This window comes from Vagococcus sp. JNUCC 83 (genome assembly GCF_053667615.1).
Genome location: NZ_CM132204.1, coordinates 2131681 through 2362366 on the forward strand (window position 1 = coordinate 2131681; position 230686 = coordinate 2362366).

Annotated in this window: 206 protein-coding genes, 19 tRNA genes, 6 rRNA genes, 5 pseudogenes, 3 riboswitches and 1 other annotated feature (2 of these 240 running past the window's edge); of the genes and pseudogenes, 176 read left to right on the forward strand and 60 right to left on the reverse strand. The window is 34.6% G+C overall.

All coding sequences use genetic code 11. The features are described from left to right. The 4 genes from JNUCC83_RS10445 to JNUCC83_RS10460 all read left to right on the forward strand — a co-directional run. Positions 1-744: the 3' portion of an adenylosuccinate synthase gene (locus JNUCC83_RS10445; protein WP_454459917.1), read on the forward strand. 549 nt of this gene lie to the left of the window's left edge; 744 of the gene's 1293 nt are visible here — the last part of the coding sequence; its start codon lies beyond the left edge, outside the window; the stop codon is at positions 742-744. A gap of 93 nt (positions 745-837) precedes the next feature. After that, positions 838-1713, forward strand: coding sequence for a DegV family protein (locus tag JNUCC83_RS10450; protein WP_454459918.1), 876 nt, complete (start codon positions 838-840; stop codon positions 1711-1713). A 25-nt stretch (positions 1714-1738) separates the two neighbouring features. Beyond that, positions 1739-2188, forward strand: coding sequence for a DUF3290 family protein (locus JNUCC83_RS10455; RefSeq protein ID WP_454459919.1), 450 nt, complete (start codon positions 1739-1741; stop codon positions 2186-2188). 7 nt (positions 2189-2195) lie between these two features. Further along, positions 2196-2825 (forward strand): DUF421 domain-containing protein, encoded by a 630-nt coding sequence (locus tag JNUCC83_RS10460; RefSeq protein ID WP_454459920.1) that lies wholly within the window; start codon positions 2196-2198, stop codon positions 2823-2825. A 37-nt stretch (positions 2826-2862) separates the two neighbouring features. On the opposite strand, the gene JNUCC83_RS10465 is transcribed toward JNUCC83_RS10460, so the two are convergent. The 4 genes from JNUCC83_RS10465 to JNUCC83_RS10480 all read right to left on the reverse strand — a co-directional run bounded on the left by JNUCC83_RS10465 (position 2863) and on the right by JNUCC83_RS10480 (position 8182). Further along, entirely contained in the window at positions 2863-4485 is a 1623-nt protein-coding gene (locus tag JNUCC83_RS10465) for an ABC-F family ATP-binding cassette domain-containing protein (RefSeq protein ID WP_454459921.1), read from the reverse strand. Positions 4486-4614: 129 nt separating this feature from the next. Further along, on the reverse strand, positions 4615-5601 hold the full coding sequence (locus tag JNUCC83_RS10470) for a polyprenyl synthetase family protein (protein WP_454459922.1): 987 nt from the start codon (positions 5599-5601) through the stop codon (positions 4615-4617). Positions 5602-5612: 11 nt separating this feature from the next. Beyond that, positions 5613-6155 carry a Gx transporter family protein gene (locus JNUCC83_RS10475; protein WP_454459923.1) on the reverse strand — a complete coding sequence of 181 codons (543 nt, stop codon included), beginning with the start codon at positions 6153-6155 and terminating at the stop codon, positions 5613-5615. A 113-nt stretch (positions 6156-6268) separates the two neighbouring features. Beyond that, entirely contained in the window at positions 6269-8182 is a 1914-nt protein-coding gene (locus tag JNUCC83_RS10480) for an FAD-dependent oxidoreductase (protein ID WP_454459924.1), read from the reverse strand. A 290-nt stretch (positions 8183-8472) separates the two neighbouring features. On the opposite strand from JNUCC83_RS10480, the gene JNUCC83_RS10485 reads away from it, so the two are divergent. The 4 genes from JNUCC83_RS10485 to JNUCC83_RS10500 all read left to right on the forward strand — a co-directional run bounded on the left by JNUCC83_RS10485 (position 8473) and on the right by JNUCC83_RS10500 (position 11479). Beyond that, complete coding sequence (locus JNUCC83_RS10485) at positions 8473-9021, forward strand: FMN-binding protein (RefSeq protein WP_454459925.1); 549 nt, start codon at positions 8473-8475, stop codon at positions 9019-9021. Positions 9022-9108: 87 nt separating this feature from the next. Beyond that, the gene (locus JNUCC83_RS10490; RefSeq protein ID WP_454459926.1) at positions 9109-10203 is read left to right on the forward strand and encodes an FAD:protein FMN transferase; all 1095 of its coding nucleotides are present in this window, start codon (positions 9109-9111) and stop codon (positions 10201-10203) included. 20 nt (positions 10204-10223) lie between these two features. Then, positions 10224-11162 carry a 1,4-dihydroxy-2-naphthoate polyprenyltransferase gene (gene menA, locus JNUCC83_RS10495; RefSeq protein WP_454459927.1) on the forward strand — a complete coding sequence of 313 codons (939 nt, stop codon included), beginning with the start codon at positions 10224-10226 and terminating at the stop codon, positions 11160-11162. A 104-nt stretch (positions 11163-11266) separates the two neighbouring features. After that, positions 11267-11479, forward strand: coding sequence for a zinc ribbon domain-containing protein (locus JNUCC83_RS10500; RefSeq protein ID WP_079346501.1), 213 nt, complete (start codon positions 11267-11269; stop codon positions 11477-11479). 45 nt (positions 11480-11524) lie between these two features. Here JNUCC83_RS10500 and JNUCC83_RS10505 read toward each other — a convergent pair whose 3' ends face one another. Further along, complete coding sequence (locus JNUCC83_RS10505) at positions 11525-12694, reverse strand: iron-containing alcohol dehydrogenase (RefSeq protein ID WP_454459928.1); 1170 nt, start codon at positions 12692-12694, stop codon at positions 11525-11527. A 62-nt stretch (positions 12695-12756) separates the two neighbouring features. Beyond that, on the reverse strand, positions 12757-13521 hold the full coding sequence (locus JNUCC83_RS10510; RefSeq protein WP_454459929.1) for a DeoR/GlpR family DNA-binding transcription regulator: 765 nt from the start codon (positions 13519-13521) through the stop codon (positions 12757-12759). Positions 13522-13780: 259 nt separating this feature from the next. Between JNUCC83_RS10510 and JNUCC83_RS10515 the strand changes: the two genes are divergently transcribed. The 15 genes from JNUCC83_RS10515 to deoD all read left to right on the forward strand — a co-directional run bounded on the left by JNUCC83_RS10515 (position 13781) and on the right by deoD (position 30331). Next, the gene (locus tag JNUCC83_RS10515; RefSeq protein ID WP_454459930.1) at positions 13781-15136 is read left to right on the forward strand and encodes a Na+/H+ antiporter NhaC family protein; all 1356 of its coding nucleotides are present in this window, start codon (positions 13781-13783) and stop codon (positions 15134-15136) included. Continuing rightward, complete coding sequence (mtnK, locus tag JNUCC83_RS10520; protein ID WP_454459931.1) at positions 15133-16347, forward strand: S-methyl-5-thioribose kinase; 1215 nt, start codon at positions 15133-15135, stop codon at positions 16345-16347. Before JNUCC83_RS10515 ends, mtnK begins: the two co-directional genes overlap by 4 nt. A 13-nt stretch (positions 16348-16360) precedes the next feature. Further along, positions 16361-17413 carry an S-methyl-5-thioribose-1-phosphate isomerase gene (locus tag JNUCC83_RS10525; protein WP_454459932.1) on the forward strand — a complete coding sequence of 351 codons (1053 nt, stop codon included), beginning with the start codon at positions 16361-16363 and terminating at the stop codon, positions 17411-17413. A gap of 72 nt (positions 17414-17485) precedes the next feature. After that, positions 17486-18148 carry an L-fuculose-phosphate aldolase gene (locus JNUCC83_RS10530; RefSeq protein ID WP_454459933.1) on the forward strand — a complete coding sequence of 221 codons (663 nt, stop codon included), beginning with the start codon at positions 17486-17488 and terminating at the stop codon, positions 18146-18148. A gap of 412 nt (positions 18149-18560) precedes the next feature. Further along, positions 18561-19277, forward strand: coding sequence for an LPXTG cell wall anchor domain-containing protein (locus JNUCC83_RS10535; protein WP_454459934.1), 717 nt, complete (start codon positions 18561-18563; stop codon positions 19275-19277). Between the two features lie 124 nt (positions 19278-19401). Next, the gene (locus JNUCC83_RS10540) at positions 19402-20403 is read left to right on the forward strand and encodes a LacI family DNA-binding transcriptional regulator (RefSeq protein ID WP_454459935.1); all 1002 of its coding nucleotides are present in this window, start codon (positions 19402-19404) and stop codon (positions 20401-20403) included. A 123-nt stretch (positions 20404-20526) separates the two neighbouring features. Continuing rightward, the gene (locus tag JNUCC83_RS10545) at positions 20527-21828 is read left to right on the forward strand and encodes a pyrimidine-nucleoside phosphorylase (protein WP_454459936.1); all 1302 of its coding nucleotides are present in this window, start codon (positions 20527-20529) and stop codon (positions 21826-21828) included. A 322-nt stretch (positions 21829-22150) separates the two neighbouring features. Further along, positions 22151-22579, forward strand: a complete 429-nt coding sequence (locus tag JNUCC83_RS10550; protein ID WP_489749547.1) for a cytidine deaminase — start codon at positions 22151-22153, stop codon at positions 22577-22579. A 43-nt stretch (positions 22580-22622) separates the two neighbouring features. Continuing rightward, the gene (locus tag JNUCC83_RS10555) at positions 22623-23729 is read left to right on the forward strand and encodes a BMP family lipoprotein (RefSeq protein ID WP_454459938.1); all 1107 of its coding nucleotides are present in this window, start codon (positions 22623-22625) and stop codon (positions 23727-23729) included. A 171-nt stretch (positions 23730-23900) separates the two neighbouring features. After that, the gene (locus JNUCC83_RS10560; protein ID WP_454459939.1) at positions 23901-25466 is read left to right on the forward strand and encodes an ABC transporter ATP-binding protein; all 1566 of its coding nucleotides are present in this window, start codon (positions 23901-23903) and stop codon (positions 25464-25466) included. Then, positions 25459-26562, forward strand: coding sequence for an ABC transporter permease (locus JNUCC83_RS10565; RefSeq protein WP_454459940.1), 1104 nt, complete (start codon positions 25459-25461; stop codon positions 26560-26562). The genes JNUCC83_RS10560 and JNUCC83_RS10565 overlap by 8 nt, the downstream gene beginning before the upstream one ends. Further along, positions 26562-27524 (forward strand): ABC transporter permease, encoded by a 963-nt coding sequence (locus tag JNUCC83_RS10570; protein WP_454459941.1) that lies wholly within the window; start codon positions 26562-26564, stop codon positions 27522-27524. The genes JNUCC83_RS10565 and JNUCC83_RS10570 overlap by 1 nt, the downstream gene beginning before the upstream one ends. Before the next feature lie 80 nt (positions 27525-27604). Beyond that, positions 27605-28774: a phosphopentomutase gene (deoB, locus tag JNUCC83_RS10575; RefSeq protein WP_454459942.1), complete on the forward strand. Its 1170-nt coding sequence runs from the start codon at positions 27605-27607 to the stop codon at positions 28772-28774. A gap of 13 nt (positions 28775-28787) precedes the next feature. After that, complete coding sequence (locus tag JNUCC83_RS10580; protein ID WP_454459943.1) at positions 28788-29603, forward strand: purine-nucleoside phosphorylase; 816 nt, start codon at positions 28788-28790, stop codon at positions 29601-29603. Positions 29604-29620: 17 nt separating this feature from the next. Next, positions 29621-30331: a purine-nucleoside phosphorylase gene (gene deoD / locus JNUCC83_RS10585; RefSeq protein WP_454459944.1), complete on the forward strand. Its 711-nt coding sequence runs from the start codon at positions 29621-29623 to the stop codon at positions 30329-30331. Between the two features lie 42 nt (positions 30332-30373). Here the strand turns inward: deoD and JNUCC83_RS10590 are convergent, their stop codons facing one another. After that, complete coding sequence (locus JNUCC83_RS10590; protein ID WP_454459945.1) at positions 30374-31135, reverse strand: hypothetical protein; 762 nt, start codon at positions 31133-31135, stop codon at positions 30374-30376. A 112-nt stretch (positions 31136-31247) separates the two neighbouring features. Continuing rightward, positions 31248-31330: riboswitch (SMK box riboswitch) on the forward strand. On the opposite strand from JNUCC83_RS10590, the gene metK reads away from it, so the two are divergent. Together metK and JNUCC83_RS10600 are read left to right on the forward strand one after the other, a co-directional pair. Beyond that, positions 31328-32515, forward strand: coding sequence for a methionine adenosyltransferase (gene metK, locus JNUCC83_RS10595; RefSeq protein ID WP_454459946.1), 1188 nt, complete (start codon positions 31328-31330; stop codon positions 32513-32515). It overlaps the preceding riboswitch by 3 nt. A 67-nt stretch (positions 32516-32582) precedes the next feature. Continuing rightward, the gene (locus JNUCC83_RS10600; protein WP_454459947.1) at positions 32583-34043 is read left to right on the forward strand and encodes an MDR family MFS transporter; all 1461 of its coding nucleotides are present in this window, start codon (positions 32583-32585) and stop codon (positions 34041-34043) included. Between the two features lie 57 nt (positions 34044-34100). On the opposite strand, the pseudogene JNUCC83_RS10605 reads toward JNUCC83_RS10600, so the two are convergent. The 5 genes and pseudogenes from JNUCC83_RS10605 to JNUCC83_RS10625 form a co-directional block, all read right to left on the reverse strand. Next, positions 34101-34661, reverse strand: a pseudogene (locus tag JNUCC83_RS10605) (IS3 family transposase); the annotation flags it as partial. Positions 34662-34841: 180 nt separating this feature from the next. After that, positions 34842-36083: an IS256 family transposase gene (locus JNUCC83_RS10610; protein ID WP_454459153.1), complete on the reverse strand. Its 1242-nt coding sequence runs from the start codon at positions 36081-36083 to the stop codon at positions 34842-34844. An 89-nt stretch (positions 36084-36172) separates the two neighbouring features. After that, the gene (locus JNUCC83_RS10615; protein ID WP_454459948.1) at positions 36173-36472 is read right to left on the reverse strand and encodes an IS3 family transposase; all 300 of its coding nucleotides are present in this window, start codon (positions 36470-36472) and stop codon (positions 36173-36175) included. Further along, positions 36451-36774, reverse strand: a complete 324-nt coding sequence (locus JNUCC83_RS10620) for a helix-turn-helix domain-containing protein (RefSeq protein WP_454459949.1) — start codon at positions 36772-36774, stop codon at positions 36451-36453. The genes JNUCC83_RS10615 and JNUCC83_RS10620 overlap by 22 nt, the downstream gene beginning before the upstream one ends. 118 nt (positions 36775-36892) lie before the next feature. After that, entirely contained in the window at positions 36893-37261 is a 369-nt protein-coding gene (locus JNUCC83_RS10625) for a hypothetical protein (protein WP_454459950.1), read from the reverse strand. A gap of 192 nt (positions 37262-37453) precedes the next feature. Between JNUCC83_RS10625 and JNUCC83_RS10630 the strand changes: the two genes are divergently transcribed. The 3 genes from JNUCC83_RS10630 (at position 37454) to JNUCC83_RS10640 (ending at position 40210) form a co-directional block, all read left to right on the forward strand. Further along, complete coding sequence (locus JNUCC83_RS10630) at positions 37454-37813, forward strand: hypothetical protein (RefSeq protein WP_454459951.1); 360 nt, start codon at positions 37454-37456, stop codon at positions 37811-37813. 305 nt (positions 37814-38118) lie between these two features. After that, positions 38119-39174, forward strand: a complete 1056-nt coding sequence (locus JNUCC83_RS10635) for an AEC family transporter (RefSeq protein WP_454459952.1) — start codon at positions 38119-38121, stop codon at positions 39172-39174. Between the two features lie 34 nt (positions 39175-39208). Beyond that, the gene (locus JNUCC83_RS10640; RefSeq protein WP_454459953.1) at positions 39209-40210 is read left to right on the forward strand and encodes a 2-hydroxyacid dehydrogenase; all 1002 of its coding nucleotides are present in this window, start codon (positions 39209-39211) and stop codon (positions 40208-40210) included. Positions 40211-40246: 36 nt separating this feature from the next. On the opposite strand, the gene JNUCC83_RS10645 is transcribed toward JNUCC83_RS10640, so the two are convergent. The 7 genes from JNUCC83_RS10645 to JNUCC83_RS10675 form a co-directional block, all read right to left on the reverse strand. Continuing rightward, entirely contained in the window at positions 40247-40930 is a 684-nt protein-coding gene (locus tag JNUCC83_RS10645; protein ID WP_454459954.1) for a response regulator, read from the reverse strand. Continuing rightward, positions 40931-42556: an ATP-binding protein gene (locus tag JNUCC83_RS10650; RefSeq protein ID WP_454459955.1), complete on the reverse strand. Its 1626-nt coding sequence runs from the start codon at positions 42554-42556 to the stop codon at positions 40931-40933. A 90-nt stretch (positions 42557-42646) separates the two neighbouring features. Then, the gene (gene mnmM, locus JNUCC83_RS10655; protein ID WP_454459956.1) at positions 42647-43213 is read right to left on the reverse strand and encodes a tRNA 5-(aminomethyl)-2-thiouridylate-methyltransferase MnmM; all 567 of its coding nucleotides are present in this window, start codon (positions 43211-43213) and stop codon (positions 42647-42649) included. After that, entirely contained in the window at positions 43206-44168 is a 963-nt protein-coding gene (mnmL, locus tag JNUCC83_RS10660) for a tRNA modification radical SAM protein MnmL/YtqA (protein ID WP_454459957.1), read from the reverse strand. Before mnmL ends, mnmM begins: the two co-directional genes overlap by 8 nt. A 2-nt stretch (positions 44169-44170) precedes the next feature. Next, positions 44171-44827 (reverse strand): phosphatase PAP2 family protein, encoded by a 657-nt coding sequence (locus JNUCC83_RS10665; protein WP_454459958.1) that lies wholly within the window; start codon positions 44825-44827, stop codon positions 44171-44173. Between the two features lie 72 nt (positions 44828-44899). Beyond that, positions 44900-45955 (reverse strand): DUF4097 family beta strand repeat-containing protein, encoded by a 1056-nt coding sequence (locus tag JNUCC83_RS10670; RefSeq protein ID WP_454459959.1) that lies wholly within the window; start codon positions 45953-45955, stop codon positions 44900-44902. Beyond that, positions 45952-46578: a DUF1700 domain-containing protein gene (locus tag JNUCC83_RS10675; protein ID WP_454459960.1), complete on the reverse strand. Its 627-nt coding sequence runs from the start codon at positions 46576-46578 to the stop codon at positions 45952-45954. Before JNUCC83_RS10675 ends, JNUCC83_RS10670 begins: the two co-directional genes overlap by 4 nt. Before the next feature lie 324 nt (positions 46579-46902). Here JNUCC83_RS10675 and JNUCC83_RS10680 point away from each other — a divergent pair, with 324 nt between their 5' ends. The 5 genes from JNUCC83_RS10680 (at position 46903) to pepV (ending at position 56279) form a co-directional block, all read left to right on the forward strand. Then, positions 46903-49557, forward strand: a complete 2655-nt coding sequence (locus tag JNUCC83_RS10680) for a muramidase family protein (RefSeq protein ID WP_454459961.1) — start codon at positions 46903-46905, stop codon at positions 49555-49557. Positions 49558-49606: 49 nt separating this feature from the next. Further along, positions 49607-49800, forward strand: a binding site (T-box leader). 56 nt (positions 49801-49856) lie between these two features. After that, positions 49857-52271, forward strand: a complete 2415-nt coding sequence (leuS, locus tag JNUCC83_RS10685) for a leucine--tRNA ligase (RefSeq protein ID WP_454459962.1) — start codon at positions 49857-49859, stop codon at positions 52269-52271. Between the two features lie 96 nt (positions 52272-52367). Beyond that, positions 52368-54014, forward strand: coding sequence for a putative polysaccharide biosynthesis protein (locus JNUCC83_RS10690; protein WP_454459963.1), 1647 nt, complete (start codon positions 52368-52370; stop codon positions 54012-54014). A gap of 49 nt (positions 54015-54063) precedes the next feature. Continuing rightward, a complete protein-coding gene (locus tag JNUCC83_RS10695; protein WP_454459964.1) occupies positions 54064-54786 on the forward strand; it encodes a pseudouridine synthase in 723 nt (240 codons plus the stop codon). Between the two features lie 86 nt (positions 54787-54872). Further along, on the forward strand, positions 54873-56279 hold the full coding sequence (gene pepV / locus JNUCC83_RS10700; RefSeq protein WP_454459965.1) for a dipeptidase PepV: 1407 nt from the start codon (positions 54873-54875) through the stop codon (positions 56277-56279). Positions 56280-56455: 176 nt separating this feature from the next. On the opposite strand, the pseudogene JNUCC83_RS10705 reads toward pepV, so the two are convergent. The 5 genes and pseudogenes from JNUCC83_RS10705 to JNUCC83_RS10725 form a co-directional block, all read right to left on the reverse strand. Next, positions 56456-57761: pseudogene (locus tag JNUCC83_RS10705) on the reverse strand (ISL3 family transposase). Positions 57762-57965: 204 nt separating this feature from the next. Continuing rightward, positions 57966-58766 (reverse strand): glycerophosphodiester phosphodiesterase, encoded by an 801-nt coding sequence (locus tag JNUCC83_RS10710; protein WP_454459966.1) that lies wholly within the window; start codon positions 58764-58766, stop codon positions 57966-57968. Between the two features lie 91 nt (positions 58767-58857). After that, positions 58858-61197, reverse strand: coding sequence for an ABC transporter ATP-binding protein/permease (locus JNUCC83_RS10715; protein WP_454459967.1), 2340 nt, complete (start codon positions 61195-61197; stop codon positions 58858-58860). A gap of 576 nt (positions 61198-61773) precedes the next feature. Further along, the gene (locus JNUCC83_RS10720; protein ID WP_454459968.1) at positions 61774-62142 is read right to left on the reverse strand and encodes an RpiB/LacA/LacB family sugar-phosphate isomerase; all 369 of its coding nucleotides are present in this window, start codon (positions 62140-62142) and stop codon (positions 61774-61776) included. Positions 62143-62309: 167 nt separating this feature from the next. After that, a complete protein-coding gene (locus JNUCC83_RS10725) occupies positions 62310-62519 on the reverse strand; it encodes a CsbD family protein (protein WP_454459969.1) in 210 nt (69 codons plus the stop codon). Positions 62520-62763: 244 nt separating this feature from the next. Between JNUCC83_RS10725 and JNUCC83_RS10730 the strand changes: the two genes are divergently transcribed. Together JNUCC83_RS10730 and JNUCC83_RS10735 are read left to right on the forward strand one after the other, a co-directional pair. Then, a complete protein-coding gene (locus JNUCC83_RS10730; protein WP_454459970.1) occupies positions 62764-63150 on the forward strand; it encodes an HsmA family protein in 387 nt (128 codons plus the stop codon). Between the two features lie 543 nt (positions 63151-63693). Then, entirely contained in the window at positions 63694-64158 is a 465-nt protein-coding gene (locus JNUCC83_RS10735; protein WP_454459971.1) for a hypothetical protein, read from the forward strand. A gap of 226 nt (positions 64159-64384) precedes the next feature. Here JNUCC83_RS10735 and JNUCC83_RS10740 read toward each other — a convergent pair whose 3' ends face one another. Beyond that, entirely contained in the window at positions 64385-64570 is a 186-nt protein-coding gene (locus tag JNUCC83_RS10740; protein ID WP_454459972.1) for a hypothetical protein, read from the reverse strand. A 207-nt stretch (positions 64571-64777) separates the two neighbouring features. Between JNUCC83_RS10740 and JNUCC83_RS10745 the strand changes: the two genes are divergently transcribed. Then, the gene (locus JNUCC83_RS10745) at positions 64778-65920 is read left to right on the forward strand and encodes an ArgE/DapE family deacylase (protein ID WP_454459973.1); all 1143 of its coding nucleotides are present in this window, start codon (positions 64778-64780) and stop codon (positions 65918-65920) included. A 19-nt stretch (positions 65921-65939) separates the two neighbouring features. Beyond that, the gene (locus JNUCC83_RS10750) at positions 65940-66380 is read left to right on the forward strand and encodes an NUDIX hydrolase (RefSeq protein ID WP_454459974.1); all 441 of its coding nucleotides are present in this window, start codon (positions 65940-65942) and stop codon (positions 66378-66380) included. 44 nt (positions 66381-66424) lie between these two features. On the opposite strand, the gene JNUCC83_RS10755 is transcribed toward JNUCC83_RS10750, so the two are convergent. After that, positions 66425-66583, reverse strand: coding sequence for a hypothetical protein (locus tag JNUCC83_RS10755; RefSeq protein WP_454459975.1), 159 nt, complete (start codon positions 66581-66583; stop codon positions 66425-66427). Between the two features lie 111 nt (positions 66584-66694). Further along, on the reverse strand, positions 66695-67717 hold the full coding sequence (locus JNUCC83_RS10760; RefSeq protein WP_454459976.1) for a linear amide C-N hydrolase: 1023 nt from the start codon (positions 67715-67717) through the stop codon (positions 66695-66697). Between the two features lie 240 nt (positions 67718-67957). Between JNUCC83_RS10760 and JNUCC83_RS10765 the strand changes: the two genes are divergently transcribed. Next, positions 67958-68341, forward strand: coding sequence for a YxeA family protein (locus JNUCC83_RS10765; RefSeq protein ID WP_454459977.1), 384 nt, complete (start codon positions 67958-67960; stop codon positions 68339-68341). A 44-nt stretch (positions 68342-68385) separates the two neighbouring features. Here JNUCC83_RS10765 and JNUCC83_RS10770 read toward each other — a convergent pair whose 3' ends face one another. After that, positions 68386-69123 (reverse strand): amino acid ABC transporter ATP-binding protein, encoded by a 738-nt coding sequence (locus JNUCC83_RS10770; RefSeq protein ID WP_454459978.1) that lies wholly within the window; start codon positions 69121-69123, stop codon positions 68386-68388. Then, positions 69123-70712, reverse strand: coding sequence for an ABC transporter permease subunit (locus tag JNUCC83_RS10775; RefSeq protein ID WP_454459979.1), 1590 nt, complete (start codon positions 70710-70712; stop codon positions 69123-69125). Before JNUCC83_RS10775 ends, JNUCC83_RS10770 begins: the two co-directional genes overlap by 1 nt. Before the next feature lie 88 nt (positions 70713-70800). Next, positions 70801-70976: riboswitch (Lysine riboswitch) on the reverse strand. Between the two features lie 149 nt (positions 70977-71125). Between JNUCC83_RS10775 and JNUCC83_RS10780 the strand changes: the two genes are divergently transcribed. The 4 genes from JNUCC83_RS10780 (at position 71126) to JNUCC83_RS10795 (ending at position 73632) form a co-directional block, all read left to right on the forward strand. After that, positions 71126-72034 (forward strand): EamA family transporter, encoded by a 909-nt coding sequence (locus JNUCC83_RS10780; protein WP_454459980.1) that lies wholly within the window; start codon positions 71126-71128, stop codon positions 72032-72034. A 44-nt stretch (positions 72035-72078) separates the two neighbouring features. Next, the gene (locus JNUCC83_RS10785) at positions 72079-72753 is read left to right on the forward strand and encodes an NAD-dependent protein deacylase (protein WP_454461364.1); all 675 of its coding nucleotides are present in this window, start codon (positions 72079-72081) and stop codon (positions 72751-72753) included. Positions 72754-72783: 30 nt separating this feature from the next. Continuing rightward, a complete protein-coding gene (locus JNUCC83_RS10790) occupies positions 72784-73044 on the forward strand; it encodes a chorismate mutase (RefSeq protein ID WP_454459981.1) in 261 nt (86 codons plus the stop codon). A gap of 180 nt (positions 73045-73224) precedes the next feature. Then, positions 73225-73632 carry a GNAT family N-acetyltransferase gene (locus JNUCC83_RS10795; protein WP_454459982.1) on the forward strand — a complete coding sequence of 136 codons (408 nt, stop codon included), beginning with the start codon at positions 73225-73227 and terminating at the stop codon, positions 73630-73632. 37 nt (positions 73633-73669) lie between these two features. On the opposite strand, the gene JNUCC83_RS10800 is transcribed toward JNUCC83_RS10795, so the two are convergent. After that, complete coding sequence (locus JNUCC83_RS10800) at positions 73670-73837, reverse strand: hypothetical protein (protein ID WP_454459983.1); 168 nt, start codon at positions 73835-73837, stop codon at positions 73670-73672. Positions 73838-74262: 425 nt separating this feature from the next. On the opposite strand from JNUCC83_RS10800, the gene JNUCC83_RS10805 reads away from it, so the two are divergent. The 4 genes from JNUCC83_RS10805 to aac(6') all read left to right on the forward strand — a co-directional run bounded on the left by JNUCC83_RS10805 (position 74263) and on the right by aac(6') (position 76541). After that, positions 74263-75348 (forward strand): serine hydrolase domain-containing protein, encoded by a 1086-nt coding sequence (locus JNUCC83_RS10805; RefSeq protein WP_454459984.1) that lies wholly within the window; start codon positions 74263-74265, stop codon positions 75346-75348. A 182-nt stretch (positions 75349-75530) separates the two neighbouring features. Then, complete coding sequence (locus JNUCC83_RS10810) at positions 75531-75701, forward strand: hypothetical protein (protein ID WP_454459985.1); 171 nt, start codon at positions 75531-75533, stop codon at positions 75699-75701. Beyond that, entirely contained in the window at positions 75698-76075 is a 378-nt protein-coding gene (locus tag JNUCC83_RS10815; protein WP_454459986.1) for an ASCH domain-containing protein, read from the forward strand. Before JNUCC83_RS10810 ends, JNUCC83_RS10815 begins: the two co-directional genes overlap by 4 nt. Positions 76076-76100: 25 nt before the next feature. After that, the gene (gene aac(6') / locus JNUCC83_RS10820; RefSeq protein WP_454459987.1) at positions 76101-76541 is read left to right on the forward strand and encodes an aminoglycoside 6'-N-acetyltransferase; all 441 of its coding nucleotides are present in this window, start codon (positions 76101-76103) and stop codon (positions 76539-76541) included. 57 nt (positions 76542-76598) lie between these two features. Here the strand turns inward: aac(6') and JNUCC83_RS10825 are convergent, their stop codons facing one another. After that, on the reverse strand, positions 76599-76889 hold the full coding sequence (locus JNUCC83_RS10825; protein ID WP_454459988.1) for an antibiotic biosynthesis monooxygenase family protein: 291 nt from the start codon (positions 76887-76889) through the stop codon (positions 76599-76601). Positions 76890-77271: 382 nt separating this feature from the next. Beyond that, positions 77272-77667: an HIT family protein gene (locus JNUCC83_RS10830; protein WP_454459989.1), complete on the reverse strand. Its 396-nt coding sequence runs from the start codon at positions 77665-77667 to the stop codon at positions 77272-77274. Between the two features lie 66 nt (positions 77668-77733). Between JNUCC83_RS10830 and JNUCC83_RS10835 the strand changes: the two genes are divergently transcribed. Next, entirely contained in the window at positions 77734-78255 is a 522-nt protein-coding gene (locus tag JNUCC83_RS10835; protein ID WP_454459990.1) for a P-loop nucleotide/nucleoside kinase family protein, read from the forward strand. Positions 78256-78262: 7 nt separating this feature from the next. On the opposite strand, the gene JNUCC83_RS10840 is transcribed toward JNUCC83_RS10835, so the two are convergent. Then, positions 78263-79036 (reverse strand): class I SAM-dependent methyltransferase, encoded by a 774-nt coding sequence (locus JNUCC83_RS10840; RefSeq protein WP_454459991.1) that lies wholly within the window; start codon positions 79034-79036, stop codon positions 78263-78265. Positions 79037-79198: 162 nt separating this feature from the next. On the opposite strand from JNUCC83_RS10840, the gene JNUCC83_RS10845 reads away from it, so the two are divergent. Beyond that, a complete protein-coding gene (locus tag JNUCC83_RS10845) occupies positions 79199-79432 on the forward strand; it encodes a hypothetical protein (protein ID WP_454459992.1) in 234 nt (77 codons plus the stop codon). Between the two features lie 44 nt (positions 79433-79476). Here the strand turns inward: JNUCC83_RS10845 and JNUCC83_RS10850 are convergent. Further along, positions 79477-80534, reverse strand: a pseudogene (locus JNUCC83_RS10850) (IS30 family transposase). Positions 80535-80706: 172 nt separating this feature from the next. Here JNUCC83_RS10850 and JNUCC83_RS10855 point away from each other — a divergent pair. Together JNUCC83_RS10855 and JNUCC83_RS10860 are read left to right on the forward strand one after the other, a co-directional pair. Continuing rightward, entirely contained in the window at positions 80707-81306 is a 600-nt protein-coding gene (locus tag JNUCC83_RS10855) for a hypothetical protein (protein WP_454459993.1), read from the forward strand. A gap of 86 nt (positions 81307-81392) precedes the next feature. After that, positions 81393-83186, forward strand: coding sequence for a DUF2264 domain-containing protein (locus JNUCC83_RS10860; protein WP_454459994.1), 1794 nt, complete (start codon positions 81393-81395; stop codon positions 83184-83186). A 69-nt stretch (positions 83187-83255) separates the two neighbouring features. Here JNUCC83_RS10860 and JNUCC83_RS10865 read toward each other — a convergent pair whose 3' ends face one another. Together JNUCC83_RS10865 and JNUCC83_RS10870 are read right to left on the reverse strand one after the other, a co-directional pair. Beyond that, entirely contained in the window at positions 83256-84629 is a 1374-nt protein-coding gene (locus JNUCC83_RS10865; RefSeq protein WP_454459995.1) for a L,D-transpeptidase family protein, read from the reverse strand. 141 nt (positions 84630-84770) lie between these two features. Continuing rightward, positions 84771-85724, reverse strand: a complete 954-nt coding sequence (locus JNUCC83_RS10870) for an L-lactate dehydrogenase (RefSeq protein ID WP_454459996.1) — start codon at positions 85722-85724, stop codon at positions 84771-84773. Positions 85725-85975: 251 nt separating this feature from the next. On the opposite strand from JNUCC83_RS10870, the gene pth reads away from it, so the two are divergent. The 51 genes from pth to JNUCC83_RS11125 all read left to right on the forward strand — a co-directional run bounded on the left by pth (position 85976) and on the right by JNUCC83_RS11125 (position 133561). Further along, positions 85976-86545: an aminoacyl-tRNA hydrolase gene (pth, locus tag JNUCC83_RS10875; protein WP_454459997.1), complete on the forward strand. Its 570-nt coding sequence runs from the start codon at positions 85976-85978 to the stop codon at positions 86543-86545. Between the two features lie 37 nt (positions 86546-86582). Further along, positions 86583-90110 carry a transcription-repair coupling factor gene (mfd, locus tag JNUCC83_RS10880; protein WP_454461365.1) on the forward strand — a complete coding sequence of 1176 codons (3528 nt, stop codon included), beginning with the start codon at positions 86583-86585 and terminating at the stop codon, positions 90108-90110. Then, entirely contained in the window at positions 90103-91677 is a 1575-nt protein-coding gene (locus JNUCC83_RS10885) for a putative polysaccharide biosynthesis protein (RefSeq protein WP_454459998.1), read from the forward strand. Before mfd ends, JNUCC83_RS10885 begins: the two co-directional genes overlap by 8 nt. A 17-nt stretch (positions 91678-91694) precedes the next feature. After that, positions 91695-91955 carry an RNA-binding S4 domain-containing protein gene (locus JNUCC83_RS10890; RefSeq protein WP_454459999.1) on the forward strand — a complete coding sequence of 87 codons (261 nt, stop codon included), beginning with the start codon at positions 91695-91697 and terminating at the stop codon, positions 91953-91955. 83 nt (positions 91956-92038) lie between these two features. After that, positions 92039-92422, forward strand: a complete 384-nt coding sequence (locus JNUCC83_RS10895; RefSeq protein WP_454460000.1) for an FtsB family cell division protein — start codon at positions 92039-92041, stop codon at positions 92420-92422. A 69-nt stretch (positions 92423-92491) separates the two neighbouring features. Beyond that, entirely contained in the window at positions 92492-92974 is a 483-nt protein-coding gene (locus JNUCC83_RS10900; RefSeq protein ID WP_454460001.1) for a S1 domain-containing RNA-binding protein, read from the forward strand. A gap of 64 nt (positions 92975-93038) precedes the next feature. Then, positions 93039-94433, forward strand: coding sequence for a tRNA lysidine(34) synthetase TilS (gene tilS / locus JNUCC83_RS10905; RefSeq protein WP_454460002.1), 1395 nt, complete (start codon positions 93039-93041; stop codon positions 94431-94433). A gap of 18 nt (positions 94434-94451) precedes the next feature. Continuing rightward, the gene (gene hpt, locus JNUCC83_RS10910; RefSeq protein ID WP_454460003.1) at positions 94452-94997 is read left to right on the forward strand and encodes a hypoxanthine phosphoribosyltransferase; all 546 of its coding nucleotides are present in this window, start codon (positions 94452-94454) and stop codon (positions 94995-94997) included. Positions 94998-95077: 80 nt separating this feature from the next. After that, positions 95078-97177, forward strand: coding sequence for an ATP-dependent zinc metalloprotease FtsH (gene ftsH / locus JNUCC83_RS10915; RefSeq protein WP_454460004.1), 2100 nt, complete (start codon positions 95078-95080; stop codon positions 97175-97177). A 104-nt stretch (positions 97178-97281) separates the two neighbouring features. Beyond that, the gene (gene hslO, locus JNUCC83_RS10920) at positions 97282-98184 is read left to right on the forward strand and encodes an Hsp33 family molecular chaperone HslO (protein ID WP_454460005.1); all 903 of its coding nucleotides are present in this window, start codon (positions 97282-97284) and stop codon (positions 98182-98184) included. Between the two features lie 14 nt (positions 98185-98198). Then, positions 98199-99188 carry a tRNA dihydrouridine synthase DusB gene (gene dusB, locus JNUCC83_RS10925; RefSeq protein ID WP_454460006.1) on the forward strand — a complete coding sequence of 330 codons (990 nt, stop codon included), beginning with the start codon at positions 98199-98201 and terminating at the stop codon, positions 99186-99188. A 116-nt stretch (positions 99189-99304) separates the two neighbouring features. Beyond that, positions 99305-100768 carry a lysine--tRNA ligase gene (gene lysS, locus JNUCC83_RS10930; protein ID WP_454461366.1) on the forward strand — a complete coding sequence of 488 codons (1464 nt, stop codon included), beginning with the start codon at positions 99305-99307 and terminating at the stop codon, positions 100766-100768. Positions 100769-101299: 531 nt separating this feature from the next. Beyond that, positions 101300-102859 (forward strand): 16S ribosomal RNA (locus tag JNUCC83_RS10935). Positions 102860-102930: 71 nt separating this feature from the next. Next, positions 102931-103003 (forward strand) — tRNA-Ala (locus JNUCC83_RS10940). 178 nt (positions 103004-103181) lie between these two features. Next, positions 103182-106093 (forward strand): 23S ribosomal RNA (locus tag JNUCC83_RS10945). 77 nt (positions 106094-106170) lie between these two features. Then, positions 106171-106286: ribosomal RNA gene (gene rrf, locus JNUCC83_RS10950) — 5S ribosomal RNA — on the forward strand. An 18-nt stretch (positions 106287-106304) separates the two neighbouring features. Beyond that, positions 106305-106377, forward strand: a tRNA-Val gene (locus JNUCC83_RS10955). An 8-nt stretch (positions 106378-106385) separates the two neighbouring features. Beyond that, positions 106386-106458, forward strand: a tRNA-Lys gene (locus JNUCC83_RS10960). A gap of 49 nt (positions 106459-106507) precedes the next feature. Next, positions 106508-106580 (forward strand) — tRNA-Thr (locus JNUCC83_RS10965). A gap of 7 nt (positions 106581-106587) precedes the next feature. Further along, a tRNA-Gly gene (locus tag JNUCC83_RS10970) sits at positions 106588-106659 on the forward strand. Positions 106660-106672: 13 nt separating this feature from the next. Next, positions 106673-106758, forward strand: a tRNA-Leu gene (locus JNUCC83_RS10975). 9 nt (positions 106759-106767) lie between these two features. Beyond that, positions 106768-106841, forward strand: a tRNA-Arg gene (locus tag JNUCC83_RS10980). Between the two features lie 12 nt (positions 106842-106853). Further along, positions 106854-106927 (forward strand) — tRNA-Pro (locus tag JNUCC83_RS10985). Between the two features lie 235 nt (positions 106928-107162). Beyond that, positions 107163-108722, forward strand: a 16S ribosomal RNA gene (locus tag JNUCC83_RS10990). Between the two features lie 229 nt (positions 108723-108951). After that, positions 108952-111863, forward strand: a 23S ribosomal RNA gene (locus JNUCC83_RS10995). 77 nt (positions 111864-111940) lie between these two features. Beyond that, positions 111941-112056 (forward strand): 5S ribosomal RNA (rrf, locus tag JNUCC83_RS11000). The 16S, 23S and 5S rRNA genes sit together here with 19 tRNA genes alongside, the layout of an rRNA operon. 11 nt (positions 112057-112067) lie before the next feature. After that, positions 112068-112141: transfer RNA gene (locus JNUCC83_RS11005), tRNA-Asn, on the forward strand. 26 nt (positions 112142-112167) lie between these two features. Next, positions 112168-112257 (forward strand) — tRNA-Ser (locus tag JNUCC83_RS11010). Between the two features lie 25 nt (positions 112258-112282). Then, positions 112283-112354: transfer RNA gene (locus JNUCC83_RS11015), tRNA-Glu, on the forward strand. A 24-nt stretch (positions 112355-112378) separates the two neighbouring features. Continuing rightward, positions 112379-112451, forward strand: a tRNA-Asp gene (locus tag JNUCC83_RS11020). Between the two features lie 5 nt (positions 112452-112456). Next, positions 112457-112529: transfer RNA gene (locus JNUCC83_RS11025), tRNA-Phe, on the forward strand. A 3-nt stretch (positions 112530-112532) separates the two neighbouring features. Further along, a tRNA-Tyr gene (locus JNUCC83_RS11030) sits at positions 112533-112613 on the forward strand. Between the two features lie 7 nt (positions 112614-112620). Further along, positions 112621-112691 (forward strand) — tRNA-Trp (locus JNUCC83_RS11035). Between the two features lie 10 nt (positions 112692-112701). Continuing rightward, a tRNA-His gene (locus JNUCC83_RS11040) sits at positions 112702-112774 on the forward strand. 11 nt (positions 112775-112785) lie between these two features. After that, positions 112786-112857 (forward strand) — tRNA-Gln (locus JNUCC83_RS11045). 10 nt (positions 112858-112867) lie between these two features. Continuing rightward, positions 112868-112938: transfer RNA gene (locus JNUCC83_RS11050), tRNA-Cys, on the forward strand. 8 nt (positions 112939-112946) lie between these two features. Next, a tRNA-Leu gene (locus JNUCC83_RS11055) sits at positions 112947-113030 on the forward strand. A 187-nt stretch (positions 113031-113217) separates the two neighbouring features. Next, positions 113218-113697, forward strand: a complete 480-nt coding sequence (locus JNUCC83_RS11060) for a CtsR family transcriptional regulator (protein WP_454460007.1) — start codon at positions 113218-113220, stop codon at positions 113695-113697. Next, entirely contained in the window at positions 113694-116150 is a 2457-nt protein-coding gene (locus JNUCC83_RS11065; protein WP_454460008.1) for an ATP-dependent Clp protease ATP-binding subunit, read from the forward strand. The genes JNUCC83_RS11060 and JNUCC83_RS11065 overlap by 4 nt, the downstream gene beginning before the upstream one ends. Before the next feature lie 109 nt (positions 116151-116259). Continuing rightward, a complete protein-coding gene (locus tag JNUCC83_RS11070) occupies positions 116260-117180 on the forward strand; it encodes a peptidase U32 family protein (RefSeq protein WP_454460009.1) in 921 nt (306 codons plus the stop codon). 12 nt (positions 117181-117192) lie between these two features. Beyond that, positions 117193-118428, forward strand: a complete 1236-nt coding sequence (locus JNUCC83_RS11075; protein WP_454460010.1) for a peptidase U32 family protein — start codon at positions 117193-117195, stop codon at positions 118426-118428. Positions 118429-118443: 15 nt separating this feature from the next. Further along, positions 118444-119787: a glutathione-disulfide reductase gene (gene gor, locus JNUCC83_RS11080; protein WP_454460011.1), complete on the forward strand. Its 1344-nt coding sequence runs from the start codon at positions 118444-118446 to the stop codon at positions 119785-119787. 124 nt (positions 119788-119911) lie between these two features. Then, complete coding sequence (locus JNUCC83_RS11085) at positions 119912-121318, forward strand: cytochrome ubiquinol oxidase subunit I (RefSeq protein WP_454460012.1); 1407 nt, start codon at positions 119912-119914, stop codon at positions 121316-121318. A gap of 1 nt (position 121319) precedes the next feature. Next, complete coding sequence (cydB, locus tag JNUCC83_RS11090; protein ID WP_454460013.1) at positions 121320-122324, forward strand: cytochrome d ubiquinol oxidase subunit II; 1005 nt, start codon at positions 121320-121322, stop codon at positions 122322-122324. 16 nt (positions 122325-122340) lie between these two features. Next, entirely contained in the window at positions 122341-124071 is a 1731-nt protein-coding gene (gene cydD / locus JNUCC83_RS11095) for a thiol reductant ABC exporter subunit CydD (RefSeq protein WP_454460014.1), read from the forward strand. 2 nt (positions 124072-124073) lie between these two features. After that, positions 124074-125828 carry a thiol reductant ABC exporter subunit CydC gene (cydC, locus tag JNUCC83_RS11100; RefSeq protein ID WP_454460015.1) on the forward strand — a complete coding sequence of 585 codons (1755 nt, stop codon included), beginning with the start codon at positions 124074-124076 and terminating at the stop codon, positions 125826-125828. 194 nt (positions 125829-126022) lie between these two features. Beyond that, the gene (locus JNUCC83_RS11105) at positions 126023-128170 is read left to right on the forward strand and encodes a coiled-coil domain-containing protein (RefSeq protein WP_454460016.1); all 2148 of its coding nucleotides are present in this window, start codon (positions 126023-126025) and stop codon (positions 128168-128170) included. 140 nt (positions 128171-128310) lie between these two features. Continuing rightward, a complete protein-coding gene (locus tag JNUCC83_RS11110; RefSeq protein WP_454460017.1) occupies positions 128311-129462 on the forward strand; it encodes a cation:proton antiporter in 1152 nt (383 codons plus the stop codon). A gap of 143 nt (positions 129463-129605) precedes the next feature. Next, positions 129606-131198 carry an IS1182 family transposase gene (locus JNUCC83_RS11115; protein ID WP_454460018.1) on the forward strand — a complete coding sequence of 531 codons (1593 nt, stop codon included), beginning with the start codon at positions 129606-129608 and terminating at the stop codon, positions 131196-131198. A 78-nt stretch (positions 131199-131276) separates the two neighbouring features. Beyond that, the gene (locus JNUCC83_RS11120; protein WP_454460019.1) at positions 131277-131876 is read left to right on the forward strand and encodes a nitroreductase family protein; all 600 of its coding nucleotides are present in this window, start codon (positions 131277-131279) and stop codon (positions 131874-131876) included. A 389-nt stretch (positions 131877-132265) separates the two neighbouring features. Then, positions 132266-133561 carry a CHAP domain-containing protein gene (locus JNUCC83_RS11125; RefSeq protein ID WP_454460020.1) on the forward strand — a complete coding sequence of 432 codons (1296 nt, stop codon included), beginning with the start codon at positions 132266-132268 and terminating at the stop codon, positions 133559-133561. A gap of 118 nt (positions 133562-133679) precedes the next feature. On the opposite strand, the gene JNUCC83_RS11130 is transcribed toward JNUCC83_RS11125, so the two are convergent. Continuing rightward, positions 133680-134969, reverse strand: a complete 1290-nt coding sequence (locus tag JNUCC83_RS11130) for an ISL3 family transposase (RefSeq protein ID WP_454459351.1) — start codon at positions 134967-134969, stop codon at positions 133680-133682. 208 nt (positions 134970-135177) lie between these two features. Between JNUCC83_RS11130 and JNUCC83_RS11135 the strand changes: the two genes are divergently transcribed. The 5 genes from JNUCC83_RS11135 (at position 135178) to JNUCC83_RS11155 (ending at position 138750) form a co-directional block, all read left to right on the forward strand. Next, the gene (locus JNUCC83_RS11135) at positions 135178-135462 is read left to right on the forward strand and encodes a hypothetical protein (RefSeq protein ID WP_454460021.1); all 285 of its coding nucleotides are present in this window, start codon (positions 135178-135180) and stop codon (positions 135460-135462) included. A gap of 86 nt (positions 135463-135548) precedes the next feature. Beyond that, positions 135549-135839: a nucleotide pyrophosphohydrolase gene (locus JNUCC83_RS11140; RefSeq protein WP_454460022.1), complete on the forward strand. Its 291-nt coding sequence runs from the start codon at positions 135549-135551 to the stop codon at positions 135837-135839. A 60-nt stretch (positions 135840-135899) separates the two neighbouring features. Further along, positions 135900-136436 carry a hypothetical protein gene (locus JNUCC83_RS11145; RefSeq protein ID WP_454460023.1) on the forward strand — a complete coding sequence of 179 codons (537 nt, stop codon included), beginning with the start codon at positions 135900-135902 and terminating at the stop codon, positions 136434-136436. 280 nt (positions 136437-136716) lie between these two features. After that, a complete protein-coding gene (locus JNUCC83_RS11150; RefSeq protein WP_454460024.1) occupies positions 136717-138231 on the forward strand; it encodes an LPXTG cell wall anchor domain-containing protein in 1515 nt (504 codons plus the stop codon). 12 nt (positions 138232-138243) lie between these two features. Further along, complete coding sequence (locus JNUCC83_RS11155) at positions 138244-138750, forward strand: ABC transporter permease (protein WP_454460025.1); 507 nt, start codon at positions 138244-138246, stop codon at positions 138748-138750. A gap of 316 nt (positions 138751-139066) precedes the next feature. On the opposite strand, the pseudogene JNUCC83_RS11160 reads toward JNUCC83_RS11155, so the two are convergent. From JNUCC83_RS11160 to JNUCC83_RS11180, 5 genes and pseudogenes are all read right to left on the reverse strand, one after another. Further along, positions 139067-140334 (reverse strand): annotated as a pseudogene (locus tag JNUCC83_RS11160) (ISL3 family transposase). 148 nt (positions 140335-140482) lie between these two features. Beyond that, a complete protein-coding gene (locus JNUCC83_RS11165; protein WP_454460026.1) occupies positions 140483-141541 on the reverse strand; it encodes an IS30 family transposase in 1059 nt (352 codons plus the stop codon). Positions 141542-142046: 505 nt separating this feature from the next. Further along, positions 142047-142199, reverse strand: coding sequence for a hypothetical protein (locus tag JNUCC83_RS11170; protein ID WP_454460027.1), 153 nt, complete (start codon positions 142197-142199; stop codon positions 142047-142049). A 266-nt stretch (positions 142200-142465) separates the two neighbouring features. Then, entirely contained in the window at positions 142466-143050 is a 585-nt protein-coding gene (locus JNUCC83_RS11175; protein ID WP_454460028.1) for a histidine phosphatase family protein, read from the reverse strand. A 20-nt stretch (positions 143051-143070) separates the two neighbouring features. Next, positions 143071-143937, reverse strand: coding sequence for an RluA family pseudouridine synthase (locus tag JNUCC83_RS11180; protein WP_454460029.1), 867 nt, complete (start codon positions 143935-143937; stop codon positions 143071-143073). A 170-nt stretch (positions 143938-144107) separates the two neighbouring features. On the opposite strand from JNUCC83_RS11180, the gene JNUCC83_RS11185 reads away from it, so the two are divergent. The 5 genes from JNUCC83_RS11185 (at position 144108) to JNUCC83_RS11205 (ending at position 151697) form a co-directional block, all read left to right on the forward strand. After that, complete coding sequence (locus JNUCC83_RS11185; RefSeq protein WP_454460030.1) at positions 144108-146264, forward strand: PBP1A family penicillin-binding protein; 2157 nt, start codon at positions 144108-144110, stop codon at positions 146262-146264. 68 nt (positions 146265-146332) lie between these two features. After that, positions 146333-146680 (forward strand): YlbF/YmcA family competence regulator, encoded by a 348-nt coding sequence (locus JNUCC83_RS11190; protein WP_454460031.1) that lies wholly within the window; start codon positions 146333-146335, stop codon positions 146678-146680. 99 nt (positions 146681-146779) lie between these two features. Next, positions 146780-147994 carry a metallophosphoesterase family protein gene (locus JNUCC83_RS11195; protein ID WP_454460032.1) on the forward strand — a complete coding sequence of 405 codons (1215 nt, stop codon included), beginning with the start codon at positions 146780-146782 and terminating at the stop codon, positions 147992-147994. After that, on the forward strand, positions 147991-150759 hold the full coding sequence (locus tag JNUCC83_RS11200) for an AAA family ATPase (protein ID WP_454460033.1): 2769 nt from the start codon (positions 147991-147993) through the stop codon (positions 150757-150759). Before JNUCC83_RS11195 ends, JNUCC83_RS11200 begins: the two co-directional genes overlap by 4 nt. Continuing rightward, the gene (locus JNUCC83_RS11205; protein WP_454460034.1) at positions 150756-151697 is read left to right on the forward strand and encodes a 3'-5' exoribonuclease YhaM family protein; all 942 of its coding nucleotides are present in this window, start codon (positions 150756-150758) and stop codon (positions 151695-151697) included. The genes JNUCC83_RS11200 and JNUCC83_RS11205 overlap by 4 nt, the downstream gene beginning before the upstream one ends. A gap of 44 nt (positions 151698-151741) precedes the next feature. Here JNUCC83_RS11205 and JNUCC83_RS11210 read toward each other — a convergent pair whose 3' ends face one another. Continuing rightward, a complete protein-coding gene (locus JNUCC83_RS11210) occupies positions 151742-152545 on the reverse strand; it encodes a class A sortase (RefSeq protein WP_454460035.1) in 804 nt (267 codons plus the stop codon). A 198-nt stretch (positions 152546-152743) separates the two neighbouring features. Here JNUCC83_RS11210 and JNUCC83_RS11215 point away from each other — a divergent pair, with 198 nt between their 5' ends. The 5 genes from JNUCC83_RS11215 (at position 152744) to acpS (ending at position 158203) form a co-directional block, all read left to right on the forward strand. Next, positions 152744-153505, forward strand: coding sequence for a hypothetical protein (locus tag JNUCC83_RS11215; RefSeq protein WP_454460036.1), 762 nt, complete (start codon positions 152744-152746; stop codon positions 153503-153505). A gap of 88 nt (positions 153506-153593) precedes the next feature. Then, positions 153594-154643 (forward strand): D-alanine--D-alanine ligase, encoded by a 1050-nt coding sequence (locus JNUCC83_RS11220; RefSeq protein ID WP_454460037.1) that lies wholly within the window; start codon positions 153594-153596, stop codon positions 154641-154643. Between the two features lie 51 nt (positions 154644-154694). Beyond that, entirely contained in the window at positions 154695-156068 is a 1374-nt protein-coding gene (locus JNUCC83_RS11225) for a UDP-N-acetylmuramoyl-tripeptide--D-alanyl-D-alanine ligase (RefSeq protein WP_454460038.1), read from the forward strand. A gap of 121 nt (positions 156069-156189) precedes the next feature. After that, positions 156190-157731, forward strand: a complete 1542-nt coding sequence (gene cshA, locus JNUCC83_RS11230) for a degradosome RNA helicase CshA (protein WP_454460039.1) — start codon at positions 156190-156192, stop codon at positions 157729-157731. A 121-nt stretch (positions 157732-157852) separates the two neighbouring features. Then, positions 157853-158203, forward strand: a complete 351-nt coding sequence (gene acpS, locus JNUCC83_RS11235; RefSeq protein WP_454460040.1) for a holo-ACP synthase — start codon at positions 157853-157855, stop codon at positions 158201-158203. A gap of 25 nt (positions 158204-158228) precedes the next feature. Here acpS and JNUCC83_RS11240 read toward each other — a convergent pair whose 3' ends face one another. Further along, complete coding sequence (locus tag JNUCC83_RS11240) at positions 158229-158612, reverse strand: hypothetical protein (protein WP_454460041.1); 384 nt, start codon at positions 158610-158612, stop codon at positions 158229-158231. Between the two features lie 125 nt (positions 158613-158737). On the opposite strand from JNUCC83_RS11240, the gene JNUCC83_RS11245 reads away from it, so the two are divergent. From JNUCC83_RS11245 to JNUCC83_RS11310, 14 genes are all read left to right on the forward strand, one after another. Next, positions 158738-160405 (forward strand): patatin-like phospholipase family protein, encoded by a 1668-nt coding sequence (locus tag JNUCC83_RS11245; RefSeq protein ID WP_454460042.1) that lies wholly within the window; start codon positions 158738-158740, stop codon positions 160403-160405. Next, positions 160402-160620, forward strand: a complete 219-nt coding sequence (locus tag JNUCC83_RS11250; protein ID WP_454460043.1) for a YdbC family protein — start codon at positions 160402-160404, stop codon at positions 160618-160620. The genes JNUCC83_RS11245 and JNUCC83_RS11250 overlap by 4 nt, the downstream gene beginning before the upstream one ends. Positions 160621-160628: 8 nt before the next feature. After that, a complete protein-coding gene (locus tag JNUCC83_RS11255; protein WP_454460044.1) occupies positions 160629-161516 on the forward strand; it encodes a YicC/YloC family endoribonuclease in 888 nt (295 codons plus the stop codon). Between the two features lie 93 nt (positions 161517-161609). Then, positions 161610-162224, forward strand: a complete 615-nt coding sequence (gene gmk, locus JNUCC83_RS11260) for a guanylate kinase (RefSeq protein WP_454460045.1) — start codon at positions 161610-161612, stop codon at positions 162222-162224. Positions 162225-162228: 4 nt separating this feature from the next. Then, on the forward strand, positions 162229-162537 hold the full coding sequence (gene rpoZ, locus JNUCC83_RS11265) for a DNA-directed RNA polymerase subunit omega (protein WP_454460046.1): 309 nt from the start codon (positions 162229-162231) through the stop codon (positions 162535-162537). A 57-nt stretch (positions 162538-162594) separates the two neighbouring features. Further along, on the forward strand, positions 162595-165015 hold the full coding sequence (priA, locus tag JNUCC83_RS11270; protein WP_454460047.1) for a primosomal protein N': 2421 nt from the start codon (positions 162595-162597) through the stop codon (positions 165013-165015). Positions 165016-165038: 23 nt separating this feature from the next. Continuing rightward, positions 165039-165530: a peptide deformylase gene (gene def, locus JNUCC83_RS11275; RefSeq protein ID WP_454460048.1), complete on the forward strand. Its 492-nt coding sequence runs from the start codon at positions 165039-165041 to the stop codon at positions 165528-165530. Then, a complete protein-coding gene (fmt, locus tag JNUCC83_RS11280; protein ID WP_454460049.1) occupies positions 165523-166464 on the forward strand; it encodes a methionyl-tRNA formyltransferase in 942 nt (313 codons plus the stop codon). The genes def and fmt overlap by 8 nt, the downstream gene beginning before the upstream one ends. Continuing rightward, a complete protein-coding gene (gene rsmB, locus JNUCC83_RS11285; protein ID WP_454460050.1) occupies positions 166457-167827 on the forward strand; it encodes a 16S rRNA (cytosine(967)-C(5))-methyltransferase RsmB in 1371 nt (456 codons plus the stop codon). Before fmt ends, rsmB begins: the two co-directional genes overlap by 8 nt. A gap of 17 nt (positions 167828-167844) precedes the next feature. Further along, positions 167845-168597 (forward strand): Stp1/IreP family PP2C-type Ser/Thr phosphatase, encoded by a 753-nt coding sequence (locus JNUCC83_RS11290; RefSeq protein WP_454460051.1) that lies wholly within the window; start codon positions 167845-167847, stop codon positions 168595-168597. Then, the gene (pknB, locus tag JNUCC83_RS11295) at positions 168594-170474 is read left to right on the forward strand and encodes a Stk1 family PASTA domain-containing Ser/Thr kinase (RefSeq protein WP_454460052.1); all 1881 of its coding nucleotides are present in this window, start codon (positions 168594-168596) and stop codon (positions 170472-170474) included. Before JNUCC83_RS11290 ends, pknB begins: the two co-directional genes overlap by 4 nt. Positions 170475-170767: 293 nt before the next feature. After that, positions 170768-171652: a ribosome small subunit-dependent GTPase A gene (gene rsgA / locus JNUCC83_RS11300; protein ID WP_454460053.1), complete on the forward strand. Its 885-nt coding sequence runs from the start codon at positions 170768-170770 to the stop codon at positions 171650-171652. A 16-nt stretch (positions 171653-171668) separates the two neighbouring features. Beyond that, positions 171669-172322: a ribulose-phosphate 3-epimerase gene (gene rpe, locus JNUCC83_RS11305; RefSeq protein WP_454460054.1), complete on the forward strand. Its 654-nt coding sequence runs from the start codon at positions 171669-171671 to the stop codon at positions 172320-172322. Further along, positions 172322-172972, forward strand: a complete 651-nt coding sequence (locus JNUCC83_RS11310) for a thiamine diphosphokinase (RefSeq protein WP_454460055.1) — start codon at positions 172322-172324, stop codon at positions 172970-172972. The genes rpe and JNUCC83_RS11310 overlap by 1 nt, the downstream gene beginning before the upstream one ends. Positions 172973-173016: 44 nt before the next feature. Here the strand turns inward: JNUCC83_RS11310 and rpmB are convergent, their stop codons facing one another. Next, positions 173017-173205: a 50S ribosomal protein L28 gene (gene rpmB, locus JNUCC83_RS11315; protein WP_071456053.1), complete on the reverse strand. Its 189-nt coding sequence runs from the start codon at positions 173203-173205 to the stop codon at positions 173017-173019. Positions 173206-173423: 218 nt separating this feature from the next. Between rpmB and JNUCC83_RS11320 the strand changes: the two genes are divergently transcribed. The 5 genes from JNUCC83_RS11320 (at position 173424) to acpP (ending at position 178964) form a co-directional block, all read left to right on the forward strand. Continuing rightward, on the forward strand, positions 173424-173786 hold the full coding sequence (locus tag JNUCC83_RS11320) for an Asp23/Gls24 family envelope stress response protein (RefSeq protein ID WP_071456054.1): 363 nt from the start codon (positions 173424-173426) through the stop codon (positions 173784-173786). 45 nt (positions 173787-173831) lie between these two features. Then, positions 173832-175508 (forward strand): DAK2 domain-containing protein, encoded by a 1677-nt coding sequence (locus JNUCC83_RS11325; protein WP_454460056.1) that lies wholly within the window; start codon positions 173832-173834, stop codon positions 175506-175508. Between the two features lie 61 nt (positions 175509-175569). Then, complete coding sequence (gene recG, locus JNUCC83_RS11330; RefSeq protein WP_454460057.1) at positions 175570-177609, forward strand: ATP-dependent DNA helicase RecG; 2040 nt, start codon at positions 175570-175572, stop codon at positions 177607-177609. A gap of 44 nt (positions 177610-177653) precedes the next feature. Beyond that, positions 177654-178658: a phosphate acyltransferase PlsX gene (gene plsX / locus JNUCC83_RS11335; protein WP_454460058.1), complete on the forward strand. Its 1005-nt coding sequence runs from the start codon at positions 177654-177656 to the stop codon at positions 178656-178658. 66 nt (positions 178659-178724) lie between these two features. Beyond that, a complete protein-coding gene (gene acpP, locus JNUCC83_RS11340; RefSeq protein WP_454460059.1) occupies positions 178725-178964 on the forward strand; it encodes an acyl carrier protein in 240 nt (79 codons plus the stop codon). A gap of 214 nt (positions 178965-179178) precedes the next feature. On the opposite strand, the gene JNUCC83_RS11345 is transcribed toward acpP, so the two are convergent. Together JNUCC83_RS11345 and JNUCC83_RS11350 are read right to left on the reverse strand one after the other, a co-directional pair. Continuing rightward, positions 179179-179442: a GIY-YIG nuclease family protein gene (locus JNUCC83_RS11345; RefSeq protein ID WP_454460060.1), complete on the reverse strand. Its 264-nt coding sequence runs from the start codon at positions 179440-179442 to the stop codon at positions 179179-179181. After that, on the reverse strand, positions 179429-180175 hold the full coding sequence (locus tag JNUCC83_RS11350; RefSeq protein WP_454460061.1) for a tRNA1(Val) (adenine(37)-N6)-methyltransferase: 747 nt from the start codon (positions 180173-180175) through the stop codon (positions 179429-179431). The genes JNUCC83_RS11345 and JNUCC83_RS11350 overlap by 14 nt, the downstream gene beginning before the upstream one ends. A 129-nt stretch (positions 180176-180304) precedes the next feature. Between JNUCC83_RS11350 and JNUCC83_RS11355 the strand changes: the two genes are divergently transcribed. Further along, complete coding sequence (locus JNUCC83_RS11355; protein WP_454460062.1) at positions 180305-180934, forward strand: lysophospholipid acyltransferase family protein; 630 nt, start codon at positions 180305-180307, stop codon at positions 180932-180934. Here the strand turns inward: JNUCC83_RS11355 and JNUCC83_RS11360 are convergent. From JNUCC83_RS11360 to JNUCC83_RS11370, 3 genes and pseudogenes are all read right to left on the reverse strand, one after another. Continuing rightward, positions 180918-182600: an IS1182 family transposase gene (locus JNUCC83_RS11360; protein WP_454460063.1), complete on the reverse strand. Its 1683-nt coding sequence runs from the start codon at positions 182598-182600 to the stop codon at positions 180918-180920. The genes JNUCC83_RS11355 and JNUCC83_RS11360 overlap by 17 nt on opposite strands. Before the next feature lie 180 nt (positions 182601-182780). Continuing rightward, entirely contained in the window at positions 182781-183038 is a 258-nt protein-coding gene (locus JNUCC83_RS11365) for a restriction endonuclease (protein ID WP_454461367.1), read from the reverse strand. A gap of 5 nt (positions 183039-183043) precedes the next feature. Continuing rightward, positions 183044-183661 (reverse strand): annotated as a pseudogene (locus JNUCC83_RS11370) (restriction endonuclease); the annotation flags it as partial. 485 nt (positions 183662-184146) lie between these two features. On the opposite strand from JNUCC83_RS11370, the gene JNUCC83_RS11375 reads away from it, so the two are divergent. The 9 genes from JNUCC83_RS11375 (at position 184147) to JNUCC83_RS11415 (ending at position 197134) form a co-directional block, all read left to right on the forward strand. Continuing rightward, the gene (locus JNUCC83_RS11375; protein WP_454460064.1) at positions 184147-185280 is read left to right on the forward strand and encodes an exonuclease SbcCD subunit D; all 1134 of its coding nucleotides are present in this window, start codon (positions 184147-184149) and stop codon (positions 185278-185280) included. Positions 185281-185291: 11 nt separating this feature from the next. Next, complete coding sequence (locus JNUCC83_RS11380; RefSeq protein ID WP_454460065.1) at positions 185292-188423, forward strand: AAA family ATPase; 3132 nt, start codon at positions 185292-185294, stop codon at positions 188421-188423. Between the two features lie 11 nt (positions 188424-188434). Beyond that, positions 188435-191653 carry a DEAD/DEAH box helicase gene (locus JNUCC83_RS11385; protein WP_454460066.1) on the forward strand — a complete coding sequence of 1073 codons (3219 nt, stop codon included), beginning with the start codon at positions 188435-188437 and terminating at the stop codon, positions 191651-191653. A 77-nt stretch (positions 191654-191730) separates the two neighbouring features. Next, on the forward strand, positions 191731-193446 hold the full coding sequence (locus tag JNUCC83_RS11390; protein ID WP_454460067.1) for an ABC transporter ATP-binding protein: 1716 nt from the start codon (positions 191731-191733) through the stop codon (positions 193444-193446). A gap of 241 nt (positions 193447-193687) precedes the next feature. Beyond that, the gene (locus JNUCC83_RS11395; RefSeq protein WP_454460068.1) at positions 193688-194860 is read left to right on the forward strand and encodes a GHKL domain-containing protein; all 1173 of its coding nucleotides are present in this window, start codon (positions 193688-193690) and stop codon (positions 194858-194860) included. After that, positions 194861-195583 carry a LytR/AlgR family response regulator transcription factor gene (locus JNUCC83_RS11400; RefSeq protein WP_454460069.1) on the forward strand — a complete coding sequence of 241 codons (723 nt, stop codon included), beginning with the start codon at positions 194861-194863 and terminating at the stop codon, positions 195581-195583. A 15-nt stretch (positions 195584-195598) separates the two neighbouring features. After that, entirely contained in the window at positions 195599-196162 is a 564-nt protein-coding gene (locus JNUCC83_RS11405; RefSeq protein WP_454460070.1) for a DNA-3-methyladenine glycosylase I, read from the forward strand. A gap of 305 nt (positions 196163-196467) precedes the next feature. Next, entirely contained in the window at positions 196468-196809 is a 342-nt protein-coding gene (locus JNUCC83_RS11410) for a hypothetical protein (protein WP_454460071.1), read from the forward strand. Positions 196810-196873: 64 nt separating this feature from the next. Next, the gene (locus tag JNUCC83_RS11415) at positions 196874-197134 is read left to right on the forward strand and encodes a hypothetical protein (RefSeq protein ID WP_454460072.1); all 261 of its coding nucleotides are present in this window, start codon (positions 196874-196876) and stop codon (positions 197132-197134) included. 246 nt (positions 197135-197380) lie between these two features. Here the strand turns inward: JNUCC83_RS11415 and JNUCC83_RS11420 are convergent, their stop codons facing one another. The 4 genes from JNUCC83_RS11420 to JNUCC83_RS11435 all read right to left on the reverse strand — a co-directional run bounded on the left by JNUCC83_RS11420 (position 197381) and on the right by JNUCC83_RS11435 (position 199960). Next, entirely contained in the window at positions 197381-197521 is a 141-nt protein-coding gene (locus JNUCC83_RS11420) for a hypothetical protein (protein WP_454460073.1), read from the reverse strand. 76 nt (positions 197522-197597) lie between these two features. After that, positions 197598-197758, reverse strand: a riboswitch (M-box (ykoK) riboswitch). Between the two features lie 35 nt (positions 197759-197793). Continuing rightward, on the reverse strand, positions 197794-198540 hold the full coding sequence (locus JNUCC83_RS11425) for a YibE/F family protein (RefSeq protein ID WP_454460074.1): 747 nt from the start codon (positions 198538-198540) through the stop codon (positions 197794-197796). Position 198541: 1 nt separating this feature from the next. Then, a complete protein-coding gene (locus tag JNUCC83_RS11430; protein WP_454460075.1) occupies positions 198542-199633 on the reverse strand; it encodes a YibE/F family protein in 1092 nt (363 codons plus the stop codon). 90 nt (positions 199634-199723) lie between these two features. Continuing rightward, entirely contained in the window at positions 199724-199960 is a 237-nt protein-coding gene (locus JNUCC83_RS11435) for a hypothetical protein (RefSeq protein WP_454460076.1), read from the reverse strand. Positions 199961-200404: 444 nt separating this feature from the next. Between JNUCC83_RS11435 and ilvD the strand changes: the two genes are divergently transcribed. The 16 genes from ilvD to JNUCC83_RS11515 all read left to right on the forward strand — a co-directional run bounded on the left by ilvD (position 200405) and on the right by JNUCC83_RS11515 (position 215186). After that, complete coding sequence (ilvD, locus tag JNUCC83_RS11440; RefSeq protein WP_454460077.1) at positions 200405-202099, forward strand: dihydroxy-acid dehydratase; 1695 nt, start codon at positions 200405-200407, stop codon at positions 202097-202099. A gap of 14 nt (positions 202100-202113) precedes the next feature. Further along, positions 202114-203793 carry a biosynthetic-type acetolactate synthase large subunit gene (gene ilvB / locus JNUCC83_RS11445; RefSeq protein ID WP_454460078.1) on the forward strand — a complete coding sequence of 560 codons (1680 nt, stop codon included), beginning with the start codon at positions 202114-202116 and terminating at the stop codon, positions 203791-203793. After that, the gene (gene ilvN / locus JNUCC83_RS11450) at positions 203790-204275 is read left to right on the forward strand and encodes an acetolactate synthase small subunit (RefSeq protein ID WP_454460079.1); all 486 of its coding nucleotides are present in this window, start codon (positions 203790-203792) and stop codon (positions 204273-204275) included. Before ilvB ends, ilvN begins: the two co-directional genes overlap by 4 nt. A 28-nt stretch (positions 204276-204303) precedes the next feature. Beyond that, positions 204304-205296: a ketol-acid reductoisomerase gene (ilvC, locus tag JNUCC83_RS11455; RefSeq protein ID WP_454460080.1), complete on the forward strand. Its 993-nt coding sequence runs from the start codon at positions 204304-204306 to the stop codon at positions 205294-205296. Positions 205297-205307: 11 nt separating this feature from the next. Next, positions 205308-206570: a threonine ammonia-lyase IlvA gene (gene ilvA / locus JNUCC83_RS11460; RefSeq protein ID WP_454460081.1), complete on the forward strand. Its 1263-nt coding sequence runs from the start codon at positions 205308-205310 to the stop codon at positions 206568-206570. Between the two features lie 177 nt (positions 206571-206747). Further along, complete coding sequence (locus JNUCC83_RS11465; protein ID WP_454460082.1) at positions 206748-208274, forward strand: 2-isopropylmalate synthase; 1527 nt, start codon at positions 206748-206750, stop codon at positions 208272-208274. Further along, the gene (gene leuB / locus JNUCC83_RS11470) at positions 208267-209322 is read left to right on the forward strand and encodes a 3-isopropylmalate dehydrogenase (RefSeq protein WP_454460083.1); all 1056 of its coding nucleotides are present in this window, start codon (positions 208267-208269) and stop codon (positions 209320-209322) included. The genes JNUCC83_RS11465 and leuB overlap by 8 nt, the downstream gene beginning before the upstream one ends. A gap of 4 nt (positions 209323-209326) precedes the next feature. Beyond that, positions 209327-210700 (forward strand): 3-isopropylmalate dehydratase large subunit, encoded by a 1374-nt coding sequence (leuC, locus tag JNUCC83_RS11475; protein WP_454460084.1) that lies wholly within the window; start codon positions 209327-209329, stop codon positions 210698-210700. Then, the gene (gene leuD, locus JNUCC83_RS11480) at positions 210701-211279 is read left to right on the forward strand and encodes a 3-isopropylmalate dehydratase small subunit (protein WP_454460085.1); all 579 of its coding nucleotides are present in this window, start codon (positions 210701-210703) and stop codon (positions 211277-211279) included. A gap of 57 nt (positions 211280-211336) precedes the next feature. Beyond that, positions 211337-212377, forward strand: a complete 1041-nt coding sequence (locus JNUCC83_RS11485) for a nucleotidyltransferase family protein (RefSeq protein ID WP_454460086.1) — start codon at positions 211337-211339, stop codon at positions 212375-212377. Beyond that, complete coding sequence (locus tag JNUCC83_RS11490; RefSeq protein ID WP_454460087.1) at positions 212378-212683, forward strand: nucleoside triphosphate pyrophosphohydrolase family protein; 306 nt, start codon at positions 212378-212380, stop codon at positions 212681-212683. Next, entirely contained in the window at positions 212676-213137 is a 462-nt protein-coding gene (locus tag JNUCC83_RS11495) for a GNAT family N-acetyltransferase (RefSeq protein WP_454460088.1), read from the forward strand. The genes JNUCC83_RS11490 and JNUCC83_RS11495 overlap by 8 nt, the downstream gene beginning before the upstream one ends. An 11-nt stretch (positions 213138-213148) precedes the next feature. Further along, positions 213149-213835 carry a hypothetical protein gene (locus JNUCC83_RS11500; protein ID WP_454460089.1) on the forward strand — a complete coding sequence of 229 codons (687 nt, stop codon included), beginning with the start codon at positions 213149-213151 and terminating at the stop codon, positions 213833-213835. Between the two features lie 4 nt (positions 213836-213839). Further along, positions 213840-214415, forward strand: coding sequence for an AAA family ATPase (locus JNUCC83_RS11505; protein ID WP_454460090.1), 576 nt, complete (start codon positions 213840-213842; stop codon positions 214413-214415). Positions 214416-214523: 108 nt separating this feature from the next. Next, the gene (locus JNUCC83_RS11510; protein ID WP_454460091.1) at positions 214524-214700 is read left to right on the forward strand and encodes a hypothetical protein; all 177 of its coding nucleotides are present in this window, start codon (positions 214524-214526) and stop codon (positions 214698-214700) included. A gap of 264 nt (positions 214701-214964) precedes the next feature. Continuing rightward, a complete protein-coding gene (locus JNUCC83_RS11515) occupies positions 214965-215186 on the forward strand; it encodes a hypothetical protein (protein WP_454460092.1) in 222 nt (73 codons plus the stop codon). Positions 215187-215584: 398 nt separating this feature from the next. Here JNUCC83_RS11515 and JNUCC83_RS11520 read toward each other — a convergent pair whose 3' ends face one another. The 3 genes from JNUCC83_RS11520 to lepB all read right to left on the reverse strand — a co-directional run bounded on the left by JNUCC83_RS11520 (position 215585) and on the right by lepB (position 217096). Beyond that, entirely contained in the window at positions 215585-216100 is a 516-nt protein-coding gene (locus tag JNUCC83_RS11520) for an NUDIX hydrolase (RefSeq protein ID WP_454460093.1), read from the reverse strand. A 62-nt stretch (positions 216101-216162) separates the two neighbouring features. Continuing rightward, on the reverse strand, positions 216163-216573 hold the full coding sequence (locus JNUCC83_RS11525) for a helix-turn-helix domain-containing protein (RefSeq protein WP_454460094.1): 411 nt from the start codon (positions 216571-216573) through the stop codon (positions 216163-216165). 22 nt (positions 216574-216595) lie between these two features. Next, positions 216596-217096: a signal peptidase I gene (gene lepB, locus JNUCC83_RS11530; protein WP_454460095.1), complete on the reverse strand. Its 501-nt coding sequence runs from the start codon at positions 217094-217096 to the stop codon at positions 216596-216598. A gap of 167 nt (positions 217097-217263) precedes the next feature. On the opposite strand from lepB, the gene JNUCC83_RS11535 reads away from it, so the two are divergent. From JNUCC83_RS11535 to JNUCC83_RS11570, 8 genes are all read left to right on the forward strand, one after another. Next, positions 217264-217833 (forward strand): hypothetical protein, encoded by a 570-nt coding sequence (locus JNUCC83_RS11535; protein ID WP_454460096.1) that lies wholly within the window; start codon positions 217264-217266, stop codon positions 217831-217833. Next, positions 217833-218501, forward strand: a complete 669-nt coding sequence (locus JNUCC83_RS11540) for a class D sortase (RefSeq protein WP_454460097.1) — start codon at positions 217833-217835, stop codon at positions 218499-218501. The genes JNUCC83_RS11535 and JNUCC83_RS11540 overlap by 1 nt, the downstream gene beginning before the upstream one ends. Before the next feature lie 14 nt (positions 218502-218515). Next, entirely contained in the window at positions 218516-219382 is an 867-nt protein-coding gene (locus tag JNUCC83_RS11545) for a hypothetical protein (RefSeq protein ID WP_454460098.1), read from the forward strand. Between the two features lie 62 nt (positions 219383-219444). Then, the gene (locus tag JNUCC83_RS11550; protein ID WP_454460099.1) at positions 219445-219882 is read left to right on the forward strand and encodes a GNAT family N-acetyltransferase; all 438 of its coding nucleotides are present in this window, start codon (positions 219445-219447) and stop codon (positions 219880-219882) included. 18 nt (positions 219883-219900) lie between these two features. After that, on the forward strand, positions 219901-220428 hold the full coding sequence (locus JNUCC83_RS11555; RefSeq protein ID WP_454460100.1) for a GNAT family N-acetyltransferase: 528 nt from the start codon (positions 219901-219903) through the stop codon (positions 220426-220428). Next, positions 220425-221222: a DUF2785 domain-containing protein gene (locus JNUCC83_RS11560; protein ID WP_454460101.1), complete on the forward strand. Its 798-nt coding sequence runs from the start codon at positions 220425-220427 to the stop codon at positions 221220-221222. Before JNUCC83_RS11555 ends, JNUCC83_RS11560 begins: the two co-directional genes overlap by 4 nt. 41 nt (positions 221223-221263) lie before the next feature. Beyond that, complete coding sequence (locus JNUCC83_RS11565; protein ID WP_454460102.1) at positions 221264-221791, forward strand: DNA topology modulation protein; 528 nt, start codon at positions 221264-221266, stop codon at positions 221789-221791. After that, the gene (locus tag JNUCC83_RS11570; protein WP_454460103.1) at positions 221781-222305 is read left to right on the forward strand and encodes a GNAT family N-acetyltransferase; all 525 of its coding nucleotides are present in this window, start codon (positions 221781-221783) and stop codon (positions 222303-222305) included. The genes JNUCC83_RS11565 and JNUCC83_RS11570 overlap by 11 nt, the downstream gene beginning before the upstream one ends. Positions 222306-222318: 13 nt before the next feature. Here JNUCC83_RS11570 and JNUCC83_RS11575 read toward each other — a convergent pair whose 3' ends face one another. Continuing rightward, the gene (locus JNUCC83_RS11575; RefSeq protein ID WP_454460104.1) at positions 222319-222633 is read right to left on the reverse strand and encodes a hypothetical protein; all 315 of its coding nucleotides are present in this window, start codon (positions 222631-222633) and stop codon (positions 222319-222321) included. A gap of 256 nt (positions 222634-222889) precedes the next feature. Beyond that, entirely contained in the window at positions 222890-223120 is a 231-nt protein-coding gene (locus JNUCC83_RS11580; protein WP_454460105.1) for a hypothetical protein, read from the reverse strand. A 220-nt stretch (positions 223121-223340) separates the two neighbouring features. On the opposite strand from JNUCC83_RS11580, the gene JNUCC83_RS11585 reads away from it, so the two are divergent. From JNUCC83_RS11585 to JNUCC83_RS11595, 3 genes are read left to right on the forward strand one after another with little or no spacing between them, the layout of a single operon-like run. Next, positions 223341-224264, forward strand: coding sequence for an ABC transporter substrate-binding protein (locus JNUCC83_RS11585; RefSeq protein WP_454460106.1), 924 nt, complete (start codon positions 223341-223343; stop codon positions 224262-224264). Between the two features lies 1 nt (position 224265). Beyond that, positions 224266-225003 (forward strand): aspartate/glutamate racemase family protein, encoded by a 738-nt coding sequence (locus JNUCC83_RS11590; RefSeq protein WP_454460107.1) that lies wholly within the window; start codon positions 224266-224268, stop codon positions 225001-225003. A gap of 4 nt (positions 225004-225007) precedes the next feature. Further along, positions 225008-226240 (forward strand): dicarboxylate/amino acid:cation symporter, encoded by a 1233-nt coding sequence (locus JNUCC83_RS11595; protein ID WP_454460108.1) that lies wholly within the window; start codon positions 225008-225010, stop codon positions 226238-226240. Between the two features lie 111 nt (positions 226241-226351). Here JNUCC83_RS11595 and JNUCC83_RS11600 read toward each other — a convergent pair whose 3' ends face one another. Continuing rightward, positions 226352-227104, reverse strand: a complete 753-nt coding sequence (locus JNUCC83_RS11600) for a DeoR/GlpR family DNA-binding transcription regulator (protein ID WP_454460109.1) — start codon at positions 227102-227104, stop codon at positions 226352-226354. A 224-nt stretch (positions 227105-227328) separates the two neighbouring features. On the opposite strand from JNUCC83_RS11600, the gene JNUCC83_RS11605 reads away from it, so the two are divergent. The 4 genes in view from JNUCC83_RS11605 to iolD are tightly spaced (at most 17 nt apart) and all read left to right on the forward strand, a layout consistent with a single transcriptional unit that may run on beyond the window. After that, entirely contained in the window at positions 227329-228786 is a 1458-nt protein-coding gene (locus JNUCC83_RS11605; protein ID WP_454460110.1) for a CoA-acylating methylmalonate-semialdehyde dehydrogenase, read from the forward strand. Between the two features lie 14 nt (positions 228787-228800). Continuing rightward, positions 228801-229619 carry a 5-deoxy-glucuronate isomerase gene (iolB, locus tag JNUCC83_RS11610; protein ID WP_454460111.1) on the forward strand — a complete coding sequence of 273 codons (819 nt, stop codon included), beginning with the start codon at positions 228801-228803 and terminating at the stop codon, positions 229617-229619. Between the two features lie 17 nt (positions 229620-229636). After that, positions 229637-230596, forward strand: a complete 960-nt coding sequence (gene iolC / locus JNUCC83_RS11615; RefSeq protein ID WP_454460112.1) for a 5-dehydro-2-deoxygluconokinase — start codon at positions 229637-229639, stop codon at positions 230594-230596. Positions 230597-230610: 14 nt separating this feature from the next. After that, positions 230611-230686: the 5' end (the start) of a 3D-(3,5/4)-trihydroxycyclohexane-1,2-dione acylhydrolase (decyclizing) gene (iolD, locus tag JNUCC83_RS11620; RefSeq protein WP_454460113.1), read on the forward strand. Its footprint extends 1838 nt past the window's final position; the window shows 76 of its 1914 coding nt (coding positions 1-76); it begins with the start codon at positions 230611-230613; the stop codon falls past the right edge of the window.

The window sequence follows — 230686 nt, forward strand, 5'->3', positions numbered from 1 at the left end:
GAAGTTTTTGAGGAGTACTATGAATATGGTCAATTAATCAAAGAATACGTAACTGATACATCTGTTATTTTAAATGATGCTTTAGATAATGGAAAACATGTCTTATTTGAAGGAGCCCAAGGTGTTATGCTAGATATCGATCAAGGAACGTATCCATTCGTAACATCTTCAAATCCATTAGCAGGTGGTGTAACAATCGGAACGGGAGTTGGACCATCAAAAATTGATAAAGTAGTCGGCGTATGTAAAGCTTATACCTCTCGTGTAGGAGATGGTCCATTCCCTACAGAATTATTTGATGAAACGGGTCATCAAATTAGAGAAGTAGGGCGTGAATATGGGACAACAACCGGTAGACCAAGACGTGTAGGATGGTTTGATAGTGTTGTTATGAGACATTCTAGACGTGTATCTGGTATTACCAATCTATCACTAAATTCAATTGATGTATTAACTGGACTACCTGTTATTAAAATATGTGTAGCATATGAATTGGATGGTAAAGAAATCACTCACTATCCAGCTAGTCTAAAAGACTTATCTAGATGTAAACCAATCTATGAAGAGTTGCCTGGGTGGACAGAGGATATTACAATATGTCAAACTCTTGAAGATTTACCAGAAAATGCTAGAAATTATGTTCAACGCGTATCTGAACTAGTAGATGTTAGAATCTCAACATTTTCTGTAGGTCCAGATAGAACACAAACAAATATTTTAGAAGATGTGTGGGAACAAATTTAAATACCCAATAAATAGAATAAAAATAGGGAGTTATCGAACTCTCTATTTTTTTGTTATATAATAGAGTGAGACTAAGTATAGGGAGAAAACAAAATGACTTATAAATTTGATTTACTGGTAGATTCATGTTGTGATTTACCTTATAACATGCTAACAGATGATGGTATAGTAAAAGTGAGTATGATTATTCAGTTGAATGGTAAAGAATATAAAGATGATTTCCAAGAAACATTTGATTACGAATGGTTTATGTCAGAGTTAAAAAATGGTGCAACGCCAACAACCTCGCAAATTAATATTGGTACTTATTTAGATATCTTTAAAAAATATACAGAATCAAATATACCCTTGTTATATGTTTGTTTTTCATCAGGACTTAGTGGCTCATATAATAACGCAGTTACGGCTTTAACCATGTTAGAGGAAGAAATAGGAAAAAAAGTTCCAGTTATCATTATTGATTCGTTAGCAGCATCCCTTGGAGAAGGATTAATTATCAAGCATGTTCTATCATTGAGACGTCAAGGACAAACTATAGAAGAAGTGATATCGATTTTGGACAGTATGATACCAAGACTACATTCATGGGTTACAGTAGATGATCTAAAACACTTAGAGCGTGGTGGCAGGATATCTAAGACATCTGCAGTGATTGGTAGTATGATTAAAGTAAAACCCATCATATGCGTCAATTCATCAGGAAAATTAATTAATACGGGTAAAGTTAGGGGACGGAAACATTCATTAGAAAAAATTGTTGAGCTAACGAAAACAACGATACAAGAGGCAAAATCCCAAGAGATTTTAATTGCTTATGCTGGAGATGAAAAATCGGGACAAACATTAAAGCATATTTTAGAAAAAGAAGTACCAGCTAAAAATATAGTGGTACAACGAATGGGGCCAACTATAGCCAGTCATACAGGTTATGGGGCATTAGCTATTTTTTCTATAGGAAATGTCAGATAAATATTAAATAGGGAGTTGGACTAAAATGGAATTTTTTACATATGACTATTTTGTAAATCAGTCTAACAATAGTCATATTTATCAATATTTATTAATTATATTAATTTTATTAATTACTTTGTTATTTATTTTAAAACGTTCAAAAAATAAAAGTCGTTTAAAATATCGAGATTTAATTATTCTATTGTCATTATTGTTAGTTTTTTTAATAGGGATACAGACAAATGATTACCAAAAAGGGAAAATCGAAAGGGGTAATTACTCTCAGATGCTCTTTTTTTTAAATTCAGTTAGTAAGAAGAAGTCTGTAGATCCGGAAGTGATTAGTGTAAATTATAAATATTTAAAAGATGAGATGGTGTTGAAAATACATAATAAGTATTATCAAGTAAATTTTAATAATGATTTTACGACATTTAAATTGGAAGAAACAGTTTTAGTAAATGATGAATCGATAAAAGTAACAGGGAAGTGATGATTGAATGAAAGAATATTTAGATATAGGAATTAAGTTAGCAATTGGAATTATCACATTAATCTTTCAAATGAATCTACTAGGAAAAGCTAACTTAGCGCCTACATCACCCTTAGATCAACTGCAAAACTTTGTTTTAGGGGGGATTATAGGTGGGATGATTTATAACGCGCAAATATCTATATTACAATATTTTTTAGTGTTGGTTATGTGGACATTTTTAGTTACATTATTTAAGTATCTGAAAGAAAATGTGGCTATTGTCAAAAAAATGATTGATGGTTATCCAACTACTCTTATAAAAAATGGTAAAGTGTTAGTAGACGAATGTACTAAAAAAGGAATTTCAGCGAATGATTTGATGTTTAAATTAAGGGCAGCAAATGTTTATGAGACCCGTTCAGTTAAGAGAGCTATACAAGAGCAGAATGGTCAGCTAACGATTATTTTATATGGCGAAGAAAATGTAAAGTATCCTTTGATAACTAATGGATATATCAATCAAGATGTATTGGAAATGATTGATAGAGATGATTCTTGGTTATTTAATGAGTTAAATAAACAAGGAGTTGAAGTGCAAAATGTTTACTTGGGTGAATGGGTCAATGGTGAGTTAATCCTTAGTTTATATGATTAAAAAAGTCAGCTATGTTCTTGGCATAGCTGACTTTTGTCTATTTAAACATTGTATTTAATTGTTGTTTGACCGTTTTATTTTCTAAAAATTCATCATATGTTGTTTCCGCTCGGTCGATAGCTCCTTGATCTGACACAGCAATGATACGGTTTGCTGTTGTTTGGATAAACTGATGATCGTGTGAAGCAAAAAGAATTGATCCTTTAAAAGTGATTAGGCCATCATTTAATGCTGTTATTGACTCTAGATCTAAGTGATTTGTTGGATCATCTAAAACTAAAACATTAGCTTTTGATAGCATTAATTTTGATAACATACAGCGAACTTTTTCGCCTCCAGACAGAACATTAACAGGTTTTAAAACATCCTCTCTAGAGAAAAGCATACGACCTAAGAAGCTACGTAAGAAGGTATTGTCGTTTTCTTCTTTAGAAGCATATTGGCGCAACCAATCAACAATTGTCATATCGTTGTTAAATTCATCTGTTGTATCTTTTGGTAGGTAAGCTTGAGACGTTGTGACGCCCCAACGAACTGACCCAGAATCAGGTTCCATTTCACCCATAATAATTTTGAAAAGAATAGTAGTTGTAATATCATCTTTAGCAATAAAAGCTACTTTATCATCTTTTCTTAGTGTAAATGAGATGTTATCTAGAATTTTTTTCCCATCAATTGTTTTTGAAATATTTTCAACTTGTAATAAGTCGTTTCCAATTTCTCGTTCTGGATTAAAACCTACAAAAGGGTAACGACGTGATGATGGTTGGATATCATCTAGTTCAATTTTATCTAACATTTTTTTACGAGATGTTGCTTGTTTAGATTTAGAAGCATTCGCACTAAATCTAGCGATAAAAGCTTGTAACTCTTTCACTTTTTCTTCTTTTTTCGCATTTTGATCTGCTTGAAGTCGTGCAGCTAATTGGCTAGATTCTAACCAAAAATCGTAGTTTCCAACGTAAAGTTTAATTTTTCCAAAGTCCAAATCAGCCATGTGTGTACAAACTTTGTTTAAAAAATGACGGTCATGGGAAACAGTAATAACTGTATTGTCAAAGTTGATTAAAAATTCTTCTAACCATGCGATAGACTCTCTATCAAGACCATTTGTTGGCTCATCTAGTAGCAATACATCCGGTTGACCAAATAAGGCCTGTGCAAGCAAAACTTTTACTTTTTGTCCCGCTGTTAATTCAGCCATTTTAAGAGAATGTAAGTCTTCTGTGATATTTAAACCTTGCAGTAAGCTTGCAGCTTCTGGTTCAGCTTCCCAACCATTTAATTCAGCAAACTCACCTTCAAGTTCAGCAGCTTTAATCCCATCTTCATCAGAAAAATCTTCTTTCATATAGATGGCATTTTTTTCTTGCATCACTTCATAAAGACGTTTATGTCCCATAATAACAGTATCTATTACAGTTTCACCCTCATAGTCAAAATGATTTTGTTTAAGTGTTGCTAATCGTTCATCAGGTCCTAAAGCAACGTAGCCTGTTGTTGGTTCAATTTCGTTTGAAAGTATTTTTAAAAAGGTTGATTTTCCAGCACCATTCGCACCAATCAACCCATAGCAATTGCCAGGTGTAAATTTAATGTTTACATCATCGAATAATTTTCTATCCGGGAATTGTAAACTGACATCTGAAACAGTAATCAAAATTAATCCCTCACTTTTTCTTTGTTAGTGTAGTTGTTTGTCTATCGTATCTCCCCGATTATATCGGGTTTAAAGAGTTGGTGCAAGCTTATGAATAAAAAGAACCTTAATCAAGGAAACGATTAAGGTTTAAAATGTTCTTTGTAAGATTAATTTAGTAATATCATAAATCTGTTGTTTTGTTTGCTGTTCGTTGTCTGGTAATGTTTGAATACTATTAAGCGCTCGAGTCGTGTAGTGAGCGGCTAAATCATATGCTTTGTCCACCCCATTATTTTTAATAACTAAGTTATGAATGGCTTTAGCATCTTCTTGTGTCATAAGTTCTTTTTTCCCTAATATCGGTTTGAATTTTTCTGGATGTTCGTGAATACTACAAATTAAAGGCAAACTATATACACCTTGACGCACATCTTCGAGTACTGGTTTTCCAATGGTTTGTTCATTTTGTGAGTAGTCTAGAATATCATCGACAATTTGGAAAGCTAATCCTATATCTTTACCTATTTCACGGCATTTATTAGCAAGCTTTTTATTGCCACCATTTTCGTAGCATCCAATAAAGCAACTTAAAGCAAATAATTCAGCCGTTTTACCCGTAATATTAGCTAGGTACTCATCAATAGTAACATCCATATTGTATCGCTCACTCATTTGTCCTAATTCACCAAGTAACACTTTTTCCATGCTCGAAGTGTTTAATTCAATACTTTTTAGTGAGCTTTGATATTCTAACAATAATTTAAAGCAAACAATAAAAAGATAGTCACCAGAATAGACAGCTATATCTGTGTTGAATGTCGAATTCATAGTAGCTGTACCACGTCTAATATTTGCCCCATCAACAATATCATCATGGATAAGTGTTGCTGTGTGTAGAGTCTCGATGGCAGCAGCGAGTGCGATGGTTTTCTTTTTATCCGTTTTTGTTCCAAAGTCTGAGAAAAGTAATAGATAGGCAGGACGAAGCAGCTTACCACCAGAATGGAAAATCGATAAAATAGCATCTTCTACTTCTTTATTAGGTAAAGAGATTGAATCAGATATTAAATTTAAGGTCTTTTGTAAATCTTTTTTTAAGGACGGATATGACGTCCACATAGCATGAGGTTCCATCAATAGTCTCCTTATTTTAGAGTGTGTTTATTATCATATGCTAACTGAAATTCTTGAAGTGTTTTGACATGCTGCATTAAGTAATTTGCAGCGATACCGATAGCAATACCAGCTAAAATACCAATCCACGAAAGAATTGGGAGGTACAACATCACAGTCCATGATTTTGCAATCCAACTAGCAACGATTAATTGACCAACATTGTGCAGAAAACCACCAAACGCACTAATACCTATTGTGCTAATACGTTTAGGACCAAGTTGTTTTAGTAGAATCATACCAAAGTAACTTAGAAAAGCGCCAGCCGCGCTGTACATTAAAGTGGATATTGTCCCTCCAAGTAATGTCGTTAAAAATAAACGAAGGACAACCAGTATAAAGCTATCTTTCATAGGCATAGTGAAAATAGCAATGATGGTAATTAAATTTGCTAGCCCCAACTTAGCTCCCGGGGCAAACGCAAAAGGAAAGGGAATCATGTTCTCAAGAAGACCGATAATGACACCTTGGGCTACTAGTAGAGCAATATAGATAATTTTTTTATTTTTCGGCATGCTTATTCTCCTTATTATAGTGAGAATACTATCAATTTATTCATAGTGCAATACTTTGAATAAAAAGAAAGTCCTAGAAATTATCTAGAACTTTCTGATGAAGTATCTTAGGTTTACGATTTTTCACCGTAGCGAGCTTTTACATCACCATACCACCAATTACCTAATTTACGTTGAATCCATGGGATAACCCATTTATCCAATCCAAAGGCACGTCCTGATCCGTTCATTAAGGCAAAGGCGACAAATAAGAACCAAATATTTACCCAGTAGAACATACCTGATAGACAGAACATAACAACTAAAACAATAGTTGTCGCATTGGCTAACCAAGTAAATAGTCCAACAATAATTGCAAGAGCTAAAGCTACTTCAAATAATGTCATAAATTTTTGCATAAACAATGCAACTTCTGTGTTTGGCATCATAAATTTCATAATTGAGCCAAACCAGTCAGGCATAGATTTGAACACTAACATAGGTTCTTCACCAAAAGCATAGCTTAGCCCAAATGTTGGATCGGGTGTTACTGTAGCGGCAGTATCGGCAGCTTGTGATGCTCCAGAGGTTGCATCAGCTGCAGGTTGTAACCATTCGAAAGGAAAGGCCACAGTATTTGTGAACCACGATCCATCTCCAAACCATGTACTAGGTTGTAATACTTTACCATTACCAACCACTTTTTTCATTGCTTCAACTAACCAAACACATCCGTAGAAAACACGTAGAGGAACAGACCACAATACGTTACTATTACGAGAGGTATGTCCTCTGAAGACATTACGCTCGTCTTTAATTCTAAAGAATTCATGCATGATATACTGGAACATGTAGTAGCCTGATCTAATATCAAAGAAGTAGCGTAAGTTGATGATATGTTTCATCAACATCGCAAAAAATCCACTTAAATGGAATTTATCAAAGACACAAGCGACAGCATACTTAGAACCAATAGATACCATGAATCCATCATATTTACCTTTATAAGCTTCTTTTTCTGAACCATTAATTGTGGCTAGGATGTTTTTAGCTGCGCAATGACCAGTTTGTTCAGCTGCTTGAACAATTTGAGGAGTTGGACGATTTTCTTTATCTGATTCTTCAAAGTAAACTAAATCTCCAACCACATAAATACCTTTATCTTCATATCCTTTTGCTTGCATGTACTCATTAGCTACTAAGCGATTAGCACGAGCAGCTGACATGTCAAACTGTTCAGCATCACTATTAGCTTTAACCCCAGCAGTCCAAATTAGGGTATGCGTTGGAATTTTTTCGCCAGATTTTAAAACGATATGGTCTTCATTAACCTCAATAATAGGCATGTCTTTTAAGATAGCAACACCTTTTTTAGTTAGATACTTTTCTGCTTTTCCAGCGTCGTTACGATCTAACATATTTAATATAGTAGGTGCCGCTTCAACCACCATTAAATTGATGTCTTCAGGTTTAATTTTGTTGTTTTTAGCTAATCTGTCTTTCCAGTCGATTAATTCACCGACCATTTCAATACCGGTAAATCCAGAACCACAAACAACAAAGTTTAACATCGCTTTACGTTTAGCTTCATCAGGTTCAACTGATGCTAAAGTAACTGTGCGTTCAATATGCTCTCTGATTTTGGTAGCATCGTCCATTGACCATAAAGTAAAGCCATGTTCTTTCACACCTGGAGTACCAAAATCGTTAGGTTCTCCACCCATACCTAAAACTAAATAATCAAATGAATAAGATCCCTGTTGTGTTTTAACTATCTTTTTCTCTTTATCAATCGTTGTGACAGTATCTGTTACAATGCTCACATTTTTACGTTTACAAAATAGACGCTGTAAGTCGTACTGAATTGCCTCGGGTTCAACACGTCCGCCAGCAACTTCATGTAACTCTGTCATCATTGTTTGATACGAATGACGATCAATTAATGTGATATGAGCATCAGGATTTTTTTTCAATTTTTTTGATAACATTTTCGTAGCAGCTATACCAGAGTAACCAGCTCCAACAACTACTATTTCAGTCTTTGCCATAAAACACTCTCCTTATATTAATAGAAATTAGTTTGTGAATTGTGCAGAATATAAATGAATAATAACAACGTGAAAAATTTTACACAATTACTTACAATTATACAGTGTTTTTAAAAAAATGTCTAACAAATCTTTGATTATATTGTAAATAAGCGGAAGTAAGAGAAATATTAGAAAGCTGTGAAAAAATGAATAAAGTTATTGAAAGGCGTTGCATTTTTTGTCACATTGATATAAAATTACAAGTGATTAGAAGTTCACAAAGAATATAAAAAGGCGGGTTATTCATTATGAAAATTAAAAAATTAGTATCAGGTGTTACCATGTTAGCTTTAGCAACAGTTTTATTAGCTGCTTGTGGTGGGGACAAAGCTGATGACACAAAAACATCAAGTTCAACTAAAGAATCTAGTTCAGTCGTTGCAAAAGAATCATCAACTGAAGAGTCTTCAATGACCATTGGAGAGTTAAAAGATGGTGAATACAAATTAGAAGAAAAAAATTATAACAATGGCTACCGTGTTGTCTTTACTATTGTTGTTAAAGATGGGAAAATTACAGAGTCTAACTACGATAATGTAAACGAAGATGGCAAATCAAAAGTTGAAGACGCAGAATACAACAAAAAAATGGAAGAAGTTGCAAAAACTTCACCAGAAAAATATATTCCTGAATTAAATAAAGAATTATTAGAAAAACAAAATCCTTCAAATATTGATACAATTACAGGTGCAACTCACTCTACAGATAGCTTCAAAGAATATGCAAAACAATTAATTGAAGCAGCTGAAAAAGGTGACACTAAAACAATTGAAATCGACAACCAAGTAGAAAAATAAGGTTGAATTTTGTTATAATAATGAGTGGCAAGCTAATTAGTTTGCCACTATTTTTATTTTTAATTAATTGATAGAGAGGAAGTACTCATGAAAAATAAACTAGTTTTAAGCTTTATGTTACTAATGTTGACGAGTACAGTAATGGTAGGGTGTACGGACAATCAATCAAAAACCAATACATCCAATAAACAAGAAAAATTGGTTAAAGAGCCATATTCTGAAAGACAATTTTTAATGGGGACTTACGTTCAGGTCAAAATATACAATGAAGGAAAAGAAGATGTCTTAAAAAAAGCATTTGACCGTATTGGTGTGTTGGATAGAGCAATTACGGTAAATGAAAAAGGATCTGAGGTAGATGAAATTAATGAACAGGCTGGTATAAAACCTGTTAAAGTGAGCTCGGATGTTTATGATTTAATCAAATCAGCTATCCATTATAGTGAAGATTCAAACGGAGGATTTGATTTAGCGATTGGTCCAATCACTCAGTTGTGGCATATTGGATTTGATGACGCAAGAAAACCAGAACAAAATGAAATTGATCAAGAGCTAAAAAAAGTAGATTATAAAAAAGTAATACTAAATGATAAAGAACAAACGGTTTATTTAGAAGAAAAGGGCATGAGTTTGGATTTAGGAGCGATTGCTAAGGGATATATTACTGATGAGGTAGTCGATGTTTTAAAAGAAAATGATGTCACTAGTGCTATTGTTGATTTAGGCGGAAACGTCTATGTGCTAGGGGATAACCCAAAAAGTGAGTCAGGGAATTGGAAAGTAGGCATCCAGGATCCAAATGAAGCAAGAAATACAGTTGTTGGTACTGTGGAAGAAAAGAATAAATCATTAGTAACCTCAGGTATCTATGAGAGATACTTAAAAGTTGGAGATGATGTGTATCATCATTTGTTTAATTCAAAAACGGGGTATCCTTTTGATAATGATATAGCGGGTGTCACAATTGTTTCAGATACTTCGATAGCAGGAGATGCTTTATCGACAGCTGTTTTTTCTAAAGGCGTTAAAGATGGGATGGCCTACGTTGATAGTTTAGACGGAGTAGATGCTATTTTTATCACGAAAGAAGATGATATTTATATTAGTAAAGGACTCCAAAATAATTTTAAATTAAATGAAGACTCTCCTTATAAAGTTAAAAATATAAAAGATTTGAAATAAATTTCAAAGGAGGTGTTGTGATGGAAGTATTTTTTGAGTTGGTAGAAATTCGGACTAAATTAGCTAGTGTGTTTCCGTATTTTATAGGGTTGTTATTTTCTCTATATTATTTTGGTCAGATAAATTGGCTTAACATGTGCTTGTTTTTTATCGGCATGTTTGTATTTGATATGGCGACAACGGCTATTAATAATTTAATGGACTATCTAAAAGCCAAAGATGACAGTTATCAGCAATCAATTAATATTATAGGAAAAGCTGGCTTAAAAGTAACGAACGTACGACATATGATCATAGGAATGATTACTTTTTCAAGTATTATTGGGTTATGGTTAACTTTTAGAACAAGTTTACTCTTATTACCTATGGGTGGTTTATGCTTTTTAATCGGTATATTTTATACGTTTGGTCCAATACCACTCTCAAGAATGCCTTTAGGTGAGCTTTTTAGTGGGGTGACGATGGGGTTTGGTATTTTCTTTATTACACTATATTTAAATGTTTTTGATACATCGTTTTTAACTCTTAATTTTCAGAATGGTCAATTTTTACTAGCAGGTGATATTAAAGAATTGATAGTGAGTGTCTGGGCGTCTATTCCTATGATGTTTACTATTGCTAACATCATGTTAGCAAATAACTTGTGTGATTTAGATCAGGATATTTTAAATCATCGTTATACGCTTCCTTTTTATATTGGTAGGAAAAATGGTGTGTACTTATTTGATGTACTAATGTATAGCTGTTATTTAGTTATTATTGTAGGGGTGTTAGTTGGCATCTATCACTGGAGTATGCTGATTGTATTACTAACTTTTCCTGTTATTAAGAAAAACGTTTCTTCTTTTAATGAAAAGCAAGAAAAAGGGACGACTTTTTCTGTAGCGATAAAAAATTTAGTGTTATTTAATGGTGCGCAGATTATCGGGTTACTCTTAGGAATCTTCTTAACAAAGTAGCGTAAAAGTATTTTATAGTCGCTTTAGCTTTGCTAGAGACATTATAAAATGCTTTTTTTTATGACCTATAGTAAAATTATTTTACCTAAAAAGGGGGAGAAGAAATGTCAAAAAAACAATATCAATGTGAAAAATGTGGCTGTTTAGATTATACAGCGGATCAGATACAAGCTACTGGTGGCGATTTTTCAAAAATCTTTAATGTTCAAAACAAAAAATTTACGACTATTAGCTGTAAACAATGTGGCTTTACGGAGTTATATCGAAATGAAACATCATCAGGTATGAATATTTTAGATTTTTTAATTGGTGGATAAACATAGAAAAACTAGTAAGAATAGCTACTCTTACTAGTTTTTTGATTATAAAGCAATCGTTAAAATATTTACAATATCATTTGAGGTGAGAGGTTTCAGATGCCCAATTGTTTGGGAATCATTTTTTGTTGCTCGTTGTGCCATCTCTTCAAAATGTGTGGTATCAATAGATAATTCCTTTAAATAGGATTTCATCCCCATTTTGGTAAAAAATTCTCTTGTTTTTTCAATACTTAAATGAATAATTTCAGATTCTGTGTAAGCAAATGGATCAATATCAAAAACACGTACACCGTATTGTACGAAAATGTCTGGATAAAATTGACTCACATAAGTCATCCAAGCAGGAAAAATAATTGCCATCCCCTCCCCATGAACCACGCCATATTGGCCGCTAAGTTCATGCTCAATTCTATGAGATGCCCAATCAGGTTCTCTACCTAACTCTAAAGAATTATTATGTGCCATAGAGGCTGTCCACATGATTTCTGCGCGAAGCTCGTAATTCGTTAAATCATTCATAAGGTGTGTACCATTAATCATTAATGATTTTATAGCGCCTTCTAGTAAAAAGTCAGTCAAATTAACGTGTGTGGCACTAGTAAAGTATCGCTCTAAGAGGTGTGTTAAAATATCTGATACACCAACTCCAGTAGGATAAGCTGGTAATAATTGTGTGTATTCGGGATTTAGTATAGAAAATTTTGGGATGATTGAGTTTGTTTCAACACCTAATTTATATTCTTCATTAGAAATAATCGTAGCGTTGGACATTTCTGAACCAGATGATGCAACGGTTGAAATCACTCCAATAGGAAGAGTATGCTCAACTTCTTGTTCTCCTGTAAAGAAATCCCAAGTATCCCCTTCGTATAAACATCCAAATGATAAAGCTTTAGCTGTATCAATAACACTACCACCACCTACTGCTAAAATAAAATCAATCTGTTCATCAGCTACGACTTTTTCTAAGCGCTTAATCAAAGATAATTTTGGATTTGGGACCACATTTCCATCTTGGAAAAGCGAAATGTCATATTGTTGACAGGATTGTTCGATAGTTTCCCAAATCCCTAGTTTGAAGATGTAATCCCCACTATATAAGACAAGAACACGTTTTGTTTTAGTATAGTGATTAATGAGTTCGCCTACTTTAGACTCTTGTCCTTTACCAAAATAAATATTTGCTGGATTATAATAATTAAAGTTTAACATGAGTTATACCCTTCCTTTATGATTGTTTTCTTTTGTTGGAAAGTATACAAAATAAAGGATTATTAATAAATTAGCTGGATATTTTCTCTGTCAAAAAAAGAAATCCATTCATGGTTGAAAGGTTTTTGATCAGTAATCACCGTATTGATTTGAGAAAAATCTGAAATAATATGCACGGTTCTAAAATCAAATTTAGTATGGTCAATCACTAAAATCGTTTGGTTAGATTGTGTCATAAATTGATATCTCACTATCGATTCCACTTCGCTATTATCAGTAGGACCAACCCCAAAAGATAATCCGGAACTACTGATAAAGGATTTATCAATCAAGTAACGTGATATATCAGACTGAGCGTTGGCCCCAACAAAGGAATGTGAAACAGCTCTAAAATTTCCACCAATCCCAATCAGGTTAATCGTCTGATGCCCTTTTAATACATTAAATATATCAAGAGAGTTAGTAATAATTGTTAGTTTGAGTTTTGTTTTGGCTAAAAAAGTAGCAATCGTTAAGCAGGTTGTTGAACTATCTAAAGCAATCGAATCTCCTTCTTCAATCAAAGACATACAATGTTCTGCCATAATTTGTTTTTCTTTTTGATACATTGTTTCTCGTAAAAATATCGGAACTTCTTTATCTTTATTATTTGGTTTGAATGCGCCACCACGAACTCTTTTTAAAAGCTTCTTTTCTTCTAAAGTATCTAAATCTTTTCTGATTGTTTCTTCAGTGACACTAAATTGACTACTTAAGTCACTTACACGCACACTTCCTTGTTCATCAAGTAAAGAAAGAATTGCTTGTAAACGGTCATATTTAATCATATACATCCCTTTCCTTTTAGATCTTTCTACGTGTAGTGTAATCAAATAAAGTAAAAATGTAAAGAAAAAAAAGACTAAACAAAGAAAATCAAAACAAATAATCTTTAAATATCTTCGTTTTATATAACAAAATAATAAAAATACTTGTATTCAAAGAAAAACAAAGATATATTGGCTTTGTTGGAAGCGTATACAAAATGTTAGGTGTTTATTTTAAAGGTTTTACAAAAAAGAAAAACAAAGAAAAAGGAGAACAGTTATGGAATCGAAGAAAAAAGGTCATTTTAAAGGGATGGTCCCGTTAATTATTTTCTTGGTATTATATATGGCAACAGGACTTATCTCAGGTAGTTTTGAAAGCATGCCACTTATGATTGGTATACTTATCGCAATCGGTATTGCACTGACGATGAACAATAAGGATAAACCTACAACCTTTGATGAGCGTGTTATGATGTTTTGTAAAGGTGGCGGGGACTCTGGTTTAATGTTGATGGTCGTTATTTTTATTTTAGCAGGTGCTTTTTATGGTGTGGCAAATGGAATGAAAGCTGTTGACTCTATCACCAATTTAGGATTAACAATTTTACCTTCTAATATGATTCTACCAGGGCTGTTTATCATTGCATGTATCTTAAGCTTTTCAATGGGGACATCTATGGGGACAGTAGCAGCTCTTGCTCCTATTGCCATTGATATTGCTGGAAAAACAAATTCAAATTTGGCATTAGTCTGTGGTATTGTGGTTGGTGGAGCAATGTTTGGAGATAACCTATCATTTATTTCAGATACAACGATTGCAGCAACACGTAGTCAAGGTGTATCAATGAAAGACAAGTTTAAAGCAAATATTCTACTAGTTTTACCTGCTGTTGTGATCAATTTGTTGCTCTTGGCTTTTCAACCAATTGATACAACGACTTTATCTGGTGCAACCCACGATTTTAATTTAGTTAATATACTACCTTATGTTTTAGTTATTATTTTATCATTAATTGGCATTCAAGTTGTTTTAGTAATGGTTGCTGGTATCTTTTCGGGGATGGTTATTGGAATGATTCATGGAGATTTTAATTTAATTGAATTTATGAAAATAGCTCATGATGGGATGAAAGGCATGGAAGATATGGCTATTATTGCTATATTAGTTGGTGGCTTAGTTGCATTAATGAATTATTTAGGTGGGATTGATTGGTTATTGAGTGTTCTGACTAAAAATACTAAAAGTTCGCGAGGCGGAGAATTATCTATTGCAGCTTTAGTTAGTTTAATGGATATCGCAACAACAAATAATACAATTTCAATTATCGCAGCAGGACCTCTAGCAAAAGATATCTCAAATCAGTTTGGTATTTCACCCTCTCGAACAGCTAGTTTATTAGATATCTTTTCAGCAGCATTCAATGGTTTATTACCTTATGCCGGACAATTATTGGTTATAGGCGGTATGGCAGGAGTGTCACCAGTGAGCATTATGCCTTACAATTGGTATTCTTTATTAATGATTGTTGTGGCTTTATTATCAATCGCGATTGGTTTTCCAAAAGGTAAGTTGTCAGATCATAGTAAATTTGTGACAGACAAAGCAGTAGTGGAAGGGGAAATTGTAAAATGAGACAGTTTAATGAGCACTTTTTAATGTCACATGATGATGTAAAAGACTATGTGGCAAAGCATTTAGGATTATTTGAAGATACAACAGGTTTAGAAATAGAAGAAATTGGAGACGGAAATATCAACTATGTGTTTAAAGTTATTGAACCTAGTAGTGGAAAAAGCGTCGTTGTCAAACAAGCCGATGTCCTGTTACGCTCATCCGGTCGACCATTGGATATTAATAGAAATAAAATTGAAGCCGATATACTAAAGATTCAGTACGATTTGATGCCTGAATATATTCCAGAAATCTATGATTATAATGAAAATATGGCTGCTCTTACTATGGAAGATATTTCTGCCTATAAAAATTTACGTTATGAACTATTAAACAAACGACAATTTCCGAAATTAGCCGAAGAAATTAGTGATTTTATGGCACAAGTATTAGTCTCAACAAGTGATTTGGTTTGGGATAGAAAAGACAAGAAGAATCAAGTGAAAAATTTTATTAATATCGATATGTGTGATATTAGTGAAGACTTAGTCTTTACAGAACCTTACTATGATTACAAAAAACAAAATATTATTTTAGAGGATAACCAATCATTTGTAGAAGAGTTTATTTACCAAAACGAAGAGTTAATTGCTCAAGTAGCGATGTTACGAGATAAATATATGAATTATGCCCAAGCTTTAGTACATGGTGATCTTCATTCGGGGTCTATTTTTGCTAATGAAGATGGGATTAAAGTGATTGATCCAGAATTTGCTTTCTATGGTCCAATGGGTTATGACATTGGTAATGTGATTGGTAACCTATTCTTTTCTTTAGCTAATAATGACTTTTTTGAGACGGATGACTCTTTTGGTGAATGGTTATCTGATACAATTATAGCGATTTATGATTTAACCAAAGAGAAAATAACCCAAGTGATAAAAGAAAAAGTCGAGTTACCTCTATATCAAAATGAAGCCTTTATCAAACAATATGTCGTAGCAGTGATGCAAGACACATTAGGATATGCAGGAACAGAGATGATTCGCCGCACGATAGGTGATTCAAAAGTGAAAGAAATTTCATCAGCACCGGAAACAAGTGACCGAGTGCAAATGGAGAGAGTTATTTTAACATTTGCTATTAACTGTATTATTGATAGGGAAAAAATAACAACAGGTAAGGCTTTGATGCGTCGTTACCGATTATCCAAAAATAGTATTATAAAATAAGGGAGTCTTGACAATGACTAGAGCAGATTATGGTATGCCGTTTTTATTACAATATGAAAATGTCGCATGGTATGAAAAAGGAAAAGTACGGATACTGGATCGACGTATCTATCCAACAGATATTGTGTTTGTTGAATGTGTGACTCACCAAGAAGTCGCTCAGGCCATTACCGATATGGTGACACAAAGTGCCGGTCCGTATACAGCAGCTGGGATGGGTATGGCTTTAGCAGCGTATGAATCTAGAGAATTACCAATAGATGAACAAAAGGAGTATCTAGATAAGGCAGCATATACAATTGGTTATGCAAGACCGACCACAGCAAATCGTATGACACAAATTACTGAAAATTGCGCACGTGTTGGAAAACTTGCTTTGGATAATGGAGAAGACGCTATTGATGCTATCTTTAACACAACCATTGACTCACTAAATCGTCGTTATACAATCATGGATACAGTGGGACGGACGTTGCTGAAACAACTTCCTAAAAAAGGAAGTGTCTTAACACAATGCTTTGGTGAAACAATTATTGGCACATTATTTCGAGCAGCCAAAGAAGAAGGGTATGAATTAGATGTCTATTGTGCAGAGACAAGACCTTATTTTCAAGGAGCTAGATTAACTGCTAGTTGTGTGGCGGATTTAGGTTTCAATACTACAGTGGTAACAGATAATATGATATCCTACATTATGGAAAATAAAGGCATCGACGTATTTACTTCTGCTGCAGATACTATTGCAAGAGATGGTCATATCGCCAATAAAATTGGAACAAATCAAATAGCAATTTTAGCACAACACTATGAAGTTCCATATTACGTTACAGGAATCCCAGATACAGATAAGTTTGGTCGTGAAGACATTATTATAGAAGAAAGGGATCCTCAACAAGTCTTAGAATACAGAGGAATTAAAAATACGTTACCTAGCGTGAAAGGGATATACCCGTCATTTGATATTACACCACCAAGTCGAATTAGTGGCGTTGTAACAGATAAAGGATTATATTCACCCTATGATTTAGAAACATATTTTACACATGAAGCAACAAGATTTTATTAGACTGATTTGTCGAGTTACCAATAATCTGTCAGATGTAAAATTAACAAAGAAGTAAATAAAAGGATGATAACAATGAAGTATATGAAAGAACGACAATTACTCGTAGATTATGGTAAACAAATGATTGAAGAAAAATTAACAACAGGTACAGGAGGCAACTTAAGTATTTACCTTCGAGAAGACAATTTGATGTTAATTACCCCAAGTGGCATACCATATATGGATACATTACCTGAGGATATGGTTTTAATGACATTGGATGGTGAGATAGTTGAAGGCCATCGAAAACCATCCAGTGAGTATGATATGCATTGTATTTTTTATAAAAATACAGAACACATTAATGCAGTGGTTCATACGCATTCTGAATTTGCCACAGTATTCGCTTGTTTGCAACAGGATATTTTACCACTACATTATATTATTGGCTCTGTTGGTAAAAAAATACGTTGTTGTAAATACGAAACGTTTGGTACAAGAGAGTTAGCGCAAACGGTTTTTGAAACGATCGGTGATGACAAGGGACTTTTATTAGGAAACCACGGAACAATTGCTGTTGGGGAAGATTTACCATCAGCCTTTTCAGTGGCTAAAGATATTGAGTTTATTGCGAAACTATATTACCGGGCTTTATCTATTGGACAGCCAGTCCTTTTAGATGAGGATGATTTATCCGAGGTAATAGAAAAGTTTGGAACTTATGGCCAACTGAGAACATACGGTCAAGAAAACTAATTAAATAATGAATTATTTGAATACTGTGATATAAAGTAATGTTAACATTTTGAAGCAACAACATTTTTGGCTGACTCTTTTAAAAAAACATCATACATCAATAGATTCCTCTTTCTAAAAATTAACTTAGAAAGGGGAATATTTATTTTATATATGTGTTTATTACTAATGTTTTATGGCGAAGGATAGCAATTTTTTATAAAGTAACGAATGATTGATGTAAGCTAGTTAAACTCAATGAAAATCAATTTCTTTGTTTATAAAATCCCACATTTTTAATATATTTTAATTAAAAGTATAATAAAAACTAAAAATAACACAATTATAATCTTTTTATTGAAATAACGTTTTTAAATGTTATAATATGGATGTAGTTTGTATAAAAAATTAAATATTTAAGGAGAGAATTACAATGAAAAAAGCTAAGTTAACAACAGCTATGTTAGCGTTATTAGTTGGTACAGCAGTAGCACCGATGGCAGTTTCAGCGAAAACAGATGATCAAAAAGCAGAGGATTCATATCAAGCAGGATGGGAAGCTTTAAGTCCATATATTCCAGAGAAAATCTCTGATGCTGATTCAGCTAAAGAAGGAAAAGATAAAGAAGATACACATGCTGATAAATGGGAAGAAGAAGCAAATAAAGTTGTAAATCCAGCATGGAACACTGAATCTGCTAAAGAAGGAAAAGATGCAGAAGATGCAGGAAAAGATGCATGGGAAAAAGCAGCTACAAAAGATTCAGTAGAAAAAGATTGGAATACTCCAACTGCTGAAGAAGGAAAAGCCACAGAAGATTCATGGCATGATGCATGGGAAAAAGCAGCTAACGAAGCTAATAAAAAAGAAGAAACTAAAACTTCTGAATCAACAGTAGAATCTTCAAAAGAGGAAACTAAAACTTCTGAATCTTCAAAAGAAGCAGGAAAAACAACTGACTCTAAAAAAGAAGAAACTAAAACAACAGATTCTAAAAAAGCAGCTGTAAAAGTTGCTTCTAAAAAAGAAGAGGGTAAAAAATCTGCAGCTGTTTTACCACAAACAAATGATACTGTAAATGCTGGCTTAGTTGCTGGTGGAGTGTTATCTATGTTAGGTTCAGCATTATTATTCTTCAGAAAAAAATAATTTCTATATGAAAAAGAAAGGTAAGTAGTAGCTCTCTATTATTTGCCTTTTTTGTTATTTCTTCTGTTCATTTAAAGTCTATTTTGATATGATTAAGTCGATAAATGAAACGAGGTGATATGACATGAAAGTAACCATCAAAGAAATTGCAGCAATATCCGGTGTTTCAACTACAACGGTTTCTCAAATATTAAATAATAAAGGTCAAAGATTTAGTGAAGAAACGCGTCAACGTGTTTTAAAAATTGTAGAAGAATATGATTATAATCCTGATTATTTTGCTAAAAATATGGTGCACCGTGAATCAAAGACGGTGGGTATGATTGTACCCGATGTGACAGATTTATTTTTCTCTAAAGTAATAGAGGGAGTCGAAGCTTATTTTAATAAAAAAGATTATATGATTTTATTATGTAATTCTAGACATTCGTCAGAAAAAGAAAAAGACTACATAAAACAGTTACAGAATCGATCAGTCGCAGGGATTTTATTAGCGAGTCCTAATTCATTAAAACTTGAAAGCGATTTAAAAGGAAGCCCTTATATATTAATTGATAGAGGATTAAATACTCGTACAGAGGGGAATTTATTGGTAAAAGAATATAGTGGGGTATATCAAGCAACGCAACACCTCATAGATAACGGACATACAAAAATAGGAATGTTGACAAACGAATCTGGTTACTATGAAATGAGTGAGCGATTTGATGCTTATTATCAATGTTTAAAAGATAATCGTATCACGTATAATCCTGATTTTATAGCAGATGGACCTGTGACTATCGAAGGTGGGTACCAAGCGGCCAAAGAATTGCTAGAAAAACAGTGTATCACTGCACTATGTTGTGGTAACGATCAGATGGCTATTGGAACTTATAGAGCAGCCTATGAATTAGGCTTGTCAATTCCTGATGATTTATCAATTATTGGTTTTGATGATTTGGAAATTTCATCCTTTTTAAATCCCCCATTAACAACAGTTAAACAACCGGCATTTGATATTGGTTATACAGCAGCTCAGTATTTATTACAAGAAATAGAACAACCAGAAAATATTATTCCCAATAAAACATTTGAAACAACATTTATCGTTAGAGGAAGTACATTAAATATTGACAAAGTATAAAAACGTGATAAAATCTAATTGTAAGCGCTATTAGTTAAATACTACATGAAGTAAAACGATTTACTCTTTAAAAGTAAACTGTTGAGTAAACCGTTTTACTTTCTAAGAATTGAGGAATTTATAATGAGAATGGTAGATTTGGTTAAAAAGAAACGAGATGGATTACCGTTAACACAAGATGAGATTGAATTTATTATAAATGGTTATACAACAGGTGATGTGACGGATTACCAAATGAGTGCTTTGTTAATGGCTATATACTTTAATGATATGACAGACGAAGAGATTACTTGGATGACAACAGCAATGAGTCAGTCTGGCGATATGATTGACTTATCAGCTATCAAAGGAATTAAGGTAGATAAACATTCAACTGGTGGTGTTGGAGATACGACAACATTAGTTTTAGCTCCTTTAGTGGCTTCAGTTGGGGCTAAAGTCGCTAAAATGAGTGGACGTGGATTAGGGCACACAGGTGGAACGATTGACAAATTAGAAGCAATACCAGGTTTTAAAGTAGAGCTTGAAAATGACGAGTTTATTAAATTTGTTAATGAAAGTAATGTAGCTGTAACAGGTCAATCTGGAGATTTAGCACCCGCAGACAAAAAAATCTATGCTTTGCGTGATGTTACAGCTACAGTTGATTCTATCCCATTGATTGCCAGTTCAATTATGAGTAAAAAAATAGCATCTGGAGCTGATGCCATTGTACTAGATGTGACTACAGGTGACGGAGCTTTCATGAAAAGCCTAGAAGATGCTGAAAGATTAGCTCATACAATGGTGAGAATTGGTCATTTAGCAAATCGTCAAACGATGGCAATTATATCAGATATGTCACAGCCATTAGGACGTGCTATTGGAAATGCAAATGAAATCAAAGAAGCTATAGATGCACTAAAAGGGGAAGGTCCAGATGATTTAATGGAAATGGTCTATACACTAGGTAGTCAGATGGTAGTTTTGGCTGAAAAAGCTTCAACATTACAAGAAGCAAGAGAATTATTAGAAAATAGTATAACAAGCGGGGAGGCTTCTGATAAATTTAAAGAAATGATTCGAAATCAAGGTGGCGATGACTCTGTGGTAGATTTTCCAGAAAAACTACCACAGGCAAAATATTTGATAGAAGTTCCTGCTAAAAAATCTGGCGTTGTTTCGAAAATTGTTGCAGATAAGATCGGTGTTGCAGCAATGCTTTTAGGGGCTGGAAGAAGAACAAAAGAAGAAAACATTGACTATGCAGTTGGGCTGATTTTAAATAAAAAGATTGGTGAAATAGTTTTTGAAGGCGAATCTTTAGTGACTATACAGTCAAATCGACAAGACGTAAACGATGTACTAAAAGTTATTTATGATAACATAGAAATTGGTGAAGTAGGGACAGAACCGGTTCTTATCCATAAAATCATAACCGAATAATGAAAAAAAATGATGAAAAATCGTTCATATTATTCTAATGAATATTGATAATTCTTCTTAAAAATAGTATCTTTAATTTTAGAGGTATTATTAATGATTAAAGTCTTTTATACCTAATTTATTATAAAATAACAATTATTTGTTACTTTTCTCGTCTAGTAATTAATGTTAGTAAAGTAAGAGTTTTCATTTAAAGATCAGATTAAGAGATTATTTGATAAATAATTGGTATAGTTGTAATAAGTTGGTCTTATAAAGATGTTACTTTATCAAAAAAGGGGGCGGACAATATCAAAATACTCTGATGGCGTCTCATGAGTTGATGTTCTTAGGTAATAAAGATAGGAGATATATTATGACAGTAAATAAACATTGGATTGACCATGCAACACATGCGTATCATCAAGCATATGTTCCTTATTCTGAATTTCCTGTAGGCGCGGCTCTGGTTACTAAATCAGGAAAAGTGTATGAAGGATGTAATATTGAAAATGCATCATTTGGATTGACAAATTGTGCTGAAAGAACGGCCATTTTTAAAGCAGTATCAGAAGGTGAAACAGAGTTTGCTCATTTGGTAGTTATTGGAAATACTAAAGAACCTATTTCTCCTTGTGGGGCATGCAGACAAGTACTAGTTGAGTTTTGTGAACCGGATATGCCAATTACATTATGTAATTTAAATGGCGATACAAGAGAAACAACAATGAAAGAGCTACTTCCTTATTCATTTGTCGAAGTAGAAAAATAACTATTTAACTTAACAAAAAATTATAAGCGGAGGTTTTTCAAAAATGAAAAAATCAACAAAATTTGGTGCAGGATTATTAGTTATGGGATTAGCATTAACGTTAACAGCTTGTGGGGGAAATAAATCAGGTAACGTTGGTGGAAAGTCAACTTCAGATGAAAAGCCAGATAAAACAGTTCATACAGCAGCAATTATTACTGACGTTGGTGGTGTCGATGATAAATCGTTTAACCAAGGAGCTTGGGAAGGTTTGAAAGAATGGGGAGAAGCTAACAAACTTGAAAAAGGTGCCAATGGTTATGATTATTTTCAATCAACAGATGCTTCTCAATATACAACTAATATTGATCAAGCTGTCGCAAGTAAATTTGAAACAGTTTTTGGGATTGGTTATTTATTAACAGATGCTATTTCAGCAGCAGCAGATCAAAACAAAGACACTCAATTTGGTATTGTCGACTCAGTTATTGAAGGAAAAGATAATGTTGTTTCAATAACATTTAAAGATAACGAAGCAGCTTATTTAGCAGGTATTGCAGCAGCTTACTCTACTAAATCTGACAAAGTTGGATTTATTGGTGGAGAAGAAGGCGCAGTTATTGATCGTTTTGAAGCAGGATTTGTAAAAGGTGTGGAAGACGGTGCTAAAGAATTAGATAAGAAAATTAAAGTTGATGTACAATATGCCGCTTCATTTGGTGATCCAGCTAAAGGAAAAGCATTAGCAGCAAACATGTACCAAAATGGTGTTGATATTATTTATCATGCATCAGGTGGTACAGGAGCTGGTGTATTCCAAGAAGCGAAAGACTTAAATGAAAAACAACCTGCAGACAAACGCGTTTGGGTGATTGGTGTAGATAGAGATCAAGAAGATGATGGTAACTATAAAGACAAAGATGGTAAAGAAGAAAACTTTACATTAACTTCAAGTATTAAAGGTGTAGGAACTGCGGTTAAAGACGTAACTGAGAAAGCTCAAAAAGGCGAATTTCCTGGTGGAGACGTATTAGTTTATGGACTTAAAGAGGGCGGAGTCGATTTATCTAAAGGACATTTAGATGAAAAAGCAATTGAAGCAGTAGAAAAGGCTCGTAAAGAAGTTATTGATGGAAAAGTAGAAGTACCAGAAGCTCCAAGTAAAAAATAATTGAGTTAAAAAGTCGTTGATAGAAAACTTTATGGGAAACGTTCAAAATAAACTGAATAACTTTTCCATAAAGTTTTTCTTTTAGACTTTAAAGGAATGGGAAAAGTACGTTTTCTCTTTCCTTCAAAGTCTAAACTTTGAAGTGTGATAATGATAAAGAGGTGTGAAATCATGAGTGAGGAAAACTATGTCATAGAAATGCGGAATATCACAAAACAATTTGGTGATTTCAAAGCAAATGACAACATCAATCTCCAAATTAGAAAAGGCGAAATTCATGCGTTATTGGGTGAAAATGGTGCAGGAAAATCAACCTTGATGAATGTATTATCAGGATTACTACAGCCGACTAGTGGACAAATCTATATGGATGGTCAACCAGTAACGATTGCTAATCCAACTGATGCCAAACGTTTAGGAATCGGGATGGTCCATCAGCATTTTATGTTGGTAGATGCTTTTACGGTAACTGAAAACATTATTTTAGGTGATGAACCAACAAAATCTGGTGTACTGGATAAGAAAAAATCAGTGGAAGATTTAAATCGAATATCAGAACAATATGGTATGGAAGTTAATCCAGATGCCTTAATTAGTGATATTTCAGTTGGAATGCAACAACGTGTTGAGATTTTAAAAACATTGTATCGTGGCGCGAATATATTAATTTTTGATGAGCCGACAGCGGTATTAACACCTCAAGAAATTGATGAGTTGATTATGACCATGAAGGAATTAGTAAAAGAAGGTAAATCAATCATTATTATTACGCACAAGTTAGATGAAATTAAAAAAGTAGCCGATAGATGTACGGTGATTCGTCGTGGTAAAAGTATTGAAACGGTCAATGTAAAAGACGTTAGTTCACAACAATTGGCAGACTTAATGGTTGGTCGTTCAGTATCATTTAAAACTGAAAAAGAACCATCTGATCCTAAAGAAGTCATTTTATCGGTTAAAGATTTGCATGTAAAAGACAATCGAGGTTTGGAAGCAATTAAGGGATTAGATTTAGACGTTAGAGCAGGTGAAGTTGTAGGGATTGCAGGGATTGATGGGAACGGTCAAACGGAATTAATCCAGGCTATTACAGGGCTCAAAAAAATTGAGTCAGGTAAAGTCATGTTACGAGATAAAGACATTACCAATCTAAAACCGCGTCAAATCACTGAATCTAGTGTAGGTCATGTACCAGAGGATAGACATAAATATGGGTTGGTGTTAGATATGACGTTATCTGAGAATATTGCACTTCAAACATACTATCATGAACCTTTCAGTAAAAATGGTGTGTTGAATTATAGCTATATGGACTCATATGCACGAAAATTAATAGAAGAATATGATGTTCGAACAACAAGTGAACATGCACAAGCCAAATCACTGTCAGGTGGTAACCAACAAAAAGCGATTATTGCGCGTGAAATGGATCGAGATCCTGAATTACTCATTGTATCACAACCAACACGTGGATTAGATGTTGGAGCGATTGAATACATTCATAAACGTTTGATTAATCATCGTGATAAAGGAAATGCTGTTTTAGTCGTTAGTTTTGAGTTAGAAGAAATATTGAATGTGTCTGATCGTATTGCTGTTATTCACGCAGGACAAATAGTGGGAATTGTCGATCCAAAAGAAACCACGGAAAATGAATTAGGGTTATTAATGGCAGGATATACGCTAGAAGAAGCACGAAAAGAATTAGGGACAGAGGTAGGTGTAACTAATGAGTAATTTTAAGTTTAGTAAGGTAAATGGCATTCTTGTTCCCATTTTATCTGTTCTTATGGGATTTGTTTTAGGTGCAATTATTATGTTGGTATTTGGGTATAATCCTGTTCAAGGTTATCAAGCGATGATTACAACAGCTTTTCAGTCTCCAAAAAGTATCGGAGAAATTTTTGTAACGGCAGGACCGCTTATATTTACAGCACTAGGATTCTCTGTAGCCAGTGCCGCAGGATTCTTTAATATCGGGCTTTCGGGTCAAGCCTTAGCAGGTTGGGTGGCAAGTATTTGGGTAGGTCTTTCTATGGGAGATTCACCAAGATTAGTAGCCTTAACAGCAGCTATTCTAGCTGGTGTGATTGCCGGTGCGATAACAGCCGCTATACCAGGATTGTTAAGAGCGTATTTTGGAACAAGTGAGGTCATTGTGACAATTATGATGAACTATATTTTACTTTATACTAGTACTCATATTGTTAATAATGTTATTCCGCAACAATTTATTTCAACTAAAGGAACAACAAAATTAGTTGGAGCAAATGTGTCACTTAGAACGGAATTTTTAACGTCAATTAGTAATGGGTCTCGTTTAAATTTAGGTATTATCTTTGCGTTTATTTTCTTAATCTTGATTTGGTTCTTAATGAAGAAAACAACGCTAGGTTATGAAATTACAGCAGTTGGATTAAATCCTTTTGCATCAGAATATGCTGGAATGAGTAGTAAACGTATTATCGTGTTATCAATGGTCATTTCTGGTGCTCTAGCTGGTATGGGTGGCGTTGTCTATGGATTAGGAACATTTGGTAACTTCTTTGTTCAAGGTAATTCATTAAGTATTGGATTTGATGGTATGGCCGTTTCATTACTAGGTGGTGGCTCATCTATTGGTATATTATTATCTGCTTTACTATTTAGTATTCTAAAACTTGGTGGACAAGGTATGCCAATTTTAGCAGGCGTTCCGACTGAGTTGGTTGACGTAGTTATTGCATCAATTATCTTCTTTGTTGGTATTAGCTACTTAATCAAATTAATCTTAACAAAACTTGAAACAAAAAAGGGAACAAAAGCTAGCAAAGTTGAAGGAGGTAAAGCGTGATGGCAGCAGATACTATGTCAACAGTTGCGTCAATTATTACGCAAACACTTGTTTATTCAACACCTCTTGTTTTTACAGCATTAGGCGGAACGTTTTCTGAACGTGGTGGGATTGTCAACGTTGGATTAGAAGGTATCATGGTGATGGGAGCTTTTAGTTCTGTTGTTTTTAACATCACTTATGCCGGAACATTTGGAGCATGGACACCATGGATTGCTTTATTAGTTGGTGGAATTGTCGGTATGATTTTTTCTATACTTCATGCTGTGGCAACGATTAATTTAAGAGCAGATCATATTATCAGTGGTACGGTCATTAACTTAATGGCACCAGCTTTAAGTATTTTTTTAGTTAAAGTATTATATGGCAAAGGTCAAACAGACCAAGTATCTCAAACATTTGGTTATTGGGAAGTTCCTGGATTAAGTAAAATTCCAGTTATTGGGCCATTGTTATTTGAAAAAACGTCAGCACCTGCTTTTGTGGCTATTTTAGTATCAATTATTGCATGGTTTGTTATCTACAAAACACGTTTTGGTTTGAGATTACGTTCTGTTGGGGAAAATCCTCAAGCAGCCGATACATTAGGAATTAATGTTTATGGGATGAAATATGCTGGAGTGCTAATTTCAGGCTTTTTAGGTGGTATTGGTGGAGCAGTTTTTGCTCAAACAATCGCAGGACGTTTTGCTGTTACAACGATTTCTGGTCAAGGGTTCATTTCTATGGCTGCGATGATATTTGGTAAATGGAACCCACTTGGTGCCATGGGAGCTGCTTTATTCTTTGGTTTTGCTCAAAACTTGAGTATTGTTGGAGACAGTATTCCACTTATTTCAAGTATTCCAAAAGTGTACCTACAAAGTGCACCATATGCGTTAACAATTATTGTGTTAGTCTTGTTCTTAGGTAAAGCACAAGGACCTAAAGCAGGTGGTAAAACATATATTAAATCTAAATAATAACTTAACTCCTTCCTCTAGCTCCTCTAAACAGAGGGAGGTTTTAAAATATAAAAAATGACTTGGAAGAAGGAATTGTAATGTTTAAAAGAATTCATTTAGTAGTATTAGATTCTGTGGGAATTGGTGAAGCTCCTGATGCTGAAAAATTTGGCGATGTTGGAAGTCACACACTAGGTCATATAGCTGAACACGGGTTACACGTTCCTAATATGGAAGAATTAGGATTAGGCACAATCGAGCCTTTAAAAGGTGTCAAAGCAATTGAGGATCATAAAGGTTATGCCACTAAATTAGAAGAAGTTTCTGTTGGTAAAGACACAATGACTGGTCATTGGGAAATTGCTGGATTAAACATTCAAACACCTTTTAGAGTATTCCCAGAAGGATTTCCTAAAGAGCTATTAGATAAAATCACTGAATTTTCTGGTCGTGGCATTATTATGGGTGCTAATAAACCATATAGTGGGACACAAGTTATTGAAGATTTCGGTGAAGAACAAATGAAAACTGGAGACTTAATTATTTATACGTCAGCTGACCCTGTGTTACAAATTGCCGCTCACGAAGACGTGATTCCATTAGAAGAATTGTATAAAATTTGTGAGTACACACGTGACATTACAAAAGATGATCCATATATGATTGGTCGCATTATTGCTAGACCTTATTTAGGTGAACCTGGTAACTTTAAACGTACAGCTAACCGTCATGATTATGCCCTTGATCCATTTGGTCGTACTGTTTTAAATGAGTTAAAAGATGCTGGAAAAGATGTCATTGCAGTTGGTAAAATTAACGATATCTTTAACGGTCAAGGTATGACTGAAGCGATTCGTACTTCTTCAAATATGGATGGTGTGGATAAATTATTAGACGTGATGAAGCAGGATTTTGAGGGAGTAAGTTTTACTAACTTAGTTGATTTTGATGCACTATTTGGTCATAGAAGAGATACACCAGGCTATGCCAAAGCACTCGAAGAATTTGATGCTCGTTTACCTGAAATTTATGCTAATATGCAAGAAGATGATTTACTATTAATTACAGCAGACCATGGAAATGATCCAACTTTCCCAGGAACTGATCATACTCGTGAATATGTACCATTACTTGCTTATAGTAAAAAAATGCAAGGTCACGGTCAATTACCACAAGGACACTATTCAGACATCTCAGCAACGATTGCAGATAACTTTGATGTTAAACCAACAGAAAACGGAAAAAGCTTTTTAGAATTATTGAAATAAGGGAGACTATAACATGTCATTAAGCGAAAAATTAGCAGCAACATCACAATATATCAAAGATTTAGGGGTAGGAGCCGTTGATTTTGGTCTTATTTTAGGATCAGGTTTAGGTGAACTAGCTGACGAGATTACAGATCGCGTCGTGATACCTTATGAAGACATTCCAAATTTTCCAGTGTCAACTGTCGTTGGTCATGCTGGACAACTAGTTTATGGAACATTATCTGGTAAAAAAGTGTTAGCAATGCAAGGACGTTTCCATTATTATGAGGGACATTCAATGCAAACAGTTACTTTCCCAGTGAGAGTGATGAAAGCGTTAGGTGCAGACTCATTAATCGTCACAAATGCTGCTGGTGGAGTGAATACTAGCTTTTCACCAGGTGATTTGATGTTAATTACTGACCAAATTAACTTTACAGGAGACAATCCTTTAATGGGGTTAAACGAAGATGACTTAGGTCCACGTTTCCCTGATATGTCCGAAGCTTACAATAAAGAGTACGGTGAAGTAACCAAAAAAGTGGCACAAGAATTATCTATTCATTTACAAAAAGGTGTTTACATGGGGTTCTCAGGTCCAACTTATGAAACACCAGCTGAAGTACGTATGGCTCGAGTAATGGGAGCAGACGCTGTTGGTATGTCAACAGTTCCTGAAGTCATTGTAGCTAATCATATGTCAATGAAAGTATTAGGTATTACATGTGTGACAAATTTAGCAGCAGGAATGCAAGCGAACTTGAACCATGGGGAAGTAGTCGAAACAACAGAACGCGTGAAAGCAGATTTTAAAGAGCTAGTGAAACGTACATTAGAAAAACTATAGTAGAAGGAGATTAGAGAATGAGCGTACATATTGGAGCAAAAAAGGGAGAAATTGCAGATAAAATTTTACTTCCAGGAGACCCATTAAGAGCAAAATACATTGCAGAAACATTTTTAGAAGATCCTAAGTGTTACAATGAAGTTCGAGGCATGCTTGGCTATACAGGTACTTACAAAGGCCATAAAATATCCGTTCAAGGAACTGGTATGGGGATGCCTTCAGCAGCGATTTATGCGAATGAGTTAATTCGTGAATATGACGTGAAAAAATTATTACGTGTGGGAACATGTGGCGCAATTCGTGAAGATGTGCATGTGAGAGATTTAGTGTTAGCTCAAGCAGCAGCGACAAATTCAGCGATTATCCGTAAAGATTTCCCTAATTTTGATTTTCCACAGATTGCCGATTTTGATTTATTAACAACAGCTTATGATATTGCTAAAGAAAAAGATTTTAATATTCATGTTGGAAATGTATTATCAAATGATACGTTTTACTCAGATGATAATTCAGATGTGTTTAGATTAGGTGAATATGGTGTGTTGGGTGTTGAGATGGAAGCGGCAGTACTTTACTATCTAGCAGCTAAATACAACGTCCAAGCACTAGCTTTGATGACTGTTAGTGACCATATGATTACGGGTGAAGAAACAACATCAGAAGAACGTCAAACAACGTTTAATGAGATGATGATTGTTGGACTTGAAACACTAATAAAAGAAGGTTAAAGAAAAAAACGAGTGAGACATTCAATGTGTCTTGCTCGTTTTTTATTGGATGTAGTAAATAATTAAGCTAGCCAAAGCAAATAGATTTAGGATAAACTCTTTCTTTTTTGCTTTTTTTGTTTTCATAAACAGAAATAAAGATATAACAGTAACCACAATGAAAGAAACAAATTTCCAGGTTTCAAGTTGCTGAGCCATATAATGTTGGATAACTAAATAGTAAGTACCAATTAAGGCGAGAAATCCAAAAATCAAGAAAATAGGTTGTCTTGATAGATAGGAGTACATCCCTTGAGTAAAAATAGTTAAGAATAGTACAATTAAAAATGAAAAAACAAATGGTTTAATCAGCTCGAAATCATAATCAAACGGATAGCTAATCGTCAGTAACTGGTTGAATACGATCCCTTTAAAAAAGGCATTAGTAAATGAATAAAAAAGGGAATCAACATAATAAAATTGTTTTGAAAACATCATCATTTGGAACAACTCATAAGCGAGTAAAATAATCCCAAACTGGATCGCTGTCTGTTGGATGATTAAATAGATTAAGACCGCACTAATTAAAAGTTTTAGTCCATATATCACTAAAGGGATGGAGCGGCCTTTTTTATAGGTATTTTTTCCAACCAGTTGAAAAAAATCAGACAGTAGTAAATATATGATCATATAATTTAAAATCAGTGCACCATGACTGCTATTTTTTAAAAATAGCACACCAGGTATCAATGAAATAACTGTTTGTAGTATTGCAATTAAAAAGGTGAGTGGAATATTTTTCCACAAAGTTGGTTTCGTTTGCAAAATAGGTCTCCTTGTACGTTATTTATAATAATACTTTATGGCAATACCGTAAAAAGGTCAAGATTATCGGTTGAATTATGTAGGTAAAAAATGAAAAATCTGATATACTGACTTATGTTGCAAGATTCCCGATAGGATTTACATCTCGTGTAAAGATGCCTTGTAACCGACTATATATAGGGGGAATGAAAGATGAAAGAAAGAAAATTATTTACGTCAGAGTCTGTATCGGAAGGACATCCTGACAAAGTAGCAGATCAAATTAGTGACGCGATACTGGATGCGATACTAGAAAAAGATCCAATGGCACGAGTGGCTTGTGAGACAAGTGTCACAACTGGGCTAGTCTTAGTATTTGGAGAAATTACGACAAGTGCTTATGTTGATATCCAAAAAGTTGTTAGAGAGACCATAAAGAACATTGGCTACACCCGTGCAAAATATGGCTTTGATGGTGACACATGTGCTGTAATGGTAGCAATTGATGAGCAATCACCAGATATTGCTCAAGGAGTCGATGCATCACTTGAAGCACGTGAAACTTCTGCTAGTGAGGAAGACTTAGGAGCTGGAGATCAAGGGTTAATGTTTGGTTTTGCGATTGATGAGACACCAGAGTTAATGCCATTACCAATCGCTTTAAGTCACAGAATCACACAAAAACTAGCAGAACTTAGAAAAAATGAGACACTACCGTATTTACGTCCAGATGCTAAATCTCAAGTTACAGTTGAATATGATGAGGATGGTCAACCATTGCGTGTTGATGCGATTGTGGTAAGTACACAACATGATGAAGATACTACGTTAGAGAAAATTCAAAAAGCCGTCACAGAGCTAGTGGTAAAAGAAGTGATTCCGACTGAATTACTTGATGAACATACAAAGTATTATATTAATCCAACAGGTCGCTTCGTTATTGGTGGACCTCAAGGAGATTCTGGGTTGACAGGTCGAAAAATTATCGTAGATACTTACGGAGGATATGCTCGTCATGGTGGAGGAGCATTTTCTGGAAAAGATGCGACAAAAGTGGACCGTTCAGCAAGTTATGCAGCACGCTACATTGCAAAAAATATTGTAGCAGCAGGGCTTGCATCAAAATGTGAAGTTCAATTAGCTTATGCAATTGGTGTGGCTCAACCTGTTTCTATTTCAATTGAAACGTTTGGCACAAGTTCATATAAAGAATCTGAATTAATTTCTGCTGTAAGGTCCTTGTTTAATTTATCACCAACTGGTATTATAAATATGTTAGATTTAAGACGTCCGATTTATAAAAAGACAGCAGCGTATGGTCACTTTGGCCGAGATGATGATGACTTTACGTGGGAAAAAACAGATAAAGTGGATGCATTACAACAGTATTTAACAAAATAATAAATAATAATAATCCTTATTTGGCAAGCACTTTGGCTAATTAAGGGTTATTTTTTAGGAGGAAAACATGCAACAAAAACGAGAAACAAATGTAAAAATTATCACAGCTTGTGTTTTTATCGCGACGTTTATGACTGCGGTAGAAGGGACGATTGTATCAACGGCTATGCCAACAATTGTTGGGTCATTAAAGGGAATTAGTATTATGAATTGGGTGTTTTCAATTTATTTATTAACAAATGCGATGATGACACCGATATATGGAAAGTTAGCTGATAAAGTTGGAAGAAAACCTATTTACTTGATTGGCGTATTTATTTTTATTATTGGTTCGGCATTATCAGGGATGAGTCAAAATATGATTCAATTAATTATTTTTCGCGCGATTCAAGGGATTGGCGCGGGATCAATTGTTCCAGTGTCATTAACAATTATTGCAGATATTTATCCTGTAGATAAACGTGCAGGAGTACTAGGTTTAAATAGTGCAGCTTGGGGTATTGCTAGTATTGTCGGTCCACTTGCAGGTGGATTTATAGTGGATGCACTGAGTTGGCATTGGATTTTTTTAATCAATGTTCCAATTGGGATTATTTTAATGATTTTAGTATGGATTTATTTAATTGAGGAAAAACGTGAGATAGAAAAGAGCCCCATTGATTATATGGGAAGTTTCTATATGATGACAATGTTATTGTCACTATTATATGGGGTTCAAAAAATCAATGATGGATTTAATTTGGTAACAATCATTTCGTTTTTAATATTTATTTTCAGTTTGTTTTTATTTGTGCAGACAGAAAAAAAAGCAGAAGATCCTATTATCTCTTTAGATCTTTTCAAAAATCGAACCTTTGTGTTGGTTAATCTGGTTGCAGCTCTTATAAGTGGTTTTTTAATGGGAGTAGAAGTTTATATTCCTATGTGGATGCAAGGGGTGGTTGGAAAATCTGCTGCCTTAGGTGGTATTGTTTTAGCACCTATGTCAGTTATTTGGATGTTTGGATCCTTTGCTGGAGGCCGCGCGATGAAAAAATGGCATCATCGTCTAGCTATAGTTATCAGTATGTTGCCAATATTAATCGGCGCGATTTTCTTAAGTGTTGTTAAACAAGGTACTTCATATGGATTATTCCTTATCTTTTCAGGTATTATGGGGATTGGTTTTGGTATGACGATGACGTTGCTAACTGTATTAGCACAAACTTCTGTTTCCGAGAAATTTACAGGAGTTGCAACTTCTTTTTTCACTTTATCTCGAACTATTGGTCAAACCATTATGATTTCTATTTTTGGTTTAGCTTTAAATAAAACAATGGACACACAACTGTCATCTAATGTCGTTCCTGGAGCAACTAAAGATATGATGAATGAATTAATTAATCCCCACACAGCTTCTGGATTACCAACAGAATTAATATGTGGATTACGTGATATTTTATATAGCAGTATTCATAATGTCTTTTTAATCGGATTAGTATTAATCATTGCTTCATATGTTTTAAATCATTTCCAAGAAAAAGCATAAAATAGAGCACCTACAAAGTGGGACTGAACCCCTAAAATGAGACAGTAATAAAAACACCTATGCGATTACTTTTTTCCGATAGTCAACTGGAGATAAGTAGTCGTATTTTTGTTGAATTCTTTCTTTATTATAATAGTTGATGAAATTTTGTACAGTTTCAATTACACTAATTGTAGAGCTTCCAAGCTCTGGGTGTAATGAGAACGTTTCAGACTTTAGGATGGAATGAAACGATTCTATTGGAGCATTATCTGCAGGAGTCCCTTTTCGGGACATACTTCTGGTAATGCTCTTTTCTTTTGTTGCGTGATAATAAGCATATGAAGTATACACAGAACCTTGATCCGAATGAAGTATACATTTATCTGGAAGTTTAGGTAATTTATTTAGTGTGTCTAAAACACAAGATATGTCCTGTTTTTCACTTATTGTATAAGAAAGTATTTCTCCATTAAACAAATCCATAATGCTAGAAAGATAGAGTCTTTTAGGACCATAATCAAGATAAGTGATGTCTGTTGTTAGTTTTTCTAGTGGCTTACTTGAACTAAAGTCTCTATCAATTACATTAGTAGTTTTAAAATAAATAGAACCAGGACGTTTTTCTTTCTTTATTTTGGGTTTGTCAAGTTAAGTGTGTAAGTAATTTTAAATAATAATAGAACGACAATTTGACAATGAGTCGTCCTGTGATAATCTTCGAGGATAAGAGGGCATTTTTAATAAAGCTCTTGTCCCGATAAAAATTCACAGGACGAGAGACTCGTTGTCAAATTATATATATCCAACCTATTTTGATTAGTACCGATTATATTTTTCAACTCGTTTTGAAAAAGAATCATTAACAGTTAATTGATTAAGCACCATAGCCCAATTGTGAACGTGTCCACCTTCCCATTTACTTTGAAGTTCTTTTACTCGAAGATATAGCAGCTTAAGAAGGGCATTCTCATTAGGGAAAGCGCCTTTTTTAGTTACCTTACGGAAACTTGAATGAACACTCTCTACAGCATTTGTTGTGTACATTATTTTTCGAATAGCTGATCCATAATCAAATAGTTGTTCAACATGTTGAAAATTTCTTTTCCAAACATCAACAGCTCCTGGATAAATAGCCCACTTTGTTTGAAAGGTATCAAAAGCTGTTTGAGCAGCTTTTAAAGAAGAAGCGCTGTAAAAAGACTTCATATCCTTACAAACTTCTTTATAACTCTTACTTGGTACATAGCGAAGGGCATTTCTAACTAAATGAACTAAACAACGTTGAACCACAACGCCTGGGAAAATAGCTTTAGCACCATTTTCAAGTCCTGATACGCCGTCCATTGAAATAAATAGAATATCTTCAACTCCACGCTCTTTAATCTCATCAAAAATCTGCATCCATCTGTTTTTTGATTCTGTTTGATTTAACCAAAGGCCTAAAATTTCTTTATTTCCTTTTAAATCATAGCCAAGAATTGTATACACTGCACATTCTTTCACTTCATAATTTTCTCTTAGAGTGACATACATACAATCAACAAACAAGAAGGCATAGCATTTGGCCAGAGGTCTGATTTGCCATTCCTCAAGTTCTGATAATATTTGATCTGTGATATCCGACACCATGTCATGAGAAATAGTAAAGCCATAAATATCTTCAATTGTCGAGGCAATATCTCGTTGACTCATGCCTTTGGCATACATAGAAAGAACTTTACTTTCAATACTTGAAACGTCTTTGCTTCTTTTAGGAATAATTTCTGGTTCAAAAGAAGCATCTCTATCTCTTGGAACCTGAATGTCTAATTCACCGAAACTTGTTTTTAACTTTTTATTTCCATATCCATTCCGTCTGTTTTGAGTTTCTTTTTCTTGTCTTGACTGATTCTCATAACCTAAATGATTATCTAATTCTCCACGTAGCATAGCTTCAAACATCGGTCCAAAAACATCTTTTAAAGCTTCTTGCATATCTTCAACCGATTCTGGTTGATAGATGTCAATAATTGATTGAGCTAACTTCGCTGATTTTTGGTCTCTTTTCTTTTTAGCCACAGCTTCTCACTCCTTTAATCTATTGTAAAAAAAGAAAAACCGCGAAGCAACCCACTACCTAGGATGGTAGGTTACTTACACAGTTTATATTACACTCTCTTTATTTTCACCTGACAACTCCATCCATATTTTTGCATAATACGCTGAACAACTTTATGATTCACTTTTATCTTTTTACGAAGTAAAAAAGTGATTTTTCGATAACCATAAGTGAACTTGTTTTCTTTACACAGCTGCTCAATCATTTTAATTCGATTATCGGCAACATATTCTTTCTTAGACCAACGATAGTAAGTACTTCTAGCTATCCCAAAATAGTGACATAACCATGTTATAGATAGTTTTCCTTTATAAGAATCAACTAAATTTATGAATACTTCTTTTTCCACATCCTTTCCAACTCCTTGTATTTTTTTAAAACATCAATTTCCTGTTTCAAGTACTTGTTTTCTCTTTCTAGAACTTCTAAAGGTGAAAAGTGTTCATTACCTTTTCCATAAGTATATTGTTTTCCCACACCTTGAGAGAATCGATAAGATTCTCCATTTCTATACCATTTCCACCATGTTTTCACCTGAGTTTTATTCCGAATGTTGAGTTTATTCATAATTTCTGATGTTGTTTTACCTTCAAGTTTCATTTTTATAGCTTCTTCTTTTACTTCTACTGGATAAGCAATCCTTTTAACCATAAAAAATACACCTCCGTTAAATTCATTTTACATGAATTCAACAGGGGCGTTTTTATATTTGTCTCATCTTTTGGGGTCAGTTCCAAGTAATGTGTTGAATTACTTTGTAGGTGTTTTTTTACATTGATTCAACAGCCTCTAAGGTTTTTGTGACATTTTTATAGGCATCTTCAGTCAATTTTCTGCGTTTTTCAGCAGAAATATTTGTACTGATTTCATGCATGTTATGCCCTAAGTTAGTCACATTTCTTTCAATAGTTTCAGCATAGTTTAATTCTTCAGCAGAAAATTGTTCAGGATGTTTTTTAAAATCTTCTTTTAATTGTCTCATTAACGATTCCGCATTTTGATAGATAGCATTATATTGATCAGAGTCAAAAGAATCCATAATAGAATTATCTTTTTCTAAAATAACAAGTAAATCTGTTTTTAGTTTTTTTAGATGAGTGGTGATACCTTTGAATTTTTCAGCATTTGTTAGTGTCATAATTATCACTCCTATAGTCTTTAACAATATATTTGTTTATATGAGTTATTATAATTGGTAAATAAAAATTTTTTGTTACTAAAAGACGAATAAATTCAAAATATTTAACAAGATTAATAGTATTTTTTACACATAAAAACCATTATTTTATAATAATATGAACACTAACTTGAGAAAGGTGGTATAAGTACTATGAGAGAAAATATTGGGATTGGCTATTTAATTGAATCAATTGATAACGCAACAGCAAAACTATCTGTTATTGAGCCACTAGTTGGCTTATATATACCAAAAGATGTCAAGAAATTAAGTCACTTGAATCGTGCACCTGAAATTGGAGATGTTGTTCAAGCGAGAGATGATAATCATTATTTGTTAATTGACGTGATTCATCGTGAAGACAGTGAGGAAGCGCAAGATGTCTTACCTCATATCACTCAAATACTACATACAAAAGAACAACTAGGAGATTATGTGGTTGAAGTCGTTGGGGACAATGAATCAACTTTTGATCGTTTAGTTGATGAATATATGGAAAACAGTGTTAAATAATGACATAAATCAAAGCGTTGGGCTAATTTTTATAGTCCAATGCTTTTTTTATGTGATATATTAAGCAAATATGTTTTGGAGTAATAATAGTATAAATAATGGTTGATAAGTGGGGCATACCATAATTCAATAGTGGACATTGCTGTTTTTTTAACATCTATTTTTTCGATTACATAAGTTACAAAAGTATCATTAATTACAAATTGTTCAATATTTCACAAATATACTTTATGATGTGTATGTAAAGCAAAGGAGCATGCAACCTTTTGTGATATAACACACAATGATTAATGGGGGATTTATATATGAACATCGGGGAAGTCATCAAAACAACTATGACTGATATGAATATTATCAGTGCGATAACATCAACAGTTTTTATTATTTTATTAGGATTCTTTTGTCGTAAGAAAGGAATTTTTTCTTCAGAAGTAGGAAAAATTTTATCAAAAGTAGTGTTAAGTGTTGCTTTACCAGCATTAGCTTTTAATGCTTTTATGCAAGATATTAAAAGCGATACATTAAAGCAAGGAATGAATGTTTTAATTTGGGGTATTGTCATCTATATTATTTTAATTTTTGTTTCTAAGCCATTATTTATGAAATACAAAGGTGATGAACAAGACACTCTACGCGTTCTAACTATTTTTGGGTCAACAACATTTTTTGGTACACCGATTGTTAGTGCAATTTATGGGCCGATAGGTGTGATGTTCTCTTCAATTTTTAATATTGGGTATCGAATTTTCTTATATTCATATGGATACATTAAAATGAGTGGTTTAAAAATGGAACTTAAAAACATTAAAACAATGTTTTTAAATCCAATTGTTATTGCAACATTTGCTGGGTTATTCATCTGGATTTTCCAAGGATATTTACCACAAGTAAGTGTGACAAATGCTGAGGGCGTTGTAAATCAAGTGGCATTTTTACGTATCGATCAAACGGCTGTCTGGTTATTTAAACCAATGACATATTTAGCAGGATTAGCTTCACCGCTTGCATGGTTATCAATTGGTGCAACTTTAGGTGAAGTAAGCTTTAAAGATGCAGCATCAGACAAAACATCTTGGTATTACAGTGCAATGAAAGTCATTGTTGTACCAGTGATTAATATTGTTTTATTAGCTGGTTTAACAATAACTCACATCTTGCCAGTAAGTTATGAAGCATTAGCAACAATCGTTATTATGATGGCTGCACCAACAGCGACAGTTGCAGCAGCTTATGCTATTAGCTTTGATAAAAAACCAGTTTTAGCATCAAATGCTTCACTTATTTCAACAGTATTGGCTGTTGTGATGACACCAATCTGGATTGTTGTACTAGAAATGATTAGCAAAATGGGAATTTTTTAACCTAATACATAAATAAGAAAGAAGAGGAATTGATATGACATTCAAAATAGCATGTTATGGTGTAAGACCAAATGAGGTAGCTTACTTTAATGACTTAAATAAATATAATTATGATTTAACATTGATTGAAGATTTATTAACACATGATAATATTGAAACAGCTTATAATCATGATGCTGTTTTATTAAGAGGAAATTGTGTGGCAGATAGAGAAAACATTGAAAAAATGGCAGAACACGGTGTGAAATATGTCTTTACACGAACTGTTGGGTTTAATCATATTGATTTAGAAGCGGCTAAAGAATTTCATATGGAAGTAGCTAGAGTCCCTTCTTATTCACCAAATGCCATTGCAGAACTATCTCTTACTTTAGCCATGATGCTATTGAGACATACTTCTTATATGACAATGAGAACAAGTGATAAAAACTTTATTGTTGATAATACAATGTTTAGTAAAGAAATCAGAAATTGTAAAGTGGGTATCATCGGAACTGGAAAAATTGGTTTAACAGAAGCCAAATTATTTGATGGACTAGGTGCAACAGTTTTAGGTTATGATATTTATGAAAACGATGCGGCTAGAGAGGTATTAACTTATACTGATTTAGACAATTTATTAGAACAATCTGATATCGTCAGCATTCATGTACCATACATTCCAGGTGAAAATGATCAAATGATTAATGCTGAATTTATTAGTAAGATGAAGAAAGGTGCTATCTTAATTAATACAGCACGTGGAGAGTTACAAGACAATCAAGCGATTTTAGATGCATTAAAGACAAACCATCTAGAAGGTTTTGGGACAGATGTATTTGCTAATGAAAAAGATTTATTCTTCAAAAATTTTGGTGAGGATCAGCCTTTACCAGATTCAACTGTTGAAGAGTTAATTAATCTTTATCCAAGAGTTTTAGTGACACCTCACGTGGGATCTAATACAGATGAAGCATTAACTAATATGATTGAAACAAGCTTTGAAAACTTCCATTCAGTTTTAGAATCTGGAAAAACAGCAAATAGTGTATTGTAAAAAAACTCCTCCGACTATTAACGTTGGAGGAGTTTTTTATACTTGTTTATAGCGTGTGATTGGTCGGCCAATATCTTGATACATGATATCTTCTGTTAAGTAATTTGTCTCAACAAGGAATGATAAATATTTTTTTGTGGAAATACGGGATATTCCAATTTTTTTTGCAAGGTGTTCAGTTGAAAAAGGGGCTGTTTCTTCGTGTATCTTTTCTAATACTTTTTCCATAGTCAGTTTGGATAGACCCTTAGGTAAGTCATTTAATATCATAGGCGATGGATTATGGTCACTTGATTTTTCATTAAATAAAGCATCTATATTATTTTGGTTAGCATGTTGTATTTGACTAAGTATTTTTTTTTGATTAACTACTTTTTGAATAGCTAGTGACAATCTATTAGCTGTAAATGGTTTTACAAGATAATCTACAGCTCCTAGAGATAATGCCTTTGTGATTGTATCCATATCATTTGCGGCAGTAATAAGTATGACGGGAACTTGATTATTTTCTTTACGTAATTCTGATAAAAAGTCAATCCCTGTTTGATTAGGTAGATAATTATCTAACAAAATCATGTCTATATGTTGAGTAGCTATGATTTTTTTTGCTTCTGAAGTTGATTGGCAATTTTCTACCAAATGAATGGTGGGGATGTCTTTTAAAAAATCTTCATTTAGTTTTGCCACCATTGGATCATCTTCAATAATTAAGGTGTTCATTTATTTTACCTCTTTCTTTATTGGTAATTCGATATAGACAGTTGTTCCGATATTTTGATTGTTAGTCATATCAATCAAACCGTTATGCTCAGTGACGATACGATAAATGGCGTGTAATCCGTATCCTCTCCCCGTTCCTTTAGTGGAGAAACCTTTTTGAAAGAGTTGATCAATATTAGTAGTTTGAATACCACAGCCACTATCCTTGACTTCAATGATAAGAATATTTCCTTCAGATTCATAGGAAATTAGGAGGTTGACGTATCTGATGTCTTCTTCTTTAGTTGCATCAATGGCGTTATCTAATAAATTCCCTAATATTTGAATAATGTCGTGGATACTTTCATCAATCGTTAAGTCTGGTAAGAAAGACGATGGATTTAATGATAAGCTTACGTTTTGTTCCTTTGCCTCGTTAATTTTCCCAAGGATAAACCCTGCAATAGCAGGTGACGCTATAATTTCTGTGACATAGCCTACTTCTTTTTGGTAGTCACTAGTGATTTGTTGAATGTACGTTTGAACCATATCATATTTTTTTTGTTCAATGAGGCCCATAATAACGTGAGTTTTATTCATAAATTCATGTGTTTGAGCTCTTAAAGCATCAATATATTGTTGACTGCCACTTAATGTATGGATGAGTTGATTCATTTCTGACTGATCCCTAAAAGTTGTGACTGCCCCACTGAATGTATTGTTGTTAAGCAATGGAGAAGTTGTGGCAATCAAGGAAGTTGAATGTATCAATAGCTCTTGGTCCATTTGTCTGGATTGTGTGTGAAAACATTGACTAAAAAATAGTTGATAGAGATCATCGATTATTGGTTTTTGTTCTTGTAGCATCATAGAATGATCAATTGAGTAGAGTAATTTTTTTGCAGCTTGGTTAATTAAAGTAATTTCTCGTTGTTCATTAATTGCTATGATTCCTTCATTGATTTCATCATTAATCCATTGTTTTTCTTGTACCAATCTAGAAATATCTTGTGGCTCTAATCCAAGCAAAATTCGTTTAATAGCAGTACTACTAATGACAGCACCTATGATTCCGACGAATAACCCAATTAATAAAATGAGAGTTATTTTTATCTGTAAGTTATTAATTTCACCTTGTAATGTATTAAGTGTAATACCAGCACAGATAACACCTATAATTTGATTATCGTCATCTTTAACAGGAACAAAAAATCGAATCCCGTCTCCTAGTACTCCTTTTTTTTGAGAAAAGTGAGATTTACCATTAAGTGCTTGTCTAGCATCATCTAAATCAGAAAAAGGTTGCCCAATAACGTCAGAATTTGGATGGGATAATCGAATGAGTTCTTTATCTAATACAACAATAAAATCCATGTTACTGATGTTAGCAACTTCTAAAGAAAGAGTTTGGATATCTGTTGATGTTTTATCTTGAATTAAAGCCTCTTTTACTTGTTCATCTGTAGCAAATACTTTGGCGATGGTCGACATTTTATCTTTGGCATGTTTGTATTCATTTTGGGCAACATAATGTTCAATATATAAAGATGATAGTACTAATGAAATAAGTGTTGTCAAAATAACGATAAATATAATAATAGCTCTTAATGAAAAACGGCTCATAAATTTACTGATTTTTTGTTGCATTATTATAATTTACTCCTTAATTGGTTATATTTCTTTATTATAACTTAATATAGAATTATTAGGAAAATATTTAGAAAAAAAGAGCCGAAATCAGGCTCTTTTTCTTTCAATACACAGTACAGAAGGGGGGTTATTTTGTTGATTGATAAATTGATAAGTTAAAACAGAGTAGGTTTCTTGAGGTAGCAATTGAGCAAATGCTAAGACATCTTTTTTTTCATTCATTCCTTCATCATGACCTGAGTACAATACTAAGACAATCCGACCTTTTTCTTCTAAAATGTTTAGCAAAGAAGTTATTGCTGTAATGGTAGTATGACTAGTTGTTGTAATGGTTTTATCACCATGAGGTAGATAACCTAAATTAAAAATTGCAGCTTTTACTTTGGTGTGAGTAGGTAAGTGCTCTAGGGCTTTTTCATGACCATCTTTGATAAGTGAAACATGTTTTATATGTTGCTCTTTTAATTTTTGTTGAGTGGATTCAATGGCCTTTTCTTGTATATCAAACGCATAGACATGTCCATCACTTCCAACTAACTGAGCTAAAAATAAGGTGTCATGGCCATTACCCATGGTAGCATCAACTACTGAGTCGCCTAAATCTATGCATTCATCAAGAAGTTCGTGACTAAATTTAAGAGCTGTTTTAAGCAAAAATTTCCCCACCTTTTCTAATATTATAAATCCCTTGATATGTTTGTCGTCTTTCTAGCTCTTGATCAATTCCATTTAATACTTCCCATTTTTTTAAACTCCACATTGGGCCAATGATAGCTTCTCTTGGAGCATCTCCTGTTAAACGGTGAATAATAATTTCTGGGGGAATTATTTCTAGTTGATCACATGTCAATTGAGTATACTCTTTCTGTGTTAAGAGCTGAAGTCGTCCTTCTAAGTAATCTTTTTCCATTTTTGTATTAGACATTAAATGAAGTAAGTGTAATTTTATTCCTTGAATATCTGAGTCTAATACTGTTCGTTTCACATTTTCCATCATCATGTCATATGTTTCACCAGGTAGTCCATTAATTAAGTGAGTGCAGACATTAATATGATGTTTACGAAGTTTTTCCACTCCATCTAGATAGGTTTGGTAGTCATGAGCTCGGTTGATAGAATGACTTGTTTCCTCAAAAGTAGTTTGTAAACCAAGTTCAACCCATAAGTATAATCGTTGATTTAATTCGGCTAAATAGTCTACCACATCATCAGGTAAACAATCCGGACGAGTCCCTATAGAAAGACCAACCACGCCTTCTTCATTTATGACTTGCTCAAAACGGTGCTTTAAAACATCAAGAGGAGCATGTGTATTGGTAAAATTTTGAAAATAAACGATGTATTGTTGTGTTGTGGGCCATTTTTTATGCATTTGATCGACCTCTTTACGAAATTGTACCGGTAATGGATCGCTTGGTGCAATAATCATATCACCAGACCCAGAGACGCTACAAAATGTACAGCCACCTCGAGCTACAGTTCCATCTCTATTTGGGCAATCAAACCCACCATCGATTGGTACTTTAAATACTTTTTCATCAAATACTTCTCTAAGAGCAGCATTCCAAGTGTAATAACGTTTTGAATCTCCTTTTTTGTATGTAAACATGTCTATTGTTTCCCTTCAAATCGTTGAATGAAATCATATTTTTTAAAATAAGGATAGCTAAACATTAGCCAAGCACCACCGAGTAAATAGCCGCCTAAAATGTCTGTAGGGTAATGAACGCCTAGATAAATGCGACTGGCACCGATTAACAAGATAATAATCCCTAGAGTAATCTGGATAACTAAACGCAGAGATTTATGGTCAATATATTTATAAGCTAAGAGTATCAATGTGCCATAAAATAACATGCTGCCCATAGCATGTCCACTAGGAAAGCTAGCGTGTTTTGCAGCTACTAAGTGTTCCACTGATGGACGTGGCCTATTGAATAGATATTTTAAACTGAGATTTCCGATACCTGATATTAGAACGGTATTAATTGCTAACCAATAGCTAGCTACTTTATCTTTTAGCTTAATGTAGAGAACAAGAAAGCTGATGATAAATAAAAACGCGATAGTTGCAGTGTTACCAAACTTGGTGAAATACTTGAAAAAGATCGTTTTTTCAGGTGTGATAGTGCCTCTTAATAATTGTTGAATAGGTTGATCGATAGCTGAAAGAACAGATTCATTTGATACAACGAAGTATGCAATGACTGCAAAAAGTAACAAACAAATACTAGCAGCATATGACCAATATAATTTTGATGTTTTCATTAATGTTGACCTCCTAAAATCAAAAACAGACTTTATTAACTAAATAATAAAGCCTGTATATTATAACATGATTTAATCATAACCATAATGAGTGTCATCTGTATCCAGCTCCTCTACATCGATGTCACCGTTTTTAGTCATGGCTTTAATACTTATTTTTCCTTTATTTGTTTTATATTTTCTATTAGAAGATAAATTTTTATTAAAAATTGAAATGTCACCCAGTGTGGTTTCAAAATTTAGCTGATTGTTCTCGATAGAGGCGTCATCTGTTTCAATATCAATATCACCGTTTGTTGATATAAGTTCTGTATCAAAGTCAATGATGTTATCGTGAAACAAGATATCACCATGTATTGTATGAATAGTTGATTTCCCAATAGTGTGATTAATAGATACATCTCCCTCTTGAGTATTAACTTCCATATCACCTTTTGTATTACCTGTAAAGATACTTCCAATTTCAGTTTTTAGTGTCATTAACTTAGCTGTAGAATTTAAAATAGTAATATCATTGTATTGAGAACTGATTGATAATTGTTCTGATATTTTAGAGTTTTCTAAGCTAAAATCTGTAGCTTGTTCTGTCTGAATGATTTTTTTTGCGCGAATGTTATCTAGCGAAACAGAGCCATTTGAAAGAGATAAATCTACAGTATCTGCTGAAAAATCATACATGGATAAGTGTATCCTTTCCCCATTTATAGTTACTGTTTCATAATGGGTTGGTATGCGAAGGTATACCGTGTCATCAATGTATCTGTTTAAACTAAAAATAGAAAAAGGGTAAGTGCTTTTAGTGTCTGTTGACGGATTTTTTATGGTTAATAAAGAAGTTGAGTCTTTCTCCGTAAATGTACAGTCTGCTTGTTTCTTTTTATCTAGCTTAAAATCGACACCTTGCTTATTCATATAAATATTTTTATCGTCAGACCGCGTGATGGTGACTATAGTTGGTGAGTCAAAACGTATATCCAATTTTTTATTTTTTTTTGTTAGAATTTTTTTGTTAATGGCCCTTTGTTCTCTTTCCTCAGCTAATTTATTCTGAGTGAAAAATACGCCGACACTTCCAACGATAATAAGAAGAATCGCAACAATCATCGTAAAGAAAGTTCTTTTTTTCATCGGTTAGAACCTCCTTTCAAAACAGACCAACACCATCTATGGTACATCATAAATAGTTTCAAAGCCCCTTTGGTAATAGGTTTCAAAATGATAAAGCCTAATAGACCGATACCAAAAAGAATAAGGCTAATAAAAAATTGAAACCATGCATAGGTTGATACAGCTGTTCCAAGTAAAAATAAACTAAAAAGTGGGCTGATGATAAATCCACCAATTACTAACCATCCGCTCATTAGTAAAATTGAAATAATTAATATGACCCAAAACATAAAAAATAAGTTTAGTAGACCTATTCCAATCAGTTGGAGAGGCCTACTTAATGTGGAATCATTATGTGTGTATTTGTTATATGTGTGATGCGGGTCTGACGTACCGTTAGTAATTTCTACCCAATCATCTATTATCTTTGTTTGTGTGTTAAATGATAGTCCAAGTTCAGAAAAAATGGTTTGAGCAATCTGTTTTGGACTGGGAAGGACTTGTGTTACTTCATACTCAGACATTCCTAACGCTTTTTTTTCATCGAATATTTGTTCATATGTATTGATAACAGTTTGTTGTTCTTCTGATGATAATTGGTTTAGATAAAGTTTCAGTTCAATAAAAAAATGCTCTTTATTCATACGAACTCCTTTCAGTGAGATTACTTATTTTAATATACAGTCAAAAAAAAGTGATAACAAGTTGTAGAGCGAAAAATCGGCCTAAAGTATGAGCAAAAAATTTTTAAACATATATTAATAAAATATCAGTTTAATGATATTAAAAAATCCCAAATATGCTTGATAATAAATAGAATAGATGTTTAAATAATAATAATAAGGTGTTTTTTGTATAATTATGAAAAACACACATATTTTTATACTAGAATATTTTATAGTAGTTGTCTGAGAAAAATCATAAAAAAGTGATTTTTGTATTTTTATTTTAGGAGACGAGAGATAATAATGAAAAAAAATAAATCACTAATCAATCAACCAATGGTACGTCATGCCTCTTTATTTGGAACTGTTTTGTTGTCATCTACAGCGATTTTACCGGGTATTACAACTTTAGCTGCAGATAGTATCAGTGAGGACAACTCTCATATATCTAATAAAGATAATCATGCAACAGAATCAAAGAACAATAACAGTTGGTCATTTCTGTCTATTGATGGAAAAAATGAATGGACTGAAAATACAGTTCCACTAGAATTAACGATAAATTTAGAAGCTCATCAGATGGAAGATTTAGATACTACAATTAATTTATCCCCTAATACTATAATAAATATGAATAGTACCGATGTATCATTAAAAGATGAAACAGGTAAAGTGATAGGGTCATATCGTATTAATCAGGAGCTAAATCAATTACAACTTACCTTTGTTGACACACAATTTACTAAGGCGATTTTTAAAGTGCCAATTGACTTTAAAAAAGCAGATTTGAAAGAACAAACGGTTGCTTTTTCTATCGGAGAAAGTATTGTTTATAAAACAGTGAGAACCATTTCCAATCCGGGTACAGAAAGTTCGATACTGCAAGAAAGTGCATTAGAAATTAATGAAGCCGCTGATGGAACAACTAGCGATCAAGTGTCTCAATCAGAAGATATTTCTAACTCAGGGACTAATTCGACATTGGAGACGAATGATATTGTGTCAACTTCGAATCCAGACGAAACAAGTCTAAGTGATAATTCTGAAACTGAAAAAAATAGTGAAATAGATGAGAGCACAACTTCCGATTCAGCTATGACAGACACTAGCATAGCTACAGATTCATCATCAGATGGAACAGACACTAGTACAACGACTGAGTCAAATACAAATGAGACTGAGGACTCTGATTCTAAAGAAAAAGAGTCAGATAGATTAACAGAATCTACAGAAGAAAATTCGATACAGCCAGCTGTTGTCCCTACACCAAGAGTGGCAACATTAAAAGCTGCAACACCGCAAGCTGCGTTTATTGAAAGTATAGGTTCTCACGCACAAAGTGTTGCTGCAGAAAACGATTTGTATGCTTCAGTAATGATAGCACAAGCAATTTTAGAAAGTGGATATGGTACGAGTACGTTATCGTTACCACCGAATCATAACTTATTTGGAATTAAGGGTAACTATAATGGTCAATCAGTATCAATGCCTACACAAGAATTTTATAATGGTCAATATGTAACGATTACAGATGCTTTTAGAAAATACCCATCATACCGTGAGTCGTTAGAGGATAATGCACGTGTATTGAAGACAACGTCGTTTTCTCCGGGAGTTTATTTTTATTCCGGAGCTTGGAAGTCTAATACATCATCTTATATGGATGCTACTAAGTGGCTGACTGGTAAATATGCTACAGACCCTAACTATAACACTAAATTAAATAATTTAATTATGACATACAATTTAACGCAATATGATGATGCTAACTATACAGGACCGATCACAACGCCTACAGGAACAAATGATGGGGTAAATAGTAATCCTGGTAGTGCATCAACATCTGAAGACTCTTTAACTTATACGGTGAAAAGTGGGGACACGTTATACCGTATAGCATTAAATAATGATATGACTGTTCAAGAACTAAAAAAATTAAATGGATTAGTTAGTGATATCATTTATACTGGGCAAAAATTACAGGTTAAAGGAAATAGTCAAGCACCTATAACTGAATCTGAACATACTAATTCAAATCAAGCTACTGATAATAATGAACCAAATCAGTCTGGAGCAAGTAATTCATCATCAATCTATACAGTAAAAAGTGGCGATACATTATACCGTATTGCTTTAAACAATGGGATGACTGTTCAAGAGTTGAAGCAGTTAAATGGTCTGACAAGTGATTTGATTCGTGTCGGTCAACAGTTGAAGATTACAAGTAAAGGTAGTTCATCAACAGGTAACACATCTGGAACTACATCAGGTTCTACGTCTACTTCGACCCACCAAGTAAAAAGCGGTGACACATTATATGGTATAGGGTTAAAATATGGTATGAGTGTACAAGAGCTTAAATCATTAAATAATTTAAACAGTGATATTATCTATGTGGGACAGTCCTTAAAAGTTTCTAAAGGAGCGTCAACCAATTCAAATAGCAGTGTGTCCAGTGAGTCAACCACTCATATTGTAAAAAGTGGCGATACATTATATGGTATAGGTTTAAGATACAATGCATCAATAAATGATATTAAGAAATGGAATAATTTATCGAGTGATGTGATTTACGTTGGACAGTCGTTAAAGATTAACTCGACAGGAAAAACCACGGAAAAATCTACATCAACTGTTGGAACAAGCACAACACAAGGAAGTTACACTGTTAAATCTGGTGATACATTATACAAAATTGCTATGGCTAACAAAACAACTGTACAAGCGGTGAAAAAAGCAAATAACTTATCAAGCGATTTTATCTATGTTGGCCAACAGCTAACTTTACCTACAGCGACAAGTGGTGCAACATCGAAAAACTTACGTCATACTGTTGTAGCTGGTGAGTCTTTGTGGATGTTATCTCAGAAGTATAATACAAGTGTTTCTCAATTAAAATCTTGGAATAATTTAACAACAGATATTATATACGCTAATCAGGTTTTAAGAGTCAGCTAGTTGTCAAAGTAGTACTCATTTGTTATGATGAGTTTAATAATATAAAAATAAGTAATTAAGAAGTAGTAGAATAGAAAAACTTTAAGAGAGCATGTGGTTGGTGGAAACATGTAGCAGGACTATTTGAACTTGTCTTAACTCATTTTACTTATCGGAATGACTATTTTCGTTAACAGTCAACGGAGGTGTCTAGTTTATCTAGGCATAAATTTAGGTGGTACCACGTCAATTAGCGTCCTATAAAAACATAAAAGTGTTTTTATAGGACTTTTTTTTTATAAAATTTTAGGAGGAAGATCATGGCTTATAATCATCTACAAATCGAAAAGAAATGGCGCGACTATTGGAAAAAAGATCACACGTTTAAAACAGGAGAAGAAGCAGAGAAACCAAATTTTTATGCACTTGATATGTTTCCATATCCATCAGGACAAGGATTACATGTGGGGCATCCTAAAGGTTATACATCGACAGATGTCTTATCTCGTATGAAGCGAGCACAAGGCTTTAATGTTCTTCACCCAATGGGATGGGACGCGTTTGGTTTACCTGCTGAGCAATATGCGCTAGATACTGGAAATGATCCAGCAGAGTTTACTGAAAAAAATATTCAAACATTCAAACGCCAATTTGATGCGTTAGGATTTAGTTTTGATTGGGATCGTGAAATTAACACGACTGATCCATCATATTACAAATGGACTCAATGGATTTTTACAAAAATGTTTGAAAAAGGCTTAGCCTATGAAGCAGAAGTACCTGTTAATTGGTGTCCAGCATTAGGGACTGTTTTAGCTAATGAAGAGGTAATCGATGGGAAATCTGAACGTGGTGACCATCCAGTATACCGTGTACCAATGAAACAGTGGATGTTACGTATTACAGCATATGCTGATCGTTTAATTGATGATTTAGACTTAATAGATTGGCCAGAGAGTATTAAAGAAATGCAACGTAATTGGATTGGCCGTTCTGAAGGGGCGAATGTCACATTTAAAATTAAAGGAACAGACAAACAATTTACCGTGTTTACGACACGTCCAGATACATTATTTGGTGCAACTTACGCGGTAATGGCCCCAGAACTTGCACTGGTTCAAGAAATTGTCACATCAGAACAAAAAGACGCGATTGATGCGTACATAAAAGAAGCTGAAAAGAAAACAGATTTGGATCGTACAGAATTATCAAAAGAAAAAACAGGTGTCTTTACTGGAGCTTATGCAATTAATCCAGTCAATGGTAAAGAAATTCCGATTTGGATTGCTGATTATGTGTTATCAACTTATGGAACAGGTGCGATTATGGCTGTGCCAGCTCATGATGAACGAGATTATGAATTTGCAAAAACATTTGGTCTAGAGATTATACCTGTTGTAGACGGTGGCGATGTATCAAAAGAAGCATATACTGGGGATGGAGACCACATTAATTCTGATTTCTTAGATGGAATGAATAAAGAATATGGTATTTCTACTATGATTAAGTGGTTGGAAAAAGAAGGAATTGGCGAACAAAAAACAAGTTATCGTTTGCGCGATTGGCTATTTTCTCGCCAACGTTATTGGGGTGAACCTATTCCAATTATTCATTGGGAAGATGGAACGATGACAGCTGTTCCTGAAGAGGAGCTTCCATTAGTATTGCCAAAATCAAATGATATTAAACCTAGTGGAACAGGTGAATCGCCATTAGCTAATATGACGGAGTGGATTAATGTTGTAGATGAAAAAACTGGCATGAAAGGTCGTCGTGAAACGAATACTATGCCACAATGGGCAGGTAGCTCATGGTATTACTTGCGTTTTATTGACCCACATAATGACGAACAATTAGCAGATCCAGAAAAACTAAAAGAATGGATGCCTGTTGATGTTTATTTAGGTGGAGCAGAACATGCGGTACTTCATTTACTATATGCTCGTTTCTGGCATAAATTCTTATATGATATTGGAGTAGTGGAAACAAAAGAACCATTCCAAAAATTATATAATCAAGGCATGATTTTAGGTGAAAACAATGAAAAAATGTCGAAATCAAAAGGAAATGTGGTTAATCCAGATGATATCGTAGAGCAATATGGTGCTGATACATTACGTTTATATGAAATGTTTATGGGACCACTTGATGGCTCAATTGCATGGAGCGAAAAAGGGTTAGAAGGAAGTCGTAAATTCTTAGACCGTGTATGGCGTTTGTTTATCGACGAAAACTTTGTCTTACGCGATCGTATCACGAAACACAATGACGAAGCATTGACAAAAGTGTATCATCAAACAGTGAAAAAAGTGACAGAAGATTATACGAACCTACATTTTAATACAGCGATTTCTCAATTAATGACATTTGTAAATGAAGCTTATAAAGCAGAAGCGTTACCTGTTGAATATATGAACGGTTTCTTACAATTACTAGCTCCTGTTGCACCATTCCTCTCAGAAGAATTATGGGAAAGAATGGGCAATGAAGGATCTATCAGTTATGTCGCTTGGCCAACTTATGATGAATCAGCCTTAGTTGAAGACACAGTTGAAGTAATTTTCCAAGTGAATGGTAAAGTACGAGGAAAAGAAGTTGTAGCACGCGATTTATCGAAAGAAGAATTGGAGTCTATTGCTATGGGGCATGAGGCAGTAAAAAATCAATTAGAAGGTAAATCGATTAGAAAAGTTATTGTAGTACCAAACAAACTAGTTAATATTGTTGCAAATTAAAGTTAAGATTGTATTTAAATCATTTAAAAGTGTTTGCATAAACCTACAATAATCGATACAATTAGAGCAGTATAATGAAGAAAGTTGGTTAGAATCATGCCAAATCAAAACGCTTCTTTTGATGAGACTGAAAAAGAGTTGAATGCAAAGGAAAAAATGGTTCGTGGCTCTTTATGGATGACAGTAGGAAATGTTTTTTCTAGGTTATTAGGTGCAGCATATGTGATTCCATGGTATGCATGGATGGGTGAAGATGCTAATATCGCTAATGCACTGTTTACTAAAGGTTACAACATTTACGCTTTATTTTTAATGATTGCAACGGCCGGAATACCAGGTGCGATTGCCAAACAAATTTCACACTATAACTCGTTAAATGAGTATGGTATTAGTAGACGTTTGTTTAGACGCACAATGGTCATTATGGGAGTGTTTGGTGTCGTCTGTTCAGGAGTAATGTATCTATTTGCCCCTATATTGGCAGATGGCAATGCGGATTTAATTCCTGTGATGAGAGCACTTAGTGTGGCTATATTAATTTTTCCAATGATGAGTGTTATCAGAGGATATTTTCAAGGAAATCAAAACATGATGCCCTCTGCAGTATCTCAAATTATAGAACAAATTGCCCGTGTGTTTTACATGTTACTCATGACTTTTATTATTATGAAAGTCACAACAGGTGATTATGTGGATGCAGTTATCCAGTCAACCTTTGCAGCATTTATTGGTATGGTTGGGGCGTTTGCGGTATTAATTTGGTTCTATAGCAAACAAAAACATCGTATGGATTATTTGGTTGAAAATAGTTCCAATGAGGTCGAGATTTCTGAAAATCATTTGATTAAAGAGATGATTAAACAAGCCATACCATTTATTATTGTTGGTTCAGCAATTACATTATTTAAACTGGTTGACCAATACACCTTTGAGCGAATGATGGCTAGTTTTACTAATTATTCATCGAAGCAACTAGAATCGTTACTTAGTATATTCAGTGCAAATCCTGATAAGCTTGTAATGATAACAGTATCTCTAGCAACGGGAATGGCGATGACAAGTTTACCACTTGTTACAGAGGCTTATACTAAAAATGAAAAACCAGAGTTAGCAAAACTAATTAGTGACAATATTCAGTTATTATTGTTTATTATGATACCTGCTACTTTTGGTATGATTGTTTTAGCAAGGCCGATGTATTCTCTATTCTACGTACCAGATGCATTAGGAGTTAGTGTGTTAATAGAGGCTAGCTTAGTAGGTGTGATTATGGGATATTTTATACTTATCTCAACCACACTTCAAGGATTGTATCAAAATCGTCAAGCTATTTTATTATTAGGATTGGGATTGATTGTGAAATTAATTCTTCAATACCCGATGATTCGCTTGTTCGAAACCTATGGACCACTCATTTCTACTGCTGTTGGATTAGGTATATCAGCAGTGCTTATGACACGTTCTATTTATCGAATAACCAAATTTGATTTAGCAATGACAGCTAAGCGGATTTTATTAATTGTGATATTAGGTTCGATTATGTCATTAGTTACGTGGTTAGTACGAAATGGGTTGTACATGATACTTAATCCTGATAGAAAATTTCAAGCATTTATCATTATTATGGTTTGTGTCCTGTTTGGTGTTTTAAGTTATGGATGGCTCGTATTACGCGTTCGTTTAGCTGATCGATTACTTGGACCAAAGGCTAGAAAGTTTCGCCTGAAATTTAGAATAAAGTAAGAGAAAGGACATCTATTTAGGTGTTCTTTCTTTCGTTAGGAGATAAAAAATGCGTTTAGATAAATTTTTAAGCCATACTGGTTTTGGCAGTCGTAAAGAAGTGAAAGAATTATTAAAAAAGAAGCGAGTAAGTGTAAATCTAGACATCATCAAAGATGCCAAATACTCAGTTAATGAGTATGTTGATGAGGTAAATGTGGATGGTCAGTTGGTGATATATGAAAAGTTTGTCTACTATATGCTAAATAAGCCTAAAGGGGTTATCTCAGCCACAGAAGATCATTCAGATAAAACTGTTATTGATTTGGTGAGATCAGAAGATTATAAAAAAGGATTGTTTCCTGTTGGCCGATTAGATAAGGATACGACGGGTTTATTACTACTGACGAACGATGGTGTCTTGGCTCATAATTTACTATCTCCAAAGAAAAAGGTCCCTAAATTATATCGCGCGCTTGTACAGGGGAAAATAACAAAAGAAGACATAAATATCTTTGCCAGTGGAATCATTCGATTAGATGGAGATACCTGTCGACCAGCTAAATTAGTGGTAGAGTCTTTTGATGAGAAAAAAGAACAAACCGTTATTCAATTAGAGATTATGGAAGGAAAATATCACCAAGTCAAACGGATGGTAGAAGCAGTTGGAAAAAAAGTGTTAGAATTAGAGCGAATAAAGATGGCTAATCTGATACTAGATTCTTCTTTAAAGACAGGTGAGTACCGTTTACTTACTCAAAAAGAGATAGATGTATTAAAAAATAACGAATAAACTTGACTAAATATTAAATTATATTATCTAAAAGAATAAAAAAATGATATGATAAAGTGAGATGAAATCAACAGGAGGTATTTTGTATGACGATTGATTGGAGAAAAGAAGTAGAAGCACGCCGTGAAGACTTAATGAAAGATTTATTTACATTGCTAAGTATTCCTAGTGTTAGAGAAGATGAATTATCAACAGAAGATGCACCAGTTGGCCCTGGACCAAAAGCAGCGTTATTAAAATTTTTAGAATTAGGAGAACGTGATGGTTTTCTAACTAAAAATGTTGATAATATTGCTGGACATATTGAGTTTGGTGAGGGCGATGAGACATTAGGTGTTTTTGGTCACGTTGATGTTGTACCAGTTGGCCCTGGTTGGGATACAGACCCATTTGAGCCAGTCGAAAAAGATGGTCGTATTTATGCTCGTGGTGCAAGTGATGATAAAGGCCCGACAATGGCTGCATATTATGCACTTAAAATTATTAAAGAATTAGGCTTACCTGTTTCAAAAAAAACACGTGTCATTTTAGGGACTGACGAGGAAAGTGAATGGAAATGTATGGACCACTATTTAGAAGTGGAAGATACACCAGATTTCGGTTTTTCACCAGATGCAGAGTTCCCGATTATTAATGGGGAAAAAGGAAATACAACGATTTTAATTGAGTATCCTGGAAAAAATGAAGGCAACTTAACATTAGTTAAATTTGATTCAGGTATGCGCGATAATATGGTACCAGAAACAGCAACAGCTATCGTGGAAATTTCAGGCGACATCAATGCATTCGAAAAAGAATTTGAAGAGTATTTAACAACAGCACCTGTAACAGGTGCTGTTGAAGTGGTAGGTTCTACTGCGACTTTAACAGTTCATGGTAAAGCTGCTCATGGGGCGATGCCAAGTAAAGGGATTAATGCTGGTACTTATTTAGCAAACTTTTTAAGTTTTTATGACTTTTCAGGTTCAGCAAAAGATTATTTAACAACGATTGCTGATTATGTACACTTAGACACAGAAGGTAAAAACTTTGGTGTCAATCATGTAGATGATATTATGGGAGAGTTAACAATGAATGCTGGTGTATTCAAATTTGATTCTTCAAGAGATGATAACATCATTACGTTGAATTTCCGTTATCCAAAAGGTTTAACAGAAGAGATGATTTTTGATCGTATTGCTGAAAAAACAGCGAATTCTTCTGCGAAAGTGATTCAAAAAGATGGTGGAAAAGGTCCACACTATGTGTCACCTGAAGATCCATTGGTGAAAACTTTATTAGAAGTTTACGAAGATCATACTGGTCTTAAAGGTCATGAACAAGTTATCGGTGGTGGAACGTTTGGCCGTTTATTAGAACGTGGTGTTGCTTATGGTGCGATGTTCCCAGATAGTATCGATACGATGCATCAAAAAAATGAGTTTATCTCAGTTGATGATTTAATCAATGCAACAGTGATTTATGCAGATGCGATTTATCGTTTAATTAAATAAAACATATAATTAAGAGGCTTACCCAAAAGTAAGTTTTTAAATGAAAATCACTAAACTAACAAAACAGAAATCCCATGAAGTCAGTGTTTTAATGGCTCTTTGTCAAATAGGACTGATGAGTTGGATTTATAAGATGATAGATTTGAGATTATTCTCAGATTTATCATTTTTTTTAGTTATTTAATTTTAATAAGGTCGTTGATCAAGAAAATTCTTATGCGCATATTTGTAAATGAGTTGAATCCATAGGAAACTCTTTTAAGAGTTTTTATATGAGTATTCTTAGCCTCAAGTTTTCCATTGGAAAAACTATATTTTAGGGCGTTTCTAATACCTACTTCATAGGAAATCAGATTTTCTATTTTATCTCTAAATTGTGTATCCAAGCTATCAGGTAGATTTTTCAATAGTTCGAAAAAAGAATGCTCATCTTTGTTTCTAAAGTGATACATTAGTAAATGGAAGATGTCATAAGCTTCTTTTAGATCAGAAGAGAATGACAGTAGTCGATCAATCACCATAGATTCTGTTAAAAAAGGATACTTTGGAGAAGGAAAACTTCTCCAGGTCTTGAAGTTTGAAATGGAAATATTTGTTTGATTTTTTAGAAGTAATTTCCAGTTTGATTTTAATTTATTTGCTTTTGACTTTTTCTTGTTGGTAACTAATCTTTTCATTTCTCGGATTCTAAAATCATTAAAAGCGGTGTTCAAATGCTTTACAATATGGAATCTATCAATGATTAACTTAGCAGTAGGAAAGACTTTTTTAATTAATTGAAAATAAGCTGCATTCATATCTGTTACTAAAAATTTAACTTTTTCCCGTTCCTCCAACGGAGAGCGATTGAAGTAAGGGATAATTTTATCTAATTTCCTACTAGGTAAAATGTCCACTAACTCACCTGTTTTTCCATCAGCACATATGAAGCTCATTTTATCTTCATAACTAGCGTGAGATCTAAATTCATCTACCATTAAAAATTCTGGAAAGGACCGTGGTTTAAGTTGTTGTGGGAGTTGTGATTCAACTGACTTAAGAACTCTTAAAACTGTCGTTAAAGAAACGTGGCATTGTTTAGCTATAAATGTCTTAGAGACTTTCTCAGTTAATAATTCTAAAATCTTCAAAGTAATAAATTTACTGATATGACAGTTTTTTTTCAACAATAGAACACTGTGCCGTCCAATTGTGCGAACAACTTTTACAATGGAATCGTTGTTTCTTCAGTTTTAAAATAGTGGGCATATTTTGATAAGAATCTAACTGAATAGTTACTTCCTTTTTTCCATTTCTAACAACGATACTTTTCCCTTCATTATCAACAATAGTTGAACCACAGTTCCTACAAGCCGAAGGCATGGGAGAATAGACTCCAAAGATAACTAAAGTATTTTTCCCTTTAATTTTATATTCCTCCGTATTTGTTAAATCTAAATATTCATCTGTAATTCGTAACATTTTTTTGATATGATTATTCATGACATATTGTCCTTTCTATCTTAGATTTTTGGTGGTACTTAAATTTTACTAGATAGACGACATGTTTTATATTTAAATAAACTAAAAAAGGGCTGATGAATCAAAATTTGATTCATCAGTCCTTTAAATTATAGAGCCGTTTTAATAAACTGATTTCATGGGATTTTTCTATTTTAAGATTTTTGGGTCAGCCTCTTTTTGGAATTAATGAAAGAAGTAATGTGCATCTTTTTCGAGTTCAACGGCTTTTGCTGTATAGTTTGTAAAATAAGAATCAGCTCCTAGATTAATAGCTTTGTTAATATCGTCCATACTATTTAACGTCCAAAAGTTTGCTTGTTTATCAGCATCATGAATCATCTGAATTATTTCCTTAGACATAAATTTAAGGTTTAAAGATACTATGTCCACGTAACTCATTTGACAGGCATTTTTTGCTGCTACTTCATCTTTAGCTAATACTAGTGTCTTCATTTTAGGAAAGGTATGTTTCAATTTTTCTAAACTAGTTAAAGTTTGCGCTTGAACAGTCACTTGTTTTTCCATATCGTTTTGTTTAATGATTTTTTCAAACAAATCGACTTGTTTGTCATTTTCCTTTAGTTCAATGATATAGTGAGTTGTTTTTTTATAACGATCAAATACATCTTGTAGACGCAAAATATGGTTATTATCGCTTGTTCGCAGTTGATTAATTTCATCATCAGTCATATCAGAATATAATCGATTGACACCTGTGAGGCGTTTTGCACTGTTGTCATGAGACACGTACAGCGTTCCATCTTTTGATGTGACTAAGTCTTGTTCAATATAATGTGATCCATATAAAAGAGCTAGATCATATGCCGGAAAACTGTGTTCAGTTTCTTCTCCACTTGCTCCTCGGTGAGAGTATATGCGATCACTTATTTGATTAGTTGAATAAGTTTTGAATAGTATAATTAACAAGATGCAAGCAATAGCTAAAAGTGTGATTAATAAGTATAATTTTTTTTCATGAGACACCCCTTTTTATAGGTTATAACATAAAAAAAAAGAAAAAAACCATGGAATCTCAAAATAAAGAGATTCCATAGTTTGGTATATATATGATTGTTTAATCTGCTCTTAAGGCAATCGCAGCATCTTTCTTAGCAGCGATGCGTGCCGGGATGTGACCACCAATCATAGTCAGTACGGTTGAAATGATGACTAAGATAATCGCATGTTTTGGGTTAAGTTGTGCCACATTTTTTAAATCAGTTAATTTGTATAACAAATTATTGATAGGGAACGTTGCAGCGTAGGCAATAAATACCCCAAGTGATCCAGAGGCAATTCCTAAAATACATGTTTCTGCATCAAATACTCGGGTAATATCTTTTTTTCTAGCTCCTAAGGCTTTTAGGACACCAATCTCTTTTGTTCTTTCAAGAACTGAGGTGTAAGTAATGATACCTATCATAATCATACTTGTAACAAGAGAAATGCCAGCAAAGGCAATTAAGACGTAAGTAATGGCATCCATTAAGCCACCAGTTAATTGTGTCATTGTACCAGCTAAGTCTGTGTACAAAATTCTGTCCTTTTTGTCTTTTCCTTTATTGTATTTGTCCAAGTAGGTTAAGATGTCTTCTTTATCACTAAAGTTATTTGGATAAATTAAAATACTTGAAGGAATGCTTGTCCCACCGAGGTAAGCTAAAAGATTATCTTTTGCCTGAGCATCAAGAGTTTCGTTATTCATCACGTTTTTATCGCTATCGCGTTGAGCTTTTACAATATCAGATTGTTCGTTTTCTTCCACTATTTTTGCTGTTAGGTCATTACTATAAGCAAATCCAGGTGATAATAAATTCATACTAGAGGATGGTTTTATACGTAAAATACCACTAATACGTATGGTTGTGTTATCAGCATTATCATACATTTTTTTGTAGTCAGTATTTGGTATAAAGTTACCAGTCGGTATTTTTTGATAATAATTATTGTTAGAGATTAACTTAAATTCTTTTCCAATAATCTTATCAAAAGGAATCGGTTCATCTTCTTTAACATCCATTCCAATATTTTTTAATGAATTAATATTTGTTGAGTTTTGCTTATCTACAATTAACACAACATCTGTAGCAGACGCTGGATAATCACCAGCAATAACATTATAGTTCTCTTTTAAAAAGTCTTTTGAATCATTGTTTAATTTTGTTGGAAATGAAGATATTCCAACACCAGTCATTGATGACATAGTTTCTTCCATTGAGCCACCACTGTTTGGAGCAGCACTTGAAAAAGAAATAGGTTTGACGTCGTTACCCACTTCACCTAGTATATTCATAGCTACTGTTCTTGAATAACCAATACTATTGGTCAATGATGGATTAATATTTTTTATATAATCGATATATTCTTGATCAATCTTATTAATATGTTGAGATTTATCTTGTTCACTCAATTTTGGAAGAATATCTTTTTTATTTGAATACTTTGCTTTATCACTACCTAAAGCGTTTTTTTGATTCATCGACTGATCTGTGGTGACTTGTGAAATCGTAATAGGAAATTTAGAGAGTGTTTCTGTCTGTGTCTTATCAATTTGCATTTGAAAACCATTGGATAATGATAAAACAATCCCAATACTAATAATTCCAATACTAGAAGCAAATGCTGTTAATAAGGTTCGCCCTTTTTTTGTTCGTAAATTATTAAAGGATAACTTTAATGCTGTGAGAAAGCTCATTTTTGTACGTTTTAATTTGAAGCCATTTTCATGAGTTTCTTCAATATGTGGGTTGGAATCACTCTTTATTTTTCCATCAGAAAATTCAATAATACGATCAGCATAGTCATAAGCTAGTTCTGGGTTATGAGTGACCATTATGACTAATTTTTCTTCAGATAATTCTTTGATTAACTTCATAATTTGTAAGCTTGTTTCTGTATCCAATGCACCGGTAGGCTCATCACAAAGTAAAATATCAGGGTCATTTGCTAAGGCACGAGCTATAGCGACACGTTGCATTTGTCCGCCAGATAATTGATTAGGTTTTTTATGCATGTGTTCAGCTAGTCCCACTCGCTCAAGAGCCGCTGTGGCATGTTGTCGTTTCTCTTCTTTAGAGACACCGCTAAGAGTCATTCCTAATTCAACATTTTCAATAATTCCCAGGTGACTAATCAGATTATAACTTTGAAAGACAAATCCAATTGAATTATTACGGTAAGCATCCCAATCGCTATCTTTAAATCCTTTGGTGGACTTCCCATCAATAATCATATCACCAGAATCATAATTATCTAGGCCACCTATAACATTTAGCAATGTTGTTTTTCCAGAACCACTGGCTCCTAAAATAGCGACAAATTCTTGTCGACGAAATGATACTGATACCCCGTCGAGCGCTTTTGTGGTGGTTCCACCAACTGTATAATATTTTTTGATATCTTTTAGTTCGAGCATGTGGACATCCCTCTTTTCTTTGAGCGTAATAGTTAATAAATAGTTGCTAATAAACTAACTTTTATTATAACAAAGTTTTTTAGATATGCTATATAAAGAGGTTGTTATTAACAAAAAAGTTATACACATTTTCTGTGGACAATTGTGCATAACTTTTTAATAGACACAAATAAAGATTATATAGGTTGTTAAATTAAACTTTCAATATTAGGTAAATTAAGTGAAAAAAGCTGTTCGTGTGTAAATATAGTAAAAATTCTGTGGATAAGTCTGTGGATAATGTGTACAACTTTCAATAAAGCTTAAAAATCAAGGTTTTATATGTTAAAAACTTTCGTTGTGGATAACTATTATTATCCACAACGAAAGTTTTGTTCGCCAACTAGAATTACTTTACACTTCTAAATAGAAGTTATCAACATAAGAAAATTAATTTTGATAGACTTTGAATAGTAAGTTAATTTCAAAGAGAGTTATTTTCAAGTAAGATAGTTGGTTCAAGCTGTTGGAGGATTTTATATGCTGATTGTAAATATTCAGGACTCCCTTCAGAAAAGCCATAAGAAAAGTCTGTTTCTAAGAAAGTATCGGCCATTTTTTTTTTGCTAAATAGGGTGTTATAATTAACCTACCCATTGCCAGTACATTAGCATTATTAATTTTTCTTGCTAACGTAGCCGTTTCGATACTTTCACATAAAGCAGAATAAACGCCAGTAAATTTATTAGCTACAATGTTAACTCCCATGCCTGTTCCACAGAAAATAAACCCACGATCATATTCTTTATTGGCTATTGCCTTGCCAACTTCAAAGCCAACAGAGTAGTATGCTTGTTCGCTATTTTCAGTAATATCAGTTACTTCAACCCCTTTGTTTGATAAATATTGTTTAACTTCATTTTTTAATAATAATCTTGAAGGATCGGCACCCATAATAATTTTCATGATTTTCTCTCCTTTTTATTTCTATAATACGTACAATTTAAATATGTCTGTTTTTGTTTTATAAAAAAACATAATGTATGTAAAATGATTTTATTTGATGATTAATTATTAGTTATAAAACAATAAAAAAAGTGAATCTCAGTATCAAGATTCACTTTTTTATTGTTTTATTGTTTATTTTCATGTTTTTTAAATTTGTCTTTTACATCATCTACAACTTCTTCAGTTTCTTCTTTAATTTCAGAGGAAACTTCTTTTACTTTACCTTCAGCTTCTTTTAAAAGGCCTTTGCGCTTCAACTTATCATTGTTTGTTACATCTCCAGCAGATTTTTCTACCTTACCTACTACTTTGTCAATTTTTCCGTTGTCAGTCATATTAAATTCCTCCTATTTATAGTTAGATTGTACTCTTACTATATAATAAAAAAGCTAAAAAAAACAAATAAAAGCCCTTTCTATTTATATATTTTATATGAGTATGTATTAAATGAACAAAATATTAAAAATAAATGTGAAAAAGAATAACCCATCTATTTTTTATTGACTAGTGACATTTTGTAACTACTTCATCATCATAAGTGACAAAATGTCACTTTATAAAGAACAAGGAGAGATGAGTATGAGTAAAGAACTAATTTTTGCAAGTTTAGTTATGATAATTGCATTAATTTCCTATAGTCTGGGGGTATTTGGTGAGCGTCGGACAGGAACGATTCAGTTAAAGCATATTCTATTTTTTGTGGGAGGTTTGATTTTTGATTCAACGGGCACAGCATTAATGAATCAAATTGCGTCAGAAAATTCCGGTTCACAGTTTGGGTTACATCAATTAACAGGTGGTGCGGCCTTAATTTTAATGGGTTTTCATTTGATATGGGCTATTGTTGTGTATAAAAAAGGAACCGAAAAAGCAAAAAATCAATTTCACAAATTTAGTTTAGGTGTATGGACATTATGGGTCATTTCTTTTATTTTAGGAATGCTTGTAGGGATGGGGATTATTTAAAGTAGAATGGATTGAGTAAAGACTGATTAGGAATTCCTATTAAGATAGTAAGTAAAACAAAAAACACCCATTAACTGAATAACAGGTGTCACCACGGGGTATAAGGTATTAAATGTTTGGAAGTATCCGCGGTTGGTAAAATAAAGGTAAGTTCATAATACGATGTTTTTATATAAAAGTCAAGGGAAATAATGAAAAAACCTCTAGCAGAATTTACTAGAGGAAGGAGTATATTCTTTATTGTGGGAGAATAAAGAATACATGATTAGGAGTTATACAGTAGAATAAAAAGATATCTCTGTACTATGAGTACTTCCTCTATTGTGGGAATAGAGGAAGTTATATGAGTGGCAGGAATTGAACCTACATAGTTTATCAATCAGCCCGTATGCTTTAACACCCATTATTAATGTATCTGAAATTAGTATAGTGTTTAAAGCTTAAATGAACCTTTAAATAATATGAAGATTATATTTTTTCGACTAACTCTGAAGTATTTTAGTGTTATGATTAACTTCATAATTTAAATAAGGAGGGAAATAAATGTTAAGTGAGGAGAAAATAATACCTATTTTAAATAAATGGACGGATATATTAAGGATTCAGCATCAATGGGATATTGATATCTGCTTACTAGATACGGATGATTTTCAGAAAACGGGAGACATCAAAATTGATGTAACAGATAAAAAAGCCATCATTTTGTTAAATAAACGAAATCCTAGAGAAGAAAACATGGAAGAAGTGATTGTTCATGAACTTCTTCATTTAAAACTATACCCGTTAGATCAATTAACAGAAACATTGATTGATAATCATTATGATGACAAAACAGCTGCTTACCACGTCATATATGAGCAATTTATGATTTCTTTAGAAACAACAGTTGAGGAATTAACTAAATGTTTTTTAATGGAATTTGGAAATAATGATCTTTTGTCTTTTGGACGGGTCAAAGAAATGAAAAGTTTCGAAGAACTATTTGGGGGCCTAAAAAATTCAGAATAAAAAACCTCTAGCAAATTTTGCTAGAGGACGGAGAGTTGTTAAATGATTTCGGGATTAAATCATTTAACAGGATTTGAAGTAAAATGAAAAAATATTTAGCACATGTTGGATTTTTCCTCTTGTGGGAGTTAGAGGATGTTAAATAATTATTTAACTGTCTATATCATAATACGGAAAGCTTAACTTAACCTTAAAAAAGTAAGATGAAAAAAAGATAATGCTGAAATTATTTTTTCTTTGTCCTTGTTTCAACGAGTTGAGGGTCATCTGGCAAAATAATGTTAAAGGTATTTTGTTGTAAAGAGACTATTCTTTCTTTAAGAAAATCATTATTCAAGATAATTTCTTTTTCAATATCACTTTGGGTATCGTTAAAAGTCACTGGTTGGGCGGGTACTATATTATCTGACATAAATATCCCTCTTTTCTTTTATTACTACCATTTTAACATATATATAGATAAAAATGTTTAAGAAGACTTCATAACAGAAAAAAGCATGACGTAGTTTAGGTAAATTACCGTTAGTTCATAATAAGTGCGTTATTATTTATTATTTTTTTATAGGGTGCTATTATTAAAACAGTAGAGAAATTAATCTATTATAAGGGGAGAGTAACCATGCAGAAAAGTCAAAAAATTGAGTGCTTACAAGATATTATAAAAATGAAAACAATCAATGGTAATGAAGAAATTGTAGCAAAGTACCTTCAAGAAAAGTTAAAGCAAGTTAATATTTCAACTGAGTTGATTCAATATGCTGATAATCGTAGCAGTTTGGTGGCAACGTTAAAAAAAGGTGATAGTGATCATAAAATTCTTGGTTTAACGGGTCATATGGATGTGGTAGACCCTGGTGATGCAAGTGAGTGGACGTTTCCACCGTTTTCAGCAACAATTAAAGATAACAAATTGTATGGTCGTGGTTCAACAGATATGAAGAGTGGTTTAATGGCGATGGCTATTGCAATGATTGAATTACAAGAAGAAAATAAAAATTTTAATGGCACTGTCAAATTATTGGCTACTGTGGGTGAAGAAGTCGGAGAATTAGGTGCTGAGCAGCTAACTAAATTAGGGTATGTGGATGATTTGGACGGATTGATTGTTGGGGAACCAAGTGGTTATAATATAGTTTATACTCATATGGGGTCTATCAACTATACAGTGACTTCAGCTGGGAAAGAGGCGCATAGTTCTATGCCAAAAGAAGGGTATAATGCGTTAAATCATTTGATTGATTTTTCTTATCATATTAATAAAAAAATGGATGATATTTCAACTAAGTATGTCAATGAGGAATTGGGATCAACTATCCATAATATTACTATAATGAATGGTGGAAATCAGGTTAATAGCATTCCAAATTTTGCATCATTGCAAGGAAATATTCGTAGTATTCCTGAATTTTCTAACGATGATATTATCAAAGTATTGCAAGATACTGTTGATGAATTAAATAAAAATCAACCATACAAATTGACGCTAACCATAGATTATAACAAGCTATCTGTTAAATCAGATAAAAATTCTGAATTAGTTAAAGTAATCCAAAAACAATTTGAACAACCGCTACCGTTAATGGGGATTGCAGCAACAACAGATACAGCCGAATTTGTTAAATCAGATAATCATTTTGAATTTGTTGTGTTTGGACCAGGAGAGTCAAATCTTCCGCATCAAGTGGATGAGTATGTTGATTTAAATAATTATTTAGATATGATTGATAAGTATAAGCAAATTATATTAGATTATTTCAACTAAATTAAAAGGGGGGGGAATTATGCAAGATATTCGAGTGGTTATAGGAGATAGTAAATTTGATGTCAGAGCTTGTGGTATTTTACGTCAAGAAGGGTGTGTTTTAACCACTATTGAGTCAGATGGAACGAAAACATTGCCTGGTGGGGCGGTGAAGATTGGGGAGACCTCTGAACAAGCAGTTATTCGAGAATTTAAAGAAGAGGCTGGCATGACTATATCTGTGGATTCCCTGTTGTCAGTGATTGAAAATCGGTTTATGTATGAAGAGAAGCCTTACCAACAAATTATTTTTGTCTATGAAGTTTCTGCTACATCAAAAGAGAATAAAGATAATCATGATGAAGTGGTTGTTGAATGGTCATCAATTGTTGATATTACTTCATTAAAGCCACATCAACTAAATGATATAATCAAGAACGACATCTGTTCAATTCAACATTTTATCAACAGTGAGATGTAAAAAACAGTCGCCAAATCCTAAACTAAAGGGTTTGGCGACTGTTTTTATTTGTGTTCTCTAATGAAACGTTTTTCAGCTTTTTCTTCTTTTTTCTCAGCGACTTTTTCACGATTTTTATCGATATCTGCTTCGAATATTTCTTTTGCCTTTTCTTGTTCAAAAGAACGGCGATTTTCTTTTGCTCCGTCACGTTCGGTTGTCATTAAGTATACCTTCTTTCATATTTTTGGTTGATGGTATCTGTTAAATACTTATGAGGTTATCTTATACTTAGTTATCGAAAAAAAAATGAATATAGTGTGGTGTTTTTATAGTTATGAAGCAAAGACCACGTTATCGTCTAATTTAATTTCATGATAAGTAATATCTGTTAAGGAAGTATCGAATTCTTTTGCAGTAATTGCTAACCCTTCACCTGTTTGAACATAAGCAACTTTTTTAGTCACATCATACCCTGACCAATAACGAGTATAATCAGTGATGCTCATGTCAGCTTTTTTATGTTCTAATCCTCTAGGGACGATGATTGGTCTAAAAACACCATACAATTTATTTAAGCCATCACTAGATTCAAAATCATCTAACATATTTTTTAAATAAAAACTACGAATAAAACGAGAAGGAGAGGTATAGTCTCCAGGTAAACCAAATAATCCGTACCCAGTTCCATGTTCAATAGGTTCAAGATCCACTTTGTTTTTCATGACGCGGTGAGTTGGGTGATCTATATCACTTAGATTGATATAGTGTCTAATATTTGTTGTATGATAAGAATATTCTGGGCTATTAGTCATCACATCAACATAGTCATAAATTTTGAATCCACCATCTAATACAGGCTCCAGTACGACACCATCTCCTGTTGTATCAATAAATGTATAATGTAGAGGGAAATGTAAGTTTTGACCTTTATAAACGAACGGTTCATCAGCCAAAACAAATTCTTTATAATGTTCTTTGATTTCAGAGACTGTTTTAAAGTTAGACAAAATGTATAAAACAAATTCTTCTGTTAACAGTGGTTTTTTATTGTCATTGATAATAGCTTGTGTATTTTTTGTAGTAGCTTCTACTAACACTTGCATGTCCCCAGTTAAACCATGTTCATTGATACCATCATACATCACTGTAGTATATTTTGTCATAACTCCAAGTACAGAATATTTACTTGTCCAAGGGGATACTTGACTAGCTATATTGATATTTTTTGGAACAGTAGCTAGGGTAATATCTAAATCCAGCCCAGGATCTTCACCGAACATTGAAATATCTAAGTCCATTGTGCGACCGAAGAAGATATCATTATTTTTAGCAGTTAATTTGATATTTGTACACATTTTTAAAACCCTCCTTTTATAATTAATTTATGATAAATCTTTTGTTTAAATAATACAAATGATATCTCTTATTTTATGTTCATTTAAAGAAATAATAATAATCTAATTGTCTTTAAACTTACAGTTTTGTTAGCCTATATAAAGGTGTTTTGGTTATTTTATTCAAAAATTCATGTTATTATCTATGTATGAATCTTTATTTATATATTATTTTAGATTGATTAATAGGGAGTGGATTAGATGATAAAAAAAGTAATTTTAGCTGTGGTTCTTATATTAGTTGTTATTTTTGGTTACAAAGGTTATGTCTATTATACAGAAACTTATAAAGGCGAAACGGCGTATGCTAAAGTGTCCGAAGAAGTACCAACTCTTGAAGATACCAAAGATGACACAGGAAAATTGATTCCAGGAAGTAAAACTTATAAATATGATTTTAACTTTGTCAAAGAAGATGGCAGTGTACAAAGAATGGATTATGAACTAAGTGGCGATAATGTGACCCCATTGAAGCCTGGTTCATATATAAAAGTATCCCTCAGCTCTAAACGTATTGTGAGCGGGCCAAATGATGTGTCAAAAAGTGATATTCCTAAAAATGTGTTAGAAAAATTAGACAGATAAAAACATGCTAGATTGACTTAAATAATCAATCTAGCATGTTTTTATTATCCTTCTAAAATACGTTGTAAAAATTCTTTCGTTCGTATTTGCTCTGGGTGTTGGAATATTTTTTCCGGTGATCCCTCTTCAGCAACAAATCCTTGGTCCATGAAAATGACTCGATCTGATACTTCTTCTGCAAAAGCCATTTCATGTGTCACAATAATCATTGTTAGACCAGTACCTGTCAACTCGCGCATAATTTTTAATACTTCTCCCACCATTTCTGGATCAAGCGCTGAAGTCGGCTCATCAAAAAGCATGACTTCTGGATCCATTGAAATAGCTCGAGCAATTGCCACACGTTGCTTTTGTCCACCAGACAGCTGGCTAGGTTTTGCATGAGCAAACTCTTTCATTCCTACTTTATCTAAGTTTTCGATTGCAATGCGCTCTGCTTCTTCTCTTGAACGTTTTAATACTTTTACTTGTCCAACGATACAATTATTTAGCACATCGTGGTTTTCAAATAAGTTGAATTGTTGGAATACCATTCCAACATGAGCTCGGTATTTTGGTAAGTTATAACCAGGTGAGAGAATATTTTCACCTTTAAATAAAATTTCACCACCAGTCGGTTCTTCTAGTAGATTAATACAGCGAAGCAACGTTGATTTTCCAGAACCAGATGGGCCAATGATAGTGACAACCTCGCCAGCTTTTACAGATACGTTTATATCTTTTAGTACTTCGTGATTTCCATATTGTTTTTGTAGATGTTTAATTTCAATTAATTCTGACATTATTTTTTATCCTTTCTTTCTAAAATAGCTGTTTGCATTTGATTAGCATACGGTGCGTATTCTCCTGAACCATCCATTTTTCGTTCAACAAATCGTAAAATACGAGTGACAGTAAAGGTCATCACAAAGTAAATAACACAAACAACAAAGAAGGTATCAAAGAATCTAAAGTTACTTCCAGCAACGGTTTTTGCTTGGAAGAATAACTCGGTTACAGCAATGACGTTTAATACAGAGGTATCTTTGATATTAATAACAAACTCATTTCCCATTGCGGGTAAAATGTTTCTAAAGACTTGGGGGATGACCACATTCACCATGGTTTGTCCATGAGTCATTCCAATAGCTGAAGCTGCTTCAAATTGTCCTTTATCAACGGAGAATATACCACCACGCACGATTTCCGTCATATAAGCCCCCGTGTTGATTGAGACGATGAATAAGGCAGCGGCTAATGGGTTCATATCAATGCCAAATGCTTGAGATGATCCGTAATAGATAACCATTGCTTGTACAATCATAGGAGTTCCTCTAAATATTTCGATATAGATAGAAAATAGTGTGTTTAATAGTTTAAATAAGACTCTATTTACCATGCTTTTAGGTGTTGGAATAGTTCTGAATAATCCAATACCTAATCCGATAAATGTTCCAACAATCGTTCCAACTAAAGAGATTAGAAGTGTGACTCCAGCTCCTTTTAGAAACATTTGCCAGTTTTCTTTGACGATTTTTACAATCCAATTTTCATTCGATTGAGAATCAGGTTGTTCGCTAATGGCAATATCCATAAAATTGTCACGTTCAGTTTGATTGATTCCCGCTAAAATATCGTTGATTTTAGCAATATCTTGACTGCCTTTTTTTACACCGATAGAAACAGATGTATCATCTCGATTCGTTTTAAATCCTTGTCCATCTTCAAAATCAATCATTTTAAAATTAGGATTTACTTTTTGGGCGGTGATTCCTTCAGGTTTTTCTGAGACATACGCATCAATTTTTCCTGATTGAAGTGCTACACGCATGGCAGAAAAATCATCCATGGCCGTTTGTTTTGAGACACCTTCTATTTGATCAATTACAGAATAATGGAATGTATTTAATTGGGCAGTGACTTTTGCCCCCTCAAAATCTTTTAAACTTTTTGCGTTAGCGTATTTTCCATCTTTTGCAACAACTAACACTAAGTTTGAGTGATAATAGTCATTGGTAAAGTCGATGGTTTTTTTTCGTTCTTCAGTGGGAGACATCCCAGCAATAATCGCATCAACTTTTCCAGAAGTTAAAGCAGGTGCTAAACCGTCCCAAGCTGTTTTATAAATGACCAGTTCTTTTCCTAATCCTTCAGCCACTCGTTTGGCAATCATGACATCGTAGCCATTGGCATATTCACTTCCGCCTTGTATTTTAACAGCACCATTTGCATCATTTTGTTGTGTCCAGTTAAAAGGTGGGTACCCAGCTTCCATACCTACGACAAATTTATCATCATTTGCCTCTACTTTTGGTGTAAGCATGATGAAACTAATCAATAGAAATAAAAGTGCAATAATAACATGATGGGTAGAACGATTTTGTGTTTGCATAATAATTCTCCTTTTGTATTTTAAATAATAAAAAAGCAACCTCATAAATAGAGGTTGCTTTGGATGAATTCAGATTAACAGTATGTTATCTAATCATAGCGCATCTTAGTATGAACTAAGACAGTCCTATAGTTATTCACTATAGACCCAACATGGTAGAGTGAGGAACTACACCATATTTCGGCAATCATCCCTATGCATTAGTGTCAATGTATTCCTCTACTCGACTAATGTTATTGATAGATTGCAACCTCTAGATTTATAATATTCAGTTATTTTTTCTCAATATGTCTAATACTATATCATACCTTTTTCAAAAAGTCATGAGTTTTTCCAAAATTTTAATTGACCAAGTCACCTCAATTAGTTATTTTTAAACAAGTACGAATCAAAATTAAGGGAGCTAGAAAAGTATGTGGTTTATATCAGCGTTGGTAGCTGTTTTTGCGTGGGGAACAGCTGATTTGTTTTATAAATTAGGAAACAATGAAAAGGATAAATATAGCGCACAGAAAACAGTCGTTATAGTTGGTTTAGTGATGGGGTTACATGCATTTTTCTATTATTATTTGTACTTGGGTGTGAGTTTTGAATGGAAAAATTTATTGATTTATCTACCGGTATCCTCAATGTATATTTTGTCGATGGCAATCGGTTATGTAGGGCTACGCTATATAGAGTTGAGTGTGTCTTCTCCCATTAGTAATTCATCTGGGGCAGTATCGGCGTTGTTGATGTTTCTTGTTTTAGGCGCAAAGATGGTGTGGATTCAGTTTATTGCTGTTGCAGTGATTTCAGTGGCTATTTTTATGTTATCTGTCTATGAAAAGCAAGAAGCAGATCATGAATTAGAGTTATCAGGGAGTAAAGTTGATAATAAATACCGAAAAAGTGCTTTGGCAATTATTTTTCCTATCCTGTATTGTGTCATTGATGGGTTAGGAACATTTTTGGATGGTTATTACTTGGATTATGCCAAAATTTTACCTGAAAACCAAGCCAATATGAGTTATGAATTTACTTTTTTGATTGTCGGATTATTAATGTGGGCTTATTTAAGAGGTGTTAAGGGTGAGAAAATTAATATTTTTCATGAAAAATATAAAGATTTAGCCGCCTTATTTGAGACATTTGGACAATTTTTCTATATTGGAGCGATTGCAAGTCATTCCATTGTTGTCGCACCAATGATTGCTTCGTATAGTATTGTTTCAGTCTTGTGGTCACGTATATTTTTAAAAGAAAAATTGACAAAAAAACAGTACATTATGATATTTGCTATTATTATTTCTGTAGTTGTATTAGGTTTTTTTGACGAATAATGTCATAATATAAATAGGGAGTGATTGATGTGGAAGAGCAAGCAATGAAGATATTAAATCAGGCGGAAAACATTGTGTTTATGACAGGTGCCGGTGTATCAACAGCATCGGAGATTCCAGATTATCGTTCTATGACAGGGGTATATCATGGAGTTGATAATCCTGAGTATTTGCTAAGTCATACTTGTTTAAAACGCGAGCCGGATGTTTTTTATCAATTTGTCAAACAATTATACCATCCAAACGCAAAACCTAATGTGATTCATAAAAAAATGGCAGAAATGAGCCAAACGAAACAAATAGGGATTGTGACACAAAACATCGATGATTTACACATCAAAGCAGGTAGTCCAAATGTGGTGTCATTTCATGGAAGTTTGTATGATTGTTATTGTCAAAAATGTGGTCAATCAGTTTCTGTTTCAGATTATATGCAAAGTATGTACCATAAAGAGTGTGGTGGAATTATTCGTCCAAATGTGGTGTTGTACGAAGAAAGACTGTCTGAATCTAATATTGAAACGTCTATTTCATGGCTATCTAAAGCTGATGTGGTGTGTATTGTTGGAACAACTTTCCAAGTATACCCGTTTAGTGGATTAATTAATTACCGTAAACCTAATAGTCAGGTGATTGTCGTTAACAATGAGCCGATTTCTTTAACAGTTCCACATCTTTTAGTGCAGGAAAAAGGAGAAAAATTTTTTTCTAACATGTAATCTAACTTTTATACAAAGTGAGGAGATAGAATGTTAAGTAGGGATCGACAACGTATTGATGAAATCGATGAGCAAATCGTTTCACTGTTAGAAGAAAGATATGATTGTGTGTCAAATATTGCCCAGATAAAAAAAGAAAACCATCTTCCTATTTTTGATACAACAAGAGAAGAGATGGTGTTAGAAAAAATCCGTGGCATGGTGTCAAATAGTGATTATGCTGATGCCATTGTTGAAACATTTAATCAAATGATGATGGTTTCAAAAGACTATCAGAACAGTAAACAATAAAGGTAATCCTTCAGAAATGATCTGGAGGGTTTTTTTATTAGAGATTTATTTAAAGAGATAGTCCTGTTTTTTACTTTCATGATATAATATAATAAACAAAACATCTGAGAGGGGATTCCCTAATGAATAATCGTTTGAAGTTAGACTCTTAATTAGAAAAATAAATTAGGAGGTCAGAAGATGATAGAATATAAAAATGATAGTCATATAGCACAAGAACAGCTAAAATCATTGTATGGTAGTGTTGGATGGGTAGCTTATACGCAAGATTTAACATGCTTGGAAAAAGCAATGGCTCACTCCCTTTATGTGGCAAGCGCTTGGTATAAAGACCAATTAGTTGGCTTAATCAGAGTCATTGGTGATGGGTACACGATTTTATATATACAAGATATCTTAGTGCACCCTGATTTTCAGAACCAAAAAATTGGAACAACATTAATGAATGGCGTATTGGAAAAATATCAAAAGGTAAGACAAAAAGTGCTTCTAACAGAGGATGCGCCAAATGTAAGAGGGTTTTATGAAAGTTTTGGTTTTGTATCTTGTGATAAAGGAAGAGCAGTTGCTTTTTATAAAGAATATTAATTGATTCATTTAAGTCTGTTTGTTTAAGCAAATAGACTTATTTTTTCTTTTTATATATGATAATTAACGATAAAATAATTAAAAAAGTTAATTGCCCAAGACCTAAAAAGATATTCTGATGGAATTTTGTATATAAGTCATAAAATATATAGATGAACCAACCTATAATCAGTCCGATAATGACATAATTAATGATTGTTTTCATGTCATCCTCCCTTTTTTAATGCACGTTTTATTATATTGACTATTATATTTTTTGACTATTTTTTTGTCAACATACGATTTGAGTAGTTAGGGTAAAGGTTGTATGACTAGTACTAGTCAAATTATACATATTTTTTAACAAGATTCGTAAGACTTATCTATAGAAAAAAAATAAAAATACGTGCTATTATTAAAATAGATAAGCTTTTCTTCTGCATCAGCTCTTTGGAAAAATGATGCATGATAAGTTGTTTGTTCATTGAATCATTTTTGTCACGAGTTAATGAAATGACACTAGACTAATTATGTGCTAAATTAGCATAAAAAAATACGAGAGTTTTCATAAAATTAAGGTTAGTTTAAGGATAGGTATTTATAATGTAGCAATGTAAGGAACAGTTATTGTTATAAAGGAGGTTAGTACTAGTGAAAAAAAACATAATAAAAAGAATATCGCTAACAGTGCTTGCAGCATCCGTCATACTTTTAGGTTTAAATTATTATTTTAGACATTATGTAACAAAAGATGAAGTATTGGCAGCTGGAGATAAGGAAGAGCTATCAGTTAGTTTAGATAACTACTTTTCCGATGAAAATTATAATGGCGTGGCTATGGTGGTTGAAAATGGAAAAGTTTTATCATCTTCTGCTTATGGTTATAGCAACTATGAAGCTGGGACCTCTAACACGCTAGATACATTGTTTCCAGTTGCTTCGCTACAAAAGATGATGACAGCAGTTTTGGTAGCAAAATCTGTGTCGGATGGGCATTTAAAATATGATACTGTTTTATCAGATTTTTACCCAGATATAGCATATAGTGATGAGATTACTATTCGGGAATTATTAGATCAAACATCGGGTATTTTAATGGATGAAACAGCTCCGGATAAAGTCTTAACCACTCAACAAGAACAGATTGATTATGTCTTAGACAATCTTGAAAGTACGGGAGAGGCGACGTTTAATTATACTAATGCTAATTATTCGCTACTAGCAGGTATTTTATCAACAGTCTATAATGAAAGTTATGAAGAGCTATTTACAAAAGAAATCATTATGCCATTAAAATTATCTCAGACATTCTTTTGGGATAATGTAGCAGATGATAAAGTTGCTCAAGCATACAATAGTTCTATTTTACTTGGAGACTACACCATTGGAACAGATGATTTCATGAATTCAAAACCTCTTTATTCTAGCTTAATCGGTGCAGGAAATGTATTGATGACGGCGACAGATTTAGTTGATTTTATAGAGGGTTTAACTAATGGAACGCTAATAACTAAAGAACAATTTACTGAATTAGTACAAAGCGACCCTGATTATAGTGCCTCTTTCTGGGGGAATGAAGAATTATTACAAACGAATGGTAGTCTAGGAAATTATAAATCTTCAGTCTTACTAGATAACTCTGGTGACAAAATGGTTATATTGATTAGTAATGGAAGTGAAATTGACAGTTTATCAGATTTAGCATCAGATATTTATCAAAGAGCGTTTGATGAATAGAAAAAAATCACTAATCTTCATGATTGAAGGTTAGTGATTTTTTGCAACTTTGTTTAAAAATAATCCCATTATTATGTATGTGGCATTAATCGTTAGGATTCCTTTTTTAGTTATCATTTTATTTAACGATTCTTAAACAGAAAGAGGTTAAGATTATCGCTCATGAGAAGGAGGAAAAAGTAGTGGAAAAAAGAACAAGCAGTGTGATTCAATTAATAACAAATTCTACCTCAATTATTGGGGTAGTTTCTCTGTTTTATGTAGTTATCTCGATTGTTCTAGAAAATGCAAGTTTAATTGTTGAAATGACTATTGATCGATATACCAGGTATCGAAAATGGATGAAAGGATGAAAAGTAAAGTAAAATTTGGTGGGACGATAGAGGAACAAAATGAGTTAGCAGCGCTTGTTTTAATAGGAGAAAAAACAGCAACGTCTTCTTTATTTGAACTAAAAACAGAAAGGGAACTAACTCGTATAGATGATATATGGGAAATAAATAACGGATTAGATAAACACCTTTGTACAGTTCGAGTGGTATCTGTTGAGGTAGTAAAATTTGGCAAAGTGACTGGTGAATTTGCAAAAGCTGAAGGAGATGGAACATTTCATAATTGGCTAGATATTCATACACGTTACTACTCATTTTTATTAGAAAAATATGACAAAAAATTAACAAGAGAGACGTTGTTAGAATGTGTATATTTTGAAAAAATAATCTTATAAATCATACAGATGGAGGTTCTTATAATTGAAAATTATTCAAGCGACACACCATAACATAAAAGATGTGATTGATATAACAAGTTTACTGTGGGAAAGTCATTCTAGAAAAGAACTGGAAAAAGAGTACCAAGAAATAATTAATAAAGATAATGCGGTTATTTTTCTAATTTACATAAAAGCCAAAATAGTTGGGTTTGCTCACTGTCAATTAAGATATGATTATGTAGAGGGAACACGCTCTAGTCCTGTTGGTTATCTAGAAGGTATCTTTGTAGAAGAGCAGTTTCGAAAGCAAGGGCTAGCTAAACAATTACTACTCGTGTGTGAAGCATGGATAAAAGAGAAAGGGTGTTATGAATTTGCGAGTGATTCAGACTTAAACAACCTTGAAAGCTATCAATTTCATCAAGCAAGTGGCTTTACAGAAGTTAACAGGATTATATGCTACAAAAAGTATTTAAACTAAGAGAAACCATACAAAGTATAACAGTATTTTGTATGGTTTCTCTTAGTCAAATGATAATTATAAATCTGCAAATTTTTCTACAGACATTTTTAAATGATACTTTTCTCGTAATTGAGCAATTTGTTTCATCATATCCGATTTATGATGTCTATCTAATGCTTCTTGATTAGACCATCTATCAATCAATAGAACAGACTCTTCATCATCCATAGGGAAATAATACTCATATCTTTCATTTCCAGGTTGTTTTCTAATTTTTTCGACAATGCCCTCATTAACCATATCTTCAGCAAAACGCCTAGCATTTCCATTTTGTCCAGAATACAAGATGTTAACCGTAAAACTCATAAAAAATCCTCCTTTTTAAATTATGACATAAGACCAAATTACAACGTTAATTTTTTAGTTAGGTATATTATATAGTATAATAATGAAAAAATGTTAGAGAGAAGAACATGCATGGAAAAATAAATTTGAGTTCAATATTGATTACCTTAATTGAATAAGTAGGTAAATGAATTGTAAATTTTATTATATCAACACCTGAAGAACCTATAAAAGGAACAGATTTTTTACAATATGTAACTAGTGTAGAGCTACATTGCGTTTACCATGAACGGGAAATTGTTCTCGTATATACCCACTAATGTGGAAAAAGTTATCACTATATTGTTAGATTACTACGAGGAAAATAATATGCTAGCTCGATTAATAAAGAACGTTCTATTTTTTATTTTTTTGTGGCGATAAGAATTTTTAATAAAGGTATATCTATACTTTTCTGTACAACTTGTTGATTTTCCCAAAAGTTATCATCTGTGTATCTTGGTATTAGATGTATATGAAAGTGGGTTCCTTTGTCCATTGCACCCCCATTGTTTTGAATGATGCTCGTACCCAAAATATTAAAATGAGTTTCAAGAATGGTAAGGATTTCTTTTTCAATAGTAAATAAGTCAGAGAGTATCTCATTAGGTATTTCTCTAATATCAGTATAGTGTTTTTTTGAGATGATGAGTATGTGCCCTTGTTGTATGGGATCAATATCTAGGATGATAAAAAAATGTTCATTTTCAGTGAGAATGTTATTTTTATTTATATTATGACAAAATAGGCAATTATTCACAACAACCTCTCCTTTTCAGTATGCATAGAAGTAAAAATAATTAAGATTTATTTGGAGGAATTTATCATGTTTTTTATTCAAATGTCAGGTGTACCAGGTTCAGGGAAATCTACTTTATCAAATACTATAGCGAACTATTTAGATGTTGTAATAGTAGATCACGATGTTACTAAAACAGCCCTAATGGAAACAGTAGATAATCAATGGTTTACTTCAGGTATAGGGAAAGCCTCTTATCATATTGACTGGATATTGCTCGAAAATCTCCTTTCACAAAATAAAAATGTCATATTTGATAGCCCTTGCTTATATGATGAGATAGTTGAAAAAGGGCTGGCGTTATCAAAAAAGTATCATGCTACATATAAGTATATAGAATGTAGTAATAAAAATTTTAACGACATAACACATAGACTAAAATCACGAGATTCAAAAATAAGTCAAATAGTTGAATACAAATCATATAGTATCTTTTATAAAGCGATGTTAGGAAGTAAACGTCCGCCTAATGGTAACTTTATTATTGTTGATACATCCCAGCCAATTGATTCATATGTTATGGACGTTGTGCATTATATAAAAAACTAGATTGTCTCTATATTTTGACAGACTTTGTGACAATAAAGCACTTTAAATAGGCATCTAAAGGTCTAGTGCCATTAAAGTCATCTTCATAAAAACCATTCATAACAAACCCATGATTAAATTGCCCTTGGATTTGAGACTCAAGGGTATGTCCAAATTCAATCGTATCAGATGATTTCATAAAATCGACTATTTCGGATTTAGTTAAGGTATCTAAAGTTGAATAAGGTATTTTATTCTTGACTACTAAGTTTCCCTTTTTATCTTCTTTGTCATCAAAGATGAACAGTACTGGATTTGTAAAGCCGGTAATTAGTGTTCCTCCTTTTCTTAAAATTCTATGACATTCTTTCCACAGAGGATCCAAATCTTTTATGAAAAGGTTAGATACGGGATTTATAATCATGTCGAAGGAATCATGAGGAAACATTGATAAGTCTGTCATGTTCGCTTTTTTAATAGTCAGATTCAAACAATCTCTTTTTGCAATCATTCGATCTTGTTCAAGCTGTTTTTCAGAGATATCGACAACTGTTACATCTGCTCCTGCTGCAGCCAATACAGGGGCTTGTTGACCACCCCCTGATGCTAAACAGAGAATATTAACACCTTTTAAGTTGTTAGGAAACCAACTTCTAGGAATTGGTTTATGATAAGTAATCGTAATAGACCAATCACCAATTCTAGCTTTTTTTATAATTTCTTCAGAGACTGCTAACGTGTATTTGGTATGATTTTCAACTTGTTTATCCCATGCTTTTTCATTGTGATCAATAATAGTCATATTGCATACTCCTTAATATGTTAGTTTTTACTAGTAGTGGATAACCGTTTATAATACACCCTGTGAATAAATTTCCCTTATGTTCAATTAATGGTATTATAACAGAAAAGATAGGATAAAAATATTTATTATTAAATGGTAGCTTAGTGAGGAGGATGGCCTATGGTGAACAGCACTATTGAATTAGTTAATTTAGTTCCGAAGTTTGTTACGTTTCTTGAAAAATCAAAAAAGATACAAACAATGGATGGTAAATGGGAACTATGGAAAACGGAGTATAATTTTGCTGCGATTCCTCCGACTGAAGAAGCCTTAGTACAAGCAAAATTAGATTTTGTTCGTGTGTATCAAAAATATTTAAAAATTCTAAATTGCAATATTAAGTTAGCCACCTAGGTAAAAACATCTAATTTTTTGTGTTATTCTATTAAAACCCATCCTTACCAACATGTTTTGATTTTAAGCTTTTGAATTTCTTCTAAAAATAATGTAGCTGGTTGTCTATAATTTAAGATTTTACGTGGTAAAAGATTAATTTTTTCAGTAGCCAGTTGAATGAATTGTTTTGAGTAGTTGCAGATTGGAGTTCCTTTCGGAATAAATTGTCTTAATAAACCATTATGTCTTTCATTTGTACCTCGTTCCCAAGAAGAATAAGGATGAGCAAAATAGACATCCGTTATTTGTTGTAGAGTATCATGAAGCGAGCTAAATTCACTACCATTATCAGCTGTAATTGATTGAAAATCTTGCTAAAATTAACTTGTCCGAACTCAGATTTTAATCGATTAACAGTATAACAAACAGACTCTTCTGTATGATCATCTAAAACAACAGTGATCATGTAACGCGTTTTTCTTTCAACAAGAGTAAGTATAGCATTATCATCTTTAGATTTTGAACCAATAACGCTATCTATTTCCCAATGACCAAAGTTTTTTCTATCATCAACTGTACTTGGTCGTTCATCAATCGATTTTCCTAGTTCTTTTTTATGCTTACGGCTTCTTTTCTTTTTAGGTGAGAGTCTGATCTTCATCTTGAGATGATGGTTTCTAATAGGTAAAAAGCCACTATCAATATAATTATAGAGTGTCTTAGTGGAGACAGTAGGTGTATTCCAAGTCCTCACGGACTTGATAAAACCAACAATTGCATCTGGTGACCAATTAAAATCAATAATCTGTTTACAGGCATAATTAATAAAGTCAACAGCACTGGCTAGCTTAGAATTAGCACCACAACGCTTTCTATTTTCTATATATTTAGCTTGTCCTGTCTCAGCAAAATAGAGTTGTCTAGGCTTTTTATTTTCTTTGATTTGCGTTGTTGTACCACGTTTTAGCTCATTGTTTATTGTTTGATGGTGTCGACCTAATCGTTTACCGATTGCTCTATTAGAATCACCTCTATTATGCCAAACTTCAATAAGTTGTCTTTCTTCAAAGGAAAGATGTTTATAAGTCAATTTTTGTGTGGTATTCTGAATTTGCGCCATGATAAAAATTCCTTTCGTTGTTGGGTAGATACTTCAATGATACATGAATTTTTACCATGGTGTTTTTTTATTATTTTAGGGTGGCTAACTTGATTCTACAATTAACCAATATTTAAAAATTGAAAACCAACTAAAAGAATTTAACAGCACTGAAGAGATTATCATAACGTGTATGTTGGCGTTACATAACAAACTGCATACAGATTGTATAATGGATATTAAAATTGTTTATTTTGTTGGCTTTTTTGAAGATAACCCCTTTGTTACGACTGATGTTAATGGAAAGCTATGTGTATGTTTACCGATTGAGAACAATAGTGATGAAGAATTTCAAAGAATACAGCTCTATCATGAATTAACACACATCTATCATTCTAAATTATCGAATACTTCATTTTCGTATGAGCAATCTCTTTCATTTCTTATACTGCAAGAAGGCCTGGATCTTCGAATGAGTGAAAAAATGGTACCAGGATATATGGATAGTAAGTATGTGTCACACCAAAATGGATGGTATGAAAAAATTGTCCGCTATCGTAATAATATTATTAGTGGCGTAATCCCAGATATACATGAGAATGATACAGAAATATTGTATAAATATACTATGGGAAAAGGAAATACTGGGTATGAACGTGAGGCTTACTATATAGGATGGATTTTAGTTGGAAAAATGTTAGACGACGGATATTCTTTTAGAGAACTTATGATACTAAGCGAGGGAGAAGGAAGTTTGTTAGTTGAAAAGTATCTAGCAATGATTTGTGCATAAAGTTATACTCGGAATCTATTAATTTATAGTATTATTTGAATTAATGCGACCTAAGTTAATTAATTGAAAACTAAAGAGGTGTGAAAATGGTATATTCTTTTAAAACTAGGCAAGATTATATTGCTTCTTTATACAAAATGATTCAACCGTTATCGGCATATTATGATAAAGATATTCCTGGAAAATTATTAATAGGAAAAGGGACAAGTGGGACGGTATATTCTGAAAGCACAAGAGAAATTGAAGGGTTTTTAAGAGTACTTTGGGGCATAGGACCTCTAATTGTTCATAATCCAGATGATAAATTAATCGGTATTGTATTGGATGGATTACGCGCAGGGACGGATCCAAATAGCAAAAGCTACTGGGGGACTCCTAAAAATTATGATCAGCTTATCGTAGAAATGGCCTCCTTATGCACATTTTTATTACTAAATCCAGGGCTTTGGGAAAAATTATCACAGCAAGAACAAGACAATGTTTTTAATTGGTTAAACACTGTTAATAGTCGAAAGACACCGAAAAATAATTGGCTATTCTTTAGAATATTAGTGAATGTCTGTTTAAAAAAACTAGGTAGAGAATTTAGTCAAGAAATGATTGAAGAAGATTTTAAAAAAATTGAAGAGTTTTATATAGGTAATGGATGGTATTGTGATGGACGTCCAACCCAAATGGATTATTATATTTCATTTGCATTTCATTATTATTCATTAATTTATTGTAAATTTATGGTAGATGATGATAAAAATCGAGTGGAATTATTTAAAAAACGAGCCATAAAATTTGCGCAAAGCTTTCAGTATTGGTTTGACGCAAATGGTGAGGCGATTCCTTTTGGTCGAAGTTTGACTTATCGGTTTGCCCAAAGTGCCTTCTGGTCAGCCTTAGTATTTGCAGATATTGAAGCATTGCCTTGGGGTGAAATTCGAGGGATAATCGAGCGAAATCTGACTAAATGGTGTGAACATGATATCTTTTTAAGAGATGGTCGCTTAACAATAGGTTATCACTATGAAAATTTAGTGATGGCTGAGGGATACAATGGAGCAGGCTCTCCTTACTGGGCATTTAAAACATTTTTATTATTAGCAGTTGATGACAATCATCCGTTTTGGAAAAGTAAAGCTATCAATAAACAATCTAACAATAGAGAGTATTTAATTCGAGAAGCACAAATGTTGATTCAAACGTCACCAAACCAGGTACAGTCGTTTGTTATGGGACAATTCGAGCCAAATCAAGCTCATGTTGAAGCAAAATATAGTAAATTTGTTTATTCAACAGTATTTGGTTTTAGTGTACCAAAAAGTCACCTGTTTTATCATCAAGGAGGCTTTGACAATTGTTTGGCTTTGTCAGAAGATGATAGCTACTATCGAACAAAATTTAAATCTGAATCATTTGATATAACAGATGATTATGTGAGAAGTAGTTGGAAACCATGGAAAGATGTCAGTATTTCTACGCTAATTATCCCAATGAATGGCTGGCATGTCAGGGTACATGAAATAGAAACTAAACGAGAGTTGGTTGTCCGAGAAGGTGGTTTTGCCACACCAATTGAAAAAACGTGTTTAGTGGAAGAGAAAGATAAAATTATTTGTGACTCTAATATTGGTACAAGTATTTTAGTACCATTAGAAGGTTTTGATGATATGGAATATACGATTAACGAACCAAGTACTAGCTTGTTTTTTAAAAGTAGTGGGCATCCATCAAGTCGAGCAAACCTATCTGTTGGAAAACATCGTTTGATTAGTCTTGTTGGCGGGATTGCCATACAGGATGAAGAGTGGTTACATCAACCACTTGTAAAGGTAAGTGATAGCACAGTAGCAGTGATACATGGAGACAATCAAAAAGAGGTTAAGTTGTAGAGTCGTATTAAACATAAAATAACCCACCTGAATGTTAATTATAAACATTCAGGTGGGATTTAGTTTTAATTAAAACACAACGACGGGAACACCAACGTCAATCATATTAAACAGTTTAGCACATACATCAGGGGGGGTATTGATACAGCCGTGAGATCCCACGGTAGTGTAAGACGTGCCACCATATGCGTTAGCATTTTGCCATGGTGAATCGTGTATCCCCACACCCGTCCAATCGATAGGCATCCAGTAATCAACAGGACTTGCGTAATCTTCACCACGGAGTGTTTCATCACGTTTTTTATTCCAAACATAGAAAACACCTGCAGGAGTTGGAGTACTTGGTTTTCCTGAAATGATAGGAGTATCTAATACGACTTTGCCGTCTTTGTAATACCACATATGTTGCTCTTGTAAATCAACTTCAATATAGGTATTTGACAGTAGAGCTGTTTCAGGAGTTGTGCTACCCTGATATGCAGGCACACGTTTTGTAAATCCTTTTCCAGATAAGATTAATTCAGTTAATTGTTCGGTTTCGCTATCTGTTGCAATCGTCCAACTGTATGTTCCAGCTGGTACAGAGACTTCTCCACGTTTAGTACTATTAAATTTTGTAGGATTGGTACTGGTATTATATTGTTGTCCAAGTTGTGTGACATATTCTTTTACAAGGTCTTGTTTTAAATCAACATCGCCTTTGTCATTTGTCGTTAACCAGCTAGCTATCGTTTCTTTTGGAATAGCTATTTCTTGCCCATTAATAAGATAAGTAGCACTTACTTCAGTGAGCTTATTAATATCATCTAACTCTTTCTTTAATTTTGAGTCAGTTGCTAGAACAGTAGGCTTTTGGACATAAGATTCGAGCTCTATTGAACTTTCACCATCTTTAACATGTGACTCAAACGCTGAAATAAACTTGTCGACATCGATTGTATTACCAGCTACTTCATTGGTTATCTGGAAAGTACCATCTTTCATCTCAATCATTGCGTTTTTTGTTGGAGTACGCTCTTTATTGAAATCTGTCACAGCTGTTTTTAAGTCACTTGCTTGTTTAGCTAAAGCCTCTTTATTGTAATCCGTCATAATGATTGGAACGTTTTTAGGTTGGTTGATATAGTTCATAAACCATAACCAGGGATTTTGTTTAGACCATGAGCTATCTACAGTTTTGTTAACATCAAACGTGATTCCTAACTGTTGTTTAGGAATTGTTTTCCATTCCTTGTTACTGTCTAATACAACAAAGGAGTCTTGATGCACGTTGTCTTCAATTTTTTTGATAGCTTCTTTTTTTGATAATTGACTCACATCTATTTGACCTATTGTTGTATTGGGTAAAAATTTATTTTGATAGATAATTGCAAAGTAAGAATAAATACTCACAATAATTAGTACTAGAACTAATGGTACTAATAGCCACGACTTTCGTTTCATATGAAGCCCCTTCCCATAATAGAAATTGTAATATTATTGTAACATATTCCTTACTAAAAACAATATAAGTGCTTTCTAATTGTCTGTTTATGTAAAAAGAAAGAAAGACTAGAAAATTATCTCCAGTCTTTCATTTTTGGTTTATTTAAAAGCTTCGTCCAATACTTGTTGTAGACGTTCAGCGGATAAGTCAAATTTTTCTTGCTCGGCATCTGTTAATGGGAGTTCAATGACATGACTAATCCCTTGTCGATTAACTACAGCAGGAGCTCCAATATAAATGTCATTTAAACCATATTGGCCATCTAAGTAAACAGAAAGTGGTAAGATAGCATTTTCATCATAAAGAATGGCTTTTGTGATACGTGCAAGTGCAACGGCAATCCCATAGAATGTCGCCCCTTTTTTATCAATAATAGTATAGGCGGCATCACGAACTTTGAAGAAAATATTCACAAGTTCTTCTTCATCAATTTCAGGATGGTCTGATACCCATTCATAAATTTGTAATCCAGCAATATTAGCATGTGACCACACAGGAAATTCAGTATCTCCATGCTCTCCCAAAATGTAGCCGTGGACGTTTCTGGCATCCACGTCAACTAATTCTGCGATGGTTTGTCTAAAACGAGCAGAATCAAGAGATGTTCCACTACCAATTACTTTATGTTTTGGAAATCCTGAAAATTTCCATGTAGCATAAGTTAAAATATCAACTGGGTTAGTTGCAATCAAGAAAATACCGTCAAATCCTGATGCCACAATGTCATCAACAATCGATTTGAAAATTTTTAAATTTTTATTGACTAAGTCAAGACGAGTTTCACCAGGTTTTTGAGCAGCCCCTGCTGTAATAACAACAATGTCTGCATCTTTACAGTCAGCGTAAGTAGCTGCATATATTTTTTTTGGTGAAGTAAAAGCTAAAGCGTGAGATAAATCAAGGGCATCACCTTCTGCTTTATTTACATCGATATCGATAATACCAATTTCTTGTGCGATATTTTGTGTCACTAAGGCGAAAATATAGCTTGAACCAACGGCTCCATTGCCGACAACAATAATTTTTTGATGATCAATAGTTGAGTGTTTCATGTAATCGCTCCTTGTTTTTTTAATTTACTCCAATACAAATTATACCACCAAATTATGAAAAACCCTATGAAAAAGGTCACTTAATAAAAAACAGTCTATTAATCAAACGTTAATTAAAAGTCTTAATAGTTTCTTATTTATAGAAAATAAAAAGATATGGTATACTAATTGAGAACATTTTATTTTTTAAATACAATGATGAAACACGTGTGCTCTAACCCGTGTTTTTTGATGTTATAGGAGAATATATTATGAAATTAATTGTTGGATTAGGTAATCCAGGAGCAAAATATCGTACAACTAGACACAATATTGGATTTATTGCATTAGACGAGATTGCCTATCAAGAAAATATTACATTTAACAACTCTCAATTTGAAGCGGATACGGCAGATTTTTTTTCAAATGGTGAAAAAATTATGTTAGTGAAACCTCAAACGTTTATGAATGAATCAGGTCGTAGTGTGGGTCCTTTGATGACCTATTATAATGTGTCACCAGAAGATGTCGTAGTGATTTATGATGATTTAGATTTACCTGTTGGAAAAATTAGATTGCGTCAAAAAGGCAGTGCGGGTGGTCACAATGGAATTAAAAGTTTGATTGCTCATATAGGAACGCAAGAATTTAACCGAATACGTATCGGGATTGACCGTCCAGCGCGTGGTGAGGAAGTGATTGCCCATGTGTTAGGTAATTTTCCTAAGAACACACATGAAGAAATGTTATCGGCTGTAAAATTAGCATCTGAAGCCAGTCTCTATTGGGCCCAAGGTCACTCTTTTGTTGATACAATGAACCAATATAATGGTAAAAAATAAGGAGGTCTAGGAGTATATGTACCTCAACCAAGGACTAATGACAGTTATTGAGCGAGATAATCAGGTGAATGAGTGGTATCAGGCAAGTGATGAACAACACTCACAATTGATTACTGGCTTGGCAGGGTCAGCAAAGACACTTGTGATGTCAACTCTTTTGAAAAAAAATAAAAAAATAATGATAGTAACACCTAATTTATATTATGGTACGAAATTAATGGATGACTTGCAACATATCGTTGACGAGTCTTATTTGCATTTCTTTCCAGTTGATGAAGTAGCGGCTGTAGAGATGTCTTTTTCATCCCCAGAAGCATTAGCTGAAAGAATCAATAGTTTGGTCTTTTTAACGAATGATGAACCCGGTATTTTAGTGACACCATTAGCTGGTCTAAGGCGATTTTTACCGTCACCTAATAACTGGAAAGATAGTATGTTATCTGTTGAAGTTGGAGGGACGATTGATTTAGAAACGTTACCAGAACGTTTGGTATCGTTGGGATATGTTCGTGAACAAATGATAGGCAAGCCTGGAGAATTTAGTATCCGAGGGAGCATTATTGATATCTATCCTTTGACTAGTGATTATCCTGTGCGTATTGATTTATTTGATGATGAAGTCGATTCACTTAGACTATTTGACGCACAAACACAAAGATCGTTATCTGATGTTGAACAGATAACGATTCCTCCAGCGATGGACCAGATTGTTACAAAGGAAGATCTTTATAAAGCATCTAAAGTGTTAGATGAAACATTAGGTAATAAAATAGAATCTGTTAAAGATGCTGAAAAAAAAGGTCAACTTACAGCTTATAAAAATTTTACAGTAGGCGAGTGGGAAAACGGACACCCAACGGAAGATATTAGTCAGTATATTGATGTGATTTATGATGAAAAGTATCATTTAAGTGATTATTTGTCGGTGGATGATTTTGTGTTATTTGATGATTATAGTCGAATGATTGATACAGAAAAAGAAATTTTAAGAGAAGAAGCAGAGTGGCTGACAATTAAATTAGAAGATAACCCAATTTTTGAAAATCGAACGCTAGGTGGCGATTTTCGTCAAATAATGAAAAGAATGCCACAACATCGGACGTTCTTTTCGTTATTTCAAAAAGGAATGGGCAATTTACGTTTTTCAGCTGTTTACCCGTTTGAGTATCGGTCAATGCAACAATTTTTCGGTCAACTCCCATTATTAAAGGCAGAGATGGATCGTTGGGCTAAGCAAAAACAGACCGTGGTTGTATTGGTCGAAAATGATGAACGGAGTCAAACTGTCGAACGTTTATTTATTGATGCTGGTATTTCCGCTGTTGTCAGTAATAGTAAAAATATTATAGAGGGGCAAGCACAAATCCAAGTCGGCCTATTAGAGTCAGGCTTTGAGTTACCTCAAGATAATCTAGTTGTTGTGGTTGAAAAAGAGATTCTCCACACACGAACTAAACGTCAAGCACGTAAGCAGACTATTTCTAATGCAGAACGACTTAAAAGTTATAACGAATTAAGTCCTGGAGATTACGTGGTTCACGCCAATCACGGGATTGGTAAATATATTGGGATGGAAACACTTTTAAGTGGGGGAACGCATCAAGATTATATGACCATCCTATATCAAAATAATGATAAGTTATTTATTCCAGTGACACAGCTTGATTTGATTCAAAAATATGTTGCTTCTGAGTCTAAGGCACCACGTATTAATAAATTAGGTGGTAGTGAGTGGACAAAGACAAAGAAAAAAGTATCGGCTAAAGTAGAGGATATTGCGGATGATTTGATTCAGCTTTATGCAGCAAGAGAAGCTGAAGTAGGTTATGCTTTTTCACCAGATGATGATTACCAACGTGAATTTGACAATGCGTTTCCTTACTCTGAGACAGATGACCAATTACGTAGTATCCAAGAAATCAAGCATGACATGGAGAAGAAACGGCCAATGGATCGTTTACTTGTGGGCGATGTAGGATACGGTAAAACAGAAGTCGCATTACGTGCAGCGTTTAAAGCTGTCAAGGATGGAAAACAGGTCGCATTTTTAGTACCAACAACGATTTTGGCGCAACAACACTATGAAACAATGCTTGACCGATTTAAAAACTTCCCAGTGACTATTGGGCTAATGAGTCGTTTTAGAACGAAAAAACAACAAGAAGAAACGATTTCTCAATTGAAAAAAGGTCAGGTTGATATCATTGTTGGAACACATCGAATTTTATCAAAAGATTTAGAATTCATGGATTTAGGGCTTCTTATTATTGATGAGGAACAGCGTTTTGGTGTGAAACACAAAGAGCGCTTAAAACAATTACGTGCACAAGTTGATGTCTTGACACTAACAGCTACACCTATTCCGAGAACATTGCATATGTCAATGCTTGGTGTTAGGGATCTGTCGGTTATTGAAACCCCACCAGCTAATCGTTACCCTGTTCAAACATACGTTATGGAAAAAAATCCAGGGGCGATTAGAGAAGCTTGCGAGCGCGAAATCGCTCGAGGTGGACAAATTTTTTACTTATATAACCGAGTGGATACTATTGAACAAAAAGTCGATGAGTTAAAAATGTTATTACCTGACGCACGTATTTCTTATGCTCATGGGCAGATGACAGAAGTACAATTAGAAAATGCCTTGATGGAATTTATTAATGGTGAATATGATATTTTAGTGACGACCACGATTATTGAAACAGGCGTGGATATTCCTAATGTAAATACGCTGTTTGTTGAAAATGCTGATCATATGGGACTTTCTCAGTTGTATCAATTAAGAGGGCGTGTGGGTCGAAGCAACCGAGTGGCATATGCGTACTTTATGTATGAACCACAGAAGATATTAAATGAAGTTAGTGAAAAGCGACTTCAAGCGATTAAAGACTTTACCGAACTAGGTTCTGGATTTAAAATCGCGATGCGTGACTTGTCCATTCGTGGAGCAGGGAATTTATTAGGCGCACAACAACATGGCTTTATTGATTCGGTTGGTTTTGATATGTATACTCATATGTTGAATGAAGCTGTTAACCGCAAACGTGGCGTTGATAAACAAGAAACAAAAACAGTCACAGAGATTGACTTGGGAATTGACGCATATATTCCGAGCGACTATATAGAAGATGAACGCCAAAAAATCGAAATGTATAAGCGTATTAGACAGTTGGATAGTCAAGAGATGTATGATGAGTTGGAATCCGATTTACTTGACCGATTTGGTGAATATCCAGATGAAGTAGCAAATTTATTAACAGTCGGTCTGGTAAAAATGAATGCCGATTTTGCATTAATCAATAAAATACAAAAGAAAAAACAGTCAATTTACATTGAGTTAAGCAAAGAAGGAACATCTGCTTATACGATAGAGCAGTTGTTTAAAGCTTTATCGAAGACAACGCTAAAAGCCGAAATTAGTACAGATGAGCATTTGGCGGTCACTTTAAAATTGGTGAAAGACATGTCTGTTGCAACTTGGTTACATGAAATATCTGTTTTTGTTGAAGCTTTACGACAAGAAAGATATGAAAAAAAAGAGACGCAGGATGATGTCGATGGATAAATTAAAAGCAGAAAAGACTGTACTTAAAGGAACGCTAATATTAACGTTGACATCATTTATTGTTAAAATTCTTAGTGCTATTTATAGAGTACCATTTCAAAACTTAGTTGGTGATGAAGGATTTTATGTCTATCAACAAGTTTACCCAATTTATGGGATTGCGATGACGTTATCTTTGTCTGGTATGCCGGTATTTTTATCAAAAATATTGGCTAGCGAGGAGTCACCAATCGAGCAGAAACGATTAATGAATCAATTCTTTTATTATGTTAGTATACTTTCTATAGGTTTATTTATTGGCTTATTCATTGGTGCACCTATCATTGCGATAATGATGGGTGACAAAGAATTAGCGCCATTGATACGTGTGGTATCGATTGTCTTTTTATTAGTGCCATTTTTATCTACTTTTAGAGGTTATTTCCAAGGTGAGATGAATATGGTGCCTACCGCGACGTCACAATTAGTAGAGCAAGGCATTAGAGTCGTGATTATATTGCTAGCAGGTTGGTTATTTTATAGTCAAACATTGACTGTGTATGAAGTTGGAAGCATTGCGACATCTGGCGCGATTATTGGTGGAATATGTGCGATTGTTGTGTTGATGTATTATGCAAGAAAAAAACAGTTAACGTTTATTTATTTTCCTAGAAAAAAAGACCGACAAATAGGTTTTTTGAAGCGACTTATTTTAGAAGGTGGCACATTATGTTTTTTTAGTGCCTATCTAGTTATTTTTCAATTAATAGATTCATTTACGATAAAAAAATATTTGGTATTCTCCGGAATGCCAGATTTATCAGCGAAAATAGCTAAAGGAGTTTTTGATAGAGGACAACCTTTAGTGCAGTTGGGATTAGTCGTTGCTGTATCTATGACAGCAACGTTCATGCCCACGTTAACCCATTATTATAAAAATAAAGTACGAGATGAGTATGAATCCATGGTCACGTCTTACCTAAAGGTATCATTGGCTATTTCTATGGCAGCCGGGATAGGGTTATCTCTTTTGATTCCATTTATCAATGTCACATTATTTAGTAATAATGACGGAGTAAATACATTATCTATCTTTGTGTTATCAGTGAGTGTTGCCTCAATGATTCAAACCTATCAAACCATTTATCAAAGTCAAAATCGAGTGCATTATCAATTTGTGGCCGCATTATTTGGTGTACTGTTAAAAAGTGTGTTAACGCCAGGATTGACTTATTACTTTGGTACGATAGGCTCAAGTTTGAGTACACTTTTAGGATTACTCGGATGTTTATTTGTATTACATCATTACTTGTTGAGGCGAGGTTTTAAACTCTCGGTGGGCGCGACATTTGCTATAAAATTAATAGTGAGTTTGCTATTTATGAGTGTTATTATTTCTATATACCGCTATACTTGTTTGGGTTACAATGATATGGCACATCGAGGCGTGACATTTCTTTTAACGCTCATTGGTGTGTTGATCGGGATGGTTATCTATCTAATAAGTATTGTGAAATTAAAATTATTTAGTTATGATGAGTGGGCTATGTTACCATTTGGTCAAAAAATATATAAACATTTTTATTAATAAAATTGGAGGTTACTATGAGATTAGATAAATTTTTAAAGATTTCTAGAATTATTAAACGTCGGACGATTGCTAAAGAAATTGCTGATAAGGGTCGAATTCAAGTGAATCAAAAACTAGCTAAGTCTTCTACTACTGTTAAAATAGGTGATGTTATTACTATTATGTTTGGTAATAAAACATTAGAAGTTAAAGTGTTGGATTTAAAAGATACAACTAAAAAAGATGAAGCAAAAGATTTATACGAGATTATTAGTGAGACAAAAAATCAAGACTAGAAACCAACGATAAGTATTAGACATTGGTGAATCTAGTTGGTATAATGAACACAAGTATAAACAGAAATGGAGTCTAGCGTATCATGAGTGAGAAAAAACCATTATTAAGCCTTGAGACTAGCGAAGAAATATCCACATCAACGATGGCTAAACACCAACGTGAACAAAAACAAATGATTTATAAACGTCGTAGATTAACTTTGATGTTCGTATTAGCTTTTGGTTTGTTTACTTTTATGGGCATTAACTTATTTCGCAATGGACAACATCTGTTATCGCTACAAGAAAATCACACTGAAGTAAAAAAAGAGTATGCTCAGGTGAAATCTGAAAAAAAAGAGTTGGAAGATGAAGTAAAACTTTTAAAAGATCCAGAGTACGTTGAAAAAGTAGCACGTGCAAAATATTTCTACTCTAAAGAAGGCGAACAAGTATATAGCATCCCTGATTTAAGTGGTGCAAAGTAAAATCAGTGGCAACTTAATAAATATAAAAAAATAACATATAAAGAGGATTCAAGGAGGAAAATTTTTTTTATGTCAATCGAAGTGGGGACAAAGTTATCTGGTAAAGTGTCAGGTATTACTAATTTTGGAGCGTTTGTAGATTTAGGTGAAGGAAAAACAGGTTTAGTACATATTAGCGAGGTTTCTAATAGTTTTGTTAAAGACATTAACGATGTACTAAAAGTTAATGACGAAGTTGAAGTGAAAGTGATGAGTGTGGGAGACGATGGCAAAATAGGTTTATCTATTAAACGTGCTAATGAAGAAGAACGACCACAACGTGAGAGAAAAGAATACAAACGTTCATCAAATAACTACCAGTCTGATCGTAATAACAATAGAAGCAATGACCGCGGTAGGGGCAATCGTAAACCTGCAGCAGTAGCTACTCCACAAAAAGAAAATTTTGACTCACTAATGAGCAATTTCTTAAAAGATAGTGATGATAGATTAAGTACATTAAAACGAAGCACCGAAGGAAAACGCGGTGGACGTGGTGGACGTCGTAACTAAAAAGTTTAGAAGGGTAAGAGAGTTCTCTTATCCTTTTTTTATAGCGTAAATTAGGGGGATTTCTATGTATAAAAAGTTTCACCAACTGATCACATCACAGCGCAACATAACTAGTAACACACGACTGGTCATTGGTGTATCAGGTGGAGTCGATTCGATGGTACTTCTGGACTTGTTGTGTCAATTACCAAAACAAGACAGGCCAATTATACATATAGCCCATATCAACCACCAATTACGCGACGAATCTGCAGAAGAACAAGCGTTTATTGAAGAATATGCTAGTGAACGTGGATTGCCTGTATATGTCGGTGTTTGGTCTAAAGGGAAGACCATCAAAAAAAATGTTGAACAAGAAGCAAGAGAGTATCGCTATCTTTTTTTCAATAAAATTATGCAAGAGACCAATAGTACCATGCTACTCACAGCTCATCATAAAGATGACAACATAGAAACGATACTGATGCGATTCATACAAGGCAGTCAATTGCGAACACTTGAAGGAATTGAAAGCGAGCGAGCGTTAAATGATAATGTCGTGATACGTCCGTTATTAAGTTTTTCTAAAAAAGAGATTTATTTATACGCGAGGAAAAAGAATATACCTTATTATGAAGATAGTAGTAATTTTTCCGATAATTATTTGCGCAATCGTATCAGACACACCATTCGCCCCATGCTTGAGAGTGAGAATCCTAATATAGGTGAAGGTGTCCTACGTTTGGCACAAGAAATCAACCAACAAGCAATAATTATTAATGAGTTTATGTCACCATTGGTTGACTCCGTTGTCTCTTATGAAAATAATACATGGCAAGTGGATTATCTTTCGTTAAAAAAACACAATTTAGCAGTACAATCTGAGGTAATTCGTTGTTTGCTAGCGAAAGTTCAAGAAACAAACAAACTTATTCTTGGATATGAGCATTTGGTTCAAGTTCAACAAGTGATGGCGAGTGATAAACCGAATATCTTACTTCATCTACCAAATAATTGGGTAGTCGATAAAAGCTATGATACGATTAAGTTTTATCAAATTTCTCAAAACGAGAAGCGAATAGGTAGTGCTAAACTTGATAAAAATCAAGGGATATTTCTGTCTAAAAAACAGTGGCTTGGTTTTTTTGAATCAGGGAAAGAAGATATACCAAAAGAGTTAGAGTCATGGGGATGTAAAGAGGTTACCTACACGCATGGTAAAAATCATACCATTCGAGTCAGAAAACGTGAAGATGGCGATAAATTCGTATATAATCGTAAAGGTCAGACTAAGAAAGTCTCACGTTATTTTATTGATGAAAAAATACCTATGAAATTACGTGAGTTAAGTTGGCTTGTTTTCGATGAAAAAGGGTATCTTTTGTGGCTTTTACCATTTAGAGAAAGTTATTTGAGTATTCAGCATGAAACTGATAAAATACAGTATAAGCTTGTCTATTTATATCAAGTGGATGAGTAAGTTTGGAAGGAGAACCCAATGTTAGAAAAAGATATCGAAAAAACATTTTATTCAGAACAACAAATTAAAGAACGTGTTGCCGTTTTAGGTGAAGAAATCAGTCGAGAATACCAAGATAAATTTCCTTTAGTAGTTGGTATTTTAAAAGGAGCTGTTCCTTTTTTATCTGATTTAGTGCGCGCGATGCCAATTCATATGGAAATGGACTTTATGGATGTGTCAAGTTATGGAAATGCCACCGTATCATCTGGTGAAGTACGTATCTTAAAAGACTTAAGTACAGTCGTTGAAGGCCGTCATATTATCTTAGTGGAAGATATCATTGATAGTGGACGTACTCTTAAGTACTTAGTAGATTTATTAAAACATCGTAAAGCAGCTTCAGTAAAAATTGTAACAATGCTTGATAAACCAGAAGGTCGAGTGGTTGACATGGCTGCTGACTATGTTGGTTTTGAAGTGCCAAATGAATTTGTTGTGGGATATGGTTTGGATTATGCTGAGGATTATCGTAATCTGCCGTATATTGGGGTCCTTAAACCAGAAATATACGAAAATGCTTAATTTTTCGAACGTTTAATGTTACAATGATTTCTTAGGAATGATTACAAACTAAAAACTTAATATAGAGAAGGAGGACATGTATGAATAAAAAGAATTCAGGGATGCGTAACTCGCTTTATTATATTATTGTATTTTTATCAATGATTACAATAGTATACTTCTTCTTTGGACAAGGAAGCGATCAATCTCCAACTATAAATTATTCAACGTTCTATCAACAATTAAAAGATGATCAAGTAAAAGATTTCACAGTGCAACCTTCAAATGGTGTTTACAAAATTACAGGTGAGTATCGTGAAGAACAAAAAATCACTGATTCAGGTGGCTTACCCGTTTTTGGTAAAACAAAAGTAAAATCAAAACGATTTACAACATCTGTCTTACCTAACGATGCAACAATTGCTAACATTAGTGAAACAGCTAATAAAGTAGGGGCTAAATTTGTAGTAAAAGAACAATCAAACAATAGTGTTTGGGTGTCGTTATTATTTAGTTTCTTACCTGTATTATTAATGGTGTTCCTCTTCTATATGATGATGGGACAAGGTGGTCAAGGTGGCGGAAATGGACGCGTGATGAACTTTGGTAAAACAAAAACCAAAGAAGCCGATAAAAAATCAATCAATGTTCGTTTTTCTGACGTAGCAGGTGCTGAAGAAGAAAAACAAGAATTAGTTGAAGTGGTTGAATTCTTAAAAGATCCGCGTCGTTTTGTGGAACTAGGTGCGAGAATTCCTGCCGGTGTGTTACTAGAAGGACCTCCTGGAACTGGTAAAACATTATTAGCAAAAGCTGTTGCCGGAGAAGCTGGCGTGCCATTCTTCTCTATCTCAGGTTCAGACTTTGTTGAAATGTTTGTCGGTGTTGGGGCGAGTCGTGTACGTGACTTGTTTGAAACAGCGAAAAAATCAGCGCCAGCTATTATCTTTATTGATGAGATTGATGCAGTTGGACGTCAACGTGGTGCTGGTATGGGTGGAGGGCACGATGAGCGTGAACAAACCCTTAACCAATTGCTTGTTGAGATGGATGGTTTTAATGGGAATGAAGGAGTTATCGTTATTGCCGCAACAAACCGTTCAGATGTCTTAGACCCTGCGTTACTTAGACCAGGCCGTTTTGATAGACAAGTTCTTGTTGGAACCCCAGATGTTAAAGGTCGTGAACAAATTTTACGAGTGCATTCTCGTAACAAACCTTTAGCAAGCGATGTTGATTTGAAAGTCGTGGCACAACAAACACCAGGTTTTGCCGGTGCAGACTTAGAAAACGTATTAAACGAAGCTGCTCTTGTAGCTGCTAGACGTAATAAAAAGAAAATTGATGCTTCAGATATTGACGAAGCACAAGATAGAGTGATTGCTGGTCCAGCTAAGAAAGATCGCATGATTAGTAAGAAAGAACGTTCAATGGTTGCTTACCACGAAGCCGGGCATACAATCTGTGGTTTAGTGTTAAGTGATGCAAGAATTGTCCATAAAGTAACAATCGTTCCACGTGGACGTGCTGGCGGATACATGATTGCTTTACCAAAAGAAGATCGTTTCTTAATGACTCAAAATGAAATGTTCGAACAAATTGTTGGGTTGCTTGGTGGACGTGTTGCTGAAGAAATTATCTTTGGTGTGAAATCTACTGGCGCAAGTAATGACTTTGAGCAAGCAACTAACTTAGCTCGTTCAATGGTGACTGAATATGGTATGAGTGACTCTTTAGGACCTGTACAATATGAAGGAAACCATCAAGTATTTGTTGGTCGTGATTATGGACAAACAAAAACTTACTCAGAACAAATTGCTTTCCAAATCGATGAAGAGGTAAGAAATATCTTAAATCGCGCTCATCAAAAAGCAGTGGAAATTATCGAAGCTCATCGTGATGAACATAAACTGATTGCAGAATCTCTTCTTAAATATGAAACACTTGATGCAAAACAAATTAAATCATTGTTTGAAGAAGGTAAAATGCCAAATGATGATAAAGCTGAAGAGTATCCAAGTGAAAAAGACGGTTCTTTTGAAGAAGTAAAAGAAGCACTAGAAAGAAAAGATGCTGAAAAACAAAAAGCCGAATATGAAGAAGAAAAAGAAGCAGAACAAGATTTAAAAGAACGTGATAGAGAATTATCACAATCAATTAAAGAAGATGAAGACGCTGTGAAAGAAGACAAATCTGAGTAAAAATAGTTTTAAGATTTAATCAAATACGTTATGATAAGTGGGATATACGAAAGTATAGCCCACTTTTTAATTGGGAAGAAAAAAGAAAGAAAGTAGGCAAGAAAATGAGTAAACAAACAACAGATTATTTAGTAAAAGCATTATGCTTTAATGGAGAAATACGAGCAATGGCAACTCGAACAACAGAACTAGTCGCTGAAGCACAACAACGTCATGACACCTGGCGTACATCAACAGCTGCGTTAGGTCGTTCTCTAACGGGAGCATTGCTATTAGGATCAATGCATAAGGGAGACGAAAAGTTAACTGTTCGTATCCAAGGAGATGGACCAATCGGAGCGATTGTGGTTGATGCTGATGCTCGAGGGCACGTTAAAGGATATGTAAAAAATCCACAGGTCAATCTACCAGCAAATGCACTAGGTAAAATAGATGTACGCGGTGGCGTTGGAACAAACGGCTCTCTAAGCGTCGTGAAAGATTTAGGATTAAGAGAACCTTTTACAGGACAAGTACCACTTGTATCAGGAGAATTAGCTGAAGATTTTACTTATTATTTAGCGACATCAGAACAAGTTCCTTCTGCAGTAGGGTTAAGTGTATTAGTTGATAATGAAAATGACGATGTCGTAAAAGCGGCTGGTGGATTTATGATTCAAGTGATGCCTTTTGCGTCAGAAGAAACACTTGTTGAGATTGAGAAACGTTTGTCAGATATTCCACAAGTATCAAATTTACTAGATCAAGGTGAAACACCCGAAGAAATTCTTTATCGTTTATTAGGTAAAGAGAATGTTGAAATTTTAGATACGATGCCAGTCGAGTTTCAATGTGACTGCTCGAAGGAACGTTTTTCTTCAGCGTTAATTACTTTAGGTGTAGATGAGTTAACTCAAATGATAGAAGAAGACAATGGAGCAGAAGCTGTGTGTCATTTTTGTAATGAAAAATATCACTATTCAGCAGATGAGTTATCAGTATTAAGAGACGAGGCTATGCAGTCTTAAGAGGAGGAAAACCGATGTGGAAAATAGGAAACGTCGAGATTCCTAATCGAGTAGTTGTTGCACCAATGGCTGGGGTGAGTAACTCTGCTTTTCGTGTGACAGTCAAAGAGTTTGGTGCAGGACTTGTTGTGTGTGAAATGATTAGTGATAAAGGCATTCAGCAACGAAATAAAAAAACACTAGAAATGCTCTATATTGATGAAACAGAACACCCGCTTAGTTTACAAATTTTTGGTGGGAATAAAGAAAATTTAGTAGAAGCAGCTAAGTTTGTCGAAGAATATACAACAGCAGATATCATTGATATTAATATGGGGTGCCCAGTAAACAAAGTTATCAAAGCAGAAGCGGGTGCTAGATGGTTACTTGATCCTAATAAAGTGTATGAAATGGTAGAAGCTGTTGCTAATGCTGTAAGTATCCCTGTGACAGTGAAACAACGTATTGGCTGGGACGAGGAGCATGTTTATGCTGTTGAAAATGCGTTGGCTGCTGAAAAAGCCGGTGCCAGTGCTGTGGCGATGCATGGACGAACACGCGTGCAAATGTATGAAGGAAAAGCTAATTGGGATGTGTTAAGAGACGTTAAGAAACATTTAACGATTCCGTTTATGGGAAATGGTGATGTCAGAACGCCAGAAGATGCCAAGCGTATGCTTGATTATGTTGGATGCGATGGCGTGATGATAGGCCGAGCAGCTTTGGGTAATCCATGGATGATCTATCGTACACAACACTATCTAGAAACAGGTGAGTTACTAGAAGAACCACATCCAGCCGAAAAAATTGACACAGCTAAATTACATTTAGATCGATTAATTCGCTTAAAGGGTGAAAAAATTGGTTGTTTAGAGTTCCGCCAACATGCCGCTTATTATTTAAAAGGTGCGCCACGAGCTACCAAAACAAGGTTAGCTGTGAACAAAGCAACTACCCAAGCAGAAATGAATCAGATTTTAGATGAGTATGTCTTAGTCGTGAAAGAAAAAGGCTTAGTAGGATAAAAAAGGCAAATTAACTTGCCTTTTTTTTGTTATTTGTGGCATTATAGGAGAGAGTAGAAAGGCAAAATAGTATAGGAGGAAGTAATGTGTCAAAAGATAATCAAGAGCATCAAGAAATGAATGACCAACTCATCGTTAGACGAGAAAAAATGGCGGACTTACGTGATAAGGGATTAGATCCATTTGGAGCACGTTTTGAACGCACAACAAATGCAAAAGAATTACATGAAACATATGATGATAAAACAAAAGAAGAATTACAAGAGTTAAATCTTACAGCCACAGTCGCAGGGCGTATTATGACAAAACGCGGTAAAGGTAAAGTAGGGTTTGCTCATTTACAAGATAGAGAAGGACAAATCCAAATTTATGTTCGTAAAGATGCAATCGGTGAAGAAGCATATGAATTATTTAAACAAGCTGATTTGGGTGATTTTGTTGGGGTAACCGGTCAAATCATGAAAACTGATATGGGTGAAATAACAATCAAGCCAACTGAATTTACATTCTTAACAAAAGCACTTCGTCCATTACCAGATAAATATCATGGTTTAACAAATGTTGAACAAAAATACCGTCAACGCTATTTAGACTTAATTAGTAATCGTGATAGCTTTGATAAATTTGTTAAACGTAGTGAGATAATTCGCGAAGTTCGTAACTACTTAAATGATCATGGCTATTTAGAAGTGGAAACACCCACTCTGCATAATATGGCAGGTGGAGCAGCAGCAAGACCATTCATCACACATCACAATGCATTAGATATGGAACTATATTTACGTATCGCATTAGAATTACATTTAAAACGATTAATCGTTGGTGGAATGGAAAAAGTTTATGAAATTGGACGTGTATTCCGTAATGAAGGGATTGATGCAACGCATAATCCAGAATTCACTATGTTAGAAGTTTATACGGCTTACACTGATTATAAAGATATTATGGATCTAACTGAAGGTATTATTACAACAGTTGCTAAAAAAGTATTAGGAACACTACAAATTCAATATGGTGATACTGATGTGAATTTAGAAGGTCCTTGGAAGAGAATTCATATGATTGATGCGATTAAAGAAGTCACAGGTGTTGATTTCTGGAATGTAACAAGTGATGAAGAGGCACGAAAAATTGCTAAAGTACATAATGTTACTATAGAAGAACATATGGATTATGGTCATGTGGTTAATGAATTCTTTGAAGAGTTTGTTGAAGACACATTGATTCAACCAACGTTTATCTACGGTCATCCAGTATCAATTTCTCCATTAGCGAAGAAAAATCCAGCTGATGAACGTTTTACAGATCGTTTTGAAGTCTTTATAGTAGGAAAAGAATACGGAAACGCGTTTACTGAATTAAATGACCCAATCGATCAAAGAGAACGATTTGAAGCACAAATGAAAGAAAAAGATTTAGGTAATGATGAAGCGCATGGCATTGATGAAGACTTTATAGAAGCTTTAGAGTATGGAATGCCTCCTACAGGTGGTTTAGGAATAGGAATTGATCGTCTAGTAATGCTATTAACTGATTCACAATCAATTAGAGATGTGCTATTATTTCCAACAATGCGATAAAAAAGTGAAGAATTTTCTTCACTTTTTTTCTTTGTTTATGATTAATTATAGTATGTTTTAAAGTTGAAATTCGTTTTAAGTGTATCGTATGATAGTTAAACTCTAGTATATTTATGTAGAAAACAGTTCAATACGAATAAAAAACATCATAATATAATGTAAAGTTTGTGAAAAATTTTTTTACAATAAAGGGTTGACGAATAAGCTTTTTATTGTTATATTAATACATGTCCTTGAGAGACAAGTTAGATTTTGAAAACATTTTAGTTATTTTTTATTTTATTTAACTTTTGAATTATCAGAAAATTCAAAAAAATATTTTAAAAAACTGTTGACAAACATTTTTGTTCTTGATATGATATAAAAGTTGTTACGACAACGAATTTTAGACCTTTGAAAACTGAACAAAGTAAGACAAACCAAATGTGTAGGGCGTTTCTACTATGTAGAAACAAACCATATTTAGTGAATAATATTCGCTAGCAAGTTTTAAACAAATGAGCTTAAACATCGTAAGATGTTAATCAACTTTTTATTGAGAGTTTGATCCTGGCTCAGGACGAACGCTGGCGGCGTGCCTAATACATGCAAGTCGAACGCATTTCTTTTCACCGGAGCTTGCTCCACCGAAAAGAAATGAGTGGCGGACGGGTGAGTAACACGTGGGCAACCTGCCCACCAGAGGGGGATAACACTTGGAAACAGGTGCTAATACCGCATAATTGCTTTTGCTGCATGGCAAAAGTATAAAAGACGCTTTCGGGTGTCACTGGTGGATGGGCCCGCGGTGCATTAGTTAGTTGGTGGGGTAACGGCCTACCAAGACCGTGATGCATAGCCGACCTGAGAGGGTGATCGGCCACACTGGGACTGAGACACGGCCCAGACTCCTACGGGAGGCAGCAGTAGGGAATCTTCGGCAATGGACGAAAGTCTGACCGAGCAACGCCGCGTGAGTGAAGAAGGTTTTCGGATCGTAAAACTCTGTTGTTAGAGAAGAACAAGTGATAGAGTAACTGTTATCACCTTGACGGTATCTAACCAGAAAGCCACGGCTAACTACGTGCCAGCAGCCGCGGTAATACGTAGGTGGCAAGCGTTGTCCGGATTTATTGGGCGTAAAGCGAGCGCAGGCGGTCTTTTAAGTCTGATGTGAAAGCCCTCGGCTCAACCGAGGAAGGTCATTGGAAACTGGAGGACTTGAGTGCAGAAGAGGAGAGTGGAATTCCATGTGTAGCGGTGAAATGCGTAGATATATGGAGGAACACCAGTGGCGAAGGCGACTCTCTGGTCTGTAACTGACGCTGAGGCTCGAAAGCGTGGGGAGCAAACAGGATTAGATACCCTGGTAGTCCACGCCGTAAACGATGAGTGCTAAGTGTTGGAGGGTTTCCGCCCTTCAGTGCTGCAGTTAACGCATTAAGCACTCCGCCTGGGGAGTACGGCCGCAAGGCTGAAACTCAAAGGAATTGACGGGGGCCCGCACAAGCGGTGGAGCATGTGGTTTAATTCGAAGCAACGCGAAGAACCTTACCAGGTCTTGACATCCTTTGACCACTCTAGAGATAGAGCTTTCCCTTCGGGGACAAAGTGACAGGTGGTGCATGGTTGTCGTCAGCTCGTGTCGTGAGATGTTGGGTTAAGTCCCGCAACGAGCGCAACCCTTATTGTTAGTTGCCATCATTCAGTTGGGCACTCTAGCGAGACTGCCGGTGACAAACCGGAGGAAGGTGGGGATGACGTCAAATCATCATGCCCCTTATGACCTGGGCTACACACGTGCTACAATGGACAGTACAATGAGTTGCGAGACCGCGAGGTTTAGCTAATCTCTTAAAGCTGTTCTCAGTTCGGATTGTAGGCTGCAACTCGCCTACATGAAGCCGGAATCGCTAGTAATCGTGGATCAGCATGCCACGGTGAATACGTTCCCGGGCCTTGTACACACCGCCCGTCACACCACGAGAGTTTGTAACACCCAAAGTCGGTGAGGTAACCTTTTGGAGCCAGCCGCCTAAGGTGGGATAGATGATTGGGGTGAAGTCGTAACAAGGTAGCCGTATCGGAAGGTGCGGCTGGATCACCTCCTTTCTAAGGATAATTACGGAAAACACATTTTGTCTTTACTTTGTTCAGTTTTGAGAGGTCTACTCTTAATAAACGGGGCCTTAGCTCAGCTGGGAGAGCGCCTGCCTTGCACGCAGGAGGTCAGCGGTTCGATCCCGCTAGGCTCCATTGGTGAATTCTCACCAATGTTTTGTTCATTGAAAACTGGATAGTTGAAGTTAGATATCAATATAAACCGAGAACACCGCGTTGAATAGTTTCTTTTAAAGAACTGTGAAATGTGTTAATAATTATCTATCGCTAGGTAGTTATTAATAAAAAACAAGCTAACCGTTAGGTTAGAAAAGGTTAAGTGAATAAGGGCGCACGGTGGATGCCTTGGCACTAGAAGCCGATGAAGGACGGGACTAACACCGATATGCTTCGGGGAGCTGTAAGTAAGCTATGATCCGGAGATTTCCGAATGGGGGAACCCAATATCTTTTATAGGATATTATCTAATAGTGAATACATAGCTATTAGAAGGTAGACGCAGAGAACTGAAACATCTAAGTACCTGCAGGAAGAGAAAGAAAAATCGATTTCCTTAGTAGCGGCGAGCGAAACGGAAACAGCCCAAACCAACAAGCTTGCTTGTTGGGGTTGTAGGACTCAGCTGTGGTAGCTGTTGTGGATAGTCGAATCGACTTGGAAAGGTCAGCCGTAGCGGGTAAAAGCCCCGTAGACGAAATTGACAACACACCTATGAGTATCCTGAGTACGGCGGAACACGAGAAATTCCGTCGGAATCCGGGAGGACCATCTCCCAAGGCTAAATACTCTCTAGTGACCGATAGTGAACCAGTACCGTGAGGGAAAGGTGAAAAGCACCCCGGAAGGGGAGTGAAATAGAACCTGAAACCGTGTGCTTACAAGAAGTTAGAGCCCGTTAATGGGTGATAGCGTGCCTTTTGCAGAATGAACCGGCGAGTTACGATAGCATGCGAGGTTAAGCTGAAGAAGCGGAGCCGTAGCGAAAGCGAGTCTGAATAGGGCGAATGAGTATGTTGTCGTAGACCCGAAACCATGTGACCTACCCATGTCCAGGTTGAAGGTGTGGTAAAACGCACTGGAGGACCGAACCCACGTACGTTGAAAAGTGCGGGGATGAGGTGTGGGTAGCGGAGAAATTCCAAACGAACTTGGAGATAGCTGGTTCTCTCCGAAATAGCTTTAGGGCTAGCCTCGGATTTGAGAATGATGGAGGTAGAGCACTGTTTGGACTAGGGGCCCGTCTTGGGTTACCGAATTCAGATAAACTCCGAATGCCATTCATTTATATCCGGGAGTCAGACAGTGAGTGATAAGATCCATTGTCGAAAGGGAAACAGCCCAGACCACCAGCTAAGGTCCCAAAATACATGTTAAGTGGAAAAGGATGTGAGGGTGCACAAACAACTAGGATGTTGGCTCAGAAGCAGCCACCATTTAAAGAGTGCGTAATAGCTCACTAGTCGAGTGCCCTTGCGCCGAAAATGTACCGGGGCTAAACATGTTACCGAAGCTGTGGATAGAACCTTTGGTTCTATGGTAGGAGAGCGTTCTAAGGGCGTTGAAGCTGGATCGTAAGGACTGGTGGAGCGCTTAGAAGTGAGAATGCCGGTATGAGTAGCGAAAGACAGGTGAGAATCCTGTCCACCGAATGACTAAGGTTTCCTGGGGAAGGCTCGTCCTCCCAGGGTTAGTCGGGACCTAAGCTGAGGCCGATAGGCGTAGGCGATGGACAACAGGTTGAGATTCCTGTACTCGTTTGTTTTGTTTGAACAATGGAGGGACACAGGAGGCTATGGGATCGTGCGACTGGAAGTGCACGTTCAAGCAACAAGTCTTGATAAGAGTTAAATGCTTTTATCTTTAAGGACGAGTTGTGATGAGTAGGGAAATAAAGTACCGAAGTCTCAATGTCACACTGTCAAGAAAAGCTTCTAGTTAGAAACAAATGACCCGTACCGCAAACCGACACAGGTAGTCGAGGAGAGAATCCTAAGGTGAGCGAGAGAACTCTCGTTAAGGAACTCGGCAAAATGACCCCGTAACTTCGGGAGAAGGGGTGCTGAACGCAAGTTCAGCCGCAGTGAATAGGCCCAAGCGACTGTTTATCAAAAACACAGGTCTCTGCAAAATCGAAAGATGACGTATAGGGGCTGACGCCTGCCCGGTGCTGGAAGGTTAAGAGGATGGGTTAGCAATAGCGAAGCTCAAAATTGAAGCCCCAGTAAACGGCGGCCGTAACTATAACGGTCCTAAGGTAGCGAAATTCCTTGTCGGGTAAGTTCCGACCCGCACGAAAGGCGTAACGATTTGGGCACTGTCTCAACGAGAGACTCGGTGAAATTTTAGTACCTGTGAAGATGCAGGTTACCCGCGACAGGACGGAAAGACCCCATGGAGCTTTACTGTAGTTTGATATTGAATGTTTGTGACATATGTACAGGATAGGTAGGAGCCGTAGAAGTCGGAACGCTAGTTTCGATGGAGGCGCTGGTGGGATACTACCCTTGTGTTATGACCATTCTAACCCGCACCACTTATCGTGGTGGGAGACAGTGTCAGATGGACAGTTTGACTGGGGCGGTCGCCTCCCAAAAGGTAACGGAGGCGCCCAAAGGTTCCCTCAGAATGGTTGGAAATCATTCGTAGAGTGCAAAGGCAGAAGGGAGCTTGACTGCGAGAGCTACAACTCGAGCAGGGACGAAAGTCGGGCTTAGTGATCCGGTGGTTCCGCATGGAAGGGCCATCGCTCAACGGATAAAAGCTACCCTGGGGATAACAGGCTTATCTCCCCCAAGAGTTCACATCGACGGGGAGGTTTGGCACCTCGATGTCGGCTCGTCGCATCCTGGGGCTGTAGTCGGTCCCAAGGGTTGGGCTGTTCGCCCATTAAAGCGGCACGCGAGCTGGGTTCAGAACGTCGTGAGACAGTTCGGTCCCTATCCGTCGCGGGCGTTGGAAATTTGAGAGGAGCTGTCCTTAGTACGAGAGGACCGGGATGGACATACCTCTGGTGTACCAGTTGTTCTGCCAAGGGCATTGCTGGGTAGCTATGTATGGACGGGATAAACGCTGAAAGCATCTAAGCGTGAAGCCCCCCTCAAGATGAGATTTCCCATTCCTTTAAGGAAGTAAGACCCCTGAAAGATGATCAGGTAGATAGGCTAGGAGTGGAAGTACAGTGATGTATGGAGCGGACTAGTACTAATCGGTCGAGGACTTAACCAAGATAGCGGTGGAAGAATATATTGATACTAACAAAACATCCAGTTTTGAGTGAATAAACACTCAACAGAAATAAAAAGTGCGGTGGCGATGGCAAGAAGGATACACCTGTAACCATGCCGAACACAGAAGTTAAGCTTCTTAGCGCCGAGGGTAGTGAAGGGTTTCCCTTTGTGAGAGTAGGACGTTGCCGTGCTTTTATTTTTATCATGATGGAGGTTTAGCTCAGCTGGGAGAGCACCTGCCTTACAAGCAGGGGGTCAGCGGTTCGATCCCGTTAACCTCCATAAGATTTGACTCGTTAGCTCAGTTGGTAGAGCATCTGACTTTTAATCAGAGGGTCACTGGTTCGAGCCCAGTACGGGTCATTACTATAATAAGCTATAATACGAAGGGAAAGCATTCGTATTAAATTTTGCCGGCTTAGCTCAGTTGGTAGAGCATCTGATTTGTAATCAGAGGGTCGAGGGTTCAAGTCCTTTAGCCGGCATCTATAAGCGGAAGTAGTTCAGTGGTAGAACATCACCTTGCCAAGGTGGGGGTCGCGGGTTCGAACCCCGTCTTCCGCTTTTATAAGTTCTAGCCGGGGTGGCGGAACTGGCAGACGCACAGGACTTAAAATCCTGCGGTGAGTGATCACCGTACCGGTTCGATTCCGGTCCTCGGCATCAAACATAGCGCCCATAGCTCAACTGGATAGAGTGTCTGACTACGGATCAGAAGGTTAGGGGTTCGACTCCTCTTGGGCGCGTTTAATTTAATACGGGAAGTAGCTCAGCTTGGTAGAGCACTTGGTTTGGGACCAAGGGGTCGCAGGTTCGAATCCTGTCTTCCCGATTTTGAGAATTTTCTCAAAAAATTAAAAAAAGTTGTTGACAATAAGATAACAACTTGGTATGATATAAAAGTTGTTACGGCAACGAAGTTTAGACCTTTGAAAACTGAACAAAGTAAGACAAACCAAATGTGTAGGGCGTTTCTACTATGTAGAAACAAACCATATTTAGTGAATAATATTCGCTAGCAAGTTTTAAACAAATGAGCTTAAACATCGTAAGATGTTAATCAACTTTTTATTGAGAGTTTGATCCTGGCTCAGGACGAACGCTGGCGGCGTGCCTAATACATGCAAGTCGAACGCATTTCTTTTCACCGGAGCTTGCTCCACCGAAAAGAAATGAGTGGCGGACGGGTGAGTAACACGTGGGCAACCTGCCCACCAGAGGGGGATAACACTTGGAAACAGGTGCTAATACCGCATAATTGCTTTTGCTGCATGGCAAAAGTATAAAAGACGCTTTCGGGTGTCACTGGTGGATGGGCCCGCGGTGCATTAGTTAGTTGGTGGGGTAACGGCCTACCAAGACCGTGATGCATAGCCGACCTGAGAGGGTGATCGGCCACACTGGGACTGAGACACGGCCCAGACTCCTACGGGAGGCAGCAGTAGGGAATCTTCGGCAATGGACGAAAGTCTGACCGAGCAACGCCGCGTGAGTGAAGAAGGTTTTCGGATCGTAAAACTCTGTTGTTAGAGAAGAACAAGTGATAGAGTAACTGTTATCACCTTGACGGTATCTAACCAGAAAGCCACGGCTAACTACGTGCCAGCAGCCGCGGTAATACGTAGGTGGCAAGCGTTGTCCGGATTTATTGGGCGTAAAGCGAGCGCAGGCGGTCTTTTAAGTCTGATGTGAAAGCCCTCGGCTCAACCGAGGAAGGTCATTGGAAACTGGAGGACTTGAGTGCAGAAGAGGAGAGTGGAATTCCATGTGTAGCGGTGAAATGCGTAGATATATGGAGGAACACCAGTGGCGAAGGCGACTCTCTGGTCTGTAACTGACGCTGAGGCTCGAAAGCGTGGGGAGCAAACAGGATTAGATACCCTGGTAGTCCACGCCGTAAACGATGAGTGCTAAGTGTTGGAGGGTTTCCGCCCTTCAGTGCTGCAGTTAACGCATTAAGCACTCCGCCTGGGGAGTACGGCCGCAAGGCTGAAACTCAAAGGAATTGACGGGGGCCCGCACAAGCGGTGGAGCATGTGGTTTAATTCGAAGCAACGCGAAGAACCTTACCAGGTCTTGACATCCTTTGACCACTCTAGAGATAGAGCTTTCCCTTCGGGGACAAAGTGACAGGTGGTGCATGGTTGTCGTCAGCTCGTGTCGTGAGATGTTGGGTTAAGTCCCGCAACGAGCGCAACCCTTATTGTTAGTTGCCATCATTCAGTTGGGCACTCTAGCGAGACTGCCGGTGACAAACCGGAGGAAGGTGGGGATGACGTCAAATCATCATGCCCCTTATGACCTGGGCTACACACGTGCTACAATGGACAGTACAATGAGTTGCGAGACCGCGAGGTTTAGCTAATCTCTTAAAGCTGTTCTCAGTTCGGATTGTAGGCTGCAACTCGCCTACATGAAGCCGGAATCGCTAGTAATCGTGGATCAGCATGCCACGGTGAATACGTTCCCGGGCCTTGTACACACCGCCCGTCACACCACGAGAGTTTGTAACACCCAAAGTCGGTGAGGTAACCTTTTGGAGCCAGCCGCCTAAGGTGGGATAGATGATTGGGGTGAAGTCGTAACAAGGTAGCCGTATCGGAAGGTGCGGCTGGATCACCTCCTTTCTAAGGATAATTACGGAAAACACATTTTGTCTTTACTTTGTTCAGTTTTGAGAGGTCTACTCTCAAAAAGTATTTGTTCATTGAAAACTGGATAGTTGAAGTTAGATATCAATATAAACCGAGAACACCGCGTTGAATAGTTTCTTTTAAAGAACTGTGAAATGTGTTAATAATTATCTATCGCTAGGTAGTTATTAATAAAAAACAAGCTAACCGTTAGGTTAGAAAAGGTTAAGTGAATAAGGGCGCACGGTGGATGCCTTGGCACTAGAAGCCGATGAAGGACGGGACTAACACCGATATGCTTCGGGGAGCTGTAAGTAAGCTATGATCCGGAGATTTCCGAATGGGGGAACCCAATATCTTTTATAGGATATTATCTAATAGTGAATACATAGCTATTAGAAGGTAGACGCAGAGAACTGAAACATCTAAGTACCTGCAGGAAGAGAAAGAAAAATCGATTTCCTTAGTAGCGGCGAGCGAAACGGAAACAGCCCAAACCAACAAGCTTGCTTGTTGGGGTTGTAGGACTCAGCTGTGGTAGCTGTTGTGGATAGTCGAATCGACTTGGAAAGGTCAGCCGTAGCGGGTAAAAGCCCCGTAGACGAAATTGACAACACACCTATGAGTATCCTGAGTACGGCGGAACACGAGAAATTCCGTCGGAATCCGGGAGGACCATCTCCCAAGGCTAAATACTCTCTAGTGACCGATAGTGAACCAGTACCGTGAGGGAAAGGTGAAAAGCACCCCGGAAGGGGAGTGAAATAGAACCTGAAACCGTGTGCTTACAAGAAGTTAGAGCCCGTTAATGGGTGATAGCGTGCCTTTTGCAGAATGAACCGGCGAGTTACGATAGCATGCGAGGTTAAGCTGAAGAAGCGGAGCCGTAGCGAAAGCGAGTCTGAATAGGGCGAATGAGTATGTTGTCGTAGACCCGAAACCATGTGACCTACCCATGTCCAGGTTGAAGGTGTGGTAAAACGCACTGGAGGACCGAACCCACGTACGTTGAAAAGTGCGGGGATGAGGTGTGGGTAGCGGAGAAATTCCAAACGAACTTGGAGATAGCTGGTTCTCTCCGAAATAGCTTTAGGGCTAGCCTCGGATTTGAGAATGATGGAGGTAGAGCACTGTTTGGACTAGGGGCCCGTCTTGGGTTACCGAATTCAGATAAACTCCGAATGCCATTCATTTATATCCGGGAGTCAGACAGTGAGTGATAAGATCCATTGTCGAAAGGGAAACAGCCCAGACCACCAGCTAAGGTCCCAAAATACATGTTAAGTGGAAAAGGATGTGAGGGTGCACAAACAACTAGGATGTTGGCTCAGAAGCAGCCACCATTTAAAGAGTGCGTAATAGCTCACTAGTCGAGTGCCCTTGCGCCGAAAATGTACCGGGGCTAAACATGTTACCGAAGCTGTGGATAGAACCTTTGGTTCTATGGTAGGAGAGCGTTCTAAGGGCGTTGAAGCTGGATCGTAAGGACTGGTGGAGCGCTTAGAAGTGAGAATGCCGGTATGAGTAGCGAAAGACAGGTGAGAATCCTGTCCACCGAATGACTAAGGTTTCCTGGGGAAGGCTCGTCCTCCCAGGGTTAGTCGGGACCTAAGCTGAGGCCGATAGGCGTAGGCGATGGACAACAGGTTGAGATTCCTGTACTCGTTTGTTTTGTTTGAACAATGGAGGGACACAGGAGGCTATGGGATCGTGCGACTGGAAGTGCACGTTCAAGCAACAAGTCTTGATAAGAGTTAAATGCTTTTATCTTTAAGGACGAGTTGTGATGAGTAGGGAAATAAAGTACCGAAGTCTCAATGTCACACTGTCAAGAAAAGCTTCTAGTTAGAAACAAATGACCCGTACCGCAAACCGACACAGGTAGTCGAGGAGAGAATCCTAAGGTGAGCGAGAGAACTCTCGTTAAGGAACTCGGCAAAATGACCCCGTAACTTCGGGAGAAGGGGTGCTGAACGCAAGTTCAGCCGCAGTGAATAGGCCCAAGCGACTGTTTATCAAAAACACAGGTCTCTGCAAAATCGAAAGATGACGTATAGGGGCTGACGCCTGCCCGGTGCTGGAAGGTTAAGAGGATGGGTTAGCAATAGCGAAGCTCAAAATTGAAGCCCCAGTAAACGGCGGCCGTAACTATAACGGTCCTAAGGTAGCGAAATTCCTTGTCGGGTAAGTTCCGACCCGCACGAAAGGCGTAACGATTTGGGCACTGTCTCAACGAGAGACTCGGTGAAATTTTAGTACCTGTGAAGATGCAGGTTACCCGCGACAGGACGGAAAGACCCCATGGAGCTTTACTGTAGTTTGATATTGAATGTTTGTGACATATGTACAGGATAGGTAGGAGCCGTAGAAGTCGGAACGCTAGTTTCGATGGAGGCGCTGGTGGGATACTACCCTTGTGTTATGACCATTCTAACCCGCACCACTTATCGTGGTGGGAGACAGTGTCAGATGGACAGTTTGACTGGGGCGGTCGCCTCCCAAAAGGTAACGGAGGCGCCCAAAGGTTCCCTCAGAATGGTTGGAAATCATTCGTAGAGTGCAAAGGCAGAAGGGAGCTTGACTGCGAGAGCTACAACTCGAGCAGGGACGAAAGTCGGGCTTAGTGATCCGGTGGTTCCGCATGGAAGGGCCATCGCTCAACGGATAAAAGCTACCCTGGGGATAACAGGCTTATCTCCCCCAAGAGTTCACATCGACGGGGAGGTTTGGCACCTCGATGTCGGCTCGTCGCATCCTGGGGCTGTAGTCGGTCCCAAGGGTTGGGCTGTTCGCCCATTAAAGCGGCACGCGAGCTGGGTTCAGAACGTCGTGAGACAGTTCGGTCCCTATCCGTCGCGGGCGTTGGAAATTTGAGAGGAGCTGTCCTTAGTACGAGAGGACCGGGATGGACATACCTCTGGTGTACCAGTTGTTCTGCCAAGGGCATTGCTGGGTAGCTATGTATGGACGGGATAAACGCTGAAAGCATCTAAGCGTGAAGCCCCCCTCAAGATGAGATTTCCCATTCCTTTAAGGAAGTAAGACCCCTGAAAGATGATCAGGTAGATAGGCTAGGAGTGGAAGTACAGTGATGTATGGAGCGGACTAGTACTAATCGGTCGAGGACTTAACCAAGATAGCGGTGGAAGAATATATTGATACTAACAAAACATCCAGTTTTGAGTGAATAAACACTCAACAGAAATAAAAAGTGCGGTGGCGATGGCAAGAAGGATACACCTGTAACCATGCCGAACACAGAAGTTAAGCTTCTTAGCGCCGAGGGTAGTGAAGGGTTTCCCTTTGTGAGAGTAGGACGTTGCCGTGCTTTTATTTTTATCCGGCATAGCTCAGTTGGTAGTAGCGCATGACTGTTAATCATGATGTCGTAGGTTCGAGTCCTACTGCCGGAGTTCTTTTTATATAAGGTTAAAACTCAGGAGAGTTGTCCGAGTTGGCCGAAGGAGCATGATTGGAAATCATGTAGGCGGTAATAACTGTCTCAAGGGTTCGAATCCCTTACTCTCCGTTTTAAAAGAAAAAGATAATTAATTGGCCCGTTGGTCAAGCGGTTAAGACACCGCCCTTTCACGGCGGTAACACGGGTTCGAGTCCCGTACGGGTCATAAAATATAATATCTACAATAAAAGGTTCCGTGGTGTAGGGGTTAACATGCCTGCCTGTCACGCAGGAGATCGCGGGTTCGATTCCCGTCGGGACCGTTATTGGCGCAGTAGCTCAGTTGGTAGAGCAACGGATTGAAGCTCCGTGTGTCGGCAGTTCGATTCTGTCTTGCGCCATTTGGAGGGGTAGCGAAGTGGCTAAACGCGGCGGACTGTAAATCCGCTCCTTCGGGTTCGGCAGTTCGAATCTGCCCCCCTCCATATTTAAAGGGGTATAGTTTAGTGGTAGAACTACGGTCTCCAAAACCGTCAGCGTGGGTTCGAGTCCTACTACCCCTGTTTTAATATGGCGACTGTGGCGAAGTGGTTAACGCACCGGATTGTGGCTCCGGCATTCGTGGGTTCGATTCCCATCAGTCGCCTTTTTTGTTAATGGGCTATAGCCAAGCGGTAAGGCAACGGACTTTGACTCCGTCACTCGTTGGTTCGAATCCAGCTAGCCCAGTTTATTTAAAGGCGGTATAGCCAAGTGGTAAGGCAGAGGTCTGCAAAACCTTTATCATCGGTTCAAATCCGGTTACCGCCTCTTGTTTTGCCGGCGTGGCGGAATTGGCAGACGCGCTGGACTCAAAATCCAGTGCCCTCACGGGCGTGCCGGTTCGACCCCGGCCGCCGGTATAGTAGCTGACTGTTTAAACATCATCGTTAATTACGATGATGTTTTTTTGTATAGAGATGTTTAAGATGTTTAAAACGTGTTGTTTTACATAAATTCAATCTAAATAGTATGAATATAATAAATTATTTTGTATAATAAAGGTCAATATAAGTCAATTTGTCTTTAAACGTAAGAGGTGGTGATAGTATGGGTAATAAAAATATGTCTGATATAATTGAAGACTATTTAAAAGAATTACTAAAAGAAGAAGATATTATTGAAATTAAACGCGCAGAAATAGCGGAACAATTTAATTGTGTCCCATCACAAATTAATTATGTCATAAATACTAGATTTACGGTTCCTAAAGGTTATAGGGTTGAGAGTAAACGTGGTGGTGGTGGGTATATTCGAATTGTTAAAGTTAAATTAATACAATACACCACGAAATTATGTGAAGAAATACCAAATATGATAAGTAATGGTTTAACTGAAAGTGAAGCATTTGCTATTTTAAATGAATTACAAGATAATGATATTATTACATTTAGAGAAAAACATTTATTGCATGCTACTTTTAAATTAACAGGTATTAGTCGTTCTCCTGAAGAAAAATTATTACGAGCAAATATGATGATTGACGTGTTAGAACGCTTAACTTATGAAGAAGAGGAGCGAGATATATGAGCGAATTATTTACTAAACGGTCAAATGATGTACTAAATTTAGCACAAGAGAGTGCAAAATATTTTAGACATGATGTTGTAGGAACTGAAGATATATTAATTGGATTATTAAAAGAGCCAAGAGGAATTGGTGGGAAATCAATTCGTCAGCTTAATATAGGGGAGGACGATTTATTTGAAGAAGTAGAACAAGTCGTTCAGTATGGTAAGTACAAAGCAAAATCAACAGAATTACTGCCATATTCACCTAGAGCAAAAGATGTACTAGCGTTTGCTGGTGATGAGAGTAAGCGTTTAGGAGCACCAAGCATTGGAACAGAGCATATTTTGTTGGCTTTGATTAGAGAGGATACGCTTTTATCTGCAAGGATTTTACAAAATTTAGGGGTTGAGTTACCTAAATTACGTAAAGATATTTTAAAACGTATCGGAATAACTGAAAATAGTAAAAATGGGAAGTCTAAAAAGGTAGGTAAATCTCCTCGAAATGACGGAACGCCGACACTGGATTCTTTAGCAAGGGATTTAACTCAAAGTGCTCGAGAAAGTCGTTTAGACCCATTAGTTGGCAGAGACGTAGAGGTTGATCGCCTTATACAAGTATTAAGTAGACGAACTAAGAATAATCCTGTTCTTGTAGGGGAGCCTGGTGTAGGGAAAACAGCTATAGCTGAAGGTCTAGCTCAAAGAATAGTCGAAGCTAAAGTACCAAAAGACATGAGAAACAAACGAGTAATGATGCTTGATATGGGAGCTGTGGTAGCTGGAACAAAATACCGTGGTGAATTTGAAGACCGAATGAAAAAATTGGTTGATGAAATTTATCATGATGGTGAAGTTATCTTATTTATTGATGAGTTGCATACTCTAATAGGCGCTGGTGGCGCTGAGGGTGCGATTGATGCGTCTAATATCTTAAAACCAGCACTAGCTCGTGGAGAGTTACAAACAATCGGCGCGACGACACTTGATGAGTATCAAAAATATATAGAAAAAGATTCTGCATTAGAACGTCGTTTTGCTAAAATTATGGTAGATGAGCCAACAGAAGAAGAGACAGTTGCAATCTTGTCTGGATTAAAAAATAAATATGAAGAACATCATCAAGTAGCTATTAATGATGAGGCTGTTCAAGCAGCTGTAAAATTATCTATTCGATATATAAATGACCGACAATTACCTGATAAAGCTATTGACTTAATTGACGAGGCAGCAGCAAGAGTAAGATTAAATAAAGATGAAAGACCTTCTCCTATTGTTAAGCAGCAACAAGTATTAGCTGATATATACAAAGAAAAAGAAGCAGCCATTTTAACGCAAAACTTTTCTGAAGTCGTGGAAATTAGAGAAGTTGAAAAAAAGGCACTGAAAAAATTAGCGAAATTAGTTGAGCAACAAGAAAAAGAAGCAACAAGATACCAACAGAGTGTTACTGAGAAAGATATTGAATCAGTTATTTCTCAGTGGACAGGTATTCCTTTAACTCAGCTTGAGAAAAAAGAAAGTGAACGATTGCTTGAGTTAGAAAAAGTGTTGCACAAACGTGTGGTTGGTCAAGAAGAGGCTGTTGATTCTGTGTCTCGAGCAATCAGACGAGCAAGAAGTGGATTGAAAAGTCCTAATCGACCAATTGGTTCATTTATGTTTTTAGGACCAACAGGAGTAGGGAAAACAGAATTAGCAAAAACTATTGCGCAAGTGATGTTTGGCTCAGAAGATGCATTAATTCGAGTAGATATGTCAGAGTTCATGGAAAAACATAGTACTAGTAGATTAGTTGGGTCACCTCCTGGATATGTTGGATATGATGAGGGTGGACAATTAACTGAGCGTATTCGTCAGAAACCATATTCAGTTGTACTACTTGATGAAGTCGAAAAGGCACATCCAGATGTGTTTAATGTGCTGTTACAAGTACTTGATGATGGGCATTTAACGGATGCTAAAGGACGTAAAGTGGACTTTAAGAATACGATTATTATTATGACATCAAACATCGGTGCGACAGCTTTACGCGATGAAAAGACAGTAGGGTTTGGTGTAACAGATGGAACAAAAGATTATAAAGCAATGAAATCCCGTATTTTAGAAGAGCTGAAAAAATCATTTAGACCAGAGTTCTTAAATCGTGTCGATGAAGTTGTTGTGTTCCACTCACTAAATAAAGAACAATTACATGAAATTGTTAAAATAATGTCTAAAGATGTTATTGAAAGATTAAAAGAACAAGATATTACTTTAAAATTAACTCCAGCTGCTATTGATGTGATTAGTAGTGAAGGGTTTGACCCAGAATACGGAGCTCGTCCTATTCGTCGAGCTCTGCAGAAAGAAGTAGAAGATAAACTAAGTGAATTGTTACTGTCAGGTGAACTTAAAACTGGGGATACTATTACTCTTGGTGCATCAAAGGGAAAAATTAATACGAAAATTAAGCAAGCAGAAAAAGTGTAGCCAGCAAGCGTTAGTTGAATAACTAGCGCTTTTCTATTGTGAAGCATTGCAGTTTTAATAGTCTGTATGGTAGGATAAAATTGTTTATAATGGAATAGGAGTGTCTAGTATGATAGAAATCAGTACGACAGTTGACTCAATAGAACAAGCATGTCAATTAGTTGAGTTAGATATTGATGTCATCTGTTTTGGAGAAGAAGAATTCGGGCTTCGTTTACCGCATTACTTTACAAGAAAAGAAATGTCTGAACTTGTTCAATTAGCTCATGAGAATGGGAAAAAAGCACGTGTGGCAGTGAGTGCCATTATGCACCCAGATAAAATGGAAAAAATACCGGAATATTTAACTTTTTTAGAGTCGATAGGAGTCGATGATATTATTGTTGGCGATCCTGGTGTTATTTATGTTTTACAACGAAATGGCTATAAATTACCTTATATCTATAATGCAGAAACAATGGTAACAAGCTCTCGACAAGTTAATTTTTGGGCCAAGCGTGGAGCGACGGGTGCTGTATTAGCAAGGGAAATTCCGTTTGATGAGTTACAAAAAATTGCTAAAGACACACAAGTGTTTACTGAGGTATTGGTTTATGGAGCCACATGTATCCATCATTCAAAGCGCCCACTGATTACTAATTATTTTAATTTTACCAAACAACAAGATAATGTATCAAAAGAAGATGGACTATTTATATCTGAACCTAAGGATGAAGACACACATTATTCTATTTTTGAAGACAAGCATGGTACACACATTTATGCAACAAATGATGTAGACTTAATGTTTGAACTAAAAGAATTATATGGTAGTGGATTAACTCATTGGAAGTTAGACGGGATGTATACACCAGGAGGAAATTTTGTCTCGATTGTTTCGTGTTTTATTGAAGCAAAACAAGCTTTACTGGCTAATACTTGGACAGAAGATTTAGCTAAGTCGTTGCAAAAAGTGATTATGGAACATCATCCAACGGGCAGAAGTTTGGATACTGGTTTTTATTATTTAGATCCTGAAGAAATTAAGTAGGAGAGAATAGAAATGACAAATACATTGAAACGACCAGAAGTATTAGCTCCAGCAGGTACATTAGAAAAATTAAAAGTCGCTATTCGTTATGGAGCGGATGCTGTTTATATTGGTGGAAATGCTTATGGTTTGAGAAGTCGTGCTGGAAATTTTTCTTACGAAGAAATGGAAGAAGGTGTGGCTTTTGCTAAAGAATACGGTGCTAAAGTGTACGTTGCAGCTAATATGGTAACTCATGAAGGTGATGCTAAAGGTTCTGGTGAATTTTTTAGAAAATTAAGAGATATTGGTATAAGTGCCGTAATTGTTTCTGATCCAGCTTTAATAGAAATCTGTGTTACAGAAGCACCAGGACTTCCCGTCCATTTATCCACACAATCCTCTGCAACAAATTTTGAAACATTGGAGTTTTGGAAAAATGAAGGATTAGAGCGTGTCGTTTTAGGTCGAGAAGTATCGATGGACGAAGTGGCTAAAATTCGTGAAAATACAGATATCGAAATTGAAGCCTTTATTCATGGGGCGATGTGTATCTCTTATTCAGGGCGTTGTACATTATCTAATCATATGAGTCACAGAGATGCGAACCGTGGTGGTTGCTCGCAATCATGCCGTTGGAAATATGATTTATTCGATATGCCATTTGGTGAGGAAAGACGTTCATTAACGGATACAGGTGAAGTTAGTGAACCATTTTCGATGAGTGCAGTGGATATGTCTATGATTGAACATATTCCAGATTTGGTAAAAAATGGTGTCGACAGTCTAAAAATAGAGGGACGTATGAAGTCAATCCATTATGTATCTACTGTTTCTAATGTCTATAAAAAAGCAGTTGATAGTTATATGGAAGATCCGGAAAATTATGTGTGTAAACAAGAATGGATAGATGAATTATGGAAAGTAGCCCAACGAGAATTGGCAACTGGTTTTTATTATCATGTGCCAACTGATGAGGAACAGTTATTTGGAAAACGTCGCAAGATTCCAGTGTATAAGTTCATTGGTGAGGTGTTAGAATATGATGACGCAACAAAAATTGCTACTATCCAACAACGTAATCACTTTAGACTAGATGATCGCATAGAATTTTATGGTCCCGGGTTTACTCATTTTGAACAAAATATTTCAGAAATGTGGAATGAAGATGGTGAGCCTATTGAAAAAGCACCGAATGCTATGATGATTGTGAAAATGCCAGTAGAACAGCCGGTTAAGCCGGGAGACATGATTCGTAAACAAAAATAAAAAGGGAGAAAATAAATGAAAACATTTGATTATATAGTAATTGGTGGCGGAAGTGGCGGAATAGCTTCAGCAAATCGTGCGGGGATGTACGGTGCAAAAGTTCTTTTAATAGAAGGAAATGAACTTGGAGGCACATGCGTTAATGTTGGCTGTGTGCCGAAAAAAGTGATGTGGTCAGCTTCTCAGATGAATGATATGCTACATCATCAAGCATATGAGTATGGATTTGATGTGACTGTCGATGAGTTTAACATGGCGCGTTTAGTAGAAAATCGTCAAACATATATTAAGCGATTAAATGGATTATATTTGAAAGGCTTAGAAAGTAATGGCGTGACTCATATTAAAGGATACGCTAAATTTAAAGAGAAAAATGTGGTAGAAGTGAATGGAAAAACATTTACAGCTCCTCACATTTTAATTGCAACAGGTGGAAAAATTATTCGTCCAGATATTCCAGGTGCAGAATATGGGATTGACTCAAATGGTTTCTTTGAATTAACAGAACTACCAAAACGTGTGGCAGTAGTTGGAGCAGGTTATATTGCAGTTGAAATCGCAGGTGTGCTACACGGATTAGGAGCAACAACTCACTTGGCATTTAGACGTGACACATTTTTACGTGAATTTGATGAGTTGTTGATTAAAGGATTAACTGAGAGTTATGAAAAAAGTGGTATGAACTTACATGCCAATAGTGTGCCTAAAAAAGTCGAAAAAATAGACAATAGTTATGTGTTGCATTTTGAAAATGGTCATTCTCTTGAAGTGGATGAAATTATTTGGGCAATTGGTAGAGTGCCAAATATGGATGGATTAAATCTTGACGTGACAGATGTTGAATTGACCGATAGAGGAGCCATAAAAGTAGATAAATATCAAAATACAACACAAGAAGGAATCTATGCTGTTGGGGATGTTATTGATAAAATAAATCTAACACCTGTAGCAATTGCAGCGGGGAGAAGATTATCAGAACGATTATTTAATCATCAAGGTAATATGTACTTAGAGTATCATACTGTCCCAACTGTAGTCTTTTCACATCCAGCGATTGGTACAGTTGGTTTAACAGAAAAAGAAGCGAGAGAGCAATACGGAGATGATGTTAAGATATATACTTCCCGTTTTACACCAATGCAATTTGCGATAACTGAAGTTCGCGAAAAATGTTGGATGAAACTTGTGTGTGTCGGAAAAGAAGAAAAGATTGTTGGATTACACGGTATTGGCCTTGGTGTGGATGAAATGTTACAAGGATTTGCTGTTGCTGTTAGGATGGGTGCAACAAAAGCTGATTTTGATCAGACAGTGGCGATTCACCCAACTGGGGCAGAAGAATTTGTTACAATGAGATAGCGGAAAATAAAAAACGCTAATTAAATTTATTATTATATAATAACAAGTTGAAAACATTTTGAAAGTAACTGTTCTATCGGGTATAATAAGTTTGTTAAATAGATTTATATAAGGAGGATTATTTATGGATATCGAATTTTTGGCGCGGTTCCAGTTTGGTATGACAACTGTCTTCCATTTCTTTTTCGTGCCGATGTCTATTGGAATGGCATTTGCCGTTGCAGTAATGGAGACAATGTATGTTGTCAAAAAAGATAAAATTTATAAAGATATGGCAAAATTTTGGGGAAATATCTTCTTAATTGGTTTTGCTGTAGGGGTTGTAACAGGGCTTATTCAGGAATTTCAATTTGGGATGAACTGGTCTGAATATTCTCGTTTTATGGGGGATATTTTTGGCGCACCTCTTGCAGTAGAAGCATTACTTGCATTCTTTATGGAATCAACATTTATTGGATTATGGATGTTTGGTTGGGACAAGTTTAATGAAAAATTGCATTTATTATTTATTTGGTTAGTTTCAATCGGTACTGCATTATCAGCACTTTGGATTCTTGCAGCAAATTCATTCATGCAAAATCCAGTTGCTTATTCAATCAATGAAGCAACTGGCCGTGCAGAATTGACAAGTTTTTTTGGGTTACTAAAAAATCATCAATTATGGGTAGAATACCCACATGTGTTGTTTGGTGCAATTGTAACGGGTGGTTTTGTTATTGCAGGATCATCAGCATGGAAAATGCTTAAAAACAAAGACATGGAATTCTTTAAAAAATCAATGAATATCGGATTGATTTTAGGTTTAGTAGGCTCAATTTTAACTATTGGTGCTGGTCACCAACAAATGATTGCTGTTGCAAATGACCAACCAATGAAATTTGCGGCAATGGAAGGTATTTATGAAGATACGTCTTCGCCTGCACCATGGAATATTATTGCATCTATTGATACAAAAGACAAAGAAACAAAATGGGAAATTTCTGTACCTTACTTACTAACACTTTTAGGTGGCGAGGATAAATATATTGGAATGGACCAAGCAAATACAGAGTTACATGATGAGTATGATGCAAAATTTGGTTCAGATGTGGATTATTATTTACCAGTGAAAACATTATTCTGGGGATTCAGATTTATGGCAGGTTTTGGGACATTAATGGCATTAATGGCAGTGGTAGGTTTATTCTTACTACATAAAAATAAGATTCAAAATATGAAATGGTTGTTATGGCTGTTTGTCGCTGGAATCAGCTTCCCATTCATTTCTAACACATTTGGTTGGTTAGTAACAGAATTAGGTCGTTCTCCATGGACTGTTTATGGTTTATTTACTATCGCAGATAGTGTATCACCAGGAGTATCAGCTACATCATTATTAATTAGTAACATTGTTTATTTCTTATTATTTAGCGTGTTAGGTTATGTCATGTTTATCTTCTGTAAACGTGCGGTTAAAAAAGGACCTTACTATGTTGATCCATCTGAAGCGAAAAAAGATGGTATAGATCCATTTGCAAAGGGGGTTCTGTAAAATGAGTAATTTACAATTTTTATGGTTTATTTTAATAGGAGTCTTATTTTCAGGATTCTTCTTTTTAGAAGGATTTGACTTTGGTGTTGGGATGTCAGTTAAATTGGTTGCTCGTAATAAGCGCGAACGTGACCAAGTTATTGAAACAATTGGACCTATTTGGGAAAGTAACTTAGTGTGGTTAATTACAGCTGGGGGAGCAATGTTTGCATCTTTCCCTGAGTGGTACGCGTCTTTATTTAGTGGATTCTACTTAATTTTATTATTTATTTTAGTAGGATTAATTATCCGCGGGGTATCATTTAAATTCAGAAGTAGCTCTGAAAATGCTAGAGAACGTAATACTTGGGAATGGGCATTGTTTTTAGGAAGTGTGATTGTTCCGTTTCTATTTGGAATGATGTTTGTTGACTTAGTAATGGGTCTACCAATGGATGCTTCTAAAAACGTGATGAACGCATCATTTACTGATTATGTTAATCTGTTTTCTATTGTTGGTGGTGTGGCAGTGACTTTAGTTAGTTTCTTGCATGGGTTAAACTACTTACGATTAAAAACCGAAGGAGCTGTACGTGAACGTTCATTAGCTATCGCGAAAAAATTATACCCAGTTTTATTTGCTGGATTAGTTGTTTTTGCTATCTTAGCTTATTTGAAAACAGATTTCTTTACTGAACGTTTTACATCTTCATTAATTCTTTTAGTTTTAATTGTGGTCTTTGCGGCACTTGCTGCTTATGGTACATATAAAGATAAAGAAGGATTATCATTTATTTCAACAGGATTAGTATTTATAGGCATTGTAGCATTCTTATTTAATGGGTTATACCCACGTGTTATGATTGCCCAAGATTCACAATTTAGTTTATTAATTGAAAATGCATCAAGTACGCCGTATACATTGAAAGTAATGACAATTGTTACAGTAGTATTATTACCAATCGTATTACTTTATGTTGCTTGGGCATATAAACAATTTGCAAAACGTGTCAAGATTGATAGATAAAGGGAGTTGTACCTAATTGATTGATAAGAATTTATTTCGTATTGATAAAATTAGGTCGGTCTTAATTGGGCTTGTAGGATTAGGAATCCTACAAGCCTTATTAATTATCGGACAGGCTTATTTTTTATCAAGAGGTATCAGTGCGTTGTGGAGCGGGGCAACCGTCGCATCGCAAACGATGTCGCTTATTTTGTTTTTTTCTTGTTTTTTTGGTAGACAGTTAGTATTGTATGTTCGAGATAAATCTCTTGATAAGTATGCATACAAAGAAGCACGTAAAGTACGCCAACAATTATTAAAAAAAATATTTCGTTTAGGCCCTAATTTTGTCCAAAAAGAAGGAACAGGGAATATGGTGACAATGACAATTGAAGGAATTGATCAGGTTGAAAATTACATTACATTAATTTTGCCTAAATTAACGAATATGATGGTAATTCCTTGGCTTATTTTATTATTTGTTTTTACTCAAGATATTCGTTCAGGGGTTATTTTGTTGTTAGTATTTCCTATTATTATTTTATTTATGATTATTTTGGGGTATGCTGCTAGAGCAAAAGCTGATCGACAATATGAAGGATTTCAACTTTTGAGTAATCACTTTTTAGATTCTTTGCGTGGAATCGAAACATTGTATTTTTTAGGGTTAAGTAAGAAATATGAAAAAAATGTGTATGAAATAAGTGAAGACTATCGAAAAGCTACTATGAGTACGTTGAAAATAGCTATACTTTCAACATTTGCTCTGGACTTTTTTACCACGCTATCAGTAGCAATTGTGGCAGTATTTTTAGGATTTAAATTAATGAATGGTGATATATTACTGTTTCCTGCGTTAACAACACTTATATTGGCACCTGATTTCTTTTTACCATTGCGTGATTTTTCAAATGATTATCATGCGACACTAGATGGTGGAAATACATTAAAGTCAATTTTTTCTATATTAGATCAAAAAGAATTAGCTGAAGATGGAACACTAGATTTAAGTGGCACTTGGGATGAATCCGATAAACTATCACTAAATGATTTATCACTAAAATATGATGATTCTCAAGAACAAACCACGTTAACTGATATTTCTTTTGATTGGCAAGGTAGTGGAAAGATAGGTATTGTGGGATTATCAGGATCTGGAAAATCGACATTAATCAAATTACTAGGCGGTTTTTTAGAAGCGACTGAACCTAGTATACAAATCAATGATTCAAATGTTAGCAATTTGCAAAAAAAAGTATGGCAAGATCAACTGTTTTATATCCCGCAAGACCCTTATATATTTCATGGGTCACTAAAAGAAAATATTACTTTTTATCATCCACAAGCAAGTTTTGAAGAATGTACAGAAGCCATTAAACAAGCGGGATTAATTGACGTTATTGAAGAATTACCAGATGGTTGGGACACAATTATCGGCGAAGGTGGTCAACTGTTAAGTGGTGGACAGTATCAAAGAGTTGCTGTGGCTAGGGCTTTGTTAGATAAAGAGCGTAAAGTATTACTATTTGATGAGCCGACAGCTCACTTGGATGTAGAAACAGAATACGAATTAAAAGAAACGATGCTACCATTATTTGAAGATAAATTAGTCTTTTTTGCCACACATCGTCTACATTGGATGAGAGAAATGGATTATATTTTGGTAATGGAAGATGGAAAAATTGTTGAACAAGGAACATATGATGAATTGCGTGCAAAAAATGGTGCCTATCAACAGTTTGCTGATCAATTGAAAGGAGGGTTATAGAAATGAAACAAGACCATTTATTATTAACGAAGCAAGATCAGTGGGTGAGACCATTTTTTAAGAAATATAAAAAGTTACTTGCTTTGGTTTTATTTCTAGGTTTTTTAACTTTCTTTTCGGCAGCAGCTCTAATGTTTACCTCAGGGTACTTAATTAGTAAATCCGCAACAAAGCCTGAAAATATTTTGATGGTATATGTCCCAATTGTTTTAACTCGAGCGTTTGGTATTGCCAGACCAACTTTTAGATATATTGAGCGTTTAGGAAGCCATAATTGGGTGTTAAAGATGACGTCAGATATTCGTGTCCGGTTGTATCGTTCACTAGAAACTGAAGCCGCAGATGCTAAAGAAAACTATCAATCCGGTAGTTTATTAGGTCTATTATCTGAGGATATCAATCATATTCAAAATCTTTATTTAAGAACAATTTTTCCTATTTGCACATCTTATATTTTATATATATTTATTATTATTGGGTTGGGGTATTTTTCATTACCTTTTGCAGGCTTGATGTTATTATTATTTGGTTTAATATTAGTCGTATTGCCTTTGGCTGCAGTATTAGTTAATAATGCAAGAGTATATCGAAAAAAAGCTAAAAAGCATGTTTTGTATGATGACTTAACAGATGCAGTATTGGGTGTAGCAGATTGGCAATATAGTGGTCGATATGAAGAATTTTTAACTCAATATAATGAAGCTGAGTCAAGTGTCAGACAAGAAGATTATCAGTTAAATCATTATTCAAGAGTAGAAGGTGTTATTAAACAATTAATTTTTGGTGTCATTGCTGTTTGTCTATTCATTTGGGCTGGAACATACTTTATTGCTCAAGGAAATCAAGCAGCTTTAAACTGGATTGCCGCTTTTGTGCTATCTTTTTTTCCATTACTTGATGCGTTTGGACCAGTAAGTGATTCGGTCAAAGAATTACCAATTTATGAAGATACTGTTCAACGTTTATCTAAATTGCCTAACCCAGAGCAAGTACAAGTATCGTCGACAATAAAAGAAGTTGAACTATCATCAACGACAATCACGTTAGATAACGTCAGTTTTAAATATACTCAAGGAAAAAGAGAGCTTCTGTCTCATTTTAATTTAACCATACCTGAAGGAAAAGTAGTGGCTTTGTTAGGAAAAAGTGGTATGGGAAAGACAACTTTAACTAAAATTATACGGGGCGATTTACTTCCTAATTCTGGCTCAGTCTATGTCGGAGGAGTAAATATTAAAGATTTAAGTGGACAACAAGCACGTTATTTTGGTGTCTTAAATCAGCATCCGTATTTGTTTAATACGAGTTTAAAAAATAATATTCGTTTAGGAAATTTAGATGCTACGGATGAAGAGGTATTCAACGCAATTGAAATTGCTGGACTAAAACAAGTTGTAGAACGTTTGCCACAAGGCATGGATACATTAGTTGAAGAAGGTGGAAAACGTTTTTCAGGAGGAGAGCAACAACGGATTGCGCTAGCTAGAATACTACTACAAGATGCCCCGATTATTATTATTGATGAACCAACAATTGGGTTGGACCCATTGACTGAAAAACAATTGTTAGAGACAGTATTTGAAGCACTAAAAAATAAAACTGTTATATGGATTACTCACCATTTAGTCGGTATACATCATGCAGATGACGTTGTTTTTATAGAAAATGGTAGAATAGAAATGTCTGGAAATCCAAAAGAATTACTAGCAACAAACGAGCACTTTGGACAATTGTATAAAATGGATGTTTATGAATAGAAAAGTATTCCCTAAAACAGGGATACTTTTTATTTAAATAGAAGCTAAACAAAATATTGTTAATACATTGTTTAATGTCATAAAACAACTTTACAATTTGCATCAGAAAAGGTACTATTAATACGAGTATCTAATTAATACTAATGATGGTACATGTTAAAAAGATAAGATGATAGTGGAGGGAGTTTAGAATTATGCCTTTAGAGGATTTTGTTATAGATGTTCAACTATATGAAGATGAAACAAAAAAACCAACCGATCAGAGCGTTATTTTATTACCTGTTCAGAACATAACGACAAAGAAAAATCAGTTATTATTAAAATGGTCAAATCGCAAAATGAAATGGTCTCAGTCGCTGATTGCAAAAGCAGTGGAATTATTTATTTCTAATTGGGAAAAAACATTTTCTTTATATCCTATTGAACGAGTATTTTTAGATTATACGGCTCATGAGAGACTAGAATTACTAATAACATTTGATGCGAGTAGATTATATTCTAATACACAAATTAGAAATATAAAAACCAATGCGCCTAAGTTGTTAAACACAGCAATGGATGAAGCTTATAATCAATATGGGGCTCTAGAAAATCAAGTAGAACAACAATTTAGTCCTACCAGTTCAGCAATGGATTATGATCGATATGAAAAGACTAATACAAATGCCTTATCATATAGTGATGCTTCACCAATCCAATCTGGTAGTTTTAGGAGAGAAACTAGTTTTCAAGAGCATCAGGATATGTTAGATAAACAACAACGTATCTATGAATTAGAACAAAAAATTACTGAAAATTCTCAAGTAATTAAATCATATGAAATGGACTTACAGACAACACAACGTGAATACGAACTAAAAATTTCTCAAGTGAGTCAAGAGAATGATACGTTAAAACAAAAGATTATTTCATACCAGGATAACGAAATTGATTTTAGACAACAACTTCAGATGAAAAAATCTGAAATTCTTGATTTAAAAAATACTGTAAATGAGTTGAACGTTGAGTTAGAACAAGGAATTGAATCTTGGAAACAAAAGCTTCAACAGACACAATTCGAGAATGAAGAGCTTCGTATGGTGATTACTGAAAATCAACAATTTGAAGAGCAAGTGCAAGTTTCACTGAATGAGGCAACGTTAAAATTAAAAGAAAAAGAAGCTCAATTAGCACAACTTGAACAAGAAAACGCTATAGCAACAAGAGAATGGCAGATGAAAAATCAGCAGTTATTATCTGAACAACAGCGTTTGCAAGAACAACAAGACAAATTGGATAAATTATTATCTGAACGACAAACAATGGTTCAGCACTTGAGTGATGAGTTAAATCAAAAAGAACAAGAATTGAAAAAATTAGTATTTGAGCACCAGCAAGCGGTTCAGGAATACCAACATCAATCAACAAAAAAAGAAAAAGAATTTGCCGAATTAAATTCTTCAAAAAATGAAGAAATTCAACGATTATCTCAGCGTCTAGAAAAGCAACAACATTTGGTTAATCAATTAATGGACTCACAAGAAACGACTCAATCTAAGTGGCAAGATAACTATAACCGCTTAGAAACTAATTATCGTGCAGCTGCCAGTCGAGTGTTTGATTTGGAGAAAGAATTAGCTAAGCTAAAACAATCCAGTTATACTAATCCAGCTGTTAATGATAGAATTTTTTCATCAATTGCTTTGGAAAACGATAATTTACCAGAAATAGATACACCAAAACAACCAATATTTGATCCAGTTGAAATGGTCGAAGAAGAAGATTTTAATGTACCTGAAATAGATTTAGAGGAAACAGTTCAATTAGAAGACCCGCTAGATCAATCATATCATTATACAGATGATGAGGAAGTTGAGTCAGACTATACTGATTACGATGACGATGATTATAGTTACGACGATGACTATGATTATGATGAAGATTATAGCTACGATGATGATTATGACTATGATGGCTATGATGAAGATTATGACTATGATGATGATGTTTTAGGTTATGACGAAGAATCAGTCATGGATGATGTAGATAGTATCTTAAGTGATACAGAAGATGAAGAAGGAAAAGAAAAAATACGTAAAAAAGAATATGTTGCTTTTGAAAGTCAGCTAGATGAATTATCTGATAGATGGTCTGAATTAAAAAATCAAGATAATGTCTTTAAAAAATGGGCTGAACCTAAAATGAAGAAGTTTGATCGATTCTATAAGAAATTAGATGATAATGTGAAAGCACCAAAATTTTTATCACGTTCTTATGTGATGACCGAAGAAGTATGGGGAGAAATCCAAGCTTATGCTCTGATTAGTCGTCATCTAAAAACAATTTTAGATTATGAAAATTAAAGTTAAAACCTCTTTTTAAAAAGAGGTTTTTTATAATATCGGGATTAAAAAATACGATAAATCTTTACAACAGATGAAATAGTTTGATAGATTTATTAGTGTAGTGAGAAAGTAGTTAAGAAAAGAGTAGGGGATGACGTATGGAATTATTATTCACCATTGTATTGATTTTATTTTCAACAAAAGTAGCAGGGCACCTATCAGTAAAACTCGGACAACCAGCTGTTTTGGGGAAGCTGTTGGTAGGTATCTTAATTGGTCCAGCGGTATTAGGATGGATTAATGACTCGGCTATATTTCAAGAATTTTCAGAAGTTGGTGTTTTGTTATTGATGTTTCTAGCTGGACTTGAAACAGATGCAGAGCAACTAAAAGAAAACTGGAAACCATCTGTTGCAGTAGCTGTTTTAGGTATATTGATACCCTTTGCAAGTGCTTTTGCTATGGGAGAGTTATTTGGATTCACATTTAATGAAGGTATTTTTCTAGGAGTACTCTTTTCGGCTACTAGTGTAAGTATCACAGTGCAAGTTTTAAAAGAGATGGGTATGATGCAAACTAGAGAGGCAACAACTATTTTAGGAGCTGCTGTGGTTGATGATATATTAGTTGTCACACTATTGGCATTTGTGATGTCATTTATGGGCGAGGATACATCTAGTACATCTGTTCCTATATTACTATTGAAAAAAGTGTTATTCTTTGTTGTCGCTTTTGTCGTTGGAATTTACATTGTACCTAAGTTTCTAGAAATTTTTTCAAAATTTAAAGTGACAGCACCAGTGACAGCTGCGGCGTTAATTGTTGCATTTGGTTTTGCTTATTTTGGTGAGATGTTAGGCATGGCTGGTATTATAGGAACATTTTTAGCGGGGTTATTTATTTCTCAAACGTCATTTCAACATGAAGTAGAAAAGACAGTAGATCCTATAGCTAATGCGTTATTTGTACCATTCTTTTATGTGAGTGTAGGAATTAGTATTTCATTTGATGGAGTATTTAGTCAAATAGGATTCCTTGTAGCATGTACAATTGTTGCTATATTATCTAAATTATTTGGCGGTTTCCTTGGCGCAAAAGTAACAGGGTTCGACAACCATTCATCTTTAGCGATTGGTTCAGGTATGGTCTCTCGTGGAGAAGTAGCATTAATCATTGGGACTACAGGTCTAGCTACAGGATTATTATCACAAGAATACTATACAACTGTTATCATTTCAGTTATTTTAACAACATTAATTGCTCCACCAATGTTGAAGCATTACTTTATGAAAATATATCCTAAAAAATAATAATTAAGAGGCTGACCCAAAAGTCTCTAGAATAAACTAAAAGGAAGAAAATCTTTTTTCGATTTTCTTCCTTTTTTGACGTAAAAAATAGCACTATCCTATATAATTAAAGTGACGAAACCAACTAAAAAGGAGTGCTATTTATGTATAAGAATTATAACACGAAACAGGTTACTTTATCACTGAATTTAGATATTTATTTAGAAGAAAATGATATCGCTTTTGCGATTGATGAATTAGTAGAAAGTATCCCTGTGGATGTGTTCTCAGTTTTTGAGCATCGAATGGGAACTTCGTCTTATCATCCAAAAATGATGTTGAAGCTTATTCTGTGTGGCTACACTCAATCTATTTTTTCAGGAAGAAAGATAGAAGCTATGTCTAAAGATAGCATTCGTGCCATGTGGTTAACGCAATCACAGACACCTAACTTCAGAACAATTAATCGATTCAGAGTGAACCCACTGGTTCAACCGATACTTCAAGAATGTTTTATTCAATTTAGAAATCAGCTTGTTTCTCAACAATTAATTGATGAAGAAGCTATTTTTATTGATGGAACAAAGTTAGAAGCCAACGCAAATAAATATACCTTCGTTTGGAAAAAGAGCACACAACGTTATGAAGAATCTTTGAGAGAGAAGTCAAAGTCCTATTATCAACAACTTGTAGAAGAGCAAATTATTCCATCTATTTGTTCAGAAGATGATGAGTTAAACACAGAAAATTTAAAACAAATCATTGATGAGTTGGAAATGAAAGTAAGTGATTTAAGTACTAAAATTGAAAAGACTTCAGATGTTCAAGAGAGAAAAGAACTTCGTTCTGAGCGTAAAGAGCCTAAAAAAGCATTGAAAGCTTTTTCTGACTTTATCTATAGAAAGCAAAAATATAAAGAACAACATGATATTTATAACGGTAGAAATAGCTACTCTAAAACAGATCATGATGCCACTTTTATGAGAATGAAAGATGACCACATGATGAATGGTCAGTTAAAACCTGGATATAACGTTCAAATTGCAACCAATCATCAATACGTTTTAGCATATGAAACATTTTCAAATCCAACGGATTTTAAAACAATGATTCCCTTCTTAGATACTATCAAGAAATCTTATTTTGACTTACCTAAATACATTGTGGCTGACGCAGGTTATGGTAGTGAAGAAAACTATCAAGCAATTTTGGATGATTTTGAAAGAACTCCATTAATTACTTATACAATGTATCAGAAAGAGCACACTAAAAAATACAAACAAAGTCCATTTATTCCAGATAACTGGATTTATAATGAATTGGCAGATACTTATATTTGCCCGAATAATCGAGAAGTCAAATTTAGAAATTACTCTACTCGAGCGAAGAGTAGTAAAAATCGAGTGATTCAAAAAAATGGGAATTGGGAATATTTTAAAGCTCACGTAAGAGAGCTTTTGAAAGAGGATGTCACAGGAGAAATATACCGTCAAAGAAAAATAGATGTTGAACCAGCCTTTGGAAATCTGAAGGCTAATTTGGCATTCAATCGATTCTCTGTAAGAGGAAAAGATAAGATTTCACAGGAGCTGGGATTTGCGTTAATGGCACTAAATTTAAGAAAACTGAGAAAAAATAGGAAGGATATTAGTAAGAGATCACGAAAAAACAAGCATTCTGAAATGAGAGGTTTCATTTTGGAATGCTTGTTTTCTGTAAAGAGACTTTTGGTTCAGCCTCTTTTTTCTTATCATTAGTAAGCAAAAATAATGACTTACTTAATGTTAGCTGTTATAGTATAAGCATAACTTTAAATAAAAAGGATGGATTAACATATGTCAAATTTTGTAAATTTATTAAAGAATCGTCGTTCTATTTATGATTTAGGAAAAAATACATCATTGTCTAATGAAGAAATCGTGAGTTTAGTAACAGAGGTTGTAAGAGAATCGCCAACAGCTTTTAATTCTCAAAGTCAACGAGTTGTTTTTTTATTTGATGAAGCACACGAAAAGCTATGGAAAATGACGGAAGAACTATTACAACCACTTACTCCGCCTGAAGCTTTTGAAAAAACCAAAGCAAAATTGAGTGGTTTTTCAAAGGGAAAAGCAACAATATTATTTTACGAAGATATGGATATCGTTAAGGGATTGCAAGAACAATTTTCTCTTTATGCTGATAATTTCCCGATTTGGTCAGAACAAGCAAGTGGTTTGACTCAATCTAATGTATGGACAGCATTAGCAGAAGAAAATATAGGGGCTAATTTACAACATTATAATCCTATTATCGATGATTCTGTAGCTAATGAATGGAATATCTCAGATAGTTGGAAACTTAGAGGTCAACTAGTTATTGGGTCAGTTGAATCACCAGCGTTAGAAAAAGAATATATGGAAGATGGTACAAGATTCAAACAATTTAATAAGTAATACAAAATTCATAAAAAGTTCTTAATTGAACAATAAAAAAAGCAAATAATTGATTTATTATTTAAGCATACCAACAAAACAACCCTAACAAACTTTTTCATTTTATTTACTCCTCCAAAGTAAATAAACAACTCCTTGAGTCACTGACATGTGTGTCAGTGGCTTTTTTTGTAAATAAACATGTATAAATAAAAAGACTGATAAGTTAATTAAAAAAAGCTATTAGTCGATAATAATATAATAGTTGCATGAGGTTGAAATATTTTTGTAACATTTCCTTTATCTATCTGACATATCGCTATGTTAGAATGAATGGGTCGTTGAGAAAAGAGAAATTAATATTTATAGAATTTTATATAAATTAGACAAGTTATTTGGAGGAAGACAAATTGAAAAAAAATATTTTATCAACTATTATGGTATGTTCAATCGCATTAACAGCTGTGGCAAGCCCTAGCATTGCATTAGCAGATTCTGTTGATGTTCAAATTAAACAACAAGATGAAAAAATTAATGCGTTAAAAGGACAACAAGATAAAGCTCAAGCAGAAATTAATGCATTAGAATCAAAAGTATCTGCTGTTAATGAGAAAGTATCATCTTTGGAAGCAAAACAAGTTGAATTGAGCCAAGATACTGAAAAATTACAAGAAAAAATAGGAACATTAAAAGTTAGAATTGCTAAACGAGAAAAATCAATTCAAAAACAAGCAAGAGATGCACAAACAAATGGCCAAAATACTGATTATGTTAGTGCAGTTCTTGAAGCAGATTCATTATCAGATGCTATTAGTCGTGTACATGCGATGAGTACAATTGTTAATGCTAATAATGATTTAGTAAAACAACAAAAGAAAGACCAAGAATCAGTTGAAAAAAATATTCAAGAAAATGAAGAAAAAATCAATGAAATGACAGCAACACAAACAGAATTACAAACTCAAAAAGATTCTTTAGCTGCTCAACAAGCAGAATTAAACGTGTTAAAAACAACTTTAGCTGCAGAACAAGCAACAGCTGAAAGTGATAAAGCTACATTGAATAAACAAAAAGAAGAAGCTCAAGCAGCACAAATTAAAGTGTTAAAAGCACAACAAGCTTCATCTAATAAACCAGCAGAAGTGACAGCAGTTAAAGCTGAAAAACCAACAGAAAATAAAACATCAGAAAGTACAAAAGATTCTGTTGAATCAACAAATGAATCAACACAAGAGAGCAAACCTGTTGAAAAACCAACAGTAGATACAACTACACCGACAGTAGATACAACTGCACCAAGTACTTCACCATCAGGTAGTACATCATCTAACGGTGGCGGAGTTGATCATTCTGGATCAGGTAATATGTATGCAGTTGGACAATGTACTTGGTATGTGAAAAGCGTAGCGCCATGGGTTGGTACATATTGGGGAAATGGTGCACAATGGGGAGCATCTGCTGCAGCGGATGGTTACACAGTGAATTCAACTCCAGCAACTGGGGCAGTCGTTGTATTTGCCGCAGGTCAATCAGTAGGTGGACAATGGACAGCTGATGGAACATATGGTCACGTAGCTTATGTTGATTCTTATAACGCTACAAATAATACTATTACTATTTCACAAGGTGGTACAGGATTCTCATCTCCAACAGGACCAAACACACAAACAATTAGCGCATCAGGATATACTTATATTCATCGCTAAAATAAGATACGATTGAAACACATAGCTATTATTGCTGTGTGTTTTTTTGGCTCTTTGTCAACTACTGTTGGTAAGGATTAATACGTTAGAATTTAAGATCTAGAAAGCATTTATTTTTCTAGATCTTTTTTGGTGATGTAAAGGTAGATTCTTTTAAACAAATTGATAGTCGTAGCTTAAAATTATAAAAACTTCTCATGCCATAGGCATTACGCTTAATGACTTTAATGTGGTTATTCATACATTCTAATGGACCGTTTGAATAAGATGTTTCAAAGGTGTTTTTTATTTCTTCTCGATATTTTTTAAATGTTTTGAAAACAGGAATAAACTCTTTAAATCCTGTTGGTTGATTAATTAATTCCAAAAATAAAGAATAATCCTTTGTTTGAATCGCTCTTAAAATTTGTTGATAGGTGTTGTAAGCCTCTGTCAATTTAGAATCATAGGTAAGTAAGCGTTCAAGTAATTCTTTTTCAGAAAGATACGCTTTAAAGGATGGACGCCAATGCTGTTGGATATAATCTAATTTGTCATAGCTTTTTTGAAGTAATTTCCAATACTTTTTAATTCGTCTATAGATAACCCCGTTATCTTTATATTTTAATTGAGTCATTATTTTAATCCGTATCTTTTGAAATGCCCTGCCGAGATGTTGAACGAGATGAAATTTATCTAAAACGACTTTAGCGTTAGGGAACACTCGTTTAGTTAAAGTAATGTAAGGTTGATAGATATCTGAAACGACATAGTTTACTTGTTTTCTATTAGCTAGAGAGAAGCCATTAAAATAATTCTCAATTTTTGGTAATCTTCGATCAGGTAGAATATCAATTAATTCATTTGTTTCACCGTTCATCATAATAAAACTCATTGAACCAGCTACTTTTTTAACAGATTTAAATTCATCAAAATATAGTACAGATGGAAGTTCATAACTATACTTCTTAATCGGTTCATACCACTCTTTTAATACGCGAGAGACAGTTGAAGTTGAGACGCTCGTTTGTTTTGCGATATCACTCATGGCGTGTTTAGAGGTTAACTGTTTCGCAATGAGACGTTTTAAATTATTAGAAATACAGTTGTTTCTAGAAACAAAAGGGGTATCTAAAACAAAAGTCGTATCACATTTTTTACAAAAGAAACGACGTTTTTTTAATCTAATATAAGTAACATATTCAGAAACACTAGGCATTTTAATTAGGCTAGTTGTATATCCCCATTTAATAATATTAGAGTGATTACTTTGACAATGCGGACAGCATTTAGGGGATTCTTCTAAAAAGCCATGGAATATCCGAGAGAAAACGCCTTTTATTTTTTCAGTAGATAAACAATTTTCATTAAAAATAATATTTAGGTCTAGTATATTTAAGATATCTTTGATAGTCTGTGAATATGACATGTGGTATCCTCCTTAGTTTGTTTTTTCTCAATTTCATTCTAACGGATATCACATGTTTTTGTATACAAAAAAACTGTCGGTAACTTGTGTTACCAACAGTAGAAATTATAGAGCCGTTTTTTTCTATAAACTTTCAAATAATGATCTACTTTTTGCCATGAGTTATGAGTACATTAATTATATAAGATATTTATTAGGAGGAAGTAATATGGCAAATGACTTAAGACAACTATTTATCACTAATGATAATTATGATTTGTTTTTAAAAAATGTAGAAGAAAAACTAAATAATGAGGATCAGTTACCTACTATATTAGAAGAATTGAAAGAGAAGATAATAGAGGGTATTCAAGAGTTGAATATTAAAGAAAATGATTCATTGAATATATTAACAATAGTATTAGCTAGTGAATATTTTTCTCCACAAGATGTTTTTATATGTGATGTGCACCTAGTAAAAGATAATGAAGGAAATGTGTTCGTTAAATATTAGAATGAAGGAACTTAGTCAAATACAGACTAAGTTTTTTTGCTATAATGATAAGTATAACGAAGAAAAAAGGAGATTTATATATTAATATGGATGCGATAGATAAAATAAATCAATTTAGAAATGAAAGAGGTTTGCATCATAATAGTCAAGAAAAAGATTTAGCTATCTCGATATCATTAGAGGCTAATGAATTATTAGAGTTGTTTCAATGGTTAGATAATGATCAAGCTATTGAACAACGCGAGAAGTTGGAAGAAGAACTGGCAGATGTGTTAATTTATTCGTACACTTTAGCAGACAAATTAGGATTTGATATTAATGGAATAATTGACAAAAAGCTTATTAAAAATGCTAAAAAGTATCCAGTGAATAAGTAGGTGTTTACACATTAGTAGGGTATAATAAGAGTGTAAAATAGAGGTGTAGGAGGAGATAATATGTTTGAACAAAAAAAAGTGTATAAGAGTATGGAAAATAGACAGTTTACCCCACAGAGCTTGCTTGATGAGTTGTCAGATTTAAAACAATTTCAATTTGATAATATCTCTTATACAGGGATTAGTTTAAATATCGAAATGTTAATTACACAGTATCTACGTGATGATAAATTTAGATTAATTGAGGTAAAGGGTGGCTTAGCAAAAAAAAGCTATGACATGTGGTATCATGACCTATGCTTAGCAATAGACATTTTCAATCACTTTGCAGCATATACTAAAGAAAATTTTGCTATTTATCTTAAGGAAGCTAAACAATTTGAAGAAGAAACAGGACATTCTAACACATCTAAAGAGTATAAAGAATATTTTGAACAAGGAAATTCAATGTATTTTCATGATATGCTTCATATTGTGTTTGACTTGGCTCGTAAAATAGATTTGAGCATTGCTGATTTTGAAGAAGCTTTGCTTTCTGATGATGAAGACGTAGAACAGTATAAATTACCAGAAAAAGTGGTGTTTGATGGTAAATAGTAATGGAATATTTTTAATAGAGACATAATAAATAAGCTAATAATGTTGTTAACCCTCGATTATAGTAATCGATAAACACATTATTAGCCTTTTTTTATAAATGTGAACAAATTATGAAGTTATTTATTGAATCAATTAAGCGAGAAATAGAAATTTATCAGTGATTATAGATAAAATAAGGATAAATTGTGTGTTATTTATGAAGAAATATCCTTAAAATATATTGACTACGTTTTTTGCAAATGCTAAACAATAATTATAAAAAAGGGGATTTAAAAAAATGAAAAAGAAAACTATTGCAACATCATTACTTGCTATTTTAGTAAGTACATATGCAGCTCCATTTGTTTCTAATGCTGAAACAATTTCAGGTGGAACTAAAGATACAACAGAACAAGTAGAAACACCGACAGCATCAACAGAAGCATCAACAGAAGCATCAACAGAAGCATCAACAGAAGCATCAACAGAAGCATCAACAGAAGCATCAACAGAAGCATCAACAGAAGCATCAACAGAATCATCAACAGAAGCATCAACAGAAACATCAACAGAATCATCAACAGATACTAAAGAAACACCAGATACTAAATTTGGACAATCAGATATTGATGAAGCACAACAAATTGTTAATTTGCATAATGAATTAAAGACTTTAATTGATAGTTTACTTAACGATGGAATAATAGATAGTGCGAGACATACTCATTTATTAGGAAGATTAAATTCGGCTACTACTCTTGCAGATTTAAATAAGTTAAAAAGTGATATAAATGTTTATATTGTAGTTCCTGATAATCAATCAAAACTACCTGGTATTAAACAAGATGCTTTAAATAAAATTAAAGACTTGTTAAACTATGGACAAATTGATGATGCAACATACATGCAAGCACAAGCTGCTATAATAGATGCTAAAACAGCAGAAGCAGTTGCGCAAGTTATTGCTGATGTAGAAGCTACTATACAAGCAAATACTGCAACAACGCTTGCTAGTATCAAAGAAGAAGCAAAAGATCAATTATTAGGATGGTTTAATGAAGGATTATTAACACCAAACGATTATGCATTTTACTTAAATGAAATTAATGAGGCATCTGATGCAGAAGCAGTTGCAGCAGTTGTTGCTAACGCAGAACAGCAAGCACAACAAAATGGATTACATGTTGATTTGGATGCAATTAAAGAAACTGCAAAAGATCAATTATTCAATTGGTTATCATATGGACAAATCAATGATAATCAATATATTAATGGATTAAATGCAATCAATGAAGCAACAACAGCAGAAGAAGTAAACAGTATTATTGCAGGAATCCAAGCAGAGATTGATGCAGCAACAGCAGCTACTTTAGACCAAATTAAACAAGACGCAAAAGATCAATTGTTTGCATGGTACAATGAAGGTTTGTTAACAGCAGAAGATTATACTTTCTATTTAAGCCAAGTAGTGTCAGCAACTGATGCAGAAGCAGTTGCAGCAGTAATCGCTAATGCAGAAGCACAAATCCAACAAAATGGATTACATAATGATGATCCAGAAGATGTAACAAACAAACCAACAGCAACACCATCTGAAGATAATAAAACAGAGAATACACTAATCTCTAAAACAGAAGATACTAAACAAGAAGTTAAAAAAGAAACTATTGTAACTAAAGTTTCAAAAAATGAAGGTAATAAAAAATATGAATTACCAAAAACAGGTGAAGTAAACCAAAACTTAACTGCGTTAGGATTAATGTCAGTAGCATTAGGTTCTCTTGTAGCAGTAATTAAAAGAAAAAGAAGTTAAGGATGAATAAAAGTGAACGATCAAAATGAATTAGATAATAAACCAACAGAAGAAAATATCGCAGTTGAGCAGGATACTATTGATAGTGAAAATCATCAACGTATAGATGAGTCTAGACAAAGAAAAAAAACAAAAAATATTTTTTGGATTGTAGTATTGTTACTTGTTGTCATTTGTGGTGGAGTATTCTACTATATTAACAGCTCCTCGTCTAATAAAAAAGAAACTAAATCAACAGGTGTATCCGTTAGTTATTCTTTAAATGATAAAGATAAAGAAAAAGTATCGGATGTAGCAAAAGAAATTACTAGCTATTACGAAGATAGTAAGAGAACTAAATTAAAAAGCAATGTTGATACTTCTAAGTTGAAAGATTTGAAAAAAACTATTGATTCAGTTTCTGATAAAACTTTAAAAAATGAGTTTTTGAGGTTGTATAAACAACTAGAAGCTGATATAAATAAAGAATCAACAAGTGGTACTAATTCATTAGAAAGTTCTTCAGGCTCATTGTATTAAAATCCAATATCTTAAGCTGTGTACTAAAATGAGGCTGACTCTAAAATAAAAAAATGGGGATTTAAGAATGGAAATATCATTCTTAAATCCCCATTTTTGGGCTCAATGTCAAATCGTGTTGATGGACAATAATATTGATAAAAAAGTCTCAAAAATGAAATAGAATTAATTGGAGTGAGGGAAGACATTCTCTCGCTTTTTTATTTAACCTGAAAAACTTGATTTTGAATCAAAAAGAGGCTCTACGACAAATGATATGGATGAAGAAAATTAAGTGTACTTAAGCAACGAAAGCCGATTGGCTTTTGTTGCTTATTTATTTGTTTTTGAAACTGAGTAGTATTCTATATTTATAGTTTTGGAAATTTCTGTATCCATACGCTATTCGTTTAATTAACTTGATTTTATTAATTGATCCTTCTAACGGTCCGTTAGAAAAAGTGTTATTCTAGGTAAATGTTTTTTTAGAGTTCTAACTGAAGTAATCATCGAATCTGAAATCAACTCATTGCTCAATAATAGTAAATCAGAAAAGGCCTCGAAGTCATTTGTTTTACTACAGTAAAGCAAGTCTTGGTAGAGCTTATAAGTCTCCGTTAATTCCTTGTTTAAGCTAAGTAAATAATCCATTATATCTGTTTCAGGTAACATACGCTTAAATAATCGTTGATAACGATAATCTGTATAATTTAATTCACTAGAATCTTTTAAAAAGAGTTTCCAATACTTTTTAAGTTTTCTATAGTCTTTTAAATTACTGGAATTAGACGTTCTAAATTTACTCATTGTTCTAATCCGTGTCACATTTAACGAGCGACTGATTAATTGAACTAAATGAAAACGATCAATAATAACAGAAGCATTTGGAAAAAGTTTATTAACTAGCTTAAAATAGCTAGCATTCATGTCAACGACGATAGTCGTCACCTTATTTCTTATTTTTAAAGGGTATTTTGAGAAGTGATCCTCCAATGTAAGAGATTTATTATCAGGCAAAATATCAATGATTTGATGTGAAACAGAATCTGAATAGATAAAACTATATTTACCTTGTTTATTTTTGACAGATGTAAATTCATCAAAACACAAGTTTTGAGGCAAGTCAGTAAAGTTATTTGACAGCTCTTTCCCTAATAAATTAAGAATTCTACAGATTGTAGTAGTTGATACAAAATGTCTTTTAGCTAAGTCTTTCAATGAGACAGCATCGGACAACTCCATGCCAATAGATTGTTTCACTCTGTTAGCGATAAAACAGTGCTTATCAATTTCTAACGATTCAGCTATAAAAGAGGTGTGACATTCACGACAAAGGAACCGTTGTTTTTTTAATAAAAGATAGGTTGGATAATGAGCAACACTTAGCCACTTTATTCGAGAAGAAATAAATCCATTTTTTACAATAGAATAGTTTTCATTCTTAATCCCACAACAAGGACAAGCCAAAGGCTTATATGTCAGCGTTCCTCTATAAAATTTACTTCTCACTCCTTTTATCATTTTTTCTTCACAAAAAATAGAATCAAAATAAATATTTGTGTCTTTCAAATCCAGTGACACTCGTATACAATGGTTGTAAGGCATATGAATCTTCCTTTCTAAAATTTGGTTTTGTCACTTTAATTTTACCTGGAAAATTCGTATGTTTCTTTTTTTATCTAAATTGCAATATTAAGTTAGCCACCTAGGTAAAAACATCTAATTTTTTGTGTTATTCTATTAAAATCCATCCTTACCAACATGTTTTGATTTTAAGCTTTTGAATTTCTTCTAAAAATAATGTAGCTGGTTGTCTATAATTTAAGATTTTACGTGGTAAAAGATTAATTTTTTCAGTAGCCAGTTGAATGAATTGTTTTGAGTAGTTGCAGATTGGAGTTCCTTTCGGAATAAATTGTCTTAATAAACCATTATGTCTTTCATTTGTACCTCGTTCCCAAGAAGAATAAGGATGAGCAAAATAGACATTCGTTATTTGTTGGAGAGTATCATGAAGCGAGCTAAATTCACTACCATTATCAGCAGTAATTGATTGAAACATCTTGCTAAAATTAACTTGTCCGAACTCAGATTTTAATCGATTAACAGTATAACAAACAGACTCTTCTGTATGATCATCTAAAACAACAGTGATCATGTAACGCGTTTTTCTTTCAACAAGAGTAAGTATAGCATTATCATCTTTAGATTTTGAACCAATAACGCTATCTATTTCCCAATGACCAAAGTTTTTTCTATCATCAACTGTACTTGGTCGTTCATCAATCGATTTTCCTAGTTCTTTTTTATGCTTACGACTTCTTTTCTTTTTAGGTGAGAGTCTAATCTTCATCTTGAGATGATGGTTTCTAATAGGTAAAAAGCCACTATCAATATAATTATAAAGTGTCTTAGTAGAGACAGTCGGTGTATTCCAAGTCCTCATGGACTTGATAAAACCAACAATGGCATCTGGTGACCAATTAAAATCAATAATCTGTTTACAGGCATAATTAATAAAGTCAACAGCACTGGCTAGCTTAGAATTAGCACCACAACGCTTTCTATTTTCTATATATTTAGCTTGTCCTGTCTCAGCAAAATAGAGTTGTCTAGGCTTTTTATTTTCTTTGATTTGCGTTGTTGTACCACGTTTTAGCTCATTGTTTATTGTTTGATGGTGTCGACCTAATCGTTTACCGATTGCTCTATTAGAATCACCTCTATTATGCCAAACTTCAATAAGTTGTCTTTCTTCAAAGGAAAGATGTTTATAAGTCAATTTTTGTGTGGTATTCTGAATTTGCGCCATGATAAAAATTCCTTTCGTTGTTGGGTAGATACTTCAATGATACATGAATTTTTATCATGGTGTTTTTTTATTATTTTAGGGTGGCTAACTTGATTCTACAATTAACCGTTTCTTTTTTTATGTAAAAAAATAGATGCAGATGAATTTCTTCATCCACATCAAAAATTATACAGCCTAAACTCATCGACACAAAGAAGTTAACATTCGGTTGATGATGATTGGCAAATGAGAATAACATACGTTTAACAGTATTTTCAGAGACACTTTGGAATTGTGTGATTTCTTCACGTGATCGATTTTCCTTTAAATCAAAAGTAATTTGGTATTTAAGCTGTTTAGAAATTTGACAATAGTCATCTACTAAAGAAGTAGAAGCACTAAAAGTTGAGCACAGTTTCTACAAAGGTAACGTTCTCTTTGAAGTTTCAGATAGGTTGTGCGACGTTTAATTTCAATCAATTGACTAATGGTTTGATACGTTCCGTTTTTAATAGATTGATCACATCTACATTGTCTGAATTGCTTTATCTTCATTAACTAATCTTTCTGTAATCATGTTAACTGAGCCGTTGTTTCTCGCTTTGCGAGACAACCAATCTTCATTAAAAATAAGAGAATCATCTGTTAAATTGAGTAGTTTTCTTGTATTATGATCCATAGTGGCATTCCCCTTTGTAATTTTGGTTTTAGTCGACTTAATTATTACCAATAAGAATGCTTTTTTTCTACGTTTAAAGTAAAAAATCGTATTGATAGAATTTAATCTATCAACACGATTTAGTGTACAGCCGAATGATTTTATTTAATTTTACAATTGGCGTAAAACAAACTAAAAAGGGCTTATGAAGTATAAAGTGATTTATCATCCCTTTAAGTTATACAGCCGTGAAATTATATATATGTAGTTGGTTGCATGATGTTTTTTTAAAATGTATGATTGATTGCTTCAATAAATGTAAATTTATCGTTCTCAAAAGAGAATTTTAAAATACAACAATTTGAGAATGAAATATTTTTAACCCTTTCAAATTCTAACCAGGCTTGTATAAATAAATACATTGCTCCCCCATGACTGACTGCCAAGGTGCTGTCATTTTTTTCTTCATTCATAATAGATGTTAGAGTATCTACCATTCTTTTTTGGACTTTTTGAGAGGATTCCCCACCATATGGGACAAATGAGTCGCCAAACGACGTCTCACCTTCTTTTCGTTTAGGATTTAAGCGTTCACTTTCGCCTTCAAATAAACCAAAATCCCATTCTTTTAATCCTTTTAACCGTGAATAATTTTGATGTCCGGAAACGATTTCTAGTGTGTCACATGCTCTTTCCTGAGTGGAGGAATAGAAAGAGTCGATCTGTATATCGTTATCAATAAAATACTGTTTAGCAACTTTAGCTTGGGCAATTCCCTCATTTGTTAATGGAGAATCGCAGGAACCTTGAATTTTTCCAAGTTTGTTAAAAAGTGTTTGTCCATGTCGCATTAAAAAAAGTGTTTTTTTCATACATACATTCCTTTCTATTGTTATTTTTTGAATAAATTATTGTCGGTATAGACATGAATAAATTCATCTGTAAATGGGTGTACTAATTCTAATTCTTTAGCATGAAGATGTAGCCTTTTAGCTTGAGAATTAGGATTATACAGTGGATCACCAATAATTGGGTGATGGATACTTTCTAGATGAACCCGGATTTGGTGGGTTCTACCTGTGTCTAACTGACATTCTACTCGAGTTGTTTTTTTAAAACGGTCTATAACTGAAATATGAGTCACTGCATGATCTCCATGTCGTGTATCAATCACTCGCTTTCTTCTGTCATGTCGGTGCCGTCCAATCGGTTTATTGATAGTAAAATGGTCGGTTGTTATTAGGCCTGTTACCTCTGCTTCGTATAATCGATTAATCTTTTTTTGTTCTAACATTTTTCCAAGAATAGGTAGAATAATCGGGTTTTTAGCAAAAAGGATAGCACCACTCGTTTCTTTATCCAAACGATGTACGACGTAAGGTACTTGATCTTTACTATGTAAGTAATCGGTAACATCATTTAATAAAGTATCTTTTTCTAGTGGTTGGTTGGGGTGAGTCTTTTTTCCATAAGGTTTATTGACAATGATCATGTGTTCATCTTCCCATAAAACATCAACCAGGTGCCTGTTTCCTAAGATAATGTCGGGAGTTGAATAATCATCTTTTTCAAAAATCAGGGTAATGATATCTCCAGTCTGTACAGTTTCGTAGAACATCACTTTTTGACCGTTTTTTAAGACGTTTTTTCTTGTTCTTAGAAAATGTCTAACTTTTCTTGGAATCATCCATTGGTTTTCTAATAATTCTCTGACAGTTAGTTGATTAGCGCTTTGTGGTAATGTAATTGATAGTTGCATGGTGTGTTACCCCTTTTTAATTTTAAACGTTTTTTAAAAAAATACATGCAGTAATTTAATGTTTATTTGATAGACTTTAGTAACTTATGAAGATAAGTCTTTAGTCGTATCAGTTATTTACGATAATATGATACACTAAATCTATAAAAATTAATAGAAAGGACATTATCATGGAGCAAATTAAGAAATATTTAGAAGTGATAAAATCCTGGCTGATTAGGTTTGGTGTATGGTTTAAACCTCATTGGCAAACATTTCGAGTACATCAAAAAAGAATTTGGAAAAAATACCACATTAATAAAATAATCATATTAACGTTATTAACGATTACTTTAGTGACAAGTATATATTTGTTTTATTTAGCAAAAAGTATGAATGTGTCGGGATTAAAAGCAGGGTTGGAACAATCAACAACCATTTATGATAAAGACGGGGATGAAGCGGGGAAACTTCGAAAAAATGGGGGGACGTTTGTCACATTGGATAATATTTCTCCATATGTTGTAGATGCTTTGATTTCAACAGAAGATAGACGATTTTATCAGCATAAGGGATATGATGTAAAAGGTATTTTACGAGCGGCTGCTAGAAAAGTTATTCGCCGTAATAATAGTGGTGGTGGTGGGAGTACTATCACACAGCAGTTAGCAAAAAACGCCTTTTTAGATCAACAACAAACTTATACGCGTAAAGCCAAAGAACTCTTTTTAGCGATAGAGCTAGAAAAAGAGTATTCCAAAGATGAAATTTTAGAAATGTATTTAAATAAATCTTATTTTGGTAGTGGAGTTTGGGGAATACAAGATGCTTCGAAAAAATATTTTGGTAAAGATGCAAAGGATTTAACCATTGATGAAGCGGCAGTTTTAGTAGGGATACTGAAAGGACCTAGTCTTTATAATCCGATTGATCATATGGATTATGCAATGAATCGACGTAATACAGTCCTATCCGTTATGGTAGATAATGGCAAGTTAGATAAAACAACAGCAGATGGGTTAATGAAAGAGCCGATTTATTTAACAGATACATACGTTCCAGACAAAGAGTCTTATAAATACCCATATTATTTTGATGCGGTTATTTCAGAGGCGACGGATAAAACAGGATTAACCGATGCAGAGATTTCTAACGGTGGTTACAAAATATATACAGCACTAGATCAAATGTACCAACAAGGAATGGATAAAACATTTGCTAATGATAATTTATTTCCGCCAGCGGCCTCAGATGGTGCGATAGTTGAAGGAACATCTGTTGCTATTAACCCAAGTAATGGTGGTGTGATGGGAATTGTTGGTGGACGCGGTGAGTACACATATCGTGGATGGAATCGCGCGATTGATTCAAAACTATCACCAGGCTCTACAATGAAGCCTCTATCTGTTTATACACCAGCCTTAGAAGCAGGGTATAAGCCAGATGATATGTTAAAAGATGAGGAATTATCTTATTATGATGTGCACAATTTTTCTCGCACGTATAGTGGTGAAACATCTATGACAAATGCCTTAATTAATAGCTTGAATGCTCCAGCTGTGTGGCTAATGCATGAGATAGGAATTGATAGAGGCTATAAAAAAGTTGAACAGTTTGGGATAAAATTAGATAAAGAAGATAAGTATTATGGATTAGCATTAGGTGGCTTAACAAAAGGCGCTAGACCAATTGATATGGCGAATGCTTATACAGTGTTTGCCAATGAAGGGGTAAAAAATGAGTCTCATTTTATTACTAAAATTGAAGATTCACATGGCGTGATTATTTACGAAAACCAAAAACCAAAATCAACGAGAGTAACGACTCCAGAAGTGGCAGAAGAAATGACGAGTATGCTTCAAGGGGTATATAGCTCCGGAACAGGTGCTGCCGCTCAGCCGTACGGATATCAAATAGCTGGTAAAACTGGAACGACTGAAAATATTAATGCAGATGGTATGTCAAAAGACCAGTGGATGATTGGGTATACACCAGATGTTGTTGTGGCAACCTGGATAGGATTTGATAAAAGTGGTCCAGATCATTATTTACCAGGAAATGATAGCAGTTATATCTCTAATGTATTTAGAACAGAAATGCAAAATATTTTAGGAGCTTCTCCAAATACGCCATTTTCAGTTAAAGATGCCACACAAACAGAACAGTATATAGATAGTCAAGAAAGAGACCCATCAAAAAATGGGAAGTTAGATGGTTTAGGCGATACTATAAATGATGTCGGTGGAAAAATTAAACAAGGTGCTGATACAGTTGGAGAAGGAATTAAAAAAGGGTTAGATAAAGTTGGTGAAGCATGGCAAGGGATATGGGGTAGAGTAACCCAATAAGAGTAGGTTTTTTTAGCAAAACATGTTACAATATTAAGAGAATAAATTTCTATTAAAGGAGCATACATATGTCAAATAATATTTATGATAGTGCCAACCAAATCGAACGTGAAATTCGTCAAATGGATGAATTTTTAGCTTTAAACGATGCTTTTGATGCAGTAAAAGCAAACGAGGAAGCATTTGAATTATTTAAAGCATTTCAAGAACTACAAATGACATTGCAACAAAAACAAATGCAAGGTGAAGAATTTTCTGACGAAGATGCTCAAAAAGCGCAAGAGATGGCCGAAAAAGTTCAAAATGAAGCATTAATTCAAGATTTAATGCAAAAAGAACAAGCTTTCAGCATGATTGTTAATGACTTAAACCGCATCATTATGCAACCAGTTCAAGAGTTATATACGTTAGACTAATCGACATCATAATGGGTGGTTAAGCAAGGAGCTTAACCGCCTATATTTTTTATAGAACTTATTTTTTTACGTTATGAATCGCTAAAAGGAGTGTGACACATGAAATTTATTCATATGGCGGATTTACATATAGATCAACCATTTTCTGGTATCACAACAGAAGATGTTGGATTTCAAAAAGAAATTCAACAAATTAATTATAAAGTATTTGAGTCAGTTGTTGAGCAGTGTATTAAAAATTCAGTAGATTTTTTATTGATAGTAGGAGATACGTTTCATCAAGCAACATCGTCAATTTATACACAAAAATTTGTGATGAATCAGTTTGAGAAACTAAAAGACTCTCATATAAAAGTAGTCATGTCATTTGGAAATCATGATTATTATACAAAAAACCGTTATTGGTTTGAATGGCCTGCAAATGTTATCCTTTTTGATAAAGAAGATGTCACCACTAAAGAGTTAACTTTAAAAAATGGACAAACTGTTTCGATTAGTGGATTTTCATACCAACATCAATGGATTACAGATAATAAGGCACTAGATTTTCCAGAGAAAAGTCAAGAAACTGATTATCATATCGGGTTTTATCATGGAGAAGTCGCTCAAGAAGGTAAATATGCCCCATTCCTATTGTCTCAGTTAAATTCGGCGTATGATTATTGGGCATTAGGACATATTCATAAAAGTGAAGTATTAATGGAAAAACCGCTGACAATCTATTCGGGAACACCCCAAGGACATACTAGAAAAGAACGTGATACCAAAGGGGTAAGTCTTGTCGAAGTCGATGGCACAGCTGTGTCCCATCAATTTATCGATGTAAGCAAAGCAACTTGGATTCAACAAGATATTTCTTTAAAAGAAACAGCAAAGTCTGAACAGTTAGCCAAAATTGAAAAAGAAATTATAGCTGCAAAATATATGAAGGAAGTAACGTTACTGGTCGTAAAACTTAGTCCATCATCAGAGGAAGGCCTAAGTGAATTATTACTGCACAAAGAAGACATATTAGGCTACTTGCAACGTCAATTATTGCGTAAAACATCTTATTATATTTGGTTAGTTGATATCGTGTTTGAACCGATTGAATCAAATCAGCTTATTATGGGGTTTGAAGCGAGTTTAATTGATGATTTAGCTCGTCATTATTTACCACGTAATGAATTTTTCTCAATAGCAAAAGACATCGTACAACAACCAGTAATTGGAAGTAACATCACATTTGATGATGAAGATATTAAGCGTATCATTGAAGAAAGCAGTCAATTAGTGAAAGATAAAATGATATTTAAAAATGGAGTAGGCCAATGAAAATAAGACGATTATATATTAATGGATTTGGAAAATTTAATAATCAAGTCTTCAATTTAAAAGAGGATAACCAACTCATTTTTGGCGATAATGAATCAGGTAAGTCGACACTTTACCACTTTATTCGCACAATGTTATTTGGTTTTCCTAAAAAAAGAGACATGATACGAGACTTTACACCAGTAGAAGGTGCAACATACGGTGGGCATCTTATTATTGATCATCCTGTTCATGGTGAGTTGTATGTTGAGCGTTTTAAAGAAAAAAATAAAGGTCAAGCATATGTTCGTTTAGAAGATGGAAGAGTAGGAGATGAGCATTTGCTTACGTCTTTAATCTCTCCTTTGACGAAAGAAGTATTTGATGAAGTGTTTAGCTTTCAACAGGAGCAATTAACAGATTTAAATGAATTAGACGAGGTAAAATTACAACGGCTTCTTTTAACGGTTGGTTTAACAGGAAGTGAACGTCTAACCGCTATATCTAATGATTTTTTGAAAGACAGACAACAAATCTATAAACCATCTGGTAGAATTCCTATTCTTAATCAACGACTAAAAGAGTTTAACCGTTTAGAACAAAGCATACGATTGGTTGAGGAACAAGAAGTAACCTACCGAACTAAATGGAACCGACGTCTCGAACTTGAAAAATTATTAGAAAAAGAAAAAAAAGAGCTTGAAGAAAGTGTTTCATTGGAAAAAACATTATTAGAGCAACAAAAGTATTTTCCTTTGTACACTGAATGGCAAACGTTGAATCAAGAGACAGGTGGAAGAAAAGAGACGCAAGCTTCTGAAACAACGGTTAAAAGTGTTTCTGATGCATTACAGGAATATAAATATTTAACAAAAAAAGAAACGGAACTTTTAGAAAATCAGAGCGATATCATAAAAGACATCACACCAGCAGTTCAATTTTATTTGGAAAATCAAGACTTGTTTGATCAATTATTAGATGACCAATTAAGTGTACAATCGATTAGTGAACGTCAAGATGTCATGCAACAGCAATTAGATGCCTATACTTCTAGTAAAAAGGATTTATATGATAAATACCGCTTATCAGATGCTTTACTAGATGTGGTCATTGATGATAAAGAAGAAGCGTCGTTGAAAGAATTAGCAGAAGCTGAAGAAGAGCTGCTAAGAAAACAAGTTATTTTATCAAATGAAAAAAGTCGTTTGTCAATAAGGCAACGGAATCTGGATACGGAACTGTCCAAAACTGAAAATAAATTAGCTATTCCTGAAATGCATTCTAATAGTGAGGCGGAGCTAGAGGATAGTCCGTTTTTTGATTCGTTTACGATAAAAATGTTCTCAGGTTTATCACTTGCGATTGCCATTATGATGTTATTGTTAGCTGTTATATTAGGTCTAGCGTGGCTGTATATCATTGTTGTAGTGTTTGTCGGTTTAGGGGTATTTGGTTTTATGAAAGCCGCTAAAGGGGCTATTCATCATCCAGTTACACAAGAAGAAGCAAAATCTCTTTACAAACAACAATTAGGAGAAGCTGATCAGTTAGCTGATGAATTGAATGAGTTGGAGAAAAATTTAAGGAGTTTTCATGAACAAGAGTCATTAATTAATAAACAAAAAGAGCAGTGGGTTACAGCTTACGGGTTCCCGATAAATGAGACGGTGTCTATGTGGTTAACAACTGTACCTGTGTTTAGTCAGTTAAGAGATATCCAAAAAAATGAACAAGAAATGAAGCAACAACTAGAAACGATTGAACAAGCTATTGCATCCTATAAAAAGTCTTTATCATTTGCTAAAGAATGGATTCCTTTAGAAGGTAAAAGTATCAGAGAAAACTTCAAAGAAGTGAAGCTATTTGTGGATACACAAATAGAGGCAATTAATCGTTTAGAGGGTAGTGAAACAAGTAATATTCAAAGTGAATTATCATCTATTAGACATCAGAAAACATCTTGTCAAAAATTAATTAATGACTTAACTAATCAACATGAATCAACACCAATTGATGTGTCAAAAGAATGGTTAAACAGGCAAGAACAACTGACTCAAAATTCTCAGCGTATTGATGAGTTAGAACGACAACTAGAAAATGTGTTTGATTTGTCAAAAGATTATAACTTATTGTCAATTAATAAGGCAGTGATGCGTGTGAAGGCTGAGCAAGATGATTTTAAAGAGAAAGAGAAGGCCTACCAAACTGAGTGGCAACAATTAGATTATGATATGAAACAAATGGAGAAAAATGGTTCTTTAGATGATTTAAGACAGGAAAGAGCGACTCAACTAGCGCAAATTGAAGAAATGACAGAACAATGGTTAACATTACGTTTTTCTGAAGAGCTCGTTCAACGCATATTCCAGTATTTATCAGATCAACAATTACCTACTTTATTAGGTACGGTAACTGGGTATTTCAATTTATTAACTAATAAGACTTACCATAAAGTGTTAGTAAACGATGGGCAGTTATTTGCAGTTGATAATCAGCAAAGAAATTGGCGGATTAAGCAGTTGTCTACAGGAACAAAAGACCAATTATATATGGCATTTCGACTAGCGTTTATTCATCTACATAGTGAAGACTATGGTTCTCCTATCATCATTGATGACGGATGGTTGCATTTTGATGATACACGCAAAGCTACATTATTTAAATTATTAGATATGTTGGGGCAAAACAACCAAGTGATTTGTTTAACATCTGATACAACTATGAGAGATTACTTTGAGAAAAAAGATCAATCTGTGTTAGTTCTCGGAGAGGAAGAGGCTATATGAAAAAGTTAAGAGAGTTAGTTGTGGATGAAACGTTTGAGACGTTTGTGTTGTTAAAAAATGCGGATGTTCGGGTTGCAAGAAATGGCAAAAAATTTATTGCATTTACGTTTCAGGATGATACAGGGACGATAGATGGAAAATATTGGGGAGCCTCTGAAGAAGATATTGCTACATTCACTGCCGGAAAAGTTGTATTACTTAATGGTAAAAGAGAGCTTTACCAAAACATGCCGCAAGTTAAAATATTACATCTACGTCTAGCAAAAGATGGGGAGCCCACAGACCCTTCCTTGTATATGGAAAAGGCGCCAATTGATATTGATGAGATGAAACAAGAATTTAATGACTATTTGCTTGATATTACAGAAGCTAAGTGGCATCGAATTGTTCGTCACATTTTTGGTAAATACCAAAAAGAATTTTTCGAGTTTCCAGCAGCTAAGAGAAACCATCATGCATTTGCTGGAGGACTTGCATTTCATACATTAACAATGTTACGACTGGCTAAAGCTGTGTCTAATGAATATTCACAATTAAATCCTTCGTTACTCTATGCTGGAGTAATGTTGCATGATTTAGGAAAAGTCCATGAATTATCAGGTCCAGTTGCAACAGAATATACATTGGCTGGTAATTTGTTAGGGCATATTGTTATGATTGATGAGGAGATAACTAAAGCATGTATTGAGTTAAATATTTCTGAGTTAGATGAAGAAATATTAGTTTTAAAACATGTCGTATTATCTCATCATGGATTATTGGAATATGGTTCACCAGTTCGACCAAAAATTATGGAAGCAGAAGTACTACATCATTTGGATAATCTAGATGCTTCTATTCAAATGATGTTAGGGTCATTAAAACAAATTAATCCAGGAGAATACACGGAGCGTATATTTGGCTTGGATAATAGAAATTTTTATTTGCCTAATATATAAGAAAAAACGTTGAGGAACGAATGTTTAAGTTCCTCAACGTTTTTTTAATAATAATTATTTTGAGCTAATTCAAAGGCGTCATGCATATCAGTCGATGCTCTTTTACCGTTTACCTTTTTCACTAATTCACCTTGTAAAATCAAGCGATGTTCACCTGAAGTGTCACAAGTGACGAGAGTGACTTGTCGTTTACCTGGTACATCTTCAATGACATCGACACGTGTTGGTTCGACGTATTCTTTCATGGTTACTTTATACTCATAGATGTATTCTAAGTCAGTGAGATAAATAGATGACCCTAATTCCACACGAACGAGTGGAGCAAACAATAAGGTTGGATCATACATGTAATGACTGGCTAATGCATAGTTTCCAACACCCATTTTTTGATCTGGCTTCATCGTTCCAGCCCCAACAGAGATAACATAATTTGATACCCCTTTTAGAATAGGTAAATTTAAATCAACGCTAGGGATGGCAATGCCACCAATGACATCACCCACATCACGTCCACGAGATTTAGTAACAGTATTGAAGTCAAGAGATTCTACTTGATCGAAATCAAAAGTAGCATCTTTTTGTTCATTTTTTACGACATCTTCTCTTGTGATTTTGTTGACTTGATACTGAGCTGTATTTTCTTTTACGAGATAATTTTTAATTTGATTATTGAAGATAAGTGCGATTCCGATAAGAAAAAGAACAATCATAATCAAATTAAAAAAGAAATTTTTAATTCGTTGACCAGTAGATTTTTTCTTTTTTGAATGTTTTTCTGAGCGTCTATTTTGTGATGAATGTTGTTTTTTAGATATAATAGTAACCTCCTTTTTGAGTGATCCTATCAACTATCATACCATAATTCTTCAAAAAATAAAGAAAGTAAATTTGGAAATTGTTACATTATTATGTCGTTTTTCGAAAATAAAATAAGTAATTTGTAATATAAACGTAATTAAACTACAAGGGGTTATGTGTTCATTTTGTTGTGGGAAAATGGTATAGTTATAATAGTGAAAAAAGTAGATGAAAGATAGGTGAAAGTGTTGCGACAAAATATATATGTTCATTTAGATGGTATAAGTAATTCTGTTTTAACTAAGGGGTTGAGCCATCAGGACTTTGATCGTTATACTATTCATCGCCCAAAAAACTTATTGTTACTTGATACAAGTGAAGTTGAGGGAGAGTATGAAGCGCATACAGGTTTTAGAGTTATTCGTGGACAAGAAAATGTCGATCATTATCTCAGTAATTTAAATTATAGTACACGAAGAGAAATTAAATGGTTAGATTTTGAAGAATACGATGCGTTAAAACGTTTAACTGCTAATGAAATAGCTGAAATTCTGTATTTATCTCATATGAAGATGCAATTAAGATCACCATTTTTTTACAAATTACAAAATAATTATGCTTTTTTTGAAACGGAACAAGAAGTTATGAAAGTATATTATAGAAATATTGATGAGTTTTATCAATCGTTGGCAAAGAAAATATCAGATAAAGTATTGTATCAATTAAATGCTAACCGTTCATTGTTTTCAAAACGATATACAACCATTACACCATTGCCTTTTGATTTGGTCAAAGAATTGAAGAATATCATGCAGGAGGGGACCGTTTTTGAGTTTTCTCAAGTTGGTTTATCTGAAAATAAATATAGTATTCCAATCCATGTAGTAGAAGATAACCTGAGAAAAATTGCAAGTAATCAGTTATTTTTAGAAGAAAAGGTAGGAGTATTAACTTATCAACATCAAGAAATGACTTGGACATTTAACCGTGTGAAAAACCCAATATTGTAATTAAAAAAATTTTTTATAAAAAATAAGGAATAGAATTTTGAGACATTCTAGAGTATAATTAAGTCCTAGCAAATTTAGGAGGACAACCATGAAGATTTTTTTAGTATATGGTGGAAAAAGTGCCGAACATGATGTATCTATATTATCGGCGTTTTCAATTTTACAGTCGATTTATTACAACTACTACTCAGTTCAATTAATTTATATTACCAAAGAAGGAAATTGGTTAAAGGGGAATGTATATCAATCTGCTCCTTTACATAAAGAAGAGTTACGATTAACACTTGCAAATGCTCAACCTATTTTGCCAAGTGACCTAAAAGAAGGAAATGCAGTGATATTTCCAGTGTTACATGGTCCTAACGGTGAAGATGGGACTATTCAAGGGTTATTTGAAGTGTTAAACATGCCATATGTTGGTGCAGGTGTGTTAGCAAGCGCTTGTGCAATGGATAAGATTGTTGGTAAGCAATTATTTCAACAAGTCGGTATTCCTCAATTACCATATGTAGCCGTAACTAAAAATGGATATAGAGATCATCAAGAAGAAATTCTTTTAGAGTGTGAAGGTAGTTTAATCTACCCGATGTTTGTTAAACCAGCAAATATGGGCTCAAGTGTTGGTATCAACAAGGCTGAAACACGTGAGGAATTAGTTGAAGCGATAGCAGAAGCGTTTCGTTTTGACCGTCGTGTGATTGTGGAACAAGGAATTGAAGCAAGAGAATTAGAAGTAGCTGTCCTTGGTAATGATGAAATTCGTACAACTTTAGCTGGAGAGATTGTTAAAGATGTCGCTTTTTATACCTATGAATCAAAATATTTAGATAATAAAGTTGACTTACAAATACCAGCAGATATATCAGAAGAATTGCAAGAAAAGTTACAATACTATGCAAGAAAAGCATATCAAACGCTTGATGGAAGTGGCTTGAGTCGCTGTGACTTTTTCTTAACAGCAAATAATGAAGTATTCCTTAATGAGGTAAATACAATGCCAGGGTTTACACCGTTTAGCATGTACCCATTATTGTGGCAAAATATGGGATTAAACTATGGTGATTTATTAGAAGAATTAATTCAATTAGCTAAATTACGTTTTGAAAAAAAACAACAAATTGAAGTGGAACAATTGTAGAGTTGAACGTTTGTTCAGCTCTTTTTGTTGATAAATGAAAGAAGGGAAAACATGAATTTATCAGTACAAGAAGTAGCGGATGCTGTAGAAGGTGTCAATCATGCCTTACAAGTCAAATACGATATGATAGAGTCTGTTGAGTTTGATACAAGAAAAATAGTGGAGAATAGTTTGTTTGTTCCCCTAAAAGGAGCAAGAGATGGTCACGATTTTATTGACCAAGCGATAGAACATGGGGCATTACTTGTGTTTTCTGAGAAAGAACTACCAGATAGTATTCCATACATCAAAGTGGATGACACGCTATCTGCTTTGCAGAAATTGTCTCAGTATTACTTAAAAAAAATTGGTCCTAAAATTGTCGGAATTACAGGAAGTAATGGAAAAACAACGACTAAAGATATGACAGCAGCTGTGTTATCACAACAATTTAAAACATATAAAACACAAGGAAATTACAATAATCATATTGGTCTACCTTACACAATTTTATCGATGCCAGAAGATACTGAGATGCTAGTATTAGAGATGGGGATGGATCATAAAGGTGAAATTGAAGTCTTATCGAATATTGCCACACCTGATATTGCAACTATCACGTTAATTGGTGAATCTCATATTGAGTATTTAGGGTCTCGTCAAGGCATTGCGGAAGCAAAAATGGAAATCACATCGGGCTTACAAGATGATGGTTTATTGATTATCCCAAATGATGAACCTTTGTTAAAAAGATTGATTGTTGATGTGCCACAAAAAGTAGAGAGTTTTGGTATTAATACAGAAGCCACTTTATCAGCAACGATTGTATCCGAATCAAAAAATGATACACAATTTGTCACTAATTTATTTGGAGATCACATTTTCTCTATTCCTGTTTTAGGAGGATACAATGTTAAAAATGCGTTGATTTCATTGCTTATTGGTCAGTTCTTTGGCATGTCTCCTAATAAAATGAAGAATGGACTAGCCACATTTGATTTGACTAAAAATAGAACAGAGTGGTTAAAAACAGAAGATGGCATCGATATTTTAAGTGATGTCTATAATGCGAATCCGACAGCCATGAAATTAGTGCTAGATACGTTTTCGTCTCTTAAACTTGAGGGGAGAAAATTTGTTGTGTTAGGCGATATGCTAGAATTAGGTGAGCTTTCAAGTGAGATGCATGAAAGTATCGCTGAGCATATCTCTCCTAATGATTTAGAACAAGTATATCTTTATGGGGAAGAGATGAACGCTCTTTATAATCTTCTAAATGAGAGAATGCCAAAAGGCTCTCTTCATTTTTACCAAAAAAATGAAAAAAAAGAATTAATGGAAAATTTATCGAGTCAACTACAGCCAAAAGACACTGTTTTTCTGAAAGCAAGTAATGGAATGGGACTAAATGAAGTTGTTGAATTTTTATTAAAAAAGCATGAATAAGCAAGGTTTTATTGTTAAATATTTGAGAATATGATAGTATTATACGAATGCCTATTTTCATTTTTTTTCATTATATAAAAAGAAAAGCAGTCGATATAGCAACAAACTAGGAGGATATCATTTGAAATTTAGTGAATTACAGTTAGAAAAAAGTTTATTACAAGCCATCGAAAATATTGGGTTTGAAGAAGCAACACCCGTACAAAGTGCGACAATCCCGTTAGCGTTAGAAGGACGCGACGTGATTGGACAAGCGCAAACAGGTACTGGTAAAACAGCCGCTTTTGGGCTACCAATGTTAAATAAAATTGACCCTAATAAACCAGTGTTACAAGCATTAGTTATTGCGCCAACGCGTGAATTAGCTATTCAAACGCAAGAAGAATTATACCGTTTAGGTAAAGAAAAAAAAGTAAAAGTTCAATCAGTTTATGGTGGAGCAGATATTGGTCGACAAATTCGTGCGTTAAAAAACAAACCACAAATTGTGGTGGGAACTCCTGGCCGTTTATTAGACCATATTAATCGCCGTACGTTGAAATTAGATACAGTAGAGACACTTGTATTAGATGAAGCAGATGAAATGCTAAACATGGGCTTTTTAGAAGATATTGAAGCAATCATCTCTAAAGTTCCAGCAGAAAGACAAACACTATTGTTCTCAGCTACAATGCCTGACTCAATTAAACGTATTGGGGTTAAATTCATGCAAGACCCTGAGCATGTTCGTATCAAAGCAAAGGAAATGACAGCTAATCTAATCGATCAGTATTACGTTCGTTGTAAAGAATTTGAAAAATTTGATGTTATGACTCGTTTATTTGATGTTCAATCACCAGAATTAACGATTGTTTTTGGGCGCACCAAACGTCGCGTGGATGAATTAGCTCGTGGACTTGAAATGCGTGGTTATAAAGCAGAAGGTATTCATGGAGATTTACCTCAACATAAGCGTATGAGTATTTTAAAAGCCTTTAAAAATGGTGAATTAGATATTTTAGTTGCAACAGACGTGGCAGCTCGTGGATTAGATATTTCTGGTGTCAGCCATGTGTACAACTACGATATTCCACAAGATCCAGAAAGCTATGTTCACCGTATTGGTCGTACAGGTCGTGCTGGTAAAGAAGGGATGTCCGTAACATTTGTTACACCAAATGAGATGGGTTACTTACATGTCATTGAAGATTTAACGAAAAAACAGATGACACCTCTTCGTCCACCTTCTAAAAAAGAAGCAGTTGAAGGACAAATTGGGGCTGCAATTACTGAAATTAAAGATTTACTAGCTGCAAATGGTCTAGAAAAATATCAGTTAGCAGCAAGCGACTTGCTAGAAGAGTATACAGCAGAAGATTTAGCAGCATTGTTAATCAAACAAACCTCTAAAGATGATGCTGCAGAAGTTCCAGTGAAAATCACGCCAGAACGTCCATTGCCAAATCGTCGTGGCAACAATAAAAATGGTGGTCGTGGTAAAGGTGGAAACTATAACCGTCGTAATAACAATAAAGGTGGCGGTCGTGGTAAAGAGCAATATAACAAGAAAAAACGTTATAATAACTCTGATGCACCTAAAAAAAATAACAACAAATCAAGCAATAAATCATCACAGAAAAAAGATGGTGGCCGTGGATTTGTGATTCGTAGTAACGACAAATAATGATATAGTACCAATCTGACAGATGTTGGGTTGGTACTTTTTGATTTATTGTAAAAGGATTCTGTTCGCTTTTTTTGGGGGTTATCGTTATAATTAAACTAATATAGAAAGGAGCACTAGTATGATTATAGGAATTGGTATAGATGCAGTAAAGTTAAAAAGAATTGAAGATATTATCGATCATAATCCTAAGTTCATAAGCAGAGTGCTCACACCTAAAGAACAGGAACTATTTAATGATTTAAAAAAGAAACGAAAAATTGAATTTTTGGGTGGAAGGTTTGCTTGCAAAGAAGCCTTTTCTAAGGCTTACGGAACAGGTATTGGAAAAATTGGGTTTCAGGATATAGAAATATTGCCTGAAAGTACAGGAAGACCGATTGTGAAACAATCTGTTTTTGAAGGAAGCGTACATGTATCTATTACGCACACTGATACAGATGCATTTGCACAGATTATTTTAGAGAAATAAAAAAACGAAACACGATGTGCTTCGCCTATTTGCTAATAGATAATGTTTGAGAATGATTGGAATGGATAATAGATATTTTTTTTATATAATTGGCAGAAATCATTTTGATTTCATTTGATTTTTGTAGTTTTATAACCAAAGCATTACGATTAATAGCATGCTGATATATTCTTCCAACAAGTGTTTCATAAGTTGGTTGGGATGGTTCTTGGTATTGTAGTACAACTAAGCTTTTTTGTAAGATAGCTTGATTGATTTGTTGGTGAATGAGAGTTAAATGTCTTTCCTTTTCTGATTCATCATCTAAAAAAGAAGAAATAAAACGTTGCGACGAACGGGAGATAAAACGAGTAAATTTTTTGACATGATTTTCTTTAGTCGACTTTGTAGACGGTTGCTTTTTTATCATCAGTCATTCTCCTTTTTAGTCTTTCTTCCTCTTATTATACGAATCATCCTGAACTTAGTCAAACAAATAATTGTGTTGTAAGAGTGCGTTATTTGTAAAAAAATATGTAAAGTTGGTGAAAAAAGATGCTGAAAGGATGGTATCCTTCAGACTTATATAGGTTAAAACATTATAGTCCAAAAGAGTGGCTTCCATTTAAAAATAGTCATCAAAAGTCTTTAGAAGATTTGTATAAAAATAGTTTCTCTTTACAAGACAATCACCTCTTAATGGCTTGGTATAAGGGAAGTCGTTTATTAGCGATATGTGATGGATTTATTGAAGGCCATTGTTTTTTTGTGACAAATATTTTAAGTGTCTCTGATTCTTTTGGATTTAAAGAGTGTATATTAATGTTAGAGACTATCGCTAAAAGTCGTCGTTTGTCATATATTTACTTGCCTGATTTTTCGGATGTATCATTAGCAAAGAAACATCTGATTGAGTTGGGATTTGAAAAAAAATCTCACCCTAAAAAAGGCTATTACTATAGTGTTTCTTATCACACAGGCGTTGTTTTAGGTGGTGGTGGTGCAAGAGGCGCGTATCAAGTAGGGGCTTGGCGAGCAATGAGAGAAATCGGTGTGACGTACGATTTAATAAGTGGAACGTCTGTTGGTGCTCTAAATGGCGCTTTTATGGTGCAAGGGAATTTAGAAGATGCTGAGGCTATGTGGCGTGATATTGCCACAAAAAAAATACTTAAACTATCTTTGGACGACAAGGAAAATCAGACGAGAGAAAAGTTGATAAATGGCGTGAAGATTTTAACGATGTCAGCTCTAAAAGAAAATGGTGTGGATAGCACGCCACTTTACCACATGATTGAAACGATGATTGATGGCAAGAAAATGTATAGAGCACGCAAACATCCTATTGATTTTTTCTTTATTACGACACTTGTTCCAAAAATGGAAGAGGTAGTTGTTTCTTTGAAGGACATACCCAAAGAAGAGTTAAGTCAGTGGTTATTAGCCACTGCGTCATTTTATCCAGCAATGAAAGCCTGTGAGATTAATGGGCACTATTATGTAGACGGTGGGTATCGTAATAACATTCCAAAAGATGTTTTATTAAAACATGGTGCGAGTGAATTAGTGATTGTTGACGTTAAAGGTCCAGGTTTTATTAAACCAATCAGAACCCCTAGAAATGTGACTGAAACGTTAATAAGTAGCCGCTGGGGACTAGGAGCTGTTTTGCTATTTGACAAGGAAAGAGCCGCATGGAATATGCGACAAGGGTACTTAGATACCATGAAAGCTTTTCACGTTTACAAAGGTACATGGTATGCAATAGAAGCTAATCATTTTAAAAAAGAGGCTGTATCATTAACAAAAGAATTTTTAAGTTACTTGAAACAGAATGATTATTTCAGTAAATTAGGTAGTAAGGTAACCCCTAAGTGGATTATGCAACGTCATGTTCAACCAGAATTATTCGGCCTTTTTTTATTAGAAGAAACGGCTCGTCTAGTGCTAGTTGATCCTTCAGATATCTATTCTATTCGGACGTTGTCTCAGCAACTTATCATATCATTTGATGAGAAAAAACAAGCCGTAGATGAGAACATGTTAGGATCACTAAGTGAGTGGATCAGTGGGTCTGTACCTATTTCAGAGAAAAGGATTTTAGAGTATGCTTATCATCTAGTGGATGATAAATCTGAACTAGTAAAAAGAGTCTTTGATGTTAGTTGGAAACAAGTACTGCAAGCAATATTTATAAAGTTTTTGAAGGAGAAAAAAAGATGAGCCAAGAGTTTTCATATGAGATTTTAGAAGAAATTGTTGTTTTATCAGAAAATGCTAAAGGATGGACGAAAGAATTAAACTTAATTAGTTGGAATGGACGACCAGCAAAATTTGATATACGAGATTGGGCACCAAATCATGAAAAAATGGGCAAAGGTATTACCTTAACAAATGAAGAATTTGCTGTTTTAAAAGAAACTCTGGGACAAATGTAGGTGATTGTATGAAAAGTATGACAGGTTATGGACATAGTGAATACTTAGGAGAAGACTATCAGATTACAGTAGATATAAAGTCTGTGAATCACCGCTTTTTAGATCCACAAATAAGGTTATCTAGAGAATACCATCAGAGTGAGAGTGAGATAAAAAAATTATTAAAAGAACATCTTTCTAGAGGTCGAGTGGAATGTTTTGTTACAGTAACCAAAGAAAGTGCCAATACTAAAGGTCTTAAGATTAATTGGGATATGCTTGATTCGTTAGTGAAGGAGCTTGGAGAAGCAGAATATCACCGCTATAAAGACTATCCTTTTTCCGCTGAAAAATTTTTAGCGGGTGGGCTTATGCACCCTGAATTAGTTGAAATAGTGGAAACGAATGATGAGTCAAACAAGGTAGAAAAGGAATTACTAGCAGTATTTAATCAAGCACTGACAGCTTTGAATGAGAGTCGACAAAAAGAAGGAGCAGGTTTAAATGCCTTTTTCAAAGAATATTCTGAGTTATTAAAAAAAGAGTGTCAGATGGTTGCAATTAAAGCAGATGTTATAAAACAGGAACATTATCATAAACTCAAGCAAAAAATGACTGAATTGATTGATGAGTCGTTAATTGATGAATCACGGTTATTAAATGAGGTAGCAGTTTTAGTAGACAAAGGTGATGTAACTGAAGAGTTAGATCGATTAAGTGTGCATATAAAATCGATGGATGCTCTAATCGATAAAAAAGGCCCAATAGGAAAAGAGATGGACTTTTTGATTCAAGAGATGAATAGAGAAGTGAACACGATTGGCTCTAAATCAGCAGACTTACAAGTGAAATCAAGTGTTATTCAACTAAAAACATTGATTGAACAAATTAGAGAGCAAGTCCAGAATATTGAATAATTGATAAAAATTCTCATAGACACTTGCAAAAAAAATCTTTAGGGTGCATTATAGAAGGTAAACTAAGAAAATTGTAAGTGAGAGGACGACACGATGCCAGAACGAGGGTTATTAATTGTATTATCAGGTCCATCAGGTGTAGGAAAAGGGACTGTCAGAAAGGCTTTATTTGAAAAAGATGACAATCAGTTTGAGTATTCTATTTCAATGACAACACGTCAAATGCGTGAAGGTGAAATTGAAGGTGTAGATTATTTCTTTCGCTCAAAAGAAGAATTTGAGCAATTAATCGAAGAAGGAAAAATGTTAGAGTACGCCGAGTATGTTGGAAATTACTATGGTACGCCACTAGATTACGTTAATAAAACATTAGATGAAGGAAAAGATGTTTTTTTAGAGATTGAAGTGCAAGGCGCCATGAAAGTCAAAGAAAAAGTGCCAGATGGTGTTTTTATTTTTTTAACCCCTCCAGATTTTAGTGAATTAAAATCACGTATCGTTAACCGTGGAACAGATGAGTTATCCGTCATAGAAAAAAGAATGAGTAAAGCAAAAGAAGAGATTGAGATGATGCGTCATTACGACTATGCTGTTGTAAATGATGAGGTCGAATTAGCAGTGAACCGTATTAAAAAAATTATTGAAAGCGAACATTACCGTGTAGAACATGTGATTGATCGCTATGAAAATATGCTAAAGGAGCTATAAAAATATGTTATATCCATCAATAGATTCATTATTAGAACAAGTAGACTCAAAATATTCGTTAGTGATTTTGGCTAGTAAACGCGCACACGAACTAGATGAAGGTGCTCAGCCAATGATTGAGCCAGACAAGTTTGTTTCAGTAAAAAATGTAGGCCGAGCATTAGAAGAAATAGCTGTCGGAGACGTTGTAGTTGATCCGAATCCTGAACTAAAAAGAGAACTACTTCGCAGACAGGAAGAAGAGAAAAAAGCATTAAAACGTCGTGAACATCAAGAACTTGAAGCACGTATTCAATTTGAGAAAAAAATGTAAATAAAAAACCTAAGAGATAGACCTCTTGGGTTTTTTTATTCGATAGAAGGTGAAAACATGTCAAAGATAGCACACGTGATAGTTGATGTTCCAACCATGCAAACAGACCAACCGTTCACATATCTTGTTCCCGTCGATATGGCAGATGCCGTCGAAATTGGCATGCGTGTAGAGGTTCCGTTCGGTAATGGAAACCGACATATTCAAGGATTTGTTGTGGGATTGGACGCGGTCAGTGGTGAGGATAGACAATCTTTAAAATCTATAAAAAGTGTATTAGATCTTCATCCTGTGGTCAACGATGAATTACTGTTGTTAGCTGATGAAATGGCAAAAACCACTTTTTCATTTAAAATTACTTGCTTACAAACCATGTTACCTAGTGTCATGCGCTCGACTTATAAAAAATGGTTAGTCGCAGTGGACGATATACCAAAGCATATTGATGAAGAAGTATTTTTAGGATTAGGTGAAAGAGACTGGGAGGAAATAAAAGATTCTTCTTATTTGTCTGAATTGCACCAATTAAGGCAACAAGGTCAAGTAGATATTCGCTATGAAGTAACAACTAAAAATAAAGTTAAAACAATAAAAGTGGTTAAAGCAAATTTGCCTAAAGAAAAATTAATAGACATTCAATCACAATTAAGAAAAAATGCCCACCAAAAGCATCGCTTACTAAATTTTTTTACTGAAGCCCATGCTGGAGAATTTTCTGTGAAAGAACTAGTAGATGACCATGATTTATCCCGTCAAGTTATTAAAGAAGCCGTAGAGCTAGGATGGCTAAATCAAGAAGAAAGAGAAGTTTACCGCGATCCGTATAAAGACAGAGTATTTATGCAAGATGAGGCATTAATATTAAATACTGAGCAACAAATAGTTTTAGATTCAGTGACCCACTCTATCTCTAGTAAAAAAAATGATGTATTTTTATTAGAGGGAATTACAGGTAGTGGGAAAACAGAAGTTTATTTACAGGCTATTTCACATGTGTTAGATGAAAGTAAAACAGCGATTATGTTAGTGCCAGAAATTTCGTTGACCCCACAAACGGTGACACGATTTAAACGTCGTTTTGGTGATAAAGTGGCTGTATTACATAGTGGATTATCTCAAGGGGAAAAGTATGACGAATGGCGAAAAATCGAACGGAAAGAAGCACAGGTAGTAGTTGGTGCTAGATCAGCAGTATTTGCTCCGTTAGAAAATATTGGGTTGATTATCATTGATGAAGAACATGAGACAAGTTATAAGCAAGATGAGTCTCCTAGATATCACGCACGAGATTTAGCTATTTGGCGCGGAGCGTATCACCACTGTCCAGTACTATTAGGTAGTGCGACACCGTCGTTAGAGTCTAGAGCGAGAGCACAAAAAAATGTGTATCACTTGTTAATGTTGACACAGCGAGCATCTAATAATGCTATTTTACCGACCGTATCTGTTGTGGATATGAGGCATGAATTAAAAAAAGGAGTCACAGGTAGTTTTTCAGGACCGTTATTAAATGAATTACGTCACAGATTAGAAAAAAAAGAGCAGTCCGTATTAATGTTAAATCGTCGAGGGTATTCATCGTTTATGATGTGCCGAGATTGTGGGTATGTATTGCCTTGTCCAAATTGTGATATTTCCTTGACTCTGCACATGGATACTAAATCAATGAAGTGTCATTATTGTGGACATGAAGAGCCTATCCCACAATGTTGTCCTATTTGTGATAGTACTAAAATTCGTTACTATGGCACTGGAACGCAAAAGGTTGAAGAAGAGTTGCAAGAATTATTGCCTGATGCAAAAATTTTACGTATGGATGTAGACACGACACGTAAAAAAGGAAGTCATGAGAGGTTATTGCAACAATTTGAAGCGCAAGAAGCTGATATTTTACTAGGCACACAAATGATTGCAAAAGGACTAGACTTTCCTAATGTTACTTTAGTCGGTGTGTTAAATGCGGATACCGCTTTAAATTTACCTGATTTTCGCTCGAGTGAAAGAACGTTTCAATTGTTGACACAGGTTAGTGGTCGTGCTGGTCGTGGTGATAAACTAGGTCAAGTGATTATTCAGACATTTAATCCGGAGCATTATGCTATTGTGTTGTCAAAACAACAAGATTATGAAGCTTTTTATCAACATGAAATGATCCTAAGAAGACAAGGAAAATATCCACCCTACTACTATACTGTTCAGTTAGTTGTTAGTCATGAAGAAGAAATACAAGCAGCTAAAAAAATGCATGAGATAGCTCATAAATTACAATCAGCGTTATCCCCACAAGCGATTATTTTAGGTCCAACACCAAAACCAATGGCAAGGATGAATCGTCGTTATTTTTATCAAACGGTCATAAAATATCGATTTGAGGAACATTTAGCAAAAGTGTTGCAAGCTATTTTGCAAGAGAGTCAAAAAGACATTCGAAGTGGCCTACGAGTGAGTATTGATATGGAGCCACAGCACTTTATTTAGTGCAAATAATAAAGGAGTTTGACATGAGAGAAATAATAAAATATCCTAACACTGTATTGATCACCCCAACAAAAAAAGTGACAGAAATTGATGATGATTTAATTGATTTATTGGAAGAAATGCATGATATCATGGTGAAAAAAGATGGTATTGGTTTGGCAGCTAATCAATTAGGAGAAAGGTGTCGTGTAGCGATTGTTTATATAGATGATGAGTCGGGATTGTTTGAAATGATAAATCCCCGAATAATAAAAAAATCTGGTCAAACAATTGATGTTGAAGGATGTTTAAGTTTTCCGGATATTTATGGCACTGTTGAGAGATTTGATGATATTACTGTCCAATACGTTGATAGAGATGGTTATGAAGTAGAAATTGAAACGTCCGGATATTTGTCACGTGTGATGCAACATGAGATAGAACATTTGGATGGTGGGTTATTTACTGATAAAATAATAAAAAGATTATCACCAGATGAATTAATTGATTACATGGAGGAATATGGTTATGACTAAAATTATATTTATGGGGACACCGGATTTTTCAGTGCCAGTATTAGAAGGTTTAGTGAGTGAAGGGTATGAGGTTGTAGGAGTTGTCACACAACCAGACCGACCAGTCGGAAGAAAGAGAGTGCTAACACCACCTCCAGTCAAACAAGCAGCTCTTGATTTAAACTTACCTGTATTTCAGCCAGAAAAGATTAGCCAGTCGGTAGAGTTAGAAGAAATTATCACTCTTAATCCAGATTTAATCGTCACCGCAGCATTCGGTCAATTTTTACCTGAACGCTTGTTAAAGGCACCTAAATTTGGTGCGATTAATGTTCATGCATCATTATTACCAAAGTATCGTGGAGGAGCGCCTGTTCACTATTCAATCATCAATGGTGACAAAGAAACTGGTGTCACGATTATGGAAATGATCAAAAAAATGGACGCAGGTGATATTTTAGCACAAGAAGCGATTCCGATTTTAGGAACAGATGATGTTGGAAGTATGTTTGATAAATTAAGTCTTTTAGGTAAAGAATTGTTGTTAAAAACATTGCCAGATTTATTAGCTAACAAGATCACACCAACGCCACAAGATGAATCACTCGTTAGTTTTTCTCCAAATATTTCACGTGAAGAAGAACAGATTGATTGGAATAAAACAGCGCAAGAAATTGATTGCCAAATTAGAGGCATGCGTCCATGGCCTGTGGCTTATACAATGTATCAAGATTCACGGTGGAAAATGTGGGATGTGACACCTTTATCAGATGTGACAACGAAAAAACCTGGAACAATTATTTTAAAAGACAAACATCATTTGCAGGTTGCTTGTGGACAAGGGAGTGTTCTGCAATTAAATAGAATACAGCCAGCAGGTAAATCTCAACTCAGTGTAACAGATTTTTTAAATGGCATCGGAAAAACAGTGGAAGTAGGAGACGTACTTGAGTAAACAAAAACAAATTCCAAAACATATCAAGGAAACAGCTCGTTATACAGCTCTTGATTTGCTAACAAAGATTGCTAATAATCAAGCCTATTCGAACGTTTTGATTAACGAGGCGATTAAACGTCATCATCTTTCAGATAAAGATGCTAGATTAATGACAGAAATTGTCTATGGCACAATCAGTCGTCAATTGACATTAGAATATTATTTGGCGCCATTTATCAAAAAAGCTAAAAAGGTCGATACATGGGTGAAACAATTATTGTATTTATCCATGTATCAAATGCTTTATTTGGATAAAGTGCCAGAGTATGGCATTTTTAATGATGCTGTAACCATTGCTAAGGCAAAAGGAAACCCTGGTATTGGTAAGTTTGTTAATGGCGTTTTACGATCCATTCAACGACAAGGAGTTCCTTCATTAGAAAATATTTCAGATGACGTGGAGAGATTATCTATTGAAATTAGTATGCCACTTTGGTTAACTAAACGATTAATCGATGATATAGGGATAGAAGAAACACGCGTGCTGGGTGAATCACTATTAATCCCAAGTCATGTTAGTGCGAGAATTGATACACGGATGTTATCTAGGGAAGACGCAATTATTATGTTGAATGATGAAGAGCTTGAAGTGACAGAAAGTGAACTGTCTCCTTATGGTGTAGTGGCTAAAAAAGGCTTTTTAGCTAGTAGTCAGTTATTTAAGGAAGGAAAGATGACTATTCAGGATGAAAGCTCAATGTTAGTTGCACCTAGTATGCAAATAGCTGAGGATAGTATGGTGCTAGATGCCTGTGCTGCTCCTGGCGGGAAAACCACACATATCGCAACGTTTTTAAATCATGATAAAGGTGGTAAAGTTATCTCTTTAGATATCCATGAACATAAAATAAAATTAATTAAATCAAATGCTGAAAGACTACATGTAGAAGATGTCGTCGAACCAAGACTACTTGATGCAAGAGATGTTTCAAATGAATTTCCAGATGATTATTTTAATAGAGTATTAATTGATGCACCTTGCTCTGGATTAGGGTTATTACGCCGAAAACCTGATATTAAATATCATAAATCTCCTGATGATTTCATGAATTTACAGCGGATTCAATTGGAAATTTTAGAAAGTATTGTACCAAAAGTAGCTCAATGGGGTATAATAACATATAGCACATGTACACTGACACATGAAGAAAATAGAGATGTTGTTGATAAGTTTTTAAACAAACATCCGGATTTTGAGTTGATAGATGTAGTTGGTGCAGAAAAATTAACTAAAAGTTATAAGAATAAACAGTTACAAATTTACCCACATCATTATCATACGGATGGATTTTTTATCAGTTGTTTTAGACGAAAAGCATAGACTAAGGGAGTGTAAACATGCAAATTGAATTCCAAACAAGTGTAGGACGTAAAAGAAAAAACAATCAAGATACTGTTGGTGTCTATAAAAACAAACATCAGATTACGCTAGCAATCGTGGCTGACGGAATGGGTGGACATCAAGCTGGCGATACAGCAAGTTATCTTGCCGTTACTGGATTAGGCGATGTTTGGGAAGAGACCATGTTGACTCAAAAAGAAGATGTTTGTGAGTGGCTAATCCAACACATTCAAGAAGAAAACGCACGTATTTTTGATAAAGGAAGTACCCATCCAGAAATGTTTGGTATGGGAACAACGATTGTTGCTGTTGTTATGTTAGAAAAAGAAATTATTCTTGCTCATGTTGGAGATAGCCGAGCCTATATTGTAAGAAATGAAGAGATGAAGCAGTTAACGGATGACCATTCATTAGTGAATGAATTGATAAAAACAGGAGAAATTTCTGTAGAAATGGCACAAAATCATCCGAAAAAAAATATATTAGTTCGCTCTATTGGTGTGCCAGGTGAAGTAGAAGTAGATATGTCTACTGTAGAAAGACAAGCGAAAGATATTTTCTTGTTGTGTTCGGATGGATTAACCAATATGCTGTCTAATGATGAAATAAAAAATATTTTACTTGAAGGTATGCCATTAAAAGAACGAGTGAACCAGTTGATAGAAGAGGCGAATGCTGCTGGTGGGACGGATAATATTACCGTGCTACTAATCGACTTTGATGATGAAGTACAGGAGGATACACCATGATAAGCATCGGAACAAAAATAGGGGGACGCTACGAGATTATTGGTAATATCGGTAGTGGTGGAATGGCGAATGTTTATTTAGCTCGTGATTTGATTTTAAATCGGGAAGTAGCGATAAAAGTGCTACGGTTTGACTTTCAAGATGATCAAAATGCCATTAGACGTTTTCAAAGAGAAGCACTAGCTGCTACAGAGATGGTTCATCCAAATATCGTTAGTGTATACGATGTTGGTGAAGAAAATGGTATGCAATATATTGTGATGGAGTATGTTCGAGGAACGGACTTAAAGCACTATATTCGTAATTATTCGCCAATTCCACTTGATACGGTAGTTTACATGATGGAACAGATTTTATCTGCTGTGTCCCTAGCGCATGAACATGGCATTATTCATCGTGATTTAAAACCGCAAAACATTTTAGTGGATGAACAAGGGAATGTAAAAATAACAGATTTTGGTATCGCTATTGCACTTTCTGAAACGTCGTTAACACAAACAAATACCTTGCTCGGTTCAGTGCATTATTTGTCACCAGAACAAGCTAGGGGAGGTATGTCTACTAGACAGTCTGATATTTATGCATTAGGAATCATTTTGTATGAGCTATTGACAGGGACGGTTCCGTTCGAAGGAGAGTCTGCTGTATCCATTGCTTTAAAACATTTTCAAAAAGAGGTTCCGTCAGTTCGTCAGTACAACCCAAATATTCCACAAGCGTTGGAGAATGTTGTATTGCATGCAACAGCAAAAGAAGTTTCTGATAGATATAAAACAGTGAATGAAATGTACTCTGATTTAAGTACATCACTGAGCCCTGAAAGAGCTAATGAACCAATATATACACCAAGTTCAATGACAGATGAAACAATCATGTTAACACCTGTTAAAGAACCTGATCCAGTCGTATCGAAAATGCCATTGGAAGAATCAAATTTAGATTTATCTGACGATACACATGACAAAGAAACACCTCCATCAAAATCTAAGAAAAAATGGAAGATTATTGTTGGAATAATAGCTGTTTTAGTTGTTATAGGAGTGGGACTATTTGCATTAGGAACGAAAAAAGATGAGGTTGTAATCCCTGATGTAGAAAATATGTCACAAGCTGAAGCAATTAGGGTATTAGAAGCTAAAAAGATAAAGATTAACCCTAAAATTGAGGAAATATCAGATGACAAGATAGAGGAAGGGAATGTGGTGAAAACACAACCTCCGATTGGTACTAGGGTCAAGGAAAAAACAGAAATTGTTTTATATGTTAGTAAAGGTAAAAAGGCAGTTTCTATGATTGATGTTGAGGGAATGTCAACTAGTGAAGCCAAACAAGCATTATTAAAATTTGGTTTTAAAGAGGACAACATTACTGAAAAGCAAGAGACATCAAGTGAGGTGGATAAAGGTAATATTATCTCTCAAAGCATTAAGGAAGGAACGGAGATTGTTCCAGAAAACGAGAGAATCACACTCACTATTAGTAAAGGACCAGATAGCTTTTCGTTAGCTTATTTGGCAGGTTATACACGTGAGCAAGTTGCACGCTACATAGATAGTGAAGGGTTGATATTACAAGGGTCATCACAAGACTATAGCTCATCAGTACCACAAGGCCAAGTCCTTTATACCGTACCAGCAGGTGGAACGCCTGTTAAAAAAGGGGATTATATACAGGTGATTTATTCTATGGGACCAGAACCAATTAAAACAGAACCAAGTAGTTCAACAACTCATTCAAGCGAAACCACTGATTCGAGTGAAACGACTCAAAGTTCTGTAAGTGACAATCAAGGAAATCAGAATAATAATCAACAACAAAACCCAGGTAATGGTAATACAAAACCAAGCCAAAGTGAGCCAAAAGATAAAAAAGATTAAAAATGAGGCTGACCCAAAAGTAAGTTTTTAAATGAAAATCACTAAACTAACAAAACAGAAATCCCATGAAGTCAGTGTTTTAATAAACTGATTTCATGGGATTTTTCTATTTTAAGATTTTTGGGTCAGCCTCGTTTTTACTATTTAAAATTGTAGTTTTATTATTTAGGACTTTTTTTCAGTACAGTGTTGGTGTAGTGTTAATAAATAAAGAGTAACAGATATTTTTCTTAAAAAAACAAAAATATGTTACAATAACTCATAGAGAATGTGAGTATCAAAGGAGGAAATACATGCCTAAAGGACAAATCTGTAAAGCATTAAGTGGGTTTTATTACATCGATTATAAAGGTAAACGTTACCAGACTAGAGCACGAGGGAATTTTAGAAATAGAAATATTACACCGCTTGTAGGAGATTGGGTAGAATTTGAAAGCACAAATGAGACAGATGGTTACATTTTAGATGTGTATGAGCGTAAAAATGAGCTGGTTCGTCCACCTGTTGCAAACATTGATCAAGGTGTGGTGGTGTCAAGTTGTGTAGAGCCTAATTTTTCGACAAACTTATTAGATCGTTTTTTAGTGACTTTATCTGAAAAAGACATTGCTCCAATTATTTATATTACTAAAATGGACTTAGCTAGCGATGAAGAAAACCAAAAAATGCGAGACATTCAAGCTTCTTATGAGCGTATAGGCTACCCTGTGTTATTATCTGAAAAGCAATCATTAGAAGATTTGACTCATTTTTTTAAAGATAAACTAACTGTTTTTATGGGACAATCTGGTGCCGGAAAATCCACATTGTTAAACCAATTATCGCCTGATTTGTCGTTAAAGGTAGGCGAGATTTCGGAAAGTTTAGGACGTGGTCGTCATACCACACGCCATGTTGAATTAATAGATATGTTTGGTGGATTAGTGGCAGACACGCCAGGTTTTAGCTCGATTGATTTTTTAGAAATGACGTTAGATGAGTTACCAAAACGCTTTCCAGAATTTGTTGAAGCCTCCCCGTATTGTAAATTTAGAGAATGTAAACATCGTCATGAACCTAAGTGCGAAGTGAAAAAAAGAGTAGAGACTGGTGATATATTAGCTAGTCGATATGACCACTATTTACAATTTTATGAAGAAATTGACAAACGAAAACCGATGTATAAAAAAAATAAATAAAAGTGAGGAAATTATTATGGTAAAAATAGCCCCATCGATATTAAGTGCCGATTTTTCTAATTTGGGAGAAGATGTTAAACGCGTGGATCAAGCAGGTGCCGATTATATTCATATTGATGTAATGGATGGCCAATTTGTTCCAAATATTACTTTTGGTCCAGCTCTTATATCATCGATTCGTCCGATGACAGATTTAGTGTTTGATGTTCACTTAATGATTGTTGAGCCAGAACGATTTATTGATGAGTTTGTCAAAGCGGGCTCTGATATTATTACAGTTCATGCAGAAAGCACAACACATTTACATCGAGTGATTCAACAAATTAAAGCAAGTGGCGTGAAAGCGGGAGTGGTCATCAATCCAGGAACATCGGTAGAAGCGATTAAACCAGTTTTATCTATGATCGATTTGGTTTTAGTGATGACAGTTAACCCAGGATTTGGTGGACAAAAATTCATTACTGAATGCTTAGATAAAGTAAAAGAATTAGATCATTTAAGACAAGCTAATCATTATACATATGAGATTGAAGTAGACGGTGGTGTAGATGATCAAACAGTTAAAGAGTGTGTGTCTGCAGGAGCCGATGTGTTAGTTGCAGGATCATATGTTTATAAATATGATGACGTTTCTATCCCTATTAATAAATTAAAAGAAGCTGATAAATAATGAAAGAGACGATTATTGTGTTAGCTGGAGGCGATAAAACATTATGGCCAACACCAGATGTGTTTGATGGTGCAAGTAAAATAATTGGAGTGGATAGAGGTGCCTACGAGGGATTACGTCAAAGACTGCCAATTGATGTCGCTGTGGGTGACTTTGATTCATTAAGCCAAGAAGAATTAAATTATGTGAAATCAAATGTTGAAGAAGTGATACAATATCCTGCTGAAAAAGATGAGACGGATACCGAAATTGGGGTTACCCTAGCCTCTACAATGTCTAAAGCAGCTGATATTGTTCTTGTAGGGGGCACAGGCGGTCGTTTGGATCATTTCTTAGCTAATCTATGGTTACCGTTTCAAGAGCGTTTTAAAGGCTTGGCAGATAGGTTAGTGATTAAAGATAATCAAAATACTATTTCTTATTTTTTTCCCGGAGAGTATGAGATTAAAAAGGAAGCTGATAAAAAATATCTAGCATTCGTTTGTTTAACACCTATGTCACATTTATCTTTATATGATGCTAAGTATCGTTTAGATAATGTAGAGGTTTTATCACCAATATCTTATGCAAGTAATGAATTTGTAGGGGAGACAACGCGCTTTTCTTTTTCGAGCGGTATCATGTGTGTCATTCAATCAAAAGACAAATAAAAAAAGCAGCCTCTAGTTAGGTTGCTTTTTTAATATCTATTTTATTAAACGCGTTCAACTTTACCAGATTTCAAAGCACGAGCAGAAACCCAAACTTTTTTTGGTTTACCGTCAACTAAAATACGAACTTTTTGAAGATTAGCTCCCCAAGTACGTTTAGATGCGTTCATTGCGTGAGAACGGTTGTTACCAGTTCTTGCTTTACGACCAGTTATATAACATTGTTTTGCCATGATATTCCCTCCTTTGCTTTGCTGGCATTTTTACGATTCTATTAATCATACTAAAATAATTTATCATAAAAAGAAACAAAAAGCAATAAAAAATATGATAAAGTTACAATAAAAGCGATGTTATAAGCGTTTAAAGATAATTATTCTTTAATAAAAATTGCGTTTATGATAAACTAAAGAATGATAATGGGTAATACTGACTTTGAGGAGGTAGTAAAATGGCTGTAAAAATTAAAACACAAGCTGGAACCATTGAAATTTCAAATGATGTTATAGCAACAGTTGTCGGTGGAGCTGCCACAGATATTTACGGAATTGTTGGTATGGCAAGCAAAAATCAAATTAAAGATAATTTAAATGATATTTTAGGTAAAGAAAACTATTCTCGTGGGGTAGTTGTGCGACAAGAAGAAAATGGTGTAGCCGTGGATGTTTATATCATGGTAAGTTATGGCACAAAGATTTCAGAAGTAAGCCGTAATGTGCAAGAAAAAGTCAAATACAATCTTGAAACAATGCTTGGCGTTGTTGCAAACTCAGTAAATGTTTTTATCCAAGGCGTGCGCGTGCAACCTGAATAAAATCATGCGATATTAAGTGTTAAATATACGAGGAGGAACATTTTAGTGGAACTAAAAGCAATCAACGGAGGGCAATTTCAAGCGATGGTACAAGTCGGCGCCAATCGACTTAACCAAAATGCCGAATTTGTCAATTCTTTAAATGTTTTCCCTGTGCCAGATGGTGATACGGGAACTAATATGGATTTATCAATGACTAGTGGGGCAAAAGCTGTAAGAGAAGCAACAAGTGAACATGTTGGCGAATTAGCAGCCATTTTATCTAAAGGTCTTTTAATGGGAGCACGTGGAAATTCTGGTGTTATTTTGTCACAATTGTTTAGAGGATTTTCTAAAAAAATTGAAGATAAAGAAGAATTAAACGCCCAAGATTTGGCTGATGCGTTTAAAAATGGTGTAGAAGTGGCGTATAAAGCCGTGATGAAACCTGTTGAAGGAACAATTCTGACAGTTTCTCGTGGTGCAGCGATGGCAGCTGAGAAAAAAGCCAAAGAAACAGATGATGCGTTAGAAGTCATGGAAGCTGCTCTTAAAGGCGCTAAAAAAGCGTTAGCTAAAACACCTGACATGTTGCCTGTCTTAAAAGAAGTTGGCGTTGTCGATAGTGGTGGACAAGGACTTGTCTTTATTTATGAAGGCTTTGTTGAGTCGTTATCTGGCAAAGTGGTAGAAAGTGAAATCTATCAACCCTCACCAGCACAAATGGAAGAAATGGTGAATGCTGAGCATCATCGTAGTGTTCAAAGTCATATGTCAACTGAAGACATTAAATTTGGTTATTGTACAGAAATCATGGTGAAAATTGGCGAAGGACCAACTGTTGATAGTACGTTTGAATATGATACATTTAGAAATTATTTAAATGAAATTGGTGACTCGTTATTAGTTGTGGCTGATGATGAAATTATTAAAGTTCATGTTCATACAGAGCAACCTGGTGAAGTCATGAATTATGGCCAAAAATTTGGTTCATTAATCAAAATAAAAGTAGATAATATGCGTTTGCAACACGAATCATTAATGGACACTCCTAGTGCGCCAGTCGTTGATTCACCAAAAGAAAAAGCACCTTATGGTATTATATCGATTGCTGCAGGTAAAGGAGTTCAAGATTTATTTAGTAGTATGGGTGTGAACCATGTCATCAGTGGTGGACAAACAATGAATCCAAGTACTGAGGATATTATGTTAGCGATTCAAGCGGTTAATGCTGAAAATGTGATTATTTTACCAAATAATAAAAATATCTTCATGGCAGCTGATCAAGCAGCTGAAGTGAGTGATGTGCCAACAATCGTGATTCCATCTAAAACAATTTCTCAAGGGATGACAGCTTTATTAGGATTTAATGATCAAGTGTCACTTGAAGAAAACAAAAAAAATATGTTAGAGATGCTTGAAGGCGTAACAAGTGGTCAAGTCACAACGGCTGTTCGTGACACAAGTATCGATGGCGTAGAAATTAAAAAAGATGACAACTTAGGGATGGTTGAAGGAAAAATTGTGGTATCAACGCCGAGCCGTTTTGATGCAAGTTTAGAAACGCTAAAACAAATGATTAATGATGACACAGAAATTGTCACTATCTTGATTGGTGAAGATGGAACAAATGAAGAAGCATCATTATTAGAAGAAGCATTGCTTGAGATGGATAGTGATTTAGAAGTTGAGATTCATCAGGGAGATCAACCTGTTTATCCATATCTGTTTGCAGCTGAATAAGATAAAAAAGTCAAACGTTCGTTTGGCTTTTTTTAACACTTTTTAAAAAGGAGGAGTCAAAGTGAAACAGCTAACTGATAGTGTCGCAACATTAAATGGTGTTGGTCCTAAACGAGTGGAAACACTTAAAACATTACATATTGAGACAATCAATGACTTACTTACGCATTATCCGTTTCGCTATGACGATATCCAAGAAAAAAAATTAGAAGAAATTAGTGACCAGGAAAAAGTTGTGCTAAAAGGCATCGCTATATCTGACGCTGTAGTAAACTATTATGGTTTTAAAAAAAGTCGGTTAGTTTTTCGGATGATGATTGAACAGTCTGTTATTACAGTCACATTTTTCAATCAACCCTTTTTAAAAAATAAAATCCATTCATCGGAAGAAGTAGCAATTTTTGGCAAGTGGGATGCTAAGAGAAAATCTTTAACGGGATTAAAAATTATGGCCACACAACAACAAGAAGAAGAGTTTGCACCAATCTATAGTGTAAACAAACATATCAAGCAACAAACGCTAGTTCAGTTGATTAAACAAGGTTTTGAGAGTTATGGAGAGTTGGTTGAGGAAAATTTACCAGATTATTTATTGGAAAAATATAAACTCATGCCAAAGAAACAAGCTGTTAGAGCCATGCATTTTCCAGAATCAATTGAAGAAAATCGTTTAGCCAGACGGCGATTAGCGTTTGAAGAATTTTTCTTATTTCAATTAAAGATGATTCAGTTGAAAGAAGAAGAAACAGCAAAAGAGCATGGAAATCCTATTTTATATGATGTAAGTGAACTAAAGAATTTTATTAAAACATTGCCATTTGAATTAACCAATGCTCAAAAACGTGTGGTGAATGAGATTTGTGCTGATATGAGAAGCCCGTATCACATGCATCGATTACTCCAAGGTGATGTAGGTAGTGGGAAAACAATGGTGGCAGCACTAGCTTTATTTGCCGCTTACACTGCATCTTATCAAGGGGCATTAATGGTCCCAACAGAAATATTAGCAGAGCAACATATGGAAAGTTTAAGTGAGTTATTCGAAAAAACACCTGTTAAAGTGGCATTACTTACTGGCTCGACTAAAGCAAAAGCACGTCGTCAAATTTTAGCAGAATTGGCAGAAGGTGAGATTGATATTTTAGTTGGAACGCACGCATTAATCCAAGAAGACGTTCAATTTTCTAAATTGGGGATTGTTATCACAGACGAGCAACATCGTTTTGGTGTGAATCAACGAAAAATATTACGAGAAAAAGGCAATCATCCAGATGTGTTGTTTATGACGGCAACACCGATTCCTAGAACATTGGCTATCACAGCTTATGGTGAGATGGATGTCTCAAGTATTGATGAATTACCAGCAGGACGAAAACCAATCGAAACACGTTGGGCATTACCAAAGCAATTGGATAGTATTTTAGAGACTATGCGAGACTTATTAAGTCAGGGACAACAAGCTTATGTGATTTGTCCGTTGATTGAAGAGTCAGAGATGCTAGATGTCAAGAATGCGACAGAAATATATGAGCACCTTTCTGCCTTTTTCTCTCCAACTTATCATGTTGATTTATTACACGGTAAGATGAAAGCTGACGAAAAAGAGGATATCATGCAAAGATTTAAAGAAAATGAGACACAAGTGTTAGTTTCAACGACTGTTATTGAAGTAGGGGTTAATGTCCCTAATGCAACGATGATGGTGATTATTGATGCAGACCGTTTTGGTTTAGCACAGCTTCATCAGTTACGTGGACGAGTTGGACGTGGAGAAAAGGCTTCTTACTGTGTTCTGATTGCTAATCCAAAGAGCGAACAAGGCAAAGAACGGATGAAAATTATGACTGAAACAACCGATGGATTTGTGTTAAGTCAAAAAGATTTGGAAATGCGAGGACCAGGAGATTTTTTTGGTGCCAAACAATCAGGTCTACCAGAATTTAAAGTGGGTGATATGGTGGCTGATTTTATCATGTTAGAAACAGCAAGAGAAGAAGCCATAGAGCTTTGGAAACGTCCGGAGTGGATACGTGATAACTCTTTTGAAACATTAGCTAAAAGTATTGATAGTGCCACATATCAATTAAATCATTTAGATTAACATGCTATAATAAACCTAAATTGTAAAAAGTGAGGAAACCAATCATGAAAATAGCGGTAGATGCTATGGGTGGCGATAACGCGCCTAAAGCAATTGTTGAAGGTGTAATGCTAGCAAAAAAAGATTTTCCAGATATTGAATTTTTATTATTCGGAAAAGAATCAGCGATTAAAGAATATGTCACAGACAATAAAAATATTACTATCATTCATACAGATGAAAAAATTGAAAGTGATGATGAGCCAGTAAAGGCTATTAGACGTAAAAAACAAGCATCCATGGTTTTGGCAGCTCAAGCAGTCAAAGAAAAACAAGCCGATGCACTCTTTTCTGCTGGAAATACAGGTGCTCTTTTAGCGGCTGGACTATTTGTTGTCGGTCGTATAAAACAAGTCGAACGTCCAGGACTTATGACAACTATGCCAGTTTTTACAGGTGAAAAAGGGGCAGGATTTGATTTTATAGATATGGGAGCCAATGCTGATAATAAACCTGAACATCTATTAACGTATGGTATCTTGGCTTCTTATTATGCGAGTCAAGTTCGTGGCGTGAAAAATCCTCGTGTGGGTCTTTTAAATAATGGAACTGAAGATACAAAAGGAAGCGAGTTAACGAAAAAAGCGTTCGAGCTATTAAAAGAAGAGCCAAGTTTGAATTTTGTGGGAAATGTCGAAGCAAGAGATTTATTTAATGGTGTGGCTGATGTGGTTGTAACAGATGGTTTCACTGGAAACGCCGTATTAAAATCAATCGAAGGAACAGCACAAGCGATTATGAGTAATTTAAAGTCATCTATCTTAGACGGTGGACTAAAAAGTAAGTTAGGTGCTATGTTATTAAAGGATAGTTTGAAAGATTTAAAAGAAAAAATGGATTATTCAAATCATGGTGGCGCTGTGTTGTTTGGCGTCAAAGCACCTGTTGTTAAAACACATGGATCAACTGGTCCAGAGGCTGTGAGACACACAATTAGACAAATCCATACCATGCTTGAAAAAGATGTGGTAAACAATTTAGTTACCTATTTTGATGAGCATCAAGCATAGACAAAAAAAGCATTTACAAGTAAAATACTAAGTAGAGTGAGTGGCTTAATAAAAGGAGGAACTTACATGTCTAGAGATGAAGTATTTGGCAAAATCCAAACAATTATCGTTGAGCACTTTGAAGTAGATGAAAATAAAGTGACTGAAACAACAAATATCAAAGAAGATTTAGATGCAGATTCAATTAGTATTATGGAATTTGTCCTAGAATTGGAAGATGTATTTGATGCAGAAATTTCTGATGAAGATGCAGAAAAAATTGAAACAGTTGGTGCAGCAGTAGATTATATTATGGCTAACCAATAAAATGTAGAGTGTCACGCATCGTGATGCTCTTTTTATATACAAAAAAACTACCAGCCATCCAGACTGGTAGAAAAAAGGAGTTGTTTTATTTACTTTGGGGGAGTAAATAAAGTATAAAAAAATGTAGGGTTGTTTGTTACTACATAAAGAATAATAACTCCGATCTATGAAATAAATATGAAGACATGTGTGCAATTTTTTGAATAAAAAACGATTAATTATCGTTTAGATACATTTCTTTTTGTTGACGTGTTAATTGTTTAAAGGCATATTCTTTTTTCATAGCTTCACTTTTAGTTTGAAACGTTTCATGATGAATCATTTTTGCTGGTCTCCTCTTTGATAGGCGAGTATATTTTGCTCCCTTACCTGAGTTATGTTCAGCTAAACGTCTAGTTAAATTGGTTGTATACCCAGCGTAAAACGTGTTGTCTGCGCAACGTAAGACATAGAAGTAATGATTGTTACTTTGTACCATGAAGCATCTCCTTAATCTCTGGCAAATATTGATTATCTTCACCATAGACGTAAAGAGGTGGCAATATCCTCAACCCATCTGTTTTACCATCTTTAATTCCTTCAATCAGTAGAGTATTAGCTTCTTTGTTAGATTTTGGGTAGACAAATTGGATTCGTTTTGGCGCAATACGATTATTTTCCATACTATGTAGAATATCAATTAGGCGATCGGGTCTGTGTACCATCGCAATTTTACCATTCATTTTTAGTAATTTCGAAGCCTGTTGAAACACATCATCAATTCCCAAATGAATTTCGTGACGCGCAATAGCTAAGTAAGGATTAGGATTTTTTTTACTTTTAGGCGCTTCCTTAAAATAAGGTGGATTGCACGTAATAAAATCCACTGAATCTGGTTTAATGAATTGTGTGATATTTTTTATATCAGCATGAATCATAGTCATGGACTCATCAAATTGATTTAGTTTAATGCTACGGGTTGCCATATCATAAAGTTTTTCTTGTAGCTCAACACCAGTAATTGTGGCTTGTGTTCTAGGTCGCATAAATAAGCCAATCGCACCATTTCCAGCACAAAAATCGACGATCGTTCCTCTTTTAGGAATCGATGCAAAATGAGCCAATAATACAGCATCTAAAGAAAAAGAAAAAACATCAGAGCTTTGGATAATTTGTATATTTTGTGATAATAACTGGTCGATTCGTTCGCCAGGATAAATTGTTGTTGTCAATTACGTCACTTCCTTATCATCTCATTTGTTTATTATATCAAACATAGAAACAAATAGAATAAGAAAAACTTGCAAGATTGGTAATAATTCGGCATACTAATAGAGACTTTATAGTAAAGGATGAAAAAAATGTATCGAGTACTTTTAGCGGTTGTTCGATTTTTAACGTTTGTGATTAATACTAATGCCAGATATGTTGGAAAACACAATTTACCAAAAGATAAAAATTATGTGCTAGTTAGTCCACATAGAACATGGTTTGAGCCACTCTATTTTGCGATGGGTGCTTGGCCGAAAAAATTTGCTTTTATGGCTAAACAAGAGTTGTTTAAAAATCCTATACTAGGTTATATTTTGAGAAAATGTCATGCTTTCCCAGTGGATCGTGATAATCCAGGACCTAGTGTGATTAAAACACCAGTCAAAGCTTTAAAAAATACTGATTTGAGTGTCATGGTATTTCCTAGTGGCAGTCGTTATTCTGAAGAATTAAAAGGTGGCGCAGCATTGATTGCTAAGATGGGGAAAGTAGATATTATCCCAGCTGTTTATCAAGGCCCGTTAACTTTCGGTGGATTGTTTACAAAACGTCGCGTGACGATTGCATATGGCACACCAATTGATATTTCAGACATAAAAAAAATGGACAAAGAAGGGATAGCTGAAGTTGAACGACGAATGCAAGAATCATTCAATCAACTAGATTATCAAGTTAATCCAGAATTTGTGTATGTACCACCAGTTAAGAAAGAAAAGTAAAAAGAGGCTGACCCAAAAGTCTCTTTACAGAAAACAAGCATTCCAAAATGAAACCTCTCATTTCAGAATGCTTGTTTTTTCGTGATCTCTTACTAATATCCTTCCTATTTTTTCTCAGTTTTCTTAAATTTAGTGCCATTAACGCAAATCCCAGCTCCTGTGAAATCTTATCTTTTCCTCTTACAGAGAATCGATTGAATGCCAAATTAGCCTTCAGATTTCCAAAGGCTGGTTCAACATCTATTTTTCTTTGACGGTATATTTCTCCTGTGACATCCTCTTTCAAAAGCTCTCTTACATGAGCCTTAAAATATTCCCAATTCCCATTTTTTTGAATCACTCGATTTTTACTACTCTTCGCACGAGTACATAATGCTCTAACTGGGCAATTTAAACAAGACTCACATTCATACATTTTAAGTTGTCTTTTGAATCCAGATTTATCCACTCGAGTAGAGTAATTTCTAAATTTGACTTCTCTATTATTCGGGCAAATATAAGTATCTGCCAATTCATTATAAATCCAGTTATCTGGAATAAATGGATTTTGTTTGTATTTTTTAGTGTGTTCTTTCTGATACATTGTATAAGTAATTAATGGAGTTCTTTCAAAATCATCTAAAATTGCTTGATAGTTTTCTTCACTACCATAACCTGCGTCAGCCACAATGTATTTAGGTAAGTCAAAATAAGATTTCTTGATAGTATCTAAGAAAGGAATCATTGTTTTAAAATCCGTTGGATTTGAAAATGTTTCATATGCTAAAACGTATTGATGATTGGTTGCAATTTGAACGTTATATCCAGGTTTTAACTGACCATTCATCATGTGGTCATCTTTCATTCTCATAAAAGTGGCATCATGATCTGTTTTAGAGTAGCTATTTCTACCGTTATAAATATCATGTTGTTCTTTATATTTTTTCTTTCTATAGATAAAGTTAGAAAAAGCTTTCAATGCTTTTTTAGGCTCTTTACGCTCAGAACGAAGTTCTTTTCTCTCTTGAACATCTGAAGTATTTTCAATTTTAGTACTTAAATCACTTACTTTCATTTCCAACTCATCAATGATTTGTTTTAAATTTTCTGTGTTTAACTCATCATCTTCTGAACAAATAGATGGAATAATTTGCTCTTCTACAAGTTGTTGATAATAGGACTTTGACTTCTCTCTCAAAGATTCTTCATAACGTTGTGTGCTCTTTTTCCAAACGAAGGTATATTTATTTGCGTTGGCTTCTAACTTTGTTCCATCAATAAAAATAGCTTCTTCATCAATTAATTGTTGAGAAACAAGCTGATTTCTAAATTGAATAAAACATTCTTGAAGTATCGGTTGAACCAGTGGGTTCACTCTGAATCGATTAATTGTTCTGAAGTTAGGTGTCTGTGATTGCGTTAACCACATGGCACGAATGCTATCTTTAGACATAGCTTCTATCTTTCTTCCTGAAAAAATAGATTGAGTGTAGCCACACAGAATAAGCTTCAACATCATTTTTGGATGATAAGACGAACTTCCCATTCGATGCTCAAAAACTGAGAACACATCCACAGGGATACTTTCTACTAATTCATCAATCGCAAAAGCGATATCATTTTCTTCTAAATAAATATCTAAATTCAGTGATAAAGTAACCTGTTTCGTGTTATAATTCTTATACATAAATAGCACTCCTTTTAATTTGGTTTCGTCACTTTAATTATATAGGATAGTGCTATTTTTTACGTCAAAAAAGGAAGAAAATCGAAAAAAGATTTTCTTCCTTTTAGTTTATTCTAGAGACTTTTGGGTCAGCCTCTTTTTATTTGCTCAATCAGTTTGAGAATAATTTTGTTTGACTAATTATAAAGACATATTAGGATTTATATTTATGGCATTTTCAATAAGTTGTTCTATTTGTTGTCTATCCATTAACGCCACGTGAGTTTTTTCGGCTAACTCTTTTGCACTCTTAGTAAACGTATTATTCGTAGCAACAACAGCATGTTGTAAACCATAATACTGTTTACCTGAAAAAACTCCTTGAACAGCATGATTACTAACAGGGTATTTATAACGTTTAACTTGGATGGCATAGCTATGATTATTTTTCTTAGCAATGTGATATCAACTCCTTGATCACCACTTGTTTTTGTGACCTTGGTTTGATAACCATTTAGTATTAATATTTTTGAAAGATATAGCTCAAATTGTCTGCCAGTCATTTTGTCGACTTTACGTAATTCATCTTGAACGAGCAAATAGTGTATTTTATTCAATGAATGTTTATAGGTATTAAGTTGTTTTTTGGTATATTCTAATTCTTTTTTCTTAGTGATTATTTTTGATTCGATGACATGCAGTTGATTGTTTTTATCTTTTTCTGGTTGTATCTTATCCAGCTGTTGTTGTAATTTTTTAAGTCGAATTTCCAATTTTCTTTGTTCTTTCTTTTGTAGATTTATATCATTAGTTAATGTTTGATAGCTTTTCTTTTTAACACTTATCTTCTTTTTAATCTTTTTTTCTTTTCTTTTGATAGATTTAAGTTCTTTTTTTATAGTATCAAGTGATTGCTTGTACTGTATTAGATTACGAAAGCTATACAATACAAACGTCAGAGCCGCTATCGGTAAAATCAGCATGAATACATATTTGGCTTCTTTGTTAAGGAGACTGACTATGGTTAATACACCAAATAAAGAGTAGAGAAAAACAAACATTATTTTAGTTAATCTGCTCATTTTGACTCCCTTCTATATATTTGATCGTTTCGTTCATAAAACTATATATAAATATATTACCAAAAATAACTAAATAAGACTAATCTAGGTATAAAAAAACTCTCATCACAAGAAATGATGAGAGAAGGAAGGATTAAAAATGAAAAAATTAGTTAGCTTTTTTTATTTCTTTTTTGGGGGAAAAGAAATAAACGTGGATGGTAGGATTCGAACCTACACCTCAATGGATAGAGAATGAACTGTCTGTTAAATCTCAATGAGTCAAAACACCTCGTTCACCCACAAAGTATTAAATTGTGTTGCTTAACTATAAACATAGTTTAACGTGTTCTTCTTAAATATAGCTTAAAAAAGTCTGTAGAAAATATGAAAATATTATTTTACGAAGGCTAGTTTATTTATAAGAGGTAAGAGAATTAAGAATCCATTAAACAATCTCTTTAAAGTTTGTTATAATGGAGAGAAGACCTTTTTGGAGGAATACGATGAAATTTTTACATACAGCTGATTGGCATATAGGACGTAAATTAAATGGATTTAGTTTACTGGAAGAACAACGCGATGTGTTTGAAAAAATGCTCAACATTGCTATAGAGCAAGATGTCGATGCTATTGTTGTCGCAGGTGATTTATACGATCGCTCGATGCCCTCTGTTGAGGCAGTAGAGTTATTAAACAACATGATGATAGAGATGAATTTGGAAAATAAATTTCCAGTTTTAGCCGTGTCAGGAAATCATGATAGTGCGACTAGGCTATCAACTGGATCTCCTTGGTTAGAAAAAGAGCAATTTTATTTATACACACAACTAGAACAAGTTTTTTCACCTGTTGTCATCGGTGATACACAGTTCTTCTTATTACCATATATTGAGCCTATCCATGCAAGATTGTATTTTGACGATGACTCTTTAGTGACCATTCCGCTAGCTTTAGAAAAAATCATGCAAGAAATAACGCCACTATTATTACCGGACAAACATCATGTGTTGGTTAGTCATTTTTTTGTGACAGGTGCCTCAAAAGGTGAGTCGGAAACACCATTAGAAGTAGGTGGTTTGTCGAGTGTTTCAGCGGATTTATTTGATGCATTTGACTATGTGGCTTTAGGACATCTACATTACAAGGATGCATTGACTCATCAAGCCAATGTGAAATATAGTGGTGCCTTACTTAAATATTCGTTGTCTGAGCGACATCAAGAAAAAGGCGTCCGTATAGTAACCATAGATAAAGACACTGTGACAAGTGATTTTTATCCTATCTGCCCGTTGCGTGATGTTGTCTTATTAAGGGGAGAATTTTCACAGTTAACGGACTATGATTATTATCAAACGATTAACCGAGAAAATTATATAGCCATTGAATTAACTGATAAATTGAGTGTTACCAATGCACTATCTGAGTTGAGACAAATTTATCCAAGGTTGATTAGTTTAGAGCGTGTCAGTGAACAAAAGACGTTGTCAGATGAGCGATATGAAGACGTTGAAATAAAAAAAGTATCGCCAAAAGAGCTCATTGCTAATTACTTTGAAGACGTGACAGAGGAAAGATTGACTCCAAGACAAAGCGATTGGCTTGAAGAAGCAATGATAAATGTGACAAAAGAGAAGTAGGAGGAAAAATAATGAAGCCTTTAACACTAACGTTAGAACATTTTGGCCCATATGACCATGAAACGATTGATTTTTCTTCTTTTTACGCGCAATCATTGTTTTTAATATCAGGAAAAACAGGCTCAGGAAAAACAACGTTATTTGATGCGATGAGCTATGCTTTGTATGGTAACACGTCAGGTGATTCTCGTGAAGCCAAAGAAATGCGGTCAAATTTTGCTACGATTGATGATGTGACACGAGTGACTTTTGTTTTTGAGCAAGATAAAAAGACGTATCACATTGTGCGAGAGCCTGAACAATTACGTCGTAGATTACGAGGCGACGGAGAAAAACTTGAGAAAGCTAAGTCAGTATTGACTATCTTTAATGAAGAAGGAAAAGAAGAAGCACAGTATACCAAACAGATGGATGTGAATACCTACATCCAAAATTTATTACAACTTAGTGCAAAACAATTTGCTCAAATAGTCATGTTACCTCAAGGTGATTTTCAACGATTTTTACAGTCGGATAGTGATAACAAAGAAACTGTCTTACGGCAATTGTTTGATACCTCGATGTATCAAGAGATTGCTAAACAATTAAAAGAAAAGAAAAAAGTTCAATCCAATGAATTAAAAAAAGAGCAACAAAAACTATCAACCTTATTTGAGCAAGTTAGTTGGGATGAGGAGTGTTTAGAGAATTTAAAAAACGATCTAACAGTTGATGAAAAACTTGCGTTGTATGGTGAACAGAAAGAACAGAAAGAACAGAATATTACCCATCTAAATCAAGCTATCACAGAGATGACTAAACAAAAAACACAATTAGCAACGGAGTTAGATTCTGCAAAGACGTTATTAAATCTGTTTGTAGAAAAAGAAACGACGTCCCAATTGTTAGAAAAAAGATTACTTGATAAAGAGGCAATCAATCAATTAAAACAGTCATTGCATGAGTTTACGCAACTAGAGCCATTGGAAAAAATATTAAATGACAGGTTGTTAATCAACCAAAAAATAACACGTTTAGAAGAAGATACGCTTGCGACACAATCCTCTCTAAAAGAAACAGAAGAACAGCTCAGTCAACTGGTAGAAAAAAAAGAAAAACTAGAGTCGCAGAGTCGTGAGATGAAAGAATATGACAAACAGTTGATTCATTTAGAGGACTTGTTACCATTGTTTGAGGAAAAGTCAGTTTTAATGGAGAAATTATCTCAATTAACCACAATAGAAAAAAAACAATTAACAGATAAAGCCACACTGGACAAAAACTATCTTGCTGATAAACAACGGACAGAAAAAATGCAAGAAGAGATTAATCTGATTCCGACAATTTATAAGCAACAAGCTGAACTAACTGATACAATAGTGCAAAAAGAAGCGTTATTATTCAAAGTTAATAGCTATGAAAAAAATGAAGCTATGAGTCTATCTTTAGATAAAGAACTAAAGGAACTTCATCAAAGAAAAGAGTTGCTTGAACAAGAAGATAAGTCATTGCAAAGTGAATTATCTAAAGTGAAAGATCAATGGGCAAGAGGTCAAATCGCCCGTTTGAGTTTAGAGTTAATCGATGGGTCGCCGTGTCCAGTATGTGGGTCAGTGGAACACCCAACACCAGCTCATGCTACAGAGCTATCAAAGGAAGAATTTGAACAACTTGAGCAGTCGTTAGAATCACTCACAAATCAGCAAGAAGATATGGTTAAAACATATAGCAAGTTACAAGCTAACTATGAGTCATTGTGTGACAAACAAATGCTTATCCAATCAACAAGAGAAGAGTTATCATACGTAATTTCTGCTGAGTTATCAGAGTATTTGCCATCTGAGTGGTTAAGGATTGTCACACGCGAAGTGAATGAATTAAAAGAGCAATTGGAGCAACAAAAAACACAGCTGAATCATCTAGAGCAACAAAAAAGAGACTTAGAACAAGCAAGAGAGCAATTGGCTAAAGCAGAACACTCATTAGAAATGATTAAGCAAGATATCCAACAAACTCAAGAAGATAAGCGATTAGCCCAACATAGTCAAAAAGAGTTAGAGAAACGTTTGGGTGAAGAATTTTCAACTTTAGAAGAGGTAAAAAAAGAACAACAAAGCTTAACGCATAAGCTTGAACATTGGCAAAAAGATCAGAAAGAATGCCTTGAAAAAGTGTCAGAAACTACCAAAGAAAAAACGAGATTGGAAACTAGGATAGAAGAGCTAGAAAAAAATAGACTAGTCGAAAAAAATACATTGGCAACATTAGAAGATAAAAAGGCAGAGTATTTATCTATGTACCAATGGAGTGAAGAAAAACTACAAACAGTGTTACAAGATAAGGAAAATAAAACGTCCTACGACGAACAAGTCACTCAGTTTGAAAAAGAAGTGTATGCATTAAAAGATACCCTGTCAACGTTAGAAAAGAAAACCCATCAAATAGAAAAACCAGATGTATCTGTTATTGAAGAGCGTTATCAAACGATTTTAGAAGAATATGAAACACTCGTGGATAATAAACGTGAGCAAGAAATTAAATTGGAACAAAATAATCGTATCATTCAAACCATTACTCAGTTAATGGCAAGCATCAAAGACGAGATGACTCGCTTGTACGAATTAAGTGTGCTCTCAGATGTTTTAAATGGAGATAGTGATAATAAATTGAGTATTGAGCGATATGTGTTACAAAGTTATTTACGTAAAATCCTAACAGTAGCAAATCAAACACTCAAACGTTTAACACGAGGTCGGTATACGTTTGCTTTAAGAGACGAGACACAGTCTTCAAAGAAAAAAACAGGGCTTGAAATAGATATCTTTGATGATAATGTGGGGCAACTTAGAGGAGTAAATACATTATCAGGTGGAGAGAGTTTTATTGCGTCTCTTACATTAGCATTGGCACTAGCTGAGGTCATTCAAAGTGAATCAGGTGGTGTAAAGATTGATGCTATGTTTATTGATGAAGGGTTTGGTTCATTAGATGAAGAAGCACTTGAAACAGCGATTCGAGCGCTTGAAACAATGGGAGAGAGTAATCGTTTGATAGGGATTATTTCTCATGTTAACGAACTCAAAGAACGTATTCCACAACAATTAAAAATATCAGTGTCTAAAGACAATCGAAGTCATGCGACACCACAGCTAGAATTCACATAAGGAGTGGTAAAATGAAGTGGTCCATACCGGAAAAAGTTATAGAAGAAGGACGAGAGTGTGCCAAAGAGGGCCGTGTTGTCTCTTGGTCTAAAAATCTAGAAAGACGTGTATGGTACGCTGAAGTCATCGGAAGTGAGATGCTTTATGTTGAATTAGATGGCACAGCTAAAGAAGATGATGTCTGCCAGTGTATGTATTGGGAACAACATGGCTATTGCAAGCACACAGTAGCAGTTGAAATTGCGATGCGTGATAAAGGTGTCTCACGATTTATTCCACGAACGGAATTAAAAGAGGTAGAAACACCGAAAGTTATGTCACCAGCCGTTGTATTTACCAAGGGATTTGAGCGACTACAAGATACAGAACTTAGAAAGCTTATTCGTCAAACTGATGATTTATTTTTAACCTATGGTGTGGATATCGTCCCAACGTCAGAATACCATGAGGAACAATCAGTTTTAGGGTTACATTTGAGAATTGGGCGTCGTGATACACCTAAAAAGACATATATTGTTAAAAATATTGCCGAATTTTTAGAAGCTTATAGACAGGATAAAGAAATACGCATCAGCACGATTAATTGGAAAGTAGGAGCTAGCGCCTTTAATTCAGAAGACAATGCACTTATTAATGATATGCTAGAAATGTTGTATCAGCAGTCGTTAGTGATTAATAGTCATTCACAAGCAAAATCAATTATTGATAGACGATATTTGATTTTGAGCAAACAAATGGCGAGACAATTATTCGATCATTTTAAACAGGATAAATCATTTATGATTAAAGGATTCGATACACAAATAAAGCGTTCTGTGATTCATCAAGGGAAAATTCCATTAACAGTGACGCTTTCTCCTGTAGGATTATCTGATTACGAGTTGACGATTATTGATCCCTTTATTGTGTTTTTAGAAGAATATCAATGGCTAGTTGGAATGGATGGTTTTTACGAACTAACAGAAGAACAGGTAGCAAGTTATCAAGTGCTTACACAAATGTTGAAACGTCTTGATAAGCCAACAATCTATTATACAAAAGACCAAGTTAGTTCACTATTTTCTTATGTGTTACCTCAACTGGCATTATTATGTGATTTTGAGTTACCCGAGTCACTGGATGATGAGGTATTGCGTTATTCACTAGATATTAAATTGTATTTTGATAAAGAAGAAGATAATTTAGTTGTTCGAGTAGAATTTTGTTATGGAGATTATATTTTTTCTAATGACCCAAAGTACAATACGTCAATAGGTGAAGAGGGGGCTGTGTTACGAGATAAAGTCCAAGAAGAGCGCTTGATTACCTTACTTCGTCATTATGGTTATGGCACATATGCACAAAAATATAGTAAGACATTTCCAAATGATTTAGACCGTTTTTACTTTTTTACAAGAGAAATCCCTACTCTTGAAAAATACACACAAGTTCATTTGTCAGATGAGATAAAAGCTTTGTATTTATCTGCTGAAGACCACCAACCTAGAGCGCGCATCATTGAAAATGGGTCTTGGTTTGATATTCAATTTGATATATCGTCTGTTGACGAAACAGAAGTGAATGATGTGTTAAGTAGTTTGATGCAACATAAAGAATATCATCAATTGCGTAATGGACAGGTATTGATGCTTGATGATGATGCTTATAAAGAAACCAACCAAATGCTTCGCTTATTGCGTGAGGATATCCGATTAGATGGTAATCGTTTAGAAGTGCCAACTTATCGTAGTTTGGTGCTAAGTGAGGCGATGACCCAACTATCCGATGTGGAGACGAGTGATTACTTTGAAACGATGGTTGATGAGCTGACACACCCAGAAACGGTGGAACAAGCTTTGCCAAACCAACTTAATGCAACATTAAGAGATTACCAAATTACAGGGTTTAAGTGGTTTAAAACGTTAAGTAAGTACCATTTTGGTGGGATTTTAGCAGATGATATGGGGTTAGGGAAAACCATTCAAACTATTGCATATTTATTATCTGAAAAAGAAGAGGGTGAATTAACTAAACCCAGTGTGATTGTGGCACCAGCCAGTTTATTATACAATTGGCAGCTTGAGTTAGAAAAATTCGCACCTAGTTTAAAAACCAGACTGATAATTGGTAGTAAAGAAGAGCGAAATGCTCAAATTGGCTCACTAGATGACGTAGATGTAGCAATTATTTCATACTCAACTTTACGTCAAGATAGCACAGAGTTTAGAAAAATTGATTGTCATAGTGTGATTTTAGATGAAGCTCAGATGGTAAAAAACTCGGCAACGAAAACTTTTAAATCAATTGCTGAATTAAAATCAGATCGTGTGTTTGCGTTGAGTGGTACACCGATTGAAAATCGTTTAGAGGAATTATGGTCATTATTTAAATTATTAATGCCGGGATTTTTCCCACCTATGAGAAGTTTTAAACAGTTAGAAACCACTGAAATTGCCACAATGATTAAACCTTTTGTATTACGTCGGGTGAAAAAAGAAGTCTTGCAAGATTTACCAGATAAAGTGGAAACAGACAGATACTCACAGTTAACAGACGAACAAAAAACGGTTTATGTGGCATATTTAAAACAAATTCAAGAATCAATGTCACAGTTAAACGAAAAAGATTTTAACAAACAACGTATGTCGATTTTAGCAGGCATTACTCGTTTGCGCCAAATTTGTTGTCATCCAGGATTATTCATTGATGATTACCAAGGTGGCTCTGGGAAGTTAGACCAAGCTCTTGATTTAATTGAGCAGGCTAAGAGCAATGGAAGACGCGTGTTGCTGTTTTCTCAATTTACTGGCATGTTGAGTATATTGGAAGAAGAGCTAGCTAAAAGAGATGTTGGTACGTTTTACTTGCGAGGAAGTACGCCAGTCAAACAACGTCAAGAGTTAGTCGAGAGATTTAACCGTGGAGAAAAAGATGTGTTCTTGATTTCTCTAAAGGCAGGGGGTACAGGATTAAACCTTACGGGAGCAGATACGGTCATTTTATATGATTTATGGTGGAATCCTGCAGTGGAAGAACAAGCGACAGGTCGAGCGCATCGTATTGGTCAAACTAGAAAAGTAGAAGTGTGGCGTTTATTAGCTGAGGGGACAATTGAAGAACGAATGAACCAACTTCAATTAGAGAAAAAAGCTTTATTCCAAAAAGTTCTTCACTCAGAAGATGCTCCAGAATTATCTTCTATGACAATGGACGATATTAGACATATTTTAGCTGTTGGTGACGAAGATTAGCATGAAAGGCAACTCTTTCATGTTTTTCTTTTTGTGTGATATAGTTATTTTTACAGTATTTATTTAGGAGGAGTCAAATGGTAAAACGTTTTTTTTCGTATTATCGACCATATAAAACATTGTTTATTATCGATTTTACGTGTGCAATTATCGCAGCATTACTTGAATTATCATTTCCAGTGATTGTTAATCAAGTGATTGACAAAATTATGCCACTGAAAAATATCCGGTTGATTTTATTAGTGAGTGCGGCATTATTTGGATTTTATGTAATTAATACGGCATTACAGTATGTTGTGGTTTATTTTGGTCATAAATTAGGGGTTAATATTGAAACAGATATGCGTAATGAGTTGTTTACGCATTTGCAAAAACAACCGTATGATTATTATGATAACCAAAAAACAGGGAAATTAATGACACGTTTAACGAGTGATTTATTTGAAATTTCAGAATTAGCACATCACGGACCAGAAGATATTTTCATCACCATTATGACGCTTGTTGGGTCGTTTTTATTAATGTATCAAATCCATGCACAATTAGCGTTTGCAACAGCTGTGATGGTGCCGTTTATTACAATAGCATTAGTTTTTTTCAATAAAAAAATGACAAAAGTTAATACGACGATTTATGAAAATCTAGGTGAGTTTAACGCAGGGATTGAAGCCAGTGTGAGTGGGATTCGAGTGACACAAGCTTTTGCGAATGAAGAATATGAAGTGCCTCGTTTTGCTGGATTAAATGAATTGTATCGCAAATCAAAGTTAGCTTTTTATAAAACGATGGCAGTGAGTTCTTCTTACAATTATTTGATGATTCGATTGATTAACCTATTTGCTTTGTTATTTGGGTCTTACTACACGATAAGAGGAGATATTACCAATGGAAATTTTGTTGGATTTATCTTGTTATCTAATGTGTTTGCTCGACCAATCGAAAAAATCAACACTATGATAGAAAGTTATCCAAAAGGGTTTGCCGGATTTAAACGCTTTGTCGAAGAAATCGATAAAGAGCCATCTATTCAAGATAGTGATACAGCTTTTGAATTAACAGATGTTACGGGGAATATTGAGTACAACAATGTGTCATTTAGTTACAGTGATGGGACACAAGTGTTTGATAACCTATCATTAACGATAAAACCAGGTGAAACAGTGGCCTTTGTTGGTCCAAGTGGAGCAGGCAAGACCACCCTTTGTCATTTGTTACCACGCTTTTATGAAATTAGTGAGGGAAATATTTTGATTGATGGACAATCTATTCGGGACGTTACTCTAAAGTCATTGCGTGAACAAATCGGATTAGTCCAACAAGACGTCTTTTTATTTCCAGGAACGATTAAGGAAAATATTTTATATGGACGACTGGATGCGACAGATGAAGACGTGTTAGAAGCGGTGAAATTAGCTCATTTAGCACAAGTGATTGATAGCTTACCAGATGGACTAGACACAGTGATTGGCGAGCGTGGTGTGAGATTATCTGGTGGACAGAAACAACGTGTGGCAATTGCTCGTATGTTTTTAAAGAATCCACCTATTTTAATTTTAGATGAAGCAACCTCTGCGCTTGATACAGAAACAGAGCAAGTGATTCAAGAATCACTAGGTTCACTTGCAAAAGGAAGAACCACATTAATTATTGCGCACCGTTTAGCGACGATAAAAGATGCCACTCGCATTGTTGTCGTTGATACGACAGGAATTGTAGAAAGTGGCACACATGATGAGTTAATGGAAAAACAAGGGGCATATAAAAAGTTATATGATGCCCAATTTAGAAGTTAAAAAATTTACCAAGAGTGATAATGCTCTTGGTTTTTTTTGTTTGATTCTTTTACTTGATAGTATATGATAAAATAATAAGTGATTATTAAATGAACGAAAAAAAAGCGAGGTGATAATAATGTTTTTTCTTCTTCAACTATCAGTACTATTAAATATATCTTTTTCTTACTTAGTGATTAATAAATCTATTTTAAAAAACAAAAAAACGATTCCACTTTTATTGGTCATAATAGGTATGATCATGGCGATAGGAACAGTAGTCATGACGTATCAATTCTTTGATCGGTTACTTTTATTTTTCTTATTATATTTATTGACTGTCAAATCACAAAAAGATAATCAAGTATTTTTGTCCGCCATTATTGTTTTGTCATCATTTTTAATTCCAATCGGGTTATCGTATATAACCGCGAAGATAGTTCGATTATTTTTAAATTTCGATTGGAACATTGATTTAGGATTGTTAGTTTCAGAAATATTTTTGTATTTCTTGATTTATGTGGTAAGTGTATCAGTGAGAGATAAGATTGTCCCTTTTATTCAATCTCGAAAAAAAGAAAAAGTAATAGCTGTCAGTTTGTTAGCAGCCTATGCAGGTTATGAATCATATGAAATATATAAATATTATTTTGGAACAGACGTCCCAGTTTTGGTAAGCATTATTATCATTATTGCGTTCGCTGTATTAATTTATAATTCGACTCAATCTATTTCAAGCAGTCAAGAACTTAAAATAGAAGTGGAAAAACAAAAATTAGAAGTTAAATATATGAATGAATACGCGAAGCAGATAGCAAAACAGTACAATGAAATCAAAAAATTTAAACATGACTATGTCAATATTTTGTCTTCTCTAGATTATTTTATCCAATCAAATGATATGGAAAAGCTAGCCCTGTACTATAAAGATGTGATAAGACCAACACAAGAGCTATTAGATAAAAATTCTTTTAATTTTAAAGAGCTTTCAAATATAAAATCTGATGAATTAAAAAGTATCCTTGCAATCAAAATGTTGCTTGCAAAAGACCAAGATGTATTTGTACAAATGGAAGTACCAGATGTGATACCAGATAATTTGCCAGTGGATTTTGTGGTATTAATACGGATGATCGGGATTTTATTTGATAATAGTATAGAAGAAGTGGTTCATATACCAGATGGGAAAATAGAAGTTGGCCTGTTTGCAGTGGGTGATGATTATTTGTTTGTCATCAAAAATTCAATTAGGAATAACACACCAGCTCTGCATCAATTAGAAATCGAAGGATTTTCAACGAAGGGTGATGATAGAGGACTTGGTTTATCCAACTTAAGAGAATTGAGTAAACGACAAAAATACCTTATGTTAGAAACAGTTATGACAGACAAGTTCTTTATCCAAAAAATAATGATAAAATCAGGTGGTGAGTAGATGGTCCCCATATTTATTTGCGAAGATGACGAAATACAACGACATCGTTTAGAAAATATCATCAAAAAACATCTGATGATTGAAGACTATGACATGACAATCGTTCTCTCAACAGATAATCCAACTGAATTATTGGATTATTTAAATAGGCATCAGGATGTTAGAGGCTTGTATTTTCTAGATATTGATTTAAGTCAAGAGATGAATGGCGTTGAATTAGGAGCGGCTGTTCGAAAGAAAGATATATATAGTCGAATAGTGTTTATCACAACACATAGTGAATTAATGACACTTACATTTACATATAAAGTAGAAGCGATGGATTTTATTACAAAGGATGAACCAGAGTCTATTCAGAAAAAAGTTCAAGAATGTTTGAAACGAGTGAATGAGTATCATACATCAGTGACGACAAAAGAAGTTGATAGAATAAAGCTAAAAATCAACAATCAAATTAGAGTATTTGATTTAAACGATGTGATGTTTTTTGAAACGACTGGTATGTCACATAAACTGAAACTACATTTAGAGAATAGTTGGATAGAAATGTATGGTAGTCTTAATGAGATAGAACAGTTGACAGAGGATTTTGTACGTATTCATAAGTCTTATGTGGTGAATAAACGAAATATCATGACAATCGATCAAAAAAATCGTGAGTTAACGATGAACAATGGTGAGAAATGCATGGTGTCAGCTAGAAAAGTCAAACTATTGAAATGATAGGAGATGTTTAGGATGAAACGGTGTGAATGGGCAAATAGCAATGATTTAGAAAGACAATACCATGATAAGGAATGGGGCACACCAACTTATAATGATGAGGTATTATTTGAATCACTCATTTTAGAGAGTATGCAGGCAGGACTAAGTTGGTCAACGATACTAAAAAAAAGGGATACGTTAAGAAAAGCGTATGATGGATTTGACGTGGATAAAATTAGTCAATATTCGACAGATAAAGTGGAGTCTTTAATGAAGGACGAGGGTGTGATTCGTCATCGACTAAAAATCCAAGCAACAATTAGTAACGCGCAATCTTTCAAAGCAATACAAAATGAATTTGGAAGTTTTAGTGATTATATTTGGTTATTTGTTGATTTTAAGCCTATTAAAACCCATTGGGAAACAATCGAATCAGTTCCTTCGTCTAGTGAACTATCCGATAAAATCAGTAAAGACTTGAAGTTAAGAGGATTTAAGTTTTTAGGTACGACAACCGTTTATGCTTTCATGCAGTCAGTAGGTCTTATTGACGATCATGTGGTTGATTGTTTTAGACGAACAGGGAGCACTCATTAACGTTTACGCAACGATAAGTGTCGTTTAGGGAATTTTTATAAATAAAGGGTATTTTTTCTGATATCATTGACTCAAGATAAAAAGACAATTATTTGTGGGAAGCAGGAGATGATGGACATGAAAAAAATTATTGACTTACCTGATTTTATTTTTATATCGCTGTTATTTATAGGGTTATTCTTACTCACTGTGGGTAATGTTGAATTAATTGTTGTCATGATGATTCTTATGTTCGTTTTATTGTGTGTATCCATTATGTTTTATATTGACCAAAAAAAGAGGTTAAATAAGAGGAGATGAGCTGATTGAATAATAAAGAGCAGCAAAAAAGATTTGCTCAGCAGTCAAACATCAAAACCAGTGAATTTAACCGATTGAATACAAGTCAAACAGAACCTTTAAATATAACTACTTTATTACCAAAAGACCTAGATGGGATAAATGATATACGTAATCTTTCTTATTATGTCATTTATGCGATATTGTCCGTCGTATTATTTTTTGGTCAATGGCTTATTGGGAAAATATTATTAAATAAAGAGATGTTTTCGTCAACAACATTCTTAATGGTTGTTTTATCAGTTAGTGTGATTTTGCCAGAAATTGCATTAAAAATTTTTTATTTCGTGAAAAAGAGACCTAATTGATTTTTTAAGCCTTTAGTAAGTAAGAGGCTTTTTCTTATGATATAAAACGAAAGGAAGTCAAAGTATGCAACATAAAGAAATAGATGAATTGTACCGTGAAAATACCAGTCGATTGACAAAAATTTACGGTATCTTATTTAAAATTGATGTGGGGTTATTTCCCTTTTTATTTATTGGCATGTTGTTTGGTAAGGGCACGATAGAGCTATATTCTAGCTTAATTGCTTTTATATTAGCTATATTATTATTTTTTTTATTTATTTTTGATGCTTATTTTCGGATTAAAAAGGGAAAGCAACGAGAGAAAGATGAAAAAAGGATATAAAAAAACCTTGAATGGATTAACCATTCAAGGAAGGAGTTGTTTTTATTTACTTTGGAGGAGTAAATAAAATGAAAAAGTTTGTTAGGGTTGTTTTGTTGGTACATTTATATAATATCCAGAATTTGTGAATTTTCTGTTAACAAATCGTGTAATAATTATAAAGATTTGTTTAAGAAATAACTTTTTATTGAAATCCCCCTCACTAATTTTAAGCAAGGGGGAATGATAAACAATCGTTAGGAAGGCTTAATGAATTTGACAATATCCACCTAGAATGGGATGAGGGTCAAAATCTTCAGATAATACTGGCATGTCTGTAGCGATTTCTGTTGCATTGTATCCAATAACATAAGCAACCATAATTGCAATGGCAATAACTATTATCATAATCATCCACCTCCTAAAAAATAAAAATAGTCCTAACCAAATAAAGAGGCTAGGACTTGAAAGAACAAACATATTTTAAGTAATATGTTGAGCTTTAGCACTATACAACGTAAAGAAAATTCTTAGCTATCTTATGAAAAGCCTTAACGACAATTCCTGTTCTACCCATTGGTGTCTCTCGACGTTTTTGGGCAATAGCCTGTGTTTGCATAGGAGCCTCACCTAACAAAATTCATTTATCGTGTCTTATTTTAACAGGAAATATAGTTTTGTCAAACTTTAAGGTGTTTCGTGATTAAAAAAATCGTTACAGGGATGGTCAGAGCAATACTAATCCCACTAAAAATAATTGCTACCCATTCTGTCACAATGAGTTTGCTGTTAACAAGTTGGGTAAGACTATATTTTAAATCGAATACCCAAATTAAGATAGCAAATTGGCTACCAATTGCAGCGAAAACTAATGTATTAATGGTGGGACCTAACACATCTTTTCCGACAGTTAACCCAGATTTTTTCCATTCCTCAAGTGATAAATGAGGCAATTGTTCTTTAATTTCCATCATGGAAGATGTAATAGAAATCGCAATATCATTGATTGCTCCAACAACTGTCATTAGTAGGACTGCTACACTTAAATCAATAAAGGAAATTCCAATGTGTAGTGAGTACATATCCATCTCCATTAACCCTTCAAGAGGAATACCTTGAAGATGTAAAAAGGAAGTAGCCAACCAAAGTGGCAATAACATCAGTAAAATGATGGAAGTACTGCTCAGAAAGGCTGTCTTTGTAGAAAGGTTGTAGCCATTTATATTAAATAAATTATTGGCACTAATTAAAATAGACGTGAGGACGGTTAAAAAAATGGGCGAAAAACCTAAATTAATGCCTAAAATCATAACGAATAACATTGCAAGATTGATTAGTAATGTTACTAACGTCAGTATGCCTTTTCCTCGCTGAAAGTACCACAGTAAGCCAAGTAATATGACAAATAACATAGCATTAACACTCATTTTAAGACCTCCTTGTCATAAGCACACTAGCAATGTAACTTGTAATAGGGATAGTTAGCACAATACCGATACTACCAACTAGGGCACGTGTCATCTCTAACGATAAAGAAATGGGGAAAGTGTAGTTAAATGACATCTCGTTTCTTAAAAATATGAGAATTAAAGGGATTGAACCACTCAAATAAGAAAAGAACATAATGTTTATCATTGGTCCAATTACCTCAGAGCCAACTTGTATCCCTGAATTGTAAAGCTCTTTTTGAGAGAGGTTATGGTGTCTCTCAGAAATTTCATTCATCGCCGTGTTAAGTGTAATGGAAATGTCCATCGAAGCACCCATTGTCCCAATCAACAAGCTTGAGAGAAACAGAACATGCTGTGGACGGGTAATTAACTCCATTTCTTCATATCGCAACCCCTTATGTCTGAGCATTGAAATAATAACAGCCCCAATAATAAACGTCACGAAGGTACTAAATATGGTTGTAAGAATTGAAATTTTTGTCTTTTTATGCCAACCATTTGAAATAATTAATGTGCAACAAACAATGACAGGGAAAAACAATAAGGTCAACCAGACCAAAGATTGGCTACTGATATGTTCGTAAATTAGTAATAACAAATAAAATAGCCCTGTATTTATAACTAAGCCCAGAATGGAAGCTACACCACTTTTTCTTCCAATAAGAATGAGAAAAATAACAAAGAATAACATCAGAATAGCTAAACCGGTATCTCTTTTTGTATCAGTAATTGTTGCTTGTGAGAGTTGATTATCTTTGATAGAAAGAAAAACCAAATCCCCCGTTTTATATTCTTGATCTTTAATTTTTGATTGACTAAATGTATTTGATAGATTAATTGTTTGCCCTCTAAATTTAGTAGACAACACAGTGAGTGTGATTTGCTGAGTCGTTAACCGATCCTTGTTTTGATGTTCATCTACTGCATCATTTGTTTCTAAAATTTTGCTAGCAGTTACTTTACCCAGTGGCTCTTTGTAAGTGTCATATTGAAGTGTACGGTAAATCCAAAAAATATTTACCGTCAAAATGATAATAGAAAAAATCTTCCAAATTTTATTTTGTAACAAAATTGAGCCTCCTAGTAAAAAGATAATTAATATTGTGACAGTTATATTATCCTGATTTTTTATTTAAAGAACAACCATTTACTTTTATTATTAGTTTTTTAATTGTTTTATAATAAAATTGATTATGACAGTTATAAAATATATAACAATGAATACTTTAAAAAAAGTAACCCAAAATTTGAGGCTAGGTGCCACATAAACCCATGCCATCCATAGTCCTAAAATAATCACTAATTGTTGTTTTAAATTTAAATTTCTAATCAGTAACCATCTTAAAAAATCGTCATCATAAGACTTTGTTTTCAAGTATTTTTGATATAATTTCATAAATCATCACCTCCATGTTATACCCTCTTTTTTTATAAAAAAAGTAGATTTAAAATCACTTTTGTGTTAAAATTCACTTATTAAAAAACATCTGAATGGCATTAAAATATTTAATTGATTATAGCATAGATGAATGAATTAATTTTTGTTATTTATGTAAAAATATAAAAAAAGGTTGACAGAATTGTCAGATAAGACTATATTTACTTTAATAATATTTTAATCAAATTCCAATTTAAAAGGGGAACATCATTATGAGAGAGTGCAAGAATAATTTAGTCATTATTTTATTACAGGTTAGGAACTAGGACACGTTGGGTGAAAAAACATCTACAGGTCGAGTTCCTATTTGTTGTAAGATAATGGGATTCTTGCCTTAAAGCATTCCATTAAGTGTCATACTTAAATGGAGTGCTTTTTCTTTTATCCTAAGGAGGAAATAATATGAGAAGTGATAAAATTAAAAAAGGTGTCGACGCTGCACCGGCTAGAAGTTTATTATATGCCACAGGTCAAGTGAAAAATGCAAAAGATATGAACAAACCATTTATTGCTATTTGTAATTCGTATATTGATATTGTCCCTGGACATGTCCATCTAAGAGAGTTAGCAGATATTGCTAAAGAAGCCATTCGTGAAGCTGGAGGCATTCCATTTGAATTCAATACAATTGGTGTCGATGATGGGATTGCGATGGGACATATAGGGATGCGTTACTCACTTCCTAGTCGAGAAATTATTGCCGATGCAGCAGAGACAGTGATTAATGCCCATTGGTTTGATGGTGTCTTTTATATTCCAAACTGCGACAAAATCACTCCAGGAATGTTAATGGCAGCTGTTAGAACAAATGTACCAAGTATTTTTTGTTCGGGAGGTCCGATGAAAGCAGGGATTGATCCTAATGGTCGAGCAGCAACTTTATCATCCATGTTTGAAGCAGTGGGAGCCTTTAAAGATGGTGGTATGAGTAAAGAAGACTTTTTATTTATGGAACAAAATGCTTGTCCAACATGTGGTTCTTGTGCTGGGATGTTTACAGCCAATTCAATGAATTGCTTGATGGAAGTTTTAGGGATGGCCGTTCCATATAACGGAACAGCATTAGCGGTCTCTGATGAGAGACGTGAGTTAATAAAACAATCGGCTGTTCATTTAATGAACCTTGTGGAAAAACAAATCAAACCCAGAGACATTATTACAAAAGAAGCAATCGATGATGCATTTGCATTAGATATGGCAATGGGAGGCTCAACCAATACAGTATTGCATACGTTAGCTATCGCTAATGAAGCGGAAATTGAATATGACTTATCAGACGTCAATGAAATAGCAAAACGCGTGCCATATTTATCTAAAATTGCGCCATCGTCTTCTTACTCAATGCATGATGTTCATGAGGCAGGTGGTGTGCCAGCGATTATTAATGAATTAACAAGTATGGATGGTGCCATTCATCCAGATCGTATCACGGTGACCGGAAAAACATTACGTGAAAATGTTAATCATGCCTTAATTAACAACGAAGAAGTGATTCGGCCAAAAGAAAATGCGTATAGTCCTGTTGGTGGTTTGTCTATTCTTTATGGGAACATCGCACCAGAAGGTTGTGTGATAAAAGTTGGGGGAGTTGATCCATCCGTTTCAGTTTTTAAAGGCAAAGCGATTTGTTTTGATTCTCATGATGAGGCAGTTGAAGCCATTGATAACCATACCGTACAAAAAAGTCATGTGGTTGTCATTCGTTATGAAGGACCTAAAGGTGGACCAGGAATGCCAGAGATGTTAGCCCCAACGTCAAGTATTGTTGGACGAGGTTTAGGAAAAGATGTGGCCTTAATCACAGACGGTCGTTTTTCTGGAGCAACACGTGGTATTGCTGTCGGACATATATCGCCAGAAGCAGCAGCAGGTGGACCAATTGGATTAGTTAAAGATGGCGATGACATCGAAATTGACTTGATAAACAGAACGATTAACTTAGTAGTATCATACGATGAATTAGATGAGAGAAAATCTAAGAAAAAACCATTTAAAGCCAAAGTAACAAAAGGATACTTAGCAAGATATACAGCACTTGTAACATCAGCGCATACAGGAGCGATTATGAAAATACCTGACAATTTGATGGGGGAATAAAGGGGGTAAGTTGTATGAATAAAAAAGGAACAGAACTATTTATTGATTCCTTATTGGATGAAGATGTTGAGATGATATTTGGTTATCCTGGTGGAGCCGTTTTACCATTGTATGATAGCTTATATGATAAAAAAATTCCCCATATTTTAACGCGTCACGAACAGGGGGCTATCCATGCAGCAGAAGGATATGCTAAAGCTAGTGGAAAACCTGGCGTTGTGCTAGTCACAAGTGGTCCGGGTGCTACAAACGTTGTGACAGGAATTGCCGATGCGATGAGTGACTCTGTTCCACTTATCGTATTTACAGGGCAAGTTGCTAGTAGTGGCATTGGAAAAGACGCGTTTCAAGAAGCGGACATTTTAGGATTGACCATTCCGATTACTAAATATAACTATCAAGTGAGAAATGTCGAAGATTTACCAAAAGTGATTAAAGAAGCGTTTCATATAGCAACAACGGGAAGAAAAGGCCCTGTGGTGATTGATTTACCAAAAGATATCACATTGGATGAAACACCAGTAAAAAAACTAGAGGATGTACATATTCCTAGTTATCAACCGAATTACAAACCACATATTAATCAAATAAAAAAAGTAGTCACTGCAATAAATGAATCAACAAAACCCGTTTTTTTAGTTGGTGCAGGTATTCATCATAGTGATGCTACACAAGAATTTAGAGAATTATTAGAAAATTCTAAAATCCCAGTTATTTCGACTCTTTTAGGACTTGGAATTGTTCCAACAGAAGATGAACTATTTTTAGGGATGGGTGGAATGCATGGCTCTTACGCAGCAAATCAAGCGTTGATGGAAGCTGATTTACTCATAAATATTGGGTCACGATTTGATGATCGATTAGCTAGCTGTCCAACAAGTTTAGCTAAAGATAAAAAAATTATACATGTGGATATTGATCCAGCAGAAATTGGAAAAATTATTCCAACAGATATTCCAATTGTTGGGGACGCAAAAGAATTTATTACATTATTAAACAATGAAACGTTTAAAACAGATGATTATAGCGAGTGGCGAGAAACAGTTAAACATTATCAACAAGAGGCTCCGTATAGTTATGAAGAAACAGTGGAAGAAATCAAACCACAAAAAGTCATCGAATTGATAGGGGAAATTACCAATGGCGATGCGATTATTGCAACGGATGTTGGTCAACACCAAATGTGGACAGCTCAGTTTTATCCGTTTAAGCATCAAAACCAATTAATTACTAGTGGCGGACTTGGCACGATGGGATATGGTATTCCGGCTGGTATTGGCGCCCAATTAGCTGATCCAGACAAGCAGGTTGTTATTATTGTTGGTGATGGTGGATTTCAAATGACCAATCAAGAGTTGGCGATTTTAGAGCAGTATGGGTTGTCGCCAAAAATTGTGTTGATAAACAATCATTCATTAGGAATGGTTCGTCAATGGCAAGAAAGTTTCTTTAATGAAAGACGTTCTGAATCAGTGTTTGATAATCAACCAGATTTTCAAAAAATGGCAGAAGCCTATCATCTGAAATCTGTGAAGCTAGATAATGCTGAAACATTGGAAGATGAGTTAACTCAAGCATTTAAAGAAAAAGAGCCAATGGTCATTGAGATTAATTGTTCACCAACTGAACATGTTTTACCAATGGTTCCACCAGGTAGACCTAACAATGAAATGATTGGGGTGGTGAAAAGATGAGACGAATAATTTCAGCGAAAGTTAGAAACACATCAGGTGTATTAAATCGTATTTCAGGAGTACTCACCAGACGTCAGTTTAATATTGAAAGTATTTCTGTAGGTGTCACGGAAAACCCTGAAGTGTCAAGAATTACCATAGTTGTAAGTGTAGACTCAGATTTTCAAATGGAGCAATTGATTAAACAATTAAATAAACAAATTGATGTCATCAAAGTCATTGATATGAGTGCAGATTCTCATTTAGAGCGAGAGTTAGCTTTAATAAAAGTAGCGACAACTAGTGCAAACAGACAAGAAATTATGTCGATGATTGAACCATTTAGAGCAAGTATCATTGATGTTAGTGGTCAGTCGATTATTATCCAGATTGCTGGAAGCAGTGAAAAAATTGATGCGTTAGTGGATGTGTTAAAAGTATATGGGATCCAAGAGCTTGCGAGGACCGGTATTACAGGGTTACTTAGAAGTTCTATAAAATAAAAAAACAAACTTATCGGAGGAATTAATTATGGCAAAAGTATATTATGAAGATTCAGTTCAAGGAGATCAATTAGAAGGAAAAAAAATCGCAATCATTGGTTATGGTTCACAAGGTCATGCTCATTCACAAAACTTACGTGACACAGGTCATGATGTGATTATTGGTATCCGTGAAGGTAAATCAGCAGATGCTGCAAGAGAAGCTGGCTTTGATGTGTTTCCAGTAAGTGAAGCAGTAAAACAAGCTGATGTTGTTATGATTTTAGCACCAGATGAAATCCAAGGTGATTTATACAAAAATGAAATTGCTCCTTATTTAGAAGCAGGAAATGCCTTAGCGTTTGGGCATGGATTTAATATTCACTTTGATGTAATCCAACCACCAAAAGATGTGGATGTGTTCTTAGTTGCACCAAAAGGCCCAGGTCATTTAGTTCGTCGTACGTTTGAAGAAGGATTTGCAGTGCCATCACTATTTGCAGTTGAACAAGATGCTACAGGAAATGCTCGCGATATTGCACTAGCTTATACAAAAGGTATCGGAGCAACTCGTGTTGGGGTATTAGAAACAACGTTTAAAGAAGAAACAGAAACAGATTTATTTGGGGAACAAGCTGTATTATGTGGTGGAACAACAGCTTTAGTTCAAGCAGGATTTGAAACATTAGTAGAAGCAGGTTATCAACCAGAAATTGCTTACTTTGAAGTATTGCATGAATTAAAATTAATCGTTGATTTAATGTATGAAGGTGGTATGGAAAAAATGCGCGACTCTATTTCTAATACTGCTGAGTATGGCGATTATGTTTCTGGACCACGTGTTGTAACGGCTGAAATAAAAGCGCGCATGAAAGATGTATTAACTGATATTCAAGATGGAACTTTTGCTAAAGGATTTATTGAAGATAATGCAAATGGTTTTGAAAAATTCTATGGATTAAGAAAAGAACAACAAGGACACCAAATCGAAGCAGTAGGTAAAGAGTTGCGAGAAATGATGCCATTTGTTAATAACAAATAGGGGGCGTGTCAATGGTTTCTTTAGTCACAAGTGAGCAAATAGAACAAGCCAATGATGTGTTGGAGCCGGTGGTTAACAAAACACTGCTCCAATATGATGATTATTTATCCAAAAAATATGATGCAACCATTTATTTAAAACGCGAAGATTTACAAATTGTTCGTTCGTTTAAATTACGTGGGGCATATTATGCGATTAGCCAACTCCCACAAGAAAAGTTAGAAAAAGGTGTGGTTTGTGCCAGTGCAGGAAATCATGCACAAGGTGTGGCTTATACATGTTTTAAGATGGGGGTTCCTGCAACCATTTTTATGCCCGTGACAACACCAAAACAAAAAGTAAATCAAGTAGAAGCATTTGGTGGAGACCAAGTGAGTATTAAATTGGCTGGAGACACATTTGATCAATCAAAAGATATGGCCATTCATTATGGCAAGGAACATGATTTAACGTTTATCAATCCATTTGATGATGAAAACATTATTGCCGGCCAAGGAACAGTGGCTCTTGAAATAGGTAATCAATTAAAAGAAAAAGAGTCGTCACCTGCAGATTATGTCTTTGCTCCAATTGGTGGTGGTGGATTAATTAGTGGTGTCAGTGCATATCTAAAAGATAAAAGTCCCTCAACGAAAATTATCGGTGTGGAGCCAGTGGGTGCAGCATCAATGTTGTTATCATTAAAAGAGCAACGTGTTACACCACTTTCACATTTGGATAAATTTGTTGATGGTGCAGCAGTACAAGAAGTCGGTCAGATGACATTTTTACATAGTCAACAATTTGTTGATGATGTTTGCGAGGTACCTGTTGGAAAAGTTTGTAGCACGATATTAGAGCTGTATACAAAACAAGCTATTGTCGTAGAGCCAGCAGGGGCGTTATCTGTCACAGCTTTGGATGATTACAAAGATGAAATTAAAGGAAAAACAGCGGTGTGTATTATCAGTGGTGGTAACAATGATATTCAACGTATGCCTGAAATTGAAGAGCGTTCACTCATCTATGAGGGATTAAAACATTATTTTGTGGTGAATTTTCCACAAAGAGCAGGTGCGCTGAAAGAATTTGTATCAGATGTTTTAGGCCCACATGATGATATCACTAAATTTGAATACACAAAAAAACTTAATCGAGGAAGTGGCCCAGTTGTGATTGGTATCTTACTACAAGACCATGATGATTATGCCTCGTTGATTGAGCGATTAACTATTTTTGATCCAAATTATATTAATTTACAAGAAAATGAATCACTATATACATTACTAGTTTAAAGGAGAGAATGTCATGAACAAGATGAGTCGAGTTTACCGCTTATTATTAAAGCAGGACCCAGTGTTATAGAACACTTTGGGTCCTATTCGACTTTGTCTGACATGGGATTCTTGATTGAAAGACTTCTCATGATTATACATGGGAAGTCTTTTTAATTTGTTATAGGGGGAGATATTATGAAAACTATTCAGTTTTTTGATACATCGCTAAGAGATGGCGAACAAACACCAGGGGTCAATTTTAATACTGCTGAAAAAGTAAGGATTGCTAAACAACTTGAAAGTTATGGGATTGATGCCATTGAAGCAGGCTTTCCGATTACGTCACCAGGAGATTTTGAAGCTGTAACGGCTATTGCAAAAGCGGCAAAAAAAATGACAGTTGTTGGACTAGCTCGTTGCCGAAAAAAAGATATCGATGCAGCATACGAAGCATTAAAGCATGCTAATCATCCACAAATTCATGTGTTTTTAGCGACAAGTGACATTCATATGACACACAAATTACACATGACTGAAGAGGAAGTCTTATCATCTATCAAAGAGCATGTGACCTATGCTAAAACATTGTTTGAAAAAGTGCAGTTTTCACCAGAAGATGCGACGCGTACAGAAAAAGAATTTCTAGTAAAAGCTATTCAGACAGCCATTGATGCAGGAGCAACTATTATTAACGTACCTGATACGGTGGGTTATTCTAATCCTACAGAATATGGCGAACTATTTAAATACATTACGTCAAATTGTCAGAATATTGATCACGTGATTTTTTCTTGTCACTGCCACAATGATCTAGGTATGGCGACAGCAAATGCGTTAGCTGCTATCGAAAACGGGGCAGGACGTGTTGAAGGAACTATCAATGGAATTGGTGAGCGAGCGGGAAATACTGCGATTGAAGAAGTCGCTTTAGCACTTCATATTAGAAAAGATTTTTATCACGTTGATACTAATATTAAACTGGAACAAACGAAAATGACAAGTGATTTAATCAGTCGACTGTCGGGGATTCCTATTCATAAAACCAAACCGATTATTGGGGGAAATGCATTTGCCCATGAATCAGGTATCCATCAAGATGGGGTATTGAAACACCCAGATACTTATGAAATTATGACGCCACAACTCATTGGGCTTAAAACCAATCATCTACCACTTGGTAAGTTATCTGGTAGTCATGCATTTGGCCAAAAACTCATTGAGTTAGGCTATACAAACTTAACGGCAGAAGAACAACAAACATTGTTTGAGGAATTTAAAGTATTGGCAGATAAGAAGAAAAATATAGTGGATAGAGACATTCATGCGTTAGTTGCAGGAAATGCTATTTCGACAAGTCAAAGTTTGGAATTAAAAAATCTTCAGTTACAATTTACTTCAAATGGACAACAGGCTGCTGTCATTGAAATTGAGACTGCAGATAATGACCAATTATCTGATTCAGCGACTGGAAACGGAAGTATTCAAGCTATTTATAACACCATCAATCGTATTATGGATAAAGATGTTCAATTAGGATCGTTTAGAATAGAGTCTTTAACTAGTGGTGAAGATGCGCAAGCCGAAGTTCATGTGGAAGTATACAATCCTGAAACGGGTGAATCAGTACATGGTGTAGGCATTGATTTTGATATTCTAACAGCATCAGCTAAGGCTTACATTAATGCATTTAGTAAATTAAAAGAAGGTGAAAGCAATGACTAAAATCACTGTATTAAAAGGCGATGGCATCGGTCCAGAAATTATGGATGCCGGCTTGGATGTTTTATCAGTATTTAAAGAAAAAGGGTTATTTGACTATGAAGTATCTGAAGAATTAGTAGGAGGGGCTGCGATTGATGCGGTTGGGAAACCATTACCTGAAAAAACAGTTCAGTCATGTCAATCATCTGATGCCATTTTACTGGGAGCAATTGGTGGACCAAAGTGGGATGATTGCAAAGAACGTCCTGAAGCAGGTCTATTAGCATTAAGAAAACAATTGGAGCTATTTGCTAATATTCGTCCAATTCAAGTATCAGAAGAGTTGGTTCATTTATCACCGATTAAAGAAGATAGAATTTCGGGGACAGATTTTGTAATTGTTCGTGAGTTGACTGGGGGTATTTATTTTGGTGAGCCACGTGAGTTAAATGAAGTAGATGCAATAGATACCTGTATTTATACAAAAGAAGAAATTGAACGTATCATACGAGCAGCGTTTGATTTAGCGAGAACACGACGTAAAAAAGTAACGTCTGTTGACAAATCAAATGTGTTAGCAACAAGTAAATTGTGGCGAAAAATAGCGATTGAGGTGAGTAAAGATTATCCTGATGTGACATTAGAGCATCAGTTAGTTGATTCATGTGCGATGGTCATGATTACTCGGCCAAGAGAGTTTGATGTGATTGTTACTGAAAATATGTTTGGTGATATTTTAAGCGATGAAGCTTCTGTATTAACAGGAAGTTTAGGTGTGTTAGCCAGTTCAAGTTTATCTAAAACAGGGGTCCATTTGTTTGAACCAATCCATGGATCAGCACCTGATATTGCCGGTCAAAATGTAGCAAATCCGTTATCGATGATTTATTCAGTTTCAATGATGTTAAGAGATAGTTTTAAACAGTATGATTTGGCAAATATGATTGATAAGGCCGTAAAACAAGTGATGAAAAAAGGTATTATGACAAAAGATTTAGGCGGTACTGCATCAACTACAGAGGTAACTGAACATATTCGTCAAGCGTTGATAGAAATTATAGGAGGTTAAACGTATGAAAACAACACTATTTGATAAAGTATGGAATAAACATGTTATTGCAGGTAATCCTGGTGAACCTCAATTATTGTATATTGATCTTCATTTGATTCATGAAGTGACGTCACCTCAAGCATTTGAGGGGCTAAGACTTGCTAACCGACCACTAAGACGTCCAGACTTAACATTTGCGACAATGGATCATAACGTGCCAACAAAAGATATTTTTAATATTTCAGATTTAGTCGCAAAAAAACAAATTGAGGCACTAGAAAAAAATTGTGCCGAGTTTAATGTGTCATTATTTGATAACGGTCATGACAAACAAGGAATTGTGCATATGATAGGGCCAGAAATTGGAATTACACAACCGGGAAAAACGATTGTTTGTGGGGATTCTCATACAGCGACACACGGAGCATTTGGCGCGATTGCTTTTGGTATTGGGACCAGTGAGGTGGAGCATGTATTTGCAACACAAACACTGTGGCAAACAAAACCTAAAAATATGGGTGTTAAAATATCTGGTGAATTACAAAAAGGTGTGTATGCTAAAGATATTATTTTATACTTGATTTCAAAATACGGTGTGGATTTTGGAACAGGTTATGCGGTCGAATATTATGGATCAACAATTGAAGGATTAACAATGGAAGAACGCATGAGTATTTGTAACATGTCCATTGAAGGTGGCGCGAAAATGGGGATGGTCGCTCCTGATGATACGACGTTTGACTATGTTAGAGGGCGTGAATTTGCACCGAAAAATTTTGATCAAGCGGTTGAAGAATGGCGTACACTAAAAACAGATGATGACTCATGTTTTGATGAGTTGATTGAGATTGATGCAAAAGATATTGCCCCTCAAGTGAGTTGGGGAACAAATCCTGGAATGTGTGTGTCTGTTGATGAAGCTTTCCCAGAAATTCAAGATGAAAACGACACAAGAGCGTATAATTATATGGATTTAAAACCAGGTGGCTATGCTAAAGATATTGAACTTGGTTATGTTTTCATTGGCTCATGCACAAATGGTCGCCTGTCTGATTTAGAAGAAGCGGCAAAAATTGTCAAAGGCAAAAAAATCCATGATGGTATTACAGGAATTGTTGTTCCAGGGTCTCGTCCAGTGAAAAAAGCAGCCGAAAAAATAGGCTTGGATAAAATATTTGAAGAAGCAGGATTTGAATGGCGTGAGCCAGGATGCTCTATGTGTTTAGGGATGAATCCTGATCAAGTTCCTACGGGTGTTCACTGCGCGTCAACATCTAACCGAAACTTTGAAGGGCGACAAGGAAAAGGTGCAAGAACACATCTTTGTAGTCCAGCTATGGCAGCAACAGCAGCAATTAATGGTCACTTTGTTGATATTAGAAAGGAGATGGCATAGATGGAGGCAATTAATCATTATGAAGGGTATATTGTCCCGATATTAAATGATAATATTGATACAGATCAAATTATTCCCAAAAATTTTTTAAAACGAATTGAAAAAACAGGGTTTGGTAAATATTTGTTTGATGAATGGCGTTACTTGGATAATCGAGAGGCAAATCCTGAGTTTGTTTTAAATAATCCAACTTATAAAAATGCAACGATTTTATTAACTGGCGACAATTTTGGTTGTGGATCATCTCGTGAACACGCTGTATGGGCGTTAGATGATTATGGATTTCGTGTGATTATAGCGGGTGGATATAGTGATATCTTTTATATGAACGCGATTAACAACGGTCTATTACCGATTGTTTTACCAAAAGAAGAGCGAGAAAAAATTGCTAAAGTAAAACCGACAGAGACAATAAAAATAGAATTAGATAATCAGCTGATCAAAGTAGGAGATGAAGCCATCCATTTTGATATTGATAAAAAATGGCGTGAAAAATTAATTAGTGGATTAGATGAGATAGATGAAACAATGGCTTATAAAGATCAAATTTTAGCTTATGAAACAGCACATGGGATTTAACGATTAGCGAGTAAGTGGTGACATTTACTCGTTTTTTGGCGAGTAAAGGAGAAAATAATGACTATATCACTAAAGATGGTGACACGAAAAGATGCACAGTTATTAACAAAAATCTTAACTAAAGCATTTAATACAGATACAGAATATTATTTTGGTGAGGGTGAAACTGGCGGTCCACTAGGGTATGATGATGGACGTTTAGCAAAGAAAATAACTCAGTCAGAGAGTTTGAAAAGTTTTATGATTTGTAAAAAGGATAAGAAAATAGGGTGTATTAGTGTGGATGTTTGCTTAAGAGAAGTTACCTACTTTTGTATTCATCCAGACTACCATCATCAAGGTATAGGAACATCTGTCTGGCAACAAATGGAAGAGATATATGGAGAGAACGAGTGGTTAGTTGAAACACCTGATTATTCTTTGAAGAACCATGCGTTTTATGAGAAGTTAGGATTTAAAAAAATAGGAGAAAAAGTCTATTCGTCTACTGCAAAATCATTTGTGTTTGAAAAAATAGATAGAACTAAATTAACACGTGAAACAGTGAAAAAATTAGTCCAAAACCAACCTGATTTTATGAGATTGCTTGAAATAGTTGATGACTTATCACTAAGAGATGGTTGGATAGTAGCAGGGACACTAAGGAACTACTTGTGGAATGTTTTATCCAAAGATAATAACTTAGATTTTATGACAGATATTGATGTGGCTTTTTACGATAAAAATGTTGTCTATGGAAAAAATCAAGACATACAGGATGAATTAATCGCTCAATATCCTGAATTTAACTGGGAAGTGAAGAACCAAGTTTATATGCATGGCCATAACCCTAATACACCAAATTATAGAAGCACAAGAGACGCGGTATATCATTATCCTGAAAAGTGTACATCTGTCGCGATTCGATTAAATCAAGGCCAGCTAGACGTATTTTGTCCGTACGGCTTAGAGGATATAGAAAATTTTAGAGTGGTACCTACACCTTATACATTATTGGATGAACAAAGAGCTATGCTGTATAATAAACGACAAGAAAATAAAAAATGGAAAGAAACATTTCCGAAATTAATGATTGTTTCGGCAATAGTGGAGGAGTAAATGAAACAATATCAAAAAAGAGTTTATGAAAATAAAGTAAATCATGGCTTTAATGTCACAAATATTGAATCAGAATTTTTATTGCTTTATGGAGAAGTTTCTGAAGCATTTGATGCTTATCGAAAAAATGACAATATAGGTGAAGAGATGGCTGATGTTACTATTTATTTGCTAGGTATTTGTGAGATTTTAGGATTAGATTTAGAAACTGAACTTCTTAAAAAAATGAGTATAAATGAGAAAAGGGTATACAAATCAAACGGCTCAAACTATTTGGTAAAGGAGTCCGAAAGTACAGATGATTAATAGTTATTGGGAAACAGATTCAATTACTAAAAAAACAGTTATAAAAGATATTTTAAATGATTTACCTGAATGGTTTGGTATGCCTGAAGCCATACAAGAATACATTGACTTTGGTATGAACTACCCGTTATATGTTGCATCAAAAAATGGAAAAGTAGTGGGTTTTGTCAGTTTGAAAAAAACAAGCTTGCAGACACTAGAAATTTATTGTATGGGTATAAAAAAAGAGTACCATCGTCAAGGAATAGGTCGTATCTTGATTGGGGAAATAAAACAGGCGTATAGTAAAAAATATGATTATTTACAAGTGAAAACTGTCGCTAAAGGTCATTACTCTCAATATGATGATACCATTCGGTTTTACGAATCAGTTGGATTTTGTGAGCTAGAAGTTTTTCCAACGCTTTGGGATGAGTGGAATCCTTGCTTGGTGATGGTACAGAAAATAGGATAAGGGGTGAGATAGTGCAATTAAAAGCTTATATGTATTTAAACAGTCGAATGATTTTTAAAGACAAGATTACTTTTTTCTGGTCATTCATTTTGCCGGTATTTATGTTGATTGTTAATGTCGATTTTGAGTCAAAAGAAGCCATACCACTTGAATTTATTACCGCATGGTGGATTTATATGATTATTAATGGCTATCTTTTTGGAGTGGGGATTCAAGCAGTTCAGATGAGAGAAGTTGGATCATTAAAAACAACTTTTTCTATAAAATGGACACCCGTCATTTATTTTTTTAGTAATGTATTGACTCAAATGATTTATGTTTTTGTTTTGTTAATGCTATTTAATGTTGTTTGCTCATTTTTTGTAACGGAATCTTTATTGATACTAGTTTTATATTCACTAAAAACAATCATTTATTTATTACCAATTGCTTTTTTAGGATTTTTAATTACGAAGATTAGAAAAGGAAATGTGTCTAATTTAAATACAGTTGTATCAGGAGCTATTTTAATTGTTTTTGTATTACAAGGAACATCAAAGACTCTAGATAAAATTAATCCATATATTTGGTTAAACCATATGGTGTTGTCTAGTGATTTGAAAGAAAATTCTATTTATCTTATGGTAGGCATTGTGTGTGTGGCATTATGTTTACCAAGTATCGTTCATTTTAGTCCATTACCGAATGAAAGGAGATAACAACATGAGCATCGAAATATTTGGAAAACTTTCGCCTAAACATACAAAGATCATCTATTACGACATACCGGATGGGCTCAATTATTTATTTGGTAAGAACGGAACAGGAAAAACTATGTTACTTGACACTATTTCGGGGATGGCTTCTCATTCAAATTATACTGTTTTAGTAGACGGCACACTGGTTTATCTTAATCAAAATAATTATTTTCCAAGTCAATTAAAAGTGAGGGAATATTTAACATTTATTTATTTATTAGATGGTATGACAGATGGTTTATCATACTTCAAAGAGTTTTTATCTCGTTATGATTTAAATTTACAGATGTCTTTTGAAGAAAAAATAGGATTGTTATCAGGTGGAGAACGTCAGTTTTTATACGTTTTATCTATTTTATCCCTTGAAAGAACGTGGTATTTATTGGACGAGCCATTTAACTCTTTAGATTACGAAAGCAAAGAGTTTATTTTTTATTTATTGAAAGAGATGAAAAAGCAGGGGAAAAGTGTCTTATTAACTTCCCATGAGTCTTTGGAAGAATTTGATAAAAACTACTGGAATAAAATCATGATTCAATAAAAGAAAAAGCGTTATTTATACAGACCTTTCTATATTTTTTCGTTCGTTTAAAGTATAATAATGAAAAGGTTTTTTGTTTGTTACTTTAATTTATAAAAGGAGCGAGGTATGAAAAAGTTTTGGAATGTTTTTTGGATTATTATTTATGCTTTGTCACTACCACTGCAAGTACAAGGCTTATTAAAAGATAATGACATTTGGCTAAAATTTTCTATCTTATTAATTACATCGACCATCACAGGTATTGCTTTAATACAATCTATGAAAAATATTAAAGATGAATGATTATTTTTAATGTTAATTAGACATAATTACAGATGACAATTAGCTAATATGAACAAAGAAAAGACAACAAATGCTAAATGTCCACATAGTATTTTATGCTGGAAAGAGATAGCATTTTAGTCATGTTACTATGCTTCTTTCAATGCCTGATAAAATCTAATGAGACAGTTTGAACATACAGAATTGTTTATAAAATTAGGCTATCTTCACTTTTAAAAAGAGATGTAAGCACAAGCTGTTTTGTATTAATAGGGAGGTGTTAAAATGACTAAACAAGTAAAAAAAATACTAGCAATAGTTGTGGTAACAGCGATAATATTATTTACAGGTAGCATGGTTTATGCGGCTACGATGCCGAATAATCGTTACCAAAATGGTACTAACTCGTTAAATCAAAAAGAGAGATTTCACCACAATAATTATGGACAGACAGAGCGGAGCAATCATTGCCATGAAATGATGAATGTGGATCGTAATGACAGATAGTCATAACCCCTACGCTCAATTAGACGAATGAATTAAATCTATAGGATGATGAACGTGAGAGAACACTCTGGTTTATCATCCTTTATTTTTTTGTTTTGAGCAATAGTGTTTTACCTCTGAAACAATAATAGTAGCATCGGTGTTGATTCAGGATAAAGATATAGGAAAATAAGTCTTTGTACTGTTAATATCTTCTTACAATGAATGAGTTAAGTGATATTATGCATCTGTTATCCTTAGCATTTTTTAATATGAAGACTCGTGATATGTCGTGATTTTTATTTAGTTTTGTTGTGAACTTTTTAAATAGTACTAGACAATGAGACGTTTTTAAATAAAACTAACTAAAGAATGTTGATAAATCATATTTTGCTTTATCAATTCTTAAAATTATAGAGTTATTTTTGGTGTTCGCTTTTTTGGTAGAATAAATCAAACATGACAGGGTTAAAAATATATGGAATAAATTGTTTTGTTTCAACAAGTTGTAGAAAGGTGTGTTGGTCAACAAATGTTGCTTGCTGTACTTCTTCTTTCTGTAGGGTTAATTCGTCTAAAGAAAGATGTGTTTGAACAAAAAAATAGTGATCCCATCCTTCTTCAAAAGAACAGGTTAGTCGACTAGGTGTGTTAGAAAGGTCAAGTAGTATACCTAATTCTTCACAAACTTCTCGCTCAGCTCCTTTAAAAATGAGTTCATTTGCTAAAACTTGGCCACTCGCTGAAAAATCCCATAGGTTTGGGAAATAGTCTTTCGTTTTAGCACGTTGTTGTATCAATAATTCGTTTTTTTCATTAAAAATAAGTACGGTAACGACCATTCGGAATTCTCCCTTTTTTAATGGAATTCCCCGAATCCCGATGCTATTTGTCGGTTGTTGCTGTGCATCATAGATGGTAAATGTTTCTTTCATATTTTTTACTCCTTGTATAAAAATAAAACGACAGATCTGTTTAATTCTGTCGTTGTTAATAATTAGTTTAATTTTTTTATGTAATATGATAATGCCAATAGATTAACTAACTCTCCTAAAATAATTAAAAGGGATACGATTAATTTATTATCGTCTTTTAAAAGTGAAAATAATAGGATAGCTAAAAAAATTGCTAGTGTGATCAAACTAATTGTAATGGCTAGATGCAATGTTTTTTTATGTGATCGTTTTGTAATAGCATCTAACAAAGTTGTATTGTTCGTCAAAAAGAGTGAATCAAGGGAGATGTTTAATAACTTAGCTAGGTCTATGAGCTCATCCATCGTTGGGTAGAGTTTATTATCTTCCCACTCAATGATGATATCTTTTGTTACAGCCATTTGTTTAGCTAATTGTTCTTGTGTTAGTTGTTTTTCAATGCGTTTACTTGTAATAATTTTTCCTAATGTCATGTAATCTCACTTTCTTTTGTTATTAATTAAGTTTACCTACTGAGTTGAGGGGATAAAATCGATAGATCATTTTCCCAACGAGATACTCTTTATTGATACCACCTAGTTGTCTGCTATCTGTTGAATTTCCTCGATTGTCTCCTAGAACGAAGTATTCATCGTTAGCTAATGTATAAGAAAAGTCACCTGTTAATTGTTGATCTCGAATGTCAAAAGGTTCATCTATTTTTGAGTGATTGACAAATAATTGATTGTCTTTATAGGTGAGGGTTTCTCCTGGTAAACTAATAACTCGTTTCACATATTGGTTATCCTCACCAGTTAATTCCTCGGTATTAAAGACGACAATATCAAATCGGTTAACAGCCTTACTTTTGTAAATAATGCTACGATCATTATGTTGTAGTGTGTGGTTCATTGACTCGCCAGATACTCTTGTGGGAGCAACAATAAACATCTGTACTAGTAATAAAATTCCTAGGCCAACAATTAATAGTATATTATCTTTTATTATTTTTTTCATTTATTTGATTCCCTCCTACGTCTATTATAATGTAGTTTCAAAAAAAGCACCATATAAATCAAGTGATAAGGTGATAAAAAATGTCCCTTTTAATACACAAAAAAATCTTGTTGTATTATTTGAATGTGGTATACTATAATAGTATAAAAAAGGAGGGTTTTAATAAAATGAAAAAATTAGTATCATTACTTTTTGCGTTACTTGTATTTCTTGTACCTGTAACAGCAAATGCAGCAGGAGCGATATCAGCTGATGAGCAACGTATACTCGATGCTTTAAATCAAGGAGTTACAACTAAAGCGGGTGAACGTTTCTTTTTCTCAACAACTGACATTCAGCAAGCAGAAAATGAATTAAAAACAAATGACTACAATGCAGCAACAGTCAATACAGTAGTTGGACATATTGATGCGGCTAGACAATTGGTTGTAGACAATTCAGCAGGTATTAAGGCAACAAGTTTAGAAAATCTTTTGAAACAACTACCTAAAGATGTTCAAAATCAAATTAGAACACATATTTTAGAAGCTGCAAAAGCGTTAGGGCTGTCTGTTGATAATAGTGGGAACATTATAAATAAAACAGGTAAAAAAGTATTTGTGGCGACAACAAGCAGTAATCCAGTTGTAAAAACAACAGGAATTTCACCAGTAAGTGCTATTATTGCATTAGTTAGTTTAGTGGCATTGACAGTAGTGACAGGCTTTATTTCAAAAAGAAAAGGTGCTAGTTGTTAATGAATAAAAGAGTGCTGGCGTATATTTATATGCCAGTACTCTTTTTTATTTCAGCATATTTTATTTTAGTTTTGTTGTTTTTACCATTTAAAGAAACAGTCGATTTATTTGTGAGTGCGGTAACAGTAACAAATAAAGCAGAAACTCAAAAAATACCGTCAATTTTTGATGAGAGCAAGCAAAAAAGTGTACAGGCAGTGGATAATAAAATACCGTCAACCCAAGTAGAATACCCTAGTTTAGGAACAGAATATGGAACTGTGATTATTGATAAATTTAATGTTCAAGCTAGATTGGTTTACGGGGACTCTCAAGAAGACTTACGTGTGGGTGTCGGACAATTTAATGGAAGTGTCTTTCCTGGAGAAGAAGGAACAACGTTGATTGGTGGCCATAACACGTCTGACTTAGCAGCTCTTGATGGTATTGAAACCAATGATACAATTACGATAAAGACAAACTATGAAACATATCAATATAAGGTAACAAGTAAACAAGTTGCTAGGTTTGATGATAAAAAAGCGATTGAGTCTCTTTATAATAAGTCGGATAATAATCAACTCATTCTCTACACATGCTATCCAATTGATATGGTTGGCTTAACAGATGATAGGTTGTTTGTCTATGCTGAGCGAGTGGCTGGAAAAATGATTGACTTAAATTTATAGGAAGGAGTATATAGATGAATAAAAAAATAAAAAATATCTACCAATTTTTACTAACGCTCCTTTCTATAATATGTTTAACTGTTTTATGTGAAACGGTGATTGTTAAAACTTTTTTATTATCACCTAACCATTGGATAAACTCTGCTGTGGATAGTCAATATATTAAACAATTGACGACATCTATTAATGATTCTATCGAAGACGTTGGTATGGCGAGTGGCATTAAAAAAGATGGTTTAAAGGATGTCATCACTGAAAAAGATGTCCAAACAGATTTTGATCAATTTGTTATAAGTGCTTTTAGTGGAAAAACATATAATATCGATAAAAAGGTGGTTGAAACAACTGTACAAACGGCTGTGGAATCCTATGCTAAAAAAGAAAATAAGCCAATTAATGAAACAAATCAAGCTTCTGTGACTCAATTTATTGATCAAGTCGTAACAGAGTATAATGGAAAAATCCATAATCCTGTTGTATCGGCTATTGGCTTACGAGTATCCTTGGTTGAAAAATTGTCCAATATATTGTTACTATCAACAGGAATTGTGTTGGTGATACTGATTATTTGTTTATATTTTGCTGGTAATAGGTATAAACACGTGCTTATTCGGAATATTGCTTATTTAGTCACGACAACAGGATTATTGCTTGTTTCATTTACTTTATTTTTAAAGGTAACTAAACCATTAGATAGTCTTTCAATTATAGACGTTAACATGAAGACTTGGATTCAAAAAAGTTTAAGTTTACCGATGTCTATTCAAGTGATAGTGAGTGTGATGTTTCTTGCTTTGGGAGTATTATTGAGTGTGTATTCATACAAAGAATATAAAAGACTGGAAAAACGGGGATTTAGAAGGAAATTTCAAGAAATATAAATAAGAGAAAAAGTCCAATCAAATGACTGATTGGGCTTAAATTATTGAAAGGATAGAATAACATGATACGTGATGTGACACTAGCAGATGCTTTAGATTTACAGAAAATAAATGCAGAAGAATTAGGTTATACCATATCCCTTGAACAAACAAAAGTCCAATTAGAGCATATATTAACAGATGAAACACATCATTACCTGATAGGGTTTGAAGATGACTCATCAAAAAAGTTAGTAGGTTATGTTCATGCTGAAAGATATGATACGTTATATAGTGAAACCATGCTAAATATTTTAGGATTGGCTGTTGCAACACCGTTCCAACGTCAAAATATTGGTCGAAGATTGATGGAAGAACTAGAAAAAATCGCAAAAGAGAACAACATAACGAGTATTCGATTAAATTCAGGCTCAACGAGACATCAAGCTCATCTGTTTTATGAATCGCTGGGTTATGATGGTCAGAAAAGTCAGAAACGATTTATTAAATCTATTCAATAGAATATTGGAGTGGGTACGATGGAAAAAGAGATAAAAGTGACGTTTAGACCTGCAACAGAACTAGACGCAGATATTATTTTAAGTTGGTGGAATAATGGTGAGATTATGAGCTCTGTTGGTTATCCAAACGGTTTGAATATAACTAAGAAAAACGTTATTGAGTCTATTCGTTCTTATCAAGTAGACGCATATTCCAACTTTTTATTAGTATTAGACGAGAGTGACTTTGTTATTGGTGAGTTTTGTTATAAGATAATTCGAAAGAAGATAGCGACGTTTGATGTGAAAATTGGTCAATTAGAAAAGCAAGGGCAAGGATACGGATATCAAACTGTTTTAAGAGGAATAGAGTATATTAAACAAGAACTTTCTATTGATAAAATTGAGCTTAGCGTAGCTCCAGAAAACTATCGTGCTGTAGCGTTGTATCGTTCTCTAGGATTTAAGAAAGTAAACACGCTAAAAAATCATTGGAAAGATGGTTTAGGAAATAATCGAGATACAATAGTGTATCAATTGGATGTGAGAGAGAGGAATGCTCAATGAAAGAAATATTATTAAAAAAAGTCCATGCAGAAAATTTTGTGTTTTCGGATAAAGAGGTACATTGGCTAATGGAAAACATAGGAAACACAGATGCCGTTATTCGAGATGAGATAGTATTTAGTTCATTGGCCAGTGGTCTTGTAGAAGGGACGCTTACTTTTGAACAGTTTGCCTATATTAAGGATAAAACGATTAATGAAAATTTAATTTTTTATCACATAGAAGAGGGATTGCCCACAACGTTAACTAGGAGCTTTTCTGCGTTGTTAAATGGTTTTATCGTGCAAGTAGATGGTGACCATACTTCCTTGTTTTATCATTCTTTAACTGAAGAGGAACGACAATACTTTTTTAATTCATCTGTGAGTTATTTACAAAAAGAGTTTGATAGAACGGGCTATTCAGAAAAATATGGATGGGTTCATGCTTTTGCGCATGGCGGAGACTACTTAAGTAAGGTTGTTAGTCATGATTTGTTTCAAGCGTCTCAAGTTGCTCACGTATTAGAAGCTATTAGACGAATCATATACAGAACAGAAGTACCTTTTCTCGATGAAGAAGAAAAACGAATCGCTCACGTACTTTTTATGGGTGTAAAGCATAAAAAGATGTCTAATAAGCTTTTAATAAACTGGATACAGAGTGTGTCGTTTCCACTTGATAACAATTTGGATTTTTATCGCTTAGCAATGTTTAAAAATATGTTAGCTTATATCTATTTCCACTGTTTATCATCCAATTGTTTGGATATTGAAATTGAAAAAGAGTTATTAGATTGTTTAGCACATTATTAGGACATTTAAAACACCTTACTTTATAATAAGGAGGTTTAGACATGAAAAGGATAATGATTATTGGTTCACCAGGCACAGGAAAGAGTACGTTTGGCCGTCAATTAGAGGGGAAATTATCAATACAGTTGTACCATTTGGATAAATTATTTTGGAAACCTAACTGGGAAATGAGTACTAGAGAAGAACAAATAGAGATACTACATCAAGTGGTTCACCAAGATAAGTGGATAATAGATGGAAATTATAGTAGTACACTAGATATCAGAGTGAAACAAGCGGATACCATCATTTATTTAAAAAGAACGCGATTAATTTGTTTGTACCAAGTTTTGAAGCGAGTTGCTAGATATCGTGGAACAACTAGACCAGATATGCAAGAGGGATGTCCAGAAAAAATAGACAGTTCATTTATAAAGTGGATATGGCATTTTCCAAAAAATCATGAACCATTAATTAGGGAACAACTTACCCACCTTAATGAATCCCAAAAATTAGTGATGTTGACTAGTAAGAAAGAAATGACCCAGTTTTTACAACTTATAGAAAGTGAGAAATCATATGCTGATTAAACCAACAATAGAATGGCAGAAAGAAATTTTAGAGTATAGAAAGGATTTTTTGAGTCAACCAAATACTCGGTGGATTGGTGGCTCTAGTGGTCTATCCAATTTTTTAGATATACCTGAATGGCTAAATCATTTAACGTTGTACGAATCGTATGAAACAATCCCTGATAAGTCATTTGTGACAGGCGAACAATACATATATATTAGAGAAATGGATAGAAAAATTGTAGGAATGATTCATTTTAGACATGATTTAAATGAATTTTTGTTGCAAATAGGTGGACATATTGGCTATTCTGTTTCACCATCTGAAAGAAAAAAAGGCTATGGCACTAAGATGTTAAAAGAGTTATTACAGATGAAAAAAGAAAGTGATTACGATAGATTTCTAATTACCTGTAATGATGATAACTTTGGGTCTGCAAAAATTATTGAGAATAATGGTGGTATATTAGAAAACAAAGTATATGATGAATCTGATAATCAGTTGATTAGAAGATATTGGATAAAAAATTAACCACTAACACTATTTAGCGTTGGTGGTTAATTTTTTTTATGATGTCGTTAACGACTTGTTCAAGAGGATTATTTATTTTTTCATGTTGTGGAACAGACTGAAAAGCGTCATTTATTTCATCAACTTTACTTTCTCCCCACTCAATTAAAGCAGGTGGTCGCTCTTGTAGTCGAGTGATAATCGTTTCCTTAGAGACATCTAGTTGGATGTGGCATAAGGGAATGGCGTCGTTTTTTAAACAATGGATGATTCCCTCAACCGCTTCAGGTTTGTAAAGTGTCATAGGAACAATGATATCGCCATCATATTCTTGATAGATTTTCTTCAATAGGTAAGTATTCCACTTACGCCATTCAGGGTAATATTGAAAATCACTTTTTTGCATACAAGTAGGTAAGTTTGAGCGAAAAATATCCCCAATGTTTTCGGGGTCATACAAAAAAGACGGCTGAATTCGATTGGTTAATTCAGTAGCAATCGTTGTTTAACCAGCACCAAAAGCTCCATTTATCCAAATTATCATGTGGGTATTCTCCTAGTCTTTAATGTTGATAAGTTTATCATAAGCAACTTAAAAAATCTAACTAATCAAGAGAGACTGTTTTTAGAACGTCTCCTTTTTGATTCATAAACTTTACCGTTTTAGCATCTTTTATAAATTCCTTATCCAAAGAAACTAAGATGCTTTCGTTATGCTTCATAGACCAATCGAAACTATAGCCGATTACTACTTCAATTGTTTTTGAAGAATCATCACGAGTGGACATGTAAGAAGACATGCTTCGATAAAAGGGAATAGACGTGTCGACGACCATATCACCATTTTTATTAAGTGTTTAAAGCATATCATATGTAAAAACAATTGAATATTATGACTAACTCATATTTAGTATCATGCTAAATTTTTTAAGTGAACAAATTACTCCGGTCACTTTGAACAAAAAACATACAATAAATGATTATTTTGCACATAGATTTATGTGTTTAGAAAACGGTATCATTTGAATGAAATGAATGTGAAAGAGGGTCTATTTAATGAAAAAATTTCGAATTGCCGCGACTGGTGTATCGATGAATTATATGCCTCAATATTTAGCCTATGAATTAGGATTCTTTAAAGAGGAAGGGTTAGATGTCATATCTTATACCCCAACACCATGGGTCAAAGGATTAGATGATATAAATCAAACAGATGCTGATGCGTTATTGGGAGGTATTTGGGTACCTATAATGTATCACGAACATATTAAAAATTATGAATCTGTCGCAAAAATTGCCTCAAAATGCCCACTATTTATTGTGTCTAGAGAACCAGTTACACCATTTAGTTGGAAAGAAATGGAAAATAAACGTGTGTTAGTTTCTGGTGGTGATGGCGCGAGTCACTATGTTGCTGCGCTAGGAAGTGCACAAAAAGGAGGAGCGAATGTTTCAAATATACGATTCATTCATGACTTTTCTACATCAATGTTGTGTGAGTTATTTGAGGGAGGATTTGGTGACTTTATCGTTTTACAGCCAGATGTTGCCCATGCAATGATTGCAAAAAATAAAGGACACTTCTTTTGCAATTTAACTGAAAATGACACAAAAATTCCATGGAGTGTTTATTATACACTTCCTGAAACCATTAAGTCTGACACTGACAAGTTCACTCGATTTGTTTCTGGTTTACAAAAAGGAACGGATTATTTATTAGATCATGGTGGTAACGCCTGTCAAGACATTATTCAAAAATACTGGCCTCATTTATCTGTTGAGGAAGGTATTAGAACCATTGACCAATTTATTGCCCAAGGAATGTGGACCCGTTCAGTAAGAATTAATGAAGATGAATTGATGGATTGGCAAAAAGATTTGCAGTTAGGTGATTTAATTGATCAACCTATTCCTTATCACACACTAGTTAATAACGGACCTTATGATGCCATGTTAAACAAAAGAGAGGATGGTCAGTAATATGAAAATAATGGTAGCAAATCCCAATAGTAATAAAGAATTAACAGATGTTTTAATGGAATCTGCAAGAAAAAATATAACAGATGCATCTATTGAATTAATCCCATTTACTAATCCGTTAGGCTCTAAACATATTGATTCAGTGTTTGGCGATTACCAATCTGTCTGGTCTTTTGTTAGGGCAGTACTAAAGGAAATAGAGACTGTGAAGCCAGATGCACTTGTCTTAGCTGGGTTTGGAAACTTTGGTATGTTTGCATTAAAAGAAGCTCTTTCTATTCCGGTGATTCCAATAGCTGAAGCTTCTCAGATGATTGCGCCAATGCTAGGTCACCGTTACTCTATTTTAACTGTATTTAATCAAAATATTCCTTATCAAGAAGATTTGACACGACTGTTAGGTATTGAGTCGAAATTAGCTTCAGTTAGAGGTATTGAGATGAATACTGATATTGTTGAAACAACAGACTCAACTAGAAATGATTTAGAGTACACAATCGGTAAACTTATCCAAGAAGATGGTGCTGAAGTAGTTGTTTTAGGGGGGGCTCGTTTTGCGCCATATGCTGATTCATTGAGTGAAACATTCAATATTCCGGTAATTGATCCCGTAGCACTAGCTGTTCAAATGGCAGTCATGTTTGTTGAAAGCGGATTATCTCAAAGTAAAATCAGAAAATTTAACTACCCACCTCAACCAATTGCTGATTATTTTGTTGGCAAAGAAGAAGGGGAGTAAAAATATGTTAGATAAAATAAAAAACTCAAGCTTGTCGATGCGTATTGTCGTTGGCTCAATTATTGGAATTATTATCGGTCTTGTTTTTGGAGAGAGTACAGCCAGCATCCAATTCCTAGGTGATATCTTTCTACGATCAGTAAAAATGTGTGTGCCACTGCTTATCTTTTGTTCAATTGTTGAAGCAAGTGCATCACTACCTCTTCAAGAATTGAAATCAGTTGGCTTCAAAACATTAGGAGTCTTTTTTGTCAGCACGTCTCTTTCTGCTGTTTTATCCGTTATTGTAGCTAAATTTTTCCCACCAATTTTAAATATTACTGTACCTGGTAAAGGAGCTTATGAGGGAGCAGCAGGTAGCGAAAGTATTCAAGAAACGCTAGTTAATTTTATACCGGATAATGCTGTTGCAGCTTTAGCAAATGGTACGATTGTACAAATTATTATATTTGCTGCATTGTTTGGTATATCAGTGAATATACTAAAAGAGAGCAATCCTGCAGTAAATAGTGTGTATGAATTTACGTTAGGATTAAGAAAAGTGATCATGCAAATTGTAACCATCGTGATGATCTATGCGCCAATTGGTATTTCAGCTATGATTGCAGGTGTTATTGGAACAAGTGGTGTAAGTGCTCTTGCTTCATTAGGACAAATTCTGTTGTTAGTCAGTGTGGTAGATATTATTTTCTTTGCGGCATATACCCTCTACATGTCTATCCGATATAAACTAAACATTGTACAATTGCTAAAAAATAGTTCAAGTATTATGTTAATGGCATTTACTACAACATCTTCTGCAGTGACATTACCAGTTGCTTTGAACGAAGTGCCAAATAAAATGGGAGTAAAAGAAAGGATTTCCAATTTTGTGTTGCCACTTGGAAATGCTTTGAATACAAACGGAGCCCCAATTTCTAATATCTTATCAGCAGTTGCTTGTGCGTCAATTTTTGGAATAGAATTTACGACATCAAAACTTATTTTGTTAGGATTGTTTGCTGTAGTTGCTTCATTTGGTAATCCAGGGGTACCTGGTGGCGGAATTGTCTCAATGGCCATCGTATTTCAAATGATTGGTATACCAGTTGAGGGAGTTGCAGTCTTTGCTGGACTAGATTATTTCTATTCACTAACACGAGCACCATTAAATGTGATGGGAAATGTGTATTCTTCGATTATCGTCAGCAATAAATTAGGAGAGTTTGACAAAGAAGTATTTGACGCTAAAAATTAAACGATTGAGATTGATTTAAATTATTACAAAAAAAGCAAAGTACGGAACCCTTTTGTACTTTGCTTTTTTGTTGTGCTTTAATGATACACCTTATACGTTATACTCTTTTTTTCAAACGTTTAAGACGTGGATATCGTGTTCAGATATATAGGTCGTGTATGGTTCTGTAAATTGTTTGTTAGTGATAAGTACGTCAATATCACCTAAACCAGCATATGTTAGTAGGGTTGAGCGATCAAATTTGGTTTCATCTGCTAATAGAAATTTTTTGTTTGCTTTGTCCATTACTTGACGTTTAATTTCGTACTCCATGATATCTGAATTCATTAAACCATTGTCAATAGAGACAGCAGTTGCTGCCATAAATGCTTTGGTAATATTATATTTTACAGATAATTCATCATTTTCGACACCAACAAATGATCGTGTAGGCTTTTTGAAAATGTGACCAATTAAAAAAATAGTTGCTTTTCTTAGCTTTTCTGCTTTTAATACAACATCTAAACTATTAGTAATAATGATCAATGGTATATTTTCATCAATGTAATCTAAAATATATTTAGTTGTTGTACCGGAATCGATATAAATTAAATCGTCAGGTTCAATAAACGTTGCTGCCTGTTTAGCTATTTCTTTTTTTTCCTCTTTATTCTCAATATTTCGATATTCAAAGTCAACTAACGTTCCTTCTTTTACACTGACTCCTCCGTAAACCTTTTCAAATCGTGAATCATTTAAAATTTTATTCACATCTCGTCTAATCGTATTCATCGATACATTGAATTCGTCTTCTAATTCTTTTAAACTTACATGATTATGATCCAAAATATATTGTTTCATTGATTCAAATCGTTTTTCTTTCATATATTTTCTCTACTTTCTATCATTTATTCTATCATAACATTCCAACGTAAGTTTATCAAGAGTTTATCATTTTAACTATAAATTAATGATTTTTTTGAATAAATCATTAAAAATTATTGACTAATGAATAAATTAAAGTTAATATTAAATCAAAGTTTAACCAAAACAACCAAAACATGACAATGGAAATGGTATGTTTTAAGTAAATATATGGAGGGTAACAAATGGCGATTAGAAAATTAAAAAATTATATAAATGGTGAGTGGGTAGAAAGTCAAACAACCACATACGAAACAGTAGTTAACCCTGCAACAAAAGAAGCAATGTGTGATGTGCCACTCTCAACTCGTGAGGATTTAGACCATGCAGCAACAGTAGCGCATGAAGCATTTCAAACATGGAAAGAAGTCGCTGTACCAAGACGAGCAAGAATTTTATATAAATTTCATCAGTTATTAGTTGAAAACAAAGATGAGCTAGCTAAATTAGTCACGTTAGAAAATGGAAAGGCTTTATCTGAAGCTTATGGTGAAGTTCAACGTGGTATTGAAAACGTAGAATTTGCTGCAGGAGCACCAACTTTAATGATGGGGGATAATTTATCTTCTATCGCAACAGATGTTGAAGCAAGTGTTTATAAATACCCAATCGGAGTGGTTGGTGGAATTACACCATTTAACTTTCCGATGATGGTTCCATTCTGGATGTTCCCAATGGCGATTGCTACAGGAAATACAGTGGTATTGAAACCTTCTGAAAAAGCCCCGATGTTAATGGAAAAAGTAGTGAGTTTATTAGAAGAAGCTGGTCTTCCAAACGGTGTATTCAACGTTGTTTTTGGCGCACATGACGTTGTAAACGGTTTATTACAACACCCAGATATTAAAGCTATCTCATTTGTTGGGTCACAACCAGTTGGTCAATATGTCTACACCGAAGGGTCTAAAAACTTAAAACGTGTCCAATCTCTAACAGGAGCTAAAAATCATACGATTGTATTAAATGATGCAAACCTTAAAGACAGTATCCCTGCCATTGTAAGTGCGGCATTTGGATCAGCTGGTGAACGTTGTATGGCTGCTGCAGTGGTAACAGTAGAAGAAGGTATCTACGATGACTTTATGGCAGAATTAACCAAAGCGACAAAAGATATCAAGATGGGTAATGGATTAGATGATGGGGTGTTCTTGGGACCAGTTATTCGTCAAGAAAACTTAGATCGTACCTTAAACTATATCGAGCAAGGTGTTGAAGCCGGTGCAAACTTAATCTGTGACGGTCGTGACCAATTAGATGAAGATGGCTACTTTGTTGGACCAACTATTTTTGAAGGTGTAACAACAGATATGACAATCTGGAAAGATGAATTATTTGCTCCAGTATTATCTATTATGAAAATTAAAGATTTAAAAGAAGGAATTTCTATTGCCAATGCATCAGAGTTTGCCAATGGTGCTTGTTTATTTACTAATAATGCGTCAGCAATTCGTTACTTTAGAGAAAACATTGACGCTGGTATGTTAGGGATTAATCTAGGGGTTCCTGCTCCTATGGCGATGTTCCCATTCTCAGGTTGGAAATCTTCATTCTACGGAACGTTACCAGCAAATGGAAAAGCAGGCGTTGATTTTTACACACGTAACAAGGTTGTGACTGCCCGTTACGCACGTAGTGACGTGTAAAAGGAGGAAATAACATGGTTGATTTAAAACGACGTCCCTATAAAAAAGAATTATCTGAACACGTGGTGGAATGCCATCACGTGACACGTGAGGCGGACGGATTACGCTATATTGAAATGCGTATCTTAAATTTATCGGACGATGGCATTTATACGGAAAAATTAACGGATTTAGAAGCGTGTATTGTTGCCATGTCTGGAAAAATTGACGTAACAGTTGGAGATGAGTCATTTAAACAAATTGGAAATCGTCAAGACGTGTTTGACCGAGTGCCAACGGATAGTGTCTATGTCTCAAGTGGTAAAGCATTCCAGATTACGACAAGTGATGAAGCTAGGGTGCTAATCGCTTATGCTCCAAGTAAAAAAGAATTACCAACTACTTTAATTAAAGCATCAGATAATACAGTGGAACATCGTGGTAAATATCAAAACAAACGTACTGTTCACAATATTATGGATGATCAAAGTCCCATTTCAGATAAATTGATAGTGGTTGAAGTGTATACAGATAGTGGTAACTGGTCTAGCTACCCCCCTCATAAACACGATCAAAACAATTTACCACATGAATCATTCTTGGAAGAAACCTATTATCATGAAATGAACCCTAAACATGGATTTGTGTTCCAACGAGTGTATACCGATGATCGTTCGTTAGATGAAACAATGACTGTAGAACATGAAAATGTGGTGTTAGTACCAAAAGGTTATCATCCAGTATCAGTCCCTGATGGATACGATGGTTATTATTTAAATATTATGGCAGGGCCAATCAAAAAATGGCAATTTCATAATGACAAAGATCATGAATGGATTTTAAGTAGAGATTAATAAAAAGGAGTTTAACTATGACAACTTATGATTTAATTGCCGTTGGTCGTGCGTGTATTGATTTAAATGCAGTCGAGTATAATCGTCCAATGGAAGAGACAGAAACATTTAGTAAATATGTTGGAGGGTCTCCAGCGAATATTGCAATTGGTGCTTCAAAATTAGGATTATCTTGTGGATTTATTGGGAAAATTCCTGATGATCAACATGGTCGATTTATCTCAAATTATATGTCTGGTGTTGGAATCGACACCAGTAATTTAGTGGTTGATACAGAAGGACACAAAGCAGGATTAGCTTTCACTGAAATCCTCAGTCCATCAGAATGTAGTATTTTAATGTATCGGGATGATGTGGCTGACTTATATTTAGAGCCAAGTGAAGTCAATGAAGAGTATATTAAACAAGCTAAAATGTTGGTTGTATCGGGAACAGGCTTGGCACAAAGTCCTAGCCGTGAAGCCGTGTTGAAGTCGGTTGCGTTAGCGAGAAAAAATAATGTTAAAGTGGTTTTCGAATTAGATTACCGTCCTTACACATGGAAAAACGCGGAAGAAGTATCTGTTTACTACTCAGTCGTTGCAGAGCAATCTGATGTGGTGATCGGAACACGTGATGAATTTAATATGTTGGAAAACGTAACAGAAGGAAATAACGACAAAACAGTCGCGTATTTATTCCAACATGCACCTGAATTAATTGTGATTAAGCATGGTGTGGAAGGGTCATATGCTTATACAAAAGAGGGCGAAACATTCCGTGGTAAAGCGTATAAATCAAATGTATTAAAAACGTTTGGCGCGGGAGATTCTTATGCGGCAGCTTTCTTGTATGCCTTATCGAAAGGAAAAACCATCCAAGAAGCCTTACAGTATGGTAGTGCTTCAGCTGCCATTGTGGTAAGTAAACATAGTTCCTCTGAGGCAATGCCAACAGTAGAACAAATTGAAGCGTTAATGGAAGAACAATCAAACTAAAAGGAAGTAAGCTAATGAGAGAAACCATTCGATTAACAACAGCACAAGCATTAGTTAAGTTTTTAAATCAACAATATATCTATGTTGATG

Excerpts from the sequence above, each read along its gene's own strand:
- JNUCC83_RS11225 (WP_454460038.1), top strand. The coding sequence starts at position 154,695 with ATGAATTTATCAGTACAAGAAGTAGCGGATGCTGTAGAAGGTGTCAAT.
- menA (WP_454459927.1), top strand. The coding sequence starts at position 10,224 with ATGGAAGTATTTTTTGAGTTGGTAGAAATTCGGACTAAATTAGCTAGT.
- JNUCC83_RS10555 (WP_454459938.1), top strand. The coding sequence starts at position 22,623 with ATGAAAAAATCAACAAAATTTGGTGCAGGATTATTAGTTATGGGATTA.
- JNUCC83_RS11505 (WP_454460090.1), top strand. The coding sequence starts at position 213,840 with ATGAGCATCGAAATATTTGGAAAACTTTCGCCTAAACATACAAAGATC.
- JNUCC83_RS10620 (WP_454459949.1), bottom strand. The coding sequence starts at position 36,774 with ATGGTTAAAAGGATTGCTTATCCAGTAGAAGTAAAAGAAGAAGCTATA.
- JNUCC83_RS11390 (WP_454460067.1), top strand. The coding sequence starts at position 191,731 with ATGGTAAAACGTTTTTTTTCGTATTATCGACCATATAAAACATTGTTT.
- JNUCC83_RS11435 (WP_454460076.1), bottom strand. The coding sequence starts at position 199,960 with ATGAAATTATATCAAAAATACTTGAAAACAAAGTCTTATGATGACGAT.
- cydB (WP_454460013.1), top strand. The coding sequence starts at position 121,320 with ATGAGTAATTTACAATTTTTATGGTTTATTTTAATAGGAGTCTTATTT.
- JNUCC83_RS10725 (WP_454459969.1), bottom strand. The coding sequence starts at position 62,519 with ATGACTGACAACGGAAAAATTGACAAAGTAGTAGGTAAGGTAGAAAAA.
- JNUCC83_RS10650 (WP_454459955.1), bottom strand. The coding sequence starts at position 42,556 with ATGCAACAAAAAATCAGTAAATTTATGAGCCGTTTTTCATTAAGAGCT.
- JNUCC83_RS11135 (WP_454460021.1), top strand. The coding sequence starts at position 135,178 with ATGGCAAATGACTTAAGACAACTATTTATCACTAATGATAATTATGAT.
- JNUCC83_RS10670 (WP_454459959.1), bottom strand. The coding sequence starts at position 45,955 with ATGAAAAAAAGAACTTTCTTTACGATGATTGTTGCGATTCTTCTTATT.
- JNUCC83_RS11490 (WP_454460087.1), top strand. The coding sequence starts at position 212,378 with ATGAAACAATATCAAAAAAGAGTTTATGAAAATAAAGTAAATCATGGC.
- JNUCC83_RS11075 (WP_454460010.1), top strand. The coding sequence starts at position 117,193 with ATGACAAATACATTGAAACGACCAGAAGTATTAGCTCCAGCAGGTACA.
- JNUCC83_RS11535 (WP_454460096.1), top strand. The coding sequence starts at position 217,264 with ATGAAAAAATTAGTATCATTACTTTTTGCGTTACTTGTATTTCTTGTA.
- JNUCC83_RS10455 (WP_454459919.1), top strand. The coding sequence starts at position 1,739 with ATGGAATTTTTTACATATGACTATTTTGTAAATCAGTCTAACAATAGT.
- JNUCC83_RS11110 (WP_454460017.1), top strand. The coding sequence starts at position 128,311 with ATGGAATTATTATTCACCATTGTATTGATTTTATTTTCAACAAAAGTA.
- JNUCC83_RS10855 (WP_454459993.1), top strand. The coding sequence starts at position 80,707 with ATGTTGGCGTTACATAACAAACTGCATACAGATTGTATAATGGATATT.
- JNUCC83_RS10860 (WP_454459994.1), top strand. The coding sequence starts at position 81,393 with ATGGTATATTCTTTTAAAACTAGGCAAGATTATATTGCTTCTTTATAC.
- JNUCC83_RS11245 (WP_454460042.1), top strand. The coding sequence starts at position 158,738 with ATGCTGAAAGGATGGTATCCTTCAGACTTATATAGGTTAAAACATTAT.
- JNUCC83_RS10885 (WP_454459998.1), top strand. The coding sequence starts at position 90,103 with ATGGATAAATTAAAAGCAGAAAAGACTGTACTTAAAGGAACGCTAATA.
- leuB (WP_454460083.1), top strand. The coding sequence starts at position 208,267 with ATGACTAAAATCACTGTATTAAAAGGCGATGGCATCGGTCCAGAAATT.
- ilvN (WP_454460079.1), top strand. The coding sequence starts at position 203,790 with ATGAGACGAATAATTTCAGCGAAAGTTAGAAACACATCAGGTGTATTA.
- JNUCC83_RS10795 (WP_454459982.1), top strand. The coding sequence starts at position 73,225 with ATGATAGAATATAAAAATGATAGTCATATAGCACAAGAACAGCTAAAA.
- JNUCC83_RS10640 (WP_454459953.1), top strand. The coding sequence starts at position 39,209 with ATGACATTCAAAATAGCATGTTATGGTGTAAGACCAAATGAGGTAGCT.
- JNUCC83_RS10545 (WP_454459936.1), top strand. The coding sequence starts at position 20,527 with ATGAGAATGGTAGATTTGGTTAAAAAGAAACGAGATGGATTACCGTTA.
- JNUCC83_RS11465 (WP_454460082.1), top strand. The coding sequence starts at position 206,748 with ATGAAAACTATTCAGTTTTTTGATACATCGCTAAGAGATGGCGAACAA.
- JNUCC83_RS10845 (WP_454459992.1), top strand. The coding sequence starts at position 79,199 with ATGGTGAACAGCACTATTGAATTAGTTAATTTAGTTCCGAAGTTTGTT.
- JNUCC83_RS10645 (WP_454459954.1), bottom strand. The coding sequence starts at position 40,930 with ATGAACACCTTAATTATTGAAGATGATCCAATGGTGGCAAAACTAAAT.
- mtnK (WP_454459931.1), top strand. The coding sequence starts at position 15,133 with ATGAGACAGTTTAATGAGCACTTTTTAATGTCACATGATGATGTAAAA.
- JNUCC83_RS11220 (WP_454460037.1), top strand. The coding sequence starts at position 153,594 with ATGAAGATTTTTTTAGTATATGGTGGAAAAAGTGCCGAACATGATGTA.
- lepB (WP_454460095.1), bottom strand. The coding sequence starts at position 217,096 with ATGAAAAAAATAATAAAAGATAATATACTATTAATTGTTGGCCTAGGA.
- tilS (WP_454460002.1), top strand. The coding sequence starts at position 93,039 with ATGTATAAAAAGTTTCACCAACTGATCACATCACAGCGCAACATAACT.
- rsgA (WP_454460053.1), top strand. The coding sequence starts at position 170,768 with ATGCCTAAAGGACAAATCTGTAAAGCATTAAGTGGGTTTTATTACATC.
- JNUCC83_RS11555 (WP_454460100.1), top strand. The coding sequence starts at position 219,901 with ATGGAAAAAGAGATAAAAGTGACGTTTAGACCTGCAACAGAACTAGAC.
- JNUCC83_RS10490 (WP_454459926.1), top strand. The coding sequence starts at position 9,109 with ATGAAAAATAAACTAGTTTTAAGCTTTATGTTACTAATGTTGACGAGT.
- acpP (WP_454460059.1), top strand. The coding sequence starts at position 178,725 with ATGTCTAGAGATGAAGTATTTGGCAAAATCCAAACAATTATCGTTGAG.
- JNUCC83_RS11140 (WP_454460022.1), top strand. The coding sequence starts at position 135,549 with ATGGATGCGATAGATAAAATAAATCAATTTAGAAATGAAAGAGGTTTG.
- JNUCC83_RS11385 (WP_454460066.1), top strand. The coding sequence starts at position 188,435 with ATGAAGTGGTCCATACCGGAAAAAGTTATAGAAGAAGGACGAGAGTGT.
- JNUCC83_RS11540 (WP_454460097.1), top strand. The coding sequence starts at position 217,833 with ATGAATAAAAGAGTGCTGGCGTATATTTATATGCCAGTACTCTTTTTT.
- JNUCC83_RS11180 (WP_454460029.1), bottom strand. The coding sequence starts at position 143,937 with ATGCAACTATCAATTACATTACCACAAAGCGCTAATCAACTAACTGTC.
- JNUCC83_RS11175 (WP_454460028.1), bottom strand. The coding sequence starts at position 143,050 with ATGAAAAAAACACTTTTTTTAATGCGACATGGACAAACACTTTTTAAC.
- JNUCC83_RS11170 (WP_454460027.1), bottom strand. The coding sequence starts at position 142,199 with ATGGATCATAATACAAGAAAACTACTCAATTTAACAGATGATTCTCTT.
- JNUCC83_RS10800 (WP_454459983.1), bottom strand. The coding sequence starts at position 73,837 with ATGAAAACAATCATTAATTATGTCATTATCGGACTGATTATAGGTTGG.
- JNUCC83_RS10695 (WP_454459964.1), top strand. The coding sequence starts at position 54,064 with ATGCGTTTAGATAAATTTTTAAGCCATACTGGTTTTGGCAGTCGTAAA.
- JNUCC83_RS11595 (WP_454460108.1), top strand. The coding sequence starts at position 225,008 with ATGTTAGATAAAATAAAAAACTCAAGCTTGTCGATGCGTATTGTCGTT.
- JNUCC83_RS10460 (WP_454459920.1), top strand. The coding sequence starts at position 2,196 with ATGAAAGAATATTTAGATATAGGAATTAAGTTAGCAATTGGAATTATC.
- fmt (WP_454460049.1), top strand. The coding sequence starts at position 165,523 with ATGACTAAAATTATATTTATGGGGACACCGGATTTTTCAGTGCCAGTA.
- pepV (WP_454459965.1), top strand. The coding sequence starts at position 54,873 with ATGACGATTGATTGGAGAAAAGAAGTAGAAGCACGCCGTGAAGACTTA.
- JNUCC83_RS11130 (WP_454459351.1), bottom strand. The coding sequence starts at position 134,969 with ATGTCATATTCACAGACTATCAAAGATATCTTAAATATACTAGACCTA.
- JNUCC83_RS11515 (WP_454460092.1), top strand. The coding sequence starts at position 214,965 with ATGACTAAACAAGTAAAAAAAATACTAGCAATAGTTGTGGTAACAGCG.
- JNUCC83_RS11425 (WP_454460074.1), bottom strand. The coding sequence starts at position 198,540 with ATGAGTGTTAATGCTATGTTATTTGTCATATTACTTGGCTTACTGTGG.
- JNUCC83_RS10715 (WP_454459967.1), bottom strand. The coding sequence starts at position 61,197 with ATGCTCGAACTAAAAGATATCAAAAAATATTATACAGTTGGTGGAACC.
- JNUCC83_RS11250 (WP_454460043.1), top strand. The coding sequence starts at position 160,402 with ATGAGCCAAGAGTTTTCATATGAGATTTTAGAAGAAATTGTTGTTTTA.
- JNUCC83_RS10480 (WP_454459924.1), bottom strand. The coding sequence starts at position 8,182 with ATGGCAAAGACTGAAATAGTAGTTGTTGGAGCTGGTTACTCTGGTATA.
- JNUCC83_RS11320 (WP_071456054.1), top strand. The coding sequence starts at position 173,424 with ATGGCTGTAAAAATTAAAACACAAGCTGGAACCATTGAAATTTCAAAT.
- JNUCC83_RS10730 (WP_454459970.1), top strand. The coding sequence starts at position 62,764 with ATGAGTAAAGAACTAATTTTTGCAAGTTTAGTTATGATAATTGCATTA.
- JNUCC83_RS10680 (WP_454459961.1), top strand. The coding sequence starts at position 46,903 with ATGAAAAAAAATAAATCACTAATCAATCAACCAATGGTACGTCATGCC.
- JNUCC83_RS11200 (WP_454460033.1), top strand. The coding sequence starts at position 147,991 with ATGAAAATAAGACGATTATATATTAATGGATTTGGAAAATTTAATAAT.
- JNUCC83_RS10840 (WP_454459991.1), bottom strand. The coding sequence starts at position 79,036 with ATGACTATTATTGATCACAATGAAAAAGCATGGGATAAACAAGTTGAA.
- JNUCC83_RS10770 (WP_454459978.1), bottom strand. The coding sequence starts at position 69,123 with ATGTCAGAATTAATTGAAATTAAACATCTACAAAAACAATATGGAAAT.
- JNUCC83_RS11115 (WP_454460018.1), top strand. The coding sequence starts at position 129,606 with ATGTATAAGAATTATAACACGAAACAGGTTACTTTATCACTGAATTTA.
- iolB (WP_454460111.1), top strand. The coding sequence starts at position 228,801 with ATGGTTGATTTAAAACGACGTCCCTATAAAAAAGAATTATCTGAACAC.
- JNUCC83_RS10500 (WP_079346501.1), top strand. The coding sequence starts at position 11,267 with ATGTCAAAAAAACAATATCAATGTGAAAAATGTGGCTGTTTAGATTAT.
- JNUCC83_RS10535 (WP_454459934.1), top strand. The coding sequence starts at position 18,561 with ATGAAAAAAGCTAAGTTAACAACAGCTATGTTAGCGTTATTAGTTGGT.
- JNUCC83_RS11415 (WP_454460072.1), top strand. The coding sequence starts at position 196,874 with ATGCAACATAAAGAAATAGATGAATTGTACCGTGAAAATACCAGTCGA.
- JNUCC83_RS11360 (WP_454460063.1), bottom strand. The coding sequence starts at position 182,600 with ATGTATAAGAATTATAACACGAAACAGGTTACTTTATCACTGAATTTA.
- JNUCC83_RS10790 (WP_454459981.1), top strand. The coding sequence starts at position 72,784 with ATGTTAAGTAGGGATCGACAACGTATTGATGAAATCGATGAGCAAATC.
- ilvD (WP_454460077.1), top strand. The coding sequence starts at position 200,405 with ATGAGAAGTGATAAAATTAAAAAAGGTGTCGACGCTGCACCGGCTAGA.
- JNUCC83_RS10470 (WP_454459922.1), bottom strand. The coding sequence starts at position 5,601 with ATGGAACCTCATGCTATGTGGACGTCATATCCGTCCTTAAAAAAAGAT.
- JNUCC83_RS11380 (WP_454460065.1), top strand. The coding sequence starts at position 185,292 with ATGAAGCCTTTAACACTAACGTTAGAACATTTTGGCCCATATGACCAT.
- rpmB (WP_071456053.1), bottom strand. The coding sequence starts at position 173,205 with ATGGCAAAACAATGTTATATAACTGGTCGTAAAGCAAGAACTGGTAAC.
- metK (WP_454459946.1), top strand. The coding sequence starts at position 31,328 with ATGAAAGAAAGAAAATTATTTACGTCAGAGTCTGTATCGGAAGGACAT.
- JNUCC83_RS10530 (WP_454459933.1), top strand. The coding sequence starts at position 17,486 with ATGAAGTATATGAAAGAACGACAATTACTCGTAGATTATGGTAAACAA.
- JNUCC83_RS10635 (WP_454459952.1), top strand. The coding sequence starts at position 38,119 with ATGAACATCGGGGAAGTCATCAAAACAACTATGACTGATATGAATATT.
- gor (WP_454460011.1), top strand. The coding sequence starts at position 118,444 with ATGAAAACATTTGATTATATAGTAATTGGTGGCGGAAGTGGCGGAATA.
- JNUCC83_RS11085 (WP_454460012.1), top strand. The coding sequence starts at position 119,912 with ATGGATATCGAATTTTTGGCGCGGTTCCAGTTTGGTATGACAACTGTC.
- JNUCC83_RS11580 (WP_454460105.1), bottom strand. The coding sequence starts at position 223,120 with ATGGTCGTCGACACGTCTATTCCCTTTTATCGAAGCATGTCTTCTTAC.
- JNUCC83_RS10630 (WP_454459951.1), top strand. The coding sequence starts at position 37,454 with ATGAGAGAAAATATTGGGATTGGCTATTTAATTGAATCAATTGATAAC.
- JNUCC83_RS11375 (WP_454460064.1), top strand. The coding sequence starts at position 184,147 with ATGAAATTTTTACATACAGCTGATTGGCATATAGGACGTAAATTAAAT.
- JNUCC83_RS10625 (WP_454459950.1), bottom strand. The coding sequence starts at position 37,261 with ATGACACTAACAAATGCTGAAAAATTCAAAGGTATCACCACTCATCTA.
- iolC (WP_454460112.1), top strand. The coding sequence starts at position 229,637 with ATGACAACTTATGATTTAATTGCCGTTGGTCGTGCGTGTATTGATTTA.
- cydC (WP_454460015.1), top strand. The coding sequence starts at position 124,074 with ATGAAACAAGACCATTTATTATTAACGAAGCAAGATCAGTGGGTGAGA.
- JNUCC83_RS10485 (WP_454459925.1), top strand. The coding sequence starts at position 8,473 with ATGAAAATTAAAAAATTAGTATCAGGTGTTACCATGTTAGCTTTAGCA.
- JNUCC83_RS10720 (WP_454459968.1), bottom strand. The coding sequence starts at position 62,142 with ATGAAAATTATTATGGGTGCCGATCCTTCAAGATTATTATTAAAAAAT.
- JNUCC83_RS10550 (WP_489749547.1), top strand. The coding sequence starts at position 22,151 with ATGTTCTTAGGTAATAAAGATAGGAGATATATTATGACAGTAAATAAA.
- dusB (WP_454460006.1), top strand. The coding sequence starts at position 98,199 with ATGTGGAAAATAGGAAACGTCGAGATTCCTAATCGAGTAGTTGTTGCA.
- JNUCC83_RS10675 (WP_454459960.1), bottom strand. The coding sequence starts at position 46,578 with ATGAATAAAGAGCATTTTTTTATTGAACTGAAACTTTATCTAAACCAA.
- JNUCC83_RS11165 (WP_454460026.1), bottom strand. The coding sequence starts at position 141,541 with ATGGCGCAAATTCAGAATACCACACAAAAATTGACTTATAAACATCTT.
- leuS (WP_454459962.1), top strand. The coding sequence starts at position 49,857 with ATGGCTTATAATCATCTACAAATCGAAAAGAAATGGCGCGACTATTGG.
- JNUCC83_RS10565 (WP_454459940.1), top strand. The coding sequence starts at position 25,459 with ATGAGTAATTTTAAGTTTAGTAAGGTAAATGGCATTCTTGTTCCCATT.
- JNUCC83_RS10540 (WP_454459935.1), top strand. The coding sequence starts at position 19,402 with ATGAAAGTAACCATCAAAGAAATTGCAGCAATATCCGGTGTTTCAACT.
- JNUCC83_RS11070 (WP_454460009.1), top strand. The coding sequence starts at position 116,260 with ATGATAGAAATCAGTACGACAGTTGACTCAATAGAACAAGCATGTCAA.
- JNUCC83_RS11495 (WP_454460088.1), top strand. The coding sequence starts at position 212,676 with ATGATTAATAGTTATTGGGAAACAGATTCAATTACTAAAAAAACAGTT.
- JNUCC83_RS10825 (WP_454459988.1), bottom strand. The coding sequence starts at position 76,889 with ATGAGTTTTACGGTTAACATCTTGTATTCTGGACAAAATGGAAATGCT.
- JNUCC83_RS11400 (WP_454460069.1), top strand. The coding sequence starts at position 194,861 with ATGGTCCCCATATTTATTTGCGAAGATGACGAAATACAACGACATCGT.
- JNUCC83_RS10515 (WP_454459930.1), top strand. The coding sequence starts at position 13,781 with ATGGAATCGAAGAAAAAAGGTCATTTTAAAGGGATGGTCCCGTTAATT.
- JNUCC83_RS10570 (WP_454459941.1), top strand. The coding sequence starts at position 26,562 with ATGGCAGCAGATACTATGTCAACAGTTGCGTCAATTATTACGCAAACA.
- JNUCC83_RS10525 (WP_454459932.1), top strand. The coding sequence starts at position 16,361 with ATGACTAGAGCAGATTATGGTATGCCGTTTTTATTACAATATGAAAAT.
- JNUCC83_RS10690 (WP_454459963.1), top strand. The coding sequence starts at position 52,368 with ATGCCAAATCAAAACGCTTCTTTTGATGAGACTGAAAAAGAGTTGAAT.
- JNUCC83_RS10475 (WP_454459923.1), bottom strand. The coding sequence starts at position 6,155 with ATGCCGAAAAATAAAAAAATTATCTATATTGCTCTACTAGTAGCCCAA.
- JNUCC83_RS10755 (WP_454459975.1), bottom strand. The coding sequence starts at position 66,583 with ATGACAACCGAACGTGACGGAGCAAAAGAAAATCGCCGTTCTTTTGAA.
- JNUCC83_RS10890 (WP_454459999.1), top strand. The coding sequence starts at position 91,695 with ATGAGATTAGATAAATTTTTAAAGATTTCTAGAATTATTAAACGTCGG.
- JNUCC83_RS11605 (WP_454460110.1), top strand. The coding sequence starts at position 227,329 with ATGGCGATTAGAAAATTAAAAAATTATATAAATGGTGAGTGGGTAGAA.
- JNUCC83_RS10900 (WP_454460001.1), top strand. The coding sequence starts at position 92,492 with ATGTCAATCGAAGTGGGGACAAAGTTATCTGGTAAAGTGTCAGGTATT.
- JNUCC83_RS11065 (WP_454460008.1), top strand. The coding sequence starts at position 113,694 with ATGAGCGAATTATTTACTAAACGGTCAAATGATGTACTAAATTTAGCA.
- JNUCC83_RS11545 (WP_454460098.1), top strand. The coding sequence starts at position 218,516 with ATGAATAAAAAAATAAAAAATATCTACCAATTTTTACTAACGCTCCTT.
- priA (WP_454460047.1), top strand. The coding sequence starts at position 162,595 with ATGTCAAAGATAGCACACGTGATAGTTGATGTTCCAACCATGCAAACA.
- JNUCC83_RS11310 (WP_454460055.1), top strand. The coding sequence starts at position 172,322 with ATGAAAGAGACGATTATTGTGTTAGCTGGAGGCGATAAAACATTATGG.
- JNUCC83_RS10665 (WP_454459958.1), bottom strand. The coding sequence starts at position 44,827 with ATGAAAACATCAAAATTATATTGGTCATATGCTGCTAGTATTTGTTTG.
- JNUCC83_RS11240 (WP_454460041.1), bottom strand. The coding sequence starts at position 158,612 with ATGATAAAAAAGCAACCGTCTACAAAGTCGACTAAAGAAAATCATGTC.
- ilvC (WP_454460080.1), top strand. The coding sequence starts at position 204,304 with ATGGCAAAAGTATATTATGAAGATTCAGTTCAAGGAGATCAATTAGAA.
- JNUCC83_RS10835 (WP_454459990.1), top strand. The coding sequence starts at position 77,734 with ATGTTTTTTATTCAAATGTCAGGTGTACCAGGTTCAGGGAAATCTACT.
- JNUCC83_RS11105 (WP_454460016.1), top strand. The coding sequence starts at position 126,023 with ATGCCTTTAGAGGATTTTGTTATAGATGTTCAACTATATGAAGATGAA.
- JNUCC83_RS10510 (WP_454459929.1), bottom strand. The coding sequence starts at position 13,521 with ATGATTAAATATGACCGTTTACAAGCAATTCTTTCTTTACTTGATGAA.
- ftsH (WP_454460004.1), top strand. The coding sequence starts at position 95,078 with ATGAATAAAAAGAATTCAGGGATGCGTAACTCGCTTTATTATATTATT.
- JNUCC83_RS10735 (WP_454459971.1), top strand. The coding sequence starts at position 63,694 with ATGTTAAGTGAGGAGAAAATAATACCTATTTTAAATAAATGGACGGAT.
- JNUCC83_RS11060 (WP_454460007.1), top strand. The coding sequence starts at position 113,218 with ATGGGTAATAAAAATATGTCTGATATAATTGAAGACTATTTAAAAGAA.
- JNUCC83_RS10505 (WP_454459928.1), bottom strand. The coding sequence starts at position 12,694 with ATGTTAAACTTTAATTATTATAATCCAGCAAATATTTATTTTGGTAAA.
- ilvB (WP_454460078.1), top strand. The coding sequence starts at position 202,114 with ATGAATAAAAAAGGAACAGAACTATTTATTGATTCCTTATTGGATGAA.
- JNUCC83_RS11550 (WP_454460099.1), top strand. The coding sequence starts at position 219,445 with ATGATACGTGATGTGACACTAGCAGATGCTTTAGATTTACAGAAAATA.
- JNUCC83_RS11560 (WP_454460101.1), top strand. The coding sequence starts at position 220,425 with ATGAAAGAAATATTATTAAAAAAAGTCCATGCAGAAAATTTTGTGTTT.
- JNUCC83_RS10580 (WP_454459943.1), top strand. The coding sequence starts at position 28,788 with ATGTCATTAAGCGAAAAATTAGCAGCAACATCACAATATATCAAAGAT.
- lysS (WP_454461366.1), top strand. The coding sequence starts at position 99,305 with ATGAATGACCAACTCATCGTTAGACGAGAAAAAATGGCGGACTTACGT.
- pknB (WP_454460052.1), top strand. The coding sequence starts at position 168,594 with ATGATAAGCATCGGAACAAAAATAGGGGGACGCTACGAGATTATTGGT.
- JNUCC83_RS11345 (WP_454460060.1), bottom strand. The coding sequence starts at position 179,442 with ATGGTACAAAGTAACAATCATTACTTCTATGTCTTACGTTGCGCAGAC.
- JNUCC83_RS11190 (WP_454460031.1), top strand. The coding sequence starts at position 146,333 with ATGTCAAATAATATTTATGATAGTGCCAACCAAATCGAACGTGAAATT.
- leuD (WP_454460085.1), top strand. The coding sequence starts at position 210,701 with ATGGAGGCAATTAATCATTATGAAGGGTATATTGTCCCGATATTAAAT.
- mfd (WP_454461365.1), top strand. The coding sequence starts at position 86,583 with ATGACAGTTATTGAGCGAGATAATCAGGTGAATGAGTGGTATCAGGCA.
- rpoZ (WP_454460046.1), top strand. The coding sequence starts at position 162,229 with ATGTTATATCCATCAATAGATTCATTATTAGAACAAGTAGACTCAAAA.
- JNUCC83_RS11510 (WP_454460091.1), top strand. The coding sequence starts at position 214,524 with ATGAAAAAGTTTTGGAATGTTTTTTGGATTATTATTTATGCTTTGTCA.
- JNUCC83_RS10870 (WP_454459996.1), bottom strand. The coding sequence starts at position 85,724 with ATGAAACACTCAACTATTGATCATCAAAAAATTATTGTTGTCGGCAAT.
- ilvA (WP_454460081.1), top strand. The coding sequence starts at position 205,308 with ATGGTTTCTTTAGTCACAAGTGAGCAAATAGAACAAGCCAATGATGTG.
- hpt (WP_454460003.1), top strand. The coding sequence starts at position 94,452 with ATGTTAGAAAAAGATATCGAAAAAACATTTTATTCAGAACAACAAATT.
- JNUCC83_RS10560 (WP_454459939.1), top strand. The coding sequence starts at position 23,901 with ATGAGTGAGGAAAACTATGTCATAGAAATGCGGAATATCACAAAACAA.
- rpe (WP_454460054.1), top strand. The coding sequence starts at position 171,669 with ATGGTAAAAATAGCCCCATCGATATTAAGTGCCGATTTTTCTAATTTG.
- JNUCC83_RS11525 (WP_454460094.1), bottom strand. The coding sequence starts at position 216,573 with ATGACATTAGGAAAAATTATTACAAGTAAACGCATTGAAAAACAACTA.
- plsX (WP_454460058.1), top strand. The coding sequence starts at position 177,654 with ATGAAAATAGCGGTAGATGCTATGGGTGGCGATAACGCGCCTAAAGCA.
- JNUCC83_RS10750 (WP_454459974.1), top strand. The coding sequence starts at position 65,940 with ATGCAAGATATTCGAGTGGTTATAGGAGATAGTAAATTTGATGTCAGA.
- JNUCC83_RS11565 (WP_454460102.1), top strand. The coding sequence starts at position 221,264 with ATGAAAAGGATAATGATTATTGGTTCACCAGGCACAGGAAAGAGTACG.
- hslO (WP_454460005.1), top strand. The coding sequence starts at position 97,282 with ATGAGTAAACAAACAACAGATTATTTAGTAAAAGCATTATGCTTTAAT.
- JNUCC83_RS10780 (WP_454459980.1), top strand. The coding sequence starts at position 71,126 with ATGTGGTTTATATCAGCGTTGGTAGCTGTTTTTGCGTGGGGAACAGCT.
- JNUCC83_RS11120 (WP_454460019.1), top strand. The coding sequence starts at position 131,277 with ATGTCAAATTTTGTAAATTTATTAAAGAATCGTCGTTCTATTTATGAT.
- pth (WP_454459997.1), top strand. The coding sequence starts at position 85,976 with ATGAAATTAATTGTTGGATTAGGTAATCCAGGAGCAAAATATCGTACA.
- deoD (WP_454459944.1), top strand. The coding sequence starts at position 29,621 with ATGAGCGTACATATTGGAGCAAAAAAGGGAGAAATTGCAGATAAAATT.
- JNUCC83_RS11420 (WP_454460073.1), bottom strand. The coding sequence starts at position 197,521 with ATGATAATAGTTATTGCCATTGCAATTATGGTTGCTTATGTTATTGGA.
- mnmL (WP_454459957.1), bottom strand. The coding sequence starts at position 44,168 with ATGTTTACATACAAAAAAGGAGATTCAAAACGTTATTACACTTGGAAT.
- JNUCC83_RS10760 (WP_454459976.1), bottom strand. The coding sequence starts at position 67,717 with ATGTGTACAAATATCAAATTAACTGCTAAAAATAATGATATCTTCTTC.
- JNUCC83_RS11585 (WP_454460106.1), top strand. The coding sequence starts at position 223,341 with ATGAAAAAATTTCGAATTGCCGCGACTGGTGTATCGATGAATTATATG.
- JNUCC83_RS10815 (WP_454459986.1), top strand. The coding sequence starts at position 75,698 with ATGAAAAGTAAAGTAAAATTTGGTGGGACGATAGAGGAACAAAATGAG.
- def (WP_454460048.1), top strand. The coding sequence starts at position 165,039 with ATGAGAGAAATAATAAAATATCCTAACACTGTATTGATCACCCCAACA.
- JNUCC83_RS10785 (WP_454461364.1), top strand. The coding sequence starts at position 72,079 with ATGAAGATATTAAATCAGGCGGAAAACATTGTGTTTATGACAGGTGCC.
- JNUCC83_RS11395 (WP_454460068.1), top strand. The coding sequence starts at position 193,688 with ATGGCGATAGGAACAGTAGTCATGACGTATCAATTCTTTGATCGGTTA.
- JNUCC83_RS10765 (WP_454459977.1), top strand. The coding sequence starts at position 67,958 with ATGATAAAAAAAGTAATTTTAGCTGTGGTTCTTATATTAGTTGTTATT.
- JNUCC83_RS11405 (WP_454460070.1), top strand. The coding sequence starts at position 195,599 with ATGAAACGGTGTGAATGGGCAAATAGCAATGATTTAGAAAGACAATAC.
- acpS (WP_454460040.1), top strand. The coding sequence starts at position 157,853 with ATGATTATAGGAATTGGTATAGATGCAGTAAAGTTAAAAAGAATTGAA.
- JNUCC83_RS10745 (WP_454459973.1), top strand. The coding sequence starts at position 64,778 with ATGCAGAAAAGTCAAAAAATTGAGTGCTTACAAGATATTATAAAAATG.
- JNUCC83_RS10775 (WP_454459979.1), bottom strand. The coding sequence starts at position 70,712 with ATGCAAACACAAAATCGTTCTACCCATCATGTTATTATTGCACTTTTA.
- JNUCC83_RS11520 (WP_454460093.1), bottom strand. The coding sequence starts at position 216,100 with ATGAAAGAAACATTTACCATCTATGATGCACAGCAACAACCGACAAAT.
- JNUCC83_RS11255 (WP_454460044.1), top strand. The coding sequence starts at position 160,629 with ATGAAAAGTATGACAGGTTATGGACATAGTGAATACTTAGGAGAAGAC.
- deoB (WP_454459942.1), top strand. The coding sequence starts at position 27,605 with ATGTTTAAAAGAATTCATTTAGTAGTATTAGATTCTGTGGGAATTGGT.
- JNUCC83_RS11185 (WP_454460030.1), top strand. The coding sequence starts at position 144,108 with ATGGAGCAAATTAAGAAATATTTAGAAGTGATAAAATCCTGGCTGATT.
- JNUCC83_RS11485 (WP_454460086.1), top strand. The coding sequence starts at position 211,337 with ATGACTATATCACTAAAGATGGTGACACGAAAAGATGCACAGTTATTA.
- JNUCC83_RS10895 (WP_454460000.1), top strand. The coding sequence starts at position 92,039 with ATGAGTGAGAAAAAACCATTATTAAGCCTTGAGACTAGCGAAGAAATA.
- JNUCC83_RS11205 (WP_454460034.1), top strand. The coding sequence starts at position 150,756 with ATGAAAAAGTTAAGAGAGTTAGTTGTGGATGAAACGTTTGAGACGTTT.
- JNUCC83_RS10865 (WP_454459995.1), bottom strand. The coding sequence starts at position 84,629 with ATGAAACGAAAGTCGTGGCTATTAGTACCATTAGTTCTAGTACTAATT.
- gmk (WP_454460045.1), top strand. The coding sequence starts at position 161,610 with ATGCCAGAACGAGGGTTATTAATTGTATTATCAGGTCCATCAGGTGTA.
- JNUCC83_RS10450 (WP_454459918.1), top strand. The coding sequence starts at position 838 with ATGACTTATAAATTTGATTTACTGGTAGATTCATGTTGTGATTTACCT.
- JNUCC83_RS11195 (WP_454460032.1), top strand. The coding sequence starts at position 146,780 with ATGAAATTTATTCATATGGCGGATTTACATATAGATCAACCATTTTCT.
- JNUCC83_RS10600 (WP_454459947.1), top strand. The coding sequence starts at position 32,583 with ATGCAACAAAAACGAGAAACAAATGTAAAAATTATCACAGCTTGTGTT.
- JNUCC83_RS11145 (WP_454460023.1), top strand. The coding sequence starts at position 135,900 with ATGTTTGAACAAAAAAAAGTGTATAAGAGTATGGAAAATAGACAGTTT.
- JNUCC83_RS11355 (WP_454460062.1), top strand. The coding sequence starts at position 180,305 with ATGTATCGAGTACTTTTAGCGGTTGTTCGATTTTTAACGTTTGTGATT.
- JNUCC83_RS11570 (WP_454460103.1), top strand. The coding sequence starts at position 221,781 with ATGCTGATTAAACCAACAATAGAATGGCAGAAAGAAATTTTAGAGTAT.
- JNUCC83_RS11590 (WP_454460107.1), top strand. The coding sequence starts at position 224,266 with ATGAAAATAATGGTAGCAAATCCCAATAGTAATAAAGAATTAACAGAT.
- JNUCC83_RS11150 (WP_454460024.1), top strand. The coding sequence starts at position 136,717 with ATGAAAAAGAAAACTATTGCAACATCATTACTTGCTATTTTAGTAAGT.
- JNUCC83_RS10740 (WP_454459972.1), bottom strand. The coding sequence starts at position 64,570 with ATGTCAGATAATATAGTACCCGCCCAACCAGTGACTTTTAACGATACC.
- JNUCC83_RS11290 (WP_454460051.1), top strand. The coding sequence starts at position 167,845 with ATGCAAATTGAATTCCAAACAAGTGTAGGACGTAAAAGAAAAAACAAT.
- leuC (WP_454460084.1), top strand. The coding sequence starts at position 209,327 with ATGAAAACAACACTATTTGATAAAGTATGGAATAAACATGTTATTGCA.
- JNUCC83_RS11600 (WP_454460109.1), bottom strand. The coding sequence starts at position 227,104 with ATGAAAGAAAAACGATTTGAATCAATGAAACAATATATTTTGGATCAT.